Below are 230,686 nucleotides of genomic sequence, written 5' to 3' on the forward strand. Positions count from 1 at the left end.
AAAATTAAAAAGCAAGATTGCGGGTTTTTTCTCGCCGACTGTACGGCAAAGTAGGGCTAACCTTAACCAAGGAGGCCATGATGAAACAGAACACGCTGACAACCGAAGCATCCCGCTGGCAGGCGGTGCTGAATCGCGACCCGCAGGCGGATGGTATGTTCGTGTTTGCCGTACAGACCACCGGTATTTTTTGTCGCCCATCCTGTCGTGCACGCCATGCGTTGCGCCAGAATGTGCAGTTCTTCCCGGACGCCCAGGCCGCGCTGGCGGCGGGATTCCGTGCCTGCAAACGCTGCCAGCCTGATAAGCAGGATCCCGGGCAGCAGCGGGTAGAGAAAATTGCCAAAGCCTGTCGCCTGCTGGAGCAGGACACCCCGCTCACGCTGGATGAACTGGCCGTAGCGGTTGGGATAAGCGCGTTTCACCTCCACCGTTTGTTCAAAGCCACTACCGGAATGACGCCAAAAGCCTGGCAGCAGGCCTGGCGCGCCCGTCGGCTGCGCGAGTCGTTAACGCAGGGGGAGAAAGTCACCACCTCAATGCTGGACGCCGGGTTCCCCACCAGCAGCAGCTACTATCGCAGCGCCGATGCGGTTTTGGGGATGACCGCGCGGCAGTATCGTGAGGGCGGGAAGAATACCGATATTCATTATGCGTTGGGCAATAGCGCCACCGGATTATGCCTGGTTGCCGAGAGCGAGCGGGGCGTCTGTGCGGTGCTGCTTGGCGACAGCGACAGCGTGCTGGTGGCCGAACTGCAGCAGATTTTCCCGCAGGCGAACATTCAGCCGGGCGATGACGCACTGGTGCAGCGCCTTGGCAAAGTGATTGTCTGCCTCGATGCGCAGCACGTACCTTCAACGCTGCCGCTGGATATTCGCGGTACCGCGTTCCAGCAGCGCGTCTGGCAGGCGCTGCGTGAGATCCCGGTCGGGGAAACCCGCAGCTATCGACAAATTGCGGAACATATTGGCCAGCCCAAAGCGGTGCGCGCCGTGGCGGGAGCCTGCGCGGCGAACAAGCTGGCGCTGGTGATCCCGTGTCACCGGGTGGTGCGCGATGACGGTACCCTGTCGGGGTATCGCTGGGGTGTAGCGCGTAAAGCCGAGCTTTTGCGGCGCGAAGCGAAAAGCGGAGAGGTGTAATGCTTGATCTGTTCGCCGATGAGGAACCCTGGCAGGAGGCGCTTGCCGACGGCGCGGTGATCCTGCGCCGCTTTGCCTGCGCCGAGGCCGGGGAACTTCTCACTGCCATCAGCGCGGTGGCGAGCGTGTCGCCGTTTCGCCAGATGGTAACGCCCGGCGGGTATACCATGTCGGTGGCGATGACCAATTGTGGCGCGCGGGGCTGGGCCACCGATCGGCACGGCTATCTGTACGCCACGCAGGATCCGCAAACCGGCAGCCCGTGGCCTGCTATGCCTGCGCTATTTCGCGCTTTTGCCGTGCGGGCCGCGCTGGCGGCCGGTTATCCCGATTTTCGCCCGGATGCCTGTCTTATCAACCGCTACGCACCGGCGACGAAGCTCTCGCTCCATCAGGACAAAGACGAAGCCACGCTGCTGGCGCCTATCGTTTCGGTCTCGCTTGGGCTTCCGGCCATTTTCCAGTTTGGCGGACTACGGCGCAATGATCCGTTGAAGCGGATACTGCTGGAACACGGTGACGTAGTGGTGTGGGGTGGGGCGTCGCGGCTTTTCTATCACGGTATTCAACCGCTCAAAGAGGGGCATCACCCGCTTACCGATGCGTTTCGCTATAACCTGACCTTCCGTACCACCGGACTTAGTGAATAAATAAGAATTATTCTTGCTGTAGCCTGACAGCAGTTTAAACTGCTGGCTGCTTTTTCTCGTCCGGGTTGTGTTATGGAACTTCTCCTGCTTGTCTGGCGCCAGTACCGCTGGCCATTTATCGCTGTGATGGCGTTGAGTCTGCTGAGTGCCGCGCTTGGCATTGGGCTGATTGCTTACATCAATATGCGCCTTATCACCGTCGTTGATACCTCGTTAAGCGTTCTGCCGGAGTTCCTGGGCTTACTGCTGCTGTTGATGGCGGTCACGCTCGGCTCTCAGCTGGCGTTAACCGTGCTGGGACATCACTTCGTTTATCGCCTGCGTAGCGAATTCATCAAACGTATCCTCGACACGCAGATAGAACGCATTGAGAAGCTCGGTAGCGCCTCGCTGCTGGCGGGGTTAACCAGCGACGTGCGCAATATCACTATCGCTTTCGTGCGCCTGCCGGAGCTGGTACAGGGCATTATTCTGACCTTTGGCTCTGCGGCCTATCTGGCGTGGTTGTCCAGCAAAATGCTGCTGGTCACGGCGGTGTGGGTGGCGATAACTATCTGGGTCGGCTTTATTCTGGTGGCGCGGGTGTACGCGCACATGGCGACGCTGCGTGAAACCGAAGACAAGCTCTATCAGGACTACCAGACGGTGCTGGAAGGGCGTAAAGAGCTGACCCTCAACCGTGAACGCGCCGAATACATCTACAACCAGCTGTATATTCCGGATGCCCGCGAGTACCGCCACCATATTATCCGCTCCGATACCTTCCATCTGAGCGCGGTAAACTGGTCGAACATTATGATGCTTGGCGCTATCGGGCTGGTGTTCTGGATGGCGAACGGCCTCGGTTGGGCGAATACCAGCGTGGCGGCCACTTATTCTCTGACGCTGTTGTTCCTGCGCACGCCGCTGCTGTCGGCGGTGGGGGCATTGCCGACGCTGCTCAGCGCCCAGGTAGCATTCAGGAAGCTGAAACAATTTGAACTGGCGCCTTACCGACCGGAGTTCCCGGTGCCGGAAGCGAACCGTCAGTGGCAGACCCTTGAGCTGCGCGACGTCACGTTCCACTATCAGGATCAGAAGTTTGCCGTCGGGCCAATTAACCTGACGCTGAACCGCGGCGAAATGGTGTTCCTGATTGGCGGTAACGGCAGTGGAAAATCGACTCTGGCGATGCTGCTGACGGGGTTGTATCAACCGATTTCCGGGCAAATCCTGCTTGACGGCGAACCGCTGGCAGCGGAAAAACCGGAAGATTATCGCAAGCTCTTTTCTGCCGTGTTTACCGACGTCTGGCTGTTCGACAGGCTGCTTGGCCCCGAGGGGCAACAGGCCTCCCCTGAGCTGGTGGAGAAATGGCTGCAGCAGCTAAAAATGGCGCATAAGCTTGAGCTGGAAAACGGTAAAATCCTTAACCTGCAGCTGTCGAAAGGACAGAAAAAACGCGTGGCGCTGCTGCTGGCGCTGGCAGAAGAGCGTGACATTATTCTGCTCGACGAGTGGGCCGCGGATCAGGATCCGCATTTCCGCCGCGAGTTTTACCAGGTCCTGCTACCGCTTATTCAACAGATGGGCAAAACGGTGTTTGCGATAAGCCACGATGACCACTATTTTATTCATGCAGACCGTCTGCTGGAAATGCGCAACGGCCAGTTAAGCGAGCTCGTCGGAGAAGAGCGTGATGCCGCCTCACGAGATGCGGTGGCGCGAACCGCCTGATGATTTTTACCCTTTTCAAGGATTGCTGACAGATGTCCGTAATAAGTAGTAACAGCGCCCAGCTGCGTGACCAGGAACGTGCGCGTCTGATATGGATGTTAACCACCGACAAGACGATAACGGCGGCCCTGCTCGGTAAAATCCCTCCAGAACAACAGTACGATACCGGCACTTTAGCGCGGGATATCGCCGAAGTAGGTGCGCTCACCGCGCACCTGCCCGCACCGGATCTCGCAGATACCCTGGAAGCGCTGCCTACTGATGAACGCCATGCTCTGTGGAACGTGGTGGAGGACGACAAGCGCGGTAAGGTTCTGCTGGAAGCCTCAGAAAACGTCTGGGAAGATCTGATTGAAGGCATGAGCGACCGCGCGCTGCTCGATGCCCTTGAAACCCTCGATATCGACGAACAGATTTATCTCGTCCAGCACCTGCCGCGTAACCTGACCGGTCGTCTGGTTGCCTCGCTACCGGCGGAAGAGCGGGCGCGTGTACGACAAGTGATTAATTACGCCCGCAACAGCGTCGGCGCGATCATGGAGTTCGAGATAATCACCATTCGCCCGGACGTGACGCTCGGGGTGGTGCAACGTTTTCTGCGCATTCGCGGCAAAATGCCGGAGAACACCGATAAGCTGTTCGTGATTTCCCGCGACAAGCATCTGCTCGGCGAACTGGAGCTGAAAACTATTCTGCTGAACCCGGCGCATCGTATGGTGGCCGAAGTGATGGAAGCAGAACCGGTGACCTTCCACCCGGAAGAAGACGCCGAGAAGGTGGCACGCACCTTCGAACGTGACAACCTGGTCAGTGCCGCGGTGGTTGATGCCGACGGCAAGCTGATGGGGCGTTTGACCATCGATGAAATTGTTGATGTGGTTTACGAAGAGACCGACAACGATATTCGTCAGATGAGTGGTCTTAGCAACGACGAGGACGTTTTTGCTCCAGTCAGCAAAGCGATAAAAACCCGCTGGGCCTGGCTTGCTATCAATTTATGCACCGCGTTTATTGCTTCGCGAGTGATTGACGGCTTTGAGCACACGATTTCTCAACTGGTGGCGCTGGCTTCACTGATGCCGATTGTCGCCGGTATTGGCGGGAACACGGGTAACCAGACGATTACGATGATTGTGCGGGCGCTTGCCCTGCAGCACATCCAGCCAGGTAACTTCTCGTTCCTGATCCTGCGCGAAATGGGCGTGGCGCTGATTAACGGCCTGGTGTGGGGCGGGATTATGGGGGGCGTCACCTGGTGGCTGTATGACGATCCTCAGCTCGGCGGCGTAATGATGCTGGCAATGGTGCTGAACCTGCTGGTTGCTTCGCTGATGGGGGTGTTGATCCCGATGATTATGACTCGTCTGGGGCGTGACCCGGCTATCGGTTCTAGCGTGATGATAACTGCTATCACCGACACCGGCGGATTCTTTATTTTCCTCGGTCTGGCGACGCTGTTTCTGACTTAACGTCGTGCTTCTGGCGAAGGTGGCGCGGGATGAGCCACATCGCCACCATCCCCGCTAACACACCTACTGCCAGATTGCTGGTGGTAAGCGTTCCCACAACGGTTATTACCATCACGAGGGTGGCAGACCACGGTGTGGTTTTAAGCGTTGCCGGCTGAATGCTGTGCCAACTGACGGTTTTCACCGCCACAATCACCATGATCCCGGCAAGCACTGACATCGGTATTTTTGCCATCACTTCGCTGAGTATGGTCACCAACAGCAGCAGGACAAGCGCTGCGGCAAGTGTGGATATCCGGCTGCGACCTTTGCCCATCTCCACGTTGACAATCGTCTGACCTATCATCGCGCAACCGCCAATGCCGCCGTAGCTGGCAGCGAGGATATTGGCGATGCCGAGCCCGGTGCTTTCCCGCGATTTACCGGAAGGCGTTGCGGTAATGTCATCGACCAGCCGTGCGGTTAAAAGCGATTCGAGCAGGCCAACAAACGCCACACTTAGCGCACAGGGCCAGATGATGGCCAGCGTTTCGAGATTCAGCGGCACCTGCAGTTGCGTAAAGCCCGGAAGCCCTTTGCTCATTTCGCCTGCATCGCCGACGGTAGGCAGTATTTGACCGGTGGTGACGGTAAACAGGGTGAGCAGCACGATGGCGATAAGTGGGGAAGGGATGCTTTTGATGACTTTCGGCGCCCACAGCACAATAAGGAGCGTGGCAACAAACAGTGCGACAATGAGCGGGCTACGGCTCCAGAAATGCGGCACCTGGGCAAAGAAAATCAGCACTCCCAGCGCGTTGACAAAGCCGGTCATCACCGATGACGGAACATGGCGCATCAGCTTTGCCATACCAAACACACCGAACAGGATTTGGATGAATCCGGCCAGGATAACCGCAGGCAGAATGTAGCCTACGCCGTACTGGTGCACCATAGGGCCAATCACCAGCGCGACAGAGCCTGCGGCGGCGGTCACCATGGCAGGACGTCCACCCAGCACCGACATCGCCAGACAGAGCACCACAGAGGCAATCAGGCTGACCTTAGGGTCGACGCCGGCAATCACCGAAAATGAGATAACCTCCGGGATTAACGCAAGGGCGGTTATCACCCCGGCCAGGGTTTCACGGGTGAGCAGCGCGGGAGAGCGCAGTATGTGCTTAATAGTCGCCTGATGTGGCGCAGAGATCTGAGATTCGGGCATAAGTTTTCGCACGTGAGAATGATGATAGTACAGACGCTGGCTTCCGTGCGCTTCATCACAAAACGGGTGATAATAGCGCGCCAGCTCACACTCTGCCAGCCCTAATCATCAGTTTGGTGATACATTTTTTTAGCAATTTTCTAACAGATCTCAAAACTAAACTTAAAGTTTAAACAATATTTAAATTTTTCATCGTCAGTGATAACTTGAACTTACCGAATCGTTTCACCTGCGCTAAAAACAAACGCGAGTTCATGTAAGGCTCTAATACGATGAAAAAAACGTTGGCCGTACCCAGCTCACAGGTGTCTGTTCCCGATGCAGCCGCAACTGCCGCCCGAACCCACACCCGCACTGAGCAAGAGACGGATGTATTGCTGATTGGCGGTGGCATTATGAGCGCGACGCTCGGCACCTGGCTTCAGGAGCTGGAGCCAGACTGGTCAATCACCATGGTTGAACAGATGGACGGCGTGGCACAAGAGAGTTCTAACGGCTGGAATAATGCGGGGACCGGTCACGCCGCGCTGATGGAGCTCAACTACACGCCACAAAAAGCTGATGGCACTATCAACATCGACAAAGCTATCGCGATTAACGAATCTTTCCAGATATCCCGCCAGTTCTGGGCCCATCAGGTTATCCGTGGCGCGCTGCGTCAGCCAAAATCTTTTATCAACACCGTACCGCACATGAGCTTTGTCTGGGGCAACGACAACGTGAATTTCCTGCGCGCGCGTTACCGTGCGCTGCAGCAGTGCGACCTGTTCCGCGGTATGCGTTACTCCGAGGATCACGAGCAGATCAAAGCCTGGGCGCCGCTGGTAATGGAGGGACGCCATCCGGGCCAGAAGGTTGCCGCAACGCGCACCGAAGTGGGTACCGACGTCAATTACGGTGAAATCACCCGTCAGCTGATTAAATCTCTGCAGCGCCAGGAGAACTTCTCCCTGCAGGTCGGAACGGTAGTGCAGCGTTTTAAACGCAATACGGATAACAGCTGGACGGTGACGGTGTGCGACGCTAAACAGCGCCATGCCAGACGTACCATCAGGGCTAAATTTATCTTTATTGGTGCCGGCGGGGCTGCGCTCAAGCTTTTGCAAAAAACCGGGATCCCGCAGGCTGCCGATTACGCTGGCTTCCCGGTCGGTGGGCAGTTCCTGGTGACCGAGAATCCGGAGGTGGTGAACCAGCATCTGGCAAAAGTGTACGGCCAGGCTTCTGTTGGTGCGCCGCCAATGTCGGTGCCGCATATTGATACCCGCATCATCGACGGTAAACGCGTACTGCTGTTCGGGCCGTTTGCCACGTTCTCGACAAAGTTTCTCAAGAATGGATCGCTCTGGGATCTGCTGGCCTCGACCAACACGTCCAATATTCTGCCGATGATCAATGTCGGGCTGGATAATTTTGATCTGATCAAATACCTGATAAGCCAGGTGATGCAGAAAGAGGGCGATCGCTATGCGGCGCTGGCTGATTACTACCCGCAGGCGGAGAAAGGCGACTGGCGGCTATGGCAGGCTGGTCAGCGGGTGCAGATAATCAAACGTTCTGCCAGCAAAGGCGGCGAACTACGCCTGGGAACGGAGGTGGTTTGTGATGATGAAGGGACCGTTGCCGCACTGCTTGGCGCATCACCCGGGGCTTCTACCGCCGCACCTGAGATGCTCAAACTGCTGGAACGTGTCTTCAAAGCGCGAGTGCAAACGCCTTCCTGGCAGGCAAAGATCAAGGAAATCACCCCGACGTGGGGTATGAAGCTTAAGGATAATCCGGCGCTCATCGAGCAGGCGCTGGCCTATACCAGTGATGTGCTTGAGCTACATTACGAGCCGCAGGCCGGTTTCGATCCGGTGCCGAAGGCGCAGCCGGTTGTGCAGGACACTACGGTGAAAGAGATGGCGGATATCGCGCTCTGAAGCAAAAACCCCCGGCTCATCACCGGGGGTTTGTTTTAGCGAACAACCGCGTTGTTGACGGTCTCTTCGGCTTTCCAGATGCGGTATTTCACGTCGACGTTATCCGGCGTGTAAATCACGATTGGCAGTTTACTGTTATAACGGATCATGCCGTTATCACCCAGGCCTGCGGTAATGAATTTCTTCTCTTTCTTACCGTCCGGGCAGGCCATCATGGTGGACATCGGTCCGTTCACTTTATCGAAGACATAGTAGTCGTAGCCCCAGCCTTCCAGCGTTTTGCTTTCAAGCTCACCGCCCAGACGGTGCTGGTTGCAGTCAACTTCCAGGGTTTTGCCGATCAACAGCTCGACTTTGTAATCGCCTTCATTCTTCTGCTCTGGCAGCTGAATGACCTGGCGCTTCATGCCTTTCTCCGCTTTCGGATAAGGGGCAACTTTTTCCAGTGGTTGCTCGCCGGCGAAGGCGCTGCCGGAGACGCAGGCAGCAGCCAGCATGGATGCGATGAGTAAACGAGAATTTTTCACTGTTAATCCTTTTTATCAGTTTAATACCGGAATAGCGTAGCACTGATACGGCTAATGATAAGCGGAATTTACTGATTTTTTCATTTCATCCAGCTATATGTGCTAAAAAGCCAGCCGAATGGCTGACTTGAATGCTGGCAGGAAAAACGATCAATACTCGTTAAAGTACTGCTGAATCTTCTGCGGATCGCGGGTTTGCGTCAGCGCCAGCTGCAGCAGTATGCGCGCTTTTTGCGGGTTCAACGTACCTGAGGCGACAAACCCGTAGCGAGCGTCGTCTACTTCGGCGTCACGGGTGGTCGCGCCGGTTGGTACGCGGGAAGAACGCACGACTACCACCCCTTTTTCGGCTGCGGTGGCAAGGGTATCAAAGATGGTTTTATAGAGGTTCCCGTTACCCACCCCGGCGCTGATGATGCCCTGATAACCATCCTGAATCAGCGCCTTCGCCGGTAAATCGGAGGCGTTGGCGTAGTTGTACACGATACCCACTTTTGGCAGCGTGGTCAGATTGCTGACGTCGAACGGTGTGGCGGTGGTGTGCTTCAGGGCAGGAGAGCGTTGGTACTCGATTTTGCCGTTATGAATATACCCGAGCGGACCGTAGTTCACCGCCTTAAAGGTGGCGACGTCGGTCGTATTGGTTTTCGCAACGTCGCGGGCATCCATCACCGTATCGTTCATGGTGACTAAGACGCCACGGCGGGCCGATGCCGGATCGGCGGCAGTCACCACGGCGTTATACAGGTTGAAAGGGCCATCGGCACTCATGGCGGTGGAAGGACGCATGGCGCCGGTCAGCACCACGGGCTTATCGCATTTTACCGTCAGGTCGAGGAAATAGGCGGTTTCCTCCATGGTGTCTGTCCCGTGGGTAATGACAAAACCGTCGGTTTTACTGCATTCAGCGTTGATCTTTTTAGCAAGCGTCAGCCATACCGCATCGTTCATATCCTGCGAACCGATATTCACTACCTGCTCGCCTTTGATGACCGCAATGTCCTTGAGTTGCGGAACGGCTTTCACCAGGCTTTCAACCCCGACTTTACCGGCAGTGTAGGAGGACTGCGTGGCGGATTCCCCCCCTCCGGCAATGGTACCGCCGGTGGCGAGAATCGTGACCTGAGGAAGCGCCATTGCCGTGCTGCTGCAGCCAAGAACGAGCAATGCGACTGCTGAGAGTGTCAAACGGGACATGCGTCAATCTCCTTATGAATGAGTTGCTGGGATTATCCTTATACCCACATGAAAAACAGTGACTTATTCCATGTTTACGCAATGACCTGAGCGGTTACAGCCGGTTATTTTTGGATTTTGCTATAGAGATATTCGAAGGATGTTCTTTGTTGCAGGCATAAAAAAACCAACCGCGAGGGTTGGTTTTCTTTGGGAATTTTGGTCGGCACGAGAGGATTTGAACCTCCGACCCCTGACACCCCATGACAGTGCGCTACCAGGCTGCGCTACGTGCCGATACGTGGGCTAATACTACCCGTTTCTGTTTTGAATGCAAGCAAGCCCTCTGCTAACTGATTCATAATTAATCAGTTAGCGATGAAGCGCTTCTCATCCGTCAGAACCTGCAGCAACAGGCTGAGCTGCGGTTTCTGATCCTTCAGCTTGTCACCTTTTCGATCCCAGGTAGTGTATCTACCGTTGTTTTCGAGTACCACGGTGATTTCCGGCGCGGTGATGGCAAGGGTATTGGTATCCGCCGAGGTCACCCAATACTGGCGACGAGTGGCGCTGAACAGATCCTGACCCTGAGAATATTCATTCGCCGGGGTGCTGACATGTAGCAGACGCTGCATCAGCGTGGTCATCACGTCTTTGTGACCGGTCAGCGTATTAATGCGTTGCGCTGGCGTGCCCGGCCAGTGGATAACCAGCGGCACCTGCAGGGCAGGGCGTGACCAGTCGAAACCATTACGCTGAGCATCCAGCGGAATACCGTGGGCCGCCGTGATGATAACCACCGTGCTGTCCATCTTGCCTGAAGCCTGCAGCGCGTTCAGCACGCGGCCAATTTGTGCATCAACGTCGCCTGCTGCCTGGCTGTAACGGCGGGTAAAGCTCTGCTGCTGGCCGTCATCGATGGTGGTACCGTTCAGTGCCACCCACGAGAACCAGCGGTTATCGTTCTCAGCGTCGTGCTCGAGCCAGTTAATCCACTGGCTGGCAGTTTGTTCATCGCTCTGATCTTTTGCCGGTGGCAATGAGAAATCGGAGAGCAACGCCTGGCGATACATCGGGCTCTGGAAACCATCAGACGAGAACAGCCCCAGCTGGTAACCCTGCTGATTTAGCGCCGTCACCAGCGCCGCTGGCGTGCGCGTCGACAGAATGCCGTCCATGTAGCCTGCGGAAACACCGTAGAACAGGCCGAAGATGCCGCCATCGACGGTGTTACCAGAGCTCATGTGCTGGGTGAAGGTCACGTTTTTCTGCGCGAAGCCTGCCAGTTCCGGCATCAGCTTCTCGTAGCGCGAGTAGTTCAGCCCATCAACCGTAATCAGCAGGACGTTCTGGCCCGGCCCCATATCACGGAAGTGCAGATCGCTCAGTGGATACTGAACGGAAACGGCTTCCGGGTCGCCTTGCTCAATCAAACGACGCTGGAAGTCCTGCGCATCAAGCAGACCATGCTTCTCCAGAAACCGACGGGCGGTCATGGGGTAGGAGAGGGGCAGGTTGGCGCGCTGCATGGTGATCGGCCGATAGAAATTGGCATCCGCCCAGATGTACATCAAATGGGAGGAGATAAAGGAGATAAAGAACAACCACGCGACCGGCACCGCATAGCGGCGGCGACGGGTAAGGCTGCGCAGCTTTTGCCAGCTCCAGGTGGCGAACAGCATCTCAAGCAGCAAAATAACCGGTACGCTGATAAACATCAGCTGCCAGTCTCGCGCGACTTCGTTCTGGTCCGGGTTAATCACCAGTTCCCAGACGAAGGGATTAAGATGGAGGTGGAAGCGGGTAAAGACTTCGGTGTCGATGAGCAGGAGCGTCATTCCGGCGGTGGCGAGGATCGCCGACAGGAAGCGCATCAACCGCTGCGACATGACGATAAACGTCAGTGGAAACAGGATCAGTACGTAGGTGGTAAACACCAGAAAGCTAAAGTGCCCGACAACACTCACCCAGGAGTAAAGTCTCCCGGCAAGCGTTGTCGGCCAGTCGGCGACAAAAAGATAGCGGCTACCGAGAACCATGGCCAACAGCATGTTGAACAGGGCGAACCAGTGCCCCCAGCTAACCATCTGGGAGACTTTTTCTCGGTAAGACTGACGGTAAGTCACCATATGCTGTTGTACGTGTTCCTTAGTGAGCCTTGTCGTCGCTGACGGAAGACTGAAGCGCCTGGGCGAACGAACGGGCAATCGCCTGACGCTGGGCCGGAGCGACGCTGGTATTAATCAGGTTAGTCACCATATTACCCAGCACCATCAGCGACAGGTCGGTCGGCGACTTATGTTTTTCCAGTACGTTGAGCAGTTCACTCAGCAGTTGTTCAACGTGTTCATCACTATAGCGGGAGAGTTGCGGCATAAATCAAAATCTGTTTGTTCATGAAAGGGCAACATATTAACGTAGCACCAGCTTTTTTTCCGCTTTTTTTCTACTCTTGCACAGTCGCGCCGGGGGTGATTGAATACCGCCCGGTCTAAAAGGAGAGTTTAACATGAGTCTGGACATCAACCAGATTGCCCTGCACCAGCTTATCAAGCGTGATGAACAGAACCTTGAGCTGGTGTTGCGCGATACCCTGCTGGAGCCGACGGCAACCGTCGAAGAGATGATGGCGGAGCTGCATCGCGTCTACAGCGCCAAAAATAAAGCTTACGGCATGTTCAATGACGACAGCGAGCTGGCACAAACCCTGCGCCTGAATCGTCAGGGCGAAGAGGACTTTCTGGCGTTCAGCCGCGCGGCTACCGGTCGCCTGCGCGATGAGCTGGTGAAATACCCGTTTGCCGAAGGCGGCATTGTCCTGTTCTGCCATTACCGCTACCTGGCGGTAGAGTACCTGCTGGTTGCGGTGCTGAATAACCTGAACAGCATGCGCGTAAATGAACAGCTGGATATCAGCGCGACGCATTATCTGGATATTAATCACGCCGACATCGTGGCGCGTATCGATCTCACCGAGTGGGAAACCAATCCGGACTCTTCCCGCTACCTGACATTCCTGAAAGGGCGCGTGGGTCGCAAAGTGGCCGATTTTTTTATGGATTTCCTCGGCGCCAGCGAAGGGTTGAATGCGAAAGCGCAAAACCGAGGTCTGCTGCAGGCGGTAGACGATTTTACGGCAGAAGCGCAGCTCGATAAGTCCGAGCGTCAGAATGTGCGCCAGCAGGTCTACACCTACTGCAACGAACAACTGCAGGCGGGAGAAGAGATTGAGCTGGAATCACTCTCTAAAGAGCTTGCGGGCGTTAGCGAAGTGAGTTTCCAGGAATTCACCGCGGAGAAAGGCTATGAGCTGGAAGAGAGTTTCCCGGCGGACCGCAGTACCCTGCGCCAGCTGACTAAATATGCTGGCAGCGGCGGCGGCCTGACGATTAATTTCGACGCCATGCTGCTCGGGGAACGGATCTTCTGGGATCCGGCAACCGATACGCTGACCATCAAAGGTACACCGCCGAACCTGCGTGACCAGCTGCAGCGCCGTACTTCCGGCGGTAAATGACAGCCATAAAAAAAACCCCGCAATGCGGGGTTTTTTTTGACTTGTCAGCGACGATTACGCGCGAACGAAGTCCATGTGAGACAGTTTGGCTTTGAACGCGTGACGCTGTACAGCCTGAACCTTCACTTTTTCTTCTTTGCCGTCGACAACCAGAGTCAGAACTTCGCTGTAGAATTCAGGTTTGTTCTGCATGTTCCACAGTTTGTCGTGATCCAGTTCGATTGCAACCGGAGCAGCTTCGCCACCATAGATGATAGCCGGGAACTTGTTAGCTGCGCGCAGGCGGCGGCTCGCACCCTTACCCTGCTCTTTACGTGCTTCTACGTTGATAGTAAACATTGATATCTCTCTTACTTAATGTAATTCCTGCTACAGGCGACCCAGCAGCAGGTAAGTGATCTGCTTTGCATATGGAATGCAAAAGCGGGCGGCATTATAGCCGCGAAAGCATTTCGCATCAATGGAAAAGCGACATTCAGCGCAACTCATTGGCCCGACGGAAGCGTCCCTCGTAGTCGAAGACCTTTTCACGGACCTGCCAGAACTGGCCTTTCTTACGCGCCACAACGAAATCGGGATGGCGCAGCAGAGGCTCCTGCGCCACGATATCAGCGGCCGTTATCCAGCGCAGCGGAACGCCCGGCGTGCGGGTGTGTGGGCGGATAAATAGCTGTTCGAACGCTATACGCTGGGCAGGGGTGTGCAGACGAAAACGCTCGCTTACGTCCGCGCCGTCTTCGTCGAAATAGGTGATTTTCAGCCATTCGCCTTTCTCATCCGCCCCGTGCTGCAGCTGCATGCCGCTGCAGCGTAACACCAGCGCGTCTTTGAGCTTCAGCGCCGCTTTCAGCATATCGTCCGGGTCAACCAGCACGGTATCGCACTCGCGGCAGCGGCGGGCGGCAATATCGTTTTCGGCATTACATTGCGGGCAGTTTTTAAAGCGGAAGCGATAATCGCACTGTTCGCGGTTGCCGTCGTCATCCTCAAGCCACCCCTGGCAGCGACGACCGAAGTGCTCAATCAGCGTACCGTCGGCGGTGGTTTTCCCCCAGAAGGTATTGGCAAAGCCGCATCCTGGGCAGAAAACCTGTACCGGGACGTTGTCACTTTTCCCTTTTGGTGCCCCCACTTCCGGGGTGTAAAGGTCGTGTGGATTACCGGCATAGTCGAGGATCAGGCAGTCGGTCTTCCCCGGGGAGAGGCGCAGTCCACGTCCCACAATCTGCTGATACAGGCTAACGGACTCGGTCGGGCGCAGAATCGCAATCAGGTCGATATGCGGAGCATCAAATCCGGTGGTCAGTACCGCGACGTTGACCAGAAAACGAAACTGCTGCGCTTTGAAGGCGGTTATCAGCTCATCGCGCTGCGGGCCCGGGGTTTCGCCGGTAATCAGAGCCGCATCGTCTGCGGGCAGCAGGCCGGTGATTTCCCGTGCGTGCTCGACGGTGGCGGCAAAAATCATCACCCCTTTGCGCGCTTCGGCGAACTCAATTATCTGGCTGATGATGTGCGGCGTCACGCGTTGCTGTTTTTTCAGCTCGCGGTTGAGGTCTGCCTCACTGAAAAGACCATTGCTCTGCGCCTGCAGACGGCTGAAATCGTACTGCACCACCGGCATATCGAGCCGCTCCGGCGGCGTCAGATAACCGTGCTTTATCATATAGCGCAGCGGGAGCTCATAGATGCAGTCGCGAAACAGGGCTTTCTCGGTACCGCGCACCATGCCGTGGTAGTGGAATTGATAGATCCAGCCTTTACCCAGACGAAAAGGCGTAGCGGTGAGCCCGAGCAGGCGCAGGTGCGGGTTTACCCCGGTCAGATGATTAAGGATTTGCTGGTACTGGCTCTCTTCGTCGTCGCCAATGCGGTGGCATTCATCGACAATCAGCAGCGAAAACTCGGCCTGGAAATGGTCAAGATTACGGGCGACCGACTGAACGCTGCCAAACACGACTTTGCCGTGGCTCTCTTTGCGCTTAAGCCCGGCGGCGTAAATATCGGCATCGAGGCCAAGGGCACAATATTTAGCATGGTTCTGCGCGACCAGCTCTTTGACATGCGCCAGCACAAGCACGCGGCCACGCGCGAGCCTTGCCAGCTCGGCAATGACGAGGCTTTTTCCGGCACCGGTGGGCAGCACTATCACTGCCGGTTCGCGGTGACGACGAAAGTGGGCGAGGGTGGCGTCGACGGCTTCCTGCTGGTAGGGACGAAGGGTAAAAGTCATAACTCAATGATATCCATTAACAGCCACATAGTATGCCACGAATCTTTTTCCTTGAGTGCCGGAAGGAGCCCGTTATACTGGTTTCTGTTATTACTTCTTTTTTCGGGATCTGTGCCCGACCTCCGGCATTATTACAGGCTAAAAAAACCTCATGCGACTTGATAAGTTTATCGCTCAGCAACTCGGCGTCAGCCGTGCTATTGCCGGGCGCGAGATCCGCGGCAGCCGCGTTACCGTGGATGGCGACATTGTTAAAAACACCGCGTTTAAACTCGAGCCAGAGCACCATGTTGAATACGATGGTAATGCGCTGACTCAGCAGAACGGGCCACGCTACTTCATGCTTAATAAGCCGCAGGGCTACGTGTGCTCCACTGATGATCCGGATCATCCAACGGTGCTGTACTTCCTCGATGAACCTGTTGCGCACAAACTGCATGCAGCGGGGCGTCTGGATATCGACACCACGGGGCTGGTACTGATGACCGACGACGGTCAGTGGTCGCACCGTATTACGTCGCCAAAACACCACTGCGAAAAAACCTATCTGGTGAACCTGGAATCGCCGGTGAGCGACGATACCGCTGAACAGTTTGAGAAAGGCGTTCAGCTGCACAATGAAAAATCGCTGACCAAACCGGCGGTGCTTGAAGTGATTACGCCAACGGAAGTGCGCCTGACGATTAGCGAAGGTCGTTATCATCAGGTCAAACGTATGTTTGCAGCGGTGGGGAATCGCGTTGTCGGACTGCATCGTGAGCGCATTGGCGATATCACGCTCGACCCGAGCCTTGAGCCCGGAGAATACCGCCCGTTGACGGCAGAAGAGATTGCCTCCGTCGGTGCGCCGTCCAGTTAACTTCAGGAGTGATGCGTGACGACCAGGAAACACTCTTCGCTGGGCATTATTTTGATCCTTGGCCTGCTGGCCATGCTGATGCCGCTGTCTATCGATATGTACTTGCCTGCGCTGCCGGTTATCTCCGCGCAGTTTGGCGTACCGGCAGGCAGTGCGCAGATGACCCTGAGTACCTATATTCTGGGCTTTGCGGTCGGGCAGCTGTTGTATGGTCCGATGGCCGACAGTATCGGGCGTAAACCCGTTATCCTCGGCGGTACGCTGGTGTTCGCGGCGGCGGCGGTGGCCTGTGCGCTGTCGCAGACTATCGATCAGCTGATTATCATGCGCTTCTTCCATGGCCTGGCGGCCGCGGCGGCGAGCGTGGTGATCAACGCCCTGATGCGCGATATTTATCCGAAGGAAGAGTTCTCCCGCATGATGTCCTTCGTCATGCTGGTGACGACCATTGCGCCGCTGGTGGCACCGATGGTGGGGGGCGCGGTGCTGGTGTGGTTTAGCTGGCACACCATCTTCTGGATCCTCGCCGTTGCCGCGCTGCTCGCCTCAACGATGATCTTCTTTTTCATCAGCGAGACGCTGCCGGTGGAGCGGCGACAGAAGTTCCACATTCGTACCACGCTGGGCAACTTTGCTACGCTGTTCCGTCATAAGCGGGTGCTGAGCTACATGCTGGCAAGCGGTTTCAGCTTTGCTGGGATGTTCTCCTTCTTAAGCGCCGGGCCGTTTGTTTACATCGAGCTTAACCACGTGGCGCCGCAGCACTTTGGCTATTATTTTGCGCTGAACATCGTCTTTTTGTTCATTATGACGATTATTAATAGCCGCTTTGTGCGGCGCATCGGGGCGCTCAACATGTTCCGCGCCGGGCTTTGGATCCAGTTCGCGATGGCGATATGGATGGTGGTGTGCGGTCTGCTGGGCGTTGGCTTCTGGTCGCTGGTGATCGGCGTGGCGGCGTTTGTTGGCTGTATCTCGATGATTTCGTCAAACGCGATGGCGGTGATCCTTGATGAGTTTCCGCATATGGCGGGAACCGCATCGTCGCTTGCCGGGACATTCCGTTTTGGTATTGGGGCAATCGTGGGGGCACTGCTGTCGCTGGCGACCTTTACTTCCGCCTGGCCGATGCTGATTTCTATCGCGCTTTGCGCAACGCTTTCTATCCTTTTCTACCTTTACGCCAGCCGTCCGCGCAAAGCTGGGTAAAAATTCAGCATTTATCATTAAAAACAGGGGCTAAATCAGCCCCTTTTTTGACGCATATCAACGGAAATCCGCTTCTGATTAGAGATATATGTTTCCTCTATGTAAAATCAATTTATGTAAAAAGTCACATCGTTGTAGACAAAAAGGTTGTTTTAGATCACAGAAACGGGTACATATAGCGCCAAAATGCATTCGTGAACGTTTTGTAAAACACAAGATAATAAGTCGTTAAGCCGCACCGGGTGCGGGTTTCCGTGTTTCTGTTTGGTATGCAGGACTAAATGTCAACGATGTGTTAAAATTGATGTGAATAAATTGTGAAGCATTTTGCTTCCGGGGAAATATCGTGAATACTATCCAGCTTTCTATTGTCCACCGCCTGCCCCAGAGCTATCGCTGGTCGGCCGGTTTTGCAGGTTCCAGAGTTGAACCGATTCCGCAAAACGGCCCACAGAACGATAACTGCCTGGTCGGCCTGAAATTGCTGAGTCCGGATGGCGAAAAAGCCTGGCCGGTAATGCATACGCTCAGCCAGGCGCTGACCGATATCGAAGTCGCCTGTTCCGTACTGGAGTGCGAGGGTGAGCCGTGCCTGTTCGTCGAACGACAGGACGAATTTGCTGCCACCTGCCGACTGAAGAATTTTGGCGTGGCTATCGCCGAACCTTTTTCTGGCAACAACCCGTTCTGAACGTCAGCTAAGCGACAATAGCTGGCGGGTATATTCCTGCTGCGGTGCGGCAAATACGCGCTGACATTCTCCCTGCTCCACGACTTCTCCCTGACGCAATACAATCACCTGATGGCACAGTGAACGCACTACGTGCAGATCGTGGCTGATAAAAATGTATGCCAGACGATACTTCTCCTGCAGTGCTTTCAGCAGGGTGAGGATTTGCGCCTGTACGGTTCTGTCGAGCGACGACGTCGGCTCATCCAGCACGATAAGCTCTGGTTTTAAGATAAGCGCACGGGCAATGGCGATACGCTGCCGTTGGCCACCGGAAAAGGCGGCCGGATAACGCAAGCGGCTGTCAGGCTCTAATCCCACCTCCTGCATCACCCGGATCACTTCCTGCTCGCGCTGTTCTGCGCTGAGGGTGGGCTGGTGAACGCGTAAACCTTCCTCGATGATCTGCTGGACGTTAAAACGCGGGTTAAGCGATGAATTCGGATCCTGGAACACCACCTGAATCCGATGGCGCAGCGGTAAGAGCTGTTTGCGGTTGCGCCCCTGAAGCGGCTGGCCGTCAAAGACGATGTTGCCTTCAGAGGCGATAAGACGCAGCAGCGCCAGCCCGGTGGTGCTTTTCCCGGAGCCCGATTCCCCCACCAGTCCCAGCGTTTCTCCGGCGTGCAGCGTAAAGCTCACGTTGCGCACCACCTGATTGTTATCCACCACCTTGCGCAGAATGCCTTTTCGCACCGGGAAAGCCACGCTGAGGTTCTCAACGCTGAGCAGCGGACGGTTTTCTTCCCGCAGCGGCACCGGGTTACCGGAAGGCTCGCTGTTGAGCAACCGGCGGGTGTAGGGGTGTTGAGGCGCGAGGAAAAGGGCCGCGGCACGGTTTTGCTCGACGCAGCGACCGTTTTGCATCACCGCGACATTATCCGCCAGTTTACGCACAATGCTCAGGTTGTGGGTGATGAACAGCAGACCCATATTGAGCTCGTTGCGCAGTTCACGCAGCAGTTGCAGAATTTGCGCCTGAACGGAGACGTCGAGCGCGGTAGTGGGCTCGTCGGCAATCAGCAGCTCAGGTTTGGTGAGTAACGCCATGGCAATCATCACCCGCTGGCGTTCACCGCCGGAGAGCTGATGCGGGTAGTCGGCAAGGCGTTTTGCGGCGTTGCGAATACCGACTCTGTCGAGACAGTCGAGGATCTCGGCGCGCGCCGGGATTTTGCGCATCCCCCGATGCAGCGAAAGCACCTCATACAGCTGTTTCTCGAGAGTATGCAGCGGGTTGAGCGAGACCATCGGCTCCTGGAATATCATCGCGATACGGTTACCGCGTACTCCGCGCAGGGTGCGCTCGTCGGCATGCAGCAGCGACTGGTTGTGAAACAGGATGTCACCGGTGGGGTAGCTTACCGGCGGCTGTGGCAGCAGGCGCAGTACCGACAGCGCCGAGACGCTTTTTCCGGAACCGGATTCCCCGACCAGCGCCAGCGTTTCACCGGCCGCTATCTGCAGCGACAACTCGCTGACCACCGTGCGGCTTTTTCCTCTGTCGGTGAAGGCGATGGAGAGATTATCAATCTGTAGTAAGGGCGTACTCATGCTACACCGCCTTGTTCGGGTCGAAGGCATCGCGCACGGCTTCGCCTATAAAAATCAGCAGTGATAGCAGCACTGCCACCGAGAGAAACGCGGTGATACCGAGCCACGGTGCCTGCAGGTTGTTTTTGCCCTGTAGCAACAGCTCGCCAAGCGACGGCGAACCCAGCGGCAGACCGAAGCCAAGGAAATCCAGCGAGGTCAGCGTGGTGATAGAGCTGCACAAAATAAAGGGCAGGAAGGTGAGGGTGGCCACCATCGCGTTTGGCAGCATATGGCGAAAGATAATGCCGCGATCGTTAACGCCCATTGCCTGGGCGGCGCGGATATAGTCAAAGTTACGCGTGCGCAGAAACTCCGCGCGTACAACGCCTACCAGCGCCATCCAGCCAAAAATAACGGTAATGGCCAGCAGCCACCAGAAGTTGGGTTGCACAACGCTTGAGAGCAGGATGATGAGAAACAGCGTCGGCATTCCTGACCACACTTCGATAAAACGCTGGCACCACAGGTCAATCTTACCGCCGTAATAACCCTGAATCGCCCCGGCAAATACGCCCATTACGCTTGAGCACAGCGTCAGCATCAGGCCGAACAGCACCGAAATACGCGTGCCGTAGAGAATGCGCGCCAGCACGTCACCCCCGTTGGCATCGGTACCCAGCCAGTTGGTGGCCGACGGCGGGGAGGGGAAGGGCTGGTCGGTGGCAAAGTTAATACTGCTGGCGCCAAAGCGAATCGGTGCCCAGATAACCCAGCCGTTCTCTTTTAACTGCTTTTGCAGCCAGGGATCCTGGTAATCGGCGTTGGTCGCGAAATCACCGCCAAACTGGGCTTCGGTATAGTCTTTAATAAACGGTACATACAGGCTACCGCGGTATTCGACCAGCAGCGGCTTGTCGTTTGCCAGCAGTTCGGAGAACAGGCTGCAGGTAAACAGGATGAGGAACAGCCATAGCGACCAGTAACCGCGACGGTTGTGGCGAAAGCGAGCCCAACGGGCTTCGTTGACGGGGTTTAAACGCAACATCAGCGGCCCTCAAAATCAATGCGCGGATCCACCAGCGTATAGCTGATGTCGCTCAGAATGTTCAGCAGCAGGCCAATCAGGGTGAAGATATACAGCGTGCCGAACATCACCGGGTAGTCGCGCGAGATAGTGGCTTCATAACCCAAAAGCCCCAGGCCGTTAAGTGAGAACATCACTTCAATCAACAGCGAGCCGGTAAAAAACATACTGATGAAGGTAGCGGGGAAACCGGCGATAACCAGCAGCATGGCGTTACGAAAGATATGCTTCCACAGAATGTTCTTCTCACTGACGCCTTTGGCCCTGGCGGTCACTACGTACTGTTTACGGATCTCATCGAGAAATGAGTTTTTGGTCAGCATCGTCAGTGCCGCAAAACCCCCGATCACCGTCGCCAGCACCGGCAGGGTGATATGCCACAGGTAGTCCGTCACCTGTTTATACCAGGGCAGGCTATCGAAATTCGCGGAGGTCAGCCCGCGCAGCGGGAAAAGATCGTACCAGGTGCCGCCCGCGAAAATCACAATCAGCAGAATGGCGAACAGAAAGGCTGGAATGGCGTAGCCGATGATGATGAACGCGCTGCTCCAGGTATCAAAACGGCTGCCGTTATGCACCGCTTTACGGATCCCAAGCGGGATCGACACCAGATAGATAATAAGCGTACTCCACAGCCCCAGCGACGCAGAGACCGGCAGGCTCTCTTTGATGAGCTGTAGCACCGAGGCGCTGCGGAACAGGCTGTTGCCGAAATCGAAACGCAGATAGTCGCCGAGCATCTTGAAATAGCGTTCGTGAATAGGTTTATCGAAGCCGTAGCGATGGGTTATCTCGGCAATGACTTCAGGATCCAGGCCGCGGCCACCGCGATAGTGACTGTCGCTGATGTTGCTCACCCCGGTACGGGCATGGCTTGCCCCCATTCCCTCGGCGCCACCGCCCGGCATCGCGCCGCGATCGCCAAACTGAATGGCGGCAATCGCCTGATCTACAGGGCCACCTGGAGCAATCTGTACAATGAAAAAATTAATGGTGATGATGGCCCACAGCGTGGGGATCACCAGCAATAATCGGCGGATCAGATACGCACCCATACTACTCCTTAACGTCGGTCCGCAGGCAGCTTCGCCGCTTTGTTAACGTCATACCACCAGGTGTCGAACCCGAGGGAATATACCGGACGCACCGCCGGATGAGAGAATTTATCCCAGTAGGCTATTCGGTCCTCAGCCATATACCACATCGGTAACTGGTAGTAGTTCCACGTCAGCACACGATCCAGGGCTCTGCCCAGCGGCAGGAGCTTTTGCTTATTGCCCTGCCAGCGGATAATGTCGCCGATAAGTTTATCGACAACCGGGTTTTTGACGCCCGGCGCATTGTAGGTGGAATCAATGTACTCCGAGGCCCAGGCAATCCGCAGGCTGGAGCTCGGCCAGGGGGTTGCCTGCCAGAGTACCGGCATCATGTCATAGTCGCGGCTGCGCAGACGGTTATTCAACTGGGCGTTATCAATCTGGCGGATATCCAGCGTCACCCCGATACGGCTGAGACTGTGCTGGAACGGCAGCACCCACTGGTTGTTGCCTCCGGCGCTCAGCAGCAGCTCAAAGCGCAGGGGTTGGCCGGTTTGTGCATTCACGCGCTGCTTGCCTTTCAGCGGCCAGCCTGCGGCATCCAGCAGCTGGTTGGCTTTCAGCAGATTTTCACGGTCGAAGCCATCGCCGTTTGAAACCGGTGGTTGATAAATCGAGGTAAACACCTCCGGCGGCAGCTCATTTTTCATCGGCGCCAGCAGGGTGAGCTCGTCGGCATCCGGGTAGTTGCGCGCCGCGTATTCGGTATTCTGGAAATAGCTGTTTGCCCGACTGTAGGCCGAGTAAAACAACGCTTTATTCATCCATTCAAAGTCAAAGGCGAGCGTCACCGCCTCACGCACGCGGCGGTCGGCAAACACCGGACGCTGAATATTAAAGGCCAGCCAGCGAGTATCCTGAGCCGAGGTATTCTTCTGTTCATCCTTCACAATGTTGTGATTGGCGAAGTTCTTGCCGATGTAGCGGGTCGCCCAGTTTTTGGCGCTGCTCTCCACGCGCATATCGAAGGCCCCGGCTTTGAAGGCTTCGAACGCGACGTTGTCATCAAGGTAATAATCGTAGCGGATGGTGTCGAAATTCCAGCGTCCACGGTTTACCGGCAGGTTTGCCGCCCAGTAGTCTTTCACCCGCGAGTAAACAATATACTGGCCCATTTTCCACTGGGTTATTTTGTAGGGACCGCTTGCCGGAGGTGGGGTAGAGAGCGGATCGCTGAGCTTATGGTTGCGCCAGAAATTCTCCGGCATGATGGGCAAAGAGAGCAGGCTGAGCATGTTTTCTTTGTCGGGCTTGGCAAGCGCAATGCGTACGGTCAGAGGTGCAATGGCCTTAACCGTGGTGCCCTTATAAATCAGGCGGAACTGTGGCACCCCTTCGGTCATAAATTTGTTGAAGGTGAAGGCCACATCCTTAGCGGTGATGGGGGAGCCGTCGTGATAGCGCGCGCGGGGATTAATGGTAATTTCAGCCCACGAGAAGTCAGCAGCGTAGCGGGCCATGTCGGCAACCAGCGGATAGTAGCTTCCCGGTTCGTCATCGGAGGTGGTAAACAGGGTGTCGTACAGCGACTCGGTGCGCACGCCTGCTTTGCCGCGCAGGGCATAACGGTTGAAGTTATCGAAGGTGCCGAGCTCGGCGAGGGTAACGGACCCCCCTTTTGGTGCCGCCGGATTAACGTAGTCAAAATGATGAAAATCAACGGCATACTTCGGTTCACCGATAACGGAAAACGCGTAGCTTTCTTTTATAGCTTGGGCGTGGCTCTGCATGCAGAACAGGGTCAACATCAGGATTAACAGGCGTACAATCATCACCAGACGGCGTCCTCCCAGGTTAGCTAACGTTCTGTCTCAGAAGAATAATAAGAGACCCTTAGTCGGTTGTGAAATAATTTGCCGGGAGCGAGTGCGCCTTGACGAACTGCTCTAAGGTTAGCGGTCGGCTAATCCAGTACCCCTGCAGGAAATTCACCCCATGATCGCGCAGCCAGTGCGCCTGCTCCTGCGTCTCCACGCCTTCGGCAACCGTGACCAGTTTCATCTTTCTGGCAAGCGTCAGCACGGTATCAAGCACCGGTGAGGTGACGGTCTCCGTCCCGATAGCGTTAATAAAGCCGCGATCGATTTTCAGGTAGTCAAAAGCGTAGCGCTCGAGATAAATCAGCGCGCTGTGGCCGGTACCAAAATCGTCGATAGCCACCTCAAAGCCCTCGTGGTGTAGCCATTCAAAGGCCTGCATCGCATTTTTATGGTGCAGCGTATCGCGCTCGGTAATTTCCAGTACCACCTGGAAGTAGTTCGGCGGCAGCGAGGCGCTAAAGGTGCGCATATCGTCGCGGAAGCTCTCGGCATGAAGATGGCCCGGCGCAATATTTATTCCAAGCTTTGCCCCCGGCGGCAGAAGTTTTTGCAGCGTGGCGGCGTCGTCGGCAATGAGCTCAAACAGATGGCGGGTGAGGGGGACGATAAGCTGCTGCGCTTCAGCAAAATTAATGAATGCGTCCGGTGGGATCTCGCCTGCCACCGGATGATTCCAGCGCATCAGTACTTCGACCCCTCGAATTTTCATATCTTCGGTGGAGACTACCGGCTGGTAAACCACATAGAACTGGTTACGTTTAATCGCCGAGAGGATCTCTTTACCGGGGCTGATGCGGATACTGAGAATGTAGTAACACAAGAGGCCAGTCACCAGGCCTACCACCAGCAGCAGCAGCAGGGCGTATTGCACATCATCCCGGGTCCAGAACTGTCCATAGAGGTAAATTTGCACCGGTAAATCGTTGAGGCTGGCGGTCCGGACCGGTTTCTGCGGCAGGGTAGCCGGGTCTATCAGATGTTGAGTGAAGGAGGTCAGCGCCAGGTGATTGACCACCAGTGCGATGCCGGAGAAATTGTTCTGTTCACCAGAGTAGAGAATAAACGGCGTCAGGTTGGCATTAACAGAGGCAAAGACCCCACGGTTTTTCATTAACGGGCTACGTACCCACAGCGCAAAGGCTGGGCTTGACGGCAGCATCGGGGTACCAGGCAGGATAGTCATATCCATCGCTTTACTGAGATCGATCTGCGGGACCAGCTCTTCGAAGGGGACGTTCATGGGCCCGGTGGCCGACGAGCACACGGCGCGCTTATCCGTCACCAGTAAAAAGGCTCGAACGTTAACGCTAAAAGCGGCACGGGCGGTAAGCTCTTGCTGGATCTGTTCGCAAGGGCTCATCGTTAGCGGTTGCAGGTAATCGACGGTGCTGCGTAGATCGGAGAAGTAGCCGTTCAGGTAGTTTTGCAGGTCCTTAATGACCGTATCGAACTGCTCGGAACGTTTGTGGTGGATCACCGAAAACTGAATACCTCCGGCCAGTATAGCGGCAACCAGTCCAACCAGAATACTGGTGAACAGGATCTTACGGCCAACGGAGAAGTAGCGGGTGAACATAGATGGACATTATCCCTGAGCGTAAAGCGTGATGATATGATATTGGCCGCTTGCCGCATCCGTGTCATGGCGAGGGCGCAAAAAAGCAAAAAAAAACACTGCCGCAGCAGTGTTTTCCTGTTCATGCCTGCCGGCCAAGGGTAACCGACATGCAGAGAATTTACGAACGGCTCAGAACCCGGCGCGCTTCGTTGTAGCGTTTATTCCAGTATGGCTCGTTCATGCTGGAGATAGTTACGCCGCTGCTGGTGGAGGCGTGAACAAACTGGTTGTTGCCGATATAAATCCCGACATGACGACCCGTTGAGCCTGCACGGAACAGAACTAAATCACCGGTGCGCAGCTGATTGCGCTTAATTGATTTACCGGTTTCCTGTTGCTCCCAGGTGGAGCGAGGTAACTCGAGGCCGAACTGCTCGCGGAATGTACGCTGTACAAAGGACGAACAATCTACGCCACGTTTGGTTTCGCCACCCAGACGGTAACGAACACCTTTCCAGCTTGCGTATTGATCCATCAGACGGGTTTTCACGTCGAGGTTACGCACCATGGTTTCAAATTCATCCTGAGAGGCTTGCAGTGACGAGGCATCTTCTATGCCCACAGCACGCGTCTCAGGATGCATATTCTTGGCGGTATTACTGGTACTACATGCGGAGAGAAGGACCGCGACTGCTACGGCGGGGATAGCCCGCAACACATATCTCAAAATCGGCTGAGATTTGACCATTTCGTTTATTTTCCCTTGAAGTCCTTAACGAAAAAATCGTTATAAAAAATGCCAAACGTGTCGAGACTAAATACCTGCCGGCAATGAGACAATTCTTTATCTACAAAACTGTGGGCTACCGCACAAAATTATTCAAAATGTGAATAATTGAGGTCTGTACAGCAAAACGAGATTGAGGTTACCTCATCAGGGTGACCATTGCGAGCGCTTTTGCCGCTTTTTTTATAAGAAAATGTGATACAGAAAGTGACAAAATAGCATAGCGCAAAATAGCAGCAATTTCGGATAAAAATTATCCAATTCGCTCATTTATAAGCGCTTTATTGTGACGAGAAGATGACAAGATTGAATAAAAAAACGGCAGTCAATTATCAAGGATCGAAAACGATCCTTGATAATGAGCGTTAATTAATTCGGATTAGTGATGGCTATTTTGCGGTGGCCATGTGGGTAAATAACGTTCAAAAAAGCCAACGACCTTGTCGCTGAGCGGAGTCATCAGTACCCAGGGCAGGCCAATCAGAACGGCAGAAAGCGATCCGACGGCAATATCGCTGAACCAGTGGGCGCCAATCATGACGCGTGGGAAGGCAAAAACCACGGTAATTATCAGGGAAATTAACAATGCTTTCACACCGAAATAACGCCACATAAAACCGCTGAATATGAGCAGCATCATCCCATGATCGCCGGGAAAACTGGCTTTTGAGGCATCTTTGGTGGGGAAAGATATTATGTCACTGACCCGATAAATATCCTTAAACCACAGCGTTGGGCTCATGCGCTTAACCGGTAGCAGATGCTGTGCCAGCTGGTTAATAGTCACTGCCGCCAACAGCATGGTCAGCCCGATGGCGATAATGCGGCGTTTGCCGTGGGCATCGCTTGAAAACCAGTAACAGAGCATCAGGCAACCCATCGCCAGGAGGGAGCAGGCGTCAAAGGCGCGGGTATTGGTGATGGCAAGGAACCAGGCCCAGGTGCGGCTGGCACCCAGACCCTGGTTAAAGAAGTGGAAAATGGTGGAGTCCAGCGGTAACCAGTAGCCATGACTGACCGGCAGGTACCAGGATAAAAACAGCGCCGCACCTGCAGCGCTTAAGAGCAGATTCAAAGAAAGTCGGGTATTCATCACTGTACTATTTAAAACGAGAAGCAAAACGTCGCTAACGGATACGGAGCTTTAAAAGCGCACTCTGGAGGCTGTTCCAGTCGGCGTCTGACTCATTGATAAGCTCAATGCGGCTATCGGGAGGTGCTACGCTCTGCGTTTCAATATGCAGATCCAGCCCCTGGCGGTTGATACGCACCAGACCCTCCGGGATACGCATTACCCCTTTTACGCGGGTGACCGGGGCGAGCCGCGCCCACTCCAGTAAACCAATGGTATCAAACTCGGTGTCAGGGTCAAAAATCCAGCCGCAGGCGTGGTAACCCTGACCGCTGTTCGCGCTGCGCCGCCAGCGCTGGTTCTCCGGCAAACTCAGGGCGGCAAGCCCTTTGCGTGAGGCGTGACTGTGAGCATGCTCGGCGCTCTCCGGCAGCGGGGTAAGGTTGCTACGCGGGAGATCCAGCAATCTTTGCGGCAGATTGCCCTGAGTGGCGATATAACGCTCGCGGCCTTCGCCGTGTTGTTGCCACCACTGCTCCAGGGCTTGCTGGCTCTCAACGGTTGCGCGGTCAGCTTTGTTAGCGATAACCACGTCCGCCGCCGCCAGCTGGTCGCGGAAGTTTTCGTTGTTCAGCACTTTGTCGTCCAGGAGCTGACGAGGGTCAAGCAGGCACAGGGTGGCGCGCAAATCTATCCACGGCTCATAAACCGGAGCGGTCAGAATATCGAGGATTTGTTTCGGGTGCCCAAGGCCGGTGGGCTCAATAAGCAGGCGGTCGGGTTTTCCCTGTCGCAGCAGCGTGTTCAACCCCACCTGCATCGGCAGACCGTTGACGCAGCACATGCAGCCACCAGGGATCTCTTTTAACAGCGCACCGCTGTCGGCGAGCAGGGCGCCATCTATACCCACTTCGCCAAATTCGTTAACCAGTACGGCCCACTTTTCGTCAGCGGGCTTATTCGCCAGCAGGTGCAGAATAGACGTGGTTTTGCCGCTACCGAGAAACCCGGTAATGAGGTTTGTTTTCGTCACGTTCGCTCCAGGAGGTCACTATTGTAATGTTGTAACAGTTCTATCCTGACGAAAAAAAGGCAAAAAGAGAAGGTTTGCGGCGGGCAGATTGTCTCTCTGCCCGCTAAATAGCAGAAACTGTTAAAGATTCAGGGTGGAAATGAGCGCCTGACGAGCACCCAGAGTACAGAGTTTTTGCCAGGCGTGATCCACGGCGGCGACAAACTGAGGATTTCGCGGCAGGTCTGCACCAAAAATTTCGCTGAGGGTCAGCAGTGCCGAAACGCGGTCTGATTCGGTGGAGTTGTCCACCAGAGTACGAATTTTATCCGCCAGCGGATCGCGCACGTCGATAGCCTGCCCCGCGTCATCCGTCCCGCTGACGTAGCGCATCCAGCCGGCAACGCCCAGCGCCAGCAGCGGCCAGTTGGTGTGGCGGGCCAGATGAATGCGGATACCGTCGAGCATCCGCTGCGGTAGTTTCTGACTGCCGTCCATCGCTATCTGCCAGGTGCGGTGCTTCAGCGCCGGATTGCTAAACCGTTCTGTCAGGCTGTCGGCATAGGCATTCAGATCAACGCCGGTGATGCTGAGCGTTGGGGCTTGCTCTGCAAGCATCAGGCGTCTGGCGGCATGACGATATGCCACATCCTGCATGCAGTCGCTGATGTGCTGAAAACCGGCGAGATAGCCCAGCCAGGCGAGGAATGAGTGGCTGCCGTTGAGCATCCTGAGTTTCATCTGTTCCCAGGGGAGTACGTTTTCCACCATCTGGACGCCCGCGGCTTCCCACTCCGGACGACCGGCGACAAAATTATCCTCCACCACCCACTGGATAAACGGTTCGCAGCTAATGGCGCAAGGATCGGCCACCCCGAGCACAGCCTCGATTTCGGCGAGCGATTCATCGGTTGCCGCAGGCACGATGCGGTCAACCATCGTACCGGGGAAACTCACGTTGTCCGCAATCCAGGTTGCCAGTTCAGGTGAGCGTTTGCTGGCCATCCCGAGGACCGCGTGCTTCACCACGTGGCCATTGTCGGGAATATTGTCACATGACAGCACCGTGAAAGGAGAGAGACCACGCTCGCGGCGGCGGTGGAGCGCTTCCACCAGAATGCCCGGCGCTGAGTGCGGTTCCGTCGGATTCTCCAGGTCGTGAATGATACGCGGTTGGTTGACGTCAAGGCTGCCGGTTGCCGGGTCGATGCAGTAACCCTTCTCGGTGATGGTCAATGAAACGATCGCCACCTGCGGCTCGCAGAATTTTTCGATAATCGCGGCCAGTGAATCGAGACGTGCGTTAAGACACTCGTGTACCGCGCCAACAACAATGGCCTGGTTGCCCTCAGCGCCTTTCTCCAGCACTGTAAAAAGGTGATCCTGCTCGCGAAGCTGTGCCATCAGAACGTCGCCGCTGAACAGGCTTATTTCGCAAATACCCCAGTCACCACCGCGGGCGTTAAGCACCCGGTCAGTCAGTAACGCCTGGTGTGCCCGGTGGAAGGCACCAAAGCCAAAGTGCACGATCCGCGAGCGCAGAGCCTGCCGGTCATAGGTGGGGAGCTGCACGCTGTCAGGCAGGGCGGTGGTGGCGATGTTCTTCATTATATATACACCTGGATAACTAATGGTTAACAATTGTCAGTGTAAAGTTATATGACAGCAATTGAAATTGGTGTGCCGTATTTCTCTGTGGATTGTGAGCTGGATCAATCAACCTGGCGCGTTATGTTGATCATTTTGCTTAAGCCTGTATGGTAGTCGTCATTCAGCTTTCCATTATTGGTATAACAACTTGAGAGGGTGAGACAATGGAGCAAACCTGGCGTTGGTATGGACCGAACGATCCGGTATCGCTTGATGATGTGCGCCAGGCGGGCGCCACCGGTGTTGTGACCGCACTGCACCACATTCCGAATGGCCAGGTCTGGCCGATTGAAGATATTCAGAAGCGTCAGGCGATGCTGGCTGAAAAAGGACTGACCTGGTCGGTGGTTGAGAGCATCCCGGTCCACGAAGATATCAAAACCCACAGCGGCGAATACGCGACCTGGATTGCTAACTATCAGCAGAGCATCCGTAACCTCGCGGCCTGCGGTATTGATACCGTCTGCTACAACTTCATGCCTATTCTCGACTGGACCCGTACCGACCTCGAGTATCAGCTGCCGGACGGCTCACGTGCGCTGCGTTTTGACCAGATTGCTTTCGCTGCCTTTGAACTGCATATCCTTAAACGTGAAGGCGCGCAAGCGGACTACAGCGAAGAAGAGCAGCGCCAGGCGCAAGCCTACTTCAACGCGATGAGTGCTGCAGAAATTGAAAAACTGACCCGCAATATTATCGCGGGGCTGCCGGGCGCCGAAGAGGGCTATACCCTCGATCAGTTCCGCGCACGTCTGGCGGAGTATGACAACATCAGCAAAGCTCAGCTGCGTGACAATATGGCCGTGTTCCTGCGGGCGATTGTGCCGGTAGCGGAAGAGGTGGGCGTGCGTCTGGCGGTTCACCCTGACGATCCGCCACGCCCGATCCTCGGTCTGCCGCGCATTGTTTCCACTATTGAAGATATGCAGTGGCTGAAAGAGACCGTCGACAGCATCAACAACGGCTTCACCATGTGTACCGGCTCTTATGGCGTGCGCGCCGATAACGACCTGGTGAAGATGATTGAAACCTTTGGCGATCGTATCCACTTCACCCACCTGCGTTCCACCTGCCGGGAAGAGAATCCAAAAACCTTCCACGAAGCGGCGCATTTGCACGGCGACGTCAATATGGTGGCGGTCGTTGATGCGATTCTGGGCGAAGAGCAGCGACGTAAGAAAGCGGGCGATCTGCGACCAATCCCGTTCCGCCCGGACCACGGGCACCAGATGCTTGACGATCTGAAGAAGAAAACCAACCCTGGCTATTCGGCGATTGGTCGACTGAAGGGGATGGCGGAAGTACGCGGCGTTGAGCTGGCGCTGAAGATGACCAAATATCCTGACCTGCTGTAAGCGCAGGGAAAATAAAAAAGGACGGTCATTACCGTCCTTTTTTTATCAGTCCGCGCGACCCATGTAGCGCTTCTCTTCGATATGGATTCGGATTTTCTCACCGGTGGTGAGATATTCCGGAACCTGTACCACCAGACCGGTAGTCAACGTAGCAGGCTTGGTGCGAGAACTCGCGGAAGCCCCTTTGATGCCCGGCGCCGTCTCAACGATTTCCAGATCGACAGTCTGCGGCAGCTCCAGCGCCAGCAGTTGGCCGTCCCAGGTCAGCACCTGCATATCCGGCATACCGCCTTCCGGAATGAACAGCAGCTCTTCTTCAATCTGATCTTTGGTAAAGGTATATGGGGTGTAGTCTTCTTTATCCATGAACACGTATTCGTTGCCGTCGACGTAGGAGAAATCGACGAAGCGACGGGTCAGGGTCACGGTATCCAGAATGTCATCACCTTTAAAACGCTCTTCTACTTTAAGACCGGTACGGACGTCAGAAAAACGCATTTTGTACAGCGTTGCGGCGCCGCGGGCGCTCGGTGACTGAATGTCAATATCTTTTACAATCAGCAGCTTGCCGTTGTAGTTCAGCACCATACCTTTCTTAATCTCATTCGCTCTTGGCATTGCAGTAATCCTGTGTACAAGGGTGTCGAAAATATCGCGTCAAAGTACTCGCGCCGGGGCTTCCAGGCAAGCGGAATTCGCGGGTTTTGTGAAAAGGTGATAAGGTGCGCAACCTGACGCCCGAGAGACGCCATTATGGAATGCCGCCCCGACTGCGGTGCCTGCTGTACGGCACCTTCAATATCAAGCCCGATCCCCGGAATGCCTGGCGGCAAGCCGGCGAATACCCGTTGCGTACAGCTCTCCGACGAGAACCTGTGCAATATCTTTGGTTCGAGCCTGCGCCCGAAAGTATGTAGTAGTTTAAAACCTTCCGTTGAGATGTGTTGTACCAATCGTGAGGAAGCGATGACGTACCTGCTGTATCTGGAAGAGAGTACTTCGTAAACAGCGTGACGAGGCTCTCAACAGTTATTCCTTCAGGGAATGACTGGCATGATTATTGTTCATTTTTGGAATCCCCTACGTTTGCTATACTGCTTTCCGGATTCGCGGCTTATTAACGTTTCGTCGCTAATTTAAAAAATAATATATTAAATAATTTTCTGTATTTCACTGTGCCCCGCAACAGGGATTTCACTCGCCAATATTATTTAAAGCGCAAAGAAATAATAATTTTCGGATTTTAGCAAGGTAAGCAAATGAACCAGAATAGTATCACTCCGGACACCCAGGATGCCTGGTATAAAATTAGTTATAAATTGTTACAGGAAGCAGGGGTAAAAATAAATGGTGATCGTCCCTGGGATATTCAGGTTAAAAACAATAAATTCTACAAGCGCGTTCTTCAGCAGGGCTCATTAGGTCTGGGTGAAAGCTATATGGATGGCTGGTGGGAATGTGAAAGACCCGATGAGTTTATTAGACGGTTATTAGAAGCTGACCTTGAATCCGTTATGACGAAACGATTTAAAGATCTGGTGAGAGTCGCAGGCGCACGGCTAATTAATTTGCAATCGAAAAAGCGTGCCTGGATTGTGGGCAAAGAACACTACGATTTGGGCAACGATCTCTTTACTCGTATGCTCGACCCGTGGATGCAATACTCCTGCGGTTACTGGCGCCATGCGACAGATCTCTTCACCGCGCAGCAGGACAAACTGCGGCTCATTTGTGAGAAGCTGCAGCTTAAAGAGGGTATGACGCTGCTCGATATTGGCTGCGGCTGGGGCGGGCTTGCCGCGTTTGCCGCGGAAAATTACGGTGTGAAAGTCACCGGAATTACCATCTCGGCGGAGCAGCAGAAGCTGGCGCAGCAGCGCTGCGAAAAGCTGGATGTCACCATCCTGCTGCAGGATTACCGGGATCTGGAGATGCAGTTTGATAGAATTGTTTCAGTGGGAATGTTTGAGCACGTTGGTCCGAAAAACTACGCGACATACTTTGAGGTGGTGAATAAAAACCTTAAGCCGAACGGCCTGTTCCTGCTGCACACCATCGGTTCGAATCAAACCGATATCAACGTTGATCCGTGGATCAATAAATACATTTTCCCCAATGGTTGTCTGCCTTCTGTTGCACACATTGCCACCGCCAGTGAACCCTGGTTTGTGATTGAGGATTTGCATAATTTCGGCCCTGATTATGACCGCACCCTGATGGCATGGTATGAACGCTTTCTGGCAACCTGGCCTGAAATAGATAGTAACTATTCTACACGTTTTAAACGTATGTTTACCTATTACCTTAATGCCTGCGCTGGCGCATTTCGCGCCCGTAATATTCAATTATGGCAACTTGTACTGACTCGTGGAGTAAATGGCGGCCTTCAGGTACCGCGTTAACGACAATCTTTCAATAATACCGTGCAGTATTGTTATTATTTACAGGCTTGATTATGGCAAGACAATCTCAGGTGGTTAACGACAGCCTCCTCTCAGTGATTGATGGCGTATTGTGCTGGGTGGAGAATAATATAGACAATAAATTATCTGTGGACGATATAGCCCGTAAATCGGGCTACTCTCGATGGTATTTTCAACGTAAGTTTACGCTCGTGACGGGGTACACGTTAGCGAACTATATTTCCCGGCGTAAAATGACGATAGCGGCAGAGATATTGCTGAGCACCACATTATCGGCATTCAGCGTGGCGGTTTTACTGGGCTATGAGGATCAATCAACATTTAGTCGGGCGTTCCGTCGTCATTACGGGGTGCCCCCGAGCGTCTATCGACATCATGTCGATTCCTCCCCGGAAAGGTTGCAGCTTCCTATTCATCTGCCGCTGGCAGAAGGGGAAGTGCTGGAGCAAATGCACCGGTAAGCCATAAGGCGAGCAGCGCTCGCCTTAGACATCCTTCACTTTAATCAGGCAGCCGACGGCAAGGATGCACATCACCAGTGCAATCCAGAAAACGGCGTGATAGCTCCAGATTTCTGCCACTACCCCGGCGAGTGAACCGGCAATGATCCAGCCCACGCGGGTGGTGTTGGTATAAAGCGTGGTGGCAGAACCGGCCTGTCCTGGCATCAGATCCTGGAAATACAGCATACCGATCCCGGCGAGAATACCGATATAGATGGCGTTCAGCAGCTGCATCGCCAGCAATAAGACCGGGGAGTGAAAGGTGAGCATACCGAGATAAAAGAGGAGCCCCGCGACGACGGCCACGCGCATCAGGAAACGCTTACCAAAGCGTCTGGCGTAATAGCCGGCAATCAGCATGGTGGGGATTTCCAGCCCGGCGGCGGTGCCCATCATGACGCCGGCGAGCTTCTCCGGTAAATGCAGCTCATTGATGATATAGAGCGGCATATTAATAATATAAAGGCTGTTGGTGCCCCACATCAGCGTACAAATGGTGAATAACAGCAGCGCATCGCGGCGATTGCGGCGCGGTGCTTCCATGTGTCCGGCGGCGGCTTTTGGCTCTTTACGCATGGAGGGCAGGAAAATCATCACCATAATCCCGCACACAATAAAGGCGACCGCCGCGCTCAGGTACATAACGGTGAAGCCAAAACCCATCGCCAGTGCGTAAGCCAGCGGCGGGCCAATCACCCACGCCAGCGACACCTGCGCACGCAGGATTGAGCTGAACATCACCGCTTCACGCCCTGTTTTATCCGCATGTTCGCGGGCGAGGGCAAACATCTGAGGGTTAGCCGTGGAGCCAAAGCTGCTCAGGAATACCCCGACAAAGAGCAAAATGAAGTAGTTGCGGTTCCACGCAAACAGCACGCACGCCAGCACACCTAATACGCAGCAAAAGACGATAAGGCTTTTACGGTCTCCTTTGCGATCGGAACGACCGGCAAGGAACTGGCTGACCAGAATGCCAATCACCGCGCTACCGGTAAAGAAGAACCCCACCATCGCCGGGCGCACATGGACTTCATTGGTCAGAAACAGACTGAGCGTCGGCGTTTGCAGCGCCCCGGCGATGCCGGTCAGGAAAGCAACAATAAGGAAAGACGACGACGTCACGTCGAACCCACGTCGGGGCGTAGCGGCGGTGCTGTTATGCATGAGCTATTTTTAATCAGATAAGAGACGCGCGAGTGTACGCCGGGCTTCAGCAAATAAACAGCGGCTTAAATCAAATTCAGCACAAAAAAATCAAAAAGGCATTTCACATTAAATTTGTGTGTTGCTGAACGGTGCTGAAGATCGCCGTCAGCACGACGTTTTGCTTCAGCAAATGCGAGTGAAATGTGCAGTACCTCTAAATTTTGCTATCTCATCAGCGAGAATACTTGCAGGAAGCCATGGAAGGGGACAGACTCCTTGAAACGTTTCAGCGTCATCGGCCCGATGCCAGCGTCTCAAGATGGCGCCTTTTTTCTCATAAAAGCTGAAACGATTCAATTTCAGCAGGAGAGGAGAATCATGTTCCAGTTATCTGTTCAGAATATCCATCCCGGCCAACAGGCTGGCGATAAAACGGATGCCATCCGTCAGGTGGCTTCCGCTCTGGTCAGCGCAGGCAACGTCGCCGACGGTTATGTCGACGGTATGCTGGCGCGCGAGCAGCAGACGTCCACTTTCCTCGGCAACGGCATTGCTATTCCGCATGGCACTACCGACACCCGCTCGCAGGTGCTGAAAACCGGTGTTCAGGTTTATCAGTTCCCACAGGGAGTTGCCTGGGGGGAAGGGCAGACGGCGTATGTGGCTATCGGTATTGCCGCAAGCTCAGATGAACACCTTGGCCTGCTGCGTCAGCTGACGCACGTGCTGAGCGATGACAGCGTTGCTGAACAGCTGAAATCAGCAACCACCGCTGAAGAGCTGCGGGCGTTGCTGATGGGTGAGAAGCAAAGTGAAGGGCTGAAGCTTGATCTGGAAACGCTGACGCTCGACGTAGCGGCAAGCGATCTGGTCACTCTGCAGGCGCTGAACGCCGGTCGGCTGAAAGAAGTCGGTGCAGTAGACGCGGGTTTTGTGGCTCATGCGGTGAACGACAAGCCGTTGAACCTCGGACAGGGCGTCTGGCTGAACGACAGCGCTGAAGGCAACCTGAAAAGTGCTGTCGCCGTCAGCCGCGCGGCACACCGTTTTGAAAATGAAGGTCAGCCTGTCTCTCTGCTGCTGACCGTCGCGATGGTTGATGAGCAGCCGACGGCGGTGCTGAGTCGTTTAAGTCAGCTGCTGCTGGAGAATAAAGCTGAACGTCTGCTGAACGCAGATGCCGCTACGCTGCTGGCGATGCTTACCAGCGACGATGCGCTGGCTGAAGATGTGCTGAATGCTGAATTTGTAGTGCGCAACGAGCATGGCTTGCATGCGCGTCCTGGAACCATGCTGGTGAATACCATTAAACAGTTTAAAAGTGAAATTACCGTGACCAATCTGGATGGCAGTGGCAAACCGGCGAATGGCCGTAGTCTGATGAAAGTTGTGGCGCTGGGCGTGAAGAAGGGCCATCGCCTGCGCTTTACCGCACAGGGTGAAGATGCGCAGCTCGCGCTTAACGCCATTGGTGATGCTATCGCTTCCGGTCTTGGGGAGGGCGCGTAATGAGCAGACGTGTTGCTACCATTACATTAAACCCGGCTTACGATCTGGTGGGGTTTACCCCGGATATTGAACGTGGCGAAGTGAACCTTGTGCGCACCACCGGTCTGCACGCCGCGGGCAAAGGCATCAACGTAGCGAAAGTGCTGAAAGATCTGGGTATCGACGTCACCGTGGGCGGTTTCCTTGGTAAAGATAACCAGGATGGATTTCAGCAGTTGTTCAGCGAACTGGGGATTGCGAACCGTTTCCAGGTGGTGCAGGGCCGAACCCGCATCAACGTGAAACTGACAGAAAAAGACGGTGAAGTAACCGACTTCAACTTCTCCGGCTTTGAAGTAACGCCAGCGGACTGGGAGCGTTTCGTCAACGATTCGTTAACCTGGCTTGGGCAGTTTGACATGGTTTGCGTCAGCGGCAGTCTGCCGAGCGGCGTTAGTCCGGAAGCCTTCACCGACTGGATGACGCGTCTGCGCAGCCAGTGCCCGTGCATTATCTTCGACAGCAGCCGTGAAGCGCTGGTGGCGGGGCTGAAAGCCGCACCATGGCTGGTGAAGCCGAACCGTCGCGAGCTTGAGATTTGGGCGGGCCGTAAACTGCCGGAAATGAAAGATGTAATTGAAGCGGCCCATGCGCTGCGCGAACAGGGAATTGCCCACGTGGTTATTTCCCTGGGCGCGGAAGGTGCGCTGTGGGTTAACGCCTCCGGGGAGTGGATTGCCAAACCGCCGTCAGTTGAGGTGGTGAGCACCGTAGGGGCGGGGGATTCGATGGTTGGCGGCCTGATTTATGGCCTGCTGATGCGTGAATCCAGTGAGCATACTTTACGTCTGGCAACGGCCGTGGCAGCACTGGCGGTGAGTCAGAGTAACGTTGGTATTACCGATCGTACCCAGTTGGCCGCGATGATGGCGCGAGTTGACTTACAACCCTTTAGTTAACAGCAGGAGAGGCATAATGAGAACGCTGCTGATTATTGATGCTGGACTCGGACAGGCCCGCGCCTACATGGCGAAAACCCTACTGCGTGCGGCAGCGCAAAAAGCGCATCTGGAATTTATCGATAACCCCAACGATGCTGAACTGGTCATTGTGCTTGGTAGCGCATTGCCTGCTGACAGCGCGCTGAACGGAAAACAGGTGTTCCTCGGCGATGTCAATCGTGCGGTGGCTCACCCGGAGCTGTTCCTCGGCGAAGCGAAAGGGCATGCAAAACCGTACAGCGCACCGACAACGGTTGCTCCTGTCGCGACGGCGGGTATGAAACGCGTTGTCGCGGTCACCGCCTGTCCAACCGGCGTGGCGCACACCTTTATGGCGGCTGAAGCCATTGAAACCGAAGCGAAAAAACGCGGCTGGTGGGTGAAGGTTGAAACTCGTGGATCCGTGGGTGCCGGTAATGCCATTACCCCGGAAGAGGTGGCCGAGGCGGATCTGGTTATCGTAGCGGCGGATATCGAAGTGGATCTGGCGAAGTTCGCCGGTAAGCCGATGTATCGCACTTCCACCGGACTGGCGCTGAAGAAAACTGCGCAGGAGTTAGATAACGCACTGGTCCAGGCCAAACCGTATCAGCCTGCGGGTAACGCGTCTGCGGCGAAAGAAGGCAAGAAAGAGGGGGCGGGTCCATATCGTCACCTGCTGACCGGGGTTTCTTACATGCTGCCGATGGTGGTGGCAGGCGGTCTGTGTATTGCGCTTTCCTTCGCTTTTGGTATCACTGCCTTTAAAGAGGAAGGTACGCTTGCCGCTGCGCTGATGCAGATTGGCGGCGGATCCGCCTTCGCCCTGATGGTGCCGGTACTGGCAGGTTATATTGCATTCTCCATCGCTGACCGTCCGGGTCTTACACCGGGTCTGATTGGCGGTATGCTGGCCGTCAGCACCGGAGCTGGGTTCATCGGCGGTATCATCGCTGGTTTCCTCGCCGGTTACGTGGCACGTGCCATCAGTACCAAACTGAAGCTGCCGCCGAGCATGGAAGCGCTGAAGCCGATTCTGATAATCCCGCTGTTCTCCAGCCTGATCGTGGGTCTGGCGATGATTTATCTTATCGGTAAACCGGTTGCTGGCATCCTGGCGGGTCTGACCCACTGGCTGCAGACCATGGGCACCGCGAACGCGGTTCTGCTGGGGGCGATTCTTGGTGGCATGATGTGTACCGACATGGGCGGCCCGGTGAACAAAGCGGCTTACGCTTTCGGCGTTGGCCTGCTGAGTACCCAGACTTATGCACCTATGGCAGCCATTATGGCGGCGGGTATGGTGCCACCGCTGGCGCTTGGCCTTGCGACTATCGTTGCTCGTCGTAAGTTCGATAAAGCCCAGCAGGAAGGCGGTAAAGCGGCGCTGGTACTGGGCCTGTGCTTCATCACCGAAGGTGCGATTCCGTTTGCGGCCCGCGATCCGATGCGTGTTCTGCCATGCTGTATCGTTGGCGGCGCGGTGACCGGGGCAATCTCGATGGCCATTGGTGCAAAACTGATGGCACCACATGGTGGCCTGTTCGTACTGCTTATCCCTGGTGCTATCACACCGGTGCTGGGTTACCTGATGGCGATTATCGCCGGTACTCTGGTAGCAGGGCTCTCTTACGCGGTGCTGAAACGCCCGGAAGCTGAAGCGGTTGCGAAAACGGCGTAAGGTTGAAAGGCCAGATATGGCCGATAACACCTGAAAATAAAAAACCGGGGCTTTCCCCGGTTTTTTTATGCCACCGCTTCGGCGACCTGCTGCGCTTTCAGCCACGCAATCTCTTCTGCCCAGATATCCGGATTCACGGTTTCCAGAATCAGCGGAATACCGTCAAAACGGTTGTCCTGCATTATCCAGCGAAACGCATCGTGACCAATGTTGCCTTCACCGAGGCTGTGGTGGCGGTCAACGCGGCTGCCGAAAGTGCTCTTGGCGTCGTTCAGATGCATCCCACGCAGATACTTAAAGCCGACGATGCGATCGAATTCAGCAAACGTCTCCTCACAGGCTTCGGTGGTGCGCAGGTCGTACCCGGCAGCAAAGGCATGGCAGGTATCGATACAGACGCCGACGCGGGATTTATCTTCGACTCCGTCGATGATGGCTGCCAGGTGTTCAAATTTAAAACCGAGGTTGCTGCCCTGACCGGCGGTGTTTTCAATGACCGCAGTGACGCCTTCGGTTTGTGCCAGCGCAATGTTGATGGATTGTGCAATCCGCGCCAGGCACTCTTCCTCCGGGATCTGCATCAGGTGGCTACCGGGGTGGAAGTTCAGCAACGTCAGCCCCAGCTGCTGGCAGCGGTAGAGCTCATCGATAAACGCTTCGCGGGATTTCTCCAGCGCTTCGGTAACCGGGTGACCCAGGTTAATCAGGTAGCTGTCGTGAGGGAGGATCTGGCCTGGCCCAAACTGGTATTTTTCACAGGCGGCTTTGAACTCGCTGATGACATCGTCAGTAAGGGGGGCAGCACGCCACTGGCGCTGGTTCTTGGTAAACAGGGCGAATGCGGTCGCTCCAATTTCTGCGGCGCGGATTGCGGCGTTAGCCACACCGCCTGAAGCACTCACGTGCGCTCCAATGTATTTCATGAGGGACTCCTGTTAAACCCTGGAGGAAAACCTCTATCATAGCGGGTTAACAGGCGTTTGACGTTATTGGATGTGCGGTATGGTTAGCCCTGTGAGATTGGGATTGCGCCCGTAGGCAGGCTCTGCAATATCTTCAATTGCCCAGTCACTAAGCGGGGCGACTGCTTTCACGGCACTGACTATATCAAATGGCATATAGTAAGCCGGAAGCTGAGACAACCTGTCGAGCTGTTTGAGATATTCCGATTTCGGAAGCTGTAGCAAAACCTTTCCTATTTGTGGTTTGTCAAAATAGAGGACAATCCACTCGTTCAGCTTAGTGTTATCTCCTGTGATCGCCGCATCGCGAATCAATGCATTTGAATAAGCATTTCTTTGCGTACCGTAGCACCTTTCGTCGGCCAGCAAACGTAAGTCTTTGAGCAAAAATCTCCTTAATTCGAATGGCTGTGATTGAAGCCACAGATCGTAGTACTCTGCCTTGATGTGCCTGAATTTTCGACAAAAGCTAAGACGATTTTCAAATGAGGCTTCTGCTGCGGCAAGTTGATCGGCTGATGTTGTAAAGGAGGTATCATGAACCTCAGCTCTTAGCACAGCGCAAAAGAAGGCCCCTACAATGAAGAAATGTCTCCTATCTGGAAGCACGATACATACACTCCCAGAATTTTTTATCTTCACCTGAAGATATTGATAAAGTGTCATGGATAATTTGATCCAGCCTTTCGGTTTTCAAATTCTGGACACTGCTAAATGCCCTTTGCAATGTGTCCCAATCATAGGTCGCGATGTTAAAAGTTCCGGCTCCTGTTGCCAGACCTGTGTAACTCCCTCGTCCGGCAAAGATTTGGAAGAGTGGGCAGGCTGAAATCAAAATATCCAGCAGATTGGCGGTACGGGTGATCTGTTCTATTTCCTGCAGGGCAGCGATAGTTTGCGGGGAAGGGGTAAAGTTATTTAATGGGCAAAAAGGAGTGCTCATTCTTATTCTCCGTGAGTTTAAGAATGAGCATTAAAGAGGAAGTGGAGCGCTATTTCTGTGCTGGGTAGCCCGGGCGAACACTTTTAAGAATTTATAAATATTCGCTAAATCAATCAATTAACCCATCAGGCTATGAATCACCAGGTTAATCGCGCCGCCGCCGATAATCAGCCAGGCGAACAGCATCAGCGCCATCAGCAGCGGTTTCGCACCGGCTTTTTTCAGGGCACTGACGTGGGTGGTGAGACCCAGTGCCGCCATCGCCATCGCCAGCAGTACCGTATCAAGCGTTACCAGGGCATCCACCACAGCTTTCGGCAACAGGTGGAATGAATTGAAGATGGCAACCACAATGAACAGGATAGCGAACCACGGAATGGTGATTTTACTTTTCTCACCGTGACCGGCCGGGGCCAGCTGTTTAACCCGGGCAGCCATAAACAGCAGGAACGGTGCCAGCATCATGACGCGCAGCATTTTGGCAATCACCGCGGCGTTTTCAGCATCCGGGCTGATGGCGTGACCGGCAGCAACAACCTGCGCGACTTCATGCACCGTAGAGCCGATATAAATCCCGTAAGCTTCCGGGCTGAACCAGTGTGCTACCAGCGGATAAATGGCCGGGTAAAGGAAGATGGCGATGGTCCCGAAGATAACTACCGTAGCCACCGCAACGGTGACCTTGCTGGCCTCTGCTTTGACCACCGGCTCCGTTGCAAGTACCGCGGCAGCGCCGCAAATACTGCTACCAGCACCAATTAACCAGCTGGTGTGACGGTCAAGACCGAACACTTTCTGCCCAAGGAAGCAGGCAATCATAAAGGTACTGGTCAGCGTTAAAACGTCGATGACGATACCACCGATGCCGACGTCAGCAATCTGCGAGAACGTCAGGCGGAAACCGTAGAGGATTATCCCAAGGCGTAACAGGTGTTGTTTGGCAAACAGCACCCCGCCGTCACAGGGTTTCCAGATTTTTGGGTAGACCGTGTTACCGAGCAGCATGCCGAACAGGATGGCCAGTGTCAGAGCGCTGAACCCGGCGCCGGCGATGGCCGGAATGCTCCCGCCCCACAGGGCAACAGCGGTGATTGCAGCACTAAGCGCCAGCCCAGGAATGAAATGCCAGAGTGGGCGGCGGCGATGAGTATTTAAGGTGAGTTCAGTCATTTACTTCTCCTTTATCTGGCTCGAAGTGTATGCCTCACTGGTTTAAAAATAAAATTGATTATATATTTATAATCAATCGGAATATGCGATAAGCAACGTTTAATACAGGTATCCCTATGCACATCACGCTACGGCAGCTGGAAGTTTTTGCTGAGGTGCTGAAAAGCGGCTCAACGACGCAGGCGTCACAGATGCTGGCGTTATCACAGTCAGCGGTCAGCGCCGCGCTCACCGATCTGGAGGGTCAGCTCGGCGTTCAGCTCTTCGACAGGGTCGGGAAACGGCTGGTGGTCAACGAGCATGGGCGCCTGTTGTACCCGCGCGCGCTGGCGTTGCTCGAGCAGGCAACCGAGATTGAGCAGCTGTTTCGTGAAGATAATGGTGCTATCCGGGTGTATGCGAGCAGCACCATCGGTAACTATATTTTGCCGGAGGTGATTGCCCTCTACCGCCGCGATTTCCCTGAACTGCCGCTCGAGCTGAGCGTGGGCAACAGCCAGGATGTGATTAATGCGGTAGCGGATTTCCGGGTTGATATTGGTCTTATCGAAGGGCCATGCCACGCGGCGGAAATGGTGGCGGAACCCTGGCTTGAAGATGAGCTGGTGGTGTTTGCTGCGCCGGATTCACCGCTGCATAACGGTAAAGCCACTCTGGCGCAGCTGGCCGCCACGCCGTGGATCCTGCGCGAAAAGGGGTCTGGTACCCGGGAGATTGTCGACTATCTGCTATTGTCGCATTTACCGGAATTCCATATGGGGATGGAGCTTGGTAATTCCGAGGCCATCAAACACGCGGTGCGTCATGGTCTGGGCATCAGTTGTCTCTCGCGCCGGGTGATTGCCGAACAGCTGGAAAACGGCACGCTGGCGGAGGTCAAAGTGCCGCTGCCGCCGCTTAAACGCACGCTCTGGCGCATTCATCACCGACAAAAGCACATCTCTAACGCGCTAAGCCGCTTTCTTAGCTACTGCGAGAAGATAAAAGAGCTGGATTAACGGTATCATTAGGACTTAACTTATAATTCGCGGCCCATCATGAAGGTCTCTTATAACTGCGCATTTCTGCCGGAAGGAAGCCATTTCCTCTGTTACAATCGCGCCTCATTTTTTGGATGGATAGTATTTTCACATGGTTTCTGAAACTAAAACCACAGAAGCGCCCGCGCTACGCCGCGATCTGAAGGCGCGTCACTTGACCATGATCGCCATTGGCGGTTCCATCGGTACAGGATTATTTGTTGCCTCCGGGGCAACCATTTCGCAGGCAGGCCCAGGCGGCGCGCTGCTTTCTTATATTCTTATCGGTCTGATGGTGTACTTCCTGATGACCAGTCTGGGCGAGCTGGCGGCTTATATGCCGGTTTCTGGCTCTTTTGCGACCTATGGTCAGAACTATGTGGAAGAGGGCTTCGGCTTCGCGCTGGGCTGGAACTACTGGTACAACTGGGCGGTGACTATCGCCGTTGACCTCGTGGCCGCACAGCTGGTGATGAACTACTGGTTCCCGGAAACTCCTGGTTGGATCTGGAGTGCGCTGTTCCTCGGTATCATGTTCCTGCTGAACTGGATCTCGGTGAAGGGCTTCGGTGAAGCAGAGTACTGGTTCTCGCTGATTAAAGTCGCCACCGTCATTATCTTTATCATCGTCGGTGTGATGATGATTGTCGGCATCTTCAAAGGCTCGCAGCCGGTGGGCTGGAGCAACTGGACAACCGGCGATGCGCCGTTTGCCGGGGGCTTTGCGGCGATGATTGGCGTCGCGATGATTGTTGGCTTCTCCTTCCAGGGTACTGAACTTATTGGTATCGCGGCAGGGGAGTCTGAGAACCCGGAGAAGAACATTCCGCGCGCGGTGCGTCAGGTGTTCTGGCGTATCCTGCTGTTCTATGTGTTCGCTATCCTGATAATCAGCCTGATTATTCCGTATACCGACCCGAGCCTGCTGCGTAACGATGTGAAAGACATCAGCGTAAGCCCGTTCACCCTGGTATTCCAGCATGCTGGTCTGCTGTCTGCGGCGGCTATCATGAACGCGGTTATCCTGACGGCGGTGCTGTCGGCGGGTAACTCCGGCATGTACGCGTCCACCCGTATGCTCTATACCCTGGCGCTGGACGGTAAAGCACCGCGTATCTTCGCGAAGCTGTCCCGTGGCGGTGTACCGCGTAACGCACTGTATGCGACAACCGTGATTGCGGCGCTGTGCTTCCTGACCTCGATGTTTGGTAACCAGACCGTGTACCTGTGGCTGCTGAATACCTCCGGGATGACCGGCTTCATCGCCTGGCTGGGGATTGCCATCAGCCACTATCGTTTCCGTCGCGGCTACGTGATGCAGGGGAATGATATTAACGATCTGCCTTATCGCTCTGGCTTCTTCCCGCTGGGTCCGATCTTCGCTTTCGTGCTGTGTCTTATTATCACGCTGGGTCAGAACTATGAGGCCTTCCTGAAAGACACCATCGACTGGGGCGGCGTTGCGGCAACCTATATCGGTATCCCGCTGTTCCTGGTTATCTGGTTCGGTTATAAGCTGGCGAAAGGGACTCGTTTTGTAAGCTATAGCGAAATGCATTTCCCAAAAATCCCCAAAAAATAAGCCTCTTCTGATTAAAGCCCCCTCCATGCCGAGGGGGCTTTTTTTTGCCCATTCGGCAACGTCCTGAAATAATTGTTAACAATGCAATTGATAATCGCAATCATTATCTTTATTATCTTCGCAAAATTTCAGGATGAAGCCACTCCCCATCTCCCACCGAGGAATACCACGGTAAACGGGTGACCAGCCACATCTGCCAATAAAACGCCTCTGCCGGTCAGAGCAGAGCGCGATGTGAGTTACCCCTTTTTCGTTTGTTGTTGACCTCATGGAGATATGTAATGGTTAGGTTGAATCCTGGCGTGCGAGCCGGGCTCTGCGCCTCTGCGCTGTCCTTTGCTTTACCGGTTGTTGCTGCATCAGCTGATGAAAATGAAACGCTGGTGGTGACTGCATCAGCCACCGAACAGAGCGTGAAAGACGCCCCCGCCAGCATCAGCGTGATTACCGAGGAAGATCTGCAGCGTCGCCCGGTGAATAACCTGAAAGACGTGCTGAAAGATGTCCCGGGCGTGCAGCTGACTAACGAAGGGGATAACCGTAAAGGCGTCAGCCTGCGCGGTCTCGACAGCAGCTATACCCTGATTCTGGTCGACGGAAAGCGGGTTAACTCCCGTAACGTCGTCTTCCGTCACAACGACTTCGATCTCAACTGGATCCCGGTTGATGCTATCGAACGCATCGAAGTCGTGCGCGGCCCGATGTCCTCCCTGTACGGCTCTGATGCTCTCGGCGGAGTGGTGAACATCATCACCAAAAAAGTGGGCACCAAATGGACCAGCACCCTCAGCGCAGATACCACCATTCAGGAACATCGCGATCGCGGTGACACCTGGAACGGCCAGTTCTACACCAGTGGGCCGCTGGTTGATGGTCTGCTCGGCATGAAAGCCTACGGTAGCTTCAGCAAACGCGGTAAAGACGACCAGCAGTTGAGTAACAGCGGCACTGAAACACCGCGTATTGAAGGCTTCACCAGCCGCGACGGCAACGTCGAGTTCGCCTGGACGCCGAATGAGAACAACGACATTACCGCAGGTTATGGTTTTGACCGCCAGGACAGGGATTCTGACTCGCTGGACAAAAACCGTATTGAGCGCCAGAACTACTCTCTCAGCCACAACGGCCGCTGGGACGTGGGTAACAGCGAAATTCGCGTTTACGGCGAAAAAGTCGATAACAAGAACCCGGGCAACAGTGGACAGATCACCTCTGAAAGCAACACTCTTGACGGTAAATATGTGCTGCCGCTGGGCATGATCAACCAGATGGTGACCTTCGGTGGCGAGTGGCGTCACGACAAGCTGAAAGATCCGGTTAATCTCACCAGCAACAGTGGGGGATCTACTTCCGCCAGCCAGTATGCGCTGTTCCTCGAAGATGAGTGGCGGATCTTTGAACCGCTGGCGCTGACCACCGGTATCCGTATGGATGACCACGACACCTACGGCGATCACTGGAGCCCGCGTGCCTATCTGGTGTACACCGCAACCGACACGGTGACCGTGAAAGGTGGCTGGGCGACGGCGTTTAAAGCTCCGTCTCTGTTGCAGCTTAGCCCTGACTGGGCCACGAACTCCTGCCGCGGTAGCTGCCGTATCGTTGGTAGCAAAGATCTGAAACCAGAAACCAGCGAAAGCTTCGAACTGGGGCTTTACTACAGCGGGGAAGAGGGCTGGCTCGAAGGCGTACAGGGCAGCATCACCGCGTTCCAGAACAACGTGGAAGATATGATCAACGTTAACCGGACCTCCGACGCCAGCGAAGCGCCGGGCTACCCGAACTTTGTCGGCTGGTACACGGGTTCTAACGGTAAACGCATCCCGGTCTTCTCCTACTACAACGTTGATAAAGCACGTATCAACGGCGTGGAAACCGAGCTGAAAATTCCGTTGGGCGAAGAGTGGAAGTTGACGACAAACTACACCTATACCGATGGTCGTGACCTGAGCAACGGTGGCAACAAACCGCTGAAAGAGCGTCCGTTCCACACAGCCAACGGTCGCGTGGACTGGAATCCGTGGCAGGACTGGTCGTTCTACGTGGCGGCGAACTACTCCGGTAAGCAGCGTGCGGTCAACGCTTCCTCTAAAACGCCGGGCGGCTACACCACCTGGGATATCGGCGGTGCCTGGCAGGCAACGAAAGACGTGAAGCTGCGCGCGGGCGTACTGAACGTTGGGGATAAAGATCTGCAGCGTGACGATTACAGCTACAACGAAGATGGTCGTCGCTACTTCATGGCGGTCGATTACCGCTTCTGAGTGGTTTAAGCGGGTTTCCCGGTGCGCAGCACGCACCGGGATAATCTACTACGCCATCAGATGCTCCGCATGGAAGCGGAGATGATCCTCAATAAATGACGCAATAAAGTAGTAGCTGTGGTCGTAGCCGGGCTGAATACGCAGCGTTAACGGCCATGCCTTTTGTCGTGCGGCCTCTGCGAGTACCGCAGGCTGCAGCTGATCGGCCAGGAACTGGTCGCTGTCGCCCTGATCGATGAGCGTCGGGATTGCCTTCTCTTTATCGCTTGCCAGCATCAGCGCACAGCTGTCCCATTCCTGCCACGCTTTTTCATCCTGACCCAGGTAGGCGCTGAACGCCTTCTGTCCCCAGGGGACGCTTGCCGGGTTAACGATGGGCGCAAATGCCGACACGCTGGTAAATCTGCCCGGATTTTTCAGCGCCATGATAAGCGCCCCGTGTCCGCCCATCGAATGGCCGCTGATGGCGCAGCGCGAGCTGACCTTAAACTGGCTTTGAATCAGAATCGGTAGTTCATCGCGCAGGTAGTCATACATACGATAGTGGGCAGCCCACGGCGCCTGACGGGCGTTGAGGTAGAACCCCGCGCCTTTGCCGAGATCGTAACCGGCGTCGTCGGCAACGTTATCACCGCGCGGGCTGGTATCCGGCATCACCAGCACAATACCGAGCTCGGCGGCGACCCGCTGCGCTCCGGCTTTGGTGGTGAAGTTTTCGTCATTACAGGTCAGGCCCGAGAGCCAGTACAGCACCGGTGGCGGAGCGTCGCTTCGCGTCGGCGGTAGAAAAATGCTAAACGTCATGGCGCAGTTCAGAGTGGTGGAGTCGTGCCGCCAGCGTTGCTGCCAGCCATCGAAACAGCGGTGCTCTTCAAGCATTTCCATGCAGGGCTCCCTGGAGATTTCGCGAAAATGGAGTTATCCATCATACAGATAATTCACCGGTGGTGAGTAACTTTCACTTCCTCATTCTCACCCTATGTTGCACCATAAAAGTAACTTTATTTTAACAATGCAGGAGGCAGGCATGGCACTGCGAATCGCCTTCAGCGGGTTTATCGTTCTGGTTGTCGTCATGGGAATAGGGCGGTTCGCCTTTACGCCGCAGGTTCCACTGATGATAGCTGACGGTCAGCTGACGCTTACCAGCGCCGGGCTGGTGGCGGCGATGAACTATCTCGGCTATCTGCTGGGGGCATGGGATGCAATGCGTACCCACCGGGGCGTTGAGGCGCGTCTGTGGGGCGGGCTGCTCGGCGCGGTGGTGCTAACGCTGCTCTCGGCGTGGCTGGATAACGCCTGGACTCACGGCCTGCTGCGGCTGGTCATAGGCTGCATGAGCGGTTGGGCAATGGTGCTCACCGCCGCGTGGACGAACGAGCGGCTGGCGCACTTTGGCAAACCGGGGCTGAGTGCCGCGGTGTTTGCCGGCCCTGGTGCGGGGATTGCCATCAGTGGACTGCTGGCGGTGTTTATCCAGTCACAGGCCCTGGGTGCTGCTGCTGGCTGGCTGCTGTACGGCCTGCTGGCGCTGCTGCTGGTCGCGCTGGTTGCCCGTTGGTTGCCGCGTCCTGGCGATTTGCATCGATCCGGTGAGAAACCGGCGCCGCTGCACCTGACACCGGCATTAAAACGGCTGGTGTGGAGCTACAGCCTGGCCGGGTTTGGCTACATTCTGCCAGCGACGTTTTTGTCACAAATGGCGGCACACCGTTTCCCCGGGAGCGTGTTCGCCCAGTTTGTCTGGCCGGTCTTTGGCGCAGCGGCAGTGGTGGGGATTGCTGTCAGTATTGCCACGCGCCACCTCGGGCACAGCTATCAGCGGCTGGCTATCGTGCTGTGGCTGCAAGGCGTTGGAGTGCTGGCGGCATGGCTGCTGCCCGGTATCGGCGGGCTGGTGACCGGCGCGTTGCTGGTGGGCGGCGGTTTTCTCTGTGCGGTTCAGCTTTCGCTGCTTTACGGTCGGGAGCTTGCGCCGAACCACACCCGCTATATGGCAGGGCTACTGACCACCGGTTACGCCGTGGGGCAGCTGGTGGGGCCGATGACGTCGGCGCTTTCAACGTGGCTTACCCATCAGCTGGAGCCCGCGCTGGGGGTTGCCGCCGTCGCGCTTCTCATCGCAGGCGTGCTGGTCTGGCGTCCTGCTCGTTGAAAGGCGGCAGCAATTACAATAATTATCGTTACGACTACTGGATTATGTGCGCCGCCTCACGCAAAATGAGGGCGCACTTTACCCCACGAAGGGTAAAGGTTGTCACACCTGCAGGAGAATAAAGATGTCATCACTGAGTAAAGAAGCCGCACTCGTTCATGAAGCGCTGGTAGCTCGTGGGCTGGAAACACCGCTGCGCCCGCCGGTGCACGAGATGGATAACGAAACCCGCAAGCGTCTCATTTCCGGGCATATGACCGAGATTATGCAACTGCTGAATCTTGATCTGAGTGACGACAGCCTGATGGAAACGCCGCATCGCATCGCCAAAATGTACGTCGATGAGATTTTCTCCGGGCTGGACTACGCCAACTTCCCGAAAATCACCGTCATTGAAAACAAAATGAAGGTAGATGAAATGGTGACCGTGCGCGATATCACCCTGACCAGCACCTGTGAGCACCATTTTGTGACCATCGACGGTAAAGCCACCGTGGCCTATATCCCGAAAGATACGGTCATTGGTCTGTCGAAAATCAACCGTATTGTGCAGTTCTTTGCCCAGCGTCCGCAGGTGCAGGAACGTCTGACCCAGCAGATTCTGACCGCACTGCAGACATTGCTGGGTACTAACAATGTGGCGGTGTCGATTGATGCGGTTCACTACTGTGTGAAAGCGCGCGGCGTGCGTGATGCCACCAGCGCAACCACCACCACCTCACTCGGCGGCCTGTTTAAGTCCAGCCAGAACACTCGCCAGGAGTTCCTGCGCGCTGTGCGTCACCACAACTGATTGATTGACAGGACCGCGTATGGAAAGAAACGTCACGCTCGATTTTGTTCGCGGCGTTGCCATACTCGGGATCCTGCTACTGAATATCAGCGCCTTCGGGCTACCGAAGGCCGCTTACCTGAACCCTGCCTGGTACGGCGAAATCACCCGCAGCGATGCCTGGACGTGGGCGCTGCTCGACCTTTTTGCCCAGGTCAAATTCCTTAACCTGTTTGCGCTGCTCTTCGGTGCCGGGCTGCAGATGCTGCTGCCGCGCGGTAAACGCTGGATCCAGTCACGATTAACGCTGCTGGCGCTGCTCGGTTTTATTCATGCGCTGTTCTTTTGGGACGGCGATATTCTGCTGGCCTATGCGCTGATTGGGCTTATTAGCTGGCGGCTTATTCGCGATGCGCAGCATGTCAAATCACTGTTCAACACCGGTGTGGTGCTGTATCTGATGGGCGTGGGGATCCTGCTGCTGCTCGGCATGATGACCGGCGAGTCGACGAACCGCTCCTGGATCCCGGATGCGGCGAATTTGCAGTATGAACAGTACTGGAAGTTCAAAGGTGGTATGGAGGCCTTCAGCAATCGTAGCGATATGCTGGCAGATAACCTGCTGGCGCTGGGGGCGCAGTACGGCTGGCAGCTGGCGGGCATGATGCTGATGGGCGGGGCGCTGATGCGTAGCGGCTGGCTGAAAGGGCAGTTCAGCCTGCGTCATTATCGCTGTACCGGCGCACTGCTGGTGCTGGCGGGTATGGCGGTGAACCTGCCAGCCATTATCGCCCAGTGGTGGCTACACTGGGATTACCGCTGGTGTGCGTTCCTGCTCCAGGCGCCGCGTGAGCTTGGCGCTCCGCTGCAAACCATCGGCTATGCTGCGCTTATCTGGGGCTTCTGGCCGCAGATTTGTCATTCGCGGCTGGTGGCGGCTATCGTCTGCGTCGGGCGGATGGCCCTCACGAACTATCTACTGCAAACCCTTATCTGCACCACGCTGTTCTATCGATTCGGCTTATTTATGAAATTCGACCGCCTGCAGCTGCTCGGTTTTGTGCTGCCAGTGTGGATGTTTAACCTGCTGTTCTCCGTTTTCTGGTTGCGCTACTTCCGTCAGGGGCCGGTTGAATGGCTGTGGCGACAGCTTACCGCTCGCGCCTCAGGCATCTCATTACGCAAAACATTCAGATAACGATCTGGATCACAATCATTAACAAAACGGATGTAACCGTTTCCATCCTTGTGACATCTCTCACGTAGTCGTAAACCCCGCGCTGACAAAATAGCGTTCTTGCTGAAACAGGGGGTGACCGTGGGTTCCTGCAATTTCCAACAGGGCGGTGTGTATGATCACCATTCGTGACGTTGCCCGCGAGGCTGGCGTGTCGGTGGCGACCGTATCAAGGGTGCTGAACAACAGTCAGCTGGTCAGTAGTGAGACACGTGATGCGGTGATGAAGGCAGTATCGCTGCTTGGGTATCGCCCCAATGCAAATGCCCAGGCGCTGGCGACGCAAAGCAGTGAAACCATTGGCGTGGTAGTGATGGACGTCTCCGACTCCTTCTTCGGCGCGCTGGTGAAAGCGGTGGATACTGTCGCTCAGCAGCATCAGAAATACGTGCTTATCGGTAACAGCTACCACGAGGCGGAAAAAGAGCGTAATGCCATTGAGGTGCTGATCCGCCAGCGCTGTAACGCGCTGATCGTGCATTCCAAAGCGCTTGGCGACGATGAACTCATTGATTTTATGAAACATATTCCCGGAATGGTGGTTATCAACCGTACCGTGCCGGGTTACGCCCATCGCTGCGTCGGGCTCGACAACGTCAGCGGTGCGATGATGGCCACCCGAACGCTGCTGAATAACGGGCATCAGCGTATTGGCTATCTGGCCTCAAGCCATGCGATTGAAGATGACACGCTTCGCCGCGAAGGCTGGCGGCGGGCGCTGCAGGAGCAGGGGATTAATCCGTCCGATGCCTGGATTGGCACCGGCACGCCGGATATGCAGGGCGGGGAGGCGGCGATGGTTGAGCTCCTCGGGCGTAATCTCGGGCTAAGTGCCGTTTTCGCCTACAATGACAGCATGGCTGCCGGGGCGCTGACGGCGCTGAAAGATAACGGCATTGCGGTGCCGCAGCAGCTTTCGCTCATCGGTTTCGATGACATTCCGATAGCTCGTTACACGGACCCGCAGCTGACCACCGTGCGTTACCCGATTGTTTCAATGGCAAAACTGGCGACAGAGCTCGCGCTGATGGGTGCTGAAGGCAAACTGGATGCGTCAGCGACACACTGCTTTATGCCGACCCTGGTGCGCCGCCATTCTGTGGCACAGCGGCAATCTGTGGGGACGATCACTAACTTGTAAACTGCGGTGATGTAACCGTTTTCAATCTGTGAGTAAATTCACAGTATCTTAACATTGCGCTGGCTATGATGGCTGCGTTTGTAAAGCTGAAAGCGCTAGTCACTGTGATTTCTCACTTTTTGCCTGGCAATGCAGCACAAAACAATCAAAAAACGCACTCTGGAGCGTTACCGAACACGGAAGATAGTCATTTTTGATAAATTAACTTCGGCGGTCTGTAACACTCTATTAACGTTGCGCCCGCCTGGTCTATACCCTGCATAAAAGAACCGAGAACCGGAGATACCATGAATAAGAAGGCCCTAACCCTGTCTGTTCTGATGGCAAGCATGTTTTTTGGCGCGGCGGCCCATGCTGCGGACACCCGTATTGGCGTGACCATCTACAAATACGACGACAACTTCATGTCTGTTGTCCGTAAGGCGATTGAGAAAGATGCTAAAGCATCTCCTGACATTCAACTGCTGATGAATGACTCGCAGAACGACCAGTCCAAGCAGAACGACCAGATTGACGTCCTGCTGGCAAAAGGTGTTAAAGCGCTGGCGATCAACCTGGTTGACCCGGCTGCAGCGGGCACCGTGATTGAAAAAGCACGTGGTCAGAACGTGCCGGTGGTCTTCTTCAACAAAGAGCCTTCCCGTAAAGCGCTGGATAGCTACGACAAAGCGTTCTACGTCGGTACCGATTCCAAAGAGTCTGGCATTATTCAGGGCGACCTGATTGCCAAACACTGGAAAGCTAACCCGAACTGGGATCTGAACAAAGATGGTCAGATTCAGTTTGTGCTGCTGAAAGGTGAGCCGGGTCACCCGGATGCTGAAGCACGTACGACCTACGTGATTAAAGAGCTGAACGACAAAGGCATCAAAACTCAGCAGCTGGCGCTGGATACCGCTATGTGGGATACCGCGCAGGCTAAAGACAAGATGGACGCCTGGCTCTCTGGCCCGAACGCTAATAAAATCGAAGTGGTTATCGCCAACAACGATGCAATGGCAATGGGTGCAGTAGAAGCGCTGAAAGCGCACAACAAATCCAGCGTACCGGTATTTGGCGTTGATGCTCTGCCAGAAGCACTGGCACTGGTGAAATCTGGCGCAATGGCCGGTACCGTGCTGAACGATGCTAACAACCAGGCGAAAGCAACGCTGGATCTGGCGAAAAACCTGGCCGCAGGTAAAGAGCCGGCAGCTGGCACCAACTGGAAAATCGAGAACAAAATCGTTCGCGTACCTTATGTTGGTGTGGACCAGGATAACCTCGTTCAGTTCATCGGTAAGTAATTCGATAGTTCGGGCGCAGATTCTGCGCCCACCATGCGATTTCGTTGAAACACGCCCGTGCCGGTTTTCCGGTACGGGTATCACGCGCAGCCAGGGCTAACTATGGTCAGCAATAACGAAAAATCGTCAGGCGAATTCTTGTTGGAAATGAGTCATATCAACAAGTCGTTTCCCGGCGTAAAAGCGCTCGATAATGTGAATTTAAAAGTCCGTCCGCATTCCATTCATGCCTTAATGGGGGAAAACGGTGCGGGAAAATCCACGTTATTAAAATGCCTGTTTGGGATCTATCAAAAAGATTCCGGTAGTATTATTTTTCAGGGTAAAGAGATCGACTTCCATTCAGCAAAAGAAGCGCTGGAAAATGGTATTTCGATGGTTCACCAGGAGCTTAACCTGGTATTACAACGTTCGGTCATGGATAACATGTGGCTCGGGCGTTATCCTACTAAAGGTATGTTTGTCGATCAGGACAAAATGTACCGCGACACCAAAGATATATTTGACGAACTGGATATTGATATTGATCCGCGCGCTCGCGTGGGCACATTATCCGTTTCGCAGATGCAGATGATTGAAATCGCGAAAGCGTTCTCCTACGATGCCAAAATCGTGATTATGGATGAACCCACTTCTTCTCTGACGGAAAAAGAAGTCAATCATCTGTTTAAAATCATCCGCAAGCTGAAAGAGCGCGGCTGTGGAATTGTTTATATTTCGCATAAGATGGAAGAGATCTTCCAGCTGTGCGATGAGATTACTATCCTGCGTGATGGCCAGTGGATTGCCACCCAGCCGCTGGAAGGCCTCGACATGGATAAGATCATCGCCATGATGGTTGGCCGTTCCCTGAACCAGCGATTCCCCGACAAGCAGAACAAACCGGGGGAGGTTATCCTCGAAGTTCGTGGACTCACCTCTTTGCGCCAGCCTTCTATCCGTGATGTTTCCTTTGATTTGCACAAAGGGGAAATTCTCGGAATTGCCGGTCTGGTTGGTGCCAAACGCACCGATATCGTGGAGACGCTGTTCGGTATTCGTGAGAAAGCCTCCGGCACCATTACGCTGCACGGTAAAAAGATCAATAACCACAGCGCTAACGAAGCGATTAACCACGGCTTTGCACTGGTGACCGAAGAGCGTCGTTCAACCGGTATTTACGCTTATCTGGATATCGGCTTTAACTCGCTGATTTCTAATATTCGCAACTACAAAAATAAAGTCGGTCTGCTGGATAACTCACGGATGAAGAGTGATACCCAGTGGGTTATTGACTCAATGCGCGTTAAAACACCGGGTCATCGTACCCAGATTGGTTCGCTGTCTGGTGGTAACCAGCAGAAGGTTGTTATTGGTCGCTGGTTGTTAACTCAGCCAGAAATTTTAATGCTGGATGAACCAACGCGCGGTATTGACGTTGGTGCCAAATTTGAAATTTATCAACTTATTGCTGAGCTGGCGAAAAAGAATAAAGGGATCATTATTATCTCTTCCGAAATGCCGGAGCTGCTGGGAATTACCGACCGTATTCTGGTGATGAGCAATGGGCTGGTCGCCGGAATTGTTGATACGAAAACCACCACGCAAAACGAAATACTCCGTCTTGCGTCTTTGCACCTTTAAGATCAGGGGCTCCTCATGAGTGCGTTAGATAAAAAAAGTTTTCTCACTTATCTGAAAGAAGGCGGTATTTACGTCGTCCTTTTAGTCTTGCTGGCCATTATTATATTCCAGGATCCCACGTTCTTAAGTCTGCTTAACCTGAGTAACATCCTGACGCAGTCCTCGGTGCGTATTATCATCGCTCTTGGCGTTGCCGGGCTTATCGTGACCCAGGGGACGGACCTGTCCGCCGGTCGCCAGGTGGGCCTTGCGGCCGTTATCGCCGCAACCCTTCTGCAGTCAGTTGATAACGCCAACAAGGTGTTCCCGGAAATGGCAACCATGCCGATTCCGCTGGTTATCCTTATCGTCTGCGCTATCGGCGCGGTAATTGGTCTGGTCAACGGGATTATCATTGCCTACCTGAACGTAACGCCGTTTATCACCACCCTCGGCACGATGATTATCGTATACGGTATCAACTCGCTGTATTACGACTTCGTGGGGGCTTCGCCGATTTCCGGCTTTGATACGCACTTCTCGACGTTTGCGCAGGGGTTTATCGCGCTCGGTAGTTTCCGACTGTCGTATATCACCTTCTATGCGCTAATTGCCATTGCCTTCGTATGGGTGCTGTGGAACAAAACCCGCTTCGGTAAGAACATTTTCGCCATCGGTGGTAACCCGGAAGCCGCGAAAGTATCTGGCGTCAACGTGGCGCTGAACCTGCTGATGATCTATGCGCTCTCTGGCGTGTTCTATGCTTTCGGTGGTTTGCTGGAAGCGGGGCGTATCGGTTCTGCGACCAACAACCTCGGCTTTATGTACGAGCTGGATGCTATCGCGGCCTGCGTGGTGGGCGGTGTGTCCTTCTCCGGCGGTGTGGGTACCGTTTTCGGTGTGGTGACCGGTGTGATTATCTTCACCGTCATCAACTACGGCCTGACCTATATCGGGGTTAACCCGTACTGGCAGTACATCATCAAAGGCGCCATCATTATCTTCGCCGTTGCGCTGGATTCACTGAAGTACGCGCGTAAGAAATAGTTTCTCTGTACAAAAGCCCGGAACAGTAACCGCCGTTCCGGGCTTTTTTATTGCTTTTTCTGCAGTTCCAGCAGCTGTTCCGGGGTGACGGCAGGGTAGCCCTGGGCATCTTCCGGCACTTCATGTTCGGCAGGAATTGGGACCAGCGGGCCTAAGAAGCGGGGCTCACGTTTGAAGATATAGAGGTCTGCCAGCGCACCGAAGCGGGCACCGAACTCACGCAGGCGCACGCTTAACATGTCTTTTGGTGAAGGTACCGCGTAGCACTGGGCCTGAATGCCCATGTGCAGAGCAATAAACAGCGCGCGCTCGCAGTGAAAACGCTGGGTGATGATGATGAAGTCATTGGTATCGAACACTTTTCGCGTACGCACTATTGAATCAAGTGTGCGGAAACCAGCGTAGTCGAGCACGATATCGGCCGGATCGACGCCTGCGGCAATCAAATCTTTACGCATGGTCATCGGTTCGTTGTAGCTCTGCAGCGCGTTATCACCGCTCAGCAACAGGTAGTTTACCTTACCGCTGTTATAGGCGTTGAGCGCTCCCTGAATGCGGTAGCGGTAATACTGATTGATAACGCCGGTGCGATAATATTTTGCGGTACCAAGGACGACGCCAACCTGGCGGTAGGGGAGATCCTGGAGTTCGTCATAGATGTATGGCGCGGTTTTCCAGCTCATCCAGCGGTCGAGTCCTAATACGGTCAACAGCAGCAGACCGAGAAGGACTAACAGGCTGTATGACACGCGCTTTAACATGGACTTGGCTCGATGGTGGAAACGATGACACTCAGGCTACTGTACTCGCCGGGATAGCGCAATAAACGCCGGGTTAATTGGGGGGAATTTCATCAGTGCGGGCCGAAACCCGCACAAGAACCTTAACCGAGCAGCACCCGGTCAATATTCTGACAGCCCAGTGCGCGCAATGTCGCCGCCGTAGCATCCCACTGGATAAGCGGAGCGTCCGGGCGTTCGGCGAGGAGCGCCCGCTGGATATCCGCGTAGTTATAACCGTTCAGGCTAAGCAGATTCAGGGCACCCTGCAGCGGTGGCAGCGTCGGGTTGAACGCCGCGTTTTCCGCGTAGCTTCCGCTGAAGATAGTACCGTCACGGCACTCCAGCGCGACTCCTGAAGGAGACTGGCTGTACGGTGTGTGGCTGCGGTTGGCGGCCTTAATCGCTGCCTGTGCCAGCGCATCGCCTTCCAGCGGGTAGCCGTGGTCCTGAGCATCCATCAGCAGAGTTTTGATCTGCAGATCTTTCGGCCCAAAAGCGTCCGGCAGATAGTCTTTCAGCGTGGCAGGCTCGCGGCCCGGCAGGTTGATGCGCAGCTCAAGACCGCTGTTCAGTTCATTCATAAACTGACGGCAGTGGCCGCAGGGGGTGTAGTTGACGGTAATGGCTTTAAGAGCCTTCTCGCCACAGAGCCAGGCGTGGCTGATGGCGCTCTGTTCGGCGTGTACGGTTTGTTGCATCGTCGCGCCGAGGAACTCCATGTTGCCGCCAAGATACCAGGTGCCGCTAATACCGCGGGCAATAGCGCCAACATTGAAGTGCGACAGGTCGGCACGCGCGCAGGCCGCCGCTACCGGCAGAAGCGCAAATGCCAGACCGTCTTCGTCAAGCCCGGTCGCGGCTCGCAGCGTGGCGACCTGATGTGCAGTGAACTGTGCCGAAAAATGCTCGTCGGCAAGCATCGGGGCCAGTGCTGACTGCAAATTATCCGCAAGCTGTGCAAAAGCAGAATGAAAACGTGAATGCATGGCTTTGCCTCTTAACAATGTATGGAAGCGTAGTCTACGGGTGCTTTACACCTGTATATGTGATCTAAATCCCACTACTTATGCAACGCGTGTAACTTGCAGTCAAAAATGTGTGATGTGTCGCGTTTTAGCCCACTAACTTCAGCAGCAGCGGGAACAAAAAAGGTGCCAGCAGCGAGGTCATTATCCCGCAAATCACCAGCGCCAGAGAACTGAACGCACCTTCCTGGTAGTCCAGTTCCGCACAGCGTGAGGTACCCAGCGCGTGCGACGCCGTCCCCATTGCCAGACCACGAGCCGCTTTGGTGTTAATGCGCATCAGGTTCAGCAGGGTGTGGCCAAAGACCGCGCCAAGGATCCCAACAAAAATGACGCAAACCGCGCTGATAGCCGGAATACCGCCAATGCTGCCGCCAACGGCCATGGCGATAGGCGTGGTAACCGATTTCGGCATTACCGAGGCGGCAATCTGCGGCGTTGCTCCCATCAGCAGGGCAATTGTCGTACCGCTGACCATCGCGACCACGGTACCAATAAAGCAGATCAGGATGATCGATTTCCAGCGGGCGCGGATCTGGTGCAACTGCTCGTAGAGCGGAAAGGCCAGCGCCACCACCGCAGGCTGCAGCAGATCGTTTAAGATTTTGCTCCCGGCGAAATAGTGATCGTACGGCGTACCGGTCACCATCAGCAGCGGAATGATCACCACCATCGCCACCAGAAGCGGGTTCAGCAATGGAATTTTAAAACGGGCAGCGAGCCTGCGAGCACCAAAAAACACCAGCAGCGTCAGCGGTAGTGACCACCAGATATAGTGCATCATTTTTCTTCGGCTCCTTTCTGCCCAACCACTTTGCGTTCACCATGAACCAGATGTGAACTCCAGCTCACCACCACTAATACCACCAGCGTACTCACGGCGCAGGAAACCACCACCGGGCCAAACTGCGCGCGCAGCAGGTCGAAATACTGCATCACTCCAACGCCAATCGGCACAAACAGCAGCGCCATGTAGCGGATGAGAATGTAGCAGCCGGGGTTGACCCATTTGGCGGGAAGCACCTGCAGGGCCAATAGCACAAACAGGATCAGCATCCCGATAATGCTGCCGGGAATGGTGATAGGAAGCAGGGAAGCGACAAAAATTCCGGCATACAGGCAGGCGTAAATCAGAACGAATGCGCGCAGGTACTGCCAGAGAGTATTCAATATTTTGCTCATGGTGATTACCTTTGATGGAACGCATTCATCATACAATTAATGCCAAAAATGTGCTACCGATCACATCATGATTTATAAGCATACTCATGATTCCTTTTTGGCACTGCAGGTTCTGCGCATCGCACGAAAAAAAGTTGTGCCTGATAGTGTAGTCGGCAGCGCAGAGAACGGGCTTCAAACCGTCTGCCGATAACGCTAAGATAGCGCCTCTTTTTCTCCGGGTAACGATATGCGTGTATTACTGGCACCGATGGAAGGTGTGCTCGATTCGCTGGTGCGCGAGCTGCTGACTGAGGTAAACGATTATGACCTCTGCATCACCGAATTTTTGCGGGTGGTGGATAAACTGCTGCCGGAAAAGTCGTTCTACCGCATTTGCCCGGAACTTCACAACCAGAGCCGAACCCCCTCGGGGACGCTCGTCAGGGTACAACTGCTGGGGCAATACCCGCAGTGGCTGGCGGAAAACGCCGCCCGTGCCGTTGAGCTGGGCTCCTGGGGCGTTGACCTCAACTGTGGTTGCCCGTCAAAGGTGGTGAACGGTAGCGGCGGCGGGGCGACGCTCCTGAAAGACCCGGAGCTTATCTATCGCGGGGCGAAAGCCATGCGTGAGGCCGTGCCCGCTCACCTGCCGGTCACGGTAAAAGTAAGACTGGGCTGGGACAGCAGCCAGCGGCAGTTTGAAATTGCCGATGCGGTGCAGCAGGCCGGTGCTACAGAGTTGACCGTTCACGGCCGTACAAAAGAAGACGGCTACAAAGCCGAGCGTATCAACTGGCAGGCGATTGGTGAAATTCGAAAGCGGCTGTCGATACCGGTGGTGGCCAACGGCGAAATCTGGGACTGGCAAAGCGCGCAGGAGTGTATGGCAGTGACCGGCTGCGATGCCATTATGATCGGGCGCGGTGCGCTGAACGTGCCGAATCTGAGCCGTGTGGTGAAGGAAAATGCGCTGCGGATGCCGTGGCCTGAAGTCGTGGCGCTGTTGCAAACCTATTCCCGCAAGGAAAAGCAGGGCGATACTGGCCTGTACCACGTGGCGCGAATCAAGCAGTGGCTGGGTTACTTACGTAAAGAGTACGTGGAGGCAGCGGATCTGTTCACCGGTATTCGTACATTACAGGATTCATCAGCGATCGCGGATGCCATTGAAGGCTATGCGGCACGTATGGCCTGAGAAGATGGGGGGAGGTAGCCTCCCCATTATCTGGAATGTAAAAAACTCACGATTAGCGCGCTTTACGGGCGCTGAGTAAAAAGATCATCGGACGTTCTTTCTCTTCATCAAGCGCCGGATTGCTGGCAATCTGCCCGGCAGTGGGTCCCCACTCGTTGAGATGACTTATCTCAAAACCGGCGGCAATCAACGCGTTTATCCACGTAGAAAGTTTTCGGTGCTGCTTCTTCACCCCCTCGGCAAACCAGTTGCTGATGCGCTCACCTTCCTGCTGATAATGATTCACCGGCCAGCACTTGTCACCGTCGCTACCCTGTATCCAGCCCTGTTTGTGGGTGGCGGTGTAGATGGGATGTTCTGCCGAGAACACCAGCATACCGCCAGGTTTTAGCGCCTGGTGGAGCGTGGCGAACAGCGTATCGATATCCAGCAGATAATGTAGCGCCAGCGAGCTGTAGGCGAGATCGAGACTCTCAGGCTCCAGACTCAGCGTTTCGAGATCGGCACGTTGATAGTGAATGTTCTCCTGCGAAGTCGTCTCGCGCGCGCGCTCCAGCATTTTCTCTGAAACATCAAGCCCAAGCACTTGTGCTGCTCCTGCGTCGCTGGCAAAGCGGCAGAACCACCCGTAGCCGCAGCCAAGGTCGATAACGGTGGCACCACTGAGAGGTGGCAGCATTTTTTGCAGTTCCGGCCATTCCGGTGCACCGTCCAACCCCTTGACTGAACGATCGAGAGTGGCGTATCCGGCAAAAAACTGCGGATCGTCGTAGATATTTTGCGTCATTTCATCTCCTTTATTCATGTTGTGAATGACATGTGGAGTATATCCAGTTTGCATCAATGATTCGTGGTGCCAGATTAAATAATGAGGTGAAAATCAGCTGGTTGGAATTGTATTTCTGCGTGTACTATCTTGTTTCAAGAGATTTTATGCCACGCGTTACTTAAGCTGCGTTGATGGTTTTCCTCTACGCTTTGCTCTCCTACTTACATACAGAATTCGTTTATGAAACGTTCGTGCGTTGTTCCATCCGTTGCGATTTTGCCTTTGCTGTTGTTGCTGTCAGGTTGTGCCCCATCCCATGATATCGGTGCTGCGCCAAAACAGCAGACGCCAGCGTCCCGCGTTGATACCGCCTTGCCTGCGGCATTACAAAATGGCTGGCCGCAGAGTGAATGGTGGCGCGAGTATCACGATCCACAGCTCGATGCCCTGATTGACCAGGCTTTGCGTCACTCCCCGGATATGCAGGTGGCGCAGCAGCGCATCAAGCTGGCTGAAGCTCAGGCGCGGATGGCGCAGTCGTCTCTGGGTCCAGAAGTCGATTTTTCCGCGAATATTGAACGGCAAAAAATGTCGGCTGAAGGGCTGATGGGGCCGTTTGCGGTAACTGACCCGGCGGCCGGGACGACCGGCCCATGGTACACCAACGGCACGTTCGGCCTGACGGCGGGCTGGGATCTCGACCTGTGGGGCAAAAACCGCGCCGAAGTACAGGCGCGAATTGGTAAAGCGCGGGCAGAAATGGCGGAAATGGCGCAAACCCGTCAACTGCTGGCGAGCAGCGTCAGCCGCCTGTACTGGCAGTGGCAGACCCAGGCGGCAATGGCGCAGGTGCTGGAGCAGGTGAAAAAAGAAGAAAACAGCATCGTGACGGTGGATACCGAACTCTATCAGCACGGTATTACCAGCTCCGTAGAGGGTGTGGAAAACGACATCAACGTCAGCAAGACCGAGCAGCAGATCGCCGAACTGAGCGGCGACATGAAGGAGACCGAGGCGCGCCTGATGGCGCTAACCAACAGCCAGACTTCTGCGCTTAAGCTACGCCCGGTGACGCTCCCGGCCGTGAAGACCAGTATGCCTGCGGTACTGGGCTACGAGCTGCTGGCACGCCGTCCGGATCTGCAGGAAGCGCACTGGTATATCGAAGCTTCAATGAGTGAAGTGGAGGCGGCGAAGGCGGCATTCTATCCGGATATCAACCTGATGGCCTTTTTACAACAGGATGCGCTGCACCTGAGCGATCTGTTCCGCAATTCGGCGCAGCAGATGGGCGTTACCGCAGGCTTAACGCTGCCTATCTTCGACAGCGGTCGGCTGAATGCCAACCTCGATATCGCCAGCGCTTCCCAGGGGCTGTCGGTTGCCAATTACAATAAAGCGGTGGTGAATGCGGTTAACCAGGTGGCGAAGAGCGCAAGCCAGGTGGAAACCCTCGCGAACAAAAACCAGCAGCAGATGAAGGTTGAACAAGACTCTGCGCGGGTTGTGGCGTTGGCAGAAGCCAGAATGCGGGTTGGGATGATCTCCGGTACCAAGGTGAGCCTTGCGAGGCTTCCGGCGCTGAGGGAGCGGATGGCGGGGATCCAGCTCCACGGGCAGTGGCTGGATGCAAATATCCAGCTCACGTCAGCGCTGGGCGGTGGCTACCACCAGCAGTAGCGGGAGATGTTGCCGGGTGTGGCGACCGCTCACCCGGCATGCGGATCTTCATCGTCTGACGCTGCATTTTTCCGTTCGCGGCGCTTAAACCACCAGCGGATTGCCAGCACCACGGCAATGGCCAGTGCGAGCCACACCAGATGCTTCAGGTGCTGATCGAGGTGATGTAACCACGGAGCGATGACCTCGCCGCCAAGATAGCCGAGGGTGGTAAACAGCAGTGACCAGATAATGGCGCCAAGAATGTTCAGCGGTAGAAAGATCTTCGGGGGCAACCGACTGGCGCCGATCAGCAGCGGCCCGATGACGCGGAAGCCGTACATAAAACGGGTGCCAATCACGAACAGGTAAGGGCGACGCTGGATAAGCCGCTGCGCCGAGCGAATTTTAGCTTTATGGCGTCTGAACCGCTTAAGAATGCGATCGCCAAAGTGACGACCCAGCAGATACAGCACCTGATCGCCCATCATCCCGCCCAACGCCACGGAAACCACCACCAGCCAGAATTTGAGCAGACCCTGATGCGCCGCCACGCCGCCGAGCAGTGTTACCGTTTCGCCCTCTGCCAGGCTTCCAACCACCAGCGCAGCGTAACCATACTGGGAAATCAGGCTATTAAAATCCATATCGGCATCCAGGCTCCTGTTTAATTCACACTAATTATCATACACCCTGCGGCTCGTGAATGATCGCGCGGCTTTTTTCGCTGGCTGAAAACTAATCAATCAGGATGAATTATACTTGAAGTGTGGTTGTACGAAGCCGCGACAAGGGGGCCATATGAACCATGTCTGGGGACTGTTCTCTCATCCCGATAGAGAAATGCACGTTATTCGTAGTGAAAACGAAACTGTTTCGCATCACTACACTCACCATGTGCTGATCATGGCCGCCGTGCCGGTTATCTGCGCATTCATCGGTACAACACAACTAGGCTGGAATTTTGGCGATGGCACCGTTGTGAAGCTGTCGCTAATGACCGGTCTCGTTATCGCTGTATTGTTCTACGCCATGATGCTGGCAGGGGTTGCGGTAATGGGGCGAGTCATCTGGTGGATGGCACGTCACTACCCGCAGCGTCCGTCGCTCAGGCATTGCATGGTTTTCGCTGGTTACGTTGCAACACCGCTGTTTTTAAGCGGGATTGTCGCGCTGTATCCGCTGGTATGGCTGTGTGCGCTGGTGGGCACAGTAGCGCTGTTTTATACCGGGTATCTTCTGTACCTCGGTATTCCTACCTTCCTTAATATCAATAAAGAAGAGGGGCTGAGTTTTTCCAGTTCGACGCTCGCCATTGGCGTGCTGGTGCTGGAGGCCCTGCTGGCGATGACCGTTATCCTCTGGGGTTACGGTTTGCGCCTGTTCTGACCGGTTAAATATGCCGCGCCGCCGCAGACACCGACGGCGCAGCATTTCTTCATCATTATCTGCTGGCGAGCCGACGGTAGCGCGGGGTATGATGCGATTTCAGGAAATCCTGAAGTTATCCTTTGCCAAACGACTAACCAGAAACTCACCATGCAGAAATTTCGAGTATCCCTGCTCAGCCTTGCGCTGATGCTGGCAGTGCCCTTTGCGCCACAGGCGAGTGCAAAAACCGTAACGACAGCGACCGCGTCTCAGCCGGAGATCGCCTCCGGAAGCGCCATGATCGTCGATTTGAATACCAACAAAGTGATTTACGCCAGCAACCCGGATCTGGTGCGCCCGATGGCGTCCATTACCAAAGTCATGACGGCCATGGTGGTGCTGGACGCGCACTTACCGCTTGATGAGATGCTGAAAGTAGATATCAGCCATACGCCTGAAATGAAAGGGATTTACTCACGAGTGCGTTTGAACAGCGAAATCAGCCGCAAAAACATGCTGCTGCTGGCGCTGATGTCGTCGGAGAACCGCGCGGCGGCGAGCCTCGCCCACCATTATCCGGGCGGTTACGATGCGTTTATTCGTGCGATGAATGCAAAAGCCAAAGCGCTGGGCATGACGCACACCCGCTACGTCGAGCCAACGGGCTTGTCGATTCATAACGTATCAACGGCGAGAGATTTAACGAAGCTACTGATTGCCAGCAAACAGTATCCGCTGATTGGTCAGTTGAGCACCACCAAAGAAGACACCGCGACCTTCGCAAGCCCGGCCTATACGCTGCCGTTCCGTAACACCAACCACCTGGTGTATCGCGATAACTGGAATATTCAGTTAACCAAAACCGGCTTTACCAATGCGGCAGGGCACTGTCTGATTATGCGCACGGTCATCAACAATAAACCGGTGGCGCTGGTGGTCATGGATGCGTTCGGTAAGTTTACCCACTTTGCTGACGCCAGCCGTCTGAGGACGTGGATAGAAACCGGCAAAGTGATGCCGGTACCGCCAGCCGCGCTGAGCTACAAAAAGCAGCGTGAAGCGCAGATGGCAAACGCCATGCTGAATGGCGAACAAACCACCGCACAGAACGACTGATTTACTCCGGCAGCGTCCAGTCACCTTCGTTGAGTGGGCGCTGCATAATCAACGTATCCCGCCAGTCTCCCAGCTTATAGCCGACGCTTCGCAGTTGGCCTGCCACTTCAAAACCGTGTTTTTTGTGCAAGCGTAACGAACCGGCGTTGTTGAGCCCGTCACCCACAACCGCAATCATTTGCCGCCACGGACCCAGCTCGCAGATATCGATCAAACGCGTCAGCAGGCTGCTGCCGATATTGCGTCCGGTCATGCTGGCATCGACGTAAATTGATTCTTCGAGGGTAAAGCGGTAAGCCGGGCGCGGACGGTAAGGGGTGGCATAGCAGTAGCCGACAATGATGCCGCGATATAAGGCCACCAGCCAGGGTAACCCCTGCTCACGAACCTTTTTCATGCGCTGGCGCATTTCGTCGACGGAAGGAGGGACTTCTTCAAAAGACGCGCGTCCGTTCAGAACATGCCAGGCGTACAGCGCTGCAATCGCATGTGCATCGTCCGGCAGAGCCTCACGGATCTCCACTTCAGTTTTGTGCAGGACTTCGACCGTGGACATAACCAGGCTCCTTCAGGTGGGAGGCCGGAGAAACGTTTCTCCGGCACCTGATCCCACTCTAATACGGAGTTAAGCAGTAATACAGTATTCCCCCTTAAAGTTAAGGGGTGCTTATTAAGTTAACCAGGCGTCTTATTCTGCTTTTTTCCCTTCACCCCAGTATTTTTGCTTGCTGGTCTTGCCAATGCCCGGGTTCATGCTGTTTGTTGGGTCATTTTCGCGATAAAAGTGTTTTAAACTGTCTGCGGCTTCATACAGGTGCCCAACGTTGTGTTCTGCCGGGTATTGCGCTCCACGCGCACGCAGTAGCGCCAGCATTTGCTCCTTCAGCTCATGTGCATCGACGCCTTTTTTCACGATGTAATCCTGATGGAAAACGTGACACATAAAGTGACCGTAATAGAGCTTGTGTACCAGTTGGCTGTCGATTTCCGGCGGCAGATGCTCAAACCACTCGGTGTCGTTACGACGCAGGGCGATATCAAGTGCCAGAATGTCTTCCACGTCGTCGGCGTGTACGGCCTGGTAACGGATGGCGGCACCCGCGGCGGCAAAACGATGTAAAAAGGCTTTGCTGCCTTCTTCGCTGGTACAGGTGAAGAAATTACCTTCCGCGCTGCCAAAGAATTCCGTCAGCCAGTTTTTGGCCTCGCTGATGCCATCACCGGCCATCTTCAGCAGCAAATGATGCTCATATTTGTCACGGTACTCTTTCATTCGCGGCGGCAGGTGCCCCGGGAAGATGTGCCCGACTTTTTGCATGAACCGATCGGTAAAGTGGGGTTTAAACAGCGACACTTTCTCGAGCATCGCATCCGCGCGCCCCTTCAGGGTGAAGAAGAACGGCATTTTGTCGGTGCCGAGCTTGTCGATCATCAGGAAGGTGTCTTTGCCGTACTGCTCGGCCACATCGTAGATGTCGCGGTGCATATACTCGCCTGCTACTGGCAAATTAGCGAAGTTAGCCAGAATATGACGGCGGATCTCAGTCAGCACTTCCGGGTGGTTGGTGCCAATGTAAAACACCTGCTGGTTTTTTTCTGCCGGGAAGGTGTCCAGGCGGGCGGCAAAAACCGCCAGTTTCCCGGCGCAGCCGGAAGACTCAAACAGACGGTCCGGGTCCGCGTTGTAGCGCGCCGGGGTATCGGCATCCACGTCGCGCACGCGGGTGACGTAATCGTGATCGTGGGCATGGCGGCCATCGTGCAGCACGTTGCTGTCCTGTACGCGGTCGTCGTCAAGCTTGCTCAGAATTTGTTCCGGTGTCTCACCCAGTTCAATCCCCAGATGGTTAACCAGCTGTAATTTGCCCTGTTCGTCGATACGTGCAAACAGCGACATTTCGGTATACGCCGGGCCGCGCTGCACCAGCGAGCCACCGGAGTTATTGCATACACCGCCAATCACCGAGGCGCCAATACAGGACGAACCAATGACCGAATGCGGTTCCCGGCCAAACGGCTTAAGCGCTTTTTCCAGCGAATAGAGCGTGGTACCCGGAAACGCCAGGACCTGTTCGCCTTTATCCAGCAGGTGCAGTTTATCGAGGCGCAGGGTGCTGATAATCACGATGTCGCGGTCGTAGTCGTTGCCGCTTGGGGTGGAACCTTCCGTCAGACCGGTATTCGCCGCCTGCATCAGGATAATTTTGTCAGCATTCACGCAGGCATTCAGTACCCGCCAGAGTTCCAGTAGCGAACCGGGGAAGACCACGGCCAGCGCCTCGCCCTGGCCTGAACGGAAGCCTTTACGGTAGCGCTGAGTTTTAGCCGGATCGGTAAGCAGGTGAGCATGGCCTACCAGGCGTGAGAGTTCAGCCAGAAATGCGCTGTTATCGGTTTGAATGTTAGATGACATCTTCCCACTCCTTGTGGTGAGCGAATTTACCGCCCCTAAGCATAGCGCTTTGTATGATAAATTGATGCTGAAATGTTGCGAAAAAAATTAAGAAGATATCCTTTGCATTCTGTTCGCCACACGGCCAGGCTTGTGGCAAACTGCGGTTTTTCAAGTGTTTTCGCCGCTGATCCGGCCTCGAAAAGAGAGTACTAAAAATGAAATGGCTATGTTCTGTAGGCGTTGCCGTTAGCCTGGCGATACAGCCCGCTCTGGCTGACTCCCTGTTTGGCAATCATCCGCTGACGCCGGAGGCCCGCGACGCGTTCGTCACTGAGCTTCTGAAAAAGATGACCGTGGATGAGAAGATTGGTCAGCTGCGCCTGATAAGCGTCGGGCCGGATAACCCGAAAGACGCTATCCGCGAAATGATTAAAGACGGGCAGGTAGGGGCGATTTTTAATACCGTTACCCGCCAGGATATTCGAACCATGCAGGATCAGGTGATGCAGTTGAGTCGCCTGAAAATTCCTCTGTTCTTCGCCTACGATGTGATCCACGGTCAGCGCACCGTCTTCCCGAACAGCCTGGGGCTGGCTTCCTCCTTTAACCTCGACGCGGTGAAAACCGTCGGGCGTGTTTCCGCTTATGAAGCAGCAGACGATGGCCTGAACATGACCTGGGCACCGATGGTCGATGTCTCGCGCGATCCGCGCTGGGGCCGCGTTTCAGAAGGTTTCGGTGAAGATACGTATCTCACCGCTATCATGGGTAAAACCATGGTCGAATCGATGCAGGGTAAGAGCCCGGCAGACCGCTACTCGGTGATGACCAGCGTGAAGCACTTTGCTGCCTACGGGGCCGTAGAAGGTGGTAAAGAGTACAACACCGTCGATATGAGCCCGCAGCGCCTGTTTAACGACTACCTGCCGCCGTATAAAGCGGCGCTTGATGCCGGCAGCGGTGGGGTGATGGTCGCCCTGAACTCGCTCAACGGTACACCGGCGTCTTCGGACTCCTGGCTGCTGAAAGATGTCCTGCGTGACGACTGGGGCTTTAAGGGCATCACTATCTCCGATCACGGGGCGATTAAAGAACTCATCAAGCACGGTACGGCCTCAGATCCGGAAGATGCGGTGCGCATCGCTTTAACCTCCGGCATCAACATGAGTATGAGCGACGAGTACTACAGCAAATATCTGCCGGGGCTGGTGAAGTCTGGCAAGGTCACCATGGCCGAACTGGACGACGCGACTCGCCACGTGCTGAACGTGAAATATGATATGGGTCTGTTCAACGATCCGTACAGCCACCTTGGCGCGAAAGAGACCGATCCGCAGGATACTAACGCGGAAAGCCGTCTGCATCGTAAAGAAGCGCGTGAAGTGGCGCGCGAAAGCCTGGTACTGCTGAAAAACCGTCTGGAGACGCTGCCGCTGAAGAAAAACGCGACCATCGCCGTGGTGGGGCCGCTGGCGGATAGTCAGCGCGACATGATGGGCAGCTGGTCAGCGGCCGGGGTTGCCTCGCAGTCAGTGACGCTGCTCACCGGGATCCAAAACGCGGTGGGAACGGAAGGTAAGGTTCTCTATGCCAAAGGCGCTAACGTCACCAACGACAAAGGTATTGTCGAGTTCCTGAATCAGTATGAACCTGCCGTTGTTGTCGACCCGCGTTCACCGCAGGCGATGATTGATGAAGCGGTGAAAGCCGCGAAGCAGTCTGATGTGGTCGTCGCGGTGGTTGGTGAAGCGCAGGGTATGGCGCATGAAGCCTCCAGCCGCACCGACATTACCATTCCGCAGAGCCAGCGTGATTTGATTAGCGCGCTGAAAGCGACAGGTAAACCGCTGGTGCTGGTGCTGATGAACGGGCGTCCGCTGGCACTGGTGAAAGAAGACCAGCAGGCCGATGCGATTCTGGAAACCTGGTTCGCCGGCACCGAAGGCGGTAACGCCATTGCCGATGTCCTGTTCGGTGATTACAATCCGTCCGGTAAGCTGCCAATGTCCTTCCCGCGTTCTGTCGGGCAGATCCCGGTGTACTACAGCCACCTGAATACCGGCCGTCCGTACAACCCGGAAAAACCGAACAAGTACACTTCACACTACTTCGACGAGGCAAACGGACCGCTGTACCCGTTCGGTTACGGTCTGAGCTACACCACGTTCACCGTTTCAGATGTGAAAATGTCTGCACCGGTGATGAAGCGTGACGGTAAAGTGACCGCCAGCGTTGAAGTGACCAATACCGGCAAACGCGAAGGTGCGACGGTTATCCAGATGTATATTCAGGACGTGACCGCCTCCATGAGCCGCCCGGTGAAACAGCTGCGCGGTTTTGAGAAGGTCACCCTGAAACCGGGTGAAACCCAGACCGTGAGCTTCCCGATTGACGTAAATGCGCTTAAGTTCTGGAACCAGAGAATGAAGTTTGCCGCAGAGCCGGGCAAGTTTAACGTCTTTATCGGCGTTGACTCCGCCCGCGTGAAGCAGGGCGAATTCGAACTGCAGTAATGTTATATTCCCTCCGGGATAATGGTTGTCCCGGAGGGAATAAACAAAAAAAGCGATCTTTATTTATTTTTATTGTGTCATTGTACATTATCTGTTTTAACTCATTTCAGAATAACGCGAAATAACAGTTGGCGTTATTAGTCGAAATGATTAAATGGACATGTAATAATGGGCGATATTATTTATTTATCCCTGCGCGGCGCGCAGCAGGGAACTATTTCTGCCGGTTGTGGTAGCGCAGAGTCCGTTGGCAATCGCTATCAGCAAAGCCACCCGGATGAGATCTTTGTCTTCAGCCTGCAACAGGAGCAGCGGCACGGTGCGCAGGGGATGCTCACCTTCTGCAAAACCCTCGATAAAAGCTCGCCGCTGTTGGCTCAGGCGATCAACAATAACGAAAGCCTGAGCCTGAATTTTGATTGCTATCGAATTAACCGCAGCGGCCGCTGGGAAAAATATTATCGTATTGAGCTGAGTGATGCTTCAATTCAACATATTGGTAGTCATATTCGAGAGAATAATATTGAATATGAATATATCACTGTGGTTTATAAATATTATCGCTGCCAGCACCTGACCGGCGGTACGGAACATTCGACGCTGGTAACGCCGGTGAATTATAAACCGAAAGCGCCTGTACAAAAGGCGCTTTCGGAGAAAAGAAAAATCACGCTGACGCTAGGCTTCTTTTTTGACGGCACCGGTAATAACGCGGTGAATACCCGCAACATGCTGGCGGCGGCGACGGCAAGCCATTTTGCAATTGATGACCCTGACGCAATCAGCATTCTTGAGCGCAATGCGAAGCTGCAGTTCGGCCTGACCGGCAGCGATGCCACCAGCTACAAAGGCTACTACACGAATATTCACTGGCTGCATGAGTTGTATATGAAGCAGTTTCCTGGTGACAGCCGCGTGGCTCAGTGAGCTATCTATATTGAAGGGATTGGTACCCGGGCAGGGGAGGCGGACAGCCAGATAGGGATGGGGCTGGGGATCTCCGATACCGGAGTGATTGCCAAAACCGATGATGCGGTAAAAGAAATCGTTTCGGCCCTTCAAAAGGTGAGAAACACTCTGGATGGACAGTATGAAATAGCCGCCCTGCAGTTCGATATCTTCGGCTTCAGCCGCGGAGCCGCCGCTGCCCGTCACTTTGCCAACCGCGTGCAGGGGGAAGACGAGGCTATCATTGCCGCCATTCGTCAGGGGATGGGACAAACTCTCTACCACGGCGCTCCGGCGGGGAAAACGCGCTTTATCGGCCTGTTTGATACCGTCGCCGCTATCGGTACTCCAGCGAACGGGCTTAACCCGCACAGCGCCGACACCGGCGAGGTCAATATCCGCCTGCGTCCCGGGGTAGCGGAGGCGGTTTTTCACATCACCGCCGGGCACGAGTGTCGGTTCAACTTTGCCTCCAACAGCGTGCGCCCGGCGTGGCCGGAGCTGGTGCTCCCCGGTGCCCATTCGGATATCGGCGGCGGCTACCTGCCACAGGAGCGGGAGAACCTGTTTCTGACCCGCCCGGAGGTGGAGACGGTGCCCCTCGGCGAGCCCGGCGAACAGACCCGGGCGTACCGGCGGGCGATGGCGCAACTGCGTACGCTGGAAGCGTCACCCGTCATCGCGCCCATTATCCGCAACAACGAGATAACTCCGGAGGTATGGGTGGACGCGCACGGTGCACCTGACAGCCACGGGCAGCGCCAGCAGCGCAGCTATGCTGCCCTCACGCTGCGCCAGCGGGTGGTGCGTAACGACTGGGCGAAGGTCACTCTGCGGGTGATGCTCGAGGCGGCGAAGGCTTCCGGCGTGGCGTTCAACGATATCAGCTCCAGTCATCTCGGGTTGGATCTGCCCGCCGAGATGCGGCCGCTGGTTGATAAAGTACTGGCTGAGGGGAGGGCCGTTCGCTGCGGGCGACGGGAGCTTAACATCACCCCCGAGGAGCTGGACATGCTGGCCGCGCGCTATATCCACTGCTCGGCGAACTGGAATGCGGTTCAGCTTAACCCGGCCGGTGAAATTAGCGGCGGTGCGGCGGTGTCGGAAACCATCGGCTTTGTGAATCGCCCGGATGAGCACTGGCGGCGGACGGTCTACAACATGGAGGGGAAACGTAATGAAAAATAGAGGATTACTGGCGATAACGTGTCTGGTGCTGCTGGCAGGCTGTCAGGCCAGTGCGCCGCAGCCGCTGCAGTCCCGGGAGGCTGCTGAGGGTGACTGGAAGCTGCCGTATGAATACTGGCAGTTTATGTTTTTCACTCCGTTCGCGCTGTATGCCGATGTGACCGTCGTTCAGATTATCGACGTGGATGGCTATCTGAATCGTTTTTATACCCTGGATTCCACGGATACCGATCCTAAAGTAAAGGGGACCTGGAGTAACTATAGCCGTGGTGCGCTGATGGCTTTCAACAAGGCGAAAAGCCTGCCGCAGTACATGATGTTCTGCTGGGACTCGATTATCGATAAGAAAACCTACGAAACCAGCATCGTCTTCTCGCCGGAAATCTGGCGGCGGATGAAAACACCGGCGGAACATCTGGACTATGACGGTCATACGGTCTGGTACGATACGCTGGCAATTGGCCTGGCGCCGGAGGGCAAAGTGCGTCTCTGGCTACAGGATGTGGGCAATCACCCTAATATCCCCATCACGCCGAATAAAATCATCACCCGCAGCGGTAAAGAGATGAAGTTTTGCCAGGGGATAACCAATTACCCCAACGGTTATAGTTACTTCGGTGAAACGCCAGAGTACATCAAGGGTAAAACCTATCCTTATGGGAGCTGGTAATCATGTTGAAAATAGCCACTTATCTGCTGGTTGTGTTGTTGACAGGCTGTCAGGCCAGGGCACCGCAGCCGCTGCAGTCCAGGGAGGCGGCGGAGGGTGGCTGGAAGCTGCCTTATGATGAATGGTATTTCTATTTTTTTACACCGTTTGCGCTGTATGCTGATGTAACCGTTGTTCAAATTATCGATGTGGATGGCTATCTCAACCGCTTTTATACCCTCGATACCACGGAAAATGATCCCAATGTGAAAGGGGCATGGCCAGACCGTAATCGTGCTCCTATGATGAATTTTAATAAGGTAAAAAGCTTACCGCAGTACATGATGTTCTGCTGGGACTCGGTTATCGACAAAAAAACCTACGAAACCAGCATCGTCTTCTCGCCGGAGATCTGGCAGCGGATGAAAACACCGGGCGATCATCTCACCAGGGCGGGAGATATTGCGCTGTATAAAAAAATACTGATTGGTCTGGCTCCGGGGGGAAAAGTGCGTCTCTGGCTGCAGGAGTACGGCGATTATCCCAATATCCCCATCACGCCGAATAAAATCATCACCCGCAGCGGCAAAGAGATGAAGTTTTGCCAGGGTATTACCAGTCACCCCAACGGCTACACCTATTTTGCTGAAACGCCGGAGTACATCAAGGGTAAAACTTATCCGTACGGGAGCTGGTGAAATCACTTGCTGATTCAGATAATCCCCCAAACTCCTGTTAAGCGACGCGTTTTCGTCTACGCTTTTCATTCAAGATGATGAAAAGAAGCATAAATCACGAGGATGAGCGAATGGGGATGGCAAAAGGTTTGGCGGCAGCTGTCGCACTTCTGGCAGCGGTAACGCTGCCGTTGCAGGCCGCAGAGCCGGTGAAAGTCGGCTCGAAAATTGACACCGAAGGCGCACTGCTCGGCAATCTCATTTTGCAGGTGCTCGACAGCCACGGGGTGAAAACGGTGAACAAAGTTCAGCTTGGCACAACCCCGGTAGTGCGCGGCGCCATTACCTCCGGCGAGCTGGATATCTACCCGGAATACACCGGCAACGGTGCGTTTTTCTTTAAGCAGGAGAACGACCCGGCGTGGAAAAATGCCGAGCAGGGCTACGAAAAAGTGAAAAAACTCGACGCCGAGCAGAATAAACTGGTCTGGCTGACGCCCGCGCCGGCAAATAACACCTGGACCATTGCGGTACGCCAGGATCTGGCGCAGAAGAACAAACTGACGTCGCTTGCCGATCTCAGCCGTTATCTGCAATCGGGCGGCAAGTTCAAGCTGGCGGCCTCGGCGGAATTTATCGAGCGTACCGACGCGCTGCCGGCGTTTGAAAAAGCCTATGGCTTCAAGCTCAGCCAGGATCAGCTGCTTTCGCTTGCGGGTGGTGATACGGCGGTGACTATCAAGGCGGCGGCCCAGCAAACGTCGGGAGTCAATGCGGCGATGGCTTACGGCACCGACGGTCCGGTGGCGGCGCTTGGCCTGCAAACGCTGACCGACCCGAAAGGGGTACAACCCATTTATGCTCCCACTCCGGTAGTGCGCGAAGCCGTACTGAAGGCGTATCCGCAGATGGCCGAATGGCTGAAGCCGGTGTTTGCCAGCCTCGATGAAAAAACGCTACAGCAGCTTAACGCCAGTATTGCCGTCGAAGGTCGTGATGCGAAGAAGGTCGCGGCTGATTATCTGAAGCAAAAGGGACTGGTAAAGTAACAGGACAGTGACGATTTCATGCCATAACCGGGTAGCCGTGCTGCTGGTGGTGATTGCCATCGCCGCCGCCGCGCTGCCCTTCGTCAACTATGCGCCAAACCGGCTGGTGTCCGGCGAGGGGAGAAGCCTGTGGGATATCTTCTCCTTTAACCCCGTCATTTTGCTGGTCGCCCCCATCGTTTTCCTGCTGTTGACCCTGAGCGCCGAACGCTGGGCGACGGGGCTCACCCTGCTACTGGCCGAGCTATTATTTATAGCGCTGTTCTGGGGGGCGGGGCAGGCGGCAGAGGTGCTTGCAGAGTCAGGAACACCGCTTGCGCGAACGTCGGCAGGAAGTGGTCTGTGGCTATGGCTGGCATTGCTTTTACTGTTGGGGAACGAGGCGATTCGCCGGCTGACCGACAACACGCTGTGGCGCTGGCTGCTCAATGCACAGGTGTGGATTGTTCCCTGTTTGCTGCTATGGTCGGGCAAACTCAACGCGCTCTCTTTGCTAAAAGAGTACGCCAACCGGCAGGAAATTTTTGATAACGCACTGGCGCAGCATCTGACGCTGCTGTTCGGTACGTTGCTGCCAGGTCTTATTATCGGCATCCCGCTGGGGCTGTGGTGTTATCGGCGAACCGCGCGGCAAACGCCGGTGTTTACCGTGCTCAATATCATTCAGACCATCCCTTCGGTCGCACTCTTTGGCCTGCTGATCGCGCCGCTCGCCGGGCTGGTGCAGCATTTTCCGGTGCTCGCAAAATTCGGGATTGCCGGTACCGGGCTGACGCCGGCGCTGATTGCGCTGGTGCTTTACGCGCTTCTGCCGCTGGTGCGAGGGGTGGTTGCGGGTATGCAGCAGGTCCCGGGCGATATTCTGGAGAGCGCAGTGGCGATGGGCATGAGCCCGCGCCAGCGCTTCTGGCAGGTTCAACTGCCGCTGGCGCTGCCGGTACTCCTGCGCAGCCTGCGGGTGGTGGCGGTGCAAACCGTTGGGATGGCGGTGATTGCCGCGCTGATTGGCGCGGGTGGGTTCGGTGCGTTAGTGTTTCAGGGGCTGCTCAGCAGCGCGCTGGATCTGGTGCTGCTGGGCGTGATCCCGGTGATTGCGCTGGCGGTGGTAACTGATGCGATTTTTAGCCTGTGGATAGCGCTGCTGAAAGGAGAACGCCGTGATTGAATTTGAAAACGTGAGCAAAGCGTTTGCCGGGCAGGCCGCGGTAAAAAACCTCTCATTAGATTTGAAAGAGGGGGCCTTCTCGGTGCTTATCGGCACCTCGGGATCCGGAAAGTCCACCACGCTGAAGATGATCAATCGACTGGTGGAGCACGACAGCGGCATTATTCGCTTTGCCGGGGAAGAGATCCGCCAGCAGCCGGTGCTCGAGCTGCGGCGGCGCATGGGCTATGCCATTCAGTCTATCGGTCTGTTCCCACACTGGACGGTGGCGCAGAATATTGCCACGGTACCGCAATTGCAAAAATGGTCGCGCGGAAAAATAGACCAGCGTATCGATGAACTGATGGCGTTGCTGGGGCTCGAAAGCGCGCTGCGCGACCGCTATCCTCATCAGCTCTCCGGTGGGCAACAGCAGCGCGTGGGAGTGGCACGGGCGCTGGCGGCAAATCCGGAAGTGCTGCTGATGGATGAACCTTTTGGCGCGCTGGATCCCGTCACCCGCCAGGCGTTGCAGCAGGAGATGAGCCGCATCCACCGCTTACTGGGACGAACCATTATCCTTGTGACCCACGATATCGACGAGGCCCTGCGGCTGGCGGACCATCTGGTGCTGATGGATAACGGCGAAGTCGTGCAGCAGGGCACGCCGCTGGAAATCCTCACGCATCCGAAAAATGAATTCGTGCGCACGTTCTTTGGTCATAGCGAGCTTGGCGTGCGGTTGCTGTCCCTGCGTGACGTCGGTGAGTATCAACACCGGGGGGAATGGACGGAGGGGGAACCGCTCAGCGAAGGAATGACCCTGCGAGACGCGCTCTCAGCGTTTGTTGCCCAGCAGCGGCTGACGCTGCCGGTGCTGGATGCAGAGGGAAACCCCAGCGGCACGCTGCATTTTGCCGATCTGCTGTGTGAGGAGGATCCGCGTGAAGCGATTCGCTGATCCGCTGCCCTGGCTGGTGGCTCTTTTTATCGGCCTGCTGCTGTGGCTACCGCACAGCGAGCCGCTCTTTCACTCACTGTTCCCGGAGCTGCCGCGCCCGCTGTATCAGCAGGAGAGTTTTCTCCTGCTGACGCTGTCCCATTTCTGGCTGGTCGGCGTCTCAAGCCTGGTGGCGGTGGTGCTGGGCGTTGGGGCAGGCATCTTCGTTACCCGTCCGGCAGGGCGTGAATTTCGAACGCTGGTGGAAACCATTGCCGCGATGGGGCAAACCTTCCCGCCGGTGGCGGTGCTGGCGGTGGCGGTGCCGGTGATGGGGTTTGGTCAACAGCCTGCGATTATTGCGCTCATTCTTTACGGCGTGCTGCCAGTCCTGCAGGGGACGCTGGCGGGTTTTGCGGCGGTGCCGGAAAGCGTCACCAGCGTGGCAAAAGGGATGGGAATGAATGCCTGGCAGCGGCTGGTGAAGGTAGAATTACCGCTTGCAGCGCTGGTAATGCTTGCCGGGATACGGACCTCGGTCATTATCAATATCGGCACCGCTACCATCGCGTCGACCGTAGGGGCGAGCACGCTGGGAACGCCGATAATCATTGGCCTGAGCGGATTTAATACGGCTTATGTGGTGCAGGGGGCAATTCTGGTGGCGCTTGCGGCAATTATTGTCGATCGCGCGTTTGAACGTCTTAGTCGCCGATTCAGCCGATACCGCCACGAACAATAAACGAGTAGCCCGCGAGCATCACGCCGCTAATGCCACCGATAGCCATCAGCGCGAAGAGGGTGATTACAGCGATTTTTGCGGGTTTCATAGCAGGCTCCTTATGTTAAGGGTGTTATTGTACTATGAAAATTTGGTAAAAAGGACGCCTTCTTCACGAACCGAGCGGATAGATCTGGTAACCGTTTTCCCGCCACTGGCCGATCTGCTGTTTTTGTTGTGCAGACGGCGATTCACCGCACCACACCAGTAACGTCTTTCCGTCGAAGTTCTCCGGTTTCAGTTGACTGAGCGAATGGGCGAGTACATCCACCCGCCAGCCCTGTTCGGTTGCCATCCAGCCCTCAAGCCACAGCCGGGTGGTATCGTTAATATTCCAGCCGAGCACCAGCGCGTCTTTGCCGCCTTTCTTGTGAGCGCCGCTCAGGCAATAAGCCACATGATTGATGAGCATGCCGTCGAGCATGCTCAGCATGACCTGGAGCGGGGCCTGCTGGCACTGGAGACGACGGCGGAGCGGGACGAAAAGGTGGGTAACGAGGGTTTGTGCCGGATATTCACGCCCGCGCTCTTTGAGCCACAGGCGAAGACGGTTGGTATTGCCGTTCTGCAGCCAGGTCACCATCATCTCCTGCTGCTCCAGCCAGCCAGACTGCTGTGCCTTTGCCGCTTCATTCAGCAGCGACTTGACCTTACTGACCTGTACACCGGTTTCTATCCAGCGCTTGATCTCGCGGATCCGGTCGATATCGTCTTCATTAAACAATCGATGGCCGCCATCCGTACGCTGCGGTTTTAACAAGCCGTAACGGCGCTGCCAGGCGCGTAAGGTAACAGGATTGATTTCACAGAGCAGAGCCACTTCACCGATCGTGTAAAGCGCCATAGATTTTACCCTTGCACATGCACCCACAATAACTGTAGCCAGAAAAATGCGAACCAGGAAAAATTGTCGATTTTTGCCGCCTGCTAGTTCGAAAAGTGGAGAAGATCGAATAAAAAAGCGTGATCTTACCTGCGTTTTTGCGTTTTTATGCCCCGCTTCAAAGAAAGTTACAGCCTGTCAGGGTATGTTACGCGCATTCGGAAGTTGTTTGGTTTGCGGGTATGTACGAGTTTAATCTGGTGTTGCTGCTTCTCCAGCAGATGTGCGTCTTTCTGGTCATCGCCTGGTTGATGAGTAAAACCCGACTCTTCATACCGCTGATGCAGGTTACCGTGCGCCTGCCGCACAAATTACTGTGCTACGTCACCTTCTCCATTTTCTGTATCCTCGGCACCTATTTCGGCCTCCATATTGAAGACTCTATCGCCAACACCCGGGCGATTGGTGCGGTGATGGGCGGTCTGCTGGGTGGCCCGGTCGTGGGCGGTCTCGTCGGACTGACCGGCGGTCTGCATCGCTATTCGATGGGGGGGATGACGGCGCTGAGTTGCATGATTTCGACCATCGTCGAAGGACTACTCGGTGGCCTGGTACACAGTATTCTTATCCGTCGCGGGCGTCCTGATAAGGTGTTCAGCCCGTGGACCGCAGGCGCGATTACGCTCGTCGCCGAGCTGGTGCAAATGCTGATAATCCTGCTGATCGCCCGCCCGTTTGATAATGCGTTTAATCTGGTGCAAAGCATTGCGGCTCCGATGATGGTCACCAACACCGTCGGGGCAGCGCTGTTTATGCGAATTTTGCTGGATAAGCGCGCGATGTTTGAGAAATACACTTCGGCATTTTCAGCGACGGCGTTGAAAGTGGCGGCGTCCACCGAAGGGATCCTGCGAAAGGGCTTCAACGAAGAGAACAGCATGAAGGTGGCACAGGTGCTGATTAAAGAGCTGGATATCGGTGCGGTGGCGATAACCGACCGCGAAAAGCTGTTGGCCTTTACCGGTATTGGCGACGATCACCACCTGCCGGGTAAGCCCATTTCTTCCGAGTGGACGCAAAAGGCGATTGATAGCGGCGACGTGGTCTATGCCGACGGTAACGAAGTGCCATACCGCTGTTCGATTCAGCCAAACTGCAAGCTCGGTTCGACGCTGGTTATCCCGTTGCGCGGCGAAAACCAGCGCATTATCGGCACCATCAAACTGTATGAGGCCCGTAATCGGCTGTTCAGCTCTATCAACCGTACGCTGGGCGAGGGGATAGCCCAGCTGCTGTCGGCGCAAATTCTCGCCGGGCAGTATGAGCGGCAAAAAGCGCTGCTGACCCAGTCGGAGATCAAGCTGCTGCATGCGCAGGTGAACCCACATTTTCTGTTTAACGCGCTCAATACCCTGATGGCGGTGATCCGCCGCGACAGCGAGCAGGCGGGTCAACTGGTGCAGTATCTCTCCACCTTCTTTCGCAAGAACCTCAAGCGACCTTCAGAAGTGGTGACGCTGGCGGATGAGCTTGAGCACGTGAATGCCTATTTGCAGATTGAAAAAGCGCGCTTTCAGTCGCGGCTGCAGGTGCGGCTTTTTGTGCCTGACTCACTGGCCCATCATCAGCTTCCGGCGTTCACCCTGCAGCCTATCGTCGAGAATGCTATCAAGCACGGAACTTCGCAGCACCTTGGGGTCGGTGAAATTACCATTCAGGCGAGCCAGCACGACCGCTACCTGCAGCTTGATATTGAAGATAATGCCGGATTATATCAGCCCACCACCAATGCCAGTGGGCTGGGGATGAACCTGGTGGATAAGCGCCTGCGCGCACGTTTTGGCGATGACTGCGGCATTACCGTCACCTGTGAGCCCGAACGCTTTACCCGAATCACCCTGCGACTGCCCCTGGAGGAACACGCATGCTGAAAGTGTTGATTGTTGATGATGAGCCATTAGCACGGGAAAACTTGCGTATCCTGCTCCAGGCGGAGAGCGACATCGAGATAATCGGTGAATGTGCTAACGCCGTGGAGGCTATCGGCGCCGTGCATCGTCTGCGCCCGGACGTGGTGTTTCTCGACATCCAGATGCCGCGTATCAGTGGTCTGGAAATGGTCGGGATGCTCGATCCTGAACACCGCCCCTATATTGTGTTTCTCACCGCCTTTGACGAGTACGCGGTGAAAGCCTTTGAGGAGCATGCGTTCGATTACCTGCTGAAACCCATTGAATCCTGCCGTCTGGAGAAAACCCTGACCCGACTGCGCCAGGAGCGCAGCCTGCAGGATATCTCGCTGCTTGAAGAGCACCAGCAGGCGCTGAAGTTTATTCCCTGCTCCGGGCACAGCCGTATCTGGCTGCTGCAAATGGAGGATGTAGCCTTCGTCAGCAGCCGTATGAGCGGTGTTTATGTGACCAGCAGCGAAGGGAAGGAGGGATTCACCGAGCTGACCCTGCGCACGCTGGAGAGTCGTACTCCACTTCTGCGCTGCCATCGCCAGTATCTGGTGAATATGGCGCATCTGAAAGAGATCCGGCTTGAGGAAAATGGTCAGGCGGAGCTGCTGCTGCGCGCCGGGCAAACCGTGCCGGTGAGCCGTCGCTATCTGAAAAGCCTGAAAGAGGCGATAGGGTTATAAGCTGTGATTAGTATTCAAGGGGCAGCTCTCGGTTTATTTCCGTCAGGATACCGTTGACCACTGAGATATAGCCCCCTTTTTTAAGGCTGGCCAGCAGCATATGAATAGTCGACGGGCTTAAATGTGAACGCTCTTGAATGAAAGACGCAATGGTGATATTCAGTTCAGAATACCGAGGGTAGCTGTTGTACTCGAGTATTTTGTTTCTCACAATCGTGTAGGCATTCACACCATATAATTGCGCATCTCTGGCGGCAAGCATCTGTGCATTCCAGGCGACAAATGTTGCGATTTCCTGCCATAAACCCAGAGAGGTAATGAGTCCAGACATTCTCTCGCGATCGATTCTTATCACCTCACAGGCATCCAGCGTTTTAGCGAGATGATATTCGGTGCTTATCAGAAATTCAGTGATCCCGATTATATGCGGGGCTTTCCCGGTCGCGATAACCATCCCGTCGCGGCGAACAATATTGCAGTGGCCTTTCGTTATTAGCCAGACTGGAAACCCGGTCATATCACCTTTTTCGAGCAGGGTATTAGCGGGAACCGTCATGGCAACTCCCTGAGGACTCAGGATCTGAATAAGTTGCTCAATTAACGCTATTGGTTTTTTATCATTTATCACCGAATAGATTGTTGAACGTTTACTTCTGAACATGCGGTTAACCTGCGGCGATAATGAACATGGCATTTATTATAGGCTTAAAAATGGCGGGCTCCTTGCCGGTAATCGCTATCGCTATGACGCGTCTACCAACTCCAGGAGGCGCCAACACTAACCTGCCAGGGGTCTTCTTTATTGTCCCCTTTAGCGTAGTTAGCCCCGGCCCAGACATGCAGTGATTTAGCGAGTTTGATTTCAGTACCGACGCCGACGATACCTTTCCTTCCATGATTGCTGTCGTTAATACCGACATCATTGATATTGATTTTATTGCTGTTTTCCGTTTCATTGGCGACAGCAAAGTGCAGATAAGGGCGAACCTCGGTGTTATGAACGTTCAGAGTCGTACCCATATTCACTCCGCCTTCAACCCGCAATGATTTATAACGGCTGTCTTTAGCATGCAAACCGTTATCCAGCTTGTAATTCACGCCGTTGTAATGAATAGCGGATACTCGGGCGTAGGGTTCAACAAAAAGCGTATCGTTCTGCCAGTGCCAGCCAGCTTTCAGGGTACCGCCATAGCCGTTGTTACTGTAATCGCCATGAGAATGACCTCCATCGGTGGAAATAACGTCCATGCTGTTGTTCAGATGCTCGGCTTTAAGGGTGGCATCAAAGAACAGGCCATTATTCATTCGGTAAGAACCATACAAAGCCCCGCCGTAGCTGTTCGTATTCGTTCCTGAGTTGCCTGCATCGTGCATGTTATTATTGGAGTCCCCCCGCATTACGGCTGCCCCAAACAGAAGGTTCCCGCTGGCCAGCGGAATACGTTTGTCGGCGCCGACCATAAAACCCTGAGTGGTTTGATCAAAACTGCTGCTTGCCTGATTCATACTCTGACGGTGGTTACTGCCGTAGTAGCTGCCCCAAACGCCCTCACTGTCGCTACGGCGTTCGCTATCCATACGCAGCAGCAGAGCATCTTCTTCGTCATACCACAGGTTAACCGCGGCGGCGCGGGTATCGACGACGGCCTGTGAAGCGGTAGAGAGCGTCGGACGCGGGGTAGCGTTGTTATCCGGTGTGGCATCGCCCTGGTCAGGATCGGGTACCGGATCTGGTGTCGGAGTGGGGTCAGGCTCCGGTGCTGGGGTTGGGTCTGGCGTTGGATCAGGATCCGGGTCCGGGGCAGGCGTGGGGTCTGGTGTGATGGTGTCGAGCACGACGCTGACTGACCCATCAGTATTGGCAACGGCTGCCGTGGTATAGCGGTAAACGCCGACATCCGTCTGCAGGCTATTAAAGGTGGCGCCTGATGCATCATTGACGTGCATCACCTCATCCCCGGTCATATCACCGGCAGCGCCGCTGGTGGCAGAGGAAACGCCTACGCTAAAGCTCCCGGTGGCGCTGCCGGCGGTCAATAGCCTGGCGGCACTGGTGCTCGGATCCCATGTGGTATAGATACTGGCAGGGCCTGCATCGAAAGCCGTATCGCTTGCCAGTGAATTGACAGAAACATTCCCTCCCTCCATGACAATGGCACTACCGTTGGTCATGGTGATGTCATTGACGACAGAGTCACCGGTGGTGGTCCAGACGGCGCCGTTGCTGAGATTAAGGTTGAGTGCACCCGTCTCTTCATCGGCATACGTCACGGCACCTTGCCATGAGGAGGAATCCATACTCACGCTCTGGTTAGCCGCAGACGCCTGATGGATATTGCCGGTCAGTGTGGATTGGCTGAAGGAGAGTGAAGCGGTATCCCTTGAGCTGATATCGAGCGCATTGGTGGTACCAGAAATGACGGCACCGGAAGCGCTTATGTGATTGTTTGAACCGTACACCCCGAGTGCGGTATCACCTGAAACCACGGCACCGTTAGCAATAGACACGGTTTGATCGGAGCCAGCTAAATTAATGCCATACTGCTCACCGCTCACCAGAGTGCCGTCACCGTCAATGGCGATAACATCTCCGACATTTTCTTCACTAATATAAATGCCCGAACCCTGGCTAATGACATGCGCACCGTTAAAAACGTTAATGGTCGAGTCGTGACCGTAATAATTGGCGGTGATACCGGCATTTCCCCCTGCGACCAGAGTTCCTTCATCAGAAATGTTGACGGTATTGTTATCCATGGTGACAGTGATACCCTCGCCGCCACCCAGTATTTGAGCTCCGCTGTCGACAGTAATATGGGTATTTGAATTGAGCGCATATATACCGTCGTAACCATCCAGCACCGCTACGGTAGCACCATCAGAAACCGTTACTGTCTGATTTAACCCGCCGAGCAAAATACCGTCTCCGGCGGTAGCGGTTACTACGCTACCAGAGCCGCTGACCAGAATCGTTGAGCCAATGGATTTGCTGGTGGTATCAATACCGACTTCTCCTGATATTTTTGCGCCATTAGTGATTGCGAGAGCACTGTTAGCAGCATTCAGGTATATGCCGTTACCTTCGGCATTTATTTTGGTATCAACACCGTCAACGGTGACCTGCGCATTGCTTCCACCTACCGCAATGCCGTTGCCGGTCACATTTATCACTGAGCCATCATTGAACGTGAGAGTCTGATTTTTCCGCTTTAAGCCAATGCCATCGCCGCTGGCTTCAATGACGGTGCCGGCAGTAAAAGTATACTCTTCATTATCGTCATTAAGGGATTGAGTATCAGTAAAAATCTCATCGGAGAAGGTATCTTCCGCCATCGCATTAACGGCAGAAAATGCACTTAACACCATGATGGAGATAATGCTTTTTTTGAAGTTTATAGCCATGATAAATACCGCTAATTTGTTAACTATTAAATGTCATTTTTATTTCCATGCATAAATTATGATGGGAGTTGTTTTGTGATGTATTAACGACACGAGTTCATATTGATTGTTTTTATTTTATGTGTTTGGGTGATGATTTCTATAAATAGTTACCTCCGATTTCAGAGTCTATTTTTATTAACCTTGAATCCTTTTTTGCAACATGAATGTCAATAAAAGAGGTGAATGCCCCGGTAATGAGGTAAACTACGCTTTTGGCCTTTTACAGAATTCAACATGCTGAGTAACGATATAATCCGCGCCCTGCGCTATGCACTGAAAACCAACAACGAAGGGCTGGCACGTCTGTGCGCGCTGAGCGATACCGACGTCACCGCCGCGCAGTTCACACCGTGGCTGCTGAAAGAAGAGGAAGAGGGGTTTCAGCGCTGCCCGGATATCGTGCTGTCGGCGTTGCTGAACGGTCTGATCTACGACAAACGCGGTAAAGACGAAAGCGCACCGCCGCTGGCGCTGGAGCGTCGGGTGAATAACAACGTGGTGCTGAAGAAGCTGCGTATCGCGTTTATGCTCAAAACTGACGATATTCTGGCTATTCTCACCGAGCAGAAATTCCGTGTCTCAATGCCGGAAATCACCGCCATGATGCGCGCGCCGGAGCATAAAAACTTCCGCGAGTGCGGCGACCAGTTCATGCGTTATTTCCTGCGCGGGTTGACCAACCGGGTGCATAACGCGAAGCCCTGAGTATTTGCCGGGTGGCGGCTTCGCCTTACCCGGCCTACAAAACCCGCAGGCCCGTGCAAGCGTCGCGCCGCCGGGCAAAAAAAAGCCGGATTTTAATCCGGCTTTTTTATTTACTTCACCTGCTGACCCGGCTGCGCACCGTCATCCGGGCTTAACAGGAAGATATCTTTCCCGCCAGGGCCTGCGGCCATCACCATCCCTTCAGAGATGCCGAAGCGCATTTTACGCGGCGCCAGGTTGGCGACCATCACCGTCAGGCGGCCGATCAGCGGCTGCGGATCCGGATAGGCTGAACGGATACCGGAGAAGACGTTACGCTTCTCACCGCCGATATCCAGCGTCAGGCGCAGCAGTTTGTCAGAACCTTCGACGAATTCCGCGTTTTCAATCAGCGCGATGCGCAGATCAACTTTGGCGAAATCATCAAAAGTGATGGTTTCCTGAATCGGGTCGTCCGCCAGCGGACCGGTAACCGGCGTTGCTGCGGCTTTCACTTCTTCTTTTGAGGCTTCAACCAGCGCTTCGACCTGTTTGACATCGATACGGTTATACAGCGCCTTGAAGGTGTTGACCTTGTGCGCCAGCAGCGGCTGCTGAATGCCGTTCCAGGTCAGTTCGGTATTCAGGAATGCTTCAGTACGTTCGGCAAGCTGCGGCAGTACCGGCTTGAGCCAGGTCATCAGCACGCGGAACATATTCAGACCCATGGTGCAGATGGCCTGCAGGTCGGCATCGCGGCCTTCCTGTTTCGCGACAACCCACGGTGCCTGCTCGTCGACATAGCGGTTGGCCACGTCGGCAAGCGCCATGATTTCACGTACCGCTTTACCGAACTCACGGCTTTCCCAGGCTTCGGCAATGGTGTCCGCGGCATCAACAAAGGTCTGATACAGCGCCGGGTCTGCCAGTTCAGCAGCCAGCACGCCGTCAAAGCGTTTGGCAATAAAGCCAGCGTTACGCGAGGCCAGGTTAACCACTTTGTTGACGATGTCAGCATTCACACGCTGAATGAAATCTTCCAGGTTCAGGTCGATATCATCAATGCGGGAGGAGAGCTTCGCCGTATAGTAGTAGCGCAGGCTGTCGGCATCCAGGTGCTTGAGCCAGGTGCTGGCCTTGATGAAGGTACCGCGAGATTTGGACATCTTCGCGCCGTTCACCGTTACGTAGCCGTGAACAAACAGGTTGGTCGGTTTACGGAAACCGCTGCCTTCCAGCATGGCAGGCCAGAACAGGCTGTGGAAGTAGACAATGTCTTTGCCGATGAAGTGATACAGGTCGGCATCAGAGTCTTTCTTCCAGTATTCGTCGAAGCTGACGGTGTCGCCGCGCTTGTCGCACAGGTTCTTGAAGGAACCCATGTAGCCAATCGGCGCATCCAGCCAGACGTAGAAATATTTGCCCGGTGCGTTCGGGATTTCGAAGCCGAAGTACGGCGCATCGCGGGAGATATCCCACTGCTGCAGGCCGGATTCGAACCACTCCTGCATCTTATTCGCCACCTGCTCCTGCAGCGCGCCGCTGCGGGTCCACGCCTGCAGCATTTCGCTGAACGACGGCAGGTCGAAGAAGAAGTGCTCGGAATCACGCATCACCGGCGTCGCGCCGGAGACGACGGATTTCGGGTCGATAAGCTCGGTTGGGCTGTAGGTTGCGCCGCACACTTCGCAGTTATCGCCGTACTGATCCGGAGATTTACATTTCGGGCAGGTGCCTTTGACAAAACGATCCGGCAGGAACATGCCTTTTTCCGGATCGTAGAGCTGAGAGATAGTGCGGTTCTTAATAAAACCGTTCTCTTTCAGGCGACCATAAATCAGCTCGGACAGCTCGCGGTTCTCGTCGCTGTGCGTCGAGTGGTAGTTGTCATAGCTGATATCAAAGCCAGCAAAATCGGTCTGATGTTCCTGACTCATTTCGGCAATCATCTGCTCTGGGGTGATCCCCAGCTGCTGGGCTTTCAGCATGATAGGTGTGCCGTGAGCATCGTCGGCGCAGATGAAGTTTACCTGGTGGCCGCGCATTCGCTGGTAACGGACCCAGACATCAGCCTGGATATGCTCCAGCATGTGGCCGAGGTGGATGGAACCGTTGGCGTACGGCAGTGCGCACGTTACCAGAATTTTTTTCGCGACTTGAGTCATAGTGGATTTTACTTCTTTGAGTTGTGAAAAGGGCTTCCGATATTACCAAAAGGGCCATTATTAAGTAAGCACAAACCGTACCCTTTCAGGTAAACTTGTCGCACAGGCTTTTCTACACAATAACAAAGGAGTCGGGATGAGTTCACAATCCCAGGCCAGAACCCCTGAGCGTCTGCGCGCGATGGTTGCCGGTCAGCTTTCTAATTTTCAGCACCCCACCCTGAAGCACAATCTGACCGCCCTGAAGGCGCTGCACCACGTGGCGTGGCTTGATGACACCGTGCATATCGAAATCCAGATGCCATTTGCATGGCACAGCGGTTTTGAGGAGCTGAAAGAGCAAACCAGCGCCGATCTGCTGCGTATCACCGGGGCTAAAGCTATTGACTGGAAGCTGTCGCACCACATTGCCACCCTCAAGCGCGTGAAAAACCAGCCTGGCATCAATGGTGTTAAGAACATCATCGCGGTGAGCTCCGGCAAGGGCGGCGTCGGGAAATCTTCCACGGCGGTGAACCTGGCGCTGGCGCTGGCGGCAGAAGGGGCAAAAGTGGGCATCCTTGATGCCGATATCTACGGTCCGTCCATTCCGATGATGATTGGGGCTGAAGGCAGCCGCCCAACGTCACCCGATGGCACCCACATGGCGCCAATCATGAAGTTTGGCCTCGCCACGAACTCCATCGGTTACCTTGTCACCGACGATAATGCCATGGTCTGGCGCGGCCCGATGGCCAGTAAAGCGCTGATGCAGATGCTGCAGGAAACCCTGTGGCCGGATCTGGATTATCTGGTACTGGACATGCCGCCAGGCACCGGTGATATCCAGCTGACGCTGGCGCAAAACATTCCGGTAACCGGCGCTGTGGTGGTTACCACGCCGCAGGACGTGGCGCTGATCGACGCCAAAAAAGGCATCGTGATGTTTGAGAAAGTGGAAGTGCCGGTACTCGGCATCGTCGAGAACATGAGCATGCACATCTGCAGCAACTGCGGTCACCATGAGCCGATTTTCGGCACCGGTGGCGCCGAGAAGCTGGCGCAGCAGTACCACACCCAACTGCTGGGGCAAATGCCGTTGCACATCAGTCTGCGTGAAGATCTCGATAACGGGACGCCGACGGTTATCCACCGTCCGGACAGCGAATTTACCGCAGCCTATCGTCAGCTTGCCGGGCGTATTGCCGCGCAGCTGTACTGGATGGGGGAAGTTATTCCGAGCGAAATCGCCTTCCGCGCGGTGTAAAAAACAGAGGTGCTGCGCGCCCGCGTAGCACCTGTTTTCTTAACGAAAATTAACGATGGTAGAAAATGTCCCCATCGTAGGCTTTCAGGATCTTACCGTCCGCCTCGTTCACCAGCACGTAGTTCTCGCCCATGTAGGTCCAGTAGGTCCCTGCCGCCGGTGCAGGCAGGTTACGCTGCTGCCACTGCTTGATTTTGTACTCGTCGGTGCGATACAGCTCCGGCACGGTGTCGCCAATTTTGAAGCGAGTGAAATCGGCGATGAAGCCATCAAGCTCGTATTTCTGGATCCCGGAAGAGGACGTTGGCGCCGCCCACGCGGCTCCGGCCATTGCCAGCAGAGCGCCCAGAAGCATCACTTTTGTTTTACGCATACCTTCTCCAATTATCTGGACTCAAATTTTTAGCCCCGTATGATTCCCGATGCACGGATAGAATAGCAAGAGTCGGGCGGGTAAAAAATGTAAGCAAGCCGTACCGTTTGGGAAATCGACGTATTCTGAAAGCATCACGTTATCAGGCTTAAGGCAGGAAAAAATGTTCAGGCTGGAAGATTTAACCCTGTTCGTGCGCGCGGCGGCACTGAGCAGCTTTAGCGAGACCGCGCGGGAAGCGGGGATCCCCCCGGCGCAGGTCAGCTCTGCGATCAAACGGCTGGAAACCAGCCTGAATATTCGCCTCTTTGCCCGTTCTACCCGCAGCCTGCGCCTGACGCCGGAGGGGGAAAGCTGGCTACCGTACGCCACGCAGATGCTCGATACCCTGCAGGCAGGGCTGCAAAAAATTCAGACCCATGGCGATGCGCTGAGCGGTACGCTGCAAATTGCCGTGCCGTCCGATCTGGGGCGCAATCTGCTGCTGAACGTGTTTCAGGATTTCCGCCAGCAGCATCCGGCGCTGCGGCTGCGTATTCTGTTTTCCGACCAGATTGCGGACGTCTTTAAAGATCCGGTCGACGTGGCGTTTCGCTACGGTCACATCGAAGACGCCTCTTACGTTTCCCTTCCCGTGGCGAGCGAAAACCGCCGCGTGCTGGTGGCTTCTCCGGCGTGGCTGGCGCGTCACGGTGAACCGCAGACCCCCGCCGATCTCGCACATCTCAACTGTCTGACCTACGTGTTGCGCGGCAGGGTCTACGACCGCTGGACCTTTACCGCCAACGGAGAGGTGCATGACGTGCAGGTACAAAGCACCATCACCAGCGATGACGCCGAGGTGATCCGTCGCCTGGCGATAGCCGGGGAGGGGATAGCCACTAAATCCTGGCTGGACGTCAGTGAGGATGTGCAGGTTGGCAGGCTGAAGCTGCTGCTGCCGGGGTATCAGGGTGACCGGGTGCCGCTGAATATGATTTGTCCGCACCGCAAACAGCTTTCGCCGGCGGTACGGTTATTGTATGACGCCGTCAGGGCGCGCTGCGAGGCGCTACAGGCGCGGATGCCCTGACGGCATCATGTTAGTGCTTCACGAGTGTCGCGAAGTAGTAAACCAGCGGAACGGCGAGGATCCAAAGGCCAATGGGGATCTCGCGCCACTTTCCGGCAATCGCTTTAATAACGATAAAGAACAGCAGCCCGCCCGCAATCCCGGTACCAAAGCTGTTGGCAATCAGCGTAATCATCACCATCATCAGCACCGGTAGGCCGTCGGTAAAGCTTGCCAGATCCACTTTGCGCAGGCCGCTGAACATGTTCAGGCCAATCAGGATCAGCGCCGGCGCGGTGGCTTCTTTCGGGATCATCAGCGCAATCGGGGTGAACAACAGCATCAGCAGAAACATCATCGCGGCGGCAAGCGCCGTCATTCCGGTCTTCCCCCCGGCCTCGGCAGAGGCGGATGATTCAATCAGCGCCGTCGCCGCCGGAATACCAACCCATGGCCCAAGCGCTGCGGCAATGGAATCTACCATGAATGGGCGGTTAATCTGCGGCATATTGCCGTGCTCATCCAGAAGACCGGCTTCACCGCCTACCGCCAGCGTCGTGCCCATGGTGGAGAAAAACTCCGAGGCGAAAAAAACAAACAGGAACGGCAGGAAGGCGATATTCAGCGCACCAAGCATGTCGACGTGGCCAATTACCGGTGCCAGTGAGTGCGGCGCGGAAATCACGTTCTGCGGCAGGTGGGTGACCCCCATCGGAATACCGACCAGCGTGGCGAACAGAATCGCCCACAGGAACGAACCCGGAATACGGCGCGCCTGCAGGGCTATGGCCATAAAGAGCCCGCTCAGCGCCACCAGCGCCCCCGGAGAAAGAAAATCACCCAGCATTAAGGCGTTGGTTTTGGCATTAGCCAGCACTAAGCCCGCGTTACGAAAGCCGAGGACCGCGACATAAAGCCCAATCGATGCGGTGAGACCCAGCTTTATTGACTGCGGCACCGAGCGGGTGACCACCTCACGCAGGCCAAAGCGGGTTAACAGGAAGAACAGAATGCCGGACCAGCAGGCGATACCAAGGCCAATCTGCCAGCCAATGCCTTCGCTCCCGGCAAGCGTCACGCCAACCAGCACCGACCCCCCAATGCCAGGTCCGACGATAAACGGCAGGTTGGCGTAAAACGCCATCAGCAGCGAACCGAGGACGAACACCACGATGGTGCCGGTCGTGGCCGCACCGCGATCCATCCCGCCAACCGCCAGCAGACCCGGGATCACCACCAGCAGATAGGCGGCGGCGAGAAAGCCGGTGACGCCGGCAAGACATTCGGTGCGCACATTGCTGCCGCGCGCGCGGAGCGCAAAACGGCGCTCCAGCCAGTTCCCTGGTGCGGGCGTTTGTAGGGTATTGTCGGCCATTATCCGGCTCTCCTGTGGGTATTGTTATGTTGTGCATTTACCGGGGTTTCCCGGCAGCTAATCACCGGATCGACAATCTGGCGGGTGGTGCCGTCGGTCAATCCTAAATCGGTCAGATGCGGCCCTGCGTTACAGGCAAGACAGGTCCCTTCAATGGCTTTAAACACCCGGTATGGCGGCTCCCAGTCGGCGATGTCGCTGCTGCGATCGCGCAGTTCGCGAAAGGCGACCGCCAGTTCTGCTGGAGGTAAATCAGAGAGCATTCCGGCGATCGGCATCGCCACGTGGGCGATAATCTGCTGTTCTTTCGCCAGCGCCATTCCGCCACCGCTGGCGATGAGGGTATTGGCGGCAAGCGCCATGTCTTCAGCGTTACGGCCAAGCACCACCAGATTATGCGAGTCGTGCGAATAGCTGGTCGCAATCGCGCCACGCAGTTCTCCCCAGCCTTCGAGCAGGGCAATCTGCGGTACTGCGGCGTGGCGGGCATGGCGATGCTGAACCCAGATCAGGCTAAAACCGTCCGGGATCTGTACTTTGCCGTCGCGGATTTGCACATCCACTTCGCCCCACTGGGTAAAGCGGGCGCCGCTGATATGGCGCAGACGCGCTTCGCCGTGGGTGATGTTGCCGATTTTCAGCGCGAAATCGTCAGCGCTGACGGCAGAAAGCTGCATGGTATCGCGAGGTGGCAGCACGTCGCCGCCAACGGAAGGGGTCAGCAGTTTACCGTTGCGGGCTGTCAGTTTACCGGCAACGTAGACGCGGCGGGCCTGCAGTTTTTCCAGCGAATCGAAAACCACCAGGTCAGCGCGACGTCCGGCAGCAATCAGTCCCAGATCATTACGCTGCAGGCGGATTGCGGCGTTGAGCGTGGCAAAACGCAGCACGTCGGTTGCCGCCATCCCGTGCTCGATCAGCAGATTCAGCAGGGCGATGATGCCGCCTTTTTCCAGCAGCATATCGGGGGGAACATCGTCAGTGCAGACGGTAATTTGCGATGACAGATGCGGCAGCGTTTTCAGCGCCGCGACGATATCCGGCAGCAGGTAGGGGTGTGATCCACGAATTTCGAGGGTCAGCCCGGCGCGCAGTTTTTCCAGCGCGTCTTCGGCGGAGGTCAGTTCGTGATCCGAGGTGACGCCTGCTGCCAGATAAGCCTGTAAATCGGCCCCGCGCAGGCCGCGCGCGTGGCCCTCAATCAGCTTGCCGCTGCGTAACCCGGCTTCGAGAATTTCCATCATCCGCGTACTGCCGTGCAGCACGCCATGCATGTCCATCACTTCCGCCACGCCGTTAACCTCCGGCCAGGCGAGCATGGTATCCATCTCTTTACCTGCGAAATCGGCACCGGACATCTCAAGCCCGGGGGTCGACGGCACGCTCGACGGTGCGGCGACCATCACTTGCAGCGGCAGATTACGGCTTGCCTCCACGGCGTAGCGCACACCGGCCACGCCGAGCACGTTGGCCAGCTCATGCGGATCCCAGAAAACGGCGGTGGTTCCCTGCGCCACCACAATGTCGGCGTAGCGTGCCGGGGGCAGGTGCGAACTTTCGAGATGCACGTGGGTATCCATCAGGCCAGGGGACAGAAATGCGCCATCGAGGGCGTGGATTTCCGCGGCATCGGTACGGCTGCCTGCCGGGTGCACGCTGGCTATCATCTCACCGACAATACCGACATCGGCGCGGCGGATTTCTCCGGTGACCATATCGACAATGTGGGTGTCGGTCAGTAACAGGTCAAAGGCGGTATCGCCCCGGGCGGCCTGGACGGCGCGGCGGCGGGTTTCGGCAGTAGCGTGCATAACAGCTTCCGGCAGAGAAATAATGCGGTTACTCTAGGAGGCTGGCAAACGTTTGCCCAGCTGAATAAATTTATCGGCCGATAAGAAAACGTTATTCTGCAAAAAATTCGCACCGGAACAGCACAATGAATGAACCCTGGCAGCGCCTGCCCGCGCTCTCACTCAAGCAGTTACAGTACTTTGTCACCCTTGCGAAACTGCGTCATTTTACCGATACCGCCAACCGGCTCGCCATCAGCCAGCCGGCGCTCAGCAGTGCGCTGCGTCAGGTGGAGGCGGTGCTGGGGGGAAAGCTGGTTAACCGCACCGCGGCGGCGGTGTCGTTAACCGAGCTGGGGCAGGCGATTTTGCCGCACGCCGAGCGCATTCTGAGCGTGGCTCAGCTGGCCTTCAGCGATATGCAGCAGATTGTCGAGGCTGGCGGTGATGGTACGGTGCGCATTGGGCTCATTCCCTCTGTGGGGTCACTGCTGTTCCCGGAGTTGCCGCAGCAGATTGCCCAGGCGTTTCCGCGCCTGAGCGTTGAGTTTCACGATAAAACGAACGATGAGCTGATGACCAGCCTGCGGAACGGGCAGATTGATTTCGGTATTGGCGCGCTGGATAACGCCGTACCGCCAGAGCTGCAAAGTTTCCCGCTGCAGGAGGACCCCTTTGTTGCCGTACTGCACGTCGACGATGCGCTTGCTACGTCGGCGCATCTCACCTGGAAGCAGCTCAGCAGCCGCGACATCGCGGTGTTCTCAAAAGGGAATATCCAACGGCTGGTAGCCGCGCTTGCGGAGAGCCAGCGCCTGACCCTGCGCGCCAGCTACCAGGTTGACTACATCGAAACGCTGTACGGGCTGGTACGCTCCCGTCTGGCCATCGCGATTTTGCCGGCGCTTTACACCACCTATCTGTGCGATCCGACGCTGAAGGTGGTGCAGCTTCAGCAGCCCGCTCTGACGCGTACCGTTGCGCTGATGCGTGGCCCACAGCCGCTGCCGCCGCTGATTGAGCAGTGCTTCCAGCTGCTGCTGACGACGCTTCGCTAAAGCAGCGTCATGACAAAGAACCCGGCAGCGGTCATGGCCAGTGAGCCAAATACGTGGGCACAGACTGAGGTTATGGCCCACAGATAGTTCTCGTTTTGCAGCAGGGTAATAATTTCCGCCGAGAAGGTAGAGAAGGTGGTCATTCCGCCGCACAGGCCGGTGGTGATAAGTAGCTTCCACGCCGGATCAAGCTGCGGCTGGCGCAGAAAAAACGCCAGCGCAGCGCCAATGATAAAACCGCCCACCAGATTCACCAGCAGCGTACCCGGCGGCAGGTTGGGGAACAGGCTGTTGAGCCTTGCAGAGAGCCACCAGCGGATCACGCATCCGGCAGAGCCGCCAATAATCACGGCGAATAAAGAACGGTACATCGTTACTCCCCGGCTGGCAGATGTTTGATAAGCACGTCCACCGTCAGGTGGTTGATGTAATCCATGGAGCGTGAAGCGAGTACGCCGAGCAGACGGTTATGATGCCCGGCAATCACCAGGTCAACCCGGCGTTCCCGGACGCAGGTCTCGACATCGTCAAAGCGACGGACGGTCACCAGTGACAGGGTATGCACCGGATAGCTCACCGAGCTCGCCAGTTCGCTCAACAGGGCTTTGGCCTGGATAATTTCATCGGAAACCACGTCATCCATCAGACTGTCGGAGATGTAGTTCATGGCGCGATAGTCGGTGCTGATATGGGCTACGGTGACTTCCATGTTGCTTTCCTGCGCCAGCGCGGCGGCATGCTGCAACAGCGGGATCCCATCGATACTGTTATTAATCAGCACCAGGGCATGGTGATAAACGGGCATAAAAAAACCTCGGCGTTAAGCGAGGTATGCACAGGCGGCGAACAGCGGACAGCCTGACATACCTCCATGTTAAGAAGATATACCAGGCGTCATCAGCCCATCATTGTGGGCGGTTGGGGAAGGTGGAACGCCATCACCTTAACCCTTAGTTTGCGCCAGTTTGCCAGCGAGATCAACGCTTGCAAAAAAAGCCCCGCGTTGCGGGGCCGTGTGACAGTTATTCGTTAATCAAACTCAGCATACCGTTATCCCGGCCTTTATGCCGGTTCCAGGACGCCGACATCAATCCGTTCTCATCCAGGGCAACAGAAATAACGTATTTTGCATTGGTGATTTCATAGAAATTACTATTCACCCGTTTAATTTTAGCTGGCTTATCGGCAATCATGGCTTTGGTATAACCATTTCCAATTGAAACCACGAAAAACTGATTAATGCCGTCCTGCCCTTTAAGCTTAATCGCATGAAGGCGGTCGGATACACCCGGTGCCGCAGCTGAGTGGGTCTCCTGCGGAGTGTTTTGCTGAGACTGTGCCAGCGCACAACTGGCGGTTAAAGACGCGACGACGGCCAGCGTTATTAGCTTTTTCATTACCAGACACCTTATTAAGGACAAAACCAGGTATGGGTTAAATAAAGGAGTGCACTCCAGAAACCCAACAGGAAAACAGAAATATAAAGCACGGCGGAAAGAAAAATGTATTTAGTCATGGTTTTTAAAAACCAATGCCAACCCCTGCGCCCATTGCAAAATCATTATTGGTTGAATCGCTTATACCGGCTTTAACCGTCGCCACTCCGGCATGGAAGGATGCACCTACGCTCATCGCTTGTTCATCTTTAAACGAGCCAACACCCGCGGAGAACATAACGGTTTGACCCGCTTCAACCTGAGGCATAGAAGCTATAGCCACCGCGCTTGCTGCACCGCTACGGGCCTCTTTCTTATTACTGTCGACCTCGTCGTGCAGGGATTTAAACTGCGCGTTATTGCTGGCCTGCTGCTGGCTAAAGAAGGACTTCGCGTCTTTCAGATCCTGAGCCACGCTTGCCGCCTGACCTGAGGTGGTGGTAATGGCCTGGCTATTCTTCGCAACTTTAGCCTGTGTCACGGCGTCTAGCTGGGTAACGGTGGTGGTAACGCCGTCTTTACCGTTAATTCCGTCTTTGCCATCAGAACCGTTAGCACCGGTTATGCCCTGAGCACCATCCTTACCATTAATCCCGTCGATACCATTTATGCCATCCTTACCATTCGTTGGTTTTGGCGCATTCTCAAGATCGGTAATACGCTGATCGTGGTTCGTCAGCACTTGCCCCTGCAGGTTCGTTTCATTTTGCAGGTTAATAATATCAGTCCCATTTTTAGCTACGCCCAGCAAAGCTTCAGCTGATTTCTTTTCAGTGGTTGTAATACGATCATCTCGCAACAGGTTTTCTTGTTGCAAGTTAATAATCGAAGAGTGGTTATTTGCAGATGTCTGATAGAGATTATCATCACGATCGGCAGCCTGTTGATTAATTTCTGTTTGAGTCCAGCCTAAACTATCTACTACATCGTCTGTAGAAATGGTAGCAGCATAAGTATTGCCTATAAACCCGGCGAACAGGACTCCAGACGCAACAACACCTACAACAGTTTTAATACTATTCATTTACAAGCTCTCATCATTAACTAAAAGTGGATTCGCTATCCTGGTAGTGAAAGATTTAACTTATTGTTAATTCTAATTAATTTTATTATTGAGTCTGCGCAATTTTCGTTTAATTGCTTTTTTCGTAACTCGAAGCAACTATCCCGGAAGGTGAGGGTAAAAATATTGATCTAAGTCACATTAAGCATTATTAGCTAAAATTATTAGCGATGATAACGGAGGGTATTAATTATTTATTAAATCGCGTAAATAAAGTGTTATATGTGATTTTATTAACTAGTAAGTGGCCATAATTAAAGGTGTAATTATCTAATTAATGGTTTTATCTATAGGTTATTTAAATAAATGCATGAGATTCTTGTTTTTATCAATTAATCGGGATTTAACGTGGTTTTTTTATCATTTATGCTGATAAACCCAGGAAACTCCTTGCGTAGGTTCCCTGGACACGGCTACACTATTTACCGCAATGAATCAAATATAACTATTTGATTTTGCACTAAATGACTCGGGGTGCCCTTCCTTGTGAAGGCTGAGAAATACCCGTACCACCTGATCTGGATAATGCCAGCGTAGGGAAGTCAGTGGCCTGCCAGGTCATCGCTTCTTAACGGCCTGGCGGGAGTGCTTATGCAACCTGACCTGCTTTCCCCAGGGCAACTCGCCCACACTATCGACCACCTGAAATCCCGCTCTCCGCTGGTGCACTGCATGACCAATGACGTGGTGCAAACTTTTACCGCCAACGTGCTGCTGGCGCTGGGGGCTTCTCCGGCGATGGTTATTGACCCTTCTGAAGCTACCGAATTCGCGGCAGTTGCTGATGCGCTGTTGATTAACGTCGGTACGCTCACCGAAAAACGTGCGCGTGCCATGCGTGCCGCGGTAGATAGTGCGGTGGCCGCCGAAAAACCCTGGACGCTGGATCCGGTGGCGGTAGGCGGCTTAACGCTGCGCACCCGCTTCTGCCAGCAGTTGCTGACGCTCCACCCGACGGTTATTCGCGGGAATGCTTCTGAAATACTCGCTCTGGCGCAGGAAAGCCGTGGCGGTCGCGGTGTGGACTCCACCGAACAGGCGCAGGCGGCGCTACCGGCGGCGCAACGGCTGGCCGCAGAGACCGGTGCGATCGTCGTGGTTACGGGAGAGGTCGATTTCGTTACCGACGGTCAGCGCACGCTGGCGGTTGCCGGTGGATCGTTGCTCATGACCCGGGTCGTTGGTACCGGCTGTGCGCTGTCGGCGGTCGTGGCGGCTTGTACGGCGCTGCCGGGCAATCATCTGGAAAACGTTGCCGCTGCCTGCATGATAATGAAACGCGCCGGGGAGCGTGCAACCCGACAGGGGCAGGGGCCAGGCAGCTTTGTGCCGGCGTTCCTTGATGCGCTGTATACCCTGGAGGTGCGGGCATGAAGCGGATTAACGCACTTACCATTGCTGGCACCGACCCAAGCGGCGGAGCGGGGATTCAGGCGGATTTAAAAACCTTTTCAGCGCTGGGCGCTTACGGCTGCTCGGTGATTACCGCGCTGGTGGCACAAAACACGCGCGGCGTACAGTCGGTGTATCGTATCGAACCCGATTTTGTTGCCGCCCAGCTTGATTCCGTGTTCAGCGACGTGCGCATCGATACCACCAAAATCGGTATGCTGGCAGAGACGGATATTGTTGAAGCCGTCGCGGAGCGCCTGCAGCGTTATGCCATTCAGAATGTGGTGCTGGATACCGTGATGCTGGCGAAAAGTGGCGATCCGCTGCTGTCGCCGTCGGCGGTAGAGAGCCTGCGCCAGCATCTGTTGCCGCAGGTGTCTCTTATCACCCCGAACCTGCCGGAGGCCGCGGCGTTGCTGGATGCGCCTCATGCCCAAAACGAGCGGGAAATGCTGGAGCAGGGTCGGGCGCTGCGGGCGCTCGGCTGCGAGGCGGTGCTGATGAAGGGCGGCCACCTCGACGATGCCGAAAGCCCGGACTGGTTGTTTACCGCTCTGGGGGAATACCGCTTTACCGCCCCGCGCGTAGTGACCAAAAACACCCACGGCACCGGCTGCACGCTGTCGGCGGCGCTGGCGGCGCTGCGTCCGCGCCACTCCAGCTGGCAGGAAACGGTGCCGGAAGCCAAAGCCTGGCTGTCAAAAGCGCTGGCGCAGGCGGATTCACTCGAGGTTGGGCACGGTATTGGCCCGGTGCATCACTTTCACGCGTGGTGGTAAATCGCGCAGGCTATCCTGATGCAACCGGCAGGGTTATGCGTATATACTGGCTGTAGCCCACAGCCAGGAAAAGATCCGATGGAACAAGCGCATACCCGACTTATTGAGCAGTTGAATGAGCGAATCGCCGCAGGAGACAACATGCCGCTGTACCTCAAGTTTGCGGAAACGGTGAAAAACGCCGTGCGCAGCGGCTGGCTTGAGCATGGCAATATCCTGCCGGGCGAGCGCGACCTCAGTCAGCTTACCGGGGTATCGCGTATCACCGTGCGCAAGGCGATGCAGACGCTGGAAGAAGAGGGCGTGGTAACCCGGGCGCGGGGTTACGGTACGCAGATTAACAATATCTTTGAGTATTCGCTGAAAGAGGCGCGAGGGTTCTCCCAGCAGGTGGTACTGCGGGGCAAAAAGCCGGATACCCTGTGGGTCAACAAGCGTATCGTGGAGTGCCCGGAAGAGGTGGCAACGGCGCTGTCGCTCACGCCGCGCAGCGAGGTCTTTTTACTCAAACGTATTCGTTATGTGGATGAGGACGCGGTGTCGATAGAAGAGTCTTACGTGCCAGTGCCGCTGATTGCCGACGCCGACGCTATCGGCATTTCTCTGTACGACTATTTCCGCAGCCAGAATATCTTCCCCCAGCGCACCCGCTCGCGGGTCAGCGCCCGGATGCCGGACGCTGAGTTTCAGTCGCACATTCGGATGGATGACCGCATCCCGGTGCTGGTGATTAAACAGGTGGCGCTGGATCAGCTCCAGCGACCGATTGAATACAGCATCAGCTACTGCCGAAGCGACCTATACGTTTTTGTTTGCGAGGAGTAGTTCCTCGCGGGTGGGGGCACAGTCGCCACCGCGATGCCCGACCACCCAGGACGCCACGGCGTTGCCCAACGTTACCGCCTCAGCAAGCGACCAGCCCGCCGCCAGCCCGGCAAGCATGCCGCCGGCATGGCTGTCGCCCGCACCAATGGTATCGACGACCGTGGTCGGGAAGGGGGCCGCAAGCCCCGACTCGTTCTCGCTGAAATACCAGGCACCGTCTTTGTCCTGACGCACAATCACCGGTGCGCCAAAGCGCGCCAGCCATTGCTCGCCAAATCCCGGCATCGAATCAGGAAGCGCCCAGCGTTCGGCAATCAGCTCCGCCTCCTGGCGATTGAGCGACACCACCGGACGGCAGGCCATGATCCGCTGCATCAGCGGCTCAGGAATATCGGCAATGCGTGGGCCGAAGTCGATAAGCGCGGTTGCCCCGGTGGCGTTCTCCAGCCAGTTGACCAGCAGTTCCCCGCAGGGAGCCGCGAGCTGGTAGCCGGAGAGCGAGACCAGCGCATGGTCCTCCACCGGCAGTCGCGCCAGCCACTCCTCGCTCCAGGCATTCTCCACGCCGCTGAACGACATAAAGGTACGCTCACCGTCGGGCTCGACCAGCGCCAGGCACCAGCCGTTGTCGCCAGAGGCGTTGTCGATAAGGCTGGTGACGCCCTCCCGTGCAAGGTTATTACGCACAATCTCCGCCCATACGCCCTGGCCGAGCGGCAGCGCGTTATGAGCGCTTATGCCAAGACGCTTCAGCGCCACGGCGATGTTCAGCGCGCAGCCGCCGATGTTCACGCTCTGCTGCTTAAGCTCGATATCGCAGCCGCGCCACGGCAGAGCGTAGGCGTCGGCGATCACGTCGATAACGGCAGCGCCTATTACCGTCACCGGGCGCTGCTGTTGCAGGTTCAGCAGTCGTTGATACAGCTGCGCGTTTGTCATCGTGCCTCCCGCTGTTGACGATAGCCCAGGAGTTCACGGCCGTAGCGGGTGAAATCAAGCTGATTCACCGTATCCAGCTCCGCTTTCAGGGTTGGATCGATAGCGTCGATACCGTGCAGCGCGCCGCAGATGGCGGTAGCCATCGCACCGATAGTGTCGGTATCACCGCCCAGGTTGGCGCACAGCATCGCGCAACGGTTTGGGTCGGTCTGCGCCAGTTCAACCATCGCAATCGCGCAGGGCACGGACTCAATGGTGCTGGTACCGGCCCCCACCAGTTGGTAAAGCTGCTCGCTGGCGGACTCAACGCCGTTGGCCTCGCGCACGGTTTTTAGCGCCAGCTCAAGGCGCGCCGCCAGCGACGCGCTGAAGGTGGTAGTGCGTTTCTCCTGCGCGTGGCGGGCGATGGCTGGCAGCGAATCCACAATGTTTGACCAGCTGTTGCCGTCAATAGCTCGCGAAATGGCCCATGCCACCACCACCGCACCGGCAACCGCCAGATCCGACTTATGCGTTGGGCTGGAGGCGAGGGCAATATCATCGATAAACGCATCGAGGTGTACGGCAGGCAGCATACAGCCCAGCGGTGATACGCGCATGGCCGCGCCGTTGGTGACGCCGTTATTCTCAAGCGAGCTTACCGGTTTGCCATCGCGAATGGCGCTGAGCGCAATCTTCGACGTCGGCCCGAGGACGTTCTTGTTAAATGCGTCGAATTCGCTTGCCCAGCGCAGAATATGGCGACCAATCACCTCCGGATCGATAACGCCATGACATTCGATCAGCGCATCAGCAAGGCACAGCGCCATTGACGTATCGTCGGTAAACTCGGCCTGGTTAAAATAGCAGGCGGCGTTGTTTTCAGCGGGACCCGGCAGAAAGCGGTCTATCCAGCCAAAGTGAGCTTTCACCCGGCTGCGCGGCCACAGTTCTGATGGCATGCCCATCGCATCACCTAACGCCTGACCGTACAGCGCCCCGAGAATACGCGTATATTTCATTTCACTTCCCCTTGTGTTAACCCAATATCGCCTTCGGTATCGCTCACCTTGATGGCGGTGATCTCTTTGTCCGACTCACGGAAGAACAGCATAAACAGGACGGCAATCACTGCGATCATCACCGCGCCAAAGGTCCACATTCCCGCCCAGTTGAAGGTCAGCCCGTTGACCGGCGTTTTGTATGCGAACATTTTCTCCATCATCACCCCGCCGAGGCGGTAGCCGAGCAGGCTGCCGAAGCCCTGACAGCAGAGGGTTATCAACCCCTGCGCGGCGTTACGCATGGAGACCGGTGCTTTTTTATCCACGTAGATATACGCGGTAACGTAGTAGAAATCGTAGCTTACGCCGTGCAGCAGAATACCGAGGAACAGCAGGGCGTAGGTAAAGTACTGTTCAGCACCGCCGAAGACGAAGAAGCCGTAGCGGATGGCCGCAGTGATAAGACCAAGTAATAATACCTTTTTAATACCAAAGCGCTTAGTGAAGAACGGCAATGCCAGCATGAAGAAGATTTCGGAGAACTGCCCGAGGGTCATCCAGCCGGTGGCGTTTTTCATCCCCACTTCCGTCAGGTAGCCGTTGGCGAAGATGTAGTAAAAGGCCAGCGGCATCGCGAACAGAAACGAGCAGAAGAAAAAGACGAGAAAGTTTTTGTCGCGCAGCAGAATCAGCGCATCGAGCCCCAGCATTACCTTCAGGCTGAGCTTACCGGTGCTTCTCGGCGGTGTGTCAGGCAGGAAGAAGGCGAACACGCCGAGCAGCGCAGAGCTACCCGCGGTAATCAGCAGCGGTATGCTGGTGGGAGAGATATCGGCATAGCCCAGCATCTCTGGCAAAAATCCGCATACCAGCCCCGAGCCGATCCAGCCGATAGTGCCCATCACGCGGATGCGAGGGAAATCTCGCTCCACGTCATCAACGTTTGAGAACGCGATGCTGTTGGTGAGCGCAATGGTCGGCATATAGGTCAGCGAGTAGGCCAGCAGGAGCGGGAAGAAGCCAGCAAACGTTGTTTGTTGGGCGGCGAAATACATCAGCACCGCTCCGGCAAACATCAGTACGCCGAGCACTTTCTGCGCCGGGAAGAAGCGGTCCGTCAGTGAACCAACGAGGATCGGCGAGACGATCGCGGCAATGGCGGTACAGGCATAAGACCAGCCGATCTCACCGGCGCTGAAGCCGTTTTTACTCAACCACAGCCACAGCGGCACAAACCAGGCGCCCCAGATAAACCACTCAACAAACATCATGAACGACAGCTTTACTGTAGTTTTCATCGATAAATCCTTCATGACAGGTAAGGTACGCCTTTACGATACCAATGAATAATACCTTTTAAATACCTTTGTGGTGGTTATTTGATCGCCGTAACACTTTATCGTACGTGAATCGTGCCAGCAGATTGCCCCGAAAAGCGCACGTTTAGGCTGGAAAAACCTGGCTGAGAGTACCAGGCTTATCTCTGCTCGCCAGTCAGCGGGCCAGGACAATCCACTTCCGACACCCGTCGGAACTTACGGGAGTTAGCTATGACTGATATTGCGCAATTGCTGGGCAAAGACGCCGACAGCCTGTTACAGCATCGTTGTATGACCATCCCGGCCGACCAGCTCTACCTTCCCGGCCATGACTTCGTAGACCGCGTGATGATGGACAATAACCGTCCGCCAGCCGTACTGCGAAATATGCAGACTCTGTATAACACCGGGCGTCTGGCAGGAACGGGTTACTTGTCGATTTTACCCGTAGACCAGGGCGTGGAGCATTCCGCCGGGGCATCGTTTGCCGCCAACCCGCTCTATTTTGATCCTAAGAATATTGTAGAGCTGGCGATTGAAGCTGGCTGCAACTGTGTGGCTTCTACCTATGGTGTGCTGGCGTCGGTATCCCGCCGTTACGCGCACCGCATTCCTTTCCTGGTGAAGCTTAACCATAACGAAACCCTGAGCTACCCGACCCAGTACGACCAGACCCTGTATGCCAGCGTCGAGCAGGCATTTAACATGGGCGCGGTCGCCGTGGGTGCCACCATTTACTTTGGTTCTGAGGAGTCCCGTCGCCAGATTGAAGAGATCTCCGCGGCGTTTGAACGTGCGCACGAGCTTGGTCTGGTGACCGTGCTGTGGGCCTACCTGCGTAACCCGGCGTTCAAAAAAGATGGCGTTGACTACCATGCTTCTGCCGACCTGACCGGTCAGGCAAACCACCTGGCGGCCACCATTGGTGCAGATATCGTGAAGCAGAAAATGGCCGAGAACAACGGCGGCTATAAAGCGGTGAATTTTGGCTACACTGATGACCGTGTTTACAGCAAGCTGACCACCGATAACCCAATCGATCTGGTGCGTTACCAACTGGCAAACTGCTATATGGGCCGTGCTGGATTAATTAATTCTGGTGGTGCGGCTGGCGGTGAAACAGACCTCAACGATGCGGTACGTACGGCGGTAATTAATAAACGTGCCGGCGGCATGGGGCTTATTCTGGGGCGTAAAGCCTTCAAGAAAACCATGGCCGATGGCGTGAAATTAATTAATGCCGTGCAGGATGTCTACCTTGATACTAAAGTGACTATTGCCTGAACCAGGTTCTCCCTCTCCAGCCGGAGAGGGAGAACCCCTTCCGTTGTGCAAAATCTCATTTTTACCCGATAATTAATATTAAATAAGTTTTTTCTTCGTAGGTTAATACTCTATCTTAACATTAGTAATCCAACATTTATCGTGATTATTAACACGCTGAGTGCCATAAAATCCATGTAATAACAGATGGTTGCCGAATTTTTTGTTAAGTCTTATTTCTTATTTAAGAACTCACCTCAGGCGATTTGAGAAAACAAACGTTTTCATTCGTAAGAATTTTCTTAAACTACCTTCAATCATAGGGCTATTCCTGTGATTCATTAAACTTTGTCTGAACCCATCAAGCGCGTTTAACAGATTAATAATCCGCAATCTGCGGGTGGGGTGTATTTAAAAAACGCATCAGGATGGGCAGGCTTTTTATTCTATAAAGGATGTAAGAATGAACGTAAATAATATCATAAAGACCCGTGTTTTTGCTTTTGCAACACTGCCGTTATTATTTAGCAGCGTAGCAATTGCGGATTCTGCAAATACCATCACCTTCAAAGGCGAAGTCACAGAGCAAACCTGTGAAGTTTCCGTTAACGGGGTAAATGCGCGCCCGGTCGTGCTGCTGCCAACCGTATCGAAAAGTGAACTGTCTCAGCCAGGTTCGTTTGCGGGTCTTACCACCTTCACCCTCGGCGTTACCGGCTGTACCGCTTCCGCCAGCGCCCTGGATATTAAAACCATCTTTGTTGCTAACAATATGACCGCGCTGGGCAACCTGGCGAACACCGGTACCGCTACAGACGTTGAGCTGCAGCTGATGACCGACGGCACCGGCACTACGCCAATCGATCTGCGTAACGCCACGGGTATTGCGGGTATCAGCGTACCGGCAGGCAGCACCTCTGGCGAGCATGACTACGGCGTGCGTTACTTCAGCGCGGCGGGCGGTGCTGGTGCTGGTACGGTCGTGGGTTCCGTGCAGTACGCCGTTTCTTACCTGTAAGCGAGTCGAACGATGAAAGGGATAGCCAGTGCCCTGGCAGGGATGCTGCTGTGCTTTAGCTCACAGGCAAGCGTAGTGATGACCGGTAGTCGGGTGATTTATCCGGTAGGGGCGGCAGAAGTGAACGTGCAGCTCACCAACCGCGATGATTTCCCGGCCGTGGTCCAGGTCTGGCTGGACGCGGGCGATGAGCATTCAACACCGCAAACCGCCCGCGCCCCTTTTATCACCACGCCACCGGTCTTCCGGCTGGCGGCGAAGGCGGGCCAGACCGTTCGCCTGCGCTACACCGGCGGTCAAATGCCTGCCGATCGGGAATCGCTGTGGTGGCTGAACTTTATTCAGATCCCGCCTGTCCAGGCTCAGGAGCGGGAAACTAACCAGCTGTTGGTGATGCTGCGCAGCCGGGTGAAGGTGCTGTACCGCCCGGCGGGGCTGAGCGGCTCGCCGCTGAAAATGGCGCAAACCAGCCGCGTGTGGCTGGCGAATGGCAAACTGAATTTACGTAACGACAGTGGTTATTACCTGGCGATGTCGGTGTTGACGGTGAAGGGGGGTGGGCGACAGCAGGTGGTTCGCTCACAGACGATTGCCCCGTGGTCCAGCGTGTCGTGGGCCGCGACAATCCCTTCCGCGGACGCTATCCAGATGAGCTGGATCAACGATCAGGGTGCGGAGATGACCGCGCGCGTAACAGCAGGAGCTCCGGACCATGCGGCGCGTTAAGCGCTTCGGCTGGTGCCTGCTGCCGCTTGCCGGACACGCGTGGTCAGAAGAGTACACCTTCGACGAGACGCTGTTGCTGGGGAGCGGCTACGAGCGAGGGCTGGCGCAGTTCAATCAGGCCGATGCGATCCCGCCGGGCCGATACAGCGTTGACCTGTGGCTGAACGGTCAGTTGATGGGGCGCGAAGAGGTAACGTTTAGCCGTAACGCGGCGGGTAAAACCGAACCCTGTCTGCCGCTGACATTCTGGGAAGCACAGGGTGTGCAGGCCAGCGAACCCGCGCAGGCGAAGTGTCTGACCCCTGCACAGCGCGTCAACGGCGGTAGCTGGCAGTTTGAGCAGGCGACGCTGCGGCTGGATATCAGCGTGCCGCAGGCGGCCATGAAGCGCAATCCGCGGGATTATGTCCCCCCGGCCTTATGGCAAAGCGGGGAGAACGTACTGTTCAGTAACTACAACACCCATTATTACCATAACACCAACGCCGGACGTGAAAGCGACTACGCCTGGCTTGGGCTGAACAGCGGTTTTAACCTCGGGGCCTGGCAGTTTCGTCAACAGTCATCGGCCAACTGGCGGCGGGACGACACGCGGGAAACGCACCGCTGGGACGCCCTACAAACCTGGATGCAGCGCCCCATAGCGCCGCTTGAAAGCATGCTGACAGCAGGAGAGAGCTACACACCAGGGAATCTTCTTGGCAGCATGGCGTTTACCGGCATCAAACTTGAGACCGACCAGCGTATGTGGCCGCAGTCGCGGCGGGGCTATGCGCCGGAAATTCGCGGCACGGCCACCACGCCTTCACGGGTAGTGGTGAAGCAGAACGGTCGTACTTTGTATGAAACCAGCGTGTCGCAGGGACCTTTTGTGCTCGACGATCTGCCGAACACGGCCTGGGACGGCGATTTGCAGGTGCTGATTATCGGGGCCGACGGTAAGCAAAGTGGTTTTACGGTACCGTTCGCCAGCGTGCCGTTATCGCTGCGCCCCGGCGTCTGGCGCTATGGCGCGGTGGTGGGGAAGACCCGCGACTACGGCGCTGAAGATAGTTATTTCTCTGATTTTACGCTGGAGCGCGGTATCGCCAACGCCCTGACGGCGAACGGCGGACTGCGTATCGGTGCCGATTACCAGGCTGCGCTGGTGGGTGGCGTGCTGGCAACCCGCCTCGGGGCGTTTGGCATGGACGTCACTGCGTCCCATGCGCAGGTAAACGGTGACACGCTCAACGGCTGGCGCCTGCAGACCAACTGGAGCAAAAGCTTTAGCCCGACGGGCACTAACGTGACGCTGGCAGGATATCGCTATTCCACCGAGGGCTATCGCGACTACGGCGATGTGCTCGGGGAGCGCCTGGCGGCCCGCACCGGCGAAGACTGGCTCTCCGACACGCTGCGTCAGCGCAACCAGTTTACCGTCACCCTGAACCAGACCATGGGCGACTACGGCAACCTGTGGCTGTCGGGATCGATGATGGATTACTACGGCAACCGGGGTCGCACGACCCAGCTGCAGGCGGGTTACAACACCAACATCGGGCGTACCAGCATTGGGCTGGCGCTGAGCCGACAAAACACCCGTTGGCGCTATGGCGACGACAACGGTACGGATTCGCAGGTGCAAAAAGAGAATATTGCCACGCTGACCCTCTCGGTACCGCTGAGCTTCGGCGAGCGGGAGCATACGCTGTCGTTCTCCGCAAGCCAGGCGAAGCAGTCCGGCGCCAGCAGCCAGGTGGCGCTGGCGGGCGCACTCGATAAAGAAGAAACCCTGAACTACGCGCTCTCCAGCGGCTGGCAGCAGGGACAGGACGGCAGCCGCGATCGTACCGACTGGAGCGGCACGCTACAGAAATCAACCGCCTACGGCAGCCTGAGCGGCAGCTATGCCCAGGCGCAGCAGTACCGCCAGTGGACCGCCGGCATGCGCGGCGCAGTTGTCGCTCATCGTCACGGTATCGTGCTGGGGCCGTGGGTCGGCGATACCTTCGCGCTGGTGGAAGCACCGGGCGCGACCGGCGCCCGGGTAAGCAGCGGACAGGGAGCCCGGATCAACGAACAGGGTTACGCGCTGGTACCGTCGCTGACGCCATATCGCTATAACACTATCGCGCTGGACGGCAGCGAGATGGACGGACACGCCGAGCTGCAGGAGAGCCAGCGGCGGGTGGTGCCGATGGCCGGGGCAGCGGTGAAGCTCTCTTTTGCCACGCTTTCCGGTTATCCGCTGCTGGTGACCCTCAAAGGCAACGATGCGTTTGCGCCGGGTGAAGTGGTGAAGGATGACCGCGGCAACGTAGTCGGCATGACCGGGCAGGGAAACCAGTTGTATGCCCGGGTCGCGGCGCAGAGCGGCGCGCTGCAGGTGAACGACTGCCGGTTGCCGTATTCGATTGATGATGAACAACGGCAGGCACCGCTGATTGCGCTGACGCTTGCCTGCCAGCAGGAAGGGAAAAAATGAAACTCGCAGGATTACTGTTGTTCATTCCGCTTGCCGGACAGGCGGCGTGCGAATACATCATTTACCCGTGGCAGTCCGGAAGCAACTCGGCGATCGGTAGCCACCGGTTAAGTTCCGATACCGACGGTATCGCCAACAACTGGCGCACCGGCGGTGGTAACGACGGCTGGAACGGGCTGTTACCGGGGATCAGTAAATCCATCGACCTGACCAGCAACCAGAACTTCCAGCCGGCAGGGACAATCCTCACCTCGTCGGGCGGGATCCCGTTCACGACTTTCGCTCACAAAGGCGGGGGCTACGATCCGGAGCAGGTCTTCTTCCGCTGTACGCCGGATACCGCAGGCCAGCTCTTTGAGGCATTCTCCACTAACGGTGATGACGCGCACGCGGGCTGGTATGAGGCGAACGACGTGCCGGGGGCGTACCTGACCAAAATAAAGAACATCGCTCTTAGACTTACCAACGACGTGACCGGCAGCTATTTTACCGACAGCTGGCAGCAGCGCCCGCTGGAGAACCTCGATACCGATAAAGACGGCAATTTCCTGATCAAAGCGAAGAACTTCTCTACCATCAGCGTCGAGCTGATTAAAACGCTGGATATCCGCTACTACGGCGTCGATGCTCCGGCAAACTACAACTCGTTTATCAACCCGAACGCCTACATGGTGTTTCGCGGGCCGGGTATATCCTCGTGGGATATCAAAGTCGGGCAACCGCACCGGGGGGGAAACTGGGCCGGGTGGGCCAGCGACTGGCCATCGGTGATAAGCCTTTACAGCAACAACATTGCGGTCAAACGCGCGGCGATGTGCCAGGTGACGGATTTCACCCCGCTGGTGCAGTTTCCGCCGATTAGCGCCGCTCAGCTGCGCCAGGGTGAGTACGCTACCGCGCCGTTCCAGATTGGCTTCGCCTGCGAATCGAATGTCATTTCCGGCGTGGCAACCAATAAGAGCAACGTGGCGATGGGGTTACTGGCCCCGGACAGCAGCATTGCCAGCGCCCAGCGCTTTGGCCTGACCAGCGGCAGTGCGGTGAGCTGGCTGCTGGATGAAAACTACGGCGCGACCGGTAAAGCGCGCGGTGTGGGGGTACGGGTCTACCGCGACGGTACGGCGATTAACTTCCTGACGACGACGGTGGCGGGTACCGGTACGGCCGGGGGCTGGATGCCGGTGCTGGGAAACAGCACCCAAAACACCGGCTCCCAGAACGGGGTTAACTATTACAACGAAACCTTTGAAGCCAGACTCGCAAGCTTTGGCGGCGAGGATGTCACCGCGGGGAGCTACCAGTCGCATGCGCAAATTCTTTTACGTATTCAGTAGCCTGTTATGGCTGGTTACCCACGCAGATGCGGCGGTGAATCTGAATACCACCCGCGTAGTGTTCAACGCCGGGGCGACTCAGCGCAGCGTCACGCTCAGCAACGACGGTGACTACCCGGTGGTGGTGCAAAGCTGGGTGGATGATGGTAATCCGGAGAATACCCCCTCGCAGGCCAGCGCACCGTTTGTGGTGCTGCCGCCGGTGATGAAGCTGATGCCCGGTCAGCAGCGAGAGATCCGCGTGATGACGACCGGGCAGGGGTTGCCGCAGGATCGTGAGTCGCTCTACTGGCTTAATGTCTACCAGATCCCCGCACTGCCGGTGTCGGCGACGGCGGGCGAGAAGGTCCGACTGGTGCTACGAAACCAGCTCAAGGTGCTGTGGCGGCCAAAAGCGGTGGGGCGTCTTACGGAAAAATCCATCAATCAACTAACTTTCATTCGAAAGTCTGGTGTGATTTATGCTAAAAACGACAGTATGTGGAATATCACACTGGCAGAGGCTTCATGTGGGGCCTTTTCTTCCGGTGGAATGGTTGTGCCACCCTGGGCAGAACGCCCACTTTCGGCCTTAGTGACTGCAGTTTCCGGATGTAATACGATAAACTTCACCGTGATAAACGATGACGGAAATCGTTGGGGATTTCGTGCTGAGGTAAATTAATGACGAAAAAGACATTTTCGTTTTAATTTTGCATATCCAAAATCAGGGAGCAAGATGGAAATAGTATTTCTGCTGGGGGGACGTGTTTTCTTCTGGCCTGAACGTAATTTTTTAGTTTTAGCCAACGACCAAAGCAAGCGGATTTCGCTAAGTAATCCGGCAAGTCGCTGTTTGTCTTTGTTAATTCAGGCACATGGCGCGGTCGTTGAGCGGGATTATTTCTTCCAGCAGGTGTGGCTGAATAACGGTGCGCAAGTCAGTAACAATACCTTTTATCAGAATATTTCGCTGTTACGCCGGGCATTTAAAGATTTGGGTCTCAATGAAGAGTGGATAGTCACTATCCCAAAGGTCGGGATTAAGCTCGACGCGGCGCTCGAGGTGAGTGCACAGGAGATGGCGATACACCCGGAGGCGGAATCTGTCCCCGAGACGCCAGAGCCTGCACCAGCTACCACTTTGGTACGACAAACCGACCGCCGACGGCAGCATCTGGTCTGGGCCATTGGGGCTTTTTTACTGTGCCTGCTGGCGGGAAGCCTGACGTGGATATCCGAATTTGATACCCGCCTGCTTAGCTATATTCCGCTGGAAAGCCAACAGGAATGTCATTTTTTTGCTAATGCGGACGCGCTTGATTTTGAAAAACATCAGTATTTTGTCGATAACACGCGTTTCGAATGTCGTCTCTATCCGTGGGTATATTTGACGATGTATCCCAATTTTGCGCGAATATCAGCACTGACCTGTCGCCAGCAGTATAGCCGCTGGCATGAGAATCAATGTGTGACGCATTATTATTTTCGGGAAGAGAAGAATGTCGGTGTTTAATATCAAATGGCTGGGGCTGACCGTCATCGCCGTTATTATCACGGTGGTTGCAGTAAATGTTATTCAGGCATGGCAAAGCACCCATTTTGACTGCAGCGGCGATATGCTGGCGCATTATTCGGATGGCAAAGGCGATGTGACAATACGCTATATCTTCAGCGGCGATCGTGGTGTGGCGATATTGCGGGGTGAAGTGGTGCCGGATAACGGCGCGAGGGTGCCAGTCAATCAGAACGTCTGGTTCTCATTTACCCGCAAAGGTAGCGACTATTTCTTGCGCTCGGAAAACGTCTCAGCCAGCACCGGCACTGACAAGATTAACCCGGTGCTGCTAAAGGCGCTGCCGGAGTTTTACCTGCTGGCGAACGAACCGTTTTATCTTAGTATCTCCCGGCTGGACAGCCGCAGCTGGCAATTTTATACCAGCCGCGCGCCCTCGGTATTCTGTCAGCGTTAACGCAGCAGCGGGCAGTCCGGCGGCAGCCGGCAGCGTATCGCGCCGGGCAGCACCTCAATATGAAACTCGCGACCGCACAGCGGCTCACCGTCGAGATTAAAGGTGATGTCGTGTGGCGCGGTGATACTGAAGCGGGTGGAGGCGTGCTCGATAATATTGCTGTTATCCTCCGCGCGTGAAAGGGCGCCCAGCAGAGCAGGGAGCAGCTCCTCGCCGGTAAAAATGCGCAGGTTCAGCAGTCCGTCGTTGATAAATGCCTCGGGGCAGAGCTGCTGGCCGCCGCCCGCCTGTCGTCCGTTGCCGATACCAATGACCAGCGCATCCCCCTGCCAGTGAAAGTCTTCACCACGAATTTCGCAGCGGTCGGGTTTCAGGGTATCCATGCGCATCAGGCCGTGAATGAGATACGACACGCCGCCGAGCGCGGCTTTCAGTTTCTCCGGCGTTTCGGTGGTGATGCGGGTACCAAAACCCCCCGTCGCCATGTTGATAAAGCAGGTTTCATTATTCACCCGGGCGATATCGACGGCGATGGCGTTACCGGCGATGGCAAGCTTGAGCGCGTTGGCAAGGTCGTCCGGGATCCCTACGCTTGTCGCAAAGTCGTTCGCCGTACCCAGGGGCAGGATGCCCAGCGCCGGAATGTCTTCCCCCCGGCAGGCAATCAGCGCGGTCGCCACTTCGTTAATCGTACCGTCGCCGCCGCCTGCGACCACCGTCGCCACGCCCAGCTCTCGCGCCTCTGCCACATAGCGCTCCGCATCGCCTTTCTCCCACGTTACGCGCACGTGCACCGTCGCGCCGCCTTCGCGCAGCGTCGTTACCGCGTCGCGCAGCAACGGTTCACCGGCGCCTTTCCCGTTAAGGATCAATAAACTGGCTGGAACTGTCGTCATCCGTTTCGCCTCTTTTTTAACCTGCTTTCAAGTGTACCGCAGGATAGCGTAAGCGGGATAGGAACGGGCTGATTTGTGATGGGAGTGGGGTAGTGCCAAAAAATAAGCCCGCGTAAGGGAGATTACACGGGCCAAGGAGGTGGTTCCTGGTACAACTAGCATTTATGGGTTATGTTTTTCAGCGCAGTGATAATACCCTTATTGAACGAAGCGGTATGTGATCCGATTCTAAGAATCTTCCGAACAGAAAAAATAACCCAAATGAACTATTTACTGTGCGGGTTACGGGTCGACTCACCGGTAAAATTGCGCATCAGCAGTGCATAATCCAGGTTCATCTCTTCCGGAACAGGCAACCATACGGTGTAGCCATCGCCTGGGGCTACCGGCATTGCTTCGCCTTTGGCATTTTCCATATGCTCGAGGGTGAAGTTAACGTTGCCCTGCGGGGTCATCAGCTCGAAGTTATCCCCTATGCAGAACTTGTTTTTCACCGCGACGGCCGCGAGGTGGCCTTTGCGCTCGCCGGTAAACTCACCGACAAACTGCTGGCGTTCGGAAACGGAGTAGCCGTATTCATAGTTCTGGTAATCATCGTGGGTGTGACGACGCAGGAAGCCTTCGGTGTAGCCACGGTGCGCGAGGTTTTCCAGGGTTTCCAGCAGGGTGGTATCGAACGGTTTGCCAGCGGCAGCGTCGTCAATGGCCTTGCGGTACACCTGGGCGGTACGGGCGCAGTAGTAATGCGATTTGGTACGGCCTTCGATTTTCAGCGAGTGCACGCCCATCTGGGTCAGACGCTCAACGTGGGCGATGGCACGCAGATCTTTCGAGTTCATAATGTAGGTGCCGTGCTCGTCTTCAAAGGCGGTCATATACTCGCCCGGACGTTTGGCTTCTTCAATCATGAACACGCTGTCGGTAGGGGCACCGAGGCCGAGGGTTGGTTCGATGTTCTGCACCGGAATGGGTTCGTGCTTATGCACGATGTTGCCGACGTCGTCCTCTTTACCTTCCTGCACGTTATACTCCCAACGACAGGCGTTGGTGCAGGTGCCCTGGTTCGGGTCGCGCTTGTTGATGTAGCCCGAGAGCAGGCAGCGGCCAGAGTAAGCCATGCACAGCGCGCCGTGAACGAAGATCTCAATCTCCATTTCCGGTACCTGACGGCGGATCTCTTCAATCTCATCCAGCGACAGTTCGCGGGAGAGGATCACGCGGGTCAGCCCCATCTGCTGCCAGAATTTCACCGTCGCCCAGTTCACGGCGTTGGCCTGAACGGAGAGGTGAATATCCATCTGCGGGAAGTGCTCGCGCACCAGCATAATCAGGCCCGGATCGGACATAATCAGCGCATCGGGACCCATTTCCACAACCGGCTGCAGATCGCGGATAAACGTTTTCAGCTTGGCGTTGTGCGGCGCAATGTTAACGACCACGTAGAATTTTTTACCGAGCGCGTGGGCTTCGTTGATCCCAAGCTGCAGGTTCTCGTGGTTGAATTCGTTATTACGCACGCGCAGAGAGTAACGCGGCTGGCCCGCGTACACGGCATCGGCGCCATAGGCGAAAGCGTAACGCATATTTTTCAGCGTTCCCGCCGGGGAAAGGAGTTCCGGTTTAAACATGATGTTCTCGTTCTGATGACAGGTCAGACAGCCTCACGGTGTGAGGCCGTAGGGAGAGTTCCCATACTTTAAGGGCGGGAATTGTAGCGCCGCAGGCGGGGAGAGTAAACCTTTGCGCGTATTGTGCCGGATAGCGCGTTATGCCATCCGGCAGGCGTCAGCCTCCCAGCGGTAGCCAACGCCGTATACCGCGCGAATAAACGACTGCTCGGCGTCCTGCGCCTCAAGCTTACGGCGCAGGTTCTTGATGTGGCTGTCGATAGTGCGGTCGGTCACCACGCGGTAGTCATCATAAAGATTATTCAGCAACTGCTCACGGGAGAACACTTTGCCAGGTTCGCTGGAGAGGGTTTTCAACAGGCGGAACTCTGCGGGAGTGAGATCCAGCAGTTTGTTGTGCCAGGTTGCCTGGAAGCGGCTTTCATCGACGATGAGCGGACTCTCGGCGTCCATGGTTTGCAGTTCACGCTTCGGCTTACAGCGGCGCAGAATCGTTTTCACCCGGGCGACCACTTCGCGCGGGCTGTAGGGCTTGCAGATATAGTCATCCGCGCCAATTTCCAGCCCCAGCAGACGGTCAATTTCTTCGATTTTGGCAGTAACCATAACGATCGGCACTTCGGAGAAACGACGAATCTCCCGACACAGCGTCAGGCCGTCGGTGCCGGGCAGCATCAGATCGAGCAGGATGAGGTCCGGCGGCGTCTGGCGAACGTAAGACAACACCTTATCGCCATGGCTAATCAGCGTTGGGGCGTAGTTCCCGGCCTGCAGGTAGTCAATCAACAACTGACCCAGCTTCGGTTCATCTTCCACGATAAGAATACGTGGCGCATTTTCATCTATCGGTAAAACCGTCATACGTCTCTCGGTAAATCTCTGTCCAGCGGTAACTCTACTGTAATGCTAACCCCGCCAAAAGGCGAATGGCTGGCGTGCAACGTGCCACCGTGAGCCGCGACAATATTGACACAAATAGCCAGCCCAAGGCCCGAGCCGCCGCTGGCGCGGTTGCGCGAACCTTCGGTGCGATAAAAGCGCTCGCACAGCCGCTCCAGTTGTTCATCGGTGACGCCGGGCGTGCTGTCGGCAAATTCGAGCTTCACGGTCTGACCGTGTTCGCGACCGCTAATCACCAGCTTGCCGCCGCTGTCGGTATAGCGCAGGCTGTTTTCCAGCAGGTTGTTGAAAAGCTGCATCAGGCGGTCACGATCGCCGAAGACGTCGATGCGCTCCGGGAGCGAGAAAGCGATGGTCAGCCCACGGCTGGCAAAACGCTCGCGGAAGGCCCCGGCCGCCATCTCCAGCAGCGTAACCACGTCGACGGAGGATTTCTGATAGGCAAGCGCCCCTTCGTCGGACATCGATAGCTGATGCAGGTCGTCGACGAGTTTGGTCAGCGTGCCGACTTCCGCCTGCAGCGAAGCCACAGACTCCGGGGTGAATTTCCGCACACCGTCCTGAATGGCCTCAAGCTCGCCGCGAAGCACCGCCAGCGGGGTACGCAGCTCGTGCGAAATGTCCGCCATGAAGTCGCGGCGCATCTGCTGGTTGCGCTCAAGGGTAGTGGCCAGCTGGTTAAAGTCCTGCGCCAGTTTGCCCAGCTCATCGCCACCGGTGGCGGTCACCCGGGTGGAGAAATCGCCTGCCGCCAGACGGTGGATCCCTTCCACCAGCCGTTTCACCGGTGCCAGCAGACCGCGTGCCAGCGGGAAGGTGGCCAGTGCGGCGAGCAGCGTCGCCAGCGCGACAATCAGCCAGCTGGTGCGCTTCTGCTGGCGGTCGAAGTTGATGTCGGTGTTGCGCGTCAGGCGTTCAACCGGTGAAGCAACCACCGAGCCCACCTGTACGCCGTTGACGATTATCTCGCGTCGTTTCCCATCCGGTGGGACGGGCGAGCGTGGGCCGACCATGACGCGTCCTGCCTGGTCGACCACCCAGAACTGAGTACGCCAGCCGTGTGGCGGCATGCCGGGCCCGGGTTTGTCGTCGCCAGAGTCGTGCTCCAGCGAGCGCAGAACCTGAAACACGAAGCGGTCGTTATTGCGTAAGAAACGCCAGTTGCCGTGCTGGGCATACTGCTCGCCGAGCGCTTCGCTCAGAAGCTGCAGGCGCTGTTCGTTGCCGCGCTTAATGTAGTCGATAAAACCGCGTTCAAAACTTAAACGTACCGCCCAGTGCATTGAAATCAGCAGCACAATACAGGTGGCGAGGATGGCAAGAAACAGTTTACCGGTGATCCCGGGGCGCCAGAATTTCACGATTCACTCCTTTTACGTCGGGCTATCACCACGTTTTTGCTCACATCGTCAGGCACTCGGGCAAAAATGAGTGCCGGAAGCGCAATAATCAACGCCATGCTGAGGTAGGTATAAATAAAGATCTGGTGGCTGGCACCGCTGTCGGCGGCAATATGCTGCTGACCATAAAGGCCGAGCAGCAGCCCGGCTACGGTCACGCCAATACTCATCGCCAGTTGCATAATCATTGACAGCAGGCTGTTACCGCTGCTGGCGAGGTCATCGGGCAGATCTTTCAGCGTCAGGGTATTCATTGAGGAGAAACGGCTGGAGTTAATCATCCCCTGCAGGAACAGCACCACCGGCAGTAGCCAGAACCAGCCCATTAGCGCCACGGCCATAAACAGCAGGCTGATGAGCGCAAGCCCAAGCGTTGAAGCCACCAGAACCCGGCGATAGCCGAAGTGGTTCACCACCTGCACCACGATACGCTTCATGCCCATGCTGCCGAGCACCATCGGGATCATCATCAGCCCGGCATGAAACGGCGAAAATCCCATCCCAATCTGCAAAAACACCGGCGTCATAAACGGCAGCATCCCGCTGCCGATGCGCCCGGCAAAGCTGCCCGCAAGGCCAAGTGAGAAGGTGCGGTTGCCAAAGAGCTTCAGGCTGAACAGCGCGCTGTCGTTGTCGCGGGCGTGCCACAGATACAGCAGAACCGACGCCGCGCCAATGACCACCAGCCCGGCAAGCAATAAGGGCGTGATGCCAAGCCCCCGCTGCCCGTCCAGCGCCAGCGTTAACGTTGCCATCCCGAGCGCCAGCAGCACAAAGCCCCAGATGTCAAAGCGGCGGGTTTGCAGTGTGTAGTTCGGCATCAGCCACAGCGTGGCGATGCCGCCGATAACCCCCACCGGGAGGTTAATCAGGAAGATCCAGTGCCAGGAGGCATATTCGACCAGCAGACCGCCGAGCGCCGGGCCGAGCAGCGGCCCCACCTGGCCGGGCAGGGTCACGAACGTCATCGCCGCCATATACTGATCGCGCGGGACGATTTTCATCACCGTCAGCCGTCCAACCGGCACCATCATCGCGCCGCCCACCCCCTGCAGAACGCGGGCCATGACCAGCTCATTGAGCGTATTGGCCTGGGCGCAAAACAGCGAGCCAAGGGTGAACAGCACAATGGCGGTAAAGAAGATATTGCGCACGCCAACCCTGTCCGCCAGCCAGCCGCTGGCGGGCAGCATGACGGCGACCGTCAGAACATAAGAGACGACCACCATATGCATATGCAGCGGGCTTTCCCCAAGGCTTTTCGCCATCGAGGGGAGGGCAGTGTTCACGATAGTGGTGTCCAGCGACTGCATAAAGAAGCCGAACGCCACAATCCATAGCTGCCAGCGCACGCTGCGCGGAAGGTTAACCATACTATTCGTTCACCGTTTCAGGAGTACGACGGGAGAAACGCGCCCCGAGTCTGTCGAAGAACAGATACACCACCGGGGTGGTGTAGAGCGTTAACAGCTGGCTCATCACCAGCCCGCCGACAATGGTTATCCCCAGCGGTTGACGCAGCTCTGAGCCATCTCCGGCGGAGAGCACCAGCGGCAGGGCACCAAACAGCGCCGCCAGGGTCGTCATCATGATCGGACGAAAACGCAGCAGGCAGGCCTGGAAGATGGCTTCTTCCGGGGTGATGTTGCCGGTGCGCTGGGCCTCAAGCGCAAAGTCCACCATCATTATCGCGTTCTTCTTCACTATCCCTATCAACAGCATGATGCCGATAAGCGCAATCAGGCTGAACGGCGCGCCGAACAGCTCCAGCGCCAGCAGCGCACCAACCCCCGCCGAGGGCAGGGTAGAGAGGATAGTCAGCGGGTGGACGTAGCTTTCATACAGTATCCCAAGCACGATATACACCGTGGCAATGGCGGCGAGAATTAAGATCACCTGAGATTTCATGGTGTCCTGGAACACCTGCGCAGTACCGGCGAAACTGCCGCGCACGCTCGACGGCACGCCAAGCTGGGTCATCGTCCGTTCAATGGCGGTGGTCGCATCCGAAAGCGATTTCCCGGTCGGCAGGTTGAAAGAGACCGTCGACGCCGCCGAAAGCCCCTGATGGTTGACCGACAGCGGCGCGTTGGCCGGTTGCCAGCGGGCAAACGAGGAAAGCGGAATGGATTTACCTTCGCTGTTAATTACAAACATTTTATCCAGGGCGCTGATGTCCTGGGTATAAACCGGATCGACTTCCATCACCACTTTGTACTGGTTCAGTGGCTGATAGATAGTGGATATCTGCCGCTGGCCGAAGGCGTTATTCAGCAGGCTGTTGGCCGCCTCCACGCTGATGCCGAGCCGCGACATGGTGTCACGGTCATACACCAGATCCATCTCGGCGCCGTTGTCCTGCTGGTCAGAACTGACGTCCGCCAGATCCGGCAGGGCCGACAGCGCCCGGGTGATTTTCGGCTCCCACTCGCGCAGGGCGCTTAAATCATCCGACAGCAACGTGTACTGGTAGCTGGCGTTCGCCTGGCGTCCGCCCACGCGAATATCCTGCACCGCCATTAAAAACAGGCTGGCGCCCGGCTCTTTCACCAGTTTTTTACGCAGGCGATCAATAATCTGCTGAGCCGACAAATGCCGCTGGTCGCGCGGCTTGAGGGTGATAAACATCATCCCGCTGTTCACCCGCGAGCCCCCGGTAAAGCCGGTGACGTTATCCACCGCCGGATCGTCGCGGATGATTTTCATAAAGTCCTGCAGCTTGCCGCGCATTGCCTGGAAGGAAATGCTCTGGTCGGCCTGGATCCCGCCAATCAGTACCCCGGTATCCTGCTCCGGAAAGAAGGTTTTTGGGATAGCGATGTACAGCCACACGTTGAGCGCGATGGTGCCAAGCAGCACCACGCCAACCAGTCGCGTATGGTTAAGCACCCATTTCAGCGAGCGCCCGTAAGCGCCGGTGAGCGCCACCAGCAGGCGACCAAAGCCGCGGTTACGGGTCGGCTGGTGGGCGTTGCGGCCTTTCAGCATCCAGCCGCACATCATCGGTGTGAGGGTCAGCGATACGGCAAGTGAAATACCGATGGCAACGGAAAGGGTCACCGCAAACTCGCGCAATAACCGCCCCGGCAGACCGCTCATCAACAGCAGCGGCAGGAACACGGCCACCAGCGACAGGCTCATCGACAGCACGGTGAAGCCAACTTCACGGCTCCCCTGCAGCGCTGCCTGCATCGGCTTCATCCCGGCTTCAATATGGCGGGAGATGTTCTCCAGCACCACGATGGCATCATCGACCACAAAACCGGTGGCAATGGTCAGCGCCATCAGCGACAAATTGTTGAGGCTGAAATCGCACAGATACATCGCCGCGAAGGTGCCAATCAGCGACACCGGTACCGCCACCGCGGGAATGAGCGTCGCTCTGCCGGAACGCAGGAACAGGAATACCACGAGAATGACCAGCCCCACCGAAATCACCAGCGTCTGCTCAACTTCTGCCAGCGAAGCGCGGATGGTCGGGGAGCGGTCCTGAGCAATCTGTAAATCGATGGCTGCGGGAATGGTTGCCTTCAGCTCCGGCAGGCGGGCGCGGATGGCGTCAACGGTCTGGATGATGTTGGCTTCCGGCAATTTGCGGATCATCAGTAGGATCGCCGGCTTAGCGTTGGTCATCCCGGCGTTACGCACGTCCTGCACCGAGTCGCTGACCGTGGCGACATCGCTCAGGCGAACGGCCGCTCCGTTGTTGTAGTGGACAATCAGCGGCTGATACTCACTGGCTTTTTTCAGCTCATCATTCGTGGCGAGCTGGAAGCGTTGGGAGGCATCGTCGATGGCACCCTGTGGATTACGCACGTTAGCGTTGGTAATAGCAGTGCGGACATCGTCGAGCGACACGCCCTGGTTAAACAGCGCTTGTGGATTGAGATCGACCCGCACCGCCGGGAGCGAACTGCCGCCTATATCGACATCACCGACGCCGCTTATCTGTGAAATGGTCTGCGCCAGCTGGGTGGAGGCAAAGTCGTACAGCTCGCCCTGGGAGTAGGTATCGGACGTCAGGGTCAGGATCATCACCGGCGCATCGGAAGGGTTGGCCTTACGATAGGTCGGACGGCTTGGCATACCGGTGGGCAGCAGGCTCTGCGCGGCGTTGATCGCCGCCTGCACGTCGCGGGCGGCACCGTTGATGTCGCGGGTAAGGTCGAACTGCAAAATAATACGCGTGCTGCCAAGCGAGCTCATGGAGGTCATTTCATTGACCCCGGCAATGCGCCCGAGCGAGCGCTCCAGCGGTGTGGCCACCGACGAGGCCATGGTCTCTGGTGCCGCCCCCGGCAGCGAGGCGCTGATCATGATGACCGGGTAATCCACCTGCGGGAGCGGGGCGACCGGCAGCAGCCGGAACCCCAGCACGCCGCAGAGGGTGATGGCGAGTGAGATCAGGATTGTCGCCACCGGGCGGTAAATGAAGAGGGCGAAAAACTTCACTTACGCCTCCTCTTCACGCTTCGGGAAGCGGCTTTTCAGGTACAGCGACAGACGGTCGAACAGCAGGTAAATCACCGGCGTGGTGAACAGTGTTAATACCTGGCTGACCAGCAGACCGCCGACCATGCCGATCCCCAGCGGGCGGCGCAGCTCTGCGCCGACGCCGGTGCTGAGCATCAGCGGCAGCGCACCGAGGAGGGCGGCAAGCGTGGTCATCAGGATCGGGCGAAAACGCAGCAGACAGGCCTGATAGATGGCCTCACGCGGCGGCATACCCTGTTCACGTTCGGCGGCAAGCGCGAAGTCGATCATCATGATGGCGTTTTTCTTAACGATACCGATAAGCAAAATTATCCCGATGATGGCGATAACGTCGAGCTCGCTGCCGGAGATCATGAGCGCCAGCAGGGCTCCGACCCCGGCGGTCGGCAGCGTCGAGAGAATAGTTATCGGATGGATAAAGCTCTCATACAGCACGCCGAGCACGATATACATCGCCACAATGGCCGCCACGACAAGCCAGACGGTGCTGCCAAGCGCCGACTGGAAGGCGAGCGAACTGCCCTGGAACTCGGTACGAATATCGGCCGGCAGGTTCAGGGTCTTCTCGGCGTTCAGAATGGCATCTACCGCTTCGCCAAGCGATGCGTTCTGCGCGACGTTGAAGGAAATAGTGGTCACCGGGAACTGGTCGAGGTGGTTAATCGACAGCGGGGTAAAGCGCTGCTCCACTTTAGCAATGGCGTTCAGCGGGACAATACCGCCGCTGCTGCTGGTCAAACGAATATTATCGAGCGCCGACAGCCCTGGCGTTTCGCGGGTGTCGTGCTCCAGCACAACCCGGTACTGGTTTGCCTGGGTGTAGATGGTGGAAATAAGGCGTTGTCCAAAAGCGTTATACAGGGCGTTATCGACGTCTGCCATGGTGATGCCAAGACGGCTGGCGCTGTCGCGGTCGACGTTAACATAGGCCTCGAGTCCTTTATCCTGCCAGTCGCTGCTGACGTCGGAGATCTGCGGTAGCGCCTGTAGCTGCGCCATCAGTTGCGGAACCCAGGTACTCAGCGCATCCAGCGAGTTGGCCTGCAGCGTGAACTGATACTGAGTGCGGCTGACGGTGGTGTCGATGGTCAGATCCTGGGTTGGCTGCAAATACAGGTCAACGCCGGGAACCCGGTCAACCGACTGTTGCAGACGGCGGATAACCGTCTGTACCCGGTCGTCGCGATCGCTCAGCGGTTTAAGGTTTATCTGCAGCCGTGCGCTGTTGAGCGTTGGGTTGGTGCCATCGACCCCCACAAAGCTGGTCATGCTGGCCACCGCGGGATCTTTAAGAATGATATCCGCCACCTGCTGCTGGCGCTGAGCCATGCTGGCAAACGACGCTGACTGCGGCGCCTGCAGCGTGCCCTGAATGATGCCGTTGTCCTGTATCGGGAAAAAGCCTTTCGGAATAAATACCCACAGCAGAATGGACAGTGCCAGCGTGCTGAGCGCCACGCCGAGCGTCAGCCACGGGTGATTCAGTACCTTCGCGAGCCAGCGACCATAGCCCGCAATAACCCGTTCAAAGAAACGTTCGCTCGCCTGAGAAAAACGGTTCTGTTTACGCAGCGATTCGTGGCTCAGCATGCGGGCACACATCATCGGGGTCAGGGTCAGCGAAACAATCGCCGAAATGAGGATTGCGACCGCGAGGGTGACCGCAAATTCGCGGAACAGACGGCCCACAATATCGCCCATAAACAGCAGTGGGATCAGTACCGCAATCAGCGAGAAGGTCAGCGAGATAATCGTAAAACCGATCTCTCCGGCACCTTTCAGCGCCGCCGTCAGCGGTTTTTCGCCTTTTTCGATATAGCGGGAAATGTTCTCGATGACCACGATAGCATCGTCAACCACGAATCCGGTGGCGATGGTCAGCGCCATCAGCGTCAGGTTGTTGATGGAGAAGTCGAGGAACACCATCACCGCGAAGGTGCCCACCAGCGACAGCGGTACCGCGACGGCCGGAATAATGGTGGCGGGCACGTTGCGCAGGAACAGATAGATAATCATCACCACCAGGGCAATCGCCAGCATCAGCTCGAACTGGGTGTCGTTAACCGACGCGCGAATGTTGGTGGTACGGTCGGAAAGCACCTTCACGGTCACCGATTTCGGCAGGCTCTCGGTGAGCTGCGGCAGCATCTGACGAATACTGTCGGCGGTGTTGATGATGTTAGCCCCCGGCTGGCGCTGTACGTTCATCACGATAGCCTGTTGGCGGTTCGCCCATGCGCCGAGCCAGCTGTTTTCTGCCCCTTGTTCAATGGTTGCGACGTCGCCCAGGCGTACCGGTGCGCCGTTCTGATAAGCAATAATCAGTTTGCGATAGTCTTCCGCCGACTGCATTTGATCGTTGGCGGAGAGCGTGACCGCGCGCGCCGGGCCGTCGAGGCTACCTTTCGCCGAGTTGACGTTAGCGTTAGTAATCGCAGTGCGGATGGTTTCGCTGGTTAAGCCGAGGGCGGCAATTGCCTGGGCATTGAGCTTCACGCGGACCGCCGGACGCTGACCACCGGCAAGCGTCACCAGACCCACGCCGCTGACCTGGGAAATCTTCTGCGCGACCCGGGTTTCCACCATGTCTTCGACCTGGGTCATCGGGATCGCCGTGGAGGTGACCGCGAGCGTCATGATAGGCGGATCGGCCGGGTTAACCTTGCTGTAGATGGGTGGGTTCGGCAGGTCAGACGGCAGCAGGTTGGTGGCGGCGTTAATCGCGGCCTGCACCTCCTGTTCGGCAACGTCCAGCGACAGGGCCAGCTGGAATTGCAGCGTCACCACCGAGGCTCCACCGGAGCTTTGGGAAGACATCTGCTTCAGGCCAGACATCTGACCGAACTGACGCTCCAGAGGAGCTGTCACCGAGGAGGTCATGACATCCGGGCTGGCACCAGGGTACAGCGTGATGACCTGAATGGTCGGGTAATCGACCTCTGGCAGGGCAGAGACCGGCAGAAAGCGGTAACCGATGATCCCGGCAAGCAGGATAGCCACCATCAAAAGCGTAGTGGCGACAGGACGCAGAATGAACAGGCGGGACGGGCCGCCGGTGCTGTCCGGGGGTAATACGTGCATCAGGAACGTGCTCCCTTATCCGCTGCTCCCTGCGCTGGCGTTTTCTGTTCAGGGGTTGCCGTGGCGCTGTGGGCTTCAACCACTTCCACTTTTGCACCTTCGGTCAGACGATCGATACCGTCGGTCACTACGCGTTCACCGGCGGAAAGCCCGGCGCTAATCACCACCTTCTGGCTATTCTGGATCCCCGGCGTCACGCTGTGCTTGCTGACCTTATTGTCGCTGTTAAGCACCCAGACGAAGTTTCCTTCGTTACCCATCTGCAGCGCAGCGGTGGGGATGACGACCGCATTCTGCTCGGTATCTACCAGCAGGCGGGCGTTCACGAACTGATTGGGGAACAGGGCGTCGTCCTGGTTATCAAAGCGAGCTTTCAGCTTGATGGTGCCGGTAGTGGTATCAATCTGGTTATCAAGACTCAGCAACGTTCCGCTGCTGAGCTTCTGTTTGTTGGTACGGTCCCAGGCTTCTACCGTCAGGGTTTTCCCGGCTTTTTGTGCGCTCACGATGGTCGCGATATTGCTCTCTGCAAGCGTAAAGACCAGATCGATGGGATGCGTCTGGGTCAACACCACAATACCGGTGGTATCGCTGGTGGAAATCTGGTTGCCAATATCTACCTGCTTCAGGCCGACGCGGCCATCAATGGGGGCCGTAATGCGCGTCCAGTCGAGCTGCAGCTGCGCGCTGGCAACGCTTGCCTGATCGGCTTTGATCGTGCCTTCGGTTTCACTGACCAGCGATTGTTGGGTGTCGAGCTCCTGACGTGAAATCAGGTTGGTTTTCACCAGTTGCTGATAGCGCGCCAGATCGCGACGGGCGTTGGCCAGGGTGGCGTTATCTTTTGCGAGCTGCCCCTGAGCCTGTGCCAGCGCTACTTTGAACTGGCTGGGATCGATTTCGGCAAGCAGCGCACCGGCTTTCACCTGCTGCCCTTCCTGGAAGTTGATAGTCATAAGCTGACCGTCGACGCGACTGCGCACCGTCACGGTATTGGCAGCGGTTATGGTGCCAAGGCCGGTGAGATAGCGGGGAACGGCTTCACTGGTGGCCGTCGCGGCCTGAACGGGGGCGAGTGCCGCGCCAAAGCGGCCGCCATGACGACCGGCAGACGCACTTTTCCCAGGCGCCGCGGCAGTAGTGTTTTCCGCAGGGCTACGGCTCTGCCAGTACCAGACGGCAGCAAGCACCACAGCAATCACCGCAATGGCGGCTCCCCAGCGGGTTTTATGACTGGCTTTCATAGTCTTTCGTATCTCATCCTGAAACGTTGCAGCGATGATACTAGTTTAGTCAGCTAACTCAGCGAAAAAATGGAGGAAATATGAAAGACGGTCTGGAATCGTCTGAGAACAGCTTTTTACGAGGAGGTTCGCAAGCCTGAAGGAAAGGCGTTCGGTATAAATTCGGGGCGCGGTAAAGTGCGTAACGGCAAGGAGGTCGGGCTGGAAAGGATTTCAGCAAAGGGCTGAAACGGGAAAGCCCCTCCCGAGGAAGGGGCTAACAGAAGGAAAGGGCATATGATGAAGTTAGTCATCATACTGGTGATACTCTTAGTCATAAGTTTCGCAGCTTACTAAGACACCAGGGGGAGGATAATTCCTCCCTTTCCCTTGTACCTTCCACGTTAGGACGAAAAAGCAGCGGAGTCAATCCCCGCTTTTACGAGGTCGCTCGCGATTTCAGGCAAACACGACCTGAGCCCAGCGGGCAAGACCGGCGGTAACGGAACCGAAGTCGTCACCACCCGCAATCTCAATCCCCGGCAGCTGTTCGCTGAGCGCTTTACGAATAAGCGGCGAGCGGGCGCTCCCCCCGGTCAGGTAAATGACGTCCGGGCGCTCTTTACCGTTATCAAGGGCAAGCTGCACCTGCTCAAGGATGCGCGCCAGCGGCTGATTCAGCGCGCTCTCAAGCCCCATCTGGTTGATATCGGTGGCAAGACCTGCGCTGATGAACGGGAGCTCGGCGGTACAGGCTTCACGCCCGGAGAGGGAAATTTTGCTCTCCTCGGCGCTGCGCACCAGCCGGTAGCTAAGACGCTGCTGCCAGACCTTCAGCAGATGCGCCACCTTATCGGCATCCCGCGCGTCACGAATCATATCGCGCAGGGCGCGACCGTTGGCGGTGCTGTAAAAATCGCTTTGGGCTGGTACGTCGTTAATTGCGACCGCGTTCCACCATGGGAGGACCGGCAGGGCGATCCCTTTTTCGGTGTCCCCCCCCATACCGAGCAGCGGCATCAGGCATTTGAACGCCAGGGCGATATCCAGATCGTTACCGCCGATACGACAACCGCTGTGGCCCAGCAGGCTGTGCTCACGGTCGCGACGATTTCGCCACTGCGGCCCCATCAACAGCAGCGAGCAGTCGGTGGTACCACCGCCGATATCCACCACCAGTACGCGTTTTTCTTCGATCAGCGTGGCCTCGAAATCAAGCCCCGCCGCGACCGGTTCGTACTGGAAGATAACGTCACGGAAACCCGCGCGATGTGCGGCACGTTCGAGGATCCCCTGAGCCTGCTGGTTGGCCTCATCACCGCCCAGCCCCTGGAAGTTGATCGGACGGCCAATCACCGCCTGATCAATGCTTTCCGGCAGCTGCGCCTGCGCCTGCTGGCGAATATGCAGCATCATGGCGCAGACCAGATCTTCAAACAGAGCTACCTGCTGTGGCTTCAGGCCGCTGGCGCCGAGGAACGACTTCGGTGATTTAACGAACCAGACCTCTTCCGGGTCATCCATATACTGCTTCAGCGACGACAAACCAAACTGCACGCTGTTGCTGAGTACCTCGATATCCTCATCGCGGTTGTAGCTGATAGCCCGGCGCAGCAGTGCCTGCGTCTCATCGGTGGTGGCAGGCACGTCGTGATGACGGTACAGCCATTCGCTAATCGCTTCACGCGTGGGAGCGCACAACATTGACGGCAGCAGGGTGCTGCCATTTTCCATGGTTAACAGCTGCGGTTGACCATCGCGCATGACCGCGACGGAGCAGTTGGCTGTTCCATAATCAAAACCAATAAACATGTCACTATCCCCATGCCAGTGAAGAAGGGGGGCGACTTTAGCGGATTGCGGCACGCACGACAACTGCAACGTGAGAGAGGGTGAATATAAAAGCAAAGCGTTTTCCCGTGCGGCCCGTTATGCTTGAGCGACTGACGGAGGAGCGAATATGTACACATTGCGCTGGCAGCCCCCCTATGACTGGGCATGGATGTTTGGCTTTCTGGAAATGCGTGCCGTAGAAGGCGTTGAGGTGTTCAGCGACGGGCGCTACATGCGCAGTTTCTCGCTCGATGGCCACCGCGGGTTAATTACACTCGAACCGGACGCCGCCGCGCATTTGCTGCGAGTGACCTTGAGCGAAGGGCTGCATCCGGTGGCAACGGAATGTCTGGCGCGTATTGCGCAGCTGTTCGATCTCCACTGTGAGCCGCAGAAGGTGGCACAGGCGCTGGGAACGCTTGGCGAAGCACGTCCCGGTCTGCGCCTGCCTGGGGCAATGGATGCGTTTGAACAGGGCGTTCGCGCGATCCTCGGGCAACTGGTGAGCGTGGCGATGGCGGCGAAGCTTGCCGGTAAAGTGGTGCAGCTGTGCGGTGATGCTCTGGAAGAGGCGCCGGGTTTTTACTGCTTCCCCACGCCGGAACAGTTGGTGAAGGCCGAACCGCTGGCGTTAAAGGCGCTCGGGATGCCGGTGAAAAGGGCAGAAGCGCTTATCCATCTGGCGCAGGCGGCGATTTCCGGTGTGCTGCCTTTGCGAGCGCCTGCCGATGTGGAGCTGGCGATGAAAACCCTGCAAACTTTTCCGGGGATTGGCCGCTGGACGGCTAACTACTTTGCTCTGCGCGGCTGGCAGGCGAAGGATGTGTTTCTTCCGGATGATTATCTTATCAAGCAGCGTTTCCCCGGCATGACTCCCGCGCAAATCCGTCGCTACGCTGAACGCTGGCAGCCCTGGCGCTCCTATGCGCTGCTGCACATCTGGTACACCGAGGGCTGGGTACCCGACGCTAGTTGATGGCGAAATAGCTGCTGCTGAGCACCAGCTCCAGCGGCTGATTTTGCGCAATGGTGTCGCCGTAGATCATGTCGATGCCAATGCCGGAGAGCGTATCCATGACCAGCGACTCGTTCGTTGGTCCGGCAATGGTTTTCATCCCCAGACGATGCGTGTGTCCCTGGATGATCGTCACCAGCATCTCATCCATCAGATTGAGATGCACATTCAGAATGGTGTCGGGATCCAGCAGGACATAGTCGGCCATTTCCGGCGTCAGCTGGTTAAAGACCTCCAGATCCTGCCCTATGTGATTGAGGATAATTTTGCATCCTGCTTCGCGCAGGCGGCCAATACCCTGGCGAACCAGGGTTTCTTCACTGAGCATCACTTCGCTGTCGATAATAAAATGCAGCAGCCGGGCAGGGATCTGGCGCTGGTTCAGCTGGTTCAGCAAATCGTCAATCAGCGCCGGGCGCGCCAGGCCGGCAGTAGAAAGCGACAGCGCAACGCTGATGCCTTTTGCCGCCACTCTGGCTGACCACTCGTGGAAAAACAGCTGCAATACACGGCTATCAAGCGCCCGCAGTTGCTCGCTCTCTGTCAGGCCCTGGCGGAACGCGCGCTCTTCCACCATATCGCCTTCGCTGGTCCACAGACGCAGCGACAACAGCCAGAAATGACTCGCCTCCGGCACACGTGGTGAAGCCACGCTGCGCGCCATGAAGACCAGGTGATTGTCTTTGATGATGTGCCACTTCTCTTCCTGCGACATCATGCTGCGCGGCACCAGGTTTTCCTGCTGAGGCGAATAGACCGTGACCATGCCGCGGCCGTTATTTTTCGAGGCATAGCAGGCTATATCCGCCTGCGACATCACTTCTGTTGCCAGATTATTATTCTCATCGATGAGGGTTATCCCGGCGCTGGCACCGATACGGTGGTGCTGGCCCTCCCACAGGAAGTGATAATCATTGATAGCTTTGATAATGCGTCCGGAGATATAGCGGGCACTCTCAATATTACAGTCTGGCAGCAGCAAACCGAACTCATCGCCGCCGAGGCGTGCTAATACATCGCTGGTACGCAGCATGTTGAGCATCAGCGCCGAGAGCTCACGCAGCAGGGCATCACCGGCGGCGTGGCCCGCCGTGTCGTTGACCGCTTTAAAGCGATCGAGATCGATAAATACCAGCGCGTGCCGCTGGTGGTTCTCATAAACCGTATGCAGAAGCCGTTTCAGATGACTTTCGAAGCTGACGCGGTTGGCAAGCTGGGTCAGCGCATCATGAGAAGCGCTGTAGGTCAGCTGGCGCAGCATTTTGCGCGACTCGCTTACGTCCTGGATAACCAGCACCGAACCGATATTTTGCCCGTCCAGGGTGCTGAGAGGGGTAATGCTGTAATGAATGTCGAAGCTACCGCCGTTGCGGCAGTGCAGGACCAGATCCTGTTCAATATCAGAGCGAGAGAAGTCGCCGCTGTAGATATTCTCCATCATCGGGCCTGCGTCACCGAAGGTAATACGCAGTACGTTCAGCAGCGGCTGACGCAGCGCCTGCTCCTGGCTCCAGCCGCTCATTTTCTCCGCCACCGGGTTCATAAAGGTGACGTTCATCTCCACGTCGGTACAAAGCACCGCTTCGCCGATGGAGTCGAGGGTGATGTGTAAACGCTCTTTTTCCTGGAACAGGGCCTCGTTCAGCTGTTTAACCTCGGTCATATCCATATTGATACCGAGCAGGCGCTCGACCTCGCCATTCTTATTCAGCACCCGGTTAGCGAGTGAACGAATGTGGCGTACGCCGTCCCGGGCGTGAATACGGAACTCGAGCTTAAACGGCGAGCGGTTGCTCAGTGCGTTACGGATGGTACTTTCCGCATGGTCACGATCGTCTTCCACCACGCAGTTGTACCACAGCTCCCAGGTCGGCTTGAGATGTGAAGGCACGTCGTAAAGCTCAAACATGCGCTTATCCCAGCTGATCACATCCGGTTCGAGCTCCCATTCCCAGATGCCGATGCCCCCGGCCTCATTGGCGAGAGTGATGCGCTCCATCAGCCGTTTATTGACCCACTCGGTATGTTTAAGATCGTTAATATCTTCGACCTGGGCGATAAAATAGATTGGTGTACCGTCGGCGTGGCGCACCAGAGAGACGGTCAGCATCGCCCACACCACATCTCCTTTGCGGGTGTAATAACGTTTTTCCAGCGAATAGCTTTGAATATCGCCGTTAACGAGTTGCTCGAGCTGCTCCAGGTCGCTGTTTAAATCTTCCGGCCAGGTCAACTGCTGGAAAGTGAGTGCGCGAAGCTCGTCCTGGGTATAGCCGAGGAAGCGGCACAGGGCTTTGTTCGCCTGAAGCCACTGCCCTTCGGTGCCAACCAGCGCCATGCCGATAGCGGAATACTCCATGGCGTTGCGAAAACGCTCTTCGCTCTCGGTGATGTGTTTGCGTTCTGAGCGGAACGCGTACATTACCATCGTCATCACGTTCGCTGGCAACAGGATCATCAAAAACGGCATCCAGGCGGCGTTATCAAGCGCATACTGGTGCGGGGTTTCCAGAATCCCGGGGTTGGCGGCGATCAACAGCGAGACCATCATGACCGTGGAGAGGAAAATCAAAAACGCCTCCATGCGCGGCAGACGCACGGCGCTCCACATCAACAACACAATGATGCAGGTAAACGGCCAGGGGAGCCAAAGCATGGACAGACAGCTGAGCGCCAGCGTGACGGCAAGGGTCACCAGCGTTTCCAGTAATAGCCGCGGATCGCGGTGACGCAGTAAATAGTGGGGCTTAAACAGCAGCCCCAGCGGCACCAGGGCCAGCGCGCCGATGGCCTCGGAGAGTACCCAAATAAAGACCGACTCCAGCGGTCGTTCGCCCGGGAAGAACATCAGCAGCAGCAGGGCACCTACCAGCGGCGGCACAACGGCGCTGCCAAACGCGAGTCGTATCCAGTCGTTTAAATTTTGCAGCGGATTGTACATCGGCAGCAGTTTGCGCAGCAGCAGCGCGCCGACGACCGCTTCGATGATATTGATGGTGGTGTAGCCCAGGTTCAGGGCTGTTGGAGGGAACAGGATGCTTGAGGCAAGCACGTTGCCGAGCGAACACACCACCGCGATCCCCGGCCAGAACTTCCCGGCATGACGATAGAACGCCACCATCATCACTGAGGTTGGGAACCACAGCGGTGCCAGCGTCGCCCCGAAACGCGTCAGTTCGAGCGAGAAAAGGGTAAAGATAAAGGTTATCAACCCCAGACTGACGAGATGCAGTAAAGGGCGATTTGGAGCGACTAATACACGCTGGTAGGTTTTATTCATTAGCGCTTCATCCGCAATGCTTTCTCGCCAGGAGCAAGCCCGGACGTCTGTGGTGTTAATCTTACCCATTCTAATACAAACACTTTACAATTCCTGCAGTGGGCGCTCATATTTTGTCATTCTTAAGATATTAAACACTTACGCCGTGGAAAGTTCGCCAGGCCTGCTTTAAATGTAGTCATAAAAATTTGCTATTAGTCAGTTATTGCGCGTTTGTGCACAGCCTGTGCGACTCGCCGTAAGCTTCACTGGTATCGCGGCGCTGAAATCCCTATAATTGCCGCGTTTGACGCCTCAGGCGTCGCCCTTCCAAATTTCCAGGTTAATCAGGTCGCAAAAATTTATGACTGATAAGTCTCATCAGTGCGTCATCGTAGGTATCGCAGGCGCATCTGCATCCGGTAAAAGTTTAATAGCCAGCACGCTTTACCGCGAATTACGTGAACAGGTTGGCGATGAGCACATCGGCGTCATTCCGGAAGACAGTTACTACAAAGACCAAAGCCATCTGTCGATGGAAGAACGCGTTAAAACCAACTATGACCATCCGAACGCGATGGATCACAACCTGCTGTTCCAGCATTTGCAGATGCTCAAACGCGGTAACCCGATTGAACTGCCGGTTTACAGCTACGTGGAACATACCCGCACTCAGCAAACCGTGCACGTTGAGCCGAAAAAAGTCATCATCCTTGAAGGTATTCTGCTGCTTACCGACGCGCGCCTGCGTGAAGAGATGAACTTCTCTATCTTCGTCGACACGCCGCTTGATATTTGCCTGATGCGCCGCATTAAGCGTGACGTCAACGAACGTGGACGTTCAATGGACTCGGTCATGGCACAATATCAGAAAACCGTGCGCCCGATGTTCCTGCAATTTATCGAACCTTCCAAACAGTATGCCGATATTATTGTGCCGCGCGGTGGGAAAAACCGTATTGCCATTGATATTCTGAAGGCAAAGATAAGTCAGTTTTTTGAATAACCCCCGCGAATTGTGTAACGTTCAAAGATAATCTGTTGAGCCCTTCTGCGCGAAAAGCGCAAGGGCTGACGCCGAAAGGAGACCGCGCATGCGTCTGTGTGACCGAGATATAGAAGCCTGGCTGGATGAAGGCCGCCTGTCGATTAACCCGCGTCCGCCGGTAGAACGCATCAACGGTGCGACGGTCGATGTTCGCCTCGGCAACAAATTCCGTACCTTTAGCGGCCATACGGCGGCGTTTATCGATCTCAGCGGACCGAAAGCCGAGGTGAGCGCAGCGCTTGAGCGCGTGATGAGCGAAGAGATTGTGCTGGCCGAAGGCGAAGCATTCTATCTGCATCCGGGCGAACTGGCGCTGGCGGTAACCTATGAATCTGTCACCTTACCGGCGGATCTGGTGGGCTGGCTCGATGGTCGCTCCTCGCTCGCGCGTCTTGGCCTGATGGTTCACGTGACGGCACATCGTATCGATCCGGGCTGGTCCGGCTGTATCGTGCTGGAGTTCTACAACTCCGGTAAGCTGCCGCTGGCGCTGCGTCCGGGGATGCTCATTGGGGCACTGAGTTTTGAACCGCTTTCCGGCCCGGCGGCGCGTCCGTACAACCGCCGTGAAGACGCCAAATATCGCAACCAGCACGGTGCTGTTGCCAGTCGTATTGATAAAGACTAAGTCGATTCAGTCGGATTGAGGATGCCATGAGACGAGTTCTGACAACGCTGATGATCCTGCTGGTGGTGGTCGTCGCCGGCCTCACCGCGTTGGTGCTGTTGGTCAACCCTAACGATTTCCGCGCCTATATGGTGCGGCAGGTCGAAACGCGCAGCGGTTATCAACTGAACCTTGATGGTCCACTGCGCTGGCACGTCTGGCCGCAGCTCAGCATTCTCTCCGGACGTATGTCACTCACCGCGCCGGGTGCCAGCCAGCCGCTGGTTCGTGCTGAGAATATGCGTCTTGATGTCGCGCTGATGCCGCTTTTGTCGCACCAGCTGCAGGTGAAGCAGGTGATGCTCAAGGGCGCAGTGGTACAGCTGACCCCGGCGACGGAAGCCGTGCGGGGCCAGGATGCGCCCGTCGGGCCGAAGGACAACTCGCTGCCCGATGTCGCCGAAGATCGCGGCTGGTCGTTTGATATTGCCAGCCTGCAGGTGGCTGACAGCCTGCTGGTGTTCCAGCGCGCTAACGATGAACTGATTACCGTGCGTGATATCCGTCTGGAGATGGATCAGGACCGGCAGCACAAGGGCACCCTCGATTTCTCCGGTCGCATTACCCGCGATCAGCAGGATACCTCGCTCTCTTTTAGCGCTGACATTGATGGCAGCGATTACCCCCATTCACTGACCGCGAATCTGACGAAGCTGAACTGGCAGATGCAGGGCGCGGACCTTCCTACCCAGGGGATCAGCGGGCAGGGAAGCATGCAAGCGCAGTGGCTGGAAGATGAGAAGAAGCTCAGCTTCAGCAATCTGAAGCTGACCGCTAACGACAGCGCCGTCGCCGGAGATGCCAGCGTCGTACTGGCCGATAAGCCCGAGTGGCTGTTCAATCTGCAGTTCGACAAACTGGATCTGGATAACCTGCTGTCGCAGGGGGCTCCGGAAAATAATAACGGGACGAGCCAGCAGGCGCAGAGCCAGAGCACTCAGCCGCGACCGGTGATTGCCGACAGCAATCAGCAGTCGCCGTACAGTGCGCTGAAGGGCTACCAGGCGATGCTGAACCTGAAAGCAAACCAGGTGTTGTGGCGTGGAATGAACTTTACCAACGTCACCGGCAACCTCAGCAATCAGGCCGGGCTGCTGACCGTGTCTGCACTGCAGGGCGAGCTCGGTGGCGGTAAAATGTCACTGCCCGGCACGCTGGACGCACGTAAGGATACCCCACAGGCGGATTTCCAGCCGAAAATCGATAATATTGAGATTGGAACCATCCTCAAAGCCTTCGATTATCCGATCCAGCTCAGCGGCAAACTCAGCCTGGCGGGCGACTTCAGCGGCAGCAAAATTGACGCCGACGATTTCCGTCGCCACTGGCAGGGCAACGCCCACATCGAGCTGCTGAACTCCCGGGCGGAAGGGCTGAACTTCCAGCAGCTGGTGCAGCAGGCGGTTGAACGCAGCACCAACGTGCAGGCGATGGAAAACCTGGATACCGCCACGACGCTTGATAAAACCTCCGTCGACCTCGAACTCGACAACGGTCAGCTGACGATGAGCAACATGGACGGTCAGTCCTCGCTGCTGGCTGTCACCGGTGGAGGCACCCTGGATCTGGTGAAAGAGCAGGGCGACATGCAGTTTAACGTGCGCGTTACCGATGGCTGGAAAGGCGACAGTAAGCTTGTGGAAACGCTGAAGAAAACCGCCGTTCCGCTGCGTGTTTATGGCCCATGGCAACAGCTGAGCTACAGTCTGCAGGTCGATCAGGTGCTGCGTAAGCAGCTGCAGGATGAGATGAAGCGTCGTCTTAACGACTGGGCAGAGCGTAATCAGGAGAGCCAGGGCGGCAAAGACGTGAAGAAGTTGCTCGATAAGCTTTAATCAGCAGACCAGATAAAAGGGCGGCCACTGGCCGCCCTTTTTGTTTCAGACCTGGTAATCCAGCGCATCTTCGGCCGGCGGGAATATCTGCACCCGCTGCACGCGGTGGTTCTCAACCGCTAACGTTTTCAGCACATAGCCACCGACGTTGACGCTTTCGCCCGGTGTCGGGACGCGCTGCAGATACTCCATCAACAGACCGGCAATGGTGTGGTATTCCCGTTTTTCATCGAGCGGTACCGGGACGTACTGCACCAGATCTTCAAGCGGCATATGGCCGTTGGCCGTCCAGCTGCCGTCTGCATTTTTCTGGATATCGTGGCGGGCATCGGTCTCCTGTGCTTCGTTAGGCAAATTGCCGGCGATGGTTTCCATGACGTCGCTCAGGGTGACAATCCCTTCCACAGACCCAAACTCATCCACCACAAAGGCGAAGTGGGTGCGGGCGTTACGGAACTGCTCGAGTGCGGGCAGCAATGGCAGCGTTTCCGGGAATACCAGCGGCTGGCGTAACAGTACCCGCAGATTGAGAGGCTCGTGGCGCAGCGATTGCTGCAGCAGGTCGTTAACGTGCACCACACCAACCAGCTCTTCATCATGCTCGCCGCCGGTTACCACCAGACGGGTGTGCTGGTTCTTCTCAAGCAGTGCACGGATCTCACTTTCCGGCGCGCTGAGATCGATATGCTCAATATCATGCCTCGAGGTCATAATGCTGCTGACCGTACGCTGGTTGAGGTTCAGCACCCGCTCAATCATTTGCCGCTCTCGTGGGTCAAACAGTTCGCTGTCATCGTGGTCGGCAATCAGCGAAGCGGTTTGCGCATCCAGCTCGGCGTCCTCTTTTTGCCCGCTTAACAGCCGCATCACGGCTTCGGTCGTACGGCTGCGCAGCGACTGATTGGCGGAGAGGAAACGGCGGCGGTTGAACATGGCAAGCTGGTTCAATGCTTCTATCATCACCGAGAAACCAATGGCGGCGTACAGGTACCCCTTCGGAATGTGGAAGCCGAAGCCGTCAGCAATCAGGCTAAAGCCAATCATCAGCAGGAAGCTCAGGCACAGGATTACAATCGTCGGGTGGCTGTTGACGAAGCGGGTCAGCGCTTTGCTGGCAAGCAGCATCAGGGCAATAGCGATGATGACCGCCGCCATCATCACCGCCAGATGGTCAACCATCCCGACGGCGGTGATCACCGAATCCAGTGAAAATACCGCGTCCAGCACCACAATCTGTGCCACCACGGCCCAGAATTTAGCCCCACGCCGCTGGGTGGGGTTCTCGCTGTCTTTTCCTTCGAGCCGTTCGTTAAGCTCTACGGTTGCTTTGAACAACAGGAACAGGCCACCGAACAGCATAATGAGATCGCGGGCGCTGAAGCTAAAGTCCCCGACGCTGAACAGCGGTTGCGTTAATGTCACCAGCCAGGAAATGGAGGCCAGCAGCAGCAGGCGCATCAGCATTGCCAGCATCAGGCCCGTGACGCGTGCGCGGTCCCGCTGGGCGGGGGGCAGTTTTTCCGCGAGGATGGCGATAAACACCAGGTTGTCTATACCTAACACCAGTTCGATGACAATAAGCGTCACCAGACCAGCCCAGATTGAGGGATCTGCTACCCATTCCATATGTGGATTAATGCCTTATGTCTGACCATTATTATCAGTAGTAGATCATGGATAATAGCGGCGCAAATTGCAATCTCTTCTTACGATTATTCTTAATAGCGGATGGCGATAATCCGAAAATATAATCTTATTATTTTCGGGGTTAACGTTTATTTTCTTTAGGATAATAGCCAGGAATTATCTGTATTAGGTTAGATAACGTCTCTTTGTCAATATAAATATAATCCTAAAAACTCAGAAATTAGCGGTTAATATTATTCTTAAAATTTAATTTGTCGGAATTGTTGCCTTGCCTGCTATTGGCTTAGCTGTAACAATTCCAGACGCAATATCGGGATCATTATTTTATTTTCTTTTTTTAGAAGTCTGGGTCGGAAGCCAGGGGCGGTAGCGTGCCTGACGGTGCGGTGAATGGCTGAGATTATTCTGTCAATAGCCTGCGAGTAAACAGGCTCTCTTTTAGGATAGATGCCAATTATATTACGTTTCGATTAAATGCATCCTGCGGTTCGGGATAATGGGCTGGGACGTTTTATTTAATTCGAACAGGATAATTTTTTCTGCCATAGTGATAAATAATCAATGATGAATTGCAAACCAAAATTGATACCTTTGCTGGTGTCGGTAACCCTTATGAGCGGTTGCACGGTCTTTCCGGGCAGTAATATGTCGACCTTCGGTAAAGACGTTATCAAGCAGCAAGATGCAGACTTTGATATCGACCGAATGGTGAATGTTTATCCGCTGACCCCGCGACTGGTTGAGCAATTACGGCCACGGCCGAATGTGGCGCAACCCAATGCCTCGCTGGATCAGGAGTTAAACAATTACCAGTATCGGGTTGGCCCGGGAGATGTTCTGAACGTTACGGTCTGGGATCACCCGGAACTGACGACGCCGGCGGGGCAGTATCGTAGCTCCAGTGATACCGGGAACTGGGTCCAGCCAGACGGCACTATTTTCTACCCCTATGTCGGCAAAGTGAAAGTGGTCGGCAAAACCCTGTCGGAAATTCGTTCTGACATTACCTCACGGCTGGCGGCCTATATTAGCGATCCGCAGGTCGATGTGAACGTGGCCGCGTTCCGCTCACAGAAAGCCTACGTTTCCGGACAGGTCAACAAATCCGGGCAACAGGCGATCACCAACGTACCGCTGACCATTCTTGATGCGATAAATGCCGCAGGTGGCATGACCGATGCTGCCGACTGGCGCAACGTGGTGCTGACGCACAACGGTCGCGAGCAGCGGGTTTCTCTGCAGGCGCTGATGCAAAACGGCGATCTCAGCCAGAACCGTCTGCTCTATCCGGGCGATATCCTCTTTGTGCCGCGCAATGACGACCTGAAAGTCTTCGTGATGGGTGAAGTGAAGAAGCAGAGCACCCTCAAAATGGACTTCAGCGGTATGACGCTGACCGAAGCGCTGGGCCAGGCGGAAGGTCTCGACCTGACTTCGTCGAACGCCAGCGGCATTTTCGTTATCCGTCCGCTGCAGAAAGACAAGTCCGGCAAGATTGCCAGCGTTTATCAGCTTGATATGTCTGATGCGACTTCGCTTGTGATGGCGACCAACTTCGAGCTGCAGCCGTACGACGTGGTGTATGTGACAACCGCGCCAGTCACGCGCTGGAACCGTCTGATTAACCAACTTCTGCCAACCATCAGTAGCGTGCGTTACATGACGGATACGGCAAAAGACATCCATACGTGGTGATGCGCATGTTTAACAAAATTCTTGTGGTCTGTGTGGGGAACGTATGTCGCTCCCCAACCGCTGAGCGTTTGCTGAAAAACTACCATCCGGATCTTACCGTGGAGTCTGCAGGTCTTGGGGCGCTGGTCGGTAAAGGCGCCGATGACGCCGCCGCCCGCGTTGCGGCGGAGCACAACATTTCGCTCGACGGGCATTGTGCGCGGCAGATCTCGGGCAGCATGTGCCGGGATTACGACCTTATCCTCGCGATGGAAAGGCGTCATATCTCCCGACTGTGTGAAATTGCCCCGGAGATGCGGGGCAAAGTGATGCTGTTTGGTCACTGGGATAACGAGCGAGAGATCCCCGATCCGTACCGCAAAAGCCGGGACGCTTTTGAAGCGGTGTATCAGTTAATTGAACGGTCTGCCCGCCAGTGGGCAAAGGCTCTCAACGCTCAGCAGGGATAATAATGACAGAGAAAATGAAACCTTCTGCATCGCAGGCGACCGGGAGCGATGAGATTGATATCGGCCGTCTCATCGGCACCGTCGTGGAGGCCAAATGGCTGGTGCTGGGCGTCACCGCCGTATTCGGTCTTGCGGCAGTAATCTATGCCCTGTTCGCAACCCCCATCTACAGCGCCGATGCGCTGGTGCAAATTGAACAAAACAGCGGCAGTTCTTTGGTGCAGGATCTGAATTCTGCCCTTAACAGCAAACCTCCCGCCTCGGCCTCGGAAATTCAGCTCATTCAGTCGCGCATGGTGTTAGGCAAAACCGTCGAAGACCTGAACCTGGATATCGCGGTGAATAAAAACACCTTCCCGATCCTGGGGGCAGGGTGGGATCGCCTGATGGGTCGTAAAGACGACTATGTGCGGATTGAAACGTTCAATCGTCCCGAGAGCATGAAGGAGCAGGAGTTTACCCTTGAGGTGCTGGGGCCGAAATCCTATCGCCTGACCACCGACGACGGCTTCAGCGCCCGTGGTGAAACCGGGAAACTGCTAAGCCGAGGCGGCGTCAGCATGATGGTTCACAGCATTCATGCCCAAACCGGAGATGCCTTCACCGTCACCAAATATTCGACGCTTGCGATGATCAATCGCCTGCAGGATAACCTGATGGTGACCGAGAATGGCAAAGACACTGGCGTACTGAGCCTGACCTTTACCGGAGAAGACCGTAACAAAATTCGGCTGATCCTCAACAGCATCACGCAAAACTACCTGGCGCAGAACGTGGCGCGTAAATCGGAAGAGGCGGCGAAAAGCCTGGCGTTTCTCGCTCAGCAGTTGCCGCAGGTCCGTAGCACCCTCGATACCGCAGAGAACAAGCTCAACAGCTATCGTCAGCAGAAAGACTCCGTTGACCTGCAGCTGGAAGCGAAATCGGTGCTCGACTCCATGGTTAACATTGACGCCCAGCTGAACGAACTGACCTTCAAAGAGGCGGAGATCTCCAAACTCTTCACCAAACGTCACCCGGCCTACCGCACGCTGCTGGAAAAACGCCAGGCGCTGGAGGACGAGAAGAGCAACCTCAACAAGCGCGTCACCGCGATGCCGAAAACCCAGCAGGAAGTGGTACGTCTGACCCGTGACGTAGAGTCCGGCCAGCAGGTGTATATGCAGCTGCTGAACCGCCAACAGGAGCTGAAAATCCAGCAGGCGAGCACCGTCGGTAACGTGCGTATCGTCGACCACGCCATCTCGCAGCCAGGCGTGCTGAAGCCGAAGCGAGCGCTGATCATTCTCGGCGGTCTGATCCTTGGCCTGATGCTCGCCATTGTTGGTGTACTGCTGCGCTCGCTGCTTAACCGTGGTATCGAAACCCCGCAGGCGCTGGAAGACAGAGGCATCAGCGTTTACGCCAGCATTCCGCTTTCCGAATGGCAAAAAGCCAGCGACAACATCAAAAGCGTCCGCGGCGTCAAACGCTTCAAGCAAAGTCAGCTGCTGGCGCTGGGTAACCCGGCTGACCTTGCCATCGAAGCGATACGCAGCCTGCGTACCAGTCTGCACTTCGCCATGATGCAGGCACAAAACAACGTGCTGATGCTCTCGGGCGTGAGCCCGTCGATCGGTAAGACGTTTGTCTGTGCCAACCTGGCGGCGGTGGTGAGTCAGACCCACAAGCGTGTACTGCTTATCGACTGCGATATGCGTAAGGGGTACACCCATGAGCTGCTGGGGACCAACAACGAAAACGGTCTGTCAGACATCCTGGTCGGAAAAGCGGAGATTGAAAACTGCGCCAAGAAAACGACCATCGAGAATTTCGACCTGGTGCCGCGCGGTCAGGTACCGCCAAACCCGTCGGAACTGCTGATGGGCGAACGCTTCGGCGAGCTGGTTAACTGGGCCAGCAGCCGCTATGACCTGGTACTGATTGATACCCCGCCAATTCTGGCGGTGACCGATGCTGCCATCGTGGGCCGCATGGCGGGTACGACGTTGATGGTGGTGCGCTACGGGGTGAACACCATGAATGAAGTGGAAGCGAGCCTCAGCCGGTTCGAACAGAACGGCATCGACGTGCGTGGGGTCATTCTTAACTCCATCTTCCGCCGCGCCAACGGGTACCAGGACTTCGGTTACTACGAGTACCACTACAAGTCAGACAGTAAATAATGAGTTCGGTGAAAATCATGACCAACGATCGTCCGCTTATTTCCATCTATATGCCGACATGGAACCGGCAGCAGCTGGCCATTCGTGCGATAAAATCGGTGCTGCGTCAGGATTACCCGCACTGGGAAATGCTGATTGTAGACGATTGCTCGCCGGCCTTTGAAGAGCTGATGCAGTATGTACAAAGTCTGGGAGATGCGCGTGTTAGCTATACGCGCAACGCGGTGAATTCCGGTGCCTGCACCGTGCGTAATCAGGCAATCGGCCAGGCACGGGGCGAATTTATTACCGGAATCGATGATGACGACGAGTGGACGCCCAACCGCCTGTCGTCGTTTCTGGCACACCGTGCGAAACTTGCCGACCACTCGTTCCTCTACGCCAACGACTACGTGTGTGAAGGGCAGGTGTACGCGCAGCCTTCAAGCCTGCCGCTGTACCCCAAACGCCCGTTTACCCGTGAGCGATTCTATAAAAAGAACATCGTGGGTAATCAGGTCTTCTCGCGGGCGGAGTGCTTCAAAAACTGCCTGTTCGACCCCAATCTTGCTGCGGCTCAGGACTATGACGTCTTTCTGCGCATGGTGGAGACATGGGGCGATCCGTGGAAGGTGGAAGATGCCACGCAGGTGCTGCACGTCAACCATGGCGGGGTGCGTATCACTCAGTCGACGCGCAAATTCTCGGGCTATTACCGTTTCTACCGTAAGCATAAAGCCAGGTTCGATCGCGCAAGCCAGAAGTATCAGCTGTTTTCGCTGTACGTCATTCGCAATAAGAAAATGTCATGGCGTACGCAGATGACGCTGCTGTCGTTGCGAAATGGTAAGCGCATGATCGACGCGCTGCGGGGGCGGGCATGAATATTCTGCAATTTAACGTTCGCCTCGCGGAGGGGGGGGCGGCAGGTGTCGCGCTGGATCTGCACCAGCGCGCGCTGCAGCAGGGGCTCAACTCGCGCTTTGTCTATGGCTATGGCAAAGGCGGGAAGAAGAGCGTCAGCCATGAACGCTACCCTAATGTGATTAAGCATACGGCCCGCGCCACGTCGATGGCGAATCTGGCGCTGTTTCGTCTCTTTAACCGGGATGTTTTCGGCAACCTGAACGGGCTGTATCACACTATTACTCGTATTCCTGAGCCGGTGGTGTTGCATTTTCATGTGCTGCACAGCTACTGGCTTAACCTCGAAGAGGTGGTGACGTTCTGTGAGAGAGTGAAGGCGCACAAGCCAGATGTCACCTTCGTCTGGACGCTGCACGATCACTGGAGCATCACCGGGCGCTGCGCGTTTCTCGACGGCTGCGACGGCTGGAAAACCGGCTGCCGGAAGTGCCCGACGCTCACGAACTACCCGCCGGTGAAGGTGGATCGCGCCCGCTCGCTGGTGGCGGAAAAACGTCAACTTTTTCGCAGTATGCTGGCGCTGGGATGCCAGTTTATTTCCCCCAGCCAGCACGTTGCCAGCGATTTCAACAGCCTGTATGGGGAAGGGCGCTGCCGGATAATCAACAACGGCATCGATGTGGCGACCGAAGAAATTCTTCAGGCACTGGTTCCGGCGGTGCCGGCTGAGGGTAAACCAAAGATCGCCGTGGTGGCGCATGACCTGCGCTACGACGGTAAAACCAATCAGCAGCTGGTGCAAAACATCATCGCCCTCGGCGATGCGGTAGAAGTACACACTTTCGGTAAGTTCTCACCGTTTAGCGGCGACAACGTGATTAACCACGGTTATCTCACCGACAAGCGCCAGTTGATGAATGAGCTGAATCCGCTCGACGCCCTGTTGTTCACCTCAAGGGTGGATAACTACCCGCTGATCCTCTGCGAAGCGCTGTCGATCGGTCTGCCGGTGATTGCCACACACAGCGACGCCGCGCAGGAAGTGCTGCAAAAATCGGGCGGAAAAACCTTTTCAACCGACGAAGTGATGCAGCTGGTGATGCTGCCGAAAGCGGCGCTGGCGCAGGCGGTATTTGGCGACTCGCTGCAGGCCTTCCGTGAGCGAAGCCGCGTGGCCTACAGCGGGCAACAAATGCTGGAGGAGTATGTCTCGTTCTATCAAAGTCTGTAGCTATCTGCTGCTGCCGCTGATTTATCTGCTGGTTAACGTCAAGCTGGCACAGCTGGGGGAGAGCTTCCCGATTTCCATCGTGACGTTTTTACCCCTGTTACTGCTGCTCTATGTCGACAGAATTAGCGTCAAGAAGCTGATGATAGCGCTGGGGGTTGGGGCGGGTCTGACGGCGTATAACTATCTGTTCGGCCAGTCGCTGGATGCCAGTAAGTACGTCACCTCCACCATGCTTTTTATCTACATCGTGATTATTCTCGGCATGGTGTGGAGCATTCGCTTTAAGACCGTATCACCGCATAACTATCGCAAGCTGATGTGTGCGTTTAATCTGGTGGTCGGGATTGTGGTACTGCTGGCGGCGGCAGAAATGGCGCAGATTATCCTCAGCGGCGGCAGTAGCTTAATGGAGATAATTTCGAAATATCTCATATACAGTAACAGCTATGTTCTGAACTTTATCAAGTTCGGCGGAAGGCGAACCACTGCACTTTATTTCGAGCCTGCTTTCTTTGCTCTGGCATTAATCTCAATTTGGCTTTGTATCAAACAGTTTGGTATCAAAACCCCAAAAACAGATGTTATGATTCTGGCAGGGATAGTTCTCTCAGGATCGTTTTCCGGGGTGATGACGTTTATCCTGTTTTATTTACTGGAGTGGGCATTTCAGTATCTGAACAAAGAAGCCATCCGCAAAAAGTTGCCGTTAGCGATTATTTCTCTTGCGGTATTTATGGTGGGAATGATCTTCGCTTTCCCTTATATCTCAGCGCGGCTGGGCGATTTGGGTGAGGAAGGCTCGTCATCCTATTACCGAATTATCGGTCCGTTGGTCATGGTCTGGAGTTCTTTAAGCCACGTAGACGGCGTTGTGCGTTTTGGTTCGCTTTACGAATATGTTGCATCATTCGGAATCTTTAACGGTGCTGATGTCGGTAAAACAATAGATAATGGTTTGTATCTGCTGATTATTTATTTTTCATGGTTCGCGGTATTCGGAACGATATGGTTCATGGCCAAAATTGGTCGAATGATGGTTCATGCGTTTGGTAATAACCAGAACTACGGTGTGCAGTTGTACCTTTTTACACCCGTGTCGCTCTTTTTTACCGGCTCAATATTTAGTCCGGAATATGCGTTCTTAATTGTCTGTCCGTTTATTCTGCGCAAGGCGTTGAATATCGTACACTAAGTATCAAGTGGGGATGAATATGTTGTTAAGCATTATTACCGTTGCATTTCGCAATTATGACGGTGTGGTGAAAACAAAAGCCTCACTGGCGCATCTGGCAGGCGATCCCGGGCTGGAGTTTGAATGGATTGTGGTGGATGGTGGCTCACAGGACGGGACGGCGGAGTATCTGCAAAAACTGAACGGAGAGCACCAGTTACGCTACGTCAGCGAGCCGGACAGCGGCCTGTATGATGCGATGAATAAAGGCATCAACATGGCGCGCGGACGCTTTGCCATCTTCCTGAACTCCGGCGATGTTTTTCATCAGGACGTGGCGCAGTTTGTTCGTCAGCTGGCAGAAAAACCGGATAACGCGATGTATATCGGTGATGCACTGCTGGACTTTGGCGATGGCAATAAAGCCCGCCGCACCGCCAAGCCCGGCTGGTATATTTACCATAGCCTGCCGGCAAGCCATCAGGCTATCTTCTTTCCATTACAAGGACTGAAGCAACATCCGTATGATCTGCAATATCGCGTGTCCTCGGATTATGCCCTGGCGGCGCGTTTATTTAAGGCCGGTTTCACGTTTAAGCGTATCAATGGTCTGGTATCCGAATTTTCGATGGGCGGTGTATCGACGACGAATAATCTGGAGTTATGCCGGGATGCAAAAAACGTGCAGCGCAATATTTTACGTCTGCCGAAGCTGGTGACGGAATTGTCTTATTTATTTCGCCTGCGCACCACCGGCAAAACGAAGTCCTTATATAACAAATCCTGAATATAAGGAAACACCATGCAGGAATTAAACGGATTCTCGGTGCCAAAAGGGTTCCGGGGCGCTAACGGTATTAAGGTGCAGTTATGGTGGGCGGTGCAGGCCACGTTATTTGCCTGGTCGCCACAAATTCTCTACCGCTGGCGTGCCTTTTTATTACGCCTGTTTGGCGCAAAAATAGGAAAAAACGTAGTTATTCGGCCTTCGGTAAAAATTACCTATCCGTGGAAATTAACCATCGGGGATTACGCCTGGGTCGGCGATGACGCCGTGCTGTATACCCTGGGTGAAATTCATATTGGGGCGAACGCCGTCGTATCACAGAAGTGTTATTTGTGTACCGGTAGTCATGATTATCAGAGTGCGCATTTTGATATTAACGCCACGCCTGTTGTGGTGGGGGAAAAATGCTGGCTGGCGACGGATGTTTTCGTCGCCCCGGGCGTGACTATCGGTGATGGCACCGTCGTTGGCGCCCGCAGCAGCGTATTTAAGTCGCTACCGGCAAATACAATTTGTCGTGGCAACCCGGCAGTGGTAACGCGCGAGCGCGTTGAAACAGCGTTATAAAACAGAGGAATATAAACATGTCAAAAGTCGCTCTCATCACCGGCGTAACCGGGCAGGATGGTTCATACCTGGCAGAACTGCTGCTGGAAAAAGGCTATGAAGTTCACGGCATTAAGCGTCGTGCCTCTTCCTTCAACACCGAGCGTGTGGATCACATTTATCAGGATCCGCACAGCAGCAACCCGAAATTCCACCTGCACTACGGCGACCTGACGGACACCTCCAACCTGACCCGTATTCTGCAGGAAGTGCAGCCGGATGAGGTGTACAACCTGGGCGCAATGAGCCACGTGGCCGTCTCCTTCGAATCCCCGGAATATACCGCCGACGTTGATGCCATGGGCACGCTGCGTTTGCTGGAAGCCATTCGCTTCCTCGGCCTTGAGAAGAAAACCCGTTTCTATCAGGCATCGACCTCTGAGCTGTATGGTCTGGTGCAGGAAATCCCGCAGAAAGAGACCACCCCGTTCTACCCGCGTTCACCGTATGCGGTGGCGAAGCTGTACGCCTACTGGATAACCGTTAACTACCGCGAATCCTACGGTATGTACGCCTGTAACGGCATTCTGTTCAACCACGAGTCGCCGCGCCGTGGTGAAACCTTCGTGACCCGCAAAATTACCCGCGCTATTGCTAACATCGCCCAGGGCCTGGAATCCTGCCTGCACCTCGGCAACATGGACTCTCTGCGCGACTGGGGCCATGCCAAAGACTACGTCAAAATGCAGTGGATGATGCTGCAGCAGGAGCAGCCGGAAGACTTCGTGATTGCCACCGGCGTGCAGTACTCGGTGCGTCAGTTCGTTGAAATGGCGGCAGCACAGCTGGGCATCAAGCTGCGCTTTGAAGGCACCGGCGTGGAAGAGAAGGGGATTGTGGTCTCCGTCACCGGTCACGATGCACCTGGGGTGAAACCCGGCGACGTTATTGTGGAAGTTGACCCGCGCTACTTCCGTCCGGCAGAAGTGGAAACCCTGTTGGGCGATCCTTCCCGTGCCCATGAGAAGCTGGGCTGGAAGCCGGAAATCACCCTGCAGGAGATGGTCTCTGAAATGGTCGCCAAAGATCTGGAAGCCGCGAAGAAGCACTCGCTGCTGAAGTCCCACGGTTACGAGGTGGCCATCGCGCTGGAGTCCTGAACCATGAAAAAACAGCGTATTTTCGTGGCGGGCCACCGGGGAATGGTGGGCTCAGCCATTGTTCGGCAACTGGAGCCGCGTGAAAACGTGGAGCTGGTACTGCGTACCCGCGACCAGCTCAACCTGCTGGACAGCCGGGCGGTGAATGATTTCTTTGCCGCCGAGCGTATCGATCAGGTGTATCTGGCGGCGGCGAAAGTGGGCGGTATTGTCGCCAACAACAGCTTCCCGGCGGAATTCATCTTCGAGAACATGATGATTGAGAGCAACATCATTCACGCGGCACATGTGCACAACGTGAACAAGCTGCTGTTCCTCGGTTCATCCTGCATCTATCCGAAAATGGCGAAGCAGCCGATGGCGGAAAGCGAGCTGCTGCAGGGCAGCCTCGAACCGACCAACGAGCCGTACGCCATCGCCAAGATTGCCGGTATCAAACTGTGTGAGTCTTACAACCGCCAGTATGGTCGTGATTACCGCTCGGTCATGCCGACCAACCTGTACGGCCCGAACGATAATTTTCACCCGAGCAACTCGCACGTGATCCCGGCGCTGCTGCGTCGCTTTCACGAGGCGGCCCAGAGCAACGCACCAGAGGTGGTGGTGTGGGGCAGCGGTACGCCGATGCGTGAGTTCCTCCACGTAGACGACATGGCGGCCGCCAGCATCCACGTGATGGAGCTGGACCGCGATATCTGGCAGGAATTCACCCAGCCGATGCTGTCGCACATTAACGTCGGTACCGGGGTGGATTGCACCATCCGCGAACTGGCGCACACCCTGGCAAAAGTGGTGGGTTTCCAGGGGGAAGTGGTGTTTGACGCCAGTAAACCGGATGGCACTCCGCGTAAGCTGCTTGACGTCTCTCGCCTGCATCAGCTCGGCTGGTACCACGAAGTGACGCTGGAGGCCGGGCTTGCCAGCACCTACCAGTGGTTCCTCGCCAATCAGCAGCGTTTCCGGGGGTAACCATGTTTCTGAAGCATGAAGATTTTGCCACCGTAGTACGTTCAACGCCGCTGATCTCCCTGGATCTCATCGTCGAGAACGCGCGTGGAGAATTTCTGCTCGGGAAACGCAACAACCGTCCGGCGCAGGGCTACTGGTTTGTGCCGGGCGGACGCGTGCAGAAGGACGAAACGCTGGCGGACGCCTTTGTACGACTGACGCAGGCCGAGCTCGGCCTGTCGCTACCGCTTTCTGCTGGCGCATTCTATGGCGTCTGGCAGCATTTTTACGACGATAACTTCTCGGGCGACGATTTCAGTACTCACTATGTGGTGCTGGGCTTTCGCCTGCAGGTCGATGAACAACAGCTTGCGCTTCCGGATAGTCAGCACAACGATTATCGCTGGCTGACGCCTGAGCAGCTGTTGGCGACCGATAACGTCCACGACAACAGCCGCGCTTACTTTCTTCGGGAGCGTTTCGCTGGAGTACCAGGCTTATGAAAATTCTGGTCTATGGCATTAACTACTCGCCGGAGCTGACCGGCATCGGCAAATACACCGGTGAGATGGTGGAGTGGATGGCGCGCCAGGGGCACGAAGTGCGGGTTATTACCGCACCGCCGTACTACCCGGAGTGGAAGGTGGGGGAACGTTACTCCTCCTGGCGCTACTGCCGGGAAGAGGGCGATGCCACCGTCTGGCGATGCCCGCTGTATGTTCCAAAACAGCCTTCTACGCTGAAGCGCTTATTGCATCTTGGCAGTTTTGCGCTCAGTAGTTTCTTCCCGCTGATGGCCCAGCGCCGCTGGAAGCCGGACACCATCATTGGCGTGGTGCCGACGCTGTTCTGCACGCCGGGTATGCGCCTGCTCGCGAAGCTCTCCGGTGCCCGCACGCTGCTGCATATTCAGGATTATGAAGTGGACGCCATGCTCGGCCTGGGGATGGCGGGGCAGGGCAAGGGCGGAAAAGTGGCGAAGCTCGCCAGCGCCTTTGAGCGCAGCGGTTTGCTGAACGTCGATAACGTCTCCACGATTTCGCGCTCGATGATGAACAAAGCGCGGGAGAAAGGCGTGGCAGCGGAGAAGGTGATTTTCTTCCCCAACTGGTCGGAGACAGAACGTTTTCGCGACGTCAGTGCGACCCAGACGGTGGTGCTGCGCGAACAGCTGGGGTTGCCTGCGGATAAAAAGCTGCTGCTTTACTCCGGTAACATCGGCGAAAAGCAGGGGCTGGAGAATGTGATTGAAGTGGCGAAGCTGCACCAGAATGAGCCGTGGCTGTTCGTCATCGTCGGCCAGGGCGGTGGCAAAGCGCGGCTGGAAAAACTGGCCGCCAGCTACGAATTAACCAACGTCCGCTTTCTGCCGCTGCAGCCTTATGAAGCGCTGCCGGCGCTGCTCAGAATGGCTGACTGCCATCTGGTTATCCAGAAACGCGGTGCCGCGGATGCGGTGCTGCCCTCAAAGCTCACCAATATTCTGGCGGTGGGGGGAAATGCGCTTATCACCGCCGAAGCCAATACCGAATTAGGCCAGCTGTGCCGCGAGGTGCCGGGCATCGCCGTGTGCGTCGAGCCGGAATCGGTTCCGGCGCTGAGCGAAGGGATTAGCGCCGTCCTGGCGATGCCCAAAGAGAACCGTCAGGCACGCGAATATGCCGAGCGAACGCTCGAGAAAGAGAACGTGCTGAGTCAGTTTATTACCGCTATTTCTTCACACAACGAGTCGGGGTTAACAACATGAGTCAAGCGCAACTTTACCCGGTAGTGATGGCCGGTGGCTCCGGCAGCCGTTTGTGGCCGCTGTCCCGGGTGCTCTATCCGAAACAATTTCTCTGCCTGAAGGGCGACCTTACCATGCTGCAGGCGACCATTCATCGTCTGAACGGCGTGCAGTGCGAAAGCCCGGTGGTTATCTGCAATGAGCAGCACCGTTTTATCGTGGCGGAGCAGCTGCGCAAGCTTAATAAACTGACCGAGAATATTATCCTGGAGCCCGCCGGGCGTAACACCGCGCCGGCTATCGCGCTGGCGGCTATGGCGGCGGTGCGTCAGTCGCCGGATACCGATCCGCTGATGCTGGTGCTGGCGGCCGACCACGTGATTCAGGATGAAGAAGCGTTTCGCCGCGCGGTGCTTGACGCCATCCCCCACGCCGAAAACGGCAAGCTGGTGACGTTCGGCATTGTGCCGACGCTTCCGGAAACCGGCTACGGCTACATTCGCCGTGGTGAGGCCGTCTCCACTGCACAGGATACGCAGGCCTTCCAGGTGGCGCAGTTTGTTGAGAAACCGAACCTTGATACCGCCCAGGCGTACGTTGCCAGCGGTGAATACTACTGGAACAGCGGCATGTTCCTGTTCCGCGCCGGACGCTACCTTGAAGAGCTGAATAAATTCCGTCCGGACATCTACGGTGCCTGTGAACAGGCGATGGCGGTGGTTGACCCGGATCTCGACTTCATTCGCGTTGATGAAGCGGCGTTTCTCGCCTGCCCGGAGGAGTCCGTGGACTATGCGGTGATGGAGCGTACCGCCGACGCGGTGGTGGTGCCGATGGATGCGGGCTGGAGCGACGTTGGCTCCTGGTCTTCTCTGTGGGAAATCAGCCATCACACCGCGGAGGGCAATGTGCACCACGGCGACGTTATCAGCCATAAAACCGAGAACAGCTACGTGTACGCGGAATCGGGACTGGTGACCACCGTCGGGGTTAAGGATCTGGTCGTCGTCCAGACCAAAGACGCGGTGCTGATTGCCGACCGACACGCCGTTCAGGACGTAAAAAAAGTGGTTGAGCGCATCAAAGCTGATGGTCGCCATGAGCACCATATTCACCGCGAAGTATATCGCCCGTGGGGCAAGTATGACTCCATCGACGCCGGTGACCGCTACCAGGTGAAGCGCATCACCGTGAAGCCTGGCGAAGGGCTTTCGCTGCAGATGCACCACCATCGTGCGGAGCACTGGATTGTGGTGGCGGGCACCGCCAAAGTCACCATCAACGACGATATTACGCTGCTCGGTGAAAACGAGTCGGTGTATATCCCGCTTGGCGCCACCCACTGCCTGGAAAACCCCGGCAAGATCCCGCTCGACCTGATTGAGGTACGCTCCGGCTCCTATCTCGAAGAGGACGATGTCGTGCGCTTTGCCGACAGATACGGACGCGTGTAAGCACTACCCGGGTAAAAAAACAACCAACAAAAAATGGCCTTGCATGGTCAGGGCCTCCTGTTGCCTGAAAAAGGGTAAATCATGACAAAACTGACCTGTTTTAAAGCGTATGACATTCGCGGTCGACTGGGCGACGAGCTGAATGAAGATATTGCCTGGCGCATTGGCCGGGCCTATGGCGAATACCTGAAACCGAAGACCATCGTCCTGGGCGGCGACGTGCGCCTCACCAGCGAAGCGCTGAAGATGGCGCTGGCGAAGGGCCTGCGCGACGCGGGCGTTGATGTGCTGGATATCGGACTCTCCGGTACGGAGGAGATTTACTTCGCCACCTTCCACCTCGGCGTGGACGGCGGCATTGAAGTGACCGCCAGCCACAATCCGATGGACTACAACGGCATGAAGCTGGTGCGAGAAGGCGCCCGCCCGATAAGCGGCGACACCGGGCTGCGCGACGTACAGCGTCTGGCGGAGGCCAATGACTTCCCGGCTGTGGAGCCGTCGCAGCGCGGCGGTTATCAGAAAATCGACCTGCGCGAGGCGTATCTCGACCATCTGCTTGGCTACATCGACGTGAAAAACCTCAGGCCGCTGAAGTTGGTTATCAACTCCGGTAACGGCGCGGCGGGCCCGGTGGTGGATGCGCTGGAAGCGCGTTTTAAGGCGCTGAACGTGCCGGTCACCTTCATCAAAGTGCACAACACCCCTGACGGCAACTTCCCGAACGGTATTCCAAACCCGCTGCTGCCGGAGTGCCGGGCCGACACCCGCCATGCGGTCATTGAACACGGCGCCGACATGGGGATTGCCTTCGACGGCGATTTCGACCGCTGCTTCCTGTTCGATGAAACCGGACAGTTCATCGAAGGCTACTACATCGTTGGTCTGCTGGCGGAGGCGTTCCTCGAGCGCAACCCGGGGGCGAAAATTATTCATGACCCGCGTTTATCGTGGAACACCGTGGACGTGGTGAGCGCCGCAGGCGGTACGCCGGTGATGTCGAAAACCGGTCACGCTTTCATTAAGGAGCGCATGCGTCAGGAAGATGCGATTTACGGCGGCGAGATGAGCGCTCATCACTACTTCCGCGATTTTGCTTACTGCGACAGCGGGATGATCCCGTGGCTGCTGGTGGCTGAACTGCTGTGCCTGCGCGGTAAAACGCTGGGTGAGCTGGTGTGTGACCGCATGGCCGCCTTCCCGGCGAGCGGCGAAATCAACAGCAAGCTAGCGGAACCGGCGACCGCCATCGCCCGGGTGGCGGAACATTTTGCCAGCCACGCGCTGGAGGTCGACAACACCGATGGTATCAGCATGGCCTGGGCCGACTGGCGCTTTAACCTGCGCTCGTCGAATACCGAGCCGGTGGTGCGCCTGAACGTGGAGTCTCGCGGCGACCCGGCGCTGATGGAAGCGCGCACCCGGGACATTCTGGCACTGCTGAATCAGTAATACCTTTCCCCTCTCCGTGAGGCGAGGGGAAGTCAACTAACACAGGAACAACGATGACGACTCTAAGAAAGCGCGAACGAGCCAAAACGAATGCATCGTTAATCTCAATAGTGCAACGGTTCTCCGACATCACCATCATGCTGGGCGGCATGTGGCTGGTGTGCCGGAGCGTTGGCTTACCTTTTTTGTACCTGCATCTGCTGATGGCGCTGATAACGCTGGTGGTGTTTCAGATGATTGGCGGGCTGACCGATTTTTACCGCTCCTGGCGTGGAGTGCGTATGGCAACGGAGCTGCAGCTGCTGTTGCAGAACTGGACCCTGAGCCTGGTTTTCAGCGCCGGACTGCTGGCGTTCAACGATGATTTTAACGACAGCGCGCTGCTCTGGTTGATGTGGTATCTGGTGTCGAGCGTCGGCATGGTTGCCAGCCGTTCGTTGATCCGTTCGCTCGCCGGCTGGCTGCGTAATCAGGGTTACAACACTCGCCGCGTGGCGGTAGCCGGAGATTTACCCGCCGGGCAGGCGCTGCTCGACAGCTTTCGCAACCAGCCGTGGCTTGGCTACGAAGTGATGGGGACCTATCACGATGAACCGCCAGCACACGCCCAGGCGCAGTGGGCGGGGGATTATCAACAACTGCTCGACGACGCCCGTGGCGGCAAGATCCATAACGTCTATATCGCGATGGCGATGCGCGAAGAAACCTGCATCAAACGCCTGGTGAGTGACCTCGCCGATACCACCTGTTCGGTACTGCTGATCCCCGATGTTTTTACCTTCAATATTCTCCATTCGCGCACCGAAGAGGTGAACGGCGTACCAGTGGTGCCGTTGTATGACACCCCGCTATCGGGCATTAACCGGGTGATTAAACGCCTGGAAGACATCGTGCTCTCCTCGCTGATTTTGCTGCTGATATCTCCGGTGCTCTGTGCGATTGCGCTGGCGGTGAAACTCAACTCGCCGGGTCCGGTCATTTTCCGCCAGACCCGATACGGTATCGACGGCAAGCCCATCAAAGTGTGGAAATTTCGCTCCATGAAAGTGATGGAGAACGACAAGGTGGTGAAGCAGGCGACGCAGAACGATCCGCGCGTCACAAGCGTTGGTAGTTTTCTGCGCCGTACTTCGCTTGATGAACTGCCGCAGTTCATCAATGTGCTGACCGGTGGGATGTCGATAGTTGGCCCGCGGCCGCACGCCGTGGCGCATAACGAACAGTATCGACCGCTCATTGCAGGCTACATGCTGCGCCACAAAGTGAAGCCAGGAATTACCGGCTGGGCGCAGATCAACGGCTGGCGTGGCGAAACCGACACCCTCGAGAAGATGGAAAAACGCGTGGAGTTCGACCTTGAGTACATCCGTGAGTGGAGCTTGTGGTTTGACATCAAGATTGTTTTTCTGACGATTTTCAAAGGCTTTATTGGCAAAACGGCGTATTGAGGTAGCAGGATGAGCCTGAGAGAGAAAACCATCAGCGGGGCAAAGTGGTCGGCGATGGCGACGGTTGCCATTATCGGCCTGGGGCTGGTGCAGATGACGTGGCTGGCGCGCATTTTTGATAGCCACCAGTTTGGTCTTTTGACCGTATCGCTGGTGATTATTGCTCTCGCCGATACGCTGTCTGACTTCGGCATTGCCAACTCTATCATTCAGCGTAAAGCGATAAGTCGCCTTGAACTGACCACGCTCTACTGGCTGAACGTGGGGCTCGGGATTGTGGTGTTTGCGCTGGTGTTTGCCCTGAGCGACACCATTGCTCGGGTACTGCATAACCCGGATCTCGCGCCGCTTATCAAAACGCTGTCTCTGGCTTTTGTGATGATCCCGCACGGGCAGCAGTTCCGCGCGCTGATGCAAAAGGAGCTGGAGTTCAACAAGATTGGCCTGATTGAAACCAGCTCGGTAATGGCGGGCTTTAGCGTGACGGTGGTGAGCGCCTGGTTCTGGCCGTGGGCGATGACCGCGATTCTGGGGTATCTGGTGAATACGGCGGTACGAACGCTGCTGTTTGGCTGGTACGGGCGCAAGATTTATCGTCCGGGCCTGCATTTCTCGCTGGCCTCGGTGGCTTCTAATCTGCGTTTTGGTGCCTGGCTGACCGCCGACAGCATCATTAACTACGTGAACACCAACCTCTCAACGCTGGTGCTGGCGCGCATCCTGGGGGCGGGGGCGGCCGGGGGGTATAACCTCGCCTGGAACGTGGCGGTCGTGCCGCCGATGAAGCTAAACCCGATTATTACCCGAGTGCTGTTCCCGGCCTTCGCCAAAATTCAGGACGATACCGACAAGCTGCGCGTCAATTTTTACAAGCTGCTGTCGATAGTGGGCATTCTTAACTTCCCGGCGCTGCTTGGTCTGATGGTGGTCAGCAATAACTTTGTGCCGCTGGTGTTTGGGGAAAAGTGGGGCAGCATCGTGCCTGTCCTGCAATTGCTGTGCGTGGTTGGGCTGTTACGCTCGGTGGGGAATCCCATTGGCTCGCTGCTGATGGCCAAAGCGCGGGTGGATATCAGTTTCAAATTCAACGTCTTTAAAACGTTCCTGTTTATTCCGGCAATTATTGTCGGCGGGCATCTCGCCGGGGCGCTCGGCGTGACGACAGGCTTCCTGCTGGTACAAATCATCAACACCATTCTGAGCTACTTCGTGATGATAAAACCGGTGCTGGGCTCCAGCTACCGGGATTACATCCTGAGCCTGTGGCTGCCGTTCTGGCTCTCGATACCCACGCTTGTAGTGAGCTATGGGCTAGGCGTCGCACTCGATCAGCATCTGCCGCTGGGCGTGCTGCTGGCCGTGCAAATTGCAGGCGGTATTGCGGCGTTTCTCGCCATGCTGGTGGTCTCGCGCCACCCGCTGGTTGTGGAAATCAAGCGTCAGCTGTGCCGTAACGAAAAAATGAAAACGCTGCTCCGTGCAGGCTAATAAAGAGAAAACTATGAAATTACTCATTCTTGGCAACCATACCTGCGGCAATCGCGGCGACAGCGCTATTCTTCGCGGCCTGCTTGATGCCGTGATGACGCTGGAGCCCGAAGCGGAAGTCGATGTGATGAGCCGCTACCCGGTGAGCTCGTCGTGGCTGCTTGACCGCCCGGTGATGGGGGATCCGCTCTATTCCCAGATGAAACAGCACAACAATGCCGCCGGGGTGATGGGGCGGATCCGTAAAGTGCTGCGTCGGCGCTATCAGCACCAGGTGCTGCTTTCGCGGGTGACCGACAGCGGCAAGCTGCGCAACATTGCGATTGCCCAGGGTTTTACTGATTTCATCCGCCTGCTTTCGGGCTATGACGCCATTGTTCAGGTTGGTGGGTCGTTCTTCGTTGATTTGTACGGCGTATCGCAGTTCGAGCATGCGCTTTGTACGTTCATGGCGAAAAAGCCGCTGTACATGATTGGCCACAGCGTAGGGCCGTTCCAGGAGTCGCAGTTCAACCAACTGGCGAACTATGTCTTCGGCAACTGCAATGCGCTGGTGCTGCGCGAGTCCGTCAGTCTTGAGTTGATGAAGCGCAGCAGCATCGATACCCGTAAGGTGGAGATGGGCGTCGATACCGCTTGGCTGGTGGCGCATCAGGAGCAGGCGTTTGTGCCGAGCTACGCCGTGCAGCACTGGCTCGATCTGATTCAGGCGAAGAAAACCGTGGCCATTACGCTACGCGAGCTGGCTCCGTTCGATAAACGTCTTGGCACCACTCAGGAAGCGTATGAAAAAGCGTTTGCTGAGGTGGTTAACCGCATCACCGAAGAGGGATGTCAGGTCGTTGCGCTGTCGACCTGTACCGGTATCGACAGCTACAACAAAGATGACCGGATGGTCGCGCTGAAGGTGCAAAAACATCTGCGTCACCCGGAGCGCTATCACGTGGTGATGGATGAACTTAACGATCTGGAAATGGGCAAACTCCTTGGCGCCTGCGACCTGACCGTCGGCACGCGCCTGCATTCCGGCATTATCTCGATGAACTTTGGTACCCCGGCTATCGCCATTAACTATGAGCACAAGTCGGCGGGCATCATGCAGCAGTTGGGGATGCCGGAGATGGCAATCGACATCAGGCATCTGCTGGACGGTAGTTTATGCGCGATGGTGAGCGACACGCTGGGCCAGCTTCCGGCCATCAACAGCCGTCTGGCGCAGGCGGTTGCCATCGAGCGCGAGCACGGCATGCAGATGGTGCAGTCGGTACTAAAACGCATTAAGGAGCAGGCATGAAGGTTGGTTTCTTCTTACTGAAATTCCCGCTCTCCTCCGAGACCTTCGTACTCAACCAGATTGTGGCGTTTATCGAGATGGGCTACGAGGTGGAGATAATCGCGCTGCAGAAAGGGGATACCACCAATACTCACGCGGCCTGGCGCCAGTACCAACTGGCGGAGAAAACCCGTTGGCTGATGGAAGAGCCTGATGGTAAAGCCGGAAAGCTTAAACACCGCGCGCTCAGCACGATGCGCGGGTTGCTGCGCGCTTCCACCTGGAAGGCGCTCAACGTCCGCCGCTATGGCGATGAGTCACGTAACCTGATCCTCCCGGCTATCTGCGGGCTGAACCCGCAGCCGCTGGAGGCCGACGTGTTTATTGCACACTTTGGTCCGGCGGGGGTAACGGCAGCAAAGCTGCGTGAGCTTGGGGTAGTGAAAGGCAAAATTGCTACCGTGTTTCACGGCATTGATGTCTCAAGCCGCGCGGTGCTCAGGCATTACACCCCGGAATACCAGCAGCTGTTTCGCCGGGGTGACCTGATGCTGCCGATAAGCAATCTGTGGTCAGAGCGTCTGCAGGGAATGGGCTGCCCGAGCAGCAAAATAGCGGTCTCCAGAATGGGGGTCGATATGGGCAACTTCGCGCTGCGGCCGCTGAAAACGCCTGGCGAAACGCTGCAGATTATCTCCGTGGCGCGGCTCACCGAGAAAAAAGGGCTGCACGTGGCGATTGATGCCTGTCGTCAGCTCAGGGATATGGGGGTGAACTTCCATTACCGGATCCTGGGGATTGGCCCGTGGGAGCGCCGTCTGCGGACGCTTATCGAACAGCACCAGCTTGAGGGAGTGGTCGAGATGCCCGGTTTTAAACCGAGCCACGAGGTGAAAGCGATGCTGGATGCCGCCGACGTATTCCTGCTGCCCTCCATCACCGGTGCGGATGGCGATATGGAAGGTATTCCGGTGGCATTGATGGAGGCGATGGCGGTGGGTATTCCGGTGGTATCCACGCTGCATAGCGGCATTCCGGAGCTGATTGATGCTAACCAGTCGGGCTGGCTGGTGCCTGAGAATGACGCCACGGCGCTCGCCGAACGCCTGTGCACATTTTGCCATATGGATACGCAAACGCTGCGCCCGGTGGTGCAGCGCGCAAGGGAGAAAGTAGAAACCGAATTTAATCAACAGCGCATTAATCAGCAGCTGGCCTCGCTGCTGGGCACGCTGTAAGAGAGAGACATTATGGCTAACAACGTTCTCACGCTGACCCGACGCCGCTTTCTTGCCGCGGGCTCGGCGCTTGCCGCACTCCCTTTGCTTCACAGCTCACTGGCTCGCGCCGCGACCGCTGATGACGGAGCGGATATCCGTACCTTTGTGCGTAACAACGACTGGGTCGCCGCTTTCCGCCAGGCCTTCGACCAGCATGATGTGGTTTCCGTACCCGCCGGGGTGGTGTGCGATACCATCAATACCCGCATCGATATGCCACCGGGCAAAACGCTGCGGGTGGCGGGTGAACTAAAAGGAAGCGGTAAAGGACGTATCGCGCTGCAGGATAACTGCAACATCATCGGGAGTGCCGGCGGGAGCCTGCACAACGTTAACCTCGACGTGCGCGGATCTAACGTGCTTATCGAGGGGCTGAAGATGAGTGGTTTTGGCCCGGTATCGCAGATTTTCATCGGCGGGAAGCAGAACCAGCCTGCCGTGATGCGTAATCTGATAATCAAAGCGCTGACGATCACCCAGGCCAACTACGGCATTCTGCGGCAGGGTTTTCAGAACCAGATGGAAGGGGTCAAAATCGTCAACTGTCACTTCAGCGATCTGCAGGGCGATGCCATCGAATGGAACGTGGCCATCAATGATAAGAACATCCTGATCTCTGACCACGTCATCAACAACATCAACTGCACTAACGGCAATACCAGCTGGGGGATCGGGATTGGGCTTGCGGGCAGTACCTACGATAACGACTACCCCGAACATCAGAGCGTGAAAAACTTCGTGGTGGCAAACATCACCGGCAGCAACTGCCGCCAGCTCGTCCATGTGGAAAACGGCAAGCATTTTATTATTCGTAATATTAAAGCGACGAATATCCTGCCCGAGTTCAGCAAACAGGCGGGGCTTGATAACGCGACGGTGGCGATTTACGGCTGCAATAACTTCGTGATTGATGACGTGCAGATGGTGAACAGCGCCGGGATGCTGATTGGCTACGGCGTTATCCGTGGCGCTTATCTCTCTATTCCGCAGAATTTCCGCCTCAACAACGTGCAACTGGATAACAGTACGCTGCCCTATAAGGTGCGTGGCATTCAGATCTCGGCGGGGAATGCGCCGTCGTTCGTCTCTGTCACCAACCTCAATCTTAAACACGCCTCGCTTGAGATACTCAACAAGCCGCAGCACCTCTTTATGCGCAATATCCATGTGATGCAGGAGGCCAGCCGTGGCCCGGCTTTGAAGCTCAACTTCGACATGCGTCGCGACGTGAGGGGCCGGTTTATGGCGAAGGACGACACCCTGCTGGCGCTGACAAACATTACTGCTGTGAATGAAAACGGTCAGCCGTCGGTGGACATTGACCGGATAGACCAACACGTGGTGAACGCAGAGCAGCTGAATTTTCACTTGCCAGGGCGCTGATTTCCGACGATTCCTGGAAACACTGGTTAACTCTCGGAACAAAGCGGATATTTTACCGCCGCAAGCCAGGTACAATCACAAAACCTACTGGATAAAACGGCTTTAAAGGCTATAATTCTTCAACGATTTACAGGTGGATACGCTAATGGTTAATTTGAAAGCAGTCATTCCGGTAGCAGGTTTGGGCATGCATATGTTGCCCGCCACAAAAGCCATTCCGAAAGAGATGCTGCCGATTGTCGACAAACCAATGATTCAATACATTGTCGATGAAGTTGTTGCTGCAGGAATCAAAGAAATCGTCCTGGTCACCCATGCCTCCAAGAATGCGGTGGAAAACCACTTCGACACCTCCTACGAACTTGAGTCACTGCTTGAACAGCGCGTGAAGCGCCAGCTGCTGGCTGAGGTGAAGTCTATTTGTCCGCCAGGCGTGACCATCATGAACGTCCGCCAGGCGCAGCCTCTGGGGCTTGGCCACTCTATTTTGTGCGCGCGCCCAATCGTGGGCGATAACCCGTTTGTCGTGGTACTGCCGGATATCATCATCGATGATGCTACCGCCGATCCGCTGCGCTATAACCTTGCCGCAATGGTGGCTCGTTTCAATGAAACTGGTCGTAGCCAGGTACTGGCGAAGCATATGGCAGGCGATCTCAGCGAGTACTCGGTCATTGAGACCAAAGAGCCGCTGGACAGCGAAGGTAAAGTCAGCCGTATCGTCGAGTTCGTTGAAAAACCGGATCAGCCGCAGACTCTGGATTCTGACCTGATGGCCGTTGGTCGCTATGTGCTTTCTGCGGATATCTGGCCTGAGCTGGAACGTACCGAGCCGGGTGCCTGGGAGCGTATTCAGTTGACGGATGCTATCGCCGAGCTGGCGAAAAAACAGTCTGTGGATGCCATGCTGATGACCGGTGACGCCTACGATTGTGGCAAGAAAATGGGCTACATGCAGGCTTTCGTACAGTACGGGCTGCGCAACCTGAAAGAAGGGGCGAAGTTCCGCAAAAGCATCGAAAAACTGCTGGCTGAGTAAGGCCCGCAGCGATGCTATACATTGATTAAATGTATACCTATGAACGGCAGTTGGGTATTTAAAAACCAAACGGGTTTTTAGAATGCCGCTGCCGTTTTGTCATTTAAATCAATCACTAAAAAAAGCAGTTGCATTTATTTTTGATGATTGTACGTAGGAATTGTCCTTGTCATAAAGTGCGATTAGGACCACAATGCGTCATCAAATTTTAACATGTTCTGACTGCGTAAAAACGCGGCAGGGCAGCAGACTTTCTATGCGTTTAGTGCACTGGTAGCTATTGAGCCAGGGGCGGTAGCGTATCTCGCATTAGCGAATAAGCATAACTCATTGTTTCTGAATATCTTAAGAGCGAAATAAACGTGAAAATTCTGGTCACTGGTGGGGCAGGCTTTATTGGGTCTGCAGTGGTACGACATATTATCAATGATACGCAGGATTCCGTGGTCAATGTCGATAAGCTGACTTATGCAGGCAATCTTGAATCGCTGGCCGACGTCGCGCACAGCGATCGCTATCGTTTTGAACATGCCGACATCTGCGACAGTGATGCGATGGCGCGTATTTTTGCAAAGCACCAGCCGGATGCCGTGATGCATCTGGCGGCAGAGAGCCACGTTGATCGTTCGATCACTGGCCCGGCAGCTTTTATCGAAACCAATATTGTGGGTACCTACGTACTGCTGGAAGCCAGTCGCCAGTACTGGTCATCATTAAGTGCTGAGAAGAAAACCGCATTCCGTTTCCACCATATCTCAACTGATGAAGTGTATGGTGACCTTCCTCACCCAGATGAAGTAGCGAAGGGCAGTGAACTGCCGCTGTTTACCGAAAAAACAGCCTACGCACCGAGTAGTCCTTACTCTGCATCAAAAGCCTCCAGTGACCATCTGGTTCGCGCCTGGCTGCGTACCTACGGTTTCCCGACCATTGTGACCAACTGTTCTAACAACTACGGTCCTTACCACTTCCCGGAAAAACTGATCCCATTGGTTATCCTCAACGCCCTGGAAGGCAAATCCCTGCCGGTTTACGGTAAAGGCGATCAGATCCGCGACTGGTTGTACGTTGAAGACCACGCGCGCGCGCTTTATACCGTGGTGACACAGGGTAAAATTGGTGAAACCTACAACATCGGCGGCCACAACGAGAAGCAAAATCTGGATGTGGTGCACACTATCTGCTCCCTGCTGGATGAAATCGTTCCGAAAGAAGGCTCCTATCGCGACCAGATAACTTACGTTGCTGACCGCCCGGGACACGATCGCCGCTACGCCATTGATGCCGAGAAAATTGGTCTGGAATTGGGCTGGAAACCGCGGGAAACCTTCGAAAGCGGGATCCGCAAAACGGTGGAATGGTATCTGACCAACACCCAGTGGGTAGAGAACGTGAAAAGCGGCAGCTACAAGTCGTGGATTGAAGAAAATTACCAGAATCGCTAACAGCGGCTCGATTTATTTTAGATAGTGATGTATGCGTTTTTAGCTGACAGGGGATGGCAATGAAAGTATTGGTGACTGGCGGAACCGGGTTTCTTGGTACTGCGTTAGTCCAGGCGTTGAAATCATCAGGGCATCAGGTGATATTAACAACGCGTCGGCAGGAAGATATTGAACAGGGAATTTACAACCTGGGTGATATTTCAGCGGAAACCAACTGGGTAAACCTTCTGCAAGGATGCGATACCGTCATTCATACTGCGGGAAGGGCACATATCCTGAATGATAATGCTCAGGATGCATTAGCTGAATTTCGCCGTGTTAATCACGACGCGACCTTGAAATTGGCTAAAGATGCCGCCAACTGCGGCGTAAAGCATTTCATTTTCATCAGCTCGATTGGTGTGAACGGCAATGCTACCTCAGGAACCCCCTTTACTGAAGCATCAGAACCGCGGCCAACTTCTGACTACGCCATTTCTAAACTTGAGGCTGAGCAAAGTCTGCGGCAAACCTTTACCAATAGCGAAATGGCGGTAACCATCGTCCGTCCGGCGCTGATCTGTGGTGAAAATGCGCCAGGTAATATCCAGCGCCTGTTAAAACTGGTGTCGAAAAATCTGCCGTTACCGTTTAAAAACGTGAATAACAAGCGTGCGCTGGTGTCGCTGGACAACGTTGTCAGCTTTATTAATGAATGCGTCGTGAATGATAAGTCGAAAAATCAACTCTACCTGCTCGCCGATGCAGAGCGACCCTCAACCGAGGATATGATTAACGCCTTTGCGACTGGAATGGGTATTCACGCAAAAATTATCTATTTCCCGAAGAGCGTCCTGAAATTATTGCTTTCGGCCGTGGGTAAAGCTGGAATTTACGATCAGTTATTCGGCGATCTTGAAGTTGATGCCAGTAAATCGAGAGAGCAACTGCACTGGACACCGCCGATAACGCTGCATGAAACTATGAAAAAAACGGCGAAATATTATATCGAAGGTAATAAATAATGTTGGATTTAGGGATCGTAATATTCGCATTTTTAGTGTCATGTGCACTGACCTGGGGGTTACGCGGTTATGCGATTAAACATAACGTGATTGACCGACCAAACCAGAGAAGCTCGCATTCTGTGCCAACGCCGCGTGGGGGTGGGGTGGCTATTGTCCTGACGCTTTTAGCCGCACTGGTGTGGTTTTATTTCAGCAACGCGCTGACGGTAGATGGTTTCTTAGGTTTATTCATTCCGGGGTTAATTGTTGCCGTAATCGGGTTCCTGGATGACCATGGTCATATTGCGGCACGCTGGCGTCTGCTGATGCATTTCCTGGCAGCGGCAATTGGCCTGTATTTCTTAGGTTCTTTCCCGATTATTACTCTGTTTGGTTACGATCTCTCATTATCATGGATTGGGATGATTCTGGGCTGCTTCTATTTGGTCTGGATGTTGAATTTATACAATTTCATGGATGGGATTAACGGTTTAGCCAGTTCGGAAGCGATCACCTTTGCGGCAAGCAGTGCGATGTTAATGGTCGTTAACCAGTATACGCTTGCTCCTGGTAGCATCTATCCACTGACACTTGCCCTTGTTGGTGCTGCTGCCGGTTTTATTGTCTGGAACTTCCCGGCTGCCAAAATCTTTATGGGGGATGCCGGAAGCGGTTTCCTCGGAATAACCATCGGGCTGATGATCCTCCATATTGCGAAAGTTGATTCACACTTCTTTATTGCAGAGCTATGTTTGCTGGGTGTTTTCATCGTCGACGCCACCACCACGCTGCTGCGCAGAGTGGTTGCCGGTAAGAAAGTCTACGAAGCGCATGCGAGCCATGGTTATCAGATCCTTGCCCGGAAATATGGCAGTCATGTTCCGGTGACGCTGATGGCGATTGCCGTTAACCTGCTCTGGCTCTTGCCAATTGCTTATCTGATTGCAGCAGCCAAAATTGATGGCATCGTGGGTCTGATTATCGCCTGGTTACCGCTGTTCTTTGTGGCATTCAAATGTGGTGCTGGCGTGAAAGACAAAGAGAGCAACGTCAATGCATGACCTGATGATTTTGGGGGCTGGTGGCCATGGACGCACGCTATGCGAAATGGCCAGACTACTGGGCTATGCGGATATTGTGTTTCTCGATGAGAATGCATCCCTTTGCCATGAGACCAACAAACTCATTATTGGTAAAATTTCAGAGCTACCGTTACATATCAAAAAGGCTAATAACATCGTTATTGGCATTGGAAATAATAAAGTCAGAGAACAACTCTATCAGCAGGTTATCAGCTTAGGTATCCAACCTGTCACGCTTATACATCCATCGGCATTTGTCAGCTCGTCGGCAACAATAGCTGATGGCTCAGTGGTATTAGCGATGGCTGTGGTGGGTGCTAACGCAACATTAGGTATATGCACGATTGTAAATAGCCATTCGACAGTAGACCATGATTCCATTCTCGGTGATTTTGCTCACTTAGGTGTTGGTGTTCATCTTGCAGGAAGTGCTGACATTGGGAAATCAGCTTTTCTGCAGGCTGGTACAGTGGGTGGTTATAATGCAAAAGTGGACGATGACTCAGTGTGCCCTGCTGGTTCTATTTTATAAACTGAAGGCAAGCTTTAACGAGGCGACTAGTTTTTAGTATGCTAACTTATTTAATATCTTTACCAAGACCAATAAAACGAATCATTACGTTATCTATCGATGTTGTACTGCTCTTATGCGCGTTCTGGTTTGCGTTTTGGGTACGTATAGATTCACTGACACCGTTATATAGTACGCCACATTGGCTATTGATATTTTCAATAATCGTCGTCACTTTGGCAATATTTGTCAGGCTGGGGCTGTACCGTGCAGTTATTCGCTATATTACGGCTAAGATTCTGCTGGTTGTGGCAGTTGGTATGTGTATATCGTCCATATTGCTGATTATTGCGGCGTTCTATACCAATCTTTATCTGCCGAGAACGATTCCATTCATTTACTTCTCATTTGGCTTACTGCTTATCGCCGGTTCAAGACTCGGAATGCGTATGCTGGTAAACCGCGGCATGAAGCGGGGCACCCGAGTCGTCATTTACGGTGCTGGGGCGTCTGGTCGTCAGTTGCTGCCAGCGTTGAGCCAGATGGATGAGTATTATCCGGTTGCATTTGTCGATGACAACCGTGCCCTGCAGGGACAGGTTATTCACGGCGTCAGCGTTTTTGCACCAGAAAAACTGGCCTGGCTGGTTGAGAAATACGAAGCGAAGAAAATTTTGCTGGCGATGCCAAGTGCCAGTCGTGCCAGAAAAAATGAAGTGATTAAGACACTGGAAGGTTTACCTTGTGAGGTGCTTTCTATTCCTGGGATGGTCGACCTGGTAGAAGGTAAAGCGCGTATCGATGCGTTACGCAAAGTGGTCATCACCGATCTCCTGGGGCGTGACCCTGTTTCGCCAATTCCGGAATTAGTATCCCGTAATATCAACGGGAAAACGGTTATGGTTACAGGTGCAGGCGGTTCCATTGGTTCTGAACTGTGCCGGCAGATAATCAAAAATAAGCCCGATCAGCTTATTCTGTTCGAGCTGTCAGAGTTCTCACTGTACTCCATTGATTCTGAACTGCGTAATCTGAATCTCAGCCAGGATTTGCAGGTTAAGATTTACCCAATTCTTGGCAACGTGCAGGATAAAGAGCATCTCGAAAGATTAATTAAAGCATTCAACATCGACACGATTTATCACGCCGCGGCGTATAAACATGTGCCTCTTGTTGAGTTCAACGTCCTTGATGGCGTTCGCAATAATATCTTCGGTACTTTGTGCTGTGCCCAGGCGGCGGCGACCTGCGGTGTGGAAAACTTTGTTTTAATTTCCACCGATAAAGCGGTACGACCTACAAATACAATGGGTGCGACCAAACGTATGGCGGAGTTGGTGCTGCAGGCATTAGCGAAGGAATACAGCAAGACCTGCTTTAGCATGGTTCGTTTTGGCAACGTGCTGGGTTCTTCGGGCTCAGTTGTGCCGCTGTTTGAAAAACAGATTGCCTCTGGTGGTCCGGTCACGTTGACTCACCAGGATATCACGCGTTACTTCATGACTATCCCTGAGGCGGCGCAATTAGTGATTCAGGCAGGAGCGATGGGAACCGGTGGCGATGTTTTTGTTCTCGATATGGGTGAGCCGGTGAAAATTATCGACCTTGCGCACCGTATGATTGCGCTACAGGGGCTCTCCGTTCGCGATGACAAAAATCCGTACGGCGATATTGCGGTTAAAACGACGGGTTTGCGTCCGGGTGAAAAACTTTATGAAGAGTTGCTTATTGGCGACAATGTGTCCACGACGCAACACCCGCGTATTAAGACTGCTAACGAAGTGATGTTACCGTGGAGCGAGATGAGCGCTATTCTTGCGGATCTGGACAGTGCCTGTCGTGAATTTGACTACGAGCGGGTGCGTGAGATCTTGCTGAAGGCACCAACAGCATTTAACCCTACTGATGGCATCTGTGACTTACTCTGGAAAGAAAAAACGGTTTCTACCCACTAATCACTTTTGCAGCGTTGAGTGTTAACTCTTTATTCAGGTTGGAAAGACGAGCTTTCCAACCGAAGGAACAAAAATGAACGTCATTAAAACACCTTTAAAAGACTGCGTTATTATCGAGCCAAAAGTTTTTGGCGACTCCCGGGGCTTTTTCCTGGAAGCATGGCATAAAGAAAAATATGAGCAGGCCGGAATTACAGGTAACTTTGTTCAGGACAACCGCTCTCGCTCGAGCCGTAACGTACTGCGCGGATTGCACTTTCAGCGCACTAAACCACAGGGTAAGTTAGTGAGCGTGATTAGTGGTGAAGTTTATGACGTTGCTGTGGATCTTCGCCCGGGCTCCGAAACCTTTGGGCAATATGTTGGCGTTATTCTTTCTGGTGAGAAGAACAACCAGCTTTACGTTCCGCCTGGCTTTGCGCATGGCTTCTGTGTATTGAGCGAATATGCTGATTTTCATTACAAATGTACTGATTTCTACGATCCGTCAGACGAAGGCGGCATTATCTGGAACGATCCTGATATTGGTATTGAATGGCCTGTTACGTCGCCGCTGCTGTCTGATAAGGATATTAAATTAATGACTCTTGCTGAATACGGAAATTCATTATGAAATCGCATTATACGGTAATTGGTGGACGAGGATTTATCGGCAGTGAGATCGTCGAAAACCTGAAGGCGAAAGGTGAAACTGTGGTGGTGCCACCACGTGATGACGATTCATTATTCAATAGCGAACTGGGTATCGTCATCTATGCTGCGGGTAATGGTGATTGTGCTAATACCCCGTTTGATGTTTATAAATCCAATACCGAACTGCTGGCAGCTCTTTTAGAAAAAGCCAGCTTTGATAAGCTCATCTATATTTCCTCAACTCGTCTTTATATGGAGCAAGAAGGAGCGAGTGAGTCGGATGATTTGACTGTATGCACCAATGACAACAGAAGATTATTCAATCTTACTAAACTGGTGAGTGAAGAGCTGTGTCTAAAAAGTGCACGTGAAACAATTATTGTCAGACCTAGTAACGTCTACGGACTTGCGTTAAAGAGTAAATTATTCCTGCCAAGCATTATCAGAAATGCCATCTCTAACCATCATATTGATATGTATGTAGCTCCTGAATATGCAAAAGACTATGTTGCTGTTAGCGATGTTGCTGAGGTGATTTACCAAATCAGTCGTCACAGTCAGCATAAGATTTACAACATTGCTTCTGGTGTGAACACCACGGCTGCAGATATTGCGGAGCTTATTTCAAATAAAACTGATTGCACCATCAAATGGCATGACGGTTTTAAGGGCGAATATTTCCCTCCTACGGATAACTCGAGAACAGTCACTGAATATAGCCACACTTATCGGAACGTGCTGGCTGATATCGAAATAATGATTGATAATTTTAAAAAGAGCATGACTGCGGTCTGATTTTACTATCAACCATAACAAGTTGGAGTTGTTCTCATGTTTGATCTGGTAAAATCCGACATTCTTCGTTATTACCAATTAACCGGGCGTAATAAATCAACAGTTTCTTTCGGCGGTATCGTCGGCGCATTTTTGGGAATGAAAATGACGCCGGTTATTCTGTATCGAATGAGTCATTTTTGCTTTAAGAAAAGAATTCCTGTTGTTGGGAAGATCTTTGCATTAGTTAACTTTATCGTGTTCGGTGTTGAAATTGCGGCGAACTGCAAAATTGGCGGGGGATTCTTTATTCCTCACTCACAGGGTATCGTCATTGGTGCCTCTGAGATTGGCAAAAATGCAACGATATATCAGCAGGTTACCCTGGGCGCTAAGAACATCGATATTCCTTTCAACCATGCTAACCGCCCGGTGCTTGGAGATAACGTTGTTGTTGCCTCCGGTGCTAAGATTCTCGGTGGAATACGTATTGGTGACAACGTTATCGTTGCTGCTAATGCCGTTGTAATGCAATCTTGTGATAACAACGTGCTTTTGGTAGGGATCCCGGCTGTAGTTAAGAAGAGTATTTGAAATGAAAGTGTTGTTCCTGTGTCCTCGCTTTTTTAACTATGAAAACGAAATTTCTGATGCGTTAAGACGCGCCGGTGCGACTGTCGATTATTTTGATGAAAAACCATTTAACAATGTTTTCTTTAAAATAATTTTAAGGTTGTGGAAAAACAGTAATTTCATTCGCCGAATCTCAGATACCTACTTTGAGAAGATCCTTTCACAAGCGAACGAGCAATACGATTATGTGATAGTATTGAAAGGCGAGTCTCTTGACAGAAAAAGTCTTTTAAAATTTAAAGAGAAATACAAGAGTGCAAAGTTTATTTATTACGCCTGGGACTCAATTAAAAACTACCCTCATATCCAGGAATATTTGAATCTGTTTGACAGTGTGTTTACGTTCGATGATAACGATGCAAAAGCATATCATTATATGACGCATTTGCCATTATTCTTCTCACCGGATTTTGTTAATCACCATCAGCGGCCTTCATCGGAAGGGAAAAAACCAACCATTGCTTTCCTTGGTACTGTACACAGCGACAGATATAAATTACTGGGTGAAATATATCAAAAACACAAGAATGATTATAATTTGAATTTCATTCTGTTTTTCCCTTCCATCGTTGTGTTGTCAGGTTTCTTAGTTGCAAATATTAAAGATGTTATGAAATACAGACTTTGCAACTTTACCATCCGTTCCCGGAATAAAGCTCAGATCGCAAAATTTTTCTCTGATGCAGATGCCGTTCTTGATATACAGCATCCCAGGCAGTCTGGTTTGACGATGCGAACCATTGAGTGCTTACCGTTGAAACGTAAATTCATTACCACTAATGCTAATGTTAAGGGTTATGATTTTTACTCGGTAAATAACTTTTATTTTATAGATCGTTCAGATGTTAAGATTGATGCTTCATTTTTCAGTATCCCGTATAACGATGAGCATGCTGCTGTTATCGATAAATACAGTGTGGACTCTTGGGTAAGAACACTCTGTTCTGTTAAAGCTGAAAAAGCAGAGTTTTAACGTTATCTTTTTTGGAAGTATAGAGTATTGAGGTAGTGGAATGAAGGGTATTATTCTTGCTGGCGGTTCAGGAACACGCTTGCATCCTATTACACGTGGTGTGTCCAAACAACTTTTACCTATTTATGATAAACCAATGGTTTATTACCCAATGTCAGTGCTGATGCTTGCCGGCATTCGTGACATTTTATTGATTACCACTCCGGAAGATCTCCCTTCATTCCAGCGCCTGCTGGGAGATGGAAGTCGCTTTGGCATTAATCTCTCTTATGAAGTGCAACCTTCACCGGATGGCCTGGCACAAGCTTTTATTATCGGTGAGGAATTCATTGCAGGTGATAAGTGTGCTCTGGTGTTAGGCGATAATATTTTCTTTGGTCAGAGCTTTGGCCGTAAACTCGAGTCAGTGGTTGCCAGTGACGCTGGAGCAACGGTCTTTGGCTATCAGGTGATGGATCCGGAACGTTTCGGCGTTGTTGAATTTGATGACAAGTTCAAAGCCCTTAGCATTGAAGAAAAACCATTGAAACCTAAATCCAGCTGGGCTGTGACTGGCTTATATTTCTATGATGAAAACGTTGTTGAGATGGCCAAACAGGTTAAACCGTCTGAGCGTGGTGAGCTGGAGATAACAACACTGAACCAGATGTACCTTGAGAAAGGCGATCTGCAGGTTGAGTTGCTAGGCCGAGGATTCGCGTGGCTCGACACCGGCACCCATGACAGCCTCATTGAAGCCTCCCAGTTTATTCACACTATTGAGAAACGTCAGGGTTTCAAAATCGCGTGTCTTGAGGAAATTGCCTATCGCAAAGGCTGGCTGACTGTAGAAGAGGTTATCGCCCATGGCAATGACATGGCGAAAACTAATTATGGTCAATACTTACTGAATTTGGTTAAAAACCAATAATCAAATTCCATGCTGAACCCAACTCATATTTTATATTCAGAAGGCTGATCCGGTTTCTGGAAATTCCTAATTGCAGCGATACTTTAAACCCTGCAGTGGCTATTGTTTTTACTGTGATCAGGGCCACAAATGCCTATCTCTGACCCTGATTTATGAGTTAAGATTCTTGCAAATTATATCTGTCGGGGTTACCCGACCCCGACAGTGACCACACCTGACAGGAGTATGTAATGTCCAAACAACAGATCGGCGTCGTCGGTATGGCAGTGATGGGGCGCAACCTGGCGCTCAACATCGAAAGCCGTGGTTACACCGTCTCCATCTTCAACCGCTCCCGTGAGAAGACTGAAGAAGTTGTTGCCGAGAATCCCGGCAAGAAGCTGGTTCCTTACTACACGGTAAAAGAGTTTGTCGAATCTCTGGAAACGCCGCGTCGTATCCTGTTAATGGTGAAAGCGGGTGCGGGTACCGATGCTGCAATCGACTCCCTGAAGCCGTTCCTTGATAAAGGTGACATCATCATTGATGGCGGTAATACCTTCTTCCAGGACACCATCCGTCGTAACCGCGAACTGTCTGAAGACGGTTTTAACTTCATCGGTACCGGCGTTTCCGGTGGCGAAGAGGGGGCACTGAAGGGCCCATCCATCATGCCAGGCGGTCAGAAACACGCCTACGAGCTGGTTGCGCCAATCCTGACCAAAATCGCTGCTGTAGCCGAAGACGGTGAGCCGTGCGTGACTTATATTGGTCCGGACGGAGCGGGTCACTATGTGAAAATGGTGCACAACGGTATCGAATATGGCGATATGCAGCTGATTGCTGAAGCCTATTCTCTGTTGAAAGGTGGCCTGAACCTCTCTAACGAAGAACTGGCCCAGGTCTTCACCGAGTGGAACAACGGCGAGCTGAACAGCTACCTCATCGACATCACCAAAGACATTTTCACTAAGAAAGACGAAGAGGGTAAATACCTGGTCGACGTCATTCTTGATGAAGCCGCAAACAAAGGCACCGGTAAGTGGACCAGCCAGAGCTCTCTGGATCTTGGCGAGCCGCTGTCTCTTATCACCGAATCCGTATTCGCGCGTTACATCTCATCTCTGAAAGATCAGCGTGTTGCCGCTTCCAAAGTGCTGTCTGGCCCGAAAGCGCAGCCAGCAGGCGACAAAGCAGAGTTCGTTGAGAAAGTTCGCCGTGCACTGTACCTCGGTAAAATCGTCTCTTACGCACAGGGCTTCTCTCAGCTGCGCGCCGCTTCCGACGAGCATAGCTGGGATCTGAACTACGGCGAAATCGCGAAGATCTTCCGCGCTGGCTGCATCATCCGCGCCCAGTTCCTGCAGAAAATCACCGACGCGTATGCGGAAAACAAAGACATCGCTAACCTGCTGCTGGCACCGTACTTCAAGAAAATTGCTGACGAATATCAGCAGGCGCTGCGTGATGTCGTGGCTTATGCAGTACAGAACGGTATTCCGGTACCGACCTTCTCGGCAGCCGTTGCCTACTATGACAGCTACCGCTCTGCGGTACTGCCAGCGAACCTGATTCAGGCTCAGCGCGACTATTTCGGTGCGCATACCTATAAGCGTACGGATAAAGAAGGTGTCTTCCACACAGAGTGGCTGGATTAATCTGATTTAATCTCCGTCACTTACTAAGCCCGAAGCTTGTCTTCGGGCTTTTTTGTGCCCGCTATTGCTGGGGTCTGGCAATATCGCTGAAATTGCTTTTCGTCAATCGAGGCTCAACGTCGTGCCCGGGAAGGGCGCTCTGCCTTGACAGTACCTCGTTGTAAGAGGTAAAAATCCCTGATTCTTGTGATGGCGAAGCGGCCATCCTTACGGTTTAACTCACATAAGTTGCTATCGAATGAAAATAACAATTTCCGGTACTGGTTACGTCGGCTTATCCAACGGCATCCTGATCGCCCAACACCATGAAGTGGTGGCACTGGACATCGTGCAGGCGAAGGTAGACATGCTTAACAAAAAGCAGTCGCCGATTGTTGATAAAGAGATTCAGGAATACCTGACCACTAAGCCGCTGAACTTCCGCGCGACCACCGACAAGCACGATGCCTACCGCAATGCGGACTATGTGATTATTGCTACCCCGACCGATTACGATCCGAAAACCAACTACTTCAACACCTCTTCGGTTGAAGCGGTGATCCGTGATGTCACCGAAATCAATCCGAACGCGGTGATGATTATCAAGTCGACCATCCCGGTAGGCTTTACCCAGTCAATCAAAGCACAGCTGGGTATTGATAACATTTTCTTCTCGCCGGAGTTCCTGCGTGAAGGCCGCGCCCTGTACGATAACCTGCATCCGTCACGCATCGTGATCGGCGAACGCTCCGAGCGTGCTGAACGCTTTGCCGCGCTGCTGCAGGAAGGCGCCATTAAGCAAAACATCCCGACGCTGTTCACAGACTCCACCGAAGCCGAAGCCATTAAGCTGTTCGCAAACACCTATCTTGCAATGCGTGTGGCCTACTTCAATGAACTCGACAGCTATGCCGAAAGCCTGGGACTGAACTCAAAGCAGATCATCGAAGGCGTGTGCCTGGATCCGCGCATCGGCAACCACTACAACAACCCGTCCTTCGGCTACGGTGGCTACTGTCTGCCGAAAGATACCAAGCAGCTGCTGGCTAACTATGACCAGGTGCCAAACAACCTGATTTCCGCCATTGTTGATGCTAACCGGACGCGTAAAGACTTCATCGCTGATTCGATTCTCGCGCGCCATCCGAAGGTGGTCGGGGTATACCGTCTGATTATGAAAAGCGGGTCTGATAACTTCCGTGCATCTTCCATTCAGGGGATCATGAAGCGTATCAAGGCGAAGGGTGTTACGGTCATTATTTATGAACCGGTGATGCCGGAAGATGAGTTCTTCCACTCCCGCGTGGTGCGAGATCTTGAAGCGTTTAAGCAGGAGGCCGATGTGATTATTTCTAACCGTATGGCCGAAGAACTGGAAGACGTTGCGGATAAAGTGTATACCCGCGATCTGTTTGGTAATGACTAAGTTACAATAAAATCGCTGCGATAAAAAAGCCCTCATCAGAGGGCTTTTTTTTACACCTTATAAAACTCACGGTACCAGTCAACAAAGTTTTTAACCCCTTCCTTCACCGAGGTCTGCGGCTTAAAGCCGGTGACATCGAAGAGTGGGGTGGTGTCGGCGCTGGTCTCCAGGACGTCACCCGGCTGTACCGGCATCATATTTTTCTGCGCCGGGGTGCCAATAGCTTCTTCCAGCGCGGTAATGTAGTCCATCAGCTCCACCGGCGAACTGTTGCCGACGTTATACACCTGATAAGGCGCAGAGCTGCTGGCGGGGGAGCCGGTTTCAACCGTCCACTCCGGGTTGGCAACCGGAACCACGTCCTGCAGGCGCATCACCGCTTCAGCGATGTCGTCGATGTAGGTGAAATCGCGCTTCATCTTGCCGTAGTTGTATACGTCGATGCTTTTACCCTCGAGCATCGCTTTGGTAAATTTGAACAATGCCATATCCGGACGACCCCACGGACCATAGACCGTAAAGAATCGCAGACCGGTGGTCGGCAGGCCGTACAGGTGTGAGTAGGTGTGCGACATCAGCTCGTTGGCTTTTTTAGTTGCCGCGTACAGCGATACCGGGTGATCGACGGCGTCGTCGGTAGAGAACGGCATTTTGCGGTTCAGACCGTATACCGAACTAGAGGAAGCATACACCAGATGCTGCACCTTATTATGGCGGCAGCCCTCAAGCACGTTCAGATGACCCATCATGTTGGACTCCGCGTAGATGTGCGGATTTTCCAGCGAATAGCGCACACCGGCCTGTGCGGCGAGGTGGATAACGCGGTTGAATTTCTCGTCAGCAAACAGCGTTTCCATCGCTTTGCGGTCGGCCAGATCGATTTTATGGAAGCTGAACAGGGGCGACTGCAGCAGGTCAAGGCGTGCCTGTTTGAGGCTGACATCGTAGTAATCGTTAAGATTGTCGATACCGACGACCTGATGGCCCGCATCCAGCAGGCGTTTGCAGATGTGATAGCCGATAAAACCGGCAGCTCCTGTAACCAGATATTTCATAGAATTCCTCAGTACACGCGTTCAGGAAGGCAACCACACCTTCGGCTGTAACGAAAGGCGAAATCATACCCGCCGGGCGCCAAAAAAGATAATCGTAATCTACAATTAGCGTTGCCGCTACGGCAGGTAAACAAAGTCTGGAATCGGATAAAATCCGATAGTAATTCCAAAGCGGATGAGTAAACTACCAAAGTTTATGGGTCTCCTTTTTTCATTTAATGTTAAGGTTTGTATGACGCAAGAAACCAATAATGGGTCGAACGGATTTCGCCCGGAAGCTGAGCAAATCGATCTTATTGATTTAGTTGTGCAGGTCTGGCGTGGGAAAATGACGATTGCAATCTGTGTTGTCGTTGCTGTTCTTCTCGCCGTCGTCTATCTGTTTGTTGCAAAAGAAAAATGGACGTCTACCGCGATCATCTCCCAGCCGGATGCGGCACAAATTGCTTCGTACAATACCGCGCTGAATATTCTTTATCCCACCACCTCACCTAACATCAACGATGTCCAGGTACGGGTGATTGGTCGTTATAACGCGGCGATGTCAGCTTTGGCTGAATCGCTGGATAATCAGACCATCCCTGAAAAACTGACGGTCGAGCAGGCGGTAAAAGGCCAGGACCTCCCGATTAAGATCTCTTACGTCGGCTCTTCTGCTGAAGCGGCGCAGAAACAGCTGACCCAGTATATTCAGCAGGTTGATGAGCAAATCGCCAAAGAGCTGGATACTGACCTGAACGATAACATTAAGCAGCAGACCGCTACGCTGCAGACTTCGTTGCAAACTCAGGAGAAGGTGGCTCAGGAGCAGAAAGATCTGCGTATCAAGCAAATCAAAGAAGCGCTGAAATACGCCGAGCAATCCAATGTTACCAAGCCGCAGGTGCAACAGACTCAGGACGTTAACCAGGACACTCTGTTCCTGCTCGGCAGCGAAGGGTTGAGCTCGATGGTGCAAAACGAAGCCACCCGTCCGCTACTTTTTGCCAGCAGCTACTATCAGACCAAGCGTAACCTGCTTGATATCCAGAGCCTGCAGGTGGATCCGAAAACCATTCACGCCTATCGCTACGTGATGAAACCAAGCCTGCCGATTCATCGTGACAGCCCGAAACGTGGGCTCGTGGTGGTTCTCGCCGTACTGCTTGGCTTAATGGTCGGAGCAGGGCTCGTGTTGGGCCGAAACGCACTGCGGACCTATCAGGCAGAACGCCGCTAAATACAGATGAAATGAAAAAGGCCCGGCGCAACGGCTGCCGGGCCTTTTTTTTATTTGTGCCGTGCTCTAAGGTTCTCAATCACGGTGGTTAAATCGAGCTCCTGGTCCTGCAGCAGCACCAGCAGGTGATAGATCAGATCTGAGGCCTCGTTGGTCAGCTCGTGACGATCGTTGACCGTGGCGGCGAGGGCGGTTTCCACACCTTCTTCACCTACCTTCTGGGCAATCCGCTTGGTACCGCTGGCGTAAAGCTTCGCGGTGTATGAACTTGCCGGGTCGGCAGATTTACGTTCTGCCAGCAGCTGTTCGAGCTGCCAGAGGAACAGCCACTGGTGGCTGTTCTCGCCAAAGCAGCTGGAGGTGCCTTTGTGGCAGGTTGGGCCAGTCGGGTTGACCAGCACCAGCAGGGTGTCGTTATCGCAGTCCGGGGCGATACTGACCACGCTGAGGAAATTGCCTGAGGTTTCCCCCTTGGTCCACAGACGCTGTTTGGTGCGTGAGAAGAACGTCACCTTGCCGGTGGCCTGGGTCTTCGCCAGCGCTTCCTGGTTCATATAGCCCAGCATCAGCACTTCACCAGAAACCGCGTGTTGAATAATGGCGGGCATCAGTCCGTCGGTTTTTTGCCAGTCCAGTTGCTCTGTTAACATACCCTTATCTCCACGCCCTGTGCGGCCAGGTACGCTTTTAGTTCACCAATATTAATAATCTGCTTGTGGAACACCGAGGCCGCCAGCGCCCCGTCGACGTTCGCCACCCGAAAGGCGTCGAGGAAGTGCTCCATGGTCCCGGCGCCGCCGGAGGCAATAAGCGGCACGTGGCACACCTCGCGGACCTTACGCAGTTGTTCAAGATCGTAACCGTTACGCACGCCGTCCTGGTTCATCATGTTCAGGACTATCTCACCCGCGCCGCGTTTTTGCACTTCCTGCACCCAGTCGAGGGTTTCCCATTGCGTAACGCGGGTACGGCTTTCATCACCGGTATACTGATTGACGTGGTATTTGCCGGTGTCGCTATCAAACCAGGTATCGATACCCACGACAATACACTGCACGCCGAAGCGGTCCGCCAGACGAGTGATAAGCAACGGGTCCGCCAGCGCCGGGGAGTTCACCGAAATTTTGTCGGCACCAAATGAGAGAATTCTGGCGGCGTCGTCGAGAGATTTGATCCCGCCTGCCACGCAAAACGGAATATCGATAACTTCCGCCACGCGCTCAATCCAGCTTTTATCTACCACCCGGCCATCGCTTGAGGCGGTGATATCGTAGAACACCAGCTCATCGGCGCCTTCTTCTGCGTAACGTTTTGCCAGCGGGACGATGTCGCCGATGATTTCGTGATTGCGGAACTGCACGCCTTTTACGACCTGACCATCACGCACGTCCAGGCAGGGGATTATCCGTTTTGCCAGCATAGGATGGCCTCCGTCACGTTGAATTTACCTTCCAGCAGCGCGCGTCCGACGATCACGCCACGCACGCCGGTCCCACGCAGGGCGGCGATATCGCCAAGCCCGCCGATCCCGCCCGAGGACTGAAACGCCACCTGCGGATAACGGGCGCAGATTTCTTCATACAGCGCCACGTTGGAGCCTGCGAGGGTGCCATCGCGAGAAATATCGGTACACAGCACGTGCTGTAGCCCAACCGACTGATAGATTGCGATAAGCGTCTCCAGCGTCACGCCGGAGTTCTCCTGCCAGCCGCTGACCGCCACCTGCTTCACACCGTTTTCATCTATACGCACGTCCAGCGCCAGCACTAATTTGTCGGCACCAAAGCGTTTAAACCAGCCCTGAACGATGTCCGGGGATTTTACCGCCGTTGAGCCAATCACCACCCGCGCGACCCCCGCGTTGAGCAGGGCGGCCACGTCATCTTCGGTCCGCACGCCGCCGCCAACCTGCACCGGCACACTGACTCCGGCAACGAGATTTTTCAGCAACGGGATTTGCCGCTGGCTCGGGTCTTTTGCGCCGGTCAAATCAACCAGGTGCAGCACTTCCGCACCCTGGGCGGCATACTCCTGCAGGCGCGGCAGCGGATCGTTACCGTAGTCGCGCTGCCGGGCGTAATCCCCCTGGTGGAGACGCACGACCGTGCCATCAATTAAATCTAAAGCCGGAATAATCATCACATCTCCAGGAAATTTTTCAGCAGCTGCGCGCCGGCGGCACCGGAACGTTCCGGGTGAAACTGCACGCCGAAGAAATTATCTTTCTGCACCGCGGCGGTAAAGGGGTCACCATATTCGCACTGGGCGATGGTCCACGCGTTCACCGGCATGGCGTAGCTGTGCACAAAGTAGAACCACGCGCCGTCGTCGATACCGCGGAACAGCGGGTTCCCGGCTTTTGCCGAGACGCGGTTCCAGCCCATGTGGGGCAGGGGAAGACCACGGTCGAGCATCTTCGGCACATCCGCATTGATAATGCCCAGCATGTCCACGCCGCGCGTCTCTTCGCTGCGGCGGGCTAATAATTGCATACCCAGGCAAATGCCGAGCACCGGCTGGGTGCACACCTTAATCAGCTCAACCAGCTCGCGTTCGCGCAGCTGGTCCATCGCCGCCTGCGCGGTACCGACGCCGGGTAAAAAGAGCTTATCGGCGCGCAGCACCACGTCGGGCTCGCGGCTGACCGTTGGCGTATAGCCGTGGCGGCCGATGGCTGATTTCACCGAGTTGAGGTTGGCGCAGCCGGTATCGAGGATAACGACGTTCATCACAGCACCCCTTTAGACGACGGTAGCGTATCACCCTCAACGCGAATGGCCTGGCGCAGCGTACGGCCAAAGGCTTTGAACAGGCTCTCCACGCGGTGGTGATCGTTTTTGCCTTTGGTTTTCAGGTGCAGGGTCACGCCCATGGTGTAGGAGAGCGAGCGGAAGAAGTGCTCGATCATCTCGGTGCTGAGATCGCCCACGCGCTGGTAGGTGAACTCGGCTTTATATTCGAGGTGTGGACGTCCGGAGATATCCAGCGCGCAGCGCGCGAGACACTCGTCCATCGGCAGCACAAAGCCGAAGCGATTGATGCCGCGCTTGTCGCCGAGCGCCAGCTTCAGCGCCTCACCCAGCGCCAGACCGGTATCTTCCACGGTGTGGTGATCGTCAATATACAGGTCACCTTTGACGGTTATCTCCGTGCGGAAGCCGCCGTGGGTGGCAATTTGATCCAGCATATGGTCGAAGAAACCGACGCCGGTGTTAATCTTGCTGCCCCCTTCGCGATCGAGCCAGATTTTCACGTCGATCTGCGTTTCTTTAGTATTACGCTCAACGTGAGAGTAGCGGTCACGGGCGGTGAGCTGCTCCCCAATGGCGTTCCAGCCCAGCGTGTCGCGCGCATAGCGCAGACCGCCGATGCCCATGTTGTCGGCAAGCGTAATATCGGTGGCGCGATCGCCAATCACATAGCTGTTGGCAACGTCCATCATCCCCGGCTCAAGCCAGCGGCGCACGAGGGTGGTTTTCGGCTTACGACAGTCGCAGTTATCCGCTGGCAGGTGCGGGCAAATAAGCACTTCGTCGAAGGTCACGCCCTGAGAGGTCAGCACCTGCATCATCAGGTCGTGCGGTCCATCGAAGTCTGCCTGCGGGAAGCTGTCGGTCCCCAGCCCGTCCTGATTAGTAATCATCACCAGGCGATACCCGGCTTTCTGCAGCTTGAGCAGCGTCGGGATCACCTCCGGCTCGAAGGCGAGTTTATCGAAGCGGTCGACCTGATAGTCGCTCGGCGGCTCGGCAATCAGCGTGCCGTCACGGTCAATAAAAAGAAACTTCTGGGTCATACACTCTCCGCTCTCAGGGCATCAATCACACGCTGGCTCTCTGCACGGGTCCCGATGGTTATCCGCAGGCAGCCGCTCAATGACGGTTGTTTGTTCTGATCTCGTAAGATAATGCCCTGATCCCACAAAGATTTAAATACGGCACTTGAGGCGGTAATGCGCACCAGAATGTAGTTAGTTTTTGAATCGAAAACCTGCTCGACGCACGCTGTCTCCTGAAGCTGGCTCACCAGATACTGGCGCTCGCTCAGGATCTGCGCCACTCGCTCGCGCATCTGGGTAATGCCCAGCGGCGTTAACGCCTGGGCGGCGATATCAGCAACCGGGGTTGAGAGCGGGTACGGCGCAATCACCTTCAGCAGCAAATTAATCACCTGCTCGCTGGCGAGGGTGAAGCCGCAGCGCAGGCCTGCCAGCGCAAAGGCTTTCGACAGCGTGCGCAGCACCACGAGGTGCGGGTAATCGGCGATCCAGCCAGCGAGCGTCGCCTGCGGGCAAAACTCAATGTACGCTTCGTCGGCGACGACCAGCGCTTTACCGCGGGTCATCTCCAGCAGCACGCGCAGATCCTGCGGATTGATAATCTGCCCGGTCGGGTTGTTCGGGCTGCACACATAAACCACCTTCACGCCGTCGAGCTGCTCTGCGATGGCCGGGAGGTTGAGCTGCCAGTCGTCCAGAGCCTGCACGGTGCGATACTCCACGCCGAAGGTTTCGGCGCTGACGCTGTACATCCCGTAGGTTGGCGGGCAGAACAGAATGGCATCTTTGCCCGGCTCGCAGAAAGCACGAATCAACAGCTCAATCCCTTCATCCGCCCCACGGCTTACCAGAACCTGCTCCGGCTTCAGCCCGGCGTACTGGGCGTAGTTCTCAATCACCGCTTTTGGCTGACACTCCGGATAGCGGTTCAGCGTCTGCTGGGTCAGGCCAAACGGCACCGCCGTCGGGAATTCGTTGGCATTGAGCCAGACGTCACCTTTACCCCCCAGGCGGCGCGCAGACTGGTATGGCGTCAGATTACGGACATTCTCACGGGCTAACTCTTCGATGCTCATGCTTGCTCCTTGAGGGCGGCAACGCGCAGCGTTACGGCGTTTTTGTGGGCCATCAGACGCTCAGCGGCGGCCAGGGTTTCGATAGTGCTGGCGAGGCTTGCAAAGCCGTCGCGGGACAGCTCCTGCACCGTCATCCGTTTCTGGAAATCCGCCAGCCCAAGGCTTGAACAGGTGGCGGTATAGCCGTAGGTCGGCAGCACGTGGTTGGTACCGGAGGCGTAATCACCGGCGGATTCCGGCGACCAGTCGCCGAGGAATACCGAGCCGGCGCTGGTAATGTCATCCACCAGGCTGCGGGCATTGCGGGTCTGAATAATCAGGTGCTCCGGGCCATACAGGTTGGAGATTTGCACACACTGGGCCAGGCTTTCAGCAACAATCAGGCGGCTTGCCGCCAGCGCCTGACGCGCGGTTTCGGCGCGCGGCAGGTCGGCGAGCTGACGCTCTACGGCCTGTGCGACCAGGGTCGCCATCCCGGCATCCGGCGTCAGAAGGAGAACCTGCGAGTCCGGGCCGTGTTCGGCCTGAGAAAGCAGGTCAGAAGCCACGAAGTCCGGGGTGGCACCGCTGTCGGCGATCACCAGCACTTCCGAAGGGCCGGCGGGCATGTCGATGGCCGCACCGTCCAGACGCTGGCTGGCCTGGCGCTTCGCTTCGGTCACATACGCGTTGCCCGGGCCAAAAATCTTATCCACCGCCGGAATACTCTCGCTGCCAAACGCCAGCGCGGCGATGGCCTGGGCGCCACCGACGTTGAACACGTCCTGCACGCCGCAGAGCTGCGCGGCATAGAGAATTTCATCGGCAATCGGCGGCGGTGAGCACAGCACCACGCGCGGACAGCCGGCAATGCGCGCCGGGGTGGCGAGCATTAAAACGGTCGAAAAGAGCGGGGCACTGCCGCCGGGTATATAAAGGCCGACGGAGGCCATCGGGCGCGTCACCTGCTGACAGCGCACGCCGGGCTGGGTTTCGATATCAACCGCGGGCAGCAGCTGAGCGGTGTGGAAGCGCTCAATATTGCGCACCGCAACCGCCATCGCTTGTTTCAACTCCGGGCTCAGGCGTTCACCGGCGGCGGCGATGTCTGCCGCGCTGACCTTTAGGGCGGTGACGGTGGTTTTGTCGAACTTTGCGCCATACTCGCGCAGGGCCGCGTCGCCGTTGGTTTTAACGTTTTCCAGGATCTCCGCTACGGTGCGGGTAATGCTCTCTGAGGCCGCCACCGCCGGGCGCATCAGCAGAGCGTTTTGCTGCTCTGCGCTGCACTGGTTCCAGTCGATAATCGTGTTGAAGCTCATTGGCGTTACTCCATCATCTTCTCAATTGGCAGAACCAGAATGGAGCTGGCGCCCAGCACCTTCAGTTTTTCCATGGTTTCCCAGAACAGAGTTTCGCTGCTGACCATGTGCATCGCCACGCGCTGCTGATCGCCTGCCAGCGGCAGAATGGTCGGACGCTCGGCGCCCGGGAGCAGGGCAATCACTTCGTCCAGACGCTCGGTTGGGGCGTGCAGCATGATGTATTTCGATTCACGGGCCTGGATAACGCCCTGAATACGGGTCAGCAGCTTATCGATGAGCTGCTGCTTCACGTCCGACATTTCGCCGTCGCGCTGGATCAGGCAGGCTTTAGAGCGGTAAATCACTTCCACTTCACGCAGACCGTTGGCTTCGAGGGTGGCTCCGGTGGAGACGAGGTCGCAGATAGCGTCAGCAAGCCCGGCGCGCGGAGCCACTTCGACAGAGCCGTTCAGCAGGCAGGATTTAAAAGCGATGCCTTTCTGATCGAGGTAGCGCTTCAGCAGGTGCGGGTAAGAGGTGGCAATACGTTTGCCGTCGAGGGCGGCAGGGCCATTCCAGGATTCATCCACCGGGGTGGCAAGCGACAGGCGGCAGCCGCCGAAATCGAGGCGACGCAGGGTGAAATAGCGAGGGTCTTCGCCCTGGGCGCGGCGGTTCAGCAGCTCTTCTTCCAGCACGTTTTCGCCGATAATGCCGAGGTCGACCACGCCATCCATCACCAGACCCGGGATGTCGTCATCACGTACGCGCAGAATATCGATCGGCATATTTTCCGCCAGCGCAATCAGACGCTGGGTGTGCAGGTTGATTTTTATGCCGCAGCGGGCCAGTAATTCGCGTGAATCGTCGCTAAGACGCCCGGATTTCTGCATAGCTATGCGTAAACGATTGTTGTCTGACATTGTGGTTTCCTCGTTAACCTGTCTAAATCTTCTGGATCCGACCCAATAAAAAAGCCCCCGGAAGTATTCTCTTCCGGGGGCTCTCTCTTGCGTTCATGCACCACTGGAAGATCTGAATGTCTTCCAGCACACATCGCCTGAAAGACTAGTCAGGATGATGGTGATGATGATGGTTTTTGAATTGAACGCAGATCATAATTTTCTCGTTGAATGCTTATTCACTAGATGTCTTTTAACCTAAACCAGTTCGTCTACCGAAAGCAAGGGCTTTTTTCTATGATTAATTGATTTCATATTGATGCTATAAATTGTCAGCAGGGGCACGCTGGCGTAGCCTGTTAACTGGAGTGAACACCTCAGGAGATAACGCATGAAAAAGGTCGCGATTGTCGGATTAGGCTGGCTGGGTATGCCGCTGGCGCTGTCATTGACGGCGCGGGGTTGGCAGGTCACCGGCAGCAAAACCACTCAGGACGGAGTGGAAGCGGCAAGGATGTGCGGTATCGACAGCTATCCTTTACGTCTGGAGCCGCAGCTGGTCTGCGAAGCCGATGACCTGGATGCGCTGATGAACGTTGATGCCCTGGTGATTACGCTTCCGGCACGCCGCAGCGGGCCGGGCGATGATTTCTATCTGCAGGCGGTGCAGGAGATTGTCGACTCTGCGCTGGCGCATCAAATTCCTCGCATCATCTTTACCAGTTCCACCTCCGTGTATGGCAACGTCAGCGGTACGGTGAAAGAGAACACCCGGCGCGAACCGACGACGCTCAGCGGTAGGGTGTTGAAAGAGCTGGAAGACTGGTTGCATAACCTGCCGGGCACTTCGGTGGATATTGTACGTCTCGCCGGGCTGGTAGGGCCGGGGCGTCATCCGGGCCGTTTCTTCGCCGGAAAATCAGCGCCGGACGGCCAGCATGGGGTCAATCTGGTGCATCTGGAAGACGTTGTCTCCGCGATTACGCTGCTGTTACAGGCTCCGAGCGGCGGACACATCTATAATATATGTGCACCTAAGCATCCAACGCGTGCGGAGTTCTACCCGCAGATGGCCCGCGAGCTGGGGCTTGAACCCCCGACGTTCGGCGTGGGTGACAAGAACGATAAAGGCAAAATTATTGATGGCAACCGGATCTGCAACGAACTGGGATTTGAATATCAGTACCCGGACCCGCTGGTAATGCCGATGGAGTGACATTCGTGTGGCGGGAGTAGCCTTTTGCAGGGGAGGCGACGATGAAGCCACTACTGGATGTCCTCATTATTCTTGATGCTCTTGAAAAAGAAGGGAGCTTTGCCGCGGCGTCGGCAAAGCTCTATAAAACGCCTTCCGCCCTCAGCTACACCATTCATAAACTCGAAAGCGACCTCAATATTCAACTGCTTGACCGCAGCGGCCATCGTGCAAAGTTCACCCGAACAGGACAAATGCTGCTCGAGAAAGGGCGTGAAGTGCTGCACAGCGTGCGCGAACTGGAACAGCAGGCGGTAAAACTCAACGAAGGCTGGGAGAACGCGCTGGTGATTAGCGTCGATGATACGTTCCCGTTTTCGCTGCTAACGCCGCTGATTGATACCTTCTGCCAGCAGTATGGCGTGACGCGGTTGACCTTTGTGCGCGGCGAGCCGGAGAACCCCTGGGAGCGGCTGATGCAGGGCAGTGCCGATATCGTCGTAGGCGCGCTCGGAACGCCCCCCTCGCTGAGTGGTTATGCCTTCGCTCCGCTTGGCGAACTGGAGCAGGTGTTTGTGGTGGCACCGCAGCATCCGCTGGCGCAGGAACCGGAACCGCTGAGCCGCCGGATCCTGAAGCGTCATCGCGCCGTGGTTGTGGGGGAGCCACACGCTTCAGCCACTTCGGCGCATCGCCAACGGCTGGACGATCAACAAGCCATCACGGTTTTCGATTATAAGACTAAACTTGAGCTGCAGTTGAGCGGTCTGGCGTGCGGCTATATACCGCGCTATATGGCGCATCGGCTACTGGAAACCGGTGCGCTGGTGGCGAAAAAAGTCTCACCGGAACAGGTTCTTGACCCTGCATGGATAGGCTGGAATGAGCAGGCCGCCGGCCTCGCCAGCGCCTGGTGGCGGGAGTCTATTTTAGCAAATAGTGCTATCGCCAAGGTTTACCAGAAATCGGGTGATTGAAAATCAGCCATTTAGGCAAAACTTTTGCGTGAGCATGCACTCATTGTCTTGTTTTTGCTAAATGTTGAGGGCACAATACGCCGCCTGCAAAATCAGAGATAAACCGACGAAATTAAACGCGTCGGTTATTTTTTTGCATCGAGCAAAGTCATTCAAAAAAACCAAGAGGCCGGGCTTCGTACCGGATAGATATTTACTAAAAATCGACAGTTGTTGTCGCCGAGGATTCCACAAAAATGGGGCAATTTTTTGCTTACGCGACGGTTATCACCGTGAAAGGAGATTTCCATGTCGCTTAACGTTACTCCAAACACCTCTCGCGTAGAATTACGTAAAACGCTTACGCTGGTTCCGGTTGTCATGATGGGCCTTGCCTATATGCAGCCGATGACGCTGTTCGATACATTTGGTATCGTCTCTGGTTTAACAGACGGTCACGTGCCGACGGCTTACGCCTTCGCGCTGATCGCGATTCTGTTTACCGCACTGAGCTACGGGAAGCTGGTTCGCCGCTATCCGTCTGCGGGCTCAGCCTATACCTATGCCCAGAAATCCATTAGCCCGACCGTTGGCTTCATGGTGGGTTGGTCCTCTCTGCTCGACTACCTGTTCGCGCCGATGATCAACATTCTGCTGGCGAAAATCTATTTTGAAGCCCTGGTGCCGTCGATACCCTCGTGGATGTTCGTCGTGGCGCTGGTCGCCTTCATGACCGCCTTTAACCTGCGTAGCCTGAAATCGGTTGCCAACTTCAACACCGTTATCGTGGTGCTGCAGGTGGTGCTGATTGCGGTGATCCTCGGCATGGTTATCTTCGGTGTGTTCGGCGGTGAAGGTGCCGGTACGCTGACCAGCACCCGTCCGTTCTGGTCCGGCGATGCGCACGTGATCCCGATGATTACCGGGGCGACTATCCTGTGCTTCTCGTTCACTGGTTTTGATGGGATCAGTAACCTGTCTGAAGAAACCAAAGACGCAGAGCGCGTGATCCCGCGGGCGATTTTCCTGACGGCGCTGATTGGTGGTCTTATCTTTATCGTTTCCACCTACCTGTTGCAGCTGTACTTCCCGGATATCTCTCGCTTTAAAGATCCGGATGCATCTCAACCGGAAATCATGCTGTACGTGGCGGGTAAAACCTTCCAGGTTGGGGCGCTGATCTTCTCCACCATCACCGTTCTGGCTTCCGGCATGGCAGCGCACGCCGGTGTGGCACGTCTGATGTACGTGATGGGTCGTGACGGCGTGTTCCCGAAAAGCTTCTTCGGCTATGTACACCCGAAATGGCGTACTCCGGCGATGAACATTGTTCTGGTGGGGGCTATTGCCCTGCTGGCGATTAACTTCGATCTGGTGATGGCGACGGCGCTGATTAACTTTGGTGCGCTGGTGGCGTTTACCTTCGTGAACCTGTCGGTTATCTCGCAGTTCTGGATCCGTGAGAAGCGCAACAAAACGCTGAAAGACCACTTCCAGTATCTGTTCCTGCCGATGTGTGGTGCCCTGACCGTGGGCGCGCTGTGGGTGAACCTGGAAGAGAGCTCGATGGTACTGGGTCTTATCTGGGCGGGTATCGGCCTGATTTACCTGGCCTGCGTGACTAAAAGCTTCCGCAACCCGGTTCCGCAGTACGAAGATGTAGCGTAATCGCAGCATCGCATCAGTTAAAAAAAACCGGAGACTGAGTCTCCGGTTTTTTTATGCCTCAGACAATGTCCTGTGCATACTGCCAGAGCGCTTTCAGCTGCCCCAGCTTCTCGTTATTCCCTTCATACTGACCGTACAGCATCTCGAGCTCCTGGGCGTAGGCCTGCAGGAATTCCGGGGTAAACACATTGCGACGATGCTCCAGCCAGCGCTGCTGCTCGGCTTCGTCCAGCGTGCCCGGGAAGTTGCGCGCCCGGTAGTTAAACAGCAGACGTTCGATGCGTTTATCGGCGAAGGTGATGTCCAGCGCCGGCAGGTTGCGCGGCTCGGTCTCCAGCACGATACGCATCGCGGCGCGATCGGCGTCGCTGAAAAAGCCGTTATACAGCTGGGCGTCGACGTTCTCTGACGGCACAAACGGCTCGGCGTCGGCAAAAATGGCCACCACCTTATCGCGCACCTGCGGGTTATCGCGCAGCAGCTTCAGGTTATCAAGGCAGTGCTGGCGGTTAATGCCCAGACGGTCGGCATCTTCCGGACGCAGGGTATTGCCCTGCGCCAGCACCGGGCACTTGTTGAGGTGTACCAGTTTTACCGGTACGGCGGCATCGTCACCCAGGTCGGCTTTGGCGGTGTACAGGCGCTCGCGCAGCGCATCGCTGTCGAGCTCCAGCAGCGGGGTGACGTCGCCCGCGAGATCAACCATGATGACGGCGTTACGATTTTCCGGGTGCCAGGCCAGCGGAGCGACCCAGCTGGTGTTGCCGCGCCACGCGCCAAACATGCCGGAGATATGCACCAACGGTTTCATCTGCGGCACGTCAATCAGCGCCGTCAGCTTATGCTTACCGCGATGCGACCACAGGTAGTCGAACAGCCGCGGCTGCTGGGTTTTCACCAGCTTCGCCATCGCGATGGTGGCATAGACGTCGGCCATCGCGTCGTGGGCGTTGCTGTGCTCAATGCCGTTGGCTTTGGTCAGATGCTCAAGGCGGAAGCTCGGCAGACCGTCATCGTTCTCCGGCCAGTTGATGCCTTCCGGGCGCAGGGCGTAGCAGGCGCGCATCACGTCGAGCAGATCCCAACGGGAGTTATCGTTCTGCCAGCTCCAGGCATAGGGATCGTAAAAGTTGCGATAGAAAATATTGCGCGTGACTTCGTCATCAAAGCGGACGTTGTTGTAGCCCACTACGCAGGTTTTCGGCACGGTAAAGAGGTCGTGAATACGGCGGGCGAAGGCGGCTTCGTTCTCGCCTTTTGCCAGCGCTTCCTGCGGCGTAATGCCGGTGACCATCACCGCCTGCGGCTGCGGCAGATAGTCGTCAGCGGGCTTGCAGTAAAACACCTCTGGCTCGCCGATGATGTTGAAATCGGCATCGGTACGGATTGCCGCAAACTGCGCCGGCCGGTCCAGCGACGGGCTGATACCGAAGGTTTCGTAGTCGTGAAAGAGAAAAGTTGGCTGCGTTGCAGAATCAGACACCCGAAGCTCCATCCTGAATGAGATTGACCCGCTATGGTAAACCATCCGGCCATCACATCCGAAGTAAAAGGCGGGCTTTCTCGAGTAAATGCACAAAAAAGCACGCGCGGGTAGTGGGGGCTGTCACACTTTTTTGCAATTAATTGCTGCGAAGCGGCGCGAACTTCCGTAAAAAGGTCAACGATTTTAAAACGACATTGAGGATATGCTGTTGAAACGCCGTTTGTTTATTGTCGCATCTGTATTTGCGATCGGTATCTCGTCTGCGCAGGCCGCCGACCCTATTGAGTTCACTCCTGCAGCGCCGGCGATTCAGGCCGGATCGTGGGTATTAATGGATTACACCACGGGCCAAATTTTAAACGCCGGCAACGAACACCAGCAGCGCAACCCCGCCAGCCTGACTAAGCTGATGACGGCCTATGTCGTCGACCGCGCTATCGACAGCGGCCGTATTTCATCCAATGACATGGTCACCGTGGGCCGCGATGCGTGGGCCAAAGGCAATCCGGTCTTCGAAGGTTCCTCGCTGATGTTCCTGAAGCCGGGCGACCGTCTGACGGTGCGTGACCTGAGCCGTGGGATGATTATCGATTCCGGCAACGACGCCTGCGTAGCGCTGGCGGACTACATCGCCGGTGGCCAGCCGCAGTTCGTGAAGATGATGAACGACTACGTGAAGAAGCTGGGTCTGACCGACACCAATTTCGAAACCGTGCATGGTCTGGATGCGCCGGGCCAGCACAGCTCCGCCTACGACCTGGCGGTGCTTTCCCGCGCCATTATCCACGGCGAGCCGGAAGTCTATAAGATGTACAGCGAAAAGAGCCTGACGTGGAACGGCATCACCCAGCAGAACCGAAACGGGCTGCTGTGGGATAAAACCATGAACGTCGATGGTCTGAAAACCGGGCACACTTCCGGCGCGGGCTTCAACCTGATTGCCTCAGCCGTAGACGGCAACCGTCGCCTGATTGCGGTAGTGATGGGCGCCGAAAGCCCGAAAGGGCGTGAAGAGCAGGCGCGTAAGCTCCTGCAGTGGGGCCAGCAGAACTTTTCAACCGTGCAGATCCTGACTAAAGGTAAGCAGGTGGGCCTGGAGCGTATCTGGTACGGCGATAAAGAGAAGATTTCGTTAGGCACCGACCAGGACTACTGGCTGGCGCTGCCGAAGGCGGAAATTCAGAACATTAAAGCGAAATACGTGCTCGACCGTAAAGAGCTGGAAGCGCCGATTGCCGCGAATCAGCGCGTGGGGGAAATCGAGCTTTACGATCGCGATAAAATCGTGGCCCGCTGGCCGCTGGTGACGCTGGAAAGCGTTGAAAAAGGGGGTATTTTCTCCCGCTTTAGCGACTGGCTGAAGCACAAGTCCTGATCCTGATAACCACCAGGTGGCCATCGCGCCACCTGGTTCCTTCCCGCGGTTCTCAATTCTGTGAAATATCGCACATACTTCTGCTCAGACCCTGGCTACATTTTATATGTATATTTATCCAGTATCTCAACATGGGTGGAGGCACAATGAACTACAGCATCAGAGAACATGACAAGCGTACGATCGCCGGTTTTCACATGGTTGGCCCCTGGGAGGAGAAGGTCAAAGAGGGGTTTGAGCAGCTGATGAAATGGGTGGATGGCAGGCAGATCCCGGCGCTCGAGTGGCTGGCGGTGTATTACGATAACCCTGAAGTCGTTCCGGCAGAAAAGCTGCGCTGTGCGACCGTTGTGGCGGTGCATGAAGATTTCGTTATTCCTGCGAACAGCGAAGGCGTGATCAAAACCGAAGTGGAAGGGGGAGAGTACGCCGTGGCGAAAGCGCGGGTCACCAACTTTGATTTCTCCACCCCGTGGTACCAGTTCTTCGAAAGCCTGCTGAAAGACGAAGACTGGCAGTGCGCGCCGAAACCCTGCTTTGAAGTGTACCTGAACGACGGCAACCAGGATGGCTTCTGGGACATTGAAATGTACGTCGCCGTAGAGCGCAAGGCCGGGTAGCATTTTTTGACCCTGCAATGGGCAAGGTTTTTGGCAGTCATGTGATGCGTTCAGCAGAAAACCCGTTACAATTGTGCTTTCTACAGCTTGCCGGAGTGCGGGTGTGCGTGCTGACAAATCCCTGAGTCCTTTTGAGATTCGGCTATACCGCCATTACCGTGTGGTTCACGGGGTGCGGATAGCCCTGGCGTTTATACTGACCTTTCTTCTTGTCCGCTGGTTCGATATCCCGGAAGGCACCTGGCCGCTCATTACCCTGGTGGTGGTGATGGGGCCTATCTCCTTCTGGGGCAACGTGGTGCCGCGTGCGTTCGAACGCATTGGCGGCACCATCCTCGGCTCCGCGCTGGGCCTGGTGGCGCTGAAGCTGGAGCTGATGTCTTTACCGCTGATGCTTATCTGGTGCGCCGCCGCCATGTTCCTCTGCGGCTGGCTGGCGCTCGGGAAGAAGCCCTATCAGGCGCTGCTTATCGGTATCACCCTCGCAGTAGTGGTCGGCGCACCGCCGGGGGATTTAACCACCGCGCTGTGGCGAAGCGGTGACGTTATCTTCGGCTCGCTGCTGGCCATGCTGTTCACCGGGGTCTTTCCGCAGCGCGCGTTCCTGCACTGGCGCATTCAGATGGCGAGCTTCGTCACCCAGTACAACCGCCTCTATCAGGCGAGCGTGTCGCCCAACCTGGTCGAGCGCCCGCGTATCGACAAACACCTGCAAAAAATGCTCGGTGAAGTGGTGAAGATGCGCGGCTTTATTACGCCCGCCAGCAAAGAAACGCATATCCAGAAGGCCATTTTCGAAGGTATTCAGACCGTCAGCCGTAACCTGGTGTGCATGCTCGAGCTGCAAATCAACGCCCACTGGGCCTCGCGCGCCAGCCACTTCGTGATGCTGAACGCCCACACGCTGCGCGACACGCAGCAGATGACTCAGCAAACCCTGCTGACCATCGCTCATGCGCTGTACGAGGGCAACCCGCAGCCGATCCTTGCGAATACCGAAAAGCTTAACGACATCGTCGCCGAGCTGCGCCAGCTGATGCAGGAGTACCAGGGAGAGAAACTGTCGGAGACGCCTATTCACGGCTACGTGTGGCTCAGCATGGAGCTGGCACGCCAGCTTGAGCTGCTGTCGCATCTGATTTGCCGGGCATTGCGCAAATAAAAGACTAATGAGCTGGCTTTTACGCCAGGTTGTTTCGATTCAGCAGCATTTAGGGTTATGATGGGCCCAAAGCAAAAACCATTGTCATCAGCGATTGCTATGCGTAATGTAGCCCGATAGCAGCCGCTTTAACGAATCCGAAGCTCAAAAATCAGGGGTGTAAAAATGGAAACAACTAAGCCGTCGTTCCAGGACGTACTGGAGTTTGTTCGTCTGTTCCGCCGCAAAAACAAGCTGCAGCGTGAAATTCAGGACGTTGAGAAAAAGATCCGTGACAACCAGAAACGCGTTCTGCTGCTCGACAACCTGAGTGATTACATCAAGCCGGGCATGAGCGTTGAAGCCATTCAGGGCATCATCGCCAGCATGAAGACCGACTACGAAGACCGCGTTGATGACTACATCATCAAAAACGCCGAGCTCTCCAAAGAGCGTCGCGACATCTCTAAAAAGCTGAAAGTGATGGGCGAAAACAAAGCTGAATAATGCATGACGGCGGTGAGAGTCTCCCTCTCACCGTTTTCTTTTTTTCTTGTTACCTTTCTTGTCAAAATCCTGCACAAATCATAGGAATACCGTTTCCGCTTATTTATCATAGCGCTCATTCATGCGCTTTCGATTCGGTGGGTCAATACGGTGAAACAAAAACCACAGGTGTTATCCGTCATGCTGCAGGGCACGGCATCGGATGTCGGAAAAAGCGTTCTGGTCGCCGGGCTTTGCCGGATCTTTCACCAGGACGGTCTCAAATCAGCTCCTTTCAAATCACAAAACATGGCGCTCAACTCCGGCATTACCGATGACGGAAAAGAGATGGGCCGAGCACAAATCTTTCAGGCTGAAGCGGCGGGTATTCGCCCCGACGTGCGGATGAACCCTATTTTGCTGAAACCAACCACCGACCGTCAGGCGCAGGTGGTTCTGATGGGTGAAGTGGCACAGTCGATGGACGCGGTCAGCTACCATCACTACAAACCGCAGCTGCGTGAAACGATCCTCGGCGCATGGCGCAGCCTGGCGGAAGCGTTTGACGTGCTGGTGCTGGAAGGCGCGGGCAGCCCGGCGGAAATCAACCTGCGCGATCGCGATATCGTCAATATGGGCATGGCGGAGATGGCCGAATGCCCGGTTATCCTCGTCGCCGACATCGATAAGGGCGGGGTGTTTGCCTCGATTTACGGCACCCTGGCGCTGCTGCAGGAGAGCGAGCGCTGGCGGGTGAAGGGCGTCATCATCAACAAATTCCGCGGTGACGTGTCGCTGCTGCAGCCGGGCCTTGAGCAGATTGAATTACTCACCGGTGTCCCGGTGCTGGGGGTCATGCCGTGGCTTAACGTCGATCTTGAAGAAGAGGACGGCGTGGCGCTGCAGTATCGCCGGGCGCGGCTGTCGCCGGAGGCCTCGGTGAATATCGCGGTGGTTGAATTCCCGCATATCGCCAACTTCACCGATTTCAACCCGCTCAGCGCCCAGCCGGGCGTTAACGTTCACTACGTGCGCCACCCGGAGGCGCTGGCGGACTGCGACCTGATTATCCTGCCCGGCAGTAAAAACACGCTCGGCGATCTCGACTGGCTGCGTCAGACGGCAATGGCGCAGGCGGTGCTGGAAGCGCACCGCTGCGGTGTACCGGTGATCGGCGTCTGCGGCGGCTATCAGATGATGGGTGATGTGATTTTCGATGAAATAGAGTCCGGGATGGGGCGCCAGTCCGGGCTTGGGCTGCTCAATGCCACCACCCGCTTTGAAGCGGTGAAAACGACGGTGCAGACCACCGTTCAGCTCAGCGATAACCTGCCGGGCTGGCTGGCGCCGCTGTCAGGGCTTTTCCTGAACGGTTATGAAATTCACATGGGGCAAACCACTCTTCAGCCGGGTTGCCAGAAGGCGATGCAGTACGACACCGCGCTCGGGGCGGTGGACGACAGCGGGCTGGCATTCGGCACTTATCTGCACGGCCTTTTTGACAACGACGCCTTTACCGGTGGGGTGGTCAACAGCCTGCGGGCCCGCAAAGGCCTGCCTCAGCAGACGGTAGTGCAGAGCTATGCCGATTATAAAGCACAGCAATTTGATGTGCTGGCGGCGGGAATGCGCGAGAATATCGATATTCAGCGAATCTATCAGATAATGCGCGAACATCAGGAACCCACAGCATGATCCTTATAACCGGCGGAGCGCGCAGCGGCAAAAGCCAGCACGCGGAATCGCTGCTGCATGACGCACGAGAAGTGATCTACATCGCCACCTCGCAGATTTACGATGATGAAATGGCGCAGCGGGTGGAGCATCACCGCGAGCGCCGCCCGGCGCACTGGCACACCGAAGAGCGCTGGCAGCACCTCGACACGATTATCACCCCACAGCGCTCTGCGGATGACGCCATCCTGCTGGAATGCGTCACCACGCTTATCACCAATATTCTGTTTGCCGAAGGTGGCGACGGCGATCCGCAGCACTGGGATTATGACGCCCTGGAGAAAGCCGTGGGGAATGAAATAGACACGCTTATCGCGCTGTGCCGGCAGTGTCCGGCGCAGGTGGTGCTGGTGACGAATGAAGTGGGAATGGGCATTGTGCCGGAGAATCGCCTGGCGCGGCATTTTCGCGATATCGCCGGGCGGATGAATCAAAAACTGGCGCAGGCGGCAGACGACGTCTGGCTGGTGGTATCAGGACTGGGAGTCAAAATAAAATGAACAGGGTTTTCTTCGCCATGCTGTCCTTTATGAGCCGTCTGCCGGTGCCACAGCGCTGGTCACAGGGGCTGGACACGCCGGATTACGTGCGCGGCATCGTCACCTTTCCGGTTATCGGCCTGCTGCTGGGCGGCCTGAGTGGGGTGGTGTTTGTGCTGCTGAACCACTGGTGCGGCACCCCGCTGGCAGCGCTGTTTGCCGTGCTGGCGCTGGCGCTGCTGACCGGCGGCCTGCACCTCGACGGGCTGGCGGATACCTGCGACGGCGTGTTCTCCGCGCGTCCGCGCGAGCGGATGCTTGAGATCATGCGCGACAGCCGCCTTGGCACCCACGGCGGGCTGGCGCTGGTGTTTGTCCTGCTGGCGAAAGTGCTGGTGGTAAGCGAGCTTGCCCTGCGCGGCGAGAATATGCTGGCGGCGCTGGCGGCGGCCTGTGCCTGCGGGCGCGGCATGTCGGTACTTCTGATGTACGGCCAGCGTTATGCCCGAGAAGAGGGCATGGGCAACCTGTTCATCAACAAAATCAGCTTTAAACAGACGGCCATCACGCTGGCCCTTGCCGCCGTTGTCGTCATCGCGCTGCTGGGGATTAACGGTCTGACCGCGCTGTTGTTCACCTTCGTGGTGGTCTGGCTGTTCGGCCAGTGGCTCAAACGTATTCTGGGCGGACAAACGGGCGATACTCTCGGTGCAGCCATTGAAGTGGGTGAAATCGTTTTCCTGCTGGCGCTGCTCTAACAAAGGATCCTGTCGATGCAAGATTTGCACACCTTACTGAACTCGATACCCACTCCGGACCATGACGCCATGGCCCGCGCGCAGCAGCATATTGATGGCCTGTTGAAGCCCCCCGGCAGCCTTGGGCGGCTGGAGTCGCTGGCGGTACAGCTGGCGGGAATGCCGGGGCTTGGCGGCAAACCGCAGGTTGATAACAAGGCCATTCTGGTAATGTGCGCCGACCACGGCGTGTGGGATGAAGGCGTTGCCATTTCACCACAGGTGGTCACGGCCATTCAGACCGCCAACATGCTGCGACACAGCACCGGCGTGTGCGTACTGGCGGCCCAGGCGGGCGCAAAGGTGCATGTGATTGATGTGGGTATCAACGCCGATCCTATTCCCGGCGTCATCGACATGAAGATGGCACGGGGCTGCGGCAACATCGCCCGCGAACCGGCAATGACCTGCGAACAGGCGGAGTCTTTGCTGCGCTCTACCATCAACTACACCCGCGACCTGGCCGCCAGCGGCGTCACGCTGTTTGGCGTGGGCGAACTGGGGATGGCGAACACCACCCCGGCGGCGGCGGTGGTGAGCGTGCTGACCGACCACGATCCGCAGGAGGTGGTGGGCATTGGCGCCAACCTGCCGCAGAGCCAGATCTCCAACAAGGTAGCGGTGGTGCGTCGAGCCATTGCCCACAACCAGCCGAACGCCGCAGACGGCCTCGACGTGCTGGCGAAGGTGGGCGGTTTTGATCTGCTGGGAATGACCGGGGTGATGCTGGGTGCCGCCTCCTGCGGCTTGCCGGTGGTGCTTGACGGCTTCCTTTCCTACGCCTCGGCGCTGGCGGCGTGCCGGATCGCTCCGGCGGTGAAGCCGTACCTCATTCCTTCACATTTTTCTGCCGAGAAGGGCGCGCGTATTGCGCTCAACGCGCTGCAGCTGGAGCCGTATCTCAACATGGAGATGCGCCTTGGCGAAGGGAGCGGGGCGGCGCTGGCGATGCATATCGTCGAGGCCGCCTGCAACATGCACAACAACATGGGCACCCTGGCGGGCAGCAACATTGTGCTGCCCACGGCGTAAGGCTTAGTGGCACCACGCGGTCTGGCGGCTTTTACACTGCGGCCAGACCGGGTAAAACAGCGGCCTGCCGTCTTTCACGCTGCCGTCATAGCTCAGCAAAAAGCGCTGGGTGTCGGAGCTTAGCAGAAAATCTGCCAGCGCCCGGGCTCCGGCGCTGTTCACCCCCGGATGGCGATGCGGATTGGTTTCCATCACGATATACGGGCGGCGCATCGTCGGGTCACCGTCAACGAGGATCTCGATACGCGGATCCGGCGTCCACTTGCCCAGCAGCACCGGCATCCGCCCGGTGATGATGTAAGCGTGGCGATCAGCAACCTGGCTCAGGATCCCGCGCCCGCCGGGTAAATCGTCTTTCAGCACCCAGTCACCCACCGGTCTTACCCCGGCGCGGGCCCACAGGCTGTGCGCCATTTCGCGCGGCCCGACGCCCTGAAAATCTACCCACGGGCTGCGGCTGGCGGCAATTTTCGCCAGCGCCTGTGCACCGTCTTTCATCCCGCGAATCCCCGCCGGATCCTCTTTCGGCCCCCAAATAACCAGATCGTTACGCGTCCACGGGCGCATATGTATACCGTGGCCGTTAGCAACCAGATCGGTCGTGATATCGCCGGAGTGCATGGTCAGCAGGTCAACTTTGCCTTCCTCCATCGCCTTCGCCAGTTTTGGCCGCTGGCCTTTCGCCACCACCTCAATACGGTATTCCGGGTGCTGCTGCTCGAAGCGGGCGCTGAGCGTCTGCCACAGATTCGAGTACATCATCCCACCGATCACCGCCACCCGAATGGGTGCAGGCGAAGTCTGCCGGGCGCTGGCAAACGAGGGGATGAGCAGGCTGGTCAGCAGCAGCGCGCCGCAGAGGTGCTTTCGATGATTCAACATGGTCCGTTCCTTTAAAAATTCATTTTTAGCTGCAACAGGTACTCGCGGCCGGGGCGCGGGAAGTTCAGCGCCTGGGCATAGTTTTCGTCGAACAGGTTATTGACGGTGAACTGCCAGGAGAGCGGCGCCCACGGCGACGGCCCGGAGAGGCTGAGACCCACGAGGGTATAGTTGTCGAGCTTCACTGGCGTCTCACTCTGGCCCTGGTACTGCACCGAGTCCCGGAAGCTCTCCACCCTGACCGAAGCCGAGAGATCCAGCGGCAGACGGGTGTTCAGCGCAAGCCATGCGCTGTGGGTGGGGCGGCCCTGCAACGCCGAACGGGTGGAGTCATCGCCCTTGTTCTCCGCCTTAAGCCACGCGTAGCCGAGGCTTAAGTCGGTATCTTCAGAAATAAAATAGTGAACACCGGGCTCAATGCCCCAGAAGCGGTAATGGTCAAAATTAGTGAAGCGATCGGTCAGCGCTGATTTTTCGATATGGTGATAGACGTCGCTGACCCAGGCGCTGAGCCGAAGCTGCACACGGTTAAACAGAGCCTGCTCGACGCCGGCCTCGAAGTAGTGCGAGGTCTCAGGCACCAGCGTACTGTTGCCGTACTCGATGTCGTAAAGCTGGCTGAGATCCGGGAAGCGGATGCGCCGCGCGGCGGTAGTGAAGAGGCGCGTGTCGTGCCAGGGATACCAGTAGCCAGCAGCCTGCGCGGCGTAGTCGGTGCCCCCGGCGCGATCGTTGTGGTAAAGCGCGCCGCTGAGCGTCAGGCCAAGGGTATCGTCGGGCTGGAACTGGTATTCCGCCACCCAGTCCTGTTGGGCGATACTCTGGCGGTTTTGCTGCGCGTCGCAGTCGTCGCCGTTGCAGCGCCAGCGGTCTTCCGCGAGCGTGATACCGTTGGTGAGCGTGTGCTGGCGGCTCAGCTGGTTTATCCACTGCAGATTGCTGCCGTAGCTCTCAGTACGGGTGCGTTGCTGGCGATCGGCAGATTTCTCGCGGTACTGGTTATCGCGGGTTTCGTGGCTGTACCACGCGTAGCCGCGCATGGTGTTGCTGCCCGTCAGCTGGTGGGAGAAGGTGGTCTGCACATCGTAGTGCTCCAGCGGCTCGACCCGCATATCGCTCCACGCCGGACCATTACCGCCGCCTGCACTCCCTCCGGCTTTTGCGTTACCTTTTCCGCCACCGCCGCTGCCACCACCGCCACCGCCGCTGCCGCCCAGCTTATCGGGAACGCCCCAGCTGTCGTGGCGATAGTTGAGGTTCAGCCCCAGGCGGGTGTCTTCGCTGACCTGCCAGTTGAGGGAGGTGGCGAGGGCGTGGTTGCGGTTATCGCTGTTGTTGCGCCGCCCGTCGCCCTGCTGCCCGCTGGGGGTAAAATCTGCCGCCATCGGAAAGCCGTCTTTGCCGTCGTAGGCGTAGCTTGCGGCATAATCCAGCGCCCCGGCGGCTCCGCTGGTGCTGGCGTTTGCGGTGTAGTGCCCGCCGTTGCCCGCGCCGACCGCGAGTGCGCTGTGCGGTTCGCCATCGCTCTGACGGGTGATGACATTAATCACGCCGCCGAAGCCGCCGGACCCGTACAGCAGCGATCCGGAGCCGCCTTTGGTGATATCGATGCGTTCAATCAGTCCCACCGGAATCAGCTGCGGATCGAACTGGCTATCCCACGCGCTGTTCTGCGGCACGCCGTTGACCAGAAAGGTGATATCCCTCGACTTATAGCCACGGATATCAAGCTGCGGAACGCCCTGACCGCCGTAGCGAAGCTGAATGCCCGACACATGCTGCAGGGCATCGACCACCGTCAGGCTACCCTGTTGTTCCATCGTTTCGCGACTCACTGAGACCGAGGACGATGCCTGTTGCTGTGCGTTACGGTTGTCGCCGGTCACCACGATGACGTCTTCGACATCCGAAACTGCGGCGAGAGAGAGCGGGGTAAAGAGGTAAAGTGCCAGAGGCGAGAAAGCAGTGCGCATTAAGAAAACCTTTATATTTATAGTGTTAGAGTTATGAGGTACAGCGAGCACAGTTAAAGGGAAAACCGTGAACCGTTTTTTGATGCGGGTCATTTCATCGTTATATAACTAAAGATATAGCGATGTGGGGTGATGATTTTGCGATCTGGGTGGCAGGGGCAAGGGCAGGGGCTTTAGGGGAGTGGTATACATATTGATGATTATTTATGGAGTGTCATTTCTGGCTTGAATAAATAGTGAGGCTGTTTTCTTAATATGCGATCGCCATTCCGGAACAAGGTATTGTTGAAAACGATTTAGCGGCGTATCTTTTTCCCGTTCCTGCACAATCAGGAACCAGGATTGGAACCCTGCGAGATACACTGGCGACACAAGACGCGCTGCGTCTTTTTTTGTGTCGTGCGCTTAGTTATGCCAAATTATGGTGGGCTGAGCAGGGGCACCGTCAGGTGCGCTGGTTTCAGTGTAGCCGGTAGTTCCAACCCTGTTCAGTCCGCCACCTACGAGATTGGAACCTCCTGTGGCGGAATTTAAGACCTACACTGGAGATAACCGCATGACTACTGTCTCATCCCAAGACCAGGCAACTACCGAATCTGCTTCTAGCAAAACACAGCGCCGCTACACCGTTGGCTACCTGCCAAATCGTGGCGACACCAGCACCCCTGCAATCAATCTTTCCGGCAAATGGCTACGCGAAGCCGGGTTTGAAACCGGTAATGGCCTGACGGTGAAGATCGCGGGCGATTGCATTGTGTTGATCCCGGATAACAACGAAACCCAGGATCTGCGACAGCAACTGAAGCAGTACAAAGAGGTACTGAAAGGGTTAAAGGCGGGGATGAGTAGGGTTTGAAGGGGTAAGAGCTTGCTCTTAGGAGTTAGGATGTAAGATGCCTGCCGCAGGCAGGCTCTTTATATTAGAGGCTCAGGTTATTTTGGTTGCCGATGAGGTTAGTTTGACAGACCTTTTCGTGCCAAAACAGACGTTGCTACATTTGTCTGTGTTAATCAATGGGGAGCAGGTCAATCAGACTCATCAGGAGGTAACAAACCTACGTATTTTGAGATATAAGCTGATTGCTTTTCTCAAATGTTATAGATTGGCTCGATGCTAATGGAGTAAATTAAGTGCAGTTTAGTAAAGTAGACGGTTGCTTGAGGCAACTTCACTTGTTACAAATTGAACTTTTCGGTTGGAGGCTGTGGGGACTGGGATGGGACGGAGATCAGGGTTTGAAGGTTTTATACGTGCTACAGGCAGAGCCGTTGCAGCAGCAGAGCGTGAGCGAAAGAGGTCAGAACGTCATCATCTTGCCGAAGTTCGCCGTATAGAACGCGAAATAAAACGTGATAATGCTCAGAGAATTCGCGGCCAAAAAGAGGCTGATAAGTTAGCAAAAGCCATGTATCTGGAGGGGCGTCAAGATGAAGTTTCCGATCTAAATGCTGAGCTGAACGAGAATATTACCGCGCTTTCTACACTTCTGGAACACACCCTCGAATTTGACGATTCGATTGATTTTTCGGCATTGAAAAAACTCCCAAAATTCGAAGACTTCAAAACACCCAAACATCTCTTACCAGACCCTGAGCCAGAGATGAAAGTCGTGAACGCTCCGGCTGCATGGAAGACTATTTTCCCATGGGTAAAGAACAAATATTATCGAGAATTGCAGAGTGCAGAAGAGTCTTTCAGTAAAAGTAAGGAAGATCATTCAGTTAAACTTTCAAGTCAGAAAGTTGAGCTTGATGCTTTAGTTGCTGATTATCAGACCCGAAGAACTGCTTACCTCGAAGAAATAAAAAGTCAGCACGACGAAGTTGACCAGTTTGAGCAAGACTATCTCAACTGCGATCCTGACAGCATATTAGCTTATTGCGAAATGGTGTTGACACGGTCTGAATATCCTGAGAATTACTTTCCCCAAACCTTTAGGTTGGCCTATTTACCTGACAGCAAGGAGTTGGTGGTTGAATACAACTTACCTGAAATTGCAGTAGTACCACGCGAGTTGGAATACAGATATGTCAAAACAAGAGATGCCATTGATGCCAAGGCGCGAAAGATTAGCGAGATCAAAGAACTCTATCAGAATATAATCGCCGCGATCACACTCCGCACAATGCATGAGCTTTTCGAAGCTGACAAGGCATCTGCTTTAACGTCAGTTCTGTTTAACGGTGTAATCGAAACTATCGATCCTACGAGCGGGCATGACACCAAAGTCACATTAGTATCTGCCCGTGCTCACAAGGATGATTTCATGCAAATAAAACTGGAAAGGGTCGAAAAGAGTGCATGCCTTAGAAGTTTAGGTGCACAAGTTTCAGGGCGGCCAGATGAACTCCAGGCAGTAAAGCCTATTATCGAATTCAACATGGTTGATAAACGCTTCATTGAACAAGGTGATGCTTTGTCTGCCCTTGAAACACGACCAAACCTTATGGAACTTTCACCGTCAGAATTTGAGGTGTTAGTATCAAATCTTTTCACTCAAATGGGACTGGACACCAAACTCACCAGAGGTACAAAAGACGGCGGCGTTGATGCGGTGGCATTCGACACTCGTCCGATCCTCGGTGGCAAAGTGGTGATTCAGGCTAAAAGATATAAAGATACTGTCGGTGTCAGTTCTGTTAGAGATCTTTATGGAACAATGATGAATGAAGGTGCTAACAAAGGAATTCTGGTATGTACAAGTCAATACGGTAAAGACGCATATCGTTTCTGCGAAGACAAACCAATCGAACTCATTGATGGAGGCGGGCTTCTTTACCTCCTGAAAGAGCATGCTGGGGTATCAGCTCGTATCAACCCAAATTTTTAATTACTGATCCAGATTCGGACTAATGCTTGTAGCGAATGTTCACGATGAGAAATTCAGCGCGAGCTTTTTAGTCAAGTAATTCAATGGCTTTGACTTAGGGCAGAAATTTCTGCCCTGCTAGGTATTTGTTATGAGAACAAAATTATGATGCATGAGCTATGAACAAATGATGATGGTTTAGATTTGTTTTGCTTTGCCGGTCCACAGGGATATCCTGCTCGTAAATTGTTGGATCCGGACTACAGATTGGTATGGACATGTGATGCAAATTCCCACCTTGAAGCAACGAAAAGATATTACACGTTCCATAACGGTGGAGAATATCAAACTGATTTTCCCGAACAGGATAGTAAGACCTACAAAGAAATGGGGTTGGAGTAAAAGCATAACCCCCCATAGCATAGCAGCCCGGTATTCTAATGGTTCCGCGACATCCGCTTCTCACTCATAGCTGCCAGTAGCTGCCGAAACGAGCCCTACACCAATGCCTCAATCCACCAGGCATTTCCCCCTCAAATTCTTAGACTTTCCTCACAAAATCCGCGCTGGCGCGTTATATTTAACGTATCTTAATCATGTTCGAGAACAGGGAAATGATGATTCGTTTAACCTCGCTGGCCTTCGTGCTGGCCGCCGTGACCCACAGCGCACTGGCGGTTACCTATCCTCTGCCGCCGGAAGGGAGCCGTCTGGTCGGTAAATCGTTTGTTATCACCGTACCGGAGGGGAACACCCGGCCGCTGGAGTATTTTGCTGCTCAATACGATCAGGGGTTCAGCAATATGACCGAGGCCAACCCCGGCGTGGATCCGTTCCTGCCGCGTGCCGGAACGCAGCTGACCATTCCGCAGCAGCTGATTTTGCCGGATACCGCGCGCCAGGGCATTGTGATTAACGTTGCGGAGATGCGCCTTTACTACTACCCGGAAGGGAGCAACACGGTGCAGGTTCTGCCGATTGGTATCGGTCAGGCCGGGCGGGAAACGCCGCGTAACTGGGTAACTCACGTGGAACGCAAACAGGAGGCTCCGGCCTGGACACCGACGGCGAACACCCGCAAAGAGTACGCCCGCGAGGGGAGAACCCTGCCCGCGTTCGTACCGCCAGGGGAAGATAACCCGATGGGGCTGTACGCCATTTACATCGGCAAGCTGTATGCCATTCACGGTACCAATGCCAACTTTGGTATCGGCCTGCGGGTGAGCCAGGGCTGTATCCGCCTGCGGAAAGACGATATCAAATATCTGTTTGATAATGTGCCGGTCGGTACGCGTGTGCAGTTTATCGATCAGCCAGTGAAAACCACCCTTGAACCGGACGGACAGCGCTGGCTCGAAGTGCACGAGCCGCTGTCGCGTAACCGCGCCGAGTTCGAATCTGACCGCAAAGTCCCGCTGCCGATGACCACGCAGCTGCGTAACGCCACCGAAGGGGCGGGCGTGGATGCAAGCGTGGTGAGCGCTACGCTGACGCGTCGTTCTGGTATGCCGGTGCCGATTAACACCGGCTCGGTAAAGGCCGGGCAGTTCTGAAACCAGCAGGAGCGAGAACGGTGCAGGATTTAGAAAAATCAATAAGGGAAGTCCTCGGATATATTGAAGACCGGCAGCAAAGAATCGATTTTGTGAACCAGGTTTTCGCAATCAGACGTATGCAGGAAGACGATCCGTGCTGGTGTGGGAGCGAAAAAACGGTGTCCAGCTGTCACTGGAAGCGGCAGGACGCCCGCCCGGTGAGCGTGGGGCACCAGGTTGGCGTGCGGGTGGGCATTTTTAAGCGCAAGAAGTTCTGCAGCGCGACTTACGACAGCGCTAACTGTGAGACGAAAAACATCGTTGGGGCGCATACCATCCAGAAAAGTGCCGTACTGGAGGCGATGGCTGAAGAGGGCCATGTCGGCAGCTTGTATCAGCAGGTGGGAGAGGTGTCAGACGTCAATCTTAAGCGTGGGGTGACGAACATCGCCTCCGTGTTTTATGGTTTCTGTCGCAAACATGACAACGATCTTTTTGAATGCCTGGAGAAACGGCCGGTTGTTTTAAATGCTGAATGCCTGTGGGCCTCTTCGTATCGCGCCGTGTGCCATGAGCACTATCAAAAAATGGCCGCCATTGAGGGCACGAAGGCACAGCGGGATTTTGCCGACAATGGTCTGCCACTACCGTGGCAGCTGATGATGCAGGCAGAAATCAGAAACTCACAGGCGCAACTGCGCCTTGGCCTGGAATTTATCGGCACCATCAAGCAGCGTTTTGAACAGATCTCCGCAGATCCGCAGGGGAAGCTGCTGGGATGGCTGGTGACGTTTAACGGCCCGCCGAAGCTGGCTGTGAGCGGCACCTTCTCACCATTTTATTCGTTAGACGGGCAGCTTATTCAGGGTGGGGAAGCGACTCAACATGTAGAGCATTTTGCGATTTCCACCGTAATGTATGAGGGGAAAGCGGCGTGGATTGTCGCCTGCCTGCCCGAGCAGCGTATTGTGGTCCGTTTTCTTGAGCAATTATTCAGCCGCAGCCATCGTGAAATCATGGATATCCTGAGCTGGGCGGTTTTTGCCTGGAACGAGAACGTCTACTTCCCGCTGAGCTGGTGGGATGGATTAAGTGAAACAGACAAAGAGGCGCTGCTGGCGCTGGCGCAAAAAGCTAACTGCACCACGCCCTATGAAAACCAGACCTTCCCGGGCTCGGTGATTGACCAGCATATTCAGAGCGTTATCCCGTTCCCATGCTGATGCGTTTGGGCGAAAAACAAGAAGCCCGCTTAAGTTTCCTTAAGCGGGCTTCTTAAATATGGCTCCTCTGACTGGACTCGAACCAGTGACATACGGATTAACAGTCCGCCGTTCTACCGACTGAACTACAGAGGAATCGTTGTGGAGGCATATCTTAGCGGCGAAAAAAACTTTGTCAAACCCCAATTCCCGCGTTTATGTTCAACTGCTTCTTCTGTCTACAATTTGTCGTCATTTGCAGCACTTTTTATCACAAAAACCTTTTGCAGCTTTCGGGATCCTCCGTCATTATTTGAAATGTAGTTTCAACTTTCTCACTAAGGTTCACCTTGAACGTCACCGCAGCAGTTCGCCAGGCCGTCGTGCGCACGCCCTGGTTCAAAAAACGCAAAAGTTATCGGGTTCTCTTCTGGCGTGAAATCACCCCTCTGGCGGTGCCCATTTTCCTCGAAAACACCTGCGTGCTGTTAATGGGGGTACTGAGTACCTTCCTCGTCAGCTGGCTGGGCGCGGAATCCATGGCGGGGGTGGGGCTGGCAGACAGCTTCAACATGGTGATAATGGCGTTCTTTGCCGCCATCGATCTCGGCACCACGGTGGTGGTCGCCTTCAGCCTCGGCAGGCTCGATAAAAAGCGCGCCCGCTCGGCGGCGCGGCAGTCGCTGGTGATCATGGCGATATTCTCCACCGTGCTGGCGGCGGTGGTGCACTATTTTGGTCGTGAGATTATCGATTTTATCGCCGGGGCCGCCACGCCGCCGGTGAAGGCGCTGGCGCTGACCTATCTGGAACTCACCGTGCTCAGCTACCCGGCGGCGGCGATAGCGCTTATCGGCAGCGGCGCGCTGCGCGGGGCGGGTAATACCAAAATCCCGCTGCTGATTAACGGTGGGATGAACATCCTCAACATCATCATTAGCAGCATCCTTATCTACGGTATCTTCTCCTGGCACGGGCTGGGGTTCGCCGGCGCGGGGCTGGGGCTGACTATCTCGCGCTGGATCGGCGCCATCATCATCGTGGGGGTGCTGATGCGCGGGGTGAAGGCGCTGCGAATACCGCTGAAAAGTTACCTGAAGCCGCTGAATCTGGCGGTTATCTGGGAAGTGATGGGGATCGGTATACCGGCAAGTATTGAGTCGGTGCTGTTTAACAGCGGTAAGCTGCTGACGCAGATGTTCGTTGCCGGCATGGGGACGGACGTTATCGCCGGTAACTTTATTGCCTTCTCGGTGGCCTCGCTGATTAACCTGCCGGGGAACGCCCTCGGCTCGGCTTCCACCATTATCACCGGCAGACGGCTGGGAAAAGGGCAGATAGCCCAGGCCGAGCGCCAGCTGCGCCACGTGTTCTGGCTCTCAACCATCGGCCTTACCGCCATCGCGTGGGGCACCGCGCCGCTCGCCGGGCTGTTCGCCTCCTTCTATACCCACGAGCCGGAGGTCAAAGAGGTGGCGAAGGTGCTGCTGTGGCTGAACGCGGCGTTTATGCCTGTCTGGGCGGCCTCCTGGGTGCTGCCTGCCGGGCTTAAAGGGGCACGAGATGCACGTTTTGCGATGTGGGTCTCAATGTTCAGCATGTGGGGCTGTCGGGTGGTGGCGGGCTATGTGCTCGGGATCTGGCTCGGCATGGGTGTCGTCGGCGTATGGCTCGGGATGTTCCTCGACTGGGCGGTGCGCGGGGCGCTGTTCTACTGGCGGATGGTCAGCGGGCGCTGGCTGTGGAAATATCCCAAAGTCAAAAGCGAATAAAAAAACGCACAGGAGGGGATCCTCCCCTGTGCGTGGGTATTAATCGTCATTCTTCAGTGTCGAAGGATGCGAGCGATGGGCGTGCCCATCAAACCCCAAGGCGATCGCGGAGACTGTAGTACGCGGCACCCATGGCGGTGAACGGAATGCGCAGGTTGCGCCCGCCAGGGAACGGGTAGTGCGGCAGTTTAGCGAAGGAGTCGAAACGCTCCGCATCACCGCGTAATGCTTCTGAAACCAGACGGCCAGCAAGGTGCGTACAGGTGACGCCGTGGCCGCTGTAACCCTGCATGTAATAAATGTTGTTCGCCAGACGACCAAACTGCGGCATGCGCGACAGGGTCAGCAGGAAGTTGCCGGTCCAGCGGTAGTCAATCTTCACGCCCTTCAGCTGCGGGAAGGTTTTGAGCAGTTTTGGCATGATCAGGCGCTCAACGTCATCCGGATCGCGTGCGCCGTACACCACGCCGCCGCCGTACAGCAGACGGTTGTCGCCGGTCAGGCGGTAGTAATCCAGCAGATAGTTGCAGTCTTCCACGCAGTAGTTGTTCGGAATGAGCGATTTAGCGACCTCCGCCGACAGCGGTTCGGTGGTGACCACCTGCGTGCCGCACGGCATGCTGCGTTTCGCCAGCTCCGGCTCCACTTTGTCACCCAGGTAGGCGTTACCGGCCACGATCACGTAGCGCGCGGTCACCTGACCTTTCTCAGTGCTGACCACCGCCGGGCTGGTGTGCTGAATTTTGGTTACCGGAGACTGCTCATACACGCGGCCTCCGTTAAGGCGGATAGCATCGGCTTCACCAATCGCCAGGTTCAGCGGGTGAATATGGCCGCCGCTGTGGTCGAGCAGGGCGCCAACGTAGCGGTCGCTGCTCACTTCTTTGGCGATGGCATCGGCGTCCAGCATTTCCAGTTGGGTGTTACCGTAACGCTCCCAGTTCTCTTTTTGCTCTTCAAGCGTTGCCAGCTGCTTGTGGTTCAGCGCCACGAACAGGCCGCCCGGGCGGTAGTCGCAGTCGATCTGGTAGCGCTTGATGCGTTCGCGGATGATCTCGCCGCCTTCGAACATCATGCTGCCGAGCATTTTGGCGGCTTCCGGGCCGTAGCTGTTCTCAATCACGTCGATGTCACGGCTGTAGGAGTTCACCAGCTGGCCGCCGTTGCGTCCGCTGGCGCCGAAGCCGATGCGGGCTGATTCCAGAACCACCACGTCATAACCGAGCTCTGCCAGGTGCAGAGCGGAAGAGAGGCCGGTATAGCCGCCGCCCACTACGCACACGTCGCAGGTGATGGATTCCGTCAGCGTGTCAAACGGCGCGTACTTGTTGGCGCTGGCGGCGTAATAGCTTGTGGTATGTTCGGTCATGATGAAGGCTCCAGGGCAATCCAGATGGTTTTCAGTTCACTAAACTTCTCAAGGGCATGCAGGGATTTATCGCGGCCGTTGCCGCTTTGCTTGTAACCGCCGAACGGCACGGTCATATCCCCGTCGTTGTAGTTGTTCACAAATACGGAGCCAGCTTTCAGACGGCGGCTCATGCGGTGCGCGCGGTTGAGCGAGCTGGTCCACACCGCGGCGCCCAGGCCGTAGTCGCTGTCGTTGGCCATTCGCAGGGCTTCTTCTTCGCTGGTGAAGCGGTTAACCACCAGCACCGGGCCGAAGATTTCGTCGCGGGCGATGTGCGAAGTGGGGTCCACGTCGACAAAAATGGTCGGGCCGATAGCCGCAGGATGTTTGTTGCTGCGTCCATCGAGGAACAGGGTGTTGTTCGATTCCCCGTCGCGGATAAAACTCTGCACCGAGTCGGCGTGGGCGTTATCAATCAGCGTGCCCATGGTGCAGGACGGATCGAGCGGGTTGCCCGGCTGCCAGTTTTTCGCCTGCTCTTTTAACAGCGCGAGGAAGCGGTCGGCGATGCTCTCTTCAAGCAGCAGGCGCGTACCGGCAATGCACACCTGGCCCTGGTTGTAGAAGATCCCGGCGGCGGTGGTGGCGGCGGCTTTTTCTAAATCCGGGCAGTCTGCGAAAATGACGCTGGCGCTCTTCCCACCGGCTTCGAGCCAGACGCGTTTTAAGTTGCTGTCGCCGGCGTCGCGCAGCAGCTGTTTGCCGGTGCGGGTAGAGCCGGTGAAGGTGATAACGTCAACGTCCGGGTGCTGAGAAAGCGCCTGCCCGGCCTCGTGACCGTAGCCGCTGATAACGTTCAGCACGCCGTCCGGCAGTCCGGCTTCTTTCGCCAGCCCCGCCAGGCGCAGCGCGGTCAGCGGCGATTTCTCCGAGGGTTTTAAAATCACGCTGTTACCGGCCGCAAGCGCCGGGCCAAGCTTCCAGCAGGCCAGCAGCAGCGGGAAGTTCCACGGTACGACGGCCGCCACCACGCCAATCGGCTCGCGGACGATCATCGCCAGTTCGTTATCTGAGGTGGACGCCACTTCGCCATACACTTTATCAATGGCTTCGGCATACCAGCGGATAGCGCGGGTCGCGCCGGGAATATCATCACGCAGGCTATGGCGAATTGGCTTACCGGTGTCGAGCGTTTCCAGTAGCGCCAGCTCCTCGTGATGCTGCTCCATCAAATCCGCGAGCTTGTTCAGCACCGCTTTACGTTTTGCCGGGGAGGCCTGCGACCAGTCGCCGTTTTCAAAGACCTCGCGGGCACCGCGCACGGCGATGTTGACGTCTTCCTGCTTGCCGCGGGCAATGGCGGAGATCGGGCGCTGAGCGGCCGGGTCGAGGGTGGCAAAAGTGCTGTTATCCTGGGCCTCACAGTATTCGCCGTTAATAAATAAGCGGCTTTCCGGGACCAGGTTATTCACTTTTTCCTGCCAGTAGTTCAGAGAGTGAAAATCCATAAAAACCTCGTAATTCAATCGGATACGTTTTTGTTTCGGCGAAATTTGGCCGCAGAGTGCCGCAGGAGTTATTTCCTGTGGCAGCCTGTGTTAAAAGCGGCCTGAGAAATTCAGGCCAAAAAAATCAGAACGTGGTGGGAGTGTGGGCGCTGATGATGCGGCAGATGCCTGCCGAGGTGTTGCTGAAACTATGCGGAATGCCGGTGTTAATGGCATAACTTTGTCCTGCAACTAAGTGATACGTTTGACCGTTAATCGTCAGTACCACTTCACCTTCCAGTATTGTGCCAATCTCCTCACCCTGGTGTTTGATCCGCTCGCCGGTCGTGGTGCCAGGCTGGTAAGTCTCGAGGATCATCGCCAGTGTGCGATTAGGATTTCCGTTGTGAATCAGCCTCATGGATACACCCTGGCTGCCGATTTCAATCAGGTCGTCTTCATTAATGACCACCTGCGGCTCGTCGGGTTTTTCCGGTTCGGCAAAGAACTCAGAGAGCGATAACCCGTATACTTTCAGTAATTTTTGTAGAGAACTGATTGCCGGGCTGACCTTATCTTGTTCTATGGTGCTGATTGCACTGTGTGTTAATCCAGACAGTTCGGCTGCGCGACGCTGAGAAAGACCCAGTTGTTGTCGAATCTCTGCCAGTCGTTTCCCCGGAGCCAGGCCGTCATCGCTCATATTTCTATTTCCTTAACAGTAAGTTGTCAGAGTCGCTTTTTTTCAGCGATGTAGTGCTGACAGGCGGTGATAAATCCTTCAAGCAACAAACGCGACAGGGCGTATTCGCTACTGTTCCACTCCGGATGCCACTGCACACCGAGCGCATACGGATGATCGTGGACGCTGACCGCCTCCACCAGGCCATCCTGCGCGCGCGCTTCAACACGCAGCAGCGGCCCGAGCGTTCTGGCGCCCTGGCCATGTAAAGAGTTCACCCAAAACGTGTTGCAACCGGGTATAAGCTTCGAAAGCAATCCTCCTTCCTGCACCTGAACTTCGTGCGATGGCGCATACTGCTGCTCCACCGGTAACTCGGCATCTTCACGATGTTCCAGGAACTGAGGGTGTTCGCACAGGCGACGATACAGAGTCCCGCCGGTGGCGACAACCAATTCCTGCAATCCCCGGCAGATGGCGAAAAGGGGGATGCGCCTTTCAAGCGCGGCGTTGATTAGCGCCAGGCTTAGTTCATCACGCCCGGGATCGGCGTCAGGCTCATCGCCGTTTTCACCATAGTGGTGCGGCTGCATATTGCTGGGGCTTCCCGGCAGGAAAATGCCGTCGAGTTTTGGCAGAAGGGTGTTAAGAAGTTCTGGCTCGGCCAGCGCGTGGGGCAGGGCGATGGGCAGGCCACCGGCGTTCAATACTGCATTCAGGTACTTCTCTTGCACGGTCTGGGTCCAATGACCCTTTATACTGTTCCTGCACATCACTACGCCAATTAACGGCCTGTCAAATATATTACCCATGATCGCCCTCACATACTGGAATAAATTATTGCCAAACTCTTCCATGTGGCCCGTTTCCGTTCAATATTTTATCAATCTAGCAGCGAGATAACTTGTTTGCAAACTACATTTAACATTTGACAAACAATTTGTTTGCATGCAAAGTCGAAGGGTGGACATTATATTTAACGGTCCGACCCAGTGACTGTACCTCATAGCAACGGCGGTGAATCATGGAAACCAATATCGTAGAAGTAGAGAACTTTGTTCAGCATTCAGAAGAGAGGCGAAGTAGCGCGTTTGCCCGCGAAGTGAAGCACTATCTGGAACGCTATCCGCAAACGCAGTATGTCGATGTTCTGTTAACTGACCTGAACGGTTGCTTCCGCGGCAAACGCATTCCGGTAAACAGCCTGCGCAAGATTGAGAAAGGTTGTTACTTCCCGGCTTCCGTCTTTGCGATGGATATTCTCGGTAACGTAGTAGAAGAAGCGGGCCTCGGCCAGGAGCTCGGCGAGCCGGATCTGACCTGCGTGCCGGTGCTTGGTACGTTAACGCCTTCGGCGGCAGACCCGGAATTTGTCGGTCAGATGCTGCTGACCATGCTGGATGAAGATGGCGCTCCCTTTGACGTTGAGCCGCGTAACGTTCTGAACCGACTCTGGCAGCAGCTACGCCAGCGCGGGCTGAACCCCGTGGTAGCGGTAGAGCTGGAGTTCTATTTACTGGACCGGCAGCGTGACTCCGAAGGCTATCTGCAGCCGCCGTGTGCCCCGGGTACTGAAGATCGTAATACCCAGAGCCAGGTGTACTCCGTCGATAACCTGAACCATTTCGCGGATGTCTTAACGGATATCGACGATTTGGCGCAGCTGCAGCTGATCCCGGCCGACGGCGCGGTGGCGGAAGCCTCTCCGGGCCAGTTTGAAATCAACCTGCATCATACCGATAACGTCCTCGAAGCCTGTGACGATGCGCTGGCGCTGAAACGCCTGGTGCGCCTGGTGGCAGAGAAGCACAAGATGCACGCCACCTTTATGGCGAAGCCTTATGAAGAGCACGCCGGCAGCGGTATGCACATTCATATTAGTGTGCTGAATAATAAGGGCCAGAACGTGCTGGCAGAGGACGATGGCGAAGATTCGACCACTCTGAAGCGCGCGCTTGCAGGAATGATAGACCTGATGCCCTCATCTATGGCACTGTTAGCGCCCAACGTAAACTCTTACCGTCGTTTCCAGCCTGGCATGTACGTGCCAACGCAGGCGTCGTGGGGCCACAATAACCGCACCGTCGCGTTACGTATCCCGTGCGGCGATCGTGATAACCATCGTGTTGAATACCGTGTTGCAGGTGCAGATGCCAACCCATACCTGGTGATGGCGACTATTCTTGCGGGCATTTTACATGGTCTGGATAACGATTTGCCGTTGCAGGAAGAGGTGGAAGGCAACGGTCTGGAGCAGGAAGGGCTGCCGTTCCCTATCCGCCAGAGCGATGCGCTGTGGGAGTTTGCTGAGAACGATGCGCTGCGCAAGCTGTTAGGTGAGCGCTTCTGCCACGTGTACCACGCGTGTAAGAACGATGAACTGATCCAGTTCGAGCGTCTTATTACTGACACTGAGATTGAGTGGATGTTGAAGAACGCTTGATGCCGGACCCGTTCCTCCGGTTTTTTCCGGCCCGGAAACGGGCACAGTAGTAACGTGTATTAGCATCATACCGTCTGCGCGGAGCCAGACGGTCACACTTTGCAGGATTTCCTGCCATTTCCCGTATGTCGCGTAATGGAGCGCAGGCGGCAGCGGGTCTTCAGAATAACGACGATTTTGTGACGAGGAAATGAGATGATGCAGATGTTTAAATACCCACATGGCGAGGGCGCGAGCCTGCGCGGGGGAGGCTGCTGGCCTCTCTGTGAACGTGAATGTACCCCTTCTTCTGACATTATGCGATTAACCCCTTTGCTAAGCAGGTTTGCGACCAGGAAGTTCCGAACGCAAATCAGTAGTGGCAAAGGGGGGTCGCGTCATGGCGTCTAATCTCTCCCTCAACGAGCAGGCGGGAAAACCGCAGCTGCGAAAATCGTTAAAACTCTGGCAGGTGGTGGTGATGGGCCTCGCCTATCTGACCCCGATGACGGTGTTTGATACTTTCGGTATTGTTTCCGGCGTGAGCAATGGTCACGTTCCGGCTTCTTACTTGCTGGCACTGGCGGGCGTGTTATTTACCGCTATCAGCTACGGCAAGCTGGTGCGTCAGTTCCCGCAGGCGGGTTCTGCCTACACCTATGCACAAAAAGCAATCAACCCCCACGTAGGCTTTATGGTCGGCTGGTCGTCGCTGCTGGATTATCTGTTCCTGCCGATGATTAACGTCCTGTTGGCAAAAATCTATCTCTCCGCGCTGTTCCCGGGCGTTCCGCCGTGGGTCTGGGTCGTGGGTTTTGTGGCCATTCTGACCGCCGCGAACCTGAAAAGCGTTAACCTGGTGGCCAACTTCAACGCGCTGTTTGTGTTGGTGCAGGTCGCGATTATCGTGGTGTTTATCTATCTGGTGGTGGATGGCCTGCATAAAGGCGAGGGCGTCGGCACCGTGTGGTCGCTGCAGCCGTTTATCAGCCAGAACGCGCATCTCATCCCCATCATCACCGGGGCGACGATAGTCTGCTTCTCGTTCCTCGGCTTTGATGCGGTAACGACGCTCTCGGAAGAGACGCCGGATGCTGCACGGACTATCCCGAAGGCGATTTTCCTGACCGCGCTGTACGGTGGGCTTATCTTCATCGCCGCCTCGTTCTTTATGCAGTTGTTCTTCCCGGATATCAGCCGCTTTAAAGATCCTGATGCCGCGCTGCCGGAGATTGCTCTGTACGTCGGCGGGAAGCTGTTCCAGTCTATCTTCCTGTGCACCACCTTCGTCAACACGCTGGCCTCGGGCCTGGCGTCGCACGCCAGCGTCTCGCGTCTGCTGTACGTGATGGGGCGTGATAACGTCTTCCCGGAGAAGTACTTCGGCTACGTGCATCCGAAGTGGCGCACCCCGGCGCTGAACGTGATTATGGTCGGGATTGTGGCACTGTCGGCGCTGTTCTTCGATCTGGTGACCGCAACGGCACTGATTAACTTCGGTGCGCTGGTGGCGTTTACCTTCGTGAACCTGTCGGTGTTCAACCACTTCTGGCGTCGTGAAGGGCGTAACAAGACCTGGCTTGATAAGCTGCACTACTTTGTGCTGCCGCTTATCGGTGCTGCTACCGTCGCGGTGCTGTGGATTAACCTCGAAGTGACGTCGCTGACCCTTGGCCTCGTGTGGGCCGGTGTCGGGATTGTCTACCTTGGCTGGTTGACTCAGCGCTTCCGTAAGCCGCCGCCGCAGTTCGATCGCACGAAAGCGGAGCAGGCCTGGGAGTCGTAAGCGTCGGGATTTTCACCACATTTTGCCAATAATTGTGCATTGTGGAGAATAAAGCGGCAAACGACAGAAAATGTGAAAACAGGCTTTGACAAGCCGGGGGCGCGTCGATAATATGCGCCCCGTTCACACGATTCCTCTGTAGTTCAGTCGGTAGAACGGCGGACTGTTAATCCGTATGTCACTGGTTCGAGTCCAGTCAGAGGAGCCATATTTAAGAAGCCCGCTTAAGGAAACTTAAGCGGGCTTTTTGCTTTCCAGGAATTACCCCTTCCCATTTCAAATGATATTAATTATCATTAGCAAATAACAATTATTATTATATAAAAACAATCTGGCAAGGATGTGGGCTTAACGACAACAGCTTAACGTTAGGCATTTTTTAGGGAATGGGTATGAGAGTTAACAAGATCCTCTGGCCAATAACTGCGGTACTGGTAGGGCTGAATAGCCCGCTTTCCGTGGCGAAATCCTCCGACGACAGCAGCGAAACCATGGTAGTTGAATCCACCGCCGAGCAAGTATTAAAACAACAGCCAGGCGTTTCGATTATTACTCGCGAAGATATTGAAAAGAACCCGCCGGTCAACGATCTCTCTGAGATCATTCGCAAGATGCCGGGGGTTAACCTCACCGGCAACAGCGCCTCGGGCACGCGCGGTAATAACCGCCAGATTGATATTCGTGGCATGGGGCCAGAAAACACCTTAGTGCTGATTGACGGCGTGCCGGTCACGTCGCGCAACTCGGTACGCTACAGCTGGCGTGGCGAGCGTGACACCCGCGGTGACACCAACTGGGTGCCGCCCGAGCAGGTGGAACGCATTGAAGTTATCCGTGGGCCTGCCGCCGCGCGCTACGGATCTGGTGCCGCAGGCGGGGTGGTGAATATCATCACCAAACGCCCGACCAACGACTGGCACGGCTCGCTGTCGCTTTACACCAACCAGCCGGAAAACAGCAAAGAGGGCGATACCCGACGCGGGAACTTCAGCCTCAGCGGCCCGCTGGCCGGCGATGCGCTGACGATGCGCCTGTACGGTAACCTGAACAGAACCGATGCCGACAGCTGGGACATCAACTCCTCCGCCGGAAGCAAAAACGCCGCCGGGCGGGAAGGGGTGACCAACAAAGATATTAACGGCGTCTTTTCATGGAAAATGACCCCGCAGCAGATCCTCGATTTTGAAGCGGGATACAGTCGGCAGGGAAATATCTACGCGGGTGATACGCAGAACAGTTCTTCCAGCGCGGTGACCAAAAATCTGGCGCAGTCCGGGCAGGAAACCAACCGTCTGTATCGGCAGAATTATGGTCTTACCCATAACGGGATCTGGGACTGGGGCCAGAGCCGCCTGGGGTTCTACTATGAAAAAACGAACAATACCCGCATGGACGAGGGGCTTTCCGGCGGCGGCGAGGGGCGCATTACCAACGACCAGCAGTTCACCACCAACCGCCTGACCTCGTATCGCACCAGCGGTGAGCTGAACTTCCCGATGAGACTGCTGTTCGAGCAAACGCTCACCGTCGGTGCCGAGTGGAACCGCGATGAGCTCGACGATCCGTCCTCGACGGGCCTGACGGTGAAGGATAATAACATTGGCGGGATCTCCGGCTCGGCGGCCAATCGTAGCAGCAAGAATAAGTCGGAAATCAGCGCGCTGTACGTTGAAGACAACATCGAGCCCGTTGCCGGGAGCAACATTATTCCGGGCCTGCGCTTTGATTATCTGAGCGAATCCGGCGGCAACTTCAGCCCGAGCCTCAACCTGTCTCAGGAGCTGGGGGAATACGTCAAAGTGAAGGCGGGGATCGCCCGGGCCTTTAAAGCGCCGAACCTGTATCAGACCAGCGAGGGGTATCTGCTCTTCTCAAAAGGCAACGGATGCCCGAAAGATATCACGTCGGGTGGCTGCTACCTTCTCGGCAATAAAAACCTCGATCCGGAAATCAGTATCAACAAAGAGATCGGACTGGAATTAGCCGTAGACGATTACCACGCCAGCCTGACCTATTTCCGCAACGACTATCAGAATAAGATTGTCGCCGGTGACAACGTTATTGGTAAAACCTCCTCCGGGGCTTATATCCTGCAGTGGCAGAACGGCGGGAAAGCGCTGATTGAAGGGCTTGAAGCCAGCATGGCCATTCCGCTGGTGGAGGATCGTCTGAGCTGGAATACCAACGCCACCTATATGATAACCTCCGAGCAAAAGGACACCGGGAACCCGTTATCCATCATTCCGAAATATACAGTGAATACCTCTCTCGACTGGAATATCACCAGCGCGCTTTCCGCTGGCGTTAACTGGACGCTGTACGGCAAACAAAAACCGCGTACTCATGCGGAATCGCGTAGTGAAGATACCGGGGGGCTTTCCGGCAAAGAGTTAGGTGCGTATTCGCTGGTGGGCACCAACGTGAATTACGATATTAATAAGAACCTGCGTCTTAACGTGGGTATCAGTAATATCTTCGATAAACAGATCTATCGCTCCACCGAAGGGGCAAATACCTATAACGAACCGGGCCGGGCTTATTATGCCGGGGTGACGGCGTCGTTCTGATGGCTGATGCCCGCCGGTGGCGGGCATCTTTCCTGGAGCAGAATTAAAGACAGGCGGCTTTTTGAGTCGCCGGTTCGCGGCTGATATCGAGCAGCGCACGCTGGAAAGAGACGTTAAACATTGGCCCGTGACCGAGTCCCGGGTAATCCACGTACGCGGTGTTAACCCCCTTGCTCTCAAGGGTGGTGACGGTGGCGTGGACTTTTTGCAGGATCTCGACCATCTGATTTTGTCTGCTGTCTCCGGTTGAGGCCGAGCCTTCCATAATTATCAGATTCTTATGGCAGTACTGCGCCGGGTTGACCGTCGTAAGGCGGTTTAACAGGGCAAAATTATCCCTGCTGAGCGACGGGCTGGCGCTGTAGTACTGATGAAAGAACGATGACGATAACCACGATCCGAGGACAAACAGACCGCCGTAGGAGTGCCCCCAGATCCCGCGCCGTTCGGGGTTGATACGTACACCTTGCTCTACCTGCGGGGCGATGCGGGTTTCCAGTAGCTGGCGGAATTCAGGCCCGCCGCCGGTTTTACGTTGAAAGCGAGGGGTGTTTGCATTGCCTGCGCTCACCGTCCCGAGCACCGGCGTGTAGTCATAGGCTCTGCCGTTGAGATCGAACGGCAGGCTGGTCTGATAGCCCACCGCCACAATCACCGGCGGCGAGTCCCCGGATAACTGTTTGAGTAGCGTTTCCGGCAGGCGGTCCATCACCGCATTACCGTCCAGCATATACAGAACCGGGTACCCCGACGCTGGCGCAGCTTTCCTGGGGATGGCGGTCCATACCCGGTAGTGTCTTGCGCCATCGGCAGAATCAAAGTCATTGACCTTGAAATTGTAATATTCAGAGCCTTTATCGGCGATATTCGGCCCTAATGGCTGCATATCCGGCTTCGCAAAACCCGGCGCGCTATAGCCGAGTGCGAAGCAAAAACTCGCGGTAAATAACGCCATGCGGTGGCGCTTAGGGTGTTGCTCACGACCAGACATCGGATAATTTTTCCTTGTTCGCAGGTGATGTTTTTATTGATTCAGCAGGCTCAGACCGTCAATCAGCGCGCCGCGCCACCACGCATAATCGTGGCCGCCGGTATAGACGCTGCAGTGGCTTTCCACCCCGGCGGCAAGCAGTTGTTCATGCAGCTGATGCACCTGCGGGACGGTGGAGCCTTCCAGCGATCCGACGCACAGGTGGGTTCGCACGGCTGGCGAGGGGGCGGAAAGCACATGTTCGCTCACCCAGGAGACATCGCTTGCGGCAAAGTGGCCCGGTCGGCTGCGGCTGTCCGGCGTCCACCACATCGACGGCGAGTGGCTCAGCACCAGGCCAAAGCTCTCCGGCGCATGGCGGGCGGCCATCAGCGCGGTCACGCCGCCCAGGCTTTGTCCGGCGAGCACCGTCTGCGAACGACCCGCCCACTGGCGTTCCGGGTGTTCGGCACGAATGGCCGGCAGTAACCGGTCGGCGATATCGCGCACCAGTTCGCGACGGCCGCCGAGTATTGCAGTGCGCTCGCGTTCATCGAGGTTATCGACGCCGATCGCCGCCAGCGGCGGAATGCGCCCGTGCGCGATAGCGGCATCGATGGCGGCGCTTACGCCAACGCTCCCGAACCAGATTTCGCCATCCGTCAGCACCAGTAACCCCAGCGGCTGCGAGGCGGGAACCGCGGGAAGGTACAGCCGTACCCGGCGTAATTGCCCGGCGAGCCGATGCTCTGAGGTAAAAAGTTGCCCGCGACTGGCGTGGCTGCCCGCCCACTCATCCTGCGCGGGGGCGTTATCCAGTGCCAGCACCGACTCCAGCTTATCGCCGCGGACGTTCATTCCCGGCGTGTGGTTTAGCGGATCTGCCCGTCCGGCCAGGGTGGCAAAGCGGGTTCCCAGTTGAGAAACCGTGTCTTCGTCGGTGCCCGGTGGGATTTCCACCATCGTGTAGGAGCCGCAGTAGGAGGCGGGTAAGCGCAGCGTCAGGTGCCAGATATCCGTTCCGGGGAGTGGCTGCATCATGCCTTTTGCCAGGCTGTCTTTATCGGTGACGCGATTGAGGCGCAGGTACATCCCCTGCAGTGGGTGAGCGGCGCGCCACAGGAAGGTGACTTCCCGCTCGCCATCCATGCCGTCCATCGTGCTCACCAGCGGTAGCGCAAGCGACTGCGCCTCCTGCCAGAAACGCGTGGCGTCAATCGGGGTTCCGGCCGCAAGCTGGCGGCGAAGGCGCGCGGTGGTCTGAAGCGCAGCGGCTGCTACGGGCGGGCTCAGTCTCATTATCGGCATTCCATCTCATTCATCATTTGGTCATCAGTATAAATAGCTAAAGCGGCTGTTCGGGGGAACAGCCGCCTGCGGGCTTTGTTAATCGTCAGTGATGCTGATGAAAACTATCCCACGAGCTCTCCTTGCGTATCCTGGGCGTGGCTGGCTGTGCCGACGCTGTCCTGCCACAGACGGGCGTAGAGGCCACCCGCGGCCATTAATTCGTCATGACTACCGTATTCGGCGAGTCGCCCGTTGTCGACCACGGCAATGCGATCGCAGCGGCGGGCGGTCGTCAGCCGGTGGGCGACGATAAGCGCGGTGCGTTTCTCATTGTGAGCCACTTCAGTCAGCGAGGTCATTAGCCGCTCTTCTGTCGTGCGGTCAAGTCGGGCGGTGGCTTCGTCGAGCAGCAGCACGTGCGCCTGGGCCAGCTGAGCGCGGGCAAGGGCAATCAGCTGACGCTGACCGGCGGACAGCGAAGCACCGCCGTTACTCACCGGGGTGCGGAAACCCTGCGGCAGATGCTGTACGGTCTCAAACAATCCGGCCTGCCGCGCCGCGGTTTCCACCTCCGTGTCGCTGCTGGCGGGCCGCGCATAGCGGATGTTTTCCGCAATATCGCTGCTGAACAGCGCCACATCCTGGGAGACCAGCCCCGTCTGGCGGCGGTAATCGGTAAGCGACGCCGCATCAATCACCCGTTTGCCGACGCGGGTTTGCCCACCGGTGGGGGAGTAGAGCCCCGCCAGCAGCTTGATAAGCGTCGATTTACCTGCCCCGCTGCGCCCGACCACGGCGACCACCGTTCCTTCAGGGATGGTGAGCGACAGATTATCGAGCGCGGGCTGCTGGCTTTCAGGGTAGCGGAAGGTCAGCGCCTCGAGGTGCAGCGCGCCGCTGGCCGGAGCGGCGGAGGAGGGTTCGACATTTTCCGCACCTTCCGTCGCCAGCAGTTCATTAATATGTTTGCCGCTGGCGGTCGCCTGCTGCCAGGAGTCAACAATGCCCGACAGCTGCTGCACCGGGCCATAGAACTGCCCCAGCAGCAGGAAGAACGCCGCCAGCACCCCGGCGGTCATCTCGCCTTCGGCGACCCGGGACGCCCCCACCAGAAGCACGGCAGCATAGGCGGCCTCGGTGCAGAAGGTGAGGAACGGGAAGTAGACGGCCAGGTATTTCTGCGCCCGCACGCGGGTGGCGCGGAATTTATCGGACAACGCCCGCAGCCTGGCAGCCTCTTGTTCCTGCTGACCATGAGACTGCACTACCCGCAGGCCGGAAACTTTCTCCTGCAGCGTGCTGTTGACCTTACCAATCTCAAGGCGCGCCTGTGCGTAGGCCGGGGAGCTGAGGCGGCGATAGATCCACGTTGCCAGCACCACCACCGGCACGGCGCTGAGCGCGGTAAGCGCAAGGACCGGATCGAGCCAGAACATGGCGGCGGCGATAGCCACCATCGTCACGATGCTGGTGGCCGCTCCGGCAAGGCCGTTTTGTAAAAAGCGGGCGAGGGAGTCGACGTCGACGGTCATGCGGGTCAGGCGTGAATCGACGTGCTTTTCGTGCCAGGGCAGACCCAGGCGCAGCAGGTGTCCGAAGCTGCGCAGGCGCACCGTATGCTGCACCGACTCTGCCGCACGGGCGGCGAAGACCGTCTGTAGCGCATAACAGCACCAGCTAATGACCACCAGGCACAGGGCGAGCAGGGCGCAAATGCCGATGGTTGCCATATCCCCGGCGGCGACGCCGGAGTCGATGCCGCGCTGTAAAAGCACCAGCACACCAACGCCCGCCGCAGAGTCGAGCGCAATAAGCAGCGCAGCGATGATGAACATCCAGGCAACCGGCGTCAGCAGCGACGAAACGCGGCGTCCTTTACCGGAAAGCGCCATCTCAACGGCGCTTTCTGGGACGCGGGTCATCCGGTCGACAAAGCCCTTGCCGGCAGGCGTCTGGCGCGCATCCGGGTCTTCAGTGTGTGAAGCACTGGATGCTGGCCACAGTTCGCGCGGTTCCGCCGACGTGGGTTCGAGAAAATCGCTGCTGCCGCTCATCAGCGCGCGGAACGCCGGGCAGCGCGCCTCCAGTTCAGCCTGGGTGCCGCTATCCACCACCCGGCCTTTATCCAGCACCACAATCCGGCTGGCAAGCTGCAGCGTAGAGCGGCGGCGGGCAATCACCAGCAGCATATGTTGAGCATCGGCATAGCGCCCAAGGGCGGTGTTGATCTCCGCTTCGGTACCGGCATCGACCGCCGACGTGGTATCATCGAGAATGAGCACTTCCGGCGTGGTGATCAGCGCCCGGGCCAGCGCAATACGCTGGCGTTGCCCCCCGGAAAGGTTGGTCCCGCGTTCGGTAAGCCGGGTGTTGAACCCCTGCGGCAGAGCGTTGATAAACCCGCTGGCACCTGCGGCATCGGCGGCGCGGCGGATATCGTCCTGGCTTGCCTGCGGATGCCCGTAGGCGATGTTTTCCGCCACCGTCCCGGCAAACAGAAAGGCATCTTCAAACACCACGCCGACCCGGCGGCGGAGCGCCGTCAGCTGCAGGTCGCGAATATTTTGCTGCCCGCCGGTGGTGTTAAGCCATACCCCGCCGGCGCTGGGATCGTAAAACCGTGCGAGCAGCATCAACAACGTCGATTTCCCGGATCCAGAGGCACCCACCACCGCCACGGTTTCACCCGCGTGAATGGAAAACGAGACATCATCAAGGATGCGGCGTCCGCTGCCATAGTGGAAGCTCATCTTCTCCACCTCCAGGCCGATAACCTGGCCGTCGACCGGTTCCGTACCGTCTTCCATCAGCGAACGGGTATCGATAAGCGCGAAGACCCGCTCCACCGACGCCTGGGTGCGCTGGGCGATCACCAGGAACGAGGCCAGCACGCGGGTCGGGCCGGTCAGCATGGCGAGGAAGCTGGCAAAAGCAACGAAGGTCCCGAGATCGATACGCCCGTTCATCACCGACCAGCCGCCGTAGCACAGCAGGACTATCTGCCCCAGCACCGGCAGCGCCAGCATCGTCGCACCCGGCATCGCCTGCGAAATCGCCGCGCCGATGCGCACGCGCACCATCTGCCGCGACTGGCGGTCGAGCCAGCGCGTTTCGCGCAGCTCCGCCACGCAGGACTTCACCACCGAGATTTGTTCCAGCACCTCACGCATATGCTCTGTCATCTGCGCCAGCCGGTCTGAGGCAAGCCCGGTTTGTGCAAACACGCGACGGCGGGCGCGCAGGGCGGTGACGGCAAGGGCTGCCAGCACGCCGACGACGATGAGGGTCATCGACGGCGACATCCACAGCATCACCGCTATCCCGGCGATGTAATAGGTGAACACCGCAAGCGGCACCGGGGACATCTGCAGCAGGGTGTGTACCTGCTGCAGATCGCTGTTGGTCCGCGATATAACCTGCCCGGTGCGCAGTGCGTCCTGGCCCGCGCCATCGAGCTTCTGAATACTGTCGAACGCGCGGCTGCGTAGCGTGTGCTGCACCCACAGCGACAGCTCTCCGGCATAGCCGCGGCGCACGTAGTTACCGATAAAATCAAACAGGGCAATCAGCAGCAGGCCGCAGGCGAGCCACGGCAGGCGCGTCGGATCGCCGGCCATGGCATCGTTGACCGCCTGACGCGTCAGCAGCGGCGTCAGGGCGGCCAGCAGAATGGTTGATACCGATGCCACAATGACAATGGTGCTCAGTTTTTTGCGTTCCCAACACACGCGGGCAAGGCGAACTATCCAGGCGCGAGCGGGCATGGGGGAGTGAGTCGCAGGCATTACGCCTCCTTCATTTTTGAACGATTGGCGACGACGGCCGCGGCCGCCATCGCGTGACTTAACTACTGCGATGAGCCTTTTTGCAGCGCGGCGATAAGACGTTTCGCCACCTCGGTCGGGCACGGCTGCGCGGCCATTTCCGCCGCCACCTCCAGCGATGCGTCGCGAAGCGATCGATCGTTCAGGAAGTTGTTGATCATGCCGCTCGTCAGCCCGCCGTCGCCGGGGATGATGCCGCACCCGCGCTCGACCACGGCGCGGGCGTTCACCGGCCTGTCGGCGCCCTCGCCAAAGACGATTTGTGGAATACCGGCATGCAGCGCCGTCAGGGTGTTCCCGGCGCCACCGTGGTGGATAAAACCGTCGGCGCCGTTGAGGAAGGCCCCCATCGGGATCCAGTCGACCAGGCGAACGTTCGGGGGCAGGGTGCGTAAATCCGACCGGGCGTTTGCCGAGAGGTGCAGGATGATTTCGGCGTCGACCTCGCTGGCGGAATCCATCACCCAGGAGATGAGATCCAGACCATCGACCATCGGTTTAACGGTGCCGAGGCTCACCAGCAGCCGCTTGCGGCCCGGCGTGCGCTCCCACCATGATTCCCAGACGGCACCGCCGTTATAGGGGACGTATTGCATCGAAATGACCGGCTCGCCGTCGTTTTGCAGTATGCTCATGCTCGGCGGGGTGACATCTATCCACGCCAGATCCTGCGGCGGGGCGCTGACCCCGTGGCGGCGATAGGCATCAGAGAGCGATTTTGTGACCCCTTTGATGTGCCAGGGCGTGTGGCCGAAGCCGACGGTTTGCATCACTACCGGAATGCCGTACTTCGCGGCAATCAGCGGCCCGACAACCCCAAGGGGAGGGTAGACAATGAGGTCGGGACGCCAGTGCCCGGCAAACTCCACCAGCTGGTCGGCCATCTCTTCGCTAAAGAACGAGAAATTCCCCATTTTGGTTCCGATGTTACTTTCCTTCCGCAATGCTTCCCGGCGGCGATAGTCGGCTTCTGAATCGAAGCCTGGCGCGGCATCAAACACCACAAGCCCTGCCTCTGCCGCTTTTTGTGCGAATTTCCCGCCGCTGGCAATCAGGACTTCGTGACCATTCACACGAAAAGCCTGTGCCAGAGACAGCACCGGATACAGCAGCCCGTACAACGGTGGGCCTACAAACAGAATACGCATGAGAAAATCCCTCTCCACGTCTCGAACCAGGTAAATCACCAATGAGAATGATAATAATTACCAATATCATTTACTAATTGCAACGATTAGTAAGAACTTAATGGAACGTCAGAGGGGGATAATGAAGGTCGGATCAGGACTCAGAGCCGCCTGGGCTCTGTGGTGGCGGCTTAGCCGGGAGGACTTATTAAAATCGATTGGGCAAGTGATGAATGGAAAGCAATTTACCATTCTCCAGTTTGATGTAATTCCCTTTTTTAAGCTCGGAGAGCATTTTCATAATGCTGCTGCGCGAGAGTCTTGTACGATCGAGAATATATCGATACACCGAGGTGTTCTCGCGGACGCTATCTGGCTCCTGAATAAGCATCAACAGCTGATAGCGCAGAATTTCGAAACTGGTGGGAGCCGTCAGCATCTCGTTATAAATAAATAGCTTATTCGTGATAAACATAATATGGCGGGCTATCAGATCCCAGGCTTTCTGTTCTTCAATCAGCGCCATCACTGTGTTGTACGGCAATGTGGCTATTTCGCATTGGGCCAGGGTGTGAAGATAGATATGTTCGCTCAGAGGAAGCGTGAAGCCTAACGCTATCGGGGCGGAGAGGATCCCAAGCGAAAAGGCATCGTCGCGACGCGCAAGTAAAACTGAACCCTGGCGTATGAAATGGCAGGTAGCAACCCCTTGTTGGCGGAAAAACAGTTTGCTGCCTTTTGGCACCGTTCGGTAGTCTTCGTCGCGAGTCAATATACTGAGCAGGCGCTGCAGGTGCGGTGAAAGGGCTTTGACATCAATATGGCGTTCGCGTGTTGTCATGGCGGGCTACGACCTGCAAGGCAATGGGGTTTCATCTGCGACAAACCTGCCTTCGGGGGCAATCCGGGAACCGCTAGCGCCCGCAGGCTAGTATTTCAGCGGGATGCCCTGCTTAATCTGCATAAGGAGCCCTCGCTCGGTAGTGATATAGCTTCCTTTTTTTAATTCAGCAAGGATTTTCATAATGCTGCTGCGGGAAAGAAAAGTTCGCGACTGAATATAATTAGCGGCCGTAATACTGCTGCGAAGCTCCTCTGACTCCTGCATCAGTTCATACAGCTGAGAGCGAATAATGGCGTAAGACGATGGCGCAGAAATACGAGTGCAATGCTCATAGACGCGCCCGGCAGTGTAAATGAGCAGGTGGGCTAAACTTTCCCACAAGTCTTTCTCGGCAATAATGATATTGGCCGCTGAGAGTGAAAGACACGCGATGCGTGAAGGTTCCAGCGTCTGCATATGCAGATAGTCACTCACAGAGAGTTGGTTGCTTAAGCCAAACACATAGGGCGCCGATTCTGAGTTCATCATAAAACTATCTCGGGTACGACAAAGTGCAATACTCCCTTCAAGAAGCAAATAACATTTGCGTGCTCCATCATTTGAATAGTTAATTTTTTGCCTTATTTTTGTTTCAATTATGTTAGCCTCCGGGGAGAGGTGATAGATCAGATTTGCTATATGTTGATCAGGTTTACAGATTGATGCGTTATACATACTTGTTTTGATTGGTTTTTTTATTTCTGGCATCCAAATATACTCCAACACTACAATGGAATCAGAAACAGGTGTGTTCTCCGATAGATGAATTATCTGCCAGTTGTCTTCTTCGAGTGAATATCAGGCGTGGTGTAAAATTACACCGAAAAATAACTTGAGATAATGAGTGTATCTATATCAATATTTATCTAAGTAGAAAAAATACTGATTGTTGATGTGCTTCGATAACGCTTCATGTGGCGGTAATGACTGGCACCTTATAGTGCAAGGTAAGGATGTTGTTTTCTCTGGTATTATCGTGGTTATTACAATCTTAATGATGTAGCACTGGAATGCTGCAGGGAACTGTTTTTTCTGACACGAGAATAAATACGTCGTTCCTGCAGGAAAATATAAAAATATAATCAAGGAAATAATATGATTAACAAAAAGATGATACTGGTTGCTTTGGCAACCGGCGCGGTACTGACCGCGGTAAATGCAAACGCGGCCGATGGTACGGTTAACTTTACAGGAGAAATTATCGATCAGGCCTGTACGGTTGATATTGGTAGCAATAATACCATGACCGTTGACCTGGGGCGTGTCGCGCGTACGGCTTTTCAGAATACAGGTGATGAGTCTGACTCAACAAAATTCACCATTAAATTAATCAACTGCCCATCTACCGTGACATCAGCACAGGTGAAATTTGATGGTGCCAATGATTCAAACAATAGCGATCTGTTAGCCATTACCTCAGGCTCTGCCGCCGCAGGCGGGGTAGCGATTAAATTGATGACCGCAGATAAATCGCTGCTCGGCCTTAATCAGGTCAACAGCTACAGCTATCCGCTGGTGACGACAGCGGATAACAATCTTGATTTCTATGCGGCGTATAAATCGACAGCCGCCAGCGTGTCAGCGGGAACGGCGAACGCGGTAGCTAATTTTACGGTCAACTATAACTAAGTTGGTTAAGCGATAAGCGGGGCCGGTCTTCGGCCCTTTTAACTGGACAAGCAAATGAAGTTTTTCACTGGTGTGATGGTAGGGGCGCTGTTAATAACATCTGCATTTTCCCAGGCCAAAGCGGGTGTGATTATCGGTGGAACCCGCGTGGTTTATACCGGCGATAAAAAAGAGACATCGTTAAGCATCACCAATCCGGACGCGTTACCCTATTTAATTCAATCCTGGGTTGAAGCGTCAGTACCGGGAGGAAGCAAACCTCCATTTATTATTACACCACCGCTGTATCGGCTTGATAAAGGCCAGCAGAATATGATGCGTATTGTTCTGGTGGGGAGATTATCGCAGGAGAAGGAATCATTGTTCTGGCTAAATATTAAGTCAATTCCCTCTGTTACACCCCGTGATAACACCCTACAGGTGGCCGTGAAAACCAGAATCAAACTGATTTATCGACCGCAGGCGTTAGCCGGTTCAGGGCCAGAGGAACAGGCCGGGAAGCTAATATGGAGCAGAAATGGCGCTCATGTGCAGGTACATAACCCAACGCCGTATTATATCAACTTCAATGAAATTAAAGTCGGCGGGATAAAACTGGAGGAGGCGACCTATGTTGCGCCTGGCTCAACCGCTATGTTCACTTTGCCGACCGGGAATACATCATCACAGCTGGCGTTTAAAATTATTAATGACTATGGCGGAATAGGAGAAGTGCATGCTGCCCGGTTGTAAATAGTCGCGCCACAGACGATAGCTGAAATAAAAAATATAAAAGCTATCGCAATGGAGTGAAGGCTCATGAATATATTAAAACGAACATTTATACCCATTCCGCAATGTCTTGCTGTTGGGGTGACCTTAGCCTTAACGTCATTGCTCCCGGGGGCTGAAGGGCGCGAGTTTTTTAACCCTGCGCTCCTTGAACTGGATGATCCCAGGATGAAAGGTGCCGATCTTTCGGTGTTTGAAAGCGGGTCTCAGGCCCCCGGTAGCTATCATGTCGATGTGATTATTAACGAGAAGCAGGTTGATACCCGCGATATCACGTTTTATAGCGTGGCAGCCTCAGATGGCGAAGCGGTGCTGACACCGTGTTTATCCACTGCGCTGTTACAAAGCTACGGGGTAAAAATAGATCAGTACCCGGGATTGTCCGTCGAGGGACATTGCGCACAGTTATCGGCAATACCTGGTGCGTCATTCGATTTTTTATTCAATACCCTGAAACTGCAGTTGAGCATTCCACAGGCGGCGCTGGCGCCCGTCGCTCGCGGATACGTTGCCCCGGAACTTTGGGATGAAGGAATCAACGCTGCCATGCTGAACTATATGCTCAGCGGTGCCAACACCAGGGGGCACGAACAACGTGGCGGAGACAGCGAATACGCGAACCTGCGCCCCGGCGTCAATATTGGACCATGGCGCCTGCGCAACTATACAACATGGAATCGCGATGAGCAGGGACACGAGCAGTGGGATACGGTTTATAGCTATCTCCAGCGCGACATTATTCCCCTTAAGGCGCAGCTCACGCTGGGGGATGGCTCCGCACCGGCCGATGTGTTTGACAGCATGCCATTTCGCGGCGGCCAGGTGGCTTCTGACGACGATATGTTACCGGAGTCAATGAAAGGGTACGCGCCGGTAGTCCGTGGTATTGCGCGCACCCGTGCGCAGGTCGTTATCCGTCAGAATGGCTATATCATTTACCAGAACTATGTCGCGCCTGGCGCATTCGAAATCAGTGATATGTATTCCACCGGAGGTTCCGGGGATCTGTCTGTCACGATTAAAGAAGCGGACGGTAGCGAGCAGAATTTCACCGTACCTTATGCCTCACTGCCGGTACTGCAGCGTGAAGGGCGGGTGAAATATGCCATCAGCGGCGGACAGTATCGTTCGTGGGACAGCCGGGTCGATAAAACCCCCTTTGCTCAGATGACGGGGATCCTCGGGCTGCCGGCGGGATTTACTGTGTATGGCGGATTTCAGGAGTCGACTAAATATCAGTCGATCGCAGGCGGAGCAGGAAAGAACCTGGGGGAAGCGGGGGCTATTTCAAGCGACGTTATCCAGGCCTGGTCACACCCTCAGGGCGCGGAAAAGCAGTCCGGTCAGTCGTGGCGGTTACGCTATAGCAAAAACGTTATCGCGACCGGTACCAATGTGGCGATTGCCGGGTATCGTTATTCGACCCGTGGTTATTACAGCATGCAGGAGGTGCTCGACTCCTGGGGAGACAGCCGTGTGCCCGTCGACCGGCGGCGCAATCGAATGGAAATGACGCTCAGCCAGTCGTTAGGCGATAACGCAGGTTCATTGGCCTTAAGCGCGGTACGGGAAGACTACTGGATAAGCAACCGTTCCGCGTCATCGCTCAGCGCAGGTTATAACAACTCCTGGCGGGGGATCAGTTATGGAGTCAATGGAACATGGAGCACAAACGGTGGCACATCGGGGGGGCAGAGCGGTAATACACAGGGTTCCGACCGGCTGATTTCACTGAGTTTCAGCGTTCCACTACATCGATTTCTTAATAATAGCTGGGCAAATTATGCGATGAATGCCAGCCGCCACGGCGGGACCACTCATAGCACAGGTCTTAATGGGATGGCGCTGGAGGGCAATGCACTGAACTGGAGCGTGCAGCAGGGGTACGGCACCGACAACGTCGGCTATACCGGCAGCGCCAACGCTGATTACCGCGGTACCCTGGCTGAAGTGACGGCAGGCTACAGCTATGACACCCACGGTGCGCGTGTGAATTATGGTCTTGCTGGCGGCATTCTCGCTCATGCAGATGGCGTCACGTTTTCCCAGCCGCTGGGGGAAACCAACGTGCTGGTAAAAGCGCCGGGAGCCGCTGGCATCGGCGTTAATAACCAGAACGGGGCTAAAACCGATTTTCGTGGCTACACCGTGACCAGTAACTTATCACCGTATCGTAAGAACGACATCGGTCTTAATACCGCCACACTGCCGGATGACGTAGAGCTGGAGCTAACGAACCTAACCGTGATCCCAACGCGCGGTGCCGTGGTACGGGCGAACTATGTCGCTAATGTCGGTAACCGTGCCCTGTTGACCCTCACTCTGGCGAATCAACAGCGGGTCCCTTTCGGATCGCTGGTCAACCTCGCTGGGGGAGAAGGGCGAAGTGCGATTGTGGATGAAGGCGGGCAGGTGTATCTGACCGGGCTCGCGCCGCAGGGCACGCTTGATGTGCGCTGGGGGGCAGAAAATACCCAACACTGTCGGGTGAATTATGTTTTAAATACCCATGATCAGGTGAGCGGCATTAATATTTCTCACTACACCTGCTTGTGATCCTGCATCGTGGAAAATACAAAGAGTATTTATTATGTATGACATGATTAAATGGCTGGCATTAATATTAGTCCTCGTCGCGCAACCTGCGGCTGCAGTGACATGTAATATTCTGGCCACCAAAATAAATACGGTTGGTTTTGGTCAGGTGAATGTGCAACGAGATACGCCGGTGGGGGCAACGCTCGCCACGACGGTATCGACAGGTTATGCGCAGGTACAGACGCTTTCCGACAGCGGAGAAGTTTGTCCGGGAAATTACGCTATCACCTACTTATCCGCTATTGAGTCGCCAGTTAGCGGGGTTTTTAAAACAAATCTGGATGGCGTTGGTATCAAAGTGTCTGGTATGCCGGGTAATTTTACTCTGCCAGTTTATCAAAACTCAGGCTTCTACAATCTTGGCTATTACATTATATCTCTGGTGAAAACAGGTGAGATGACCTCTGGTGTGTTGGCCCCTGGGTTAATCGCCCAGGCCTGGTTTGGCTCTCCAGGGAATTATTTTACGCAGATATCCCTTGATGCGACTTCCCGGGTCAGTGTCTTAAGCTGTTCGCTCTCCAGTCAGGTGATTACCTTTGATTTGGGGACGCTCAGTGCGTCAGAGTTTAGCCATGCCGTGGGATTTAGTCCGCAGCGGACAGCAACGCAAAATATAGGACTCTACTGTAACCCCGGCGCCAACATTAATATTGAGTTAAAAGGCACACCGAACCCGGATGCCGCAGGTGAGGGCAGCGTTCTGGCATTGACCGGGCAAGGGGGTGAAAACACGGCGGACGGCGTAGGGGTGCAGCTGTTATACAACGATATACCGCTAAAAATGAATAACCGAATGCTATTGAAGCAATCCCCAGGCGGCCAGGAGATGTTTCCCGTCACCGCGCGATATTATCAAACTAAAACGATAGTGACCGCCGGTGAAGCGAATGCGACCGCGACTCTGGATATTACCTATCAATAATCGGGTGATGCAGTATGAAAAAGAGAATTAACGGGTTGCCGCTTGCAATGTTTTTTATATCCGGATCGCTGTTTGCTGGCGATCCGCTGACGTTGAACGTCAAAGGAAAGATTGTTGCGGCTCCGTGCCAGATAAGCAGCGACAGTGTAGAAAAAACCGTGTTGTTGACGGGAGCCCAGGGAGTGCGGGCATCGGCTATGTATACGCCAGGTTCGGCGACGGACTGGGTGGCATTTGATTTTAACATTGAGCGCTGTCCGG

201 protein-coding genes, 3 tRNA genes, 2 riboswitches and 1 other annotated feature (2 of these 207 running past the window's edge) are annotated in these 230,686 nt (G+C 55.5%); of the genes, 122 read left to right on the forward strand and 82 right to left on the reverse strand.

Annotation, left to right across the window (positions count from 1 at the left end; all coding sequences use genetic code 11):
• The 5 genes from apbE to mgtE form a co-directional block, all read left to right on the forward strand.
• Nucleotides 1-8: the 3' portion of an FAD:protein FMN transferase ApbE gene (apbE, locus tag C7387_RS01705; protein WP_038256322.1), read on the forward strand. It extends 1,048 nt beyond the left edge of the window; only the last 8 of its 1,056 coding nucleotides appear in the window; the start codon falls outside the window, past its left edge; it ends in the stop codon at nucleotides 6-8.
• Between the two features lie 72 nt (nucleotides 9-80).
• Nucleotides 81-1,145, forward strand: coding sequence for a bifunctional DNA-binding transcriptional regulator/O6-methylguanine-DNA methyltransferase Ada (ada, locus tag C7387_RS01710; protein ID WP_038256324.1), 1,065 nt, complete (start codon nucleotides 81-83; stop codon nucleotides 1,143-1,145).
• Nucleotides 1,145-1,795, forward strand: coding sequence for a DNA oxidative demethylase AlkB (alkB, locus tag C7387_RS01715; protein WP_120815904.1), 651 nt, complete (start codon nucleotides 1,145-1,147; stop codon nucleotides 1,793-1,795). The genes ada and alkB overlap by 1 nt, the downstream gene beginning before the upstream one ends.
• Before the next feature lie 72 nt (nucleotides 1,796-1,867).
• The gene (locus C7387_RS01720; protein ID WP_038256328.1) at nucleotides 1,868-3,511 is read left to right on the forward strand and encodes a multidrug ABC transporter permease/ATP-binding protein; all 1,644 of its coding nucleotides are present in this window, start codon (nucleotides 1,868-1,870) and stop codon (nucleotides 3,509-3,511) included.
• Between the two features lie 32 nt (nucleotides 3,512-3,543).
• Nucleotides 3,544-4,980 (forward strand): magnesium transporter, encoded by a 1,437-nt coding sequence (gene mgtE, locus C7387_RS01725; protein ID WP_006820897.1) that lies wholly within the window; start codon nucleotides 3,544-3,546, stop codon nucleotides 4,978-4,980.
• Here mgtE and C7387_RS01730 read toward each other — a convergent pair.
• Nucleotides 4,943-6,184, reverse strand: coding sequence for a SulP family inorganic anion transporter (locus tag C7387_RS01730; RefSeq protein ID WP_120815905.1), 1,242 nt, complete (start codon nucleotides 6,182-6,184; stop codon nucleotides 4,943-4,945). The genes mgtE and C7387_RS01730 overlap by 38 nt on opposite strands.
• Nucleotides 6,185-6,456: 272 nt before the next feature.
• Here C7387_RS01730 and mqo point away from each other — a divergent pair, with 272 nt between their 5' ends.
• On the forward strand, nucleotides 6,457-8,109 hold the full coding sequence (gene mqo, locus C7387_RS01735) for a malate dehydrogenase (quinone) (RefSeq protein ID WP_038256332.1): 1,653 nt from the start codon (nucleotides 6,457-6,459) through the stop codon (nucleotides 8,107-8,109).
• A 35-nt stretch (nucleotides 8,110-8,144) separates the two neighbouring features.
• Here the strand turns inward: mqo and eco are convergent, their stop codons facing one another.
• The 5 genes from eco to C7387_RS01760 form a co-directional block, all read right to left on the reverse strand.
• Nucleotides 8,145-8,636 (reverse strand): serine protease inhibitor ecotin, encoded by a 492-nt coding sequence (gene eco, locus C7387_RS01740; protein WP_072009078.1) that lies wholly within the window; start codon nucleotides 8,634-8,636, stop codon nucleotides 8,145-8,147.
• Between the two features lie 150 nt (nucleotides 8,637-8,786).
• Nucleotides 8,787-9,833, reverse strand: coding sequence for an L-asparaginase 2 (gene ansB, locus C7387_RS01745; RefSeq protein WP_038256334.1), 1,047 nt, complete (start codon nucleotides 9,831-9,833; stop codon nucleotides 8,787-8,789).
• A 199-nt stretch (nucleotides 9,834-10,032) separates the two neighbouring features.
• Nucleotides 10,033-10,109, reverse strand: a tRNA-Pro gene (locus tag C7387_RS01750).
• A 71-nt stretch (nucleotides 10,110-10,180) separates the two neighbouring features.
• A complete protein-coding gene (gene yejM / locus C7387_RS01755; protein ID WP_120815906.1) occupies nucleotides 10,181-11,941 on the reverse strand; it encodes an LPS biosynthesis-modulating metalloenzyme YejM in 1,761 nt (586 codons plus the stop codon).
• Nucleotides 11,942-11,960: 19 nt separating this feature from the next.
• The gene (locus tag C7387_RS01760; protein WP_006820891.1) at nucleotides 11,961-12,188 is read right to left on the reverse strand and encodes a YejL family protein; all 228 of its coding nucleotides are present in this window, start codon (nucleotides 12,186-12,188) and stop codon (nucleotides 11,961-11,963) included.
• 133 nt (nucleotides 12,189-12,321) lie between these two features.
• Between C7387_RS01760 and yejK the strand changes: the two genes are divergently transcribed.
• Entirely contained in the window at nucleotides 12,322-13,329 is a 1,008-nt protein-coding gene (gene yejK / locus C7387_RS01765) for a nucleoid-associated protein YejK (RefSeq protein WP_120815907.1), read from the forward strand.
• 54 nt (nucleotides 13,330-13,383) lie between these two features.
• Here yejK and rplY read toward each other — a convergent pair whose 3' ends face one another.
• Both rplY and radD read right to left on the reverse strand, forming a co-directional pair.
• Nucleotides 13,384-13,668 (reverse strand): 50S ribosomal protein L25, encoded by a 285-nt coding sequence (gene rplY / locus C7387_RS01770; RefSeq protein WP_006820889.1) that lies wholly within the window; start codon nucleotides 13,666-13,668, stop codon nucleotides 13,384-13,386.
• A gap of 136 nt (nucleotides 13,669-13,804) precedes the next feature.
• On the reverse strand, nucleotides 13,805-15,562 hold the full coding sequence (radD, locus tag C7387_RS01775; protein ID WP_120815908.1) for a DNA repair helicase RadD: 1,758 nt from the start codon (nucleotides 15,560-15,562) through the stop codon (nucleotides 13,805-13,807).
• A 151-nt stretch (nucleotides 15,563-15,713) separates the two neighbouring features.
• Between radD and rsuA the strand changes: the two genes are divergently transcribed.
• From rsuA to C7387_RS01790, 3 genes are all read left to right on the forward strand, one after another.
• On the forward strand, nucleotides 15,714-16,421 hold the full coding sequence (rsuA, locus tag C7387_RS01780) for a 16S rRNA pseudouridine(516) synthase RsuA (RefSeq protein WP_006820885.1): 708 nt from the start codon (nucleotides 15,714-15,716) through the stop codon (nucleotides 16,419-16,421).
• Between the two features lie 15 nt (nucleotides 16,422-16,436).
• Nucleotides 16,437-17,630: a Bcr/CflA family multidrug efflux MFS transporter gene (locus C7387_RS01785; RefSeq protein WP_006820884.1), complete on the forward strand. Its 1,194-nt coding sequence runs from the start codon at nucleotides 16,437-16,439 to the stop codon at nucleotides 17,628-17,630.
• 346 nt (nucleotides 17,631-17,976) lie between these two features.
• Nucleotides 17,977-18,321 (forward strand): YejG family protein, encoded by a 345-nt coding sequence (locus tag C7387_RS01790; RefSeq protein WP_006820883.1) that lies wholly within the window; start codon nucleotides 17,977-17,979, stop codon nucleotides 18,319-18,321.
• 3 nt (nucleotides 18,322-18,324) lie between these two features.
• Here C7387_RS01790 and yejF read toward each other — a convergent pair whose 3' ends face one another.
• The 9 genes from yejF to C7387_RS01840 all read right to left on the reverse strand — a co-directional run bounded on the left by yejF (nucleotide 18,325) and on the right by C7387_RS01840 (nucleotide 29,934).
• Nucleotides 18,325-19,914, reverse strand: coding sequence for a microcin C ABC transporter ATP-binding protein YejF (gene yejF, locus C7387_RS01795; RefSeq protein ID WP_120815909.1), 1,590 nt, complete (start codon nucleotides 19,912-19,914; stop codon nucleotides 18,325-18,327).
• Nucleotide 19,915: 1 nt separating this feature from the next.
• Nucleotides 19,916-20,941 (reverse strand): microcin C ABC transporter permease, encoded by a 1,026-nt coding sequence (locus C7387_RS01800; protein WP_120815910.1) that lies wholly within the window; start codon nucleotides 20,939-20,941, stop codon nucleotides 19,916-19,918.
• A complete protein-coding gene (locus C7387_RS01805) occupies nucleotides 20,941-22,035 on the reverse strand; it encodes a microcin C ABC transporter permease YejB (protein WP_120815911.1) in 1,095 nt (364 codons plus the stop codon). Before C7387_RS01805 ends, C7387_RS01800 begins: the two co-directional genes overlap by 1 nt.
• 8 nt (nucleotides 22,036-22,043) lie before the next feature.
• Nucleotides 22,044-23,849, reverse strand: a complete 1,806-nt coding sequence (locus C7387_RS01810; RefSeq protein WP_120815912.1) for an extracellular solute-binding protein — start codon at nucleotides 23,847-23,849, stop codon at nucleotides 22,044-22,046.
• Nucleotides 23,850-23,910: 61 nt separating this feature from the next.
• Complete coding sequence (locus tag C7387_RS01815; RefSeq protein WP_006820878.1) at nucleotides 23,911-25,473, reverse strand: cyclic di-GMP phosphodiesterase; 1,563 nt, start codon at nucleotides 25,471-25,473, stop codon at nucleotides 23,911-23,913.
• 160 nt (nucleotides 25,474-25,633) lie between these two features.
• Nucleotides 25,634-26,203 (reverse strand): bifunctional murein DD-endopeptidase/murein LD-carboxypeptidase, encoded by a 570-nt coding sequence (mepS, locus tag C7387_RS01820; RefSeq protein WP_006820876.1) that lies wholly within the window; start codon nucleotides 26,201-26,203, stop codon nucleotides 25,634-25,636.
• Nucleotides 26,204-26,621: 418 nt separating this feature from the next.
• Nucleotides 26,622-27,335 carry a phosphatase PAP2 family protein gene (locus C7387_RS01830; protein ID WP_038256345.1) on the reverse strand — a complete coding sequence of 238 codons (714 nt, stop codon included), beginning with the start codon at nucleotides 27,333-27,335 and terminating at the stop codon, nucleotides 26,622-26,624.
• 34 nt (nucleotides 27,336-27,369) lie between these two features.
• Nucleotides 27,370-28,347 carry a CobW family GTP-binding protein gene (locus C7387_RS01835; RefSeq protein WP_038256346.1) on the reverse strand — a complete coding sequence of 326 codons (978 nt, stop codon included), beginning with the start codon at nucleotides 28,345-28,347 and terminating at the stop codon, nucleotides 27,370-27,372.
• Between the two features lie 120 nt (nucleotides 28,348-28,467).
• Nucleotides 28,468-29,934, reverse strand: a complete 1,467-nt coding sequence (locus tag C7387_RS01840; protein WP_120815913.1) for a mannitol dehydrogenase family protein — start codon at nucleotides 29,932-29,934, stop codon at nucleotides 28,468-28,470.
• A 206-nt stretch (nucleotides 29,935-30,140) separates the two neighbouring features.
• On the opposite strand from C7387_RS01840, the gene uxuA reads away from it, so the two are divergent.
• Nucleotides 30,141-31,331 carry a mannonate dehydratase gene (gene uxuA / locus C7387_RS01845; RefSeq protein ID WP_038256350.1) on the forward strand — a complete coding sequence of 397 codons (1,191 nt, stop codon included), beginning with the start codon at nucleotides 30,141-30,143 and terminating at the stop codon, nucleotides 31,329-31,331.
• Between the two features lie 45 nt (nucleotides 31,332-31,376).
• On the opposite strand, the gene yeiP is transcribed toward uxuA, so the two are convergent.
• A complete protein-coding gene (gene yeiP, locus C7387_RS01850) occupies nucleotides 31,377-31,949 on the reverse strand; it encodes an elongation factor P-like protein YeiP (protein ID WP_006820871.1) in 573 nt (190 codons plus the stop codon).
• 135 nt (nucleotides 31,950-32,084) lie between these two features.
• Between yeiP and C7387_RS01855 the strand changes: the two genes are divergently transcribed.
• From C7387_RS01855 to C7387_RS01865, 3 genes are all read left to right on the forward strand, one after another.
• On the forward strand, nucleotides 32,085-32,336 hold the full coding sequence (locus C7387_RS01855; RefSeq protein WP_006820870.1) for a YkgJ family cysteine cluster protein: 252 nt from the start codon (nucleotides 32,085-32,087) through the stop codon (nucleotides 32,334-32,336).
• 254 nt (nucleotides 32,337-32,590) lie between these two features.
• Entirely contained in the window at nucleotides 32,591-33,733 is a 1,143-nt protein-coding gene (gene cfa, locus C7387_RS01860; protein ID WP_038256352.1) for a cyclopropane fatty acyl phospholipid synthase, read from the forward strand.
• 53 nt (nucleotides 33,734-33,786) lie between these two features.
• Complete coding sequence (locus C7387_RS01865) at nucleotides 33,787-34,215, forward strand: helix-turn-helix domain-containing protein (protein ID WP_120815914.1); 429 nt, start codon at nucleotides 33,787-33,789, stop codon at nucleotides 34,213-34,215.
• A gap of 24 nt (nucleotides 34,216-34,239) precedes the next feature.
• Here the strand turns inward: C7387_RS01865 and setB are convergent, their stop codons facing one another.
• A complete protein-coding gene (setB, locus tag C7387_RS01870; RefSeq protein ID WP_006820867.1) occupies nucleotides 34,240-35,421 on the reverse strand; it encodes a sugar efflux transporter SetB in 1,182 nt (393 codons plus the stop codon).
• 360 nt (nucleotides 35,422-35,781) lie between these two features.
• Here setB and fruB point away from each other — a divergent pair, with 360 nt between their 5' ends.
• From fruB to fruA, 3 genes are read left to right on the forward strand one after another with little or no spacing between them, the layout of a single operon-like run.
• A complete protein-coding gene (fruB, locus tag C7387_RS01875; protein ID WP_120815915.1) occupies nucleotides 35,782-36,912 on the forward strand; it encodes a fused PTS fructose transporter subunit IIA/HPr protein in 1,131 nt (376 codons plus the stop codon).
• Nucleotides 36,912-37,850, forward strand: a complete 939-nt coding sequence (gene fruK, locus C7387_RS01880) for a 1-phosphofructokinase (RefSeq protein ID WP_006820865.1) — start codon at nucleotides 36,912-36,914, stop codon at nucleotides 37,848-37,850. The genes fruB and fruK overlap by 1 nt, the downstream gene beginning before the upstream one ends.
• 16 nt (nucleotides 37,851-37,866) lie before the next feature.
• Nucleotides 37,867-39,552, forward strand: a complete 1,686-nt coding sequence (fruA, locus tag C7387_RS01885; protein ID WP_006820864.1) for a PTS fructose transporter subunit IIBC — start codon at nucleotides 37,867-37,869, stop codon at nucleotides 39,550-39,552.
• A gap of 65 nt (nucleotides 39,553-39,617) precedes the next feature.
• On the opposite strand, the gene nfo is transcribed toward fruA, so the two are convergent.
• From nfo to C7387_RS01900, 4 genes are all read right to left on the reverse strand, one after another.
• Nucleotides 39,618-40,475 (reverse strand): deoxyribonuclease IV, encoded by an 858-nt coding sequence (gene nfo, locus C7387_RS01890; RefSeq protein WP_006820863.1) that lies wholly within the window; start codon nucleotides 40,473-40,475, stop codon nucleotides 39,618-39,620.
• A gap of 63 nt (nucleotides 40,476-40,538) precedes the next feature.
• Nucleotides 40,539-41,180, reverse strand: a complete 642-nt coding sequence (locus C7387_RS01895; protein WP_120815916.1) for a hypothetical protein — start codon at nucleotides 41,178-41,180, stop codon at nucleotides 40,539-40,541.
• Entirely contained in the window at nucleotides 41,110-41,457 is a 348-nt protein-coding gene (locus C7387_RS22845) for a hypothetical protein (RefSeq protein ID WP_134436961.1), read from the reverse strand. The genes C7387_RS01895 and C7387_RS22845 overlap by 71 nt, the downstream gene beginning before the upstream one ends.
• A 117-nt stretch (nucleotides 41,458-41,574) precedes the next feature.
• Nucleotides 41,575-42,627: a YeiH family protein gene (locus C7387_RS01900; RefSeq protein WP_120815917.1), complete on the reverse strand. Its 1,053-nt coding sequence runs from the start codon at nucleotides 42,625-42,627 to the stop codon at nucleotides 41,575-41,577.
• A gap of 116 nt (nucleotides 42,628-42,743) precedes the next feature.
• Here C7387_RS01900 and yieE point away from each other — a divergent pair, with 116 nt between their 5' ends.
• The 3 genes from yieE to cirA all read left to right on the forward strand — a co-directional run bounded on the left by yieE (nucleotide 42,744) and on the right by cirA (nucleotide 47,492).
• On the forward strand, nucleotides 42,744-43,625 hold the full coding sequence (gene yieE / locus C7387_RS01905) for a DNA-binding transcriptional regulator YeiE (protein ID WP_006820859.1): 882 nt from the start codon (nucleotides 42,744-42,746) through the stop codon (nucleotides 43,623-43,625).
• Nucleotides 43,626-43,758: 133 nt separating this feature from the next.
• On the forward strand, nucleotides 43,759-45,228 hold the full coding sequence (locus C7387_RS01910; RefSeq protein ID WP_006820858.1) for an amino acid permease: 1,470 nt from the start codon (nucleotides 43,759-43,761) through the stop codon (nucleotides 45,226-45,228).
• A gap of 281 nt (nucleotides 45,229-45,509) precedes the next feature.
• On the forward strand, nucleotides 45,510-47,492 hold the full coding sequence (gene cirA / locus C7387_RS01915; protein WP_038256365.1) for a catecholate siderophore receptor CirA: 1,983 nt from the start codon (nucleotides 45,510-45,512) through the stop codon (nucleotides 47,490-47,492).
• A 48-nt stretch (nucleotides 47,493-47,540) separates the two neighbouring features.
• On the opposite strand, the gene fghA is transcribed toward cirA, so the two are convergent.
• Nucleotides 47,541-48,377 (reverse strand): S-formylglutathione hydrolase, encoded by an 837-nt coding sequence (gene fghA / locus C7387_RS01920; protein WP_120815918.1) that lies wholly within the window; start codon nucleotides 48,375-48,377, stop codon nucleotides 47,541-47,543.
• A gap of 142 nt (nucleotides 48,378-48,519) precedes the next feature.
• Here fghA and C7387_RS01925 point away from each other — a divergent pair, with 142 nt between their 5' ends.
• The 7 genes from C7387_RS01925 to mglC all read left to right on the forward strand — a co-directional run bounded on the left by C7387_RS01925 (nucleotide 48,520) and on the right by mglC (nucleotide 56,732).
• The gene (locus C7387_RS01925; RefSeq protein ID WP_112471369.1) at nucleotides 48,520-49,647 is read left to right on the forward strand and encodes a YbfB/YjiJ family MFS transporter; all 1,128 of its coding nucleotides are present in this window, start codon (nucleotides 48,520-48,522) and stop codon (nucleotides 49,645-49,647) included.
• Between the two features lie 124 nt (nucleotides 49,648-49,771).
• Nucleotides 49,772-50,440, forward strand: a complete 669-nt coding sequence (gene folE / locus C7387_RS01935) for a GTP cyclohydrolase I FolE (protein ID WP_006820852.1) — start codon at nucleotides 49,772-49,774, stop codon at nucleotides 50,438-50,440.
• Between the two features lie 19 nt (nucleotides 50,441-50,459).
• The gene (gene yeiB, locus C7387_RS01940; RefSeq protein ID WP_006820851.1) at nucleotides 50,460-51,617 is read left to right on the forward strand and encodes a DUF418 domain-containing protein YeiB; all 1,158 of its coding nucleotides are present in this window, start codon (nucleotides 50,460-50,462) and stop codon (nucleotides 51,615-51,617) included.
• Nucleotides 51,618-51,771: 154 nt separating this feature from the next.
• Nucleotides 51,772-52,797, forward strand: coding sequence for an HTH-type transcriptional regulator GalS (gene galS / locus C7387_RS01950; RefSeq protein WP_006820850.1), 1,026 nt, complete (start codon nucleotides 51,772-51,774; stop codon nucleotides 52,795-52,797).
• Between the two features lie 287 nt (nucleotides 52,798-53,084).
• The gene (gene mglB, locus C7387_RS01955) at nucleotides 53,085-54,083 is read left to right on the forward strand and encodes a galactose/glucose ABC transporter substrate-binding protein MglB (protein ID WP_006820848.1); all 999 of its coding nucleotides are present in this window, start codon (nucleotides 53,085-53,087) and stop codon (nucleotides 54,081-54,083) included.
• A gap of 102 nt (nucleotides 54,084-54,185) precedes the next feature.
• Nucleotides 54,186-55,706: a galactose/methyl galactoside ABC transporter ATP-binding protein MglA gene (gene mglA, locus C7387_RS01960; RefSeq protein WP_006820847.1), complete on the forward strand. Its 1,521-nt coding sequence runs from the start codon at nucleotides 54,186-54,188 to the stop codon at nucleotides 55,704-55,706.
• Between the two features lie 15 nt (nucleotides 55,707-55,721).
• The gene (gene mglC, locus C7387_RS01965) at nucleotides 55,722-56,732 is read left to right on the forward strand and encodes a galactose/methyl galactoside ABC transporter permease MglC (RefSeq protein WP_006820846.1); all 1,011 of its coding nucleotides are present in this window, start codon (nucleotides 55,722-55,724) and stop codon (nucleotides 56,730-56,732) included.
• A gap of 47 nt (nucleotides 56,733-56,779) precedes the next feature.
• On the opposite strand, the gene sanA is transcribed toward mglC, so the two are convergent.
• From sanA to C7387_RS01985, 4 genes are all read right to left on the reverse strand, one after another.
• Complete coding sequence (sanA, locus tag C7387_RS01970) at nucleotides 56,780-57,493, reverse strand: outer membrane permeability protein SanA (protein ID WP_006820845.1); 714 nt, start codon at nucleotides 57,491-57,493, stop codon at nucleotides 56,780-56,782.
• Between the two features lie 122 nt (nucleotides 57,494-57,615).
• Nucleotides 57,616-58,500 carry a cytidine deaminase gene (gene cdd / locus C7387_RS01975; RefSeq protein ID WP_120815919.1) on the reverse strand — a complete coding sequence of 295 codons (885 nt, stop codon included), beginning with the start codon at nucleotides 58,498-58,500 and terminating at the stop codon, nucleotides 57,616-57,618.
• Between the two features lie 127 nt (nucleotides 58,501-58,627).
• Entirely contained in the window at nucleotides 58,628-59,323 is a 696-nt protein-coding gene (locus tag C7387_RS01980) for a CidB/LrgB family autolysis modulator (RefSeq protein ID WP_006820843.1), read from the reverse strand.
• Nucleotides 59,320-59,721, reverse strand: a complete 402-nt coding sequence (locus C7387_RS01985; protein WP_006820842.1) for a CidA/LrgA family protein — start codon at nucleotides 59,719-59,721, stop codon at nucleotides 59,320-59,322. Before C7387_RS01985 ends, C7387_RS01980 begins: the two co-directional genes overlap by 4 nt.
• Nucleotides 59,722-59,950: 229 nt before the next feature.
• Here C7387_RS01985 and dusC point away from each other — a divergent pair, with 229 nt between their 5' ends.
• Entirely contained in the window at nucleotides 59,951-60,898 is a 948-nt protein-coding gene (dusC, locus tag C7387_RS01990) for a tRNA dihydrouridine(16) synthase DusC (RefSeq protein ID WP_040903761.1), read from the forward strand.
• A 52-nt stretch (nucleotides 60,899-60,950) separates the two neighbouring features.
• Here the strand turns inward: dusC and C7387_RS01995 are convergent, their stop codons facing one another.
• Nucleotides 60,951-61,685, reverse strand: coding sequence for a class I SAM-dependent methyltransferase (locus C7387_RS01995; protein ID WP_120815920.1), 735 nt, complete (start codon nucleotides 61,683-61,685; stop codon nucleotides 60,951-60,953).
• A 222-nt stretch (nucleotides 61,686-61,907) separates the two neighbouring features.
• On the opposite strand from C7387_RS01995, the gene mdtQ reads away from it, so the two are divergent.
• Nucleotides 61,908-63,347: a multidrug resistance outer membrane protein MdtQ gene (mdtQ, locus tag C7387_RS02000; RefSeq protein WP_120815921.1), complete on the forward strand. Its 1,440-nt coding sequence runs from the start codon at nucleotides 61,908-61,910 to the stop codon at nucleotides 63,345-63,347.
• A 29-nt stretch (nucleotides 63,348-63,376) separates the two neighbouring features.
• Here mdtQ and C7387_RS02005 read toward each other — a convergent pair whose 3' ends face one another.
• Complete coding sequence (locus C7387_RS02005; RefSeq protein WP_006820837.1) at nucleotides 63,377-63,973, reverse strand: DedA family protein; 597 nt, start codon at nucleotides 63,971-63,973, stop codon at nucleotides 63,377-63,379.
• 154 nt (nucleotides 63,974-64,127) lie between these two features.
• Here C7387_RS02005 and C7387_RS02010 point away from each other — a divergent pair, with 154 nt between their 5' ends.
• The gene (locus tag C7387_RS02010; RefSeq protein WP_006820836.1) at nucleotides 64,128-64,715 is read left to right on the forward strand and encodes a Yip1 family protein; all 588 of its coding nucleotides are present in this window, start codon (nucleotides 64,128-64,130) and stop codon (nucleotides 64,713-64,715) included.
• 150 nt (nucleotides 64,716-64,865) lie between these two features.
• The gene (gene pbpG, locus C7387_RS02015; protein ID WP_038256377.1) at nucleotides 64,866-65,813 is read left to right on the forward strand and encodes a D-alanyl-D-alanine endopeptidase; all 948 of its coding nucleotides are present in this window, start codon (nucleotides 64,866-64,868) and stop codon (nucleotides 65,811-65,813) included.
• Nucleotide 65,814: 1 nt separating this feature from the next.
• On the opposite strand, the gene C7387_RS02020 is transcribed toward pbpG, so the two are convergent.
• Both C7387_RS02020 and dld read right to left on the reverse strand, forming a co-directional pair.
• Nucleotides 65,815-66,369, reverse strand: coding sequence for a GNAT family N-acetyltransferase (locus C7387_RS02020; protein WP_006820833.1), 555 nt, complete (start codon nucleotides 66,367-66,369; stop codon nucleotides 65,815-65,817).
• Nucleotides 66,370-66,501: 132 nt separating this feature from the next.
• Nucleotides 66,502-68,226, reverse strand: coding sequence for a D-lactate dehydrogenase (dld, locus tag C7387_RS02025; RefSeq protein WP_120815922.1), 1,725 nt, complete (start codon nucleotides 68,224-68,226; stop codon nucleotides 66,502-66,504).
• Nucleotides 68,227-68,423: 197 nt separating this feature from the next.
• Between dld and bglX the strand changes: the two genes are divergently transcribed.
• From bglX to C7387_RS02065, 9 genes are all read left to right on the forward strand, one after another.
• Nucleotides 68,424-70,721 (forward strand): beta-glucosidase BglX, encoded by a 2,298-nt coding sequence (gene bglX, locus C7387_RS02030; RefSeq protein WP_120815923.1) that lies wholly within the window; start codon nucleotides 68,424-68,426, stop codon nucleotides 70,719-70,721.
• Between the two features lie 168 nt (nucleotides 70,722-70,889).
• The gene (gene tssD, locus C7387_RS23295) at nucleotides 70,890-71,648 is read left to right on the forward strand and encodes a type VI secretion system tube protein TssD (protein WP_338067440.1); all 759 of its coding nucleotides are present in this window, start codon (nucleotides 70,890-70,892) and stop codon (nucleotides 71,646-71,648) included.
• 57 nt (nucleotides 71,649-71,705) lie between these two features.
• Nucleotides 71,706-72,857, forward strand: coding sequence for a T6SS phospholipase effector Tle1-like catalytic domain-containing protein (locus C7387_RS23300; RefSeq protein ID WP_338067441.1), 1,152 nt, complete (start codon nucleotides 71,706-71,708; stop codon nucleotides 72,855-72,857).
• Nucleotides 72,847-73,527, forward strand: a complete 681-nt coding sequence (locus tag C7387_RS02040; RefSeq protein ID WP_120815924.1) for a DUF2931 family protein — start codon at nucleotides 72,847-72,849, stop codon at nucleotides 73,525-73,527. Before C7387_RS23300 ends, C7387_RS02040 begins: the two co-directional genes overlap by 11 nt.
• Before the next feature lie 2 nt (nucleotides 73,528-73,529).
• On the forward strand, nucleotides 73,530-74,204 hold the full coding sequence (locus C7387_RS02045; protein ID WP_120815925.1) for a DUF2931 family protein: 675 nt from the start codon (nucleotides 73,530-73,532) through the stop codon (nucleotides 74,202-74,204).
• A gap of 116 nt (nucleotides 74,205-74,320) precedes the next feature.
• Nucleotides 74,321-75,232 (forward strand): glycine betaine ABC transporter substrate-binding protein OsmF, encoded by a 912-nt coding sequence (gene osmF, locus C7387_RS02050; protein WP_420855487.1) that lies wholly within the window; start codon nucleotides 74,321-74,323, stop codon nucleotides 75,230-75,232.
• A 7-nt stretch (nucleotides 75,233-75,239) separates the two neighbouring features.
• The gene (locus tag C7387_RS02055) at nucleotides 75,240-76,397 is read left to right on the forward strand and encodes an ABC transporter permease (RefSeq protein ID WP_120815927.1); all 1,158 of its coding nucleotides are present in this window, start codon (nucleotides 75,240-75,242) and stop codon (nucleotides 76,395-76,397) included.
• Nucleotides 76,390-77,337, forward strand: coding sequence for an ABC transporter ATP-binding protein (locus C7387_RS02060; protein WP_120815928.1), 948 nt, complete (start codon nucleotides 76,390-76,392; stop codon nucleotides 77,335-77,337). The genes C7387_RS02055 and C7387_RS02060 overlap by 8 nt, the downstream gene beginning before the upstream one ends.
• A complete protein-coding gene (locus C7387_RS02065) occupies nucleotides 77,321-78,058 on the forward strand; it encodes an ABC transporter permease (protein WP_120815929.1) in 738 nt (245 codons plus the stop codon). The genes C7387_RS02060 and C7387_RS02065 overlap by 17 nt, the downstream gene beginning before the upstream one ends.
• On the opposite strand, the gene C7387_RS02070 is transcribed toward C7387_RS02065, so the two are convergent.
• Nucleotides 78,033-78,146 carry a protein YohO gene (locus C7387_RS02070; protein ID WP_071777548.1) on the reverse strand — a complete coding sequence of 38 codons (114 nt, stop codon included), beginning with the start codon at nucleotides 78,144-78,146 and terminating at the stop codon, nucleotides 78,033-78,035. The genes C7387_RS02065 and C7387_RS02070 overlap by 26 nt on opposite strands.
• A 63-nt stretch (nucleotides 78,147-78,209) precedes the next feature.
• On the reverse strand, nucleotides 78,210-78,941 hold the full coding sequence (gene mlrA / locus C7387_RS02075) for an HTH-type transcriptional regulator MlrA (protein WP_120815930.1): 732 nt from the start codon (nucleotides 78,939-78,941) through the stop codon (nucleotides 78,210-78,212).
• Between the two features lie 221 nt (nucleotides 78,942-79,162).
• On the opposite strand from mlrA, the gene C7387_RS02080 reads away from it, so the two are divergent.
• Together C7387_RS02080 and btsR are read left to right on the forward strand one after the other, a co-directional pair.
• On the forward strand, nucleotides 79,163-80,851 hold the full coding sequence (locus C7387_RS02080; RefSeq protein ID WP_006820819.1) for a sensor histidine kinase: 1,689 nt from the start codon (nucleotides 79,163-79,165) through the stop codon (nucleotides 80,849-80,851).
• Nucleotides 80,845-81,564 carry a two-component system response regulator BtsR gene (gene btsR, locus C7387_RS02085; protein WP_006820818.1) on the forward strand — a complete coding sequence of 240 codons (720 nt, stop codon included), beginning with the start codon at nucleotides 80,845-80,847 and terminating at the stop codon, nucleotides 81,562-81,564. The genes C7387_RS02080 and btsR overlap by 7 nt, the downstream gene beginning before the upstream one ends.
• Nucleotides 81,565-81,571: 7 nt before the next feature.
• Here the strand turns inward: btsR and C7387_RS02090 are convergent, their stop codons facing one another.
• Together C7387_RS02090 and C7387_RS02095 are read right to left on the reverse strand one after the other, a co-directional pair.
• A complete protein-coding gene (locus C7387_RS02090; protein WP_158592512.1) occupies nucleotides 81,572-82,225 on the reverse strand; it encodes a helix-turn-helix domain-containing protein in 654 nt (217 codons plus the stop codon).
• A 92-nt stretch (nucleotides 82,226-82,317) separates the two neighbouring features.
• The gene (locus tag C7387_RS02095; protein ID WP_120815932.1) at nucleotides 82,318-84,966 is read right to left on the reverse strand and encodes an autotransporter outer membrane beta-barrel domain-containing protein; all 2,649 of its coding nucleotides are present in this window, start codon (nucleotides 84,964-84,966) and stop codon (nucleotides 82,318-82,320) included.
• Between the two features lie 276 nt (nucleotides 84,967-85,242).
• Here C7387_RS02095 and C7387_RS02100 point away from each other — a divergent pair, with 276 nt between their 5' ends.
• The gene (locus C7387_RS02100) at nucleotides 85,243-85,713 is read left to right on the forward strand and encodes a YehS family protein (RefSeq protein ID WP_006820815.1); all 471 of its coding nucleotides are present in this window, start codon (nucleotides 85,243-85,245) and stop codon (nucleotides 85,711-85,713) included.
• 110 nt (nucleotides 85,714-85,823) lie between these two features.
• Here the strand turns inward: C7387_RS02100 and metG are convergent, their stop codons facing one another.
• On the reverse strand, nucleotides 85,824-87,857 hold the full coding sequence (gene metG, locus C7387_RS02105) for a methionine--tRNA ligase (RefSeq protein WP_006820814.1): 2,034 nt from the start codon (nucleotides 87,855-87,857) through the stop codon (nucleotides 85,824-85,826).
• Nucleotides 87,858-87,993: 136 nt separating this feature from the next.
• On the opposite strand from metG, the gene apbC reads away from it, so the two are divergent.
• Nucleotides 87,994-89,103, forward strand: a complete 1,110-nt coding sequence (apbC, locus tag C7387_RS02110) for an iron-sulfur cluster carrier protein ApbC (protein WP_120815933.1) — start codon at nucleotides 87,994-87,996, stop codon at nucleotides 89,101-89,103.
• A gap of 49 nt (nucleotides 89,104-89,152) precedes the next feature.
• Here the strand turns inward: apbC and C7387_RS02115 are convergent, their stop codons facing one another.
• Nucleotides 89,153-89,476: an RcnB family protein gene (locus C7387_RS02115; RefSeq protein WP_006820812.1), complete on the reverse strand. Its 324-nt coding sequence runs from the start codon at nucleotides 89,474-89,476 to the stop codon at nucleotides 89,153-89,155.
• 163 nt (nucleotides 89,477-89,639) lie between these two features.
• On the opposite strand from C7387_RS02115, the gene C7387_RS02120 reads away from it, so the two are divergent.
• A complete protein-coding gene (locus tag C7387_RS02120) occupies nucleotides 89,640-90,548 on the forward strand; it encodes a LysR family transcriptional regulator (protein WP_006820811.1) in 909 nt (302 codons plus the stop codon).
• Between the two features lie 10 nt (nucleotides 90,549-90,558).
• Here C7387_RS02120 and C7387_RS02125 read toward each other — a convergent pair whose 3' ends face one another.
• Both C7387_RS02125 and C7387_RS02130 read right to left on the reverse strand, forming a co-directional pair.
• Entirely contained in the window at nucleotides 90,559-91,902 is a 1,344-nt protein-coding gene (locus C7387_RS02125) for an NCS2 family permease (protein ID WP_120815934.1), read from the reverse strand.
• Entirely contained in the window at nucleotides 91,902-93,713 is a 1,812-nt protein-coding gene (locus tag C7387_RS02130; protein WP_120815935.1) for an adenine deaminase, read from the reverse strand. Before C7387_RS02130 ends, C7387_RS02125 begins: the two co-directional genes overlap by 1 nt.
• Nucleotides 93,714-93,838: 125 nt before the next feature.
• On the opposite strand from C7387_RS02130, the gene C7387_RS02135 reads away from it, so the two are divergent.
• A complete protein-coding gene (locus tag C7387_RS02135) occupies nucleotides 93,839-94,750 on the forward strand; it encodes a LysR family transcriptional regulator (protein ID WP_120815936.1) in 912 nt (303 codons plus the stop codon).
• Here C7387_RS02135 and crcB read toward each other — a convergent pair.
• The 4 genes from crcB to C7387_RS02155 form a co-directional block, all read right to left on the reverse strand.
• On the reverse strand, nucleotides 94,747-95,121 hold the full coding sequence (gene crcB, locus C7387_RS02140) for a fluoride efflux transporter CrcB (RefSeq protein WP_006820807.1): 375 nt from the start codon (nucleotides 95,119-95,121) through the stop codon (nucleotides 94,747-94,749). The genes C7387_RS02135 and crcB overlap by 4 nt on opposite strands.
• Before the next feature lie 2 nt (nucleotides 95,122-95,123).
• Entirely contained in the window at nucleotides 95,124-95,555 is a 432-nt protein-coding gene (locus tag C7387_RS02145) for a universal stress protein (protein ID WP_120815937.1), read from the reverse strand.
• A 76-nt stretch (nucleotides 95,556-95,631) separates the two neighbouring features.
• Nucleotides 95,632-95,702, reverse strand: a riboswitch (Fluoride riboswitch).
• Between the two features lie 70 nt (nucleotides 95,703-95,772).
• Entirely contained in the window at nucleotides 95,773-96,147 is a 375-nt protein-coding gene (locus tag C7387_RS02150) for a hypothetical protein (protein WP_120815938.1), read from the reverse strand.
• Nucleotides 96,148-96,271: 124 nt separating this feature from the next.
• On the reverse strand, nucleotides 96,272-97,210 hold the full coding sequence (locus C7387_RS02155) for a YadA C-terminal domain-containing protein (RefSeq protein WP_120815939.1): 939 nt from the start codon (nucleotides 97,208-97,210) through the stop codon (nucleotides 96,272-96,274).
• A gap of 499 nt (nucleotides 97,211-97,709) precedes the next feature.
• Nucleotides 97,710-97,806: riboswitch (TPP riboswitch) on the forward strand.
• Between the two features lie 34 nt (nucleotides 97,807-97,840).
• Here C7387_RS02155 and thiM point away from each other — a divergent pair.
• The 3 genes from thiM (at nucleotide 97,841) to C7387_RS02170 (ending at nucleotide 100,245) form a co-directional block, all read left to right on the forward strand.
• Nucleotides 97,841-98,623: a hydroxyethylthiazole kinase gene (gene thiM, locus C7387_RS02160; RefSeq protein WP_120815940.1), complete on the forward strand. Its 783-nt coding sequence runs from the start codon at nucleotides 97,841-97,843 to the stop codon at nucleotides 98,621-98,623.
• Complete coding sequence (gene thiD / locus C7387_RS02165) at nucleotides 98,620-99,420, forward strand: bifunctional hydroxymethylpyrimidine kinase/phosphomethylpyrimidine kinase (RefSeq protein ID WP_006820802.1); 801 nt, start codon at nucleotides 98,620-98,622, stop codon at nucleotides 99,418-99,420. Before thiM ends, thiD begins: the two co-directional genes overlap by 4 nt.
• A 78-nt stretch (nucleotides 99,421-99,498) precedes the next feature.
• Entirely contained in the window at nucleotides 99,499-100,245 is a 747-nt protein-coding gene (locus C7387_RS02170) for a GntR family transcriptional regulator (RefSeq protein WP_120815941.1), read from the forward strand.
• Here C7387_RS02170 and C7387_RS02175 read toward each other — a convergent pair.
• The 3 genes from C7387_RS02175 to C7387_RS02185 are packed head-to-tail and all read right to left on the reverse strand — an operon-like array spanning nucleotide 100,219 to nucleotide 103,465.
• The gene (locus C7387_RS02175) at nucleotides 100,219-101,184 is read right to left on the reverse strand and encodes a PfkB family carbohydrate kinase (RefSeq protein ID WP_120815942.1); all 966 of its coding nucleotides are present in this window, start codon (nucleotides 101,182-101,184) and stop codon (nucleotides 100,219-100,221) included. The two genes, C7387_RS02170 and C7387_RS02175, sit on opposite strands and share 27 nt — an antisense overlap.
• On the reverse strand, nucleotides 101,181-102,185 hold the full coding sequence (locus C7387_RS02180) for an ADP-ribosylglycohydrolase family protein (protein ID WP_120815943.1): 1,005 nt from the start codon (nucleotides 102,183-102,185) through the stop codon (nucleotides 101,181-101,183). Before C7387_RS02180 ends, C7387_RS02175 begins: the two co-directional genes overlap by 4 nt.
• Entirely contained in the window at nucleotides 102,182-103,465 is a 1,284-nt protein-coding gene (locus tag C7387_RS02185; protein ID WP_040903750.1) for a nucleoside permease, read from the reverse strand. Before C7387_RS02185 ends, C7387_RS02180 begins: the two co-directional genes overlap by 4 nt.
• Nucleotides 103,466-103,717: 252 nt before the next feature.
• Between C7387_RS02185 and fbaB the strand changes: the two genes are divergently transcribed.
• The 8 genes from fbaB (at nucleotide 103,718) to C7387_RS02225 (ending at nucleotide 112,246) form a co-directional block, all read left to right on the forward strand.
• The gene (fbaB, locus tag C7387_RS02190) at nucleotides 103,718-104,770 is read left to right on the forward strand and encodes a class I fructose-bisphosphate aldolase (RefSeq protein ID WP_006820796.1); all 1,053 of its coding nucleotides are present in this window, start codon (nucleotides 103,718-103,720) and stop codon (nucleotides 104,768-104,770) included.
• A gap of 442 nt (nucleotides 104,771-105,212) precedes the next feature.
• Complete coding sequence (locus tag C7387_RS02195; protein ID WP_006820793.1) at nucleotides 105,213-105,767, forward strand: fimbrial protein; 555 nt, start codon at nucleotides 105,213-105,215, stop codon at nucleotides 105,765-105,767.
• Between the two features lie 12 nt (nucleotides 105,768-105,779).
• Entirely contained in the window at nucleotides 105,780-106,493 is a 714-nt protein-coding gene (locus tag C7387_RS02200) for a fimbrial biogenesis chaperone (protein ID WP_006820792.1), read from the forward strand.
• The gene (locus C7387_RS02205; RefSeq protein ID WP_120815944.1) at nucleotides 106,480-108,960 is read left to right on the forward strand and encodes a fimbria/pilus outer membrane usher protein; all 2,481 of its coding nucleotides are present in this window, start codon (nucleotides 106,480-106,482) and stop codon (nucleotides 108,958-108,960) included. Before C7387_RS02200 ends, C7387_RS02205 begins: the two co-directional genes overlap by 14 nt.
• Nucleotides 108,957-110,294: a fimbrial protein gene (locus tag C7387_RS02210; RefSeq protein ID WP_120815945.1), complete on the forward strand. Its 1,338-nt coding sequence runs from the start codon at nucleotides 108,957-108,959 to the stop codon at nucleotides 110,292-110,294. Before C7387_RS02205 ends, C7387_RS02210 begins: the two co-directional genes overlap by 4 nt.
• Nucleotides 110,266-110,958, forward strand: a complete 693-nt coding sequence (locus C7387_RS02215; RefSeq protein ID WP_006820789.1) for a fimbrial biogenesis chaperone — start codon at nucleotides 110,266-110,268, stop codon at nucleotides 110,956-110,958. Before C7387_RS02210 ends, C7387_RS02215 begins: the two co-directional genes overlap by 29 nt.
• 54 nt (nucleotides 110,959-111,012) lie before the next feature.
• The gene (locus tag C7387_RS02220; protein WP_120815946.1) at nucleotides 111,013-111,789 is read left to right on the forward strand and encodes a winged helix-turn-helix domain-containing protein; all 777 of its coding nucleotides are present in this window, start codon (nucleotides 111,013-111,015) and stop codon (nucleotides 111,787-111,789) included.
• Nucleotides 111,776-112,246, forward strand: coding sequence for a hypothetical protein (locus tag C7387_RS02225; RefSeq protein ID WP_006820787.1), 471 nt, complete (start codon nucleotides 111,776-111,778; stop codon nucleotides 112,244-112,246). Before C7387_RS02220 ends, C7387_RS02225 begins: the two co-directional genes overlap by 14 nt.
• Here C7387_RS02225 and yegS read toward each other — a convergent pair.
• The 8 genes from yegS to C7387_RS02265 all read right to left on the reverse strand — a co-directional run bounded on the left by yegS (nucleotide 112,243) and on the right by C7387_RS02265 (nucleotide 125,889).
• On the reverse strand, nucleotides 112,243-113,142 hold the full coding sequence (yegS, locus tag C7387_RS02230) for a lipid kinase YegS (RefSeq protein WP_120815947.1): 900 nt from the start codon (nucleotides 113,140-113,142) through the stop codon (nucleotides 112,243-112,245). The genes C7387_RS02225 and yegS overlap by 4 nt on opposite strands.
• A 266-nt stretch (nucleotides 113,143-113,408) precedes the next feature.
• Nucleotides 113,409-114,770 carry a prephenate-dependent tRNA uridine(34) hydroxylase TrhP gene (trhP, locus tag C7387_RS02235; protein ID WP_120815948.1) on the reverse strand — a complete coding sequence of 454 codons (1,362 nt, stop codon included), beginning with the start codon at nucleotides 114,768-114,770 and terminating at the stop codon, nucleotides 113,409-113,411.
• A gap of 138 nt (nucleotides 114,771-114,908) precedes the next feature.
• Nucleotides 114,909-115,631: an envelope stress response regulator BaeR gene (baeR, locus tag C7387_RS02240; RefSeq protein ID WP_006820784.1), complete on the reverse strand. Its 723-nt coding sequence runs from the start codon at nucleotides 115,629-115,631 to the stop codon at nucleotides 114,909-114,911.
• A complete protein-coding gene (gene baeS, locus C7387_RS02245; RefSeq protein ID WP_006820783.1) occupies nucleotides 115,628-117,031 on the reverse strand; it encodes an envelope stress sensor histidine kinase BaeS in 1,404 nt (467 codons plus the stop codon). The genes baeR and baeS overlap by 4 nt, the downstream gene beginning before the upstream one ends.
• Nucleotides 117,028-118,443, reverse strand: coding sequence for an MFS transporter (mdtD, locus tag C7387_RS02250; protein ID WP_006820782.1), 1,416 nt, complete (start codon nucleotides 118,441-118,443; stop codon nucleotides 117,028-117,030). The genes baeS and mdtD overlap by 4 nt, the downstream gene beginning before the upstream one ends.
• 1 nt (nucleotide 118,444) lies before the next feature.
• Nucleotides 118,445-121,522 carry a multidrug efflux RND transporter permease subunit MdtC gene (gene mdtC, locus C7387_RS02255; protein WP_006820781.1) on the reverse strand — a complete coding sequence of 1,026 codons (3,078 nt, stop codon included), beginning with the start codon at nucleotides 121,520-121,522 and terminating at the stop codon, nucleotides 118,445-118,447.
• Entirely contained in the window at nucleotides 121,523-124,645 is a 3,123-nt protein-coding gene (locus C7387_RS02260; protein ID WP_006820780.1) for an MdtB/MuxB family multidrug efflux RND transporter permease subunit, read from the reverse strand. It lies immediately after the preceding gene.
• Nucleotides 124,645-125,889 carry an MdtA/MuxA family multidrug efflux RND transporter periplasmic adaptor subunit gene (locus C7387_RS02265; protein WP_006820779.1) on the reverse strand — a complete coding sequence of 415 codons (1,245 nt, stop codon included), beginning with the start codon at nucleotides 125,887-125,889 and terminating at the stop codon, nucleotides 124,645-124,647. The genes C7387_RS02260 and C7387_RS02265 overlap by 1 nt, the downstream gene beginning before the upstream one ends.
• A gap of 276 nt (nucleotides 125,890-126,165) precedes the next feature.
• Between C7387_RS02265 and C7387_RS02270 the strand changes: the two genes are divergently transcribed.
• Nucleotides 126,166-126,225, forward strand: a complete 60-nt coding sequence (locus C7387_RS02270; RefSeq protein WP_072062224.1) for a type I toxin-antitoxin system Ibs family toxin — start codon at nucleotides 126,166-126,168, stop codon at nucleotides 126,223-126,225.
• A 102-nt stretch (nucleotides 126,226-126,327) separates the two neighbouring features.
• On the opposite strand, the gene yegD is transcribed toward C7387_RS02270, so the two are convergent.
• Nucleotides 126,328-127,680 (reverse strand): molecular chaperone, encoded by a 1,353-nt coding sequence (gene yegD, locus C7387_RS02275; RefSeq protein ID WP_120815949.1) that lies wholly within the window; start codon nucleotides 127,678-127,680, stop codon nucleotides 126,328-126,330.
• 148 nt (nucleotides 127,681-127,828) lie between these two features.
• Here yegD and alkA point away from each other — a divergent pair, with 148 nt between their 5' ends.
• The gene (gene alkA, locus C7387_RS02280; RefSeq protein ID WP_120815950.1) at nucleotides 127,829-128,677 is read left to right on the forward strand and encodes a DNA-3-methyladenine glycosylase 2; all 849 of its coding nucleotides are present in this window, start codon (nucleotides 127,829-127,831) and stop codon (nucleotides 128,675-128,677) included.
• On the opposite strand, the gene C7387_RS02285 is transcribed toward alkA, so the two are convergent.
• Nucleotides 128,670-131,996 carry a diguanylate cyclase gene (locus C7387_RS02285; protein ID WP_120816711.1) on the reverse strand — a complete coding sequence of 1,109 codons (3,327 nt, stop codon included), beginning with the start codon at nucleotides 131,994-131,996 and terminating at the stop codon, nucleotides 128,670-128,672. The two genes, alkA and C7387_RS02285, sit on opposite strands and share 8 nt — an antisense overlap.
• 343 nt (nucleotides 131,997-132,339) lie before the next feature.
• On the opposite strand from C7387_RS02285, the gene udk reads away from it, so the two are divergent.
• From udk to asmA, 3 genes are all read left to right on the forward strand, one after another.
• Nucleotides 132,340-132,981: a uridine kinase gene (gene udk / locus C7387_RS02290; protein ID WP_006820774.1), complete on the forward strand. Its 642-nt coding sequence runs from the start codon at nucleotides 132,340-132,342 to the stop codon at nucleotides 132,979-132,981.
• An 88-nt stretch (nucleotides 132,982-133,069) separates the two neighbouring features.
• On the forward strand, nucleotides 133,070-133,651 hold the full coding sequence (dcd, locus tag C7387_RS02295) for a dCTP deaminase (protein ID WP_120815951.1): 582 nt from the start codon (nucleotides 133,070-133,072) through the stop codon (nucleotides 133,649-133,651).
• Nucleotides 133,652-133,677: 26 nt separating this feature from the next.
• Nucleotides 133,678-135,525, forward strand: a complete 1,848-nt coding sequence (gene asmA, locus C7387_RS02300) for an outer membrane assembly protein AsmA (RefSeq protein ID WP_120815952.1) — start codon at nucleotides 133,678-133,680, stop codon at nucleotides 135,523-135,525.
• Between the two features lie 45 nt (nucleotides 135,526-135,570).
• Here asmA and C7387_RS02305 read toward each other — a convergent pair whose 3' ends face one another.
• Nucleotides 135,571-137,151 carry a TerC family protein gene (locus C7387_RS02305; protein ID WP_006820770.1) on the reverse strand — a complete coding sequence of 527 codons (1,581 nt, stop codon included), beginning with the start codon at nucleotides 137,149-137,151 and terminating at the stop codon, nucleotides 135,571-135,573.
• Nucleotides 137,152-137,733: 582 nt separating this feature from the next.
• Here C7387_RS02305 and C7387_RS02310 point away from each other — a divergent pair.
• The 32 genes from C7387_RS02310 to ugd all read left to right on the forward strand — a co-directional run bounded on the left by C7387_RS02310 (nucleotide 137,734) and on the right by ugd (nucleotide 173,657).
• Nucleotides 137,734-138,867 (forward strand): polysaccharide export protein, encoded by a 1,134-nt coding sequence (locus C7387_RS02310; RefSeq protein WP_006820769.1) that lies wholly within the window; start codon nucleotides 137,734-137,736, stop codon nucleotides 138,865-138,867.
• Nucleotides 138,868-138,872: 5 nt separating this feature from the next.
• Complete coding sequence (gene wzb / locus C7387_RS02315) at nucleotides 138,873-139,316, forward strand: low molecular weight protein-tyrosine-phosphatase Wzb (protein ID WP_038256497.1); 444 nt, start codon at nucleotides 138,873-138,875, stop codon at nucleotides 139,314-139,316.
• Between the two features lie 2 nt (nucleotides 139,317-139,318).
• Nucleotides 139,319-141,481 (forward strand): tyrosine-protein kinase Wzc, encoded by a 2,163-nt coding sequence (gene wzc, locus C7387_RS02320; protein ID WP_006820767.1) that lies wholly within the window; start codon nucleotides 139,319-139,321, stop codon nucleotides 141,479-141,481.
• A 17-nt stretch (nucleotides 141,482-141,498) separates the two neighbouring features.
• Nucleotides 141,499-142,344 (forward strand): colanic acid biosynthesis glycosyltransferase WcaA, encoded by an 846-nt coding sequence (gene wcaA / locus C7387_RS02325; RefSeq protein ID WP_038256499.1) that lies wholly within the window; start codon nucleotides 141,499-141,501, stop codon nucleotides 142,342-142,344.
• Nucleotides 142,341-143,558 carry a colanic acid biosynthesis glycosyltransferase WcaC gene (wcaC, locus tag C7387_RS02330; protein ID WP_120815953.1) on the forward strand — a complete coding sequence of 406 codons (1,218 nt, stop codon included), beginning with the start codon at nucleotides 142,341-142,343 and terminating at the stop codon, nucleotides 143,556-143,558. Before wcaA ends, wcaC begins: the two co-directional genes overlap by 4 nt.
• On the forward strand, nucleotides 143,533-144,750 hold the full coding sequence (gene wcaD / locus C7387_RS02335) for a colanic acid polymerase WcaD (protein ID WP_006820764.1): 1,218 nt from the start codon (nucleotides 143,533-143,535) through the stop codon (nucleotides 144,748-144,750). The genes wcaC and wcaD overlap by 26 nt, the downstream gene beginning before the upstream one ends.
• Nucleotides 144,751-144,769: 19 nt before the next feature.
• Complete coding sequence (gene wcaE / locus C7387_RS02340) at nucleotides 144,770-145,516, forward strand: colanic acid biosynthesis glycosyltransferase WcaE (protein ID WP_038256502.1); 747 nt, start codon at nucleotides 144,770-144,772, stop codon at nucleotides 145,514-145,516.
• Between the two features lie 15 nt (nucleotides 145,517-145,531).
• Nucleotides 145,532-146,083, forward strand: coding sequence for a colanic acid biosynthesis acetyltransferase WcaF (wcaF, locus tag C7387_RS02345; RefSeq protein WP_006820762.1), 552 nt, complete (start codon nucleotides 145,532-145,534; stop codon nucleotides 146,081-146,083).
• 17 nt (nucleotides 146,084-146,100) lie between these two features.
• Nucleotides 146,101-147,222 (forward strand): GDP-mannose 4,6-dehydratase, encoded by a 1,122-nt coding sequence (gmd, locus tag C7387_RS02350; protein WP_006820761.1) that lies wholly within the window; start codon nucleotides 146,101-146,103, stop codon nucleotides 147,220-147,222.
• A gap of 3 nt (nucleotides 147,223-147,225) precedes the next feature.
• Nucleotides 147,226-148,191: a GDP-L-fucose synthase gene (fcl, locus tag C7387_RS02355; protein ID WP_038256475.1), complete on the forward strand. Its 966-nt coding sequence runs from the start codon at nucleotides 147,226-147,228 to the stop codon at nucleotides 148,189-148,191.
• A 2-nt stretch (nucleotides 148,192-148,193) separates the two neighbouring features.
• Nucleotides 148,194-148,673 carry a GDP-mannose mannosyl hydrolase gene (locus C7387_RS02360; protein ID WP_120815954.1) on the forward strand — a complete coding sequence of 160 codons (480 nt, stop codon included), beginning with the start codon at nucleotides 148,194-148,196 and terminating at the stop codon, nucleotides 148,671-148,673.
• Nucleotides 148,670-149,917, forward strand: coding sequence for a colanic acid biosynthesis fucosyltransferase WcaI (gene wcaI, locus C7387_RS02365; RefSeq protein ID WP_120815955.1), 1,248 nt, complete (start codon nucleotides 148,670-148,672; stop codon nucleotides 149,915-149,917). The genes C7387_RS02360 and wcaI overlap by 4 nt, the downstream gene beginning before the upstream one ends.
• A complete protein-coding gene (gene cpsB / locus C7387_RS02370; protein ID WP_120815956.1) occupies nucleotides 149,914-151,350 on the forward strand; it encodes a mannose-1-phosphate guanyltransferase in 1,437 nt (478 codons plus the stop codon). The genes wcaI and cpsB overlap by 4 nt, the downstream gene beginning before the upstream one ends.
• An 81-nt stretch (nucleotides 151,351-151,431) precedes the next feature.
• A complete protein-coding gene (gene cpsG, locus C7387_RS02375) occupies nucleotides 151,432-152,802 on the forward strand; it encodes a colanic acid biosynthesis phosphomannomutase CpsG (RefSeq protein ID WP_120815957.1) in 1,371 nt (456 codons plus the stop codon).
• A 53-nt stretch (nucleotides 152,803-152,855) separates the two neighbouring features.
• Nucleotides 152,856-154,250 (forward strand): undecaprenyl-phosphate glucose phosphotransferase, encoded by a 1,395-nt coding sequence (gene wcaJ / locus C7387_RS02380; RefSeq protein ID WP_120815958.1) that lies wholly within the window; start codon nucleotides 152,856-152,858, stop codon nucleotides 154,248-154,250.
• 9 nt (nucleotides 154,251-154,259) lie between these two features.
• Nucleotides 154,260-155,738: an MOP flippase family protein gene (locus tag C7387_RS02385; protein WP_120815959.1), complete on the forward strand. Its 1,479-nt coding sequence runs from the start codon at nucleotides 154,260-154,262 to the stop codon at nucleotides 155,736-155,738.
• Nucleotides 155,739-155,751: 13 nt separating this feature from the next.
• A complete protein-coding gene (wcaK, locus tag C7387_RS02390) occupies nucleotides 155,752-157,032 on the forward strand; it encodes a colanic acid biosynthesis pyruvyl transferase WcaK (protein ID WP_120816712.1) in 1,281 nt (426 codons plus the stop codon).
• Nucleotides 157,029-158,249: a colanic acid biosynthesis glycosyltransferase WcaL gene (gene wcaL / locus C7387_RS02395; RefSeq protein ID WP_120815960.1), complete on the forward strand. Its 1,221-nt coding sequence runs from the start codon at nucleotides 157,029-157,031 to the stop codon at nucleotides 158,247-158,249. The genes wcaK and wcaL overlap by 4 nt, the downstream gene beginning before the upstream one ends.
• A 12-nt stretch (nucleotides 158,250-158,261) precedes the next feature.
• On the forward strand, nucleotides 158,262-159,674 hold the full coding sequence (wcaM, locus tag C7387_RS02400) for a colanic acid biosynthesis protein WcaM (RefSeq protein WP_006820751.1): 1,413 nt from the start codon (nucleotides 158,262-158,264) through the stop codon (nucleotides 159,672-159,674).
• Nucleotides 159,675-159,819: 145 nt separating this feature from the next.
• The gene (galF, locus tag C7387_RS02405; RefSeq protein ID WP_006820750.1) at nucleotides 159,820-160,713 is read left to right on the forward strand and encodes a GalU regulator GalF; all 894 of its coding nucleotides are present in this window, start codon (nucleotides 159,820-159,822) and stop codon (nucleotides 160,711-160,713) included.
• A gap of 362 nt (nucleotides 160,714-161,075) precedes the next feature.
• On the forward strand, nucleotides 161,076-162,158 hold the full coding sequence (gene rfbB, locus C7387_RS02410; protein WP_120815961.1) for a dTDP-glucose 4,6-dehydratase: 1,083 nt from the start codon (nucleotides 161,076-161,078) through the stop codon (nucleotides 162,156-162,158).
• 59 nt (nucleotides 162,159-162,217) lie between these two features.
• Nucleotides 162,218-163,162 carry an NAD-dependent epimerase/dehydratase family protein gene (locus tag C7387_RS02415; protein WP_038256521.1) on the forward strand — a complete coding sequence of 315 codons (945 nt, stop codon included), beginning with the start codon at nucleotides 162,218-162,220 and terminating at the stop codon, nucleotides 163,160-163,162.
• Complete coding sequence (locus C7387_RS02420) at nucleotides 163,162-164,205, forward strand: MraY family glycosyltransferase (protein ID WP_006820747.1); 1,044 nt, start codon at nucleotides 163,162-163,164, stop codon at nucleotides 164,203-164,205. The genes C7387_RS02415 and C7387_RS02420 overlap by 1 nt, the downstream gene beginning before the upstream one ends.
• The gene (locus C7387_RS02425) at nucleotides 164,198-164,758 is read left to right on the forward strand and encodes a PglD-related sugar-binding protein (protein ID WP_120815962.1); all 561 of its coding nucleotides are present in this window, start codon (nucleotides 164,198-164,200) and stop codon (nucleotides 164,756-164,758) included. The genes C7387_RS02420 and C7387_RS02425 overlap by 8 nt, the downstream gene beginning before the upstream one ends.
• Nucleotides 164,759-164,796: 38 nt before the next feature.
• A complete protein-coding gene (locus C7387_RS02430; RefSeq protein ID WP_038256524.1) occupies nucleotides 164,797-166,692 on the forward strand; it encodes a polysaccharide biosynthesis protein in 1,896 nt (631 codons plus the stop codon).
• A 73-nt stretch (nucleotides 166,693-166,765) separates the two neighbouring features.
• Complete coding sequence (gene rfbC, locus C7387_RS02435; protein ID WP_006820743.1) at nucleotides 166,766-167,305, forward strand: dTDP-4-dehydrorhamnose 3,5-epimerase; 540 nt, start codon at nucleotides 166,766-166,768, stop codon at nucleotides 167,303-167,305.
• Complete coding sequence (locus C7387_RS02440) at nucleotides 167,302-168,120, forward strand: NAD-dependent epimerase/dehydratase family protein (protein ID WP_120815963.1); 819 nt, start codon at nucleotides 167,302-167,304, stop codon at nucleotides 168,118-168,120. The genes rfbC and C7387_RS02440 overlap by 4 nt, the downstream gene beginning before the upstream one ends.
• Before the next feature lie 36 nt (nucleotides 168,121-168,156).
• Nucleotides 168,157-168,693: a serine O-acetyltransferase gene (locus C7387_RS02445; protein WP_006820741.1), complete on the forward strand. Its 537-nt coding sequence runs from the start codon at nucleotides 168,157-168,159 to the stop codon at nucleotides 168,691-168,693.
• Between the two features lies 1 nt (nucleotide 168,694).
• The gene (locus C7387_RS02450; protein ID WP_006820740.1) at nucleotides 168,695-169,705 is read left to right on the forward strand and encodes a WaaS/CpsH family glycosyltransferase; all 1,011 of its coding nucleotides are present in this window, start codon (nucleotides 168,695-168,697) and stop codon (nucleotides 169,703-169,705) included.
• Nucleotides 169,706-169,745: 40 nt separating this feature from the next.
• Nucleotides 169,746-170,615: a glucose-1-phosphate thymidylyltransferase RfbA gene (rfbA, locus tag C7387_RS02455; RefSeq protein ID WP_038256531.1), complete on the forward strand. Its 870-nt coding sequence runs from the start codon at nucleotides 169,746-169,748 to the stop codon at nucleotides 170,613-170,615.
• Between the two features lie 230 nt (nucleotides 170,616-170,845).
• Nucleotides 170,846-172,252 (forward strand): NADP-dependent phosphogluconate dehydrogenase, encoded by a 1,407-nt coding sequence (gene gndA / locus C7387_RS02460; protein ID WP_038256533.1) that lies wholly within the window; start codon nucleotides 170,846-170,848, stop codon nucleotides 172,250-172,252.
• 238 nt (nucleotides 172,253-172,490) lie between these two features.
• On the forward strand, nucleotides 172,491-173,657 hold the full coding sequence (gene ugd, locus C7387_RS02465; protein ID WP_006820737.1) for a UDP-glucose 6-dehydrogenase: 1,167 nt from the start codon (nucleotides 172,491-172,493) through the stop codon (nucleotides 173,655-173,657).
• A 50-nt stretch (nucleotides 173,658-173,707) separates the two neighbouring features.
• Here the strand turns inward: ugd and C7387_RS02470 are convergent, their stop codons facing one another.
• Nucleotides 173,708-174,712 carry an NAD-dependent epimerase gene (locus C7387_RS02470; RefSeq protein ID WP_006820736.1) on the reverse strand — a complete coding sequence of 335 codons (1,005 nt, stop codon included), beginning with the start codon at nucleotides 174,710-174,712 and terminating at the stop codon, nucleotides 173,708-173,710.
• Between the two features lie 232 nt (nucleotides 174,713-174,944).
• Here C7387_RS02470 and wzzB point away from each other — a divergent pair, with 232 nt between their 5' ends.
• Complete coding sequence (wzzB, locus tag C7387_RS02475; protein WP_040903740.1) at nucleotides 174,945-175,931, forward strand: LPS O-antigen chain length determinant protein WzzB; 987 nt, start codon at nucleotides 174,945-174,947, stop codon at nucleotides 175,929-175,931.
• Nucleotides 175,932-175,981: 50 nt separating this feature from the next.
• On the opposite strand, the gene hisIE is transcribed toward wzzB, so the two are convergent.
• The 9 genes from hisIE to hisL all read right to left on the reverse strand — a co-directional run bounded on the left by hisIE (nucleotide 175,982) and on the right by hisL (nucleotide 183,187).
• On the reverse strand, nucleotides 175,982-176,581 hold the full coding sequence (hisIE, locus tag C7387_RS02480; protein ID WP_038256535.1) for a bifunctional phosphoribosyl-AMP cyclohydrolase/phosphoribosyl-ATP diphosphatase HisIE: 600 nt from the start codon (nucleotides 176,579-176,581) through the stop codon (nucleotides 175,982-175,984).
• Nucleotides 176,575-177,351: an imidazole glycerol phosphate synthase subunit HisF gene (gene hisF / locus C7387_RS02485; RefSeq protein WP_038256538.1), complete on the reverse strand. Its 777-nt coding sequence runs from the start codon at nucleotides 177,349-177,351 to the stop codon at nucleotides 176,575-176,577. The genes hisIE and hisF overlap by 7 nt, the downstream gene beginning before the upstream one ends.
• Entirely contained in the window at nucleotides 177,333-178,070 is a 738-nt protein-coding gene (hisA, locus tag C7387_RS02490) for a 1-(5-phosphoribosyl)-5-[(5-phosphoribosylamino)methylideneamino]imidazole-4-carboxamide isomerase (RefSeq protein WP_120815964.1), read from the reverse strand. The genes hisF and hisA overlap by 19 nt, the downstream gene beginning before the upstream one ends.
• Nucleotides 178,070-178,660 (reverse strand): imidazole glycerol phosphate synthase subunit HisH, encoded by a 591-nt coding sequence (gene hisH / locus C7387_RS02495; protein ID WP_120815965.1) that lies wholly within the window; start codon nucleotides 178,658-178,660, stop codon nucleotides 178,070-178,072. The genes hisA and hisH overlap by 1 nt, the downstream gene beginning before the upstream one ends.
• On the reverse strand, nucleotides 178,660-179,727 hold the full coding sequence (gene hisB, locus C7387_RS02500; protein ID WP_120815966.1) for a bifunctional histidinol-phosphatase/imidazoleglycerol-phosphate dehydratase HisB: 1,068 nt from the start codon (nucleotides 179,725-179,727) through the stop codon (nucleotides 178,660-178,662). The genes hisH and hisB overlap by 1 nt, the downstream gene beginning before the upstream one ends.
• A complete protein-coding gene (gene hisC, locus C7387_RS02505; RefSeq protein ID WP_120815967.1) occupies nucleotides 179,724-180,785 on the reverse strand; it encodes a histidinol-phosphate transaminase in 1,062 nt (353 codons plus the stop codon). The genes hisB and hisC overlap by 4 nt, the downstream gene beginning before the upstream one ends.
• The gene (gene hisD / locus C7387_RS02510) at nucleotides 180,782-182,086 is read right to left on the reverse strand and encodes a histidinol dehydrogenase (protein WP_120815968.1); all 1,305 of its coding nucleotides are present in this window, start codon (nucleotides 182,084-182,086) and stop codon (nucleotides 180,782-180,784) included. Before hisD ends, hisC begins: the two co-directional genes overlap by 4 nt.
• Nucleotides 182,087-182,091: 5 nt before the next feature.
• Nucleotides 182,092-182,991 (reverse strand): ATP phosphoribosyltransferase, encoded by a 900-nt coding sequence (hisG, locus tag C7387_RS02515; RefSeq protein WP_040903737.1) that lies wholly within the window; start codon nucleotides 182,989-182,991, stop codon nucleotides 182,092-182,094.
• 45 nt (nucleotides 182,992-183,036) lie between these two features.
• Nucleotides 183,037-183,161: a sequence feature (His leader region), on the reverse strand.
• The gene (hisL, locus tag C7387_RS02525; RefSeq protein ID WP_112471448.1) at nucleotides 183,137-183,187 is read right to left on the reverse strand and encodes a his operon leader peptide; all 51 of its coding nucleotides are present in this window, start codon (nucleotides 183,185-183,187) and stop codon (nucleotides 183,137-183,139) included. Its footprint overlaps the feature before it by 25 nt.
• Before the next feature lie 174 nt (nucleotides 183,188-183,361).
• Between hisL and C7387_RS02530 the strand changes: the two genes are divergently transcribed.
• The 4 genes from C7387_RS02530 to plaP all read left to right on the forward strand — a co-directional run bounded on the left by C7387_RS02530 (nucleotide 183,362) and on the right by plaP (nucleotide 186,789).
• Nucleotides 183,362-184,186: an SDR family oxidoreductase gene (locus tag C7387_RS02530; RefSeq protein WP_006820725.1), complete on the forward strand. Its 825-nt coding sequence runs from the start codon at nucleotides 183,362-183,364 to the stop codon at nucleotides 184,184-184,186.
• A 41-nt stretch (nucleotides 184,187-184,227) separates the two neighbouring features.
• A complete protein-coding gene (locus C7387_RS02535; protein WP_006820724.1) occupies nucleotides 184,228-185,142 on the forward strand; it encodes a LysR substrate-binding domain-containing protein in 915 nt (304 codons plus the stop codon).
• Nucleotides 185,143-185,378: 236 nt separating this feature from the next.
• On the forward strand, nucleotides 185,379-185,441 hold the full coding sequence (yoeI, locus tag C7387_RS02540; RefSeq protein WP_112471449.1) for a membrane protein YoeI: 63 nt from the start codon (nucleotides 185,379-185,381) through the stop codon (nucleotides 185,439-185,441).
• Nucleotides 185,431-186,789, forward strand: coding sequence for a putrescine/proton symporter PlaP (plaP, locus tag C7387_RS02545; protein WP_038256546.1), 1,359 nt, complete (start codon nucleotides 185,431-185,433; stop codon nucleotides 186,787-186,789). The genes yoeI and plaP overlap by 11 nt, the downstream gene beginning before the upstream one ends.
• Before the next feature lie 58 nt (nucleotides 186,790-186,847).
• Here plaP and sbcB read toward each other — a convergent pair whose 3' ends face one another.
• On the reverse strand, nucleotides 186,848-188,272 hold the full coding sequence (gene sbcB / locus C7387_RS02550) for an exodeoxyribonuclease I (protein WP_244922330.1): 1,425 nt from the start codon (nucleotides 188,270-188,272) through the stop codon (nucleotides 186,848-186,850).
• 205 nt (nucleotides 188,273-188,477) lie between these two features.
• On the opposite strand from sbcB, the gene dacD reads away from it, so the two are divergent.
• The 8 genes from dacD (at nucleotide 188,478) to cobT (ending at nucleotide 195,939) form a co-directional block, all read left to right on the forward strand.
• Nucleotides 188,478-189,650, forward strand: coding sequence for a serine-type D-Ala-D-Ala carboxypeptidase DacD (dacD, locus tag C7387_RS02555; protein ID WP_120815970.1), 1,173 nt, complete (start codon nucleotides 188,478-188,480; stop codon nucleotides 189,648-189,650).
• Between the two features lie 146 nt (nucleotides 189,651-189,796).
• Nucleotides 189,797-190,270: a DNA gyrase inhibitor SbmC gene (gene sbmC, locus C7387_RS02560; RefSeq protein WP_038256550.1), complete on the forward strand. Its 474-nt coding sequence runs from the start codon at nucleotides 189,797-189,799 to the stop codon at nucleotides 190,268-190,270.
• Nucleotides 190,271-190,373: 103 nt separating this feature from the next.
• Entirely contained in the window at nucleotides 190,374-191,432 is a 1,059-nt protein-coding gene (locus tag C7387_RS02565; protein ID WP_038256553.1) for an FUSC family protein, read from the forward strand.
• Between the two features lie 165 nt (nucleotides 191,433-191,597).
• Entirely contained in the window at nucleotides 191,598-191,918 is a 321-nt protein-coding gene (locus C7387_RS02570) for a DUF496 family protein (RefSeq protein WP_006820717.1), read from the forward strand.
• 180 nt (nucleotides 191,919-192,098) lie between these two features.
• Complete coding sequence (locus tag C7387_RS02575; RefSeq protein WP_120815971.1) at nucleotides 192,099-193,592, forward strand: cobyric acid synthase; 1,494 nt, start codon at nucleotides 192,099-192,101, stop codon at nucleotides 193,590-193,592.
• Entirely contained in the window at nucleotides 193,589-194,131 is a 543-nt protein-coding gene (gene cobU, locus C7387_RS02580) for a bifunctional adenosylcobinamide kinase/adenosylcobinamide-phosphate guanylyltransferase (RefSeq protein WP_006820715.1), read from the forward strand. Before C7387_RS02575 ends, cobU begins: the two co-directional genes overlap by 4 nt.
• Nucleotides 194,128-194,868 (forward strand): adenosylcobinamide-GDP ribazoletransferase, encoded by a 741-nt coding sequence (cobS, locus tag C7387_RS02585; protein ID WP_038256556.1) that lies wholly within the window; start codon nucleotides 194,128-194,130, stop codon nucleotides 194,866-194,868. The genes cobU and cobS overlap by 4 nt, the downstream gene beginning before the upstream one ends.
• A 15-nt stretch (nucleotides 194,869-194,883) precedes the next feature.
• Nucleotides 194,884-195,939 (forward strand): nicotinate-nucleotide--dimethylbenzimidazole phosphoribosyltransferase, encoded by a 1,056-nt coding sequence (gene cobT, locus C7387_RS02590; RefSeq protein ID WP_006820713.1) that lies wholly within the window; start codon nucleotides 194,884-194,886, stop codon nucleotides 195,937-195,939.
• Between the two features lie 3 nt (nucleotides 195,940-195,942).
• Here cobT and C7387_RS02595 read toward each other — a convergent pair whose 3' ends face one another.
• Both C7387_RS02595 and C7387_RS02600 read right to left on the reverse strand, forming a co-directional pair.
• The gene (locus C7387_RS02595; RefSeq protein ID WP_120815972.1) at nucleotides 195,943-196,821 is read right to left on the reverse strand and encodes an ABC transporter substrate-binding protein; all 879 of its coding nucleotides are present in this window, start codon (nucleotides 196,819-196,821) and stop codon (nucleotides 195,943-195,945) included.
• An 11-nt stretch (nucleotides 196,822-196,832) separates the two neighbouring features.
• Nucleotides 196,833-198,794, reverse strand: a complete 1,962-nt coding sequence (locus tag C7387_RS02600) for a TonB-dependent receptor plug domain-containing protein (protein ID WP_158592513.1) — start codon at nucleotides 198,792-198,794, stop codon at nucleotides 196,833-196,835.
• 556 nt (nucleotides 198,795-199,350) lie between these two features.
• Between C7387_RS02600 and C7387_RS02605 the strand changes: the two genes are divergently transcribed.
• The 4 genes from C7387_RS02605 (at nucleotide 199,351) to C7387_RS02630 (ending at nucleotide 204,362) form a co-directional block, all read left to right on the forward strand.
• On the forward strand, nucleotides 199,351-199,650 hold the full coding sequence (locus C7387_RS02605) for a SymE family type I addiction module toxin (protein ID WP_120815974.1): 300 nt from the start codon (nucleotides 199,351-199,353) through the stop codon (nucleotides 199,648-199,650).
• 361 nt (nucleotides 199,651-200,011) lie between these two features.
• The gene (locus tag C7387_RS02615; RefSeq protein WP_120815976.1) at nucleotides 200,012-201,625 is read left to right on the forward strand and encodes a restriction endonuclease; all 1,614 of its coding nucleotides are present in this window, start codon (nucleotides 200,012-200,014) and stop codon (nucleotides 201,623-201,625) included.
• Nucleotides 201,626-202,218: 593 nt separating this feature from the next.
• On the forward strand, nucleotides 202,219-203,157 hold the full coding sequence (gene ldtA, locus C7387_RS02625) for a L,D-transpeptidase (RefSeq protein WP_071777546.1): 939 nt from the start codon (nucleotides 202,219-202,221) through the stop codon (nucleotides 203,155-203,157).
• Nucleotides 203,158-203,249: 92 nt separating this feature from the next.
• Nucleotides 203,250-204,362 carry a hypothetical protein gene (locus C7387_RS02630; RefSeq protein ID WP_244922331.1) on the forward strand — a complete coding sequence of 371 codons (1,113 nt, stop codon included), beginning with the start codon at nucleotides 203,250-203,252 and terminating at the stop codon, nucleotides 204,360-204,362.
• Nucleotides 204,363-204,421: 59 nt separating this feature from the next.
• Here the strand turns inward: C7387_RS02630 and C7387_RS02635 are convergent.
• Nucleotides 204,422-204,497: transfer RNA gene (locus C7387_RS02635), tRNA-Asn, on the reverse strand.
• 6 nt (nucleotides 204,498-204,503) lie between these two features.
• Here C7387_RS02635 and C7387_RS23325 point away from each other — a divergent pair.
• Both C7387_RS23325 and C7387_RS02640 read left to right on the forward strand, forming a co-directional pair.
• Complete coding sequence (locus C7387_RS23325; protein ID WP_220124640.1) at nucleotides 204,504-204,665, forward strand: DUF5951 family protein; 162 nt, start codon at nucleotides 204,504-204,506, stop codon at nucleotides 204,663-204,665.
• 26 nt (nucleotides 204,666-204,691) lie between these two features.
• Nucleotides 204,692-206,113, forward strand: a complete 1,422-nt coding sequence (locus C7387_RS02640) for an EmmdR/YeeO family multidrug/toxin efflux MATE transporter (protein WP_006820703.1) — start codon at nucleotides 204,692-204,694, stop codon at nucleotides 206,111-206,113.
• 88 nt (nucleotides 206,114-206,201) lie between these two features.
• Here the strand turns inward: C7387_RS02640 and C7387_RS02645 are convergent, their stop codons facing one another.
• From C7387_RS02645 to puuD, 4 genes are all read right to left on the reverse strand, one after another.
• A complete protein-coding gene (locus C7387_RS02645; protein WP_038256574.1) occupies nucleotides 206,202-207,482 on the reverse strand; it encodes an NAD(P)/FAD-dependent oxidoreductase in 1,281 nt (426 codons plus the stop codon).
• The gene (puuC, locus tag C7387_RS02650; RefSeq protein WP_038256577.1) at nucleotides 207,479-208,972 is read right to left on the reverse strand and encodes an aldehyde dehydrogenase PuuC; all 1,494 of its coding nucleotides are present in this window, start codon (nucleotides 208,970-208,972) and stop codon (nucleotides 207,479-207,481) included. The genes C7387_RS02645 and puuC overlap by 4 nt, the downstream gene beginning before the upstream one ends.
• A gap of 124 nt (nucleotides 208,973-209,096) precedes the next feature.
• Entirely contained in the window at nucleotides 209,097-209,654 is a 558-nt protein-coding gene (gene puuR / locus C7387_RS02655; RefSeq protein WP_006820700.1) for an HTH-type transcriptional regulator PuuR, read from the reverse strand.
• 26 nt (nucleotides 209,655-209,680) lie between these two features.
• The gene (puuD, locus tag C7387_RS02660; protein WP_038256683.1) at nucleotides 209,681-210,445 is read right to left on the reverse strand and encodes a gamma-glutamyl-gamma-aminobutyrate hydrolase; all 765 of its coding nucleotides are present in this window, start codon (nucleotides 210,443-210,445) and stop codon (nucleotides 209,681-209,683) included.
• Between the two features lie 212 nt (nucleotides 210,446-210,657).
• Between puuD and C7387_RS02665 the strand changes: the two genes are divergently transcribed.
• The 4 genes from C7387_RS02665 to C7387_RS02690 all read left to right on the forward strand — a co-directional run bounded on the left by C7387_RS02665 (nucleotide 210,658) and on the right by C7387_RS02690 (nucleotide 216,408).
• A complete protein-coding gene (locus C7387_RS02665; protein ID WP_006820698.1) occupies nucleotides 210,658-212,076 on the forward strand; it encodes a glutamine synthetase family protein in 1,419 nt (472 codons plus the stop codon).
• 379 nt (nucleotides 212,077-212,455) lie between these two features.
• Complete coding sequence (locus C7387_RS02680; protein ID WP_006820696.1) at nucleotides 212,456-213,841, forward strand: APC family permease; 1,386 nt, start codon at nucleotides 212,456-212,458, stop codon at nucleotides 213,839-213,841.
• A 132-nt stretch (nucleotides 213,842-213,973) separates the two neighbouring features.
• Nucleotides 213,974-214,049: transfer RNA gene (locus tag C7387_RS02685), tRNA-Asn, on the forward strand.
• A gap of 184 nt (nucleotides 214,050-214,233) precedes the next feature.
• Nucleotides 214,234-216,408: a TonB-dependent siderophore receptor gene (locus C7387_RS02690; protein ID WP_276329980.1), complete on the forward strand. Its 2,175-nt coding sequence runs from the start codon at nucleotides 214,234-214,236 to the stop codon at nucleotides 216,406-216,408.
• Between the two features lie 43 nt (nucleotides 216,409-216,451).
• On the opposite strand, the gene C7387_RS02695 is transcribed toward C7387_RS02690, so the two are convergent.
• The 6 genes from C7387_RS02695 to C7387_RS02720 form a co-directional block, all read right to left on the reverse strand.
• Nucleotides 216,452-217,399 (reverse strand): alpha/beta hydrolase, encoded by a 948-nt coding sequence (locus C7387_RS02695; RefSeq protein WP_120815980.1) that lies wholly within the window; start codon nucleotides 217,397-217,399, stop codon nucleotides 216,452-216,454.
• A gap of 33 nt (nucleotides 217,400-217,432) precedes the next feature.
• Nucleotides 217,433-218,677 (reverse strand): alpha/beta hydrolase-fold protein, encoded by a 1,245-nt coding sequence (locus C7387_RS02700; protein ID WP_120815981.1) that lies wholly within the window; start codon nucleotides 218,675-218,677, stop codon nucleotides 217,433-217,435.
• 113 nt (nucleotides 218,678-218,790) lie between these two features.
• The gene (iroC, locus tag C7387_RS02705; RefSeq protein ID WP_120815982.1) at nucleotides 218,791-222,453 is read right to left on the reverse strand and encodes a salmochelin/enterobactin export ABC transporter IroC; all 3,663 of its coding nucleotides are present in this window, start codon (nucleotides 222,451-222,453) and stop codon (nucleotides 218,791-218,793) included.
• Nucleotides 222,454-222,515: 62 nt separating this feature from the next.
• Nucleotides 222,516-223,640, reverse strand: a complete 1,125-nt coding sequence (gene iroB / locus C7387_RS02710; RefSeq protein WP_120815983.1) for a salmochelin biosynthesis C-glycosyltransferase IroB — start codon at nucleotides 223,638-223,640, stop codon at nucleotides 222,516-222,518.
• Between the two features lie 187 nt (nucleotides 223,641-223,827).
• Nucleotides 223,828-224,460, reverse strand: coding sequence for a winged helix-turn-helix transcriptional regulator (locus C7387_RS02715; protein ID WP_120815984.1), 633 nt, complete (start codon nucleotides 224,458-224,460; stop codon nucleotides 223,828-223,830).
• 87 nt (nucleotides 224,461-224,547) lie between these two features.
• Nucleotides 224,548-225,210: a winged helix-turn-helix transcriptional regulator gene (locus tag C7387_RS02720; RefSeq protein ID WP_244922332.1), complete on the reverse strand. Its 663-nt coding sequence runs from the start codon at nucleotides 225,208-225,210 to the stop codon at nucleotides 224,548-224,550.
• Between the two features lie 387 nt (nucleotides 225,211-225,597).
• Here C7387_RS02720 and C7387_RS02725 point away from each other — a divergent pair, with 387 nt between their 5' ends.
• From C7387_RS02725 to C7387_RS02745, 5 genes are all read left to right on the forward strand, one after another.
• Complete coding sequence (locus C7387_RS02725) at nucleotides 225,598-226,131, forward strand: fimbrial protein (protein WP_006820688.1); 534 nt, start codon at nucleotides 225,598-225,600, stop codon at nucleotides 226,129-226,131.
• Between the two features lie 54 nt (nucleotides 226,132-226,185).
• The gene (locus C7387_RS02730) at nucleotides 226,186-226,863 is read left to right on the forward strand and encodes a fimbrial biogenesis chaperone (RefSeq protein WP_120815986.1); all 678 of its coding nucleotides are present in this window, start codon (nucleotides 226,186-226,188) and stop codon (nucleotides 226,861-226,863) included.
• A gap of 66 nt (nucleotides 226,864-226,929) precedes the next feature.
• Entirely contained in the window at nucleotides 226,930-229,458 is a 2,529-nt protein-coding gene (locus C7387_RS02735) for a fimbria/pilus outer membrane usher protein (protein ID WP_120815987.1), read from the forward strand.
• A gap of 34 nt (nucleotides 229,459-229,492) precedes the next feature.
• Nucleotides 229,493-230,425 (forward strand): fimbrial protein, encoded by a 933-nt coding sequence (locus C7387_RS02740; protein WP_120815988.1) that lies wholly within the window; start codon nucleotides 229,493-229,495, stop codon nucleotides 230,423-230,425.
• Between the two features lie 14 nt (nucleotides 230,426-230,439).
• Nucleotides 230,440-230,686, forward strand: partial view of a fimbrial protein gene (locus tag C7387_RS02745; RefSeq protein ID WP_006820684.1) — the 5' end (the start) only. It continues 272 nt past the right edge of the window; only the first 247 of its 519 coding nucleotides appear in the window; its start codon is at nucleotides 230,440-230,442; its stop codon lies beyond the right edge, outside the window.

It is taken from the genome of Yokenella regensburgei, from assembly GCF_003634235.1.
GTDB classification, from domain to species: domain Bacteria; phylum Pseudomonadota; class Gammaproteobacteria; order Enterobacterales; family Enterobacteriaceae; genus Yokenella; species Yokenella regensburgei.

Coding starts and splice junctions, on each gene's coding strand:
- ada (WP_038256324.1), top strand. CDS start 81: ATGAAACAGAACACGCTGACAACCGAAGCATCCCGCTGGCAGGCGGTG.
- alkB (WP_120815904.1), top strand. CDS start 1,145: ATGCTTGATCTGTTCGCCGATGAGGAACCCTGGCAGGAGGCGCTTGCC.
- C7387_RS01720 (WP_038256328.1), top strand. CDS start 1,868: ATGGAACTTCTCCTGCTTGTCTGGCGCCAGTACCGCTGGCCATTTATC.
- mgtE (WP_006820897.1), top strand. CDS start 3,544: ATGTCCGTAATAAGTAGTAACAGCGCCCAGCTGCGTGACCAGGAACGT.
- C7387_RS01730 (WP_120815905.1), bottom strand. CDS start 6,184: ATGCCCGAATCTCAGATCTCTGCGCCACATCAGGCGACTATTAAGCAC.
- mqo (WP_038256332.1), top strand. CDS start 6,457: ATGAAAAAAACGTTGGCCGTACCCAGCTCACAGGTGTCTGTTCCCGAT.
- ansB (WP_038256334.1), bottom strand. CDS start 9,833: ATGTCCCGTTTGACACTCTCAGCAGTCGCATTGCTCGTTCTTGGCTGC.
- yejM (WP_120815906.1), bottom strand. CDS start 11,941: ATGGTGACTTACCGTCAGTCTTACCGAGAAAAAGTCTCCCAGATGGTT.
- C7387_RS01760 (WP_006820891.1), bottom strand. CDS start 12,188: ATGCCGCAACTCTCCCGCTATAGTGATGAACACGTTGAACAACTGCTG.
- yejK (WP_120815907.1), top strand. CDS start 12,322: ATGAGTCTGGACATCAACCAGATTGCCCTGCACCAGCTTATCAAGCGT.
- rplY (WP_006820889.1), bottom strand. CDS start 13,668: ATGTTTACTATCAACGTAGAAGCACGTAAAGAGCAGGGTAAGGGTGCG.
- radD (WP_120815908.1), bottom strand. CDS start 15,562: ATGACTTTTACCCTTCGTCCCTACCAGCAGGAAGCCGTCGACGCCACC.
- rsuA (WP_006820885.1), top strand. CDS start 15,714: ATGCGACTTGATAAGTTTATCGCTCAGCAACTCGGCGTCAGCCGTGCT.
- yejF (WP_120815909.1), bottom strand. CDS start 19,914: ATGAGTACGCCCTTACTACAGATTGATAATCTCTCCATCGCCTTCACC.
- C7387_RS01800 (WP_120815910.1), bottom strand. CDS start 20,941: ATGTTGCGTTTAAACCCCGTCAACGAAGCCCGTTGGGCTCGCTTTCGC.
- C7387_RS01805 (WP_120815911.1), bottom strand. CDS start 22,035: ATGGGTGCGTATCTGATCCGCCGATTATTGCTGGTGATCCCCACGCTG.
- C7387_RS01810 (WP_120815912.1), bottom strand. CDS start 23,849: ATGATTGTACGCCTGTTAATCCTGATGTTGACCCTGTTCTGCATGCAG.
- C7387_RS01815 (WP_006820878.1), bottom strand. CDS start 25,473: ATGTTCACCCGCTACTTCTCCGTTGGCCGTAAGATCCTGTTCACCAGT.
- mepS (WP_006820876.1), bottom strand. CDS start 26,203: ATGGTCAAATCTCAGCCGATTTTGAGATATGTGTTGCGGGCTATCCCC.
- C7387_RS01830 (WP_038256345.1), bottom strand. CDS start 27,335: ATGAATACCCGACTTTCTTTGAATCTGCTCTTAAGCGCTGCAGGTGCG.
- C7387_RS01840 (WP_120815913.1), bottom strand. CDS start 29,934: ATGAAGAACATCGCCACCACCGCCCTGCCTGACAGCGTGCAGCTCCCC.
- uxuA (WP_038256350.1), top strand. CDS start 30,141: ATGGAGCAAACCTGGCGTTGGTATGGACCGAACGATCCGGTATCGCTT.
- yeiP (WP_006820871.1), bottom strand. CDS start 31,949: ATGCCAAGAGCGAATGAGATTAAGAAAGGTATGGTGCTGAACTACAAC.
- C7387_RS01855 (WP_006820870.1), top strand. CDS start 32,085: ATGGAATGCCGCCCCGACTGCGGTGCCTGCTGTACGGCACCTTCAATA.
- cfa (WP_038256352.1), top strand. CDS start 32,591: ATGAACCAGAATAGTATCACTCCGGACACCCAGGATGCCTGGTATAAA.
- C7387_RS01865 (WP_120815914.1), top strand. CDS start 33,787: ATGGCAAGACAATCTCAGGTGGTTAACGACAGCCTCCTCTCAGTGATT.
- setB (WP_006820867.1), bottom strand. CDS start 35,421: ATGCATAACAGCACCGCCGCTACGCCCCGACGTGGGTTCGACGTGACG.
- fruB (WP_120815915.1), top strand. CDS start 35,782: ATGTTCCAGTTATCTGTTCAGAATATCCATCCCGGCCAACAGGCTGGC.
- fruK (WP_006820865.1), top strand. CDS start 36,912: ATGAGCAGACGTGTTGCTACCATTACATTAAACCCGGCTTACGATCTG.
- fruA (WP_006820864.1), top strand. CDS start 37,867: ATGAGAACGCTGCTGATTATTGATGCTGGACTCGGACAGGCCCGCGCC.
- nfo (WP_006820863.1), bottom strand. CDS start 40,475: ATGAAATACATTGGAGCGCACGTGAGTGCTTCAGGCGGTGTGGCTAAC.
- C7387_RS01895 (WP_120815916.1), bottom strand. CDS start 41,180: ATGACACTTTATCAATATCTTCAGGTGAAGATAAAAAATTCTGGGAGT.
- C7387_RS22845 (WP_134436961.1), bottom strand. CDS start 41,457: ATGAGCACTCCTTTTTGCCCATTAAATAACTTTACCCCTTCCCCGCAA.
- C7387_RS01900 (WP_120815917.1), bottom strand. CDS start 42,627: ATGACTGAACTCACCTTAAATACTCATCGCCGCCGCCCACTCTGGCAT.
- yieE (WP_006820859.1), top strand. CDS start 42,744: ATGCACATCACGCTACGGCAGCTGGAAGTTTTTGCTGAGGTGCTGAAA.
- C7387_RS01910 (WP_006820858.1), top strand. CDS start 43,759: ATGGTTTCTGAAACTAAAACCACAGAAGCGCCCGCGCTACGCCGCGAT.
- cirA (WP_038256365.1), top strand. CDS start 45,510: ATGGTTAGGTTGAATCCTGGCGTGCGAGCCGGGCTCTGCGCCTCTGCG.
- fghA (WP_120815918.1), bottom strand. CDS start 48,377: ATGGAAATGCTTGAAGAGCACCGCTGTTTCGATGGCTGGCAGCAACGC.
- C7387_RS01925 (WP_112471369.1), top strand. CDS start 48,520: ATGGCACTGCGAATCGCCTTCAGCGGGTTTATCGTTCTGGTTGTCGTC.
- folE (WP_006820852.1), top strand. CDS start 49,772: ATGTCATCACTGAGTAAAGAAGCCGCACTCGTTCATGAAGCGCTGGTA.
- yeiB (WP_006820851.1), top strand. CDS start 50,460: ATGGAAAGAAACGTCACGCTCGATTTTGTTCGCGGCGTTGCCATACTC.
- galS (WP_006820850.1), top strand. CDS start 51,772: ATGATCACCATTCGTGACGTTGCCCGCGAGGCTGGCGTGTCGGTGGCG.
- mglB (WP_006820848.1), top strand. CDS start 53,085: ATGAATAAGAAGGCCCTAACCCTGTCTGTTCTGATGGCAAGCATGTTT.
- mglA (WP_006820847.1), top strand. CDS start 54,186: ATGGTCAGCAATAACGAAAAATCGTCAGGCGAATTCTTGTTGGAAATG.
- mglC (WP_006820846.1), top strand. CDS start 55,722: ATGAGTGCGTTAGATAAAAAAAGTTTTCTCACTTATCTGAAAGAAGGC.
- sanA (WP_006820845.1), bottom strand. CDS start 57,493: ATGTTAAAGCGCGTGTCATACAGCCTGTTAGTCCTTCTCGGTCTGCTG.
- cdd (WP_120815919.1), bottom strand. CDS start 58,500: ATGCATTCACGTTTTCATTCTGCTTTTGCACAGCTTGCGGATAATTTG.
- C7387_RS01980 (WP_006820843.1), bottom strand. CDS start 59,323: ATGATGCACTATATCTGGTGGTCACTACCGCTGACGCTGCTGGTGTTT.
- C7387_RS01985 (WP_006820842.1), bottom strand. CDS start 59,721: ATGAGCAAAATATTGAATACTCTCTGGCAGTACCTGCGCGCATTCGTT.
- dusC (WP_040903761.1), top strand. CDS start 59,951: ATGCGTGTATTACTGGCACCGATGGAAGGTGTGCTCGATTCGCTGGTG.
- C7387_RS01995 (WP_120815920.1), bottom strand. CDS start 61,685: ATGACGCAAAATATCTACGACGATCCGCAGTTTTTTGCCGGATACGCC.
- mdtQ (WP_120815921.1), top strand. CDS start 61,908: ATGAAACGTTCGTGCGTTGTTCCATCCGTTGCGATTTTGCCTTTGCTG.
- C7387_RS02005 (WP_006820837.1), bottom strand. CDS start 63,973: ATGGATTTTAATAGCCTGATTTCCCAGTATGGTTACGCTGCGCTGGTG.
- C7387_RS02010 (WP_006820836.1), top strand. CDS start 64,128: ATGAACCATGTCTGGGGACTGTTCTCTCATCCCGATAGAGAAATGCAC.
- pbpG (WP_038256377.1), top strand. CDS start 64,866: ATGCAGAAATTTCGAGTATCCCTGCTCAGCCTTGCGCTGATGCTGGCA.
- C7387_RS02020 (WP_006820833.1), bottom strand. CDS start 66,369: ATGTCCACGGTCGAAGTCCTGCACAAAACTGAAGTGGAGATCCGTGAG.
- dld (WP_120815922.1), bottom strand. CDS start 68,226: ATGTCATCTAACATTCAAACCGATAACAGCGCATTTCTGGCTGAACTC.
- bglX (WP_120815923.1), top strand. CDS start 68,424: ATGAAATGGCTATGTTCTGTAGGCGTTGCCGTTAGCCTGGCGATACAG.
- tssD (WP_338067440.1), top strand. CDS start 70,890: ATGGGCGATATTATTTATTTATCCCTGCGCGGCGCGCAGCAGGGAACT.
- C7387_RS23300 (WP_338067441.1), top strand. CDS start 71,706: ATGGGGCTGGGGATCTCCGATACCGGAGTGATTGCCAAAACCGATGAT.
- C7387_RS02040 (WP_120815924.1), top strand. CDS start 72,847: ATGAAAAATAGAGGATTACTGGCGATAACGTGTCTGGTGCTGCTGGCA.
- C7387_RS02045 (WP_120815925.1), top strand. CDS start 73,530: ATGTTGAAAATAGCCACTTATCTGCTGGTTGTGTTGTTGACAGGCTGT.
- osmF (WP_420855487.1), top strand. CDS start 74,321: ATGGCAAAAGGTTTGGCGGCAGCTGTCGCACTTCTGGCAGCGGTAACG.
- C7387_RS02070 (WP_071777548.1), bottom strand. CDS start 78,146: ATGAAACCCGCAAAAATCGCTGTAATCACCCTCTTCGCGCTGATGGCT.
- mlrA (WP_120815930.1), bottom strand. CDS start 78,941: ATGGCGCTTTACACGATCGGTGAAGTGGCTCTGCTCTGTGAAATCAAT.
- C7387_RS02080 (WP_006820819.1), top strand. CDS start 79,163: ATGTACGAGTTTAATCTGGTGTTGCTGCTTCTCCAGCAGATGTGCGTC.
- btsR (WP_006820818.1), top strand. CDS start 80,845: ATGCTGAAAGTGTTGATTGTTGATGATGAGCCATTAGCACGGGAAAAC.
- C7387_RS02090 (WP_158592512.1), bottom strand. CDS start 82,225: ATGTTCAGAAGTAAACGTTCAACAATCTATTCGGTGATAAATGATAAA.
- C7387_RS02095 (WP_120815932.1), bottom strand. CDS start 84,966: ATGGCTATAAACTTCAAAAAAAGCATTATCTCCATCATGGTGTTAAGT.
- C7387_RS02100 (WP_006820815.1), top strand. CDS start 85,243: ATGCTGAGTAACGATATAATCCGCGCCCTGCGCTATGCACTGAAAACC.
- metG (WP_006820814.1), bottom strand. CDS start 87,857: ATGACTCAAGTCGCGAAAAAAATTCTGGTAACGTGCGCACTGCCGTAC.
- apbC (WP_120815933.1), top strand. CDS start 87,994: ATGAGTTCACAATCCCAGGCCAGAACCCCTGAGCGTCTGCGCGCGATG.
- C7387_RS02115 (WP_006820812.1), bottom strand. CDS start 89,476: ATGCGTAAAACAAAAGTGATGCTTCTGGGCGCTCTGCTGGCAATGGCC.
- C7387_RS02120 (WP_006820811.1), top strand. CDS start 89,640: ATGTTCAGGCTGGAAGATTTAACCCTGTTCGTGCGCGCGGCGGCACTG.
- C7387_RS02125 (WP_120815934.1), bottom strand. CDS start 91,902: ATGGCCGACAATACCCTACAAACGCCCGCACCAGGGAACTGGCTGGAG.
- C7387_RS02130 (WP_120815935.1), bottom strand. CDS start 93,713: ATGCACGCTACTGCCGAAACCCGCCGCCGCGCCGTCCAGGCCGCCCGG.
- C7387_RS02135 (WP_120815936.1), top strand. CDS start 93,839: ATGAATGAACCCTGGCAGCGCCTGCCCGCGCTCTCACTCAAGCAGTTA.
- crcB (WP_006820807.1), bottom strand. CDS start 95,121: ATGTACCGTTCTTTATTCGCCGTGATTATTGGCGGCTCTGCCGGATGC.
- C7387_RS02145 (WP_120815937.1), bottom strand. CDS start 95,555: ATGCCCGTTTATCACCATGCCCTGGTGCTGATTAATAACAGTATCGAT.
- C7387_RS02150 (WP_120815938.1), bottom strand. CDS start 96,147: ATGAAAAAGCTAATAACGCTGGCCGTCGTCGCGTCTTTAACCGCCAGT.
- C7387_RS02155 (WP_120815939.1), bottom strand. CDS start 97,210: ATGAATAGTATTAAAACTGTTGTAGGTGTTGTTGCGTCTGGAGTCCTG.
- thiM (WP_120815940.1), top strand. CDS start 97,841: ATGCAACCTGACCTGCTTTCCCCAGGGCAACTCGCCCACACTATCGAC.
- thiD (WP_006820802.1), top strand. CDS start 98,620: ATGAAGCGGATTAACGCACTTACCATTGCTGGCACCGACCCAAGCGGC.
- C7387_RS02170 (WP_120815941.1), top strand. CDS start 99,499: ATGGAACAAGCGCATACCCGACTTATTGAGCAGTTGAATGAGCGAATC.
- C7387_RS02175 (WP_120815942.1), bottom strand. CDS start 101,184: ATGACAAACGCGCAGCTGTATCAACGACTGCTGAACCTGCAACAGCAG.
- C7387_RS02180 (WP_120815943.1), bottom strand. CDS start 102,185: ATGAAATATACGCGTATTCTCGGGGCGCTGTACGGTCAGGCGTTAGGT.
- C7387_RS02185 (WP_040903750.1), bottom strand. CDS start 103,465: ATGAAAACTACAGTAAAGCTGTCGTTCATGATGTTTGTTGAGTGGTTT.
- fbaB (WP_006820796.1), top strand. CDS start 103,718: ATGACTGATATTGCGCAATTGCTGGGCAAAGACGCCGACAGCCTGTTA.
- C7387_RS02195 (WP_006820793.1), top strand. CDS start 105,213: ATGAACGTAAATAATATCATAAAGACCCGTGTTTTTGCTTTTGCAACA.
- C7387_RS02200 (WP_006820792.1), top strand. CDS start 105,780: ATGAAAGGGATAGCCAGTGCCCTGGCAGGGATGCTGCTGTGCTTTAGC.
- C7387_RS02205 (WP_120815944.1), top strand. CDS start 106,480: ATGCGGCGCGTTAAGCGCTTCGGCTGGTGCCTGCTGCCGCTTGCCGGA.
- C7387_RS02210 (WP_120815945.1), top strand. CDS start 108,957: ATGAAACTCGCAGGATTACTGTTGTTCATTCCGCTTGCCGGACAGGCG.
- C7387_RS02215 (WP_006820789.1), top strand. CDS start 110,266: ATGCGCAAATTCTTTTACGTATTCAGTAGCCTGTTATGGCTGGTTACC.
- C7387_RS02220 (WP_120815946.1), top strand. CDS start 111,013: ATGGAAATAGTATTTCTGCTGGGGGGACGTGTTTTCTTCTGGCCTGAA.
- C7387_RS02225 (WP_006820787.1), top strand. CDS start 111,776: ATGTCGGTGTTTAATATCAAATGGCTGGGGCTGACCGTCATCGCCGTT.
- yegS (WP_120815947.1), bottom strand. CDS start 113,142: ATGACGACAGTTCCAGCCAGTTTATTGATCCTTAACGGGAAAGGCGCC.
- trhP (WP_120815948.1), bottom strand. CDS start 114,770: ATGTTTAAACCGGAACTCCTTTCCCCGGCGGGAACGCTGAAAAATATG.
- baeR (WP_006820784.1), bottom strand. CDS start 115,631: ATGACGGTTTTACCGATAGATGAAAATGCGCCACGTATTCTTATCGTG.
- mdtD (WP_006820782.1), bottom strand. CDS start 118,443: ATGGTTAACCTTCCGCGCAGCGTGCGCTGGCAGCTATGGATTGTGGCG.
- C7387_RS02260 (WP_006820780.1), bottom strand. CDS start 124,645: ATGCACGTATTACCCCCGGACAGCACCGGCGGCCCGTCCCGCCTGTTC.
- C7387_RS02265 (WP_006820779.1), bottom strand. CDS start 125,889: ATGAAAGCCAGTCATAAAACCCGCTGGGGAGCCGCCATTGCGGTGATT.
- yegD (WP_120815949.1), bottom strand. CDS start 127,680: ATGTTTATTGGTTTTGATTATGGAACAGCCAACTGCTCCGTCGCGGTC.
- alkA (WP_120815950.1), top strand. CDS start 127,829: ATGTACACATTGCGCTGGCAGCCCCCCTATGACTGGGCATGGATGTTT.
- C7387_RS02285 (WP_120816711.1), bottom strand. CDS start 131,996: ATGAATAAAACCTACCAGCGTGTATTAGTCGCTCCAAATCGCCCTTTA.
- udk (WP_006820774.1), top strand. CDS start 132,340: ATGACTGATAAGTCTCATCAGTGCGTCATCGTAGGTATCGCAGGCGCA.
- dcd (WP_120815951.1), top strand. CDS start 133,070: ATGCGTCTGTGTGACCGAGATATAGAAGCCTGGCTGGATGAAGGCCGC.
- asmA (WP_120815952.1), top strand. CDS start 133,678: ATGAGACGAGTTCTGACAACGCTGATGATCCTGCTGGTGGTGGTCGTC.
- C7387_RS02305 (WP_006820770.1), bottom strand. CDS start 137,151: ATGGAATGGGTAGCAGATCCCTCAATCTGGGCTGGTCTGGTGACGCTT.
- C7387_RS02310 (WP_006820769.1), top strand. CDS start 137,734: ATGATGAATTGCAAACCAAAATTGATACCTTTGCTGGTGTCGGTAACC.
- wzb (WP_038256497.1), top strand. CDS start 138,873: ATGTTTAACAAAATTCTTGTGGTCTGTGTGGGGAACGTATGTCGCTCC.
- wzc (WP_006820767.1), top strand. CDS start 139,319: ATGACAGAGAAAATGAAACCTTCTGCATCGCAGGCGACCGGGAGCGAT.
- wcaA (WP_038256499.1), top strand. CDS start 141,499: ATGACCAACGATCGTCCGCTTATTTCCATCTATATGCCGACATGGAAC.
- wcaC (WP_120815953.1), top strand. CDS start 142,341: ATGAATATTCTGCAATTTAACGTTCGCCTCGCGGAGGGGGGGGCGGCA.
- wcaD (WP_006820764.1), top strand. CDS start 143,533: ATGTCTCGTTCTATCAAAGTCTGTAGCTATCTGCTGCTGCCGCTGATT.
- wcaE (WP_038256502.1), top strand. CDS start 144,770: ATGTTGTTAAGCATTATTACCGTTGCATTTCGCAATTATGACGGTGTG.
- wcaF (WP_006820762.1), top strand. CDS start 145,532: ATGCAGGAATTAAACGGATTCTCGGTGCCAAAAGGGTTCCGGGGCGCT.
- gmd (WP_006820761.1), top strand. CDS start 146,101: ATGTCAAAAGTCGCTCTCATCACCGGCGTAACCGGGCAGGATGGTTCA.
- fcl (WP_038256475.1), top strand. CDS start 147,226: ATGAAAAAACAGCGTATTTTCGTGGCGGGCCACCGGGGAATGGTGGGC.
- C7387_RS02360 (WP_120815954.1), top strand. CDS start 148,194: ATGTTTCTGAAGCATGAAGATTTTGCCACCGTAGTACGTTCAACGCCG.
- wcaI (WP_120815955.1), top strand. CDS start 148,670: ATGAAAATTCTGGTCTATGGCATTAACTACTCGCCGGAGCTGACCGGC.
- cpsB (WP_120815956.1), top strand. CDS start 149,914: ATGAGTCAAGCGCAACTTTACCCGGTAGTGATGGCCGGTGGCTCCGGC.
- cpsG (WP_120815957.1), top strand. CDS start 151,432: ATGACAAAACTGACCTGTTTTAAAGCGTATGACATTCGCGGTCGACTG.
- wcaJ (WP_120815958.1), top strand. CDS start 152,856: ATGACGACTCTAAGAAAGCGCGAACGAGCCAAAACGAATGCATCGTTA.
- C7387_RS02385 (WP_120815959.1), top strand. CDS start 154,260: ATGAGCCTGAGAGAGAAAACCATCAGCGGGGCAAAGTGGTCGGCGATG.
- wcaK (WP_120816712.1), top strand. CDS start 155,752: ATGAAATTACTCATTCTTGGCAACCATACCTGCGGCAATCGCGGCGAC.
- wcaL (WP_120815960.1), top strand. CDS start 157,029: ATGAAGGTTGGTTTCTTCTTACTGAAATTCCCGCTCTCCTCCGAGACC.
- wcaM (WP_006820751.1), top strand. CDS start 158,262: ATGGCTAACAACGTTCTCACGCTGACCCGACGCCGCTTTCTTGCCGCG.
- galF (WP_006820750.1), top strand. CDS start 159,820: ATGGTTAATTTGAAAGCAGTCATTCCGGTAGCAGGTTTGGGCATGCAT.
- C7387_RS02415 (WP_038256521.1), top strand. CDS start 162,218: ATGAAAGTATTGGTGACTGGCGGAACCGGGTTTCTTGGTACTGCGTTA.
- C7387_RS02420 (WP_006820747.1), top strand. CDS start 163,162: ATGTTGGATTTAGGGATCGTAATATTCGCATTTTTAGTGTCATGTGCA.
- C7387_RS02425 (WP_120815962.1), top strand. CDS start 164,198: ATGCATGACCTGATGATTTTGGGGGCTGGTGGCCATGGACGCACGCTA.
- C7387_RS02430 (WP_038256524.1), top strand. CDS start 164,797: ATGCTAACTTATTTAATATCTTTACCAAGACCAATAAAACGAATCATT.
- rfbC (WP_006820743.1), top strand. CDS start 166,766: ATGAACGTCATTAAAACACCTTTAAAAGACTGCGTTATTATCGAGCCA.
- C7387_RS02440 (WP_120815963.1), top strand. CDS start 167,302: ATGAAATCGCATTATACGGTAATTGGTGGACGAGGATTTATCGGCAGT.
- C7387_RS02445 (WP_006820741.1), top strand. CDS start 168,157: ATGTTTGATCTGGTAAAATCCGACATTCTTCGTTATTACCAATTAACC.
- C7387_RS02450 (WP_006820740.1), top strand. CDS start 168,695: ATGAAAGTGTTGTTCCTGTGTCCTCGCTTTTTTAACTATGAAAACGAA.
- rfbA (WP_038256531.1), top strand. CDS start 169,746: ATGAAGGGTATTATTCTTGCTGGCGGTTCAGGAACACGCTTGCATCCT.
- gndA (WP_038256533.1), top strand. CDS start 170,846: ATGTCCAAACAACAGATCGGCGTCGTCGGTATGGCAGTGATGGGGCGC.
- ugd (WP_006820737.1), top strand. CDS start 172,491: ATGAAAATAACAATTTCCGGTACTGGTTACGTCGGCTTATCCAACGGC.
- C7387_RS02470 (WP_006820736.1), bottom strand. CDS start 174,712: ATGAAATATCTGGTTACAGGAGCTGCCGGTTTTATCGGCTATCACATC.
- wzzB (WP_040903740.1), top strand. CDS start 174,945: ATGACGCAAGAAACCAATAATGGGTCGAACGGATTTCGCCCGGAAGCT.
- hisIE (WP_038256535.1), bottom strand. CDS start 176,581: ATGTTAACAGAGCAACTGGACTGGCAAAAAACCGACGGACTGATGCCC.
- hisF (WP_038256538.1), bottom strand. CDS start 177,351: ATGCTGGCAAAACGGATAATCCCCTGCCTGGACGTGCGTGATGGTCAG.
- hisA (WP_120815964.1), bottom strand. CDS start 178,070: ATGATTATTCCGGCTTTAGATTTAATTGATGGCACGGTCGTGCGTCTC.
- hisH (WP_120815965.1), bottom strand. CDS start 178,660: ATGAACGTCGTTATCCTCGATACCGGCTGCGCCAACCTCAACTCGGTG.
- hisB (WP_120815966.1), bottom strand. CDS start 179,727: ATGACCCAGAAGTTTCTTTTTATTGACCGTGACGGCACGCTGATTGCC.
- hisC (WP_120815967.1), bottom strand. CDS start 180,785: ATGAGCATCGAAGAGTTAGCCCGTGAGAATGTCCGTAATCTGACGCCA.
- hisD (WP_120815968.1), bottom strand. CDS start 182,086: ATGAGCTTCAACACGATTATCGACTGGAACCAGTGCAGCGCAGAGCAG.
- hisG (WP_040903737.1), bottom strand. CDS start 182,991: ATGTCAGACAACAATCGTTTACGCATAGCTATGCAGAAATCCGGGCGT.
- C7387_RS02530 (WP_006820725.1), top strand. CDS start 183,362: ATGAAAAAGGTCGCGATTGTCGGATTAGGCTGGCTGGGTATGCCGCTG.
- C7387_RS02535 (WP_006820724.1), top strand. CDS start 184,228: ATGAAGCCACTACTGGATGTCCTCATTATTCTTGATGCTCTTGAAAAA.
- plaP (WP_038256546.1), top strand. CDS start 185,431: ATGTCGCTTAACGTTACTCCAAACACCTCTCGCGTAGAATTACGTAAA.
- dacD (WP_120815970.1), top strand. CDS start 188,478: ATGCTGTTGAAACGCCGTTTGTTTATTGTCGCATCTGTATTTGCGATC.
- sbmC (WP_038256550.1), top strand. CDS start 189,797: ATGAACTACAGCATCAGAGAACATGACAAGCGTACGATCGCCGGTTTT.
- C7387_RS02570 (WP_006820717.1), top strand. CDS start 191,598: ATGGAAACAACTAAGCCGTCGTTCCAGGACGTACTGGAGTTTGTTCGT.
- C7387_RS02575 (WP_120815971.1), top strand. CDS start 192,099: ATGCTGCAGGGCACGGCATCGGATGTCGGAAAAAGCGTTCTGGTCGCC.
- cobU (WP_006820715.1), top strand. CDS start 193,589: ATGATCCTTATAACCGGCGGAGCGCGCAGCGGCAAAAGCCAGCACGCG.
- cobS (WP_038256556.1), top strand. CDS start 194,128: ATGAACAGGGTTTTCTTCGCCATGCTGTCCTTTATGAGCCGTCTGCCG.
- cobT (WP_006820713.1), top strand. CDS start 194,884: ATGCAAGATTTGCACACCTTACTGAACTCGATACCCACTCCGGACCAT.
- C7387_RS02595 (WP_120815972.1), bottom strand. CDS start 196,821: ATGTTGAATCATCGAAAGCACCTCTGCGGCGCGCTGCTGCTGACCAGC.
- C7387_RS02600 (WP_158592513.1), bottom strand. CDS start 198,794: ATGCGCACTGCTTTCTCGCCTCTGGCACTTTACCTCTTTACCCCGCTC.
- C7387_RS02605 (WP_120815974.1), top strand. CDS start 199,351: ATGACTACTGTCTCATCCCAAGACCAGGCAACTACCGAATCTGCTTCT.
- C7387_RS02615 (WP_120815976.1), top strand. CDS start 200,012: ATGGGACGGAGATCAGGGTTTGAAGGTTTTATACGTGCTACAGGCAGA.
- ldtA (WP_071777546.1), top strand. CDS start 202,219: ATGATGATTCGTTTAACCTCGCTGGCCTTCGTGCTGGCCGCCGTGACC.
- C7387_RS02645 (WP_038256574.1), bottom strand. CDS start 207,482: ATGACCGAACATACCACAAGCTATTACGCCGCCAGCGCCAACAAGTAC.
- puuC (WP_038256577.1), bottom strand. CDS start 208,972: ATGGATTTTCACTCTCTGAACTACTGGCAGGAAAAAGTGAATAACCTG.
- puuR (WP_006820700.1), bottom strand. CDS start 209,654: ATGAGCGATGACGGCCTGGCTCCGGGGAAACGACTGGCAGAGATTCGA.
- puuD (WP_038256683.1), bottom strand. CDS start 210,445: ATGGGTAATATATTTGACAGGCCGTTAATTGGCGTAGTGATGTGCAGG.
- C7387_RS02665 (WP_006820698.1), top strand. CDS start 210,658: ATGGAAACCAATATCGTAGAAGTAGAGAACTTTGTTCAGCATTCAGAA.
- C7387_RS02680 (WP_006820696.1), top strand. CDS start 212,456: ATGGCGTCTAATCTCTCCCTCAACGAGCAGGCGGGAAAACCGCAGCTG.
- C7387_RS02690 (WP_276329980.1), top strand. CDS start 214,234: ATGAGAGTTAACAAGATCCTCTGGCCAATAACTGCGGTACTGGTAGGG.
- C7387_RS02695 (WP_120815980.1), bottom strand. CDS start 217,399: ATGTCTGGTCGTGAGCAACACCCTAAGCGCCACCGCATGGCGTTATTT.
- C7387_RS02700 (WP_120815981.1), bottom strand. CDS start 218,677: ATGAGACTGAGCCCGCCCGTAGCAGCCGCTGCGCTTCAGACCACCGCG.
- iroC (WP_120815982.1), bottom strand. CDS start 222,453: ATGCCTGCGACTCACTCCCCCATGCCCGCTCGCGCCTGGATAGTTCGC.
- iroB (WP_120815983.1), bottom strand. CDS start 223,640: ATGCGTATTCTGTTTGTAGGCCCACCGTTGTACGGGCTGCTGTATCCG.
- C7387_RS02715 (WP_120815984.1), bottom strand. CDS start 224,460: ATGACAACACGCGAACGCCATATTGATGTCAAAGCCCTTTCACCGCAC.
- C7387_RS02720 (WP_244922332.1), bottom strand. CDS start 225,210: ATGCCAGAAATAAAAAAACCAATCAAAACAAGTATGTATAACGCATCA.
- C7387_RS02725 (WP_006820688.1), top strand. CDS start 225,598: ATGATTAACAAAAAGATGATACTGGTTGCTTTGGCAACCGGCGCGGTA.
- C7387_RS02730 (WP_120815986.1), top strand. CDS start 226,186: ATGAAGTTTTTCACTGGTGTGATGGTAGGGGCGCTGTTAATAACATCT.
- C7387_RS02735 (WP_120815987.1), top strand. CDS start 226,930: ATGAATATATTAAAACGAACATTTATACCCATTCCGCAATGTCTTGCT.
- C7387_RS02740 (WP_120815988.1), top strand. CDS start 229,493: ATGTATGACATGATTAAATGGCTGGCATTAATATTAGTCCTCGTCGCG.